The organism is Pseudarthrobacter sp. PH31-O2 (assembly GCF_030063265.1).
Classification (GTDB): domain Bacteria; phylum Actinomycetota; class Actinomycetes; order Actinomycetales; family Micrococcaceae; genus Arthrobacter.
Genome location: NZ_JASIST010000006.1, coordinates 57,672 through 267,268, shown reverse-complemented (window position 1 = coordinate 267,268; position 209,597 = coordinate 57,672). Strand labels below are relative to the sequence as shown.

The following is a 209,597-nucleotide window of genomic DNA, read 5'->3' as shown; positions in this document are numbered from 1 at the left end:
CCGCCGCTTAAGCAGCAGGGTTCAGTAAGGAAGTGGGCAGATCTCATGGCCACCAACGGGCACTTTTCATGGCCGTCAGTGGGCAGTTCCGTGGCCGCCTATGGGCAGTTTTTCATGGCCGCTAACACAGTGGCTCTCGATCGCCGTGTCGCAGATCCTCGCCGTAACTTACACCCAGTCCATCCTGTACACCGCCCACAGCCTGGAGGACTACAACCTGAGGCGCGTTCTAGACGGTTTCCAGGACACTGCAGAGGGCCACATTGTGGCCGTAACAAGCCAGCTACTGGTGAGGTGCGAGTTTGCGCCAGGAAGGGTCCGCGCAACAGCAATCCCGCTGCGCGCCGTCGAGTCCCTGGACATCACGAGGATCACCGAAGTACGCGGCCCTAGTGGCGTCTGGCCGGATCGTCTTGAGTTCGAGGTTAAGGCAGCAGGCGAGGTGTTCACCTTCCCGCCCAGCCGCGCGTCGAACTACCAAGGCTTGCCCGCTGTCCTCGACGCGGTCCGCGCCGCCATGGTTCGAGCTTAGAGAACAGTAAAGGGGGTCGGCGGCATGGAATCCGGCCGCCGACCCCCTTCTTGGCCCACAAGGACGGCTCAGAGCGTCACGAGGTAGGTCCGGTACGGCTGTGTAAGGCTGCCCCTGGGGAGCGAAGGCGAGGAGCAGCTGGACCTCCTGATGCGTGCCGGCCGCGTGCAGAACGAATTCGATCTGGGACCGAAGCGGTCAATGGCCGGCTGGAACACCTACGCGGCTCCTCCCTCGGCTTCCGCAACCCCAGCAACTACGTAGCCAAATCACTCCTCGAATTCGACGGATTCAGACCGAAACTACACTCTCAATTCTGAAGAGTAGGTAAACGTCTATATGCTCGCCATTCCGCCCTACCGAACGACGCGCTTTATGCGTTAGGAGCCATCAACCTCACGAAATCCTAGCGACAAGAATTCTGATCGCCTAATGTTCTTACATGGACCTAAACTTCGGAGATTTGCCAGGATGGATCACGACACTTCTCGCCATTGGTGGTGTCCTCTACGGTGGCTATAACCTGAAGAAGCTAACACGAGAACGACAGCGAGAGCAGGCCAATAGAATCTACTTCGGCTCCGAGTTCGACGATCATCGAACATTTACTCACGTAATTAATCTAAGCGACGCACCCATCACGTCTGTCAGTCTCTATTTTAGAGAGTATCCAAAGTGGACATGGCAAGAGCACGCGTCGAGACCCCTGCTGATGATGGGAGACGACTGGAAGCGGGAACTCCTCTACCCCGACAACATCCCACTGGTCGTCAGCTATGTAGCGTTCACCGATGCCGCAAATCGACACTGGTACAAACTCAGCAACGGGAAGCTCTGGTCCTACGACGATCACAAAAGCCTTCACGCGCGCGTAAGGTATTTCCCCAGCACTTGGATGATCAAATTACGGACGTACGGGATGACACCGACACAAAGAGACGCATGGTTGAGGAACCACGGCTTCATCGCCGGGCTGTTCCGCTGGGGATTTGGCAAAGAGTACGACGATTGGTGAGGACGCCCGAACCATCAGCATGGTGAGACCGCCGAGCGCTGTCTACACACTCAATTCTGAAGAGATTCCCTAACGCTTTGTCAACCCTTTTTTGGCTCTGGAAGGCCAGGCAGGGTTGCGTGCACCGTCACCTGTGTTCTGCCCGGCGACGGTGTGCTATCCATCCGGCAAGGACACTCGGCCAAGGGCTATTGACGCCCCCCGGGCTGGTGGTGGCCGGGAGAGCGTCTGTGGCCTCAGACCGGTTGCCGAACGGTATCGGTCGTGGTGGCTGGCTACCGTGTCAGGCGTGCCCGTTTCGCTTCGATCGTGTGGGACCGTGATTGGGTGCGCTGTTTGGGGGTGACGGTGTAGCGGGAGGCGATGAGTTCCTTCGCGGCCCGTCTGGTGACCGGCTGCCCCTCGAGGTCACGCAGTTCATACATTTGCCCGGTGGTGAGGGTTTTCCAGGTCCTTTCGGCCAGTTTCGTGGCGACGGCGATGGTGGCCTGGGTGTGGCAGTGTCCGTGTTCGGTCATGAGCCGGTGATAGAATGCGGCCAGCTGCGGGTCCGTGGTCCGGGCGACGCTGCCGGCCTGGTAGAAGGCCAGGCGCAGCGGTGCCGGTCCTTCCTTGCTGATGGCCCGGCGGGGCTGGTTCATCGTCCCGGAGGACCAGTTTGAGGGGGTGATGCCGACATAGTTGGCTGCTTTCTTGGCGCTGTCGAACCCTGATCCGTCGCCGAAGTAGGCGCGGATGCACGGACCGGTTGCCGGGCCCACGCCGGGCAGGGAGAGGATCAGCGGGTCGTCGCCGTAGAGATGTTCCCACCACTGCCGCGCATGTGCGGTGAAGCGTTCGACCCTGGCTCGGGATTCCTGCAGGTCGGTCAAATGTTCAGTGACGTCGACAGCCAGCGCGTCCAGGTCCAGGTGACCCTCCCAAAAGTCCGCCCATCCCCGCGCTGAGGCCTTGATCGCGGCGGCACGGGCAGGGGTGTCGGCGACGTCCCGGGTGTGCGCTGCCACCACCGCTGTCAGTGTGGCGGCGCGGGCCGATGCCAGGGAACGCAGGTCCGGCCAGCGGCCCAGCACGGCGAGGGCTGTTGATTCGGATCCGGCGAAAGCGGTCCACACGTCGGGAAAGGCCCAGCGCGCCAGCGACAGCAACCGCCGCCAGTACCGGTTGCCGTCAATGACGGCGCCGGCCCGGCGGACCACGGCCCGCCGCAGTGCCAGCTGTCCCGGAGATGCCAGGATAAGAGGTGGCGGGTCGAAGATCTCCCCGGCGCGGGTGAGTACTTCTGAGTCAATGACATCGGACTTGTTCTTGCCCATGATGGCCCCGCGCAGCCGTGCGGAGTGGCGGGCGCCGATCATTTCCATCTGCCCGCCGGCCCGCTCGACCGCGAGGGCCAGTGCCAGCCAGGTCATCGAGGTCGGCTCCACGACCGCCGTCAGCGGCGCCTGAACTGCGGCCAGCCGCTGCGAGAGCCTTTCCAGCCCGGCGAGCGTCGGGTCGACCGTGAATCGGCTCAGATGCTCTGTTCCGTCATCGAAAAACTCCCGCACCGCGATATGGTGCCGTGCTGTGATGGCAGCGTCGATACCTGCCACTGCCCGCACGAGTCCTGCGGGTTTATCCTGATTCTGCATGATGGTTCTCCTCCTCGCATCGAATACGTGCGATGGGACAACCCGTCGTTGCCGGTCCACCAGCCGAGTCACCAGGCCGGGTTTCCCACCTTTGGGAGAACCGTCATGCGTTGCTTTGAGCGCCGGCGGCGATCTCCCTCACATGCCCGCAACTGTTGAGGAAGCGTCGGATACAGCTCCCGCGCTTGTAAGTCATCCGGTGCCTGCCCGGAGACGAAACCGGTGCTGCGCACCGTTCTCCTCCGGCCACCAATTCCCTCAATCGGGTCTGCTTGGAAGACAGGCCGGGGGCGACGATCTCTTTCACGAGCCATGACGCCCAGCCGAAAACCGGAACCACCCCGGCCCCTCCCAAGGCCACCGTAAACGACGACCACCCACCTCAACAGGGGGTACTTAAGGGATACAAGCCGGAAAACTGGACGCAAGAAACCAACTAGCTATCGCATAGGCGCTTGGACTGCTAACGGGGGCCCAACCAACTGGGGCAGGTCAAGGAGTCAACGAAATCGGGGCAGTCCCAACTTCTCTCGCGGCGAGGACCACGATCTATCGAACTGTCGTCGAGACCGGGGTGAGGAAAAATAGGCAGCCGCGTTTGGCGTTGTACTCGCCGACTTCGGCGGTGAACCGGAACTTATCGCCCTCGCCCACGTAGGACGGTACGTTATTGCCGGCTAATTCGAGGTCGGACATGTTCACGTTCTCGTACTTGAACGCGGGGCCCGCGGTCGTCTTTGGCCCTGCGTCCCCGGGGCCTATAAGGATGCCGTATCGGGTCCTGTAATTCTCATGGTTCTGCATGTTCGTGATCGAGCCGTCGAACTGGACTTTCTGGCCCTTGTACTTGGTCGCGAATTCCTCCATCGAGGGGGCGCAGTAGTCGGTGGACACCAAGATTGCTGCAAAGTCATTGTTGTTCTCGACGGTGATCACTTGATCTGTTTTTTCAGGCAAGGTCGGAGTAGGCAACGGGACGGGCGTATCGTTCACGGTCGCCGGCTTAATCGCCGACTTGGTCGCCAACTCGGTCGACTGGGTGGCGTTGGTGTTGCCCTTGTCCTGTGCGGCAGCGATTCCGATGCCGACAGCAGCGATGGGCAGCATAACGGCCACTGCTACCGCGAGAGCTCGCTGCTTTGCGGGCGCAAGTCCCCTAAACGCCTGCCACGTCTTCGACCAGGATGTCTCGGGCCTAACGCGCCGGAAGTTCAGCGTGGTTCGCAGCATGCCTTGGGTCTGGTCGACGAGTTCCCAGCCGCCTTCTTCCTGCGTCTTGGTAATCGAGCGGTTCTCCATACCGCGCACGGCCTGAATAGATTTGTACTCGTACCTAATGTCGCCGGACATGCGGTTCCCCAACCCCTAAATTAAGTGCCCTGGGCCTGACGGAGACTCGCGCCATCTGGTTCCCACCGCGCAGTTCGCGGTTAGCTTGATCAGCATAAAGCGTGACCATTCTTTCCGAGCCGGGGCTCGCCAAATAGGGCCCAAAAACCTCGAAAGCGACGGCGGTTCTCAGCAGGGGCTTCGGGCCCGTAACGAGCCCGTGAGCGTTCTGGGGCGTCTGGCTTGATGCCTTCGGCCAGCACTGGGTCGAGAGAGCTGTTCGGCGGCCTGGCCCAGCAGTTCTCCAACTACACGTTCAATCGCTTCGAGGGGACCGTCCCGGCGGTGCTTACGGAGTGCGACACGGCCTGGGCGCCGCGAGCTCACTGAAACCAGTCGCCGCCGTCTCACGACCTCTAGGTCACGGCACAGCCACTTCCCGTCGGTGGGCCTGACAGCGCAGAACGGGCGGAAGTGTTTAGAGTAGTCGGTTTCATATTGTTGTCTCCCGTTCTCTCGAGGAAACCGGGACTGAACATTCAGGGAGCTGCGATGAATCTCGCAGACTACCGTTTTCCGACCGCCGACCTGGGTGCCAGCATGAACACAGTCGCGCTGATCAGCACAGCATCGCCGCCGGAGGGATCATCATCGACGAGCTCGCCGGAGGAAGAAGAGGTAGGAAACGGAGTGGGATTTCCTCGCCGGAACCGAAGACCTCAGAGCTTCCGGGACGGCTGCAATTCTCCCTCTTCCTGTACCGGCGGGGAGGGCGATGCGAAGGCGATCGGCCAAGGCGGCACAAGAAGAGGGCGAGTGCTTCTGTCAGGACGATGACGACGACAATTGCCGCGGGCGATTTTTCAAATCAAGAGTCGGCCTTTCACTATCCTGCTCATCGTGCTGTGTCTGATTCTGCCGGGCTTGACTGAAGGTTGGCACGCTTTCGAGCAACTGGCGGACCTCCGTGCGGCGGACATCGGCGGACGAGCCGGGGCGCTCCGATCGCCGGGAGTTTTGGTTGGTGGCCCACACGCCAAGGGATCGCTCCGAGGCCGCCGCGGTCTTGGTGGTACGTGGGCGCCGGCCGTGCTCGGCGATGAACGCGCGCAGCGCTTTCAGCATCTCCTCGGGGTTCGCGATCTGGCGAATGACTGCGGGCCACCCTTTCGGTGCGCTCCGGACTGATCTTTCCTGATTGGATCCGTGGGCGTAGCTGGTGAACGAGGTAATACGCAAGGGCGTGCTCCTCTGTGCCCTTGGGCGCGGTGGGCTTCGGAAGCCGGAGATGCGCGCGGTAAAAGGCGTCCAGACGGTCCAGGTTGTCCGGCCCCGCTGGGGGTGTATCCAGAACCCCGGAAACTGGCAGCGCTCGGAGCATCACGGCACGCTCTTCGGATAACCGGCCCTCGCCGAGAGCCTTGCGTTGGGTCCTGATCCAGGACCCAAGTGCCTGTTCGAACGTGTCGTGGCAGGTGACGCGCGGAAGATTTCCGGTCAGATCAAGGAAGGCGCGCAGGTCACCGTAGCGCTCCTGCCACTGTTCCTCGCGCGTTCTGACGGGGGCTCTTACGGGTGCCGCTGAAACGCGGCTCTCGGCTCCACCGGGAAGCCCGACTTCTTGATTTCTGCTTTTCGCTGCCATGACAGCCCTTCACTAGTCCGGTACGTTCTTAAGTCCCTATGCGTTTGAGACGCCGACGGCCTGTTCCATCGTCTCTGGAGCGGATCAGCGCGTGCTTTCGGCCGAACTTGGAACGAGGGATTTCACCATTCGAGTTCCAGATCTTCGGTTCCTCAGCACTCGAAGAACGATATTGCCAAATCGGGAGGACCGCACGGCTCGTCGCGCGTGACATCCTTTCTGTCCGATTAGGATCTGAACAAGCACAGGAGCGACGCCGAAACGGGGGCGATAAAGACGCCTGCGACAACTTCTGAAGACCTCGAAATGGCGTACAAGTTCTGGGGATTAGACCGGAAACGGAATCAACGCGGTTTCGAAGAGCGCTATCGAACTCGCGGGGTGGTGAAGAAACTTGACGCTTCGGTCCCGGTCAGCGACCTGCTCCGCAACGCCCCGGCTCAGCTGTTGTGGACTTCCCTTGGGACCCCTGAGCAGCTTCTGGGGGAGCGGCGGGCAGCGTTCGGCACCCACCCTTGACGACGGCGGATCCGACGAGGCCCGCACGAAGGCCGTCAGGGACCTCCTGGCAGCCTCCGGAATGGTCGCCAGCGCCGAGGGCGTTCAGGAGGTTGTCGCCGAACTGATCGTAAACGGGTTCGGCGAATCTCATGAGGGAGTGCAGCTGGATGTGATCTGGTACGACCCCGTCGAGGACGCCGTTAGCACCCCTCGCGGGGATGGCGACGAGGCCGGAAACAAGGTGCTGGAATTCGCTGAACGCACGTGCTGCTGATCGATAAATGGAACGGCTCCGGCCACGACGTGAAGGTCCCGTCAGCCCTGAAAGGGACCCGGACGAGATGCTTTCCGGCCAACGAAGGGGGCGACGAAGCACCTCAAACAGGGCGCGCGTACACCGATTACGGTGCCGGCGGCTACTTTTGGGACGCGACGGCGGGGTCCACAAGCCCGCATACCGGGACGGAGCGCCTTCCGCGACCTAGTCTGAATGATCAAAGCTCCTGCGGGCACCGTTGGGCTCTCTGTGGCCCGGGAAACGCTTTGGGCATGTCCCTAGCGGGATGTTGTAATTGAGTCGCTCAGAGGGTCAGCCAGGGCGGAACCGCGTGAATCACGTGCCCCACGTGCTTGTTCCCGGCCGATGAGTCGTTGCCGTCCCGACCGCGTGGGAGATAGGCACATCGCGCACCGTGCCCGCCGACCTGGCGAACGGCTTGTTCGGAAATTTGTAGTTTCCGGACCTTCCGCTCGCCCGCTCTTCCGCCGACATCATTCGCACGCCTGTTCGCGTCCGCTCAGCCTTCAGATCACGCCTGCAGCTCCTCGTAGACCAGCTCACTCAGCATCTTCAGTAGGGCCTGCATTTTTGTCTTGTCGCCCAGGGCTTGGAGGCTCAGGTTGTAGTGGCTGTCCATGGAGTTGGATACCGCCTCTGTGACAGCAGATTCGAGGTGCGGGCTGCTGCCGAAGTGGCTTCGGGAGTTGTTCTGCGCCTGCTTCTGCAGGACCTCGTTCTTGACCAGTTCCCGCCGAACACCCTCTACGAAGTGGCCAACTGCGTCGAGCTCTTCGCCTTCGAATGGGAGGTTAGCCCGTTGGATGACTTCCTCCCACGTCACGAGGACGGGGTCCTTGCCCTGCCCCGTTCCGACGTCGGTCGGCGGCTTCAGCAGCGCTTCCTCATCCGTGAGTTGCAATTGCGCCTCGCCCTTATCCTTGAGCGCGTACTTGGCCAGCACAACGCCGGAGAGGTCCAGCGCCACCCGGGCGTCGTTGACGCGGAGCACCGGCAGAAGATGCTTGTAATAGATCGATCGTTTCTCCAGGTCCGTGTCGGCGAAATCGACGATCTGGGACAGGAAGTCGTAGGCGCGGACGAAGGAGCCCAGATCCTTGCGGAACAGGTCCAGCTCGTCCTGGGCGGTCTTGTCGCCTTCGGCGACGGCTTCGTTGTAGCGGGTGTTGAAGCGCGACTTTGCTGGGGCCACCCAGCCAGAGAGTGCGTTGTTGCCTGCCTCCAGGACATAGGACTTTACGAGACCGTCTACCTCGGACTCGAGGTAGATCTGGGCGGCATCAAGTTTGGCCTGAAGATCATGCACCACGTTCGGGTCGGAGACACCCTCCAGAGCGGCTTCACGGAAGTAGGGCTGGAAGGACGCCAGGATCTCATCCGGATCGTTGACGAAGTCCAACACAAAGGTCTGGTCCTTACCCACGGCGGTGCGGTTCAGCCGCGACAGAGTCTGCACGGCGGAAACCCCGGAGAGCTTCTTGTCCACATACATCGCCACAAGCAGCGGCTGGTCGAAGCCGGTCTGGAACTTGTTGGCCACCAGCATGATCTTGTACTCGTCCGTGGAGAACGCCTCCGGCAGGGTACGGCCCTTTACGCCAGGGTTCATGTTGATCTCAGTGAACGCCTCGGGACCGGATTCGTCGTCATTCACTTCCCCGGAGAACGCGACCATCGCCCCTAGTCCGGTGTAGCCAGCGTCGTGGATGTATTTGTCGATGGCGAGTTTGTAGCGGACGGCTTCCTTGCGGGATCCGGTGACGACCATGGCCTTGGCCTTGCCGTCGAGGCGCCAGGCGACGTTGGCGCGGAAGTGCTCCACGATCACCTGGACCTTCTGGCTGACGTTGTACGGGTGCAGCTTCACCCAGTTCATTAAAGACTTCAGCGCCTCGGACTTCTCTACTTGAGTGTCGTCTGAGTCATAGTCCCGGCCCTCGTGGGTGAGCCGGTAGGCGACCTTGTAGCTGGTGTAGTTCTGCAGCACGTCCAGGATGAAGTGTTCCTCGATGGCCTGCTGCATGGAGTAGAGGTGGAACGGCTGCGGTAGCCCGTCCGGGCCCAGGCGGCCGAACAGCTCCAGGGTCTTGGCCTTGGGCGTGGCGGTGAAGGCGAAGTAGCTGATGTTTCTCGCGTCGGCACGCTCGGCCATCTCCGCCGCCAAAAAGGATTCGACGTCGAACTCGCCGCCGTCGTTCACGTCGGCGAGTTCCTCGGCGGAGAGGACCTTTTTGAGCTTGTTGGCGGTGGAGCCGGTCTGGGAGGAGTGAGCCTCGTCGGCGATGATGGCGAAGTTCCGGCCCTTCAGGGCCTGGGATTCGGCGATGGCCTTCAGTGCGAACGGGAAGGTCTGGATGGTGACGATGATGATTGGTGTCCCGGCCACCAGAGCGGCGGTGAGTTCGGCGGATTTGGATCCTGCGTTGCCGCGGATGGGGACGACGACGCCGGACTTGTGCTCGATCTGGTAGATCGCGTCCTGGAGCTGGGCGTCCAGTACGGTCCGGTCCGTCACGACAATAACGGAGTCGAAGATCTTTTCGTTGCCGGCGCCGTGGAGGGAGCTGAGCTGGTGCGCTGTCCACGCGATGGAGTTGGTCTTGCCGGACCCGGCGGAGTGCTGCACCAGATAGCGGTGGCCGGGGCCTTCGGCGCAGGCGGTCTCGATGAGCTGGTTGACCACGTCCCATTGGTGGTAGCGGGGGAAGAGCAGCGACTTGCGGACCTCCCGTTCGCCGGTGACGGGGTTGGTCTTGTCGCTGATCTGCAGGTGCAGGAACTTGCCGATGATGTTCAGCCAGGAATCGCGCTGGAGGACCTGTTCCCAGAGGTAGCTGGTGGCCGAGCCCTTGGGGTTGGGCGGGTTGCCGGCATGGCCGTTGTCGCCGAGGTTGAAGGGCAGGAAGTAGGTGTCCTTGCCCTTGAGTTCGGTGGTCATCTGAATTTCGTCGTTGCTGACGGCGAAGTGCACCAGGGCGCGGCGGCCGAAGGACAGCAGCGGCTCGTCCTTGTTTTTGGCGTTGCGGGGGACCCGGTCCTTGCGGTACTGCTCGACTGCGTCATTGATGTTCTGCGTGAAGTCCGTCTTGAGTTCGATGGTCGCGACCGGCAGGCCGTTGACGAACAGGACCAGATCGATGCTCCTCTTCGTGTCGACGGTGGAGTAGTGGACCTGCCGGATGACCCGGAGGCGGACCTTGCCGTAGCGCTCGAGGGTTTCCGGGTTCAGGCCCATGGCCGGCTTGAACTGGCACATGTCGAACCTGGCCGCGACGTCCTTGAACCCCGTGCGCAGGACCGAGAGCATGCCGGCTTCCTTGGCCGCCGGCTTGTCCAGAACCTTGCACAGCCGGTCCAGCAGCAACCGCTTCGCGACTTGGTGCTCCGCGGGGGAATCCGTGGGCTTCAGGACCTTGGCGAGCTGTTCCGGCTGGGTGTCGGCGAGCCAGGCGAAGACATCTTCCGGGACGAGGGCCCGGGTGGCGTCGTAGAGCTCACCGGCCTTCCGGCGTGGCTCGTAGATCCAGCCCTGCGCCGCGAGAGCCTGGCAGATCTCGTCCTCGAATGTCACTTCATTGTGCTGCGCCATAAAGTTCCCCCTAGATGCTGTCGAAGAAGTCTTGGTCGAACTTCTTAACGGCGATGGTGCTTTCGACTTGGACCCCGACGCCGTACCGGACCATCAGTTCTGCCAGGCGCTGCCCGTCAATGAGCTTGAGGGAGTAGTGAAGCGTCTCGCGCGCCACGGCCTGGGCATCGGTAGTGAATCTTGACGTCGTGATGAACAGACCCTTGGTTGCCCGATGCTGCATGAGGGCGCCGCTGAAGGCCTGCACGTCTGGACCGCCGATGGCGCGGTCTTGGGCGTATCGCTTTGCCTGCAGGTACACGCGGTCAAAGCCCAGGGAGTCCTGCCAGATGATTCCGTCGATGCCCTTGTCGCCGCTGTACTGGGTGGGCCGAAGATTCTCCTGCCGGTCAGTTCCGTAGCCCAGGGACTGGACCACCTGCAGGATGAGTCGCTCAAAAGCCTGGGAATCGAGCTGGAGCAGACTCTCGTAGATCTGCGCTTCCAGTGAGTCGTTGAGCCGTTTCTCGGCGTTGATCAGCGCCTCCGTCGGAGAGCTCTCCTCGTCGAGTTCGTCCGTGACTTCGAGAGCCGATGGTTCGGCGCCGGAGGTTTCGACCGCCTGCCTCTTACGTGCGCGCAGGTCAGCCTTGTGCGCACGGTACATATCCGTGCCTTTGATCGTTTGGCGGACAATCGGCTGGCCCGATTCAATGACGGCCTTCCCGGCAGATGAGATCTCGTAGGTCGCCGCGCCGACGCGGACGACGAACCCTGCAGTCACACATTCGGTAATGGCCCAACTCAACCTGTGGGTCCAACGAACCGTTCCGGACGGGAGGCGCTCGGCCCGCTCATCATCACTCAGCTGCAGGGCTACAGATACCCGAGCAAAGAGGTCCTGCCTGCTGTGGGCTTGTCCGTCATTTAGCACGTTCAGTAGCGGTGCTACGTACTCGTGCACTTTCCTGCTGGCTGTCACTCTGCGAACGCCTCGTCTCGTACATCGATCTTGCCGGTGACAGCGGCAGAGATCAGGGCGGAACGGCGCTCCAACAGAAGGCGCATTGTCGCCAATGCTTTCGTTACGATATGGGACATTTGAGCCAGCCGGTTGTCCAGCGAATCTACGATCTCGGACTGCTCATCTATTGGCGGGAGCGGCACGGTCACACTCCCCACTCGCTCCACATTTAGGTTGCCCTGAGAAGTAACGGGAGCTTCGCTCGTGAGTTCGTCACGTTTAGCAGTCAGGGCGTAGTAGAGGAAATCAGTATTTGCCTGACTCGTGGGCTGAAAGCCCACGACAGAATCAGGGGCACAACTATCGAACGAAAGTATCGCAACGTCGGCGATGTTGGCGGCGATTGCCATAACTAGTGTTCCTTTCGGCATCATGGCACTAGTTTCCATGCCAGCCGCGGACAGCGTTTGGGAAAAATCACTTATGTATTTTCCCTTCGCGCGAGCTATCGCTCCGGTCTGGATGAACGGGTATTCACCGCCGTAGAGGTGGGGGGCGTTTCTGGGGCGGTGCATGAATCGGCCGCGCTTGACCCGGCTGCAATTCTTCAGTCTGGGGAGAGACCAGTGAACAGGCACGTCGCCGAGCCAGGGAATGCCGGAGGGTTTGGTGGGGGCGGTGGGGTCGAGGCCTTTGGTGACGGTGTGGATGATGATGGCCTGGCGCTTCTCGGCGAGCAGCTCGATGAGCCGCTCCTGCTTGCCGATAAGGTCGTCGATCTGGGCGGTCTCGCGGTCAAGGAACTCGGCAATACCTACCTGTTCCTGCAGCGGAACTTCGACAAGCGGAACCATCGCAAATTGCGAGTAGTTCATCGACTGCCCATCCCGCAGTTGATTCGTCGTTGCACGAAGTTCTTGAATGTAACCAGCGGATTTTAGGAGGTAATAGAAAAAAGGGGGGTGCACTCCGCGCTTGGGGCGCAAGACGGTGTATGCCGGGCTGACCTTACCTTCATTTGCTGACCATTCGATGCCTCCTTGAAAGCTTCGCAGGTGAATCAGGAAGTCGTCGGGGCAAATCTTCTTCATGTTTTCGCCGCCCACGATGGTCTGGACAACCCGCTGGTCCTTCTCAGCCATGAACTGGGCTTGGGATATAACCCCGTACTTTTGCGAAGCCATCAGATGGATGGCATCCGAATCCGGACGATCCGCACGGAGACTAAACAGCCACTTGCTTGGGACGACGCTCCAGTGAGTCGGTACGCTTCCGAGCCATTCGTGACCCGAGTCCTTGTATTCTGCGTATGCATTGAGTGCTGTCACTGCTCGACCTCTGCCAGCAGCGTGGTGATCTCTCCGATGAGTTTGTTGAGGTCGGCGTCGATTTCGTCGAGGGACCTGGGTGCGACGTATTCGTAGAAGTGTCGGGTGAAGGGGATCTCGTAGCCGATCTTGGTTTTGGTGGGGTCTAGCCAGGCGTCGGGGACGTGGGGGAGGACTTCGCGTTCGAAGTAGGCCTGAATGTCTTCGCTCAGGGGGACGTTTTCGGTGTCGCGCAGGTCCGTGTCCGGCTCGGGGGTGCCTTTCGGGCCCGTGCAGACGTCGGCGGTCTCGTCGCGTTCGGAGAGCCCCGCCAGCACCGCCTTCAGGACGGGCGCACCGAGTTTGAGCCCGGACTGGGTGAGTGCCGGTTTCAGTGCCTTGAGGAATTGCTCTCGGTTGGTCCAGAGCGTGGTTTCGGCTTCGCCGATGTGGGTGAGGGTTTTTTCGAGCAGCTGCCGGTCGTCGTCGGATAGTTTTTCGACCGGCTTCTGCGCGAGGACGGCGTCGATCCGTTCGGGGGCGCAGGCGAAGTTGAGCTTGAGGGGGCGTTCGACGGTGATGGTGGAGTAGCCGAAGTCCCGGTTGTTGAAGATCTTGGAGGTCTCGGTGTCGTCCTCGAAGGCACCGTAGAGGCTGACGATCCGGGCGATGTCGCCGGGCCCGAGTTCCTTGCGTTTGGATCCGAGGCTTTTGCGCATCTTTGCAAAGAAGTCGACGCCGTTGATGAGTTGGATCTTGCCGACGCGTTCGGGGTGTTTTTGTTTCTTGCTGTTGGAGAGGATCCAGATGTAGGTGGCGATGCCGGTGTTGTAGAACATGTCCGTGGGCAGGGCGATGATGGCCTCGACGAAGTCGTTCTCGATCAGGTATTTGCGGATCTCGGACTCGCCTGAGCCGGCGCCGCCGGTGAACAGGGGTGAGCCGTTCAGGACGATGCCGATGCGGGAGCCGCCGTCGTGCGCGGGGCGCATTTTGCGGACCAGGTGCAGGAGGAAGAGCAGTGACCCGTCGCTGACGCGGGGCAGGCCCGGGCCGAAGCGGCCCTCGAAGCCGTGGAGTTCGTGTTCCTTCTGGATCTGCGGCTGGATCTTCTTCCATTCCACGCCGAAGGGCGGGTTGGAGAGCATGAAGTCGAACTGCTGGCCGATGTTCTGGTCATTAGCGAGGGTGTCGCCGACGGAGATCTTGGAGATGTCCTGGCCCTTGATCAGCAGGTCCGACTTGCAGATGGCGTAGGACTCGTCGTTGATCTCCTGCCCGTACGCGACGAGGGAGGCGCTGGGGTTCAGTTCGTGGAGGTGTTCCTGGGCCACGGTGAGCATGCCGCCGGTGCCGGCGGTGGGGTCGTAGATGGACCGGACAATTCCCTCTTTGGTGAGGACGTCGTCGTCGTAGTTCAGAAGCAGCTGGACCATGAGCTGGATGACCTCGCGCGGGGTGAAGTGTTCACCGGCGGTCTCGTTGGAGGCTTCGGCGAAGCGGCGGATGAGCTCCTCGAACATGAGGCCCATCTCGATGTTGCTGATGGTTCCCGGATGGAGGTCGATCGCGGCGAAGTCCTTGGTGACGTGGTAGAGCAGGTCGGCGCTGTCCAGCTTTTCGAGCGTCTTGTAGAACTCGAAGCGCTCGAAGATGTCCCGGGTGTTCTCTGAGAAGCCTTGGACGTAGTTGAGGATGTTGGCCTTGATGTTGGTGGGGTCATTCAGGAGCGTGGCGAAGTCGAAGCGGGAGGTGTTGAAAAAGCTGTGGCCGGAGGCCTTCTGCAGGAAGGTGTCCAGCGGGATGTTCAGATCCCTCTTGGCCTCTGCCTCGGCGAGGACCGCGTCTTTGGTTTTCTCGAGGACGCAGTCGAGGCGGCGCAAGATGGTGAACGGGAGGACCACCGAGCCGTACTGTGCCGGTTTGTAGGTGCCCCGCAGGATATTCGCGATGCTCCACACCAGGTTGGCGTTGTTGTTGCCGGCCACTGCTCCCACTTCCCTTGCGCAGGCAAAGGACGGGCGGTGTCATGCGGTAGCGGCTGTTACAGCCGTAAGCGTTGCCCCCATTGCCGTGCAGCGTTCATCGATCACGCACGTACTTTCTCTTGCATTCTATGGGGAGGGGTCCATTTTCCGTGTCCGGAGGGGGGAGATCAGCGCGGCGTGAACAGTTCAGGCGAGTCGCGCCCTGGTTTCGATACGAAGAATCGGGATGCCGGACGTGGAAGCCTACGCGAGGCGTGAGTGCAGCCAATGTCAGGCGGTCACGCCGTTGGTCCGAACGCCCTGTCCATGGCTGCAGCCATGTCCCGCGACCCTCCCGGCAGCAAATTCAAAACGTGCCGGAAAAACCCCCAGCTATGAAGTTCCTGTAGATCTTTCACGACGCCGGCTCATGGGGACACCGAGCATAAACCGCGTGGCCACCGTCTACCGTGACCAGAGCGTGACTACACGGAAACGACACGTTTACGACACGCTTTGAACGGGAACTGCCGGGATCCCGCGGGTAGAATTTCGACATCAATAGCCGCGAAATTGCTGGTCAGGAGCGCTTTTTGGGCACCGCCGGGAATGCCCGGGATACCCCGCCGTGATAAGCGGGGGTCGTCGGTTCGAATCCGACAGGGGGCCCGCGAAAAACCGCGCCGCTGCCGGGTCCCACCCCGTCGGCGGTGCGGTTTCTGTTTTAACCCCGGCCGCCAACCCCCAAACCCACCACAGCCAGGCAACCGGCGTCGGGCCCATCACGCGGTCCGCTGACGCGCGGCAGGGGGACATAAGGCCCTAGACCCCGGAAACCGGCCGGCGGAATCTTGGCGTATGACAGAAACGAATCCGGAATTGACGCCGGACATCAGGTCCACCCAGTTGGAGGCACTGCCGACCGCCGTGCTGCGCGAAACCGTTCCCATGAAGGAGTTGACGGCGTTCTTCGACCGCGCCTTCAGCGCCGTACTGAGTGCCGTCCAGCAGCAAAACGTCCAGCTGGCCGGACCGCCGTTCGCGATGTACCGGGGGACGCCGACCGACGTCGTCGACGTCGAGGCCGGATTTCCCGTCGCAGCACCTTTTCCCGGTGTTGCGGGCGGCGAAGTGACGGCGGGGACACTGCCCGCGGGCCATGCCCTGGAGGCGACCCACATGGGCCCCTACGACACTCTCCCGGACACGTATGGGCTGATCATGTCAAAGATGCAGGCCGAGGGCCTCACCCCCGGAGGAGCCATGTGGGAGTCCTATCTCACCGACCCGGCCGCGGAACCCGACTCGTCCAAGTGGAAGACGCTCGTCGTCTGGCCGGTCGCCTGAGGGACAGCCGACCGCGGGCGGCGGCCGGCGCCGCCGGCCTGTCAGCGCTTCTGGCGGGCCCGCGCCCTCCCCTCCGCGGAGCGACGCGACGCAAAATGTCGGATTCGCCACACTATTGTTCCACTGCGTGCATAATGTCCTAAACTGCTTCACTGAGGTGCCTGAGATGGCGCTGCGCAGCAACGAAAGTGAACCCCCAAATGGCTACCGATTACGACGCACCCCGCAAGACAGAAGAAGAAACTCCCGCTGAATCGCTGGAGGCCCTTCAGGCGTCCCGCAGCGGTGGCGCCCAGACGGCTGTCATCGATCTCGACGAGAACGACACGGCCGAAGGCATCGATCTTCCCGGCGCTGACCTGTCCGGCGAAGAGTTGACAGTTACAGTTGTCCCCGAGCAGTCGGACGAATTTACCTGCTCGTCCTGTTTCCTGGTGCGTCACCGGTCCCAGGTGGCCAAGGAAAAGAACGGTCTGAAGTTCTGCCGCGATTGCGAAGGATAGGGGACCTTCCGCCGCGAATCACCACTTCATACCAGTCACCGCCAAGCGCCGGATCCCGATGGGGGCCCGGCGCTTCGCTGTTCCCGGCGGGTATCGCCGGCGGCAGAGGGTCCACTGCGGTGCAACGCTCCTGTGACCGGGACCGGGGCAAGCTAACGGTTGGGCGCCGAAACAGCTGGGCCCTCGTTTTGGCTGCCAAAGGCTCCTATTCTGGAGTTATCTCATCTCCTGAGGGGGCGGCCGAGTGAAAACATTCCGGGTGTTGCTGTTGGCTATTGTGGTGGCGATTGGATCGGGGCTGGTAGCGCCCGGTCCGGCCTCGGCAGATCCATACTGCGGACTGGTGTGGGGATCGCTGATAAAAGCGGATCCTGCGATGAGCCAGGCGAAGGTGAACAACGTCCGCACCGGGCAGCACTACTGCTTCGACCGGCTGGTCATCGACCTCAACGGGCCAGTCGGCGGGTATACCGTGCACTACGTTCCGCAAGTGGTCCGCGACGGCTCCGGCCTCCCCGTCCCGCTGCGGGGCCAGGCGTTCCTTCAGGTCACGGTGAACGCTCCGGCGTACGACGACAGCGGCAACTCAACCTACACCCCGGCAGATCCGGCCGAGCTCAGCAACGTCAGCGGCTACCAGACGTTCAAACAGATCGCGTGGGCCGGCAGCTTCGAAGGGTATTCGAGCCTCGGCCTCGGGGTCCGGGCCCGGTTGCCGTTCCGCGTCTTCGCCCTCGCCGGACCCGACGCCGGCTCACGGCTGGTAATCGACGTCGCCCATTTCTGGTGAGGGCACTTCCGCCCGGGTCGAGTCAGAGCGAATTGAGATCCGCCCGGAGCGGGTAGTCGCGGCCGTCCAGGACCAGCTGGGTGCAGCGGCGGGTGGCCGGGTTCAACACGATCGGAGCCATAAGGTTCACTGTGGTTGCGGCGGGGGAGTGATTCAGGACGACCAGTATCTGGGGCGCGTCCTCCTCCACAAGCTCCAGTGCCTGGCGCGTGGCGGCCGTGACCGGCGGGTTGTAGGTGGGCACGAAGACTGCGGCGTCGGCGAGGAACAGCCGCGCAGATGTACCGGAGGTCGCTTCCAAGGCGTACAGTCCGGTTGCCCCTTCAACGCTCCGGAGGGTGAAGTCATGAGCGTCTTCAAGTCCTGGCATCGGGACCGTGAATGAGACTGGCGTGTTCAGCACCGCGGTACTCACCGGAGAAAGTCCATCAGCGTGGGCTGAAGGACCCGTGCCGTCGCGGCCAGGGCCACCTGGTAGTTGGTCTCCTGAAGTTTCAGGTCCATGATGACGCTGCCAAGGTCCAGTTTTTCTATGCCCATCTTCTGCGCGTCCAAGTTGGCCTCCAAATCCGTATTGACGTTGCCGGCACGTTCCAGCTGTGCCTGCCGTGTTCCTATCTCAGCACGTCCATCGACGATGTGAGTAAAACCAGCATCCAGGTTGCCGATCTGCAGCGACGTGGGGGCCGTTCCGCCCTTCAGCGCATCAGCGATGGACTTGACGGCCCCGAAGACGGAGGTGGAGCCGGTGCCAAAGACCGCCTCGCCGTCGGCGTCCACCCGGACAGTCTGGGTCGCGCTGAAGCGGCGTTCGACCGGGCTGAGGCCGGTGCCGTTGAAGGTGGGTGGCACGGGGCCGCTGAAGGCTTCAGGGTTATCCGAGTTCCCGGCAAAGATGTTCCGGCCCAGGTGCTTGGTGTTGGCGATCGAAACGAGTTCGCTGTTCAGGGCATCCAGCTCGTTGGCGATGGCGATCTTGCCGGACTGCGGCAGCGATCCGTTGCCGGCAAGGACGGTGAGGTCCTTGATCTTGTGCATCACGTTCGTGGCTTGTTCGAGCGCGGAATCCGCCGCGGTGAGCCAGGTGTTGCCGTCGTCGATGTTCCGGCCGTACTGGGCGTTGGCCGCGAGCAGGGACCGGGTCTCCAGCGCCTTGGCAGTAGCGGCGGGATCGTCCGAAGGACGCGAGATCTTGTTGAGTGTGGTCGCCTTTTCCTGCAGTTCGGCCAGCCTGGACTGCTGGGTCTGCAGCGTCCGCTGGGCGTTGGCGCTCATGGTCAGGTTCGTGACGCGGTTCAGCATGGGTCTACCTTCCTACCAGTCCGGTGCGGTTGATCAGGACGTCAAGGGCCTCGTCGACGGCGGTCATCACTCGGGCCGCGGCCTGATAGGCGTGCTGGTTGGTGAGCAGGCTGACGTTTTCCTCGTCCAGGCTGACGGAGGCTTGGGAGGCCCGCTCCGTGATGGCCGAGATTTGGGCGGCCGTGGTGAGCGCTTCGTGCTGCTGGGCTCCCCGGGACTGCACTCCGATGTTCGTGACGATGCCCGACCAGATCTTGTCCGGCGAGCCGTTACCAGTGCCGAGCTGCGAGATCGTGTCCGCAATGCTGGTGTCCAAGGCGCCGCCCGCAGAGGCTTTCAGCGCGATGTTGCCGATGTTGGCGGGGCCGGAGATGCTCAGTGCAGCGGGGTCAGAGCCGGTGGTCGTGAAGAAGTCGACGTTTGTGGTGCCGGCCCCAGTGACACCGGACTTGTGGACGGTGTTTACTGCCGTGGCGAGGGCGGTAGCGAAGCCGTTGTAGGACGCCGCGGCTTGGGCGATTGCCCCGCCCTTGTCTGCCGGTGCCAGTACGGAGAGGGCGCCGGCGAGTTCGCCGCCGTCGAGCGCTGCCGTGCCGCCGGGGCTGGTCCACTCAATGCGAGGCGCGTCGGTGGCGGCGCTAGCCATGGCCGTTGCGCCGGCCAGCTGCAGGGTCCGCACTGAGCTGCCCGTCACGAGGGCGTTGCCGCCGACGAGAACATCCACGGTGCCGTCGGCTTGCTCGCGGACGGTGCCGCCTGCGAGGCCGGCGATCTGGTCCGTGAGCTTGGCCCGGGCGTCGATCAGTTCGTTTGCCGATCCGCCGGCGGCAAGGGTGGAGCGGATGGTTGTGTTGTAGGAGGCAACCTGGGCGGCTGCCGCGTTGACGGCAGTCACCGCGTCCTGGGCCTGGCCGCGGACACTGCTCCATTGCGAGTCGAGGGCCTTGTATCCGGAGGAGATCTTGTCCGTCACGGAGTTGGCGGCGTTCAGCAGCAGCGCCTTGGGGCCGTCTTTGTCGGGCTGGTTGGCGGCGCCCTGCCAAGCGGACCAGAAGCCCTGCAGTGCCGTGGAGATGCCGTCTTCGCCGGGTTCCTGAAGGACGCCCTCGATGCCCTGCAGGGCGGCGGAACGGACACTGGCGTAGCCGGCCTGGGCGGCAGTGGAGCGGACTCCGCCGTCGAGGAAACTGTTGCCGAGCCGTGCGATCGCGTCCACCGACACGCCCTGGCCGGCCTGCAGGAGGCCACCGCTGAAGAGGCCGCGAGCGGGCGCCGCGAGCGACGACTGCTCGACGCGCTGCCGGGTGTACCCCTCGGTAGCGGCGTTGGCGATGTTCTGCCCGGCCACGTTCATGCCCTGCTGGGCTGCGGTCAGTCCACGGTAGGCGGTGTTCAGGGCGCCGAAAGTGCTCAAGGTCGCTTCCTTAGAATTGCTTGTCGAAGATGCGGGAGGCGGCGGTTTCGCCGGTCTTGCCGTGCGCGTCGTAGGTGCCGGCTGCCGGACGCAGGTCAGCCAGCGACTCTTGGGTGGAGCGGACGGCGGTGCGCAGGTACTGCTCGTTGGAGTCGCGCAGTTCCTTGATTAGGGCAGTCTGGCGGGTCAACGCGGCCAGGTGCGCGGTGAGGATCTCGGCCCAGGCGCCTTCCGGGGCGGCGGCGGCCAGTTCCGCGAGGGAAGCATCGGTGGGAAGTCCCCACGTTTCGGCGACGACGGCGGCCTCGATGGTCCGCGCCAAGCTCGCCTGCGAGAGGTGCCCCAGGACCTGTTCAACTTCCTTGGTGCCGTGGGGCAGCCAGCGGGACTTGCCCGAGGTGAGCAGCAGCTGCTCTTCCTCTAGCTTGAAAGTGAGAACGTCCAGGAGCTCACGCTCCCGCCACAGCAAGGCTGAAAGTTCGTGGATTGCCATGGTCCGGACGGCTCCCTTGTCGGTGACTAATGCGGTGGTGCCGGGCATGCAGTACATAAGGAGTCGGCTGCAGCCATCAGCAGGGTTCGTAGAAACTATCGGCCGGGGAGTGGGATCCGTTAGCGGGAAGAAGGCTGATTACTTTCGGAAGGGCGGGGGAAAGCCGTTCGAAAAAGAATTTCGCATTTTTGCTTACGTCGTCCTCCGAAAGGGCGATAACTACTCCTGAAGGCCCACGGATGGGCCATCGCTTACAGTCCCACTCACGGAGGAAACATCATGGGCTTTGTTATCAACAACAACCTCGCGGCAAACAACTCTTACCGCAACCTCAACTCCACCCAGAACGACCTTTCCAAGTCCTTGGAGAAGCTGTCCACCGGCCTGCGCATCAACCGCGCCGGCGATGACGCAGCAGGCCTTTCAATCTCCGAAGGCCTTAAGGCGCAGGTCACCGGCTCGGCCCAGGCCGCCCGCAACGCCCAGGACGGCATCTCCGTCATCCAGACAACTGAAGGCGCCCTGACCGAGGTTCACTCCATCCTGCAGCGTATGCGCGACCTTGCTGTCCAGGGTTCCAACGACACTAACAACACGGCAGCCCGTGACGCGATCAAGGCTGAGGGCAACTCACTCGGCCAGGAACTCGACCGCATCACGAAAGCCACCAACTTCAACGGCATCGACCTGCTCAAGGGAGCTACCGGCGCGGGCGTCACCGCGACGTCAACCCCGGGTTCCCTGGAAATCCAGGTCGGCACCGGTGGCACGACCGGTGTGGACACTATCAAGGTCAAGGTGGGCGACGTGGCAACAGCCACCGGCGCCCTGTCCGACGCTGCCGGTACCGGCGCCACCGACTTCGTGGTCGACACGGCGGCTAACGCGCAGACTACGATCGGGAAGATCGACACCGCCATCAAGGCGATCTCGGCACAGCGCGCAGACCTCGGTGCTGCTCAGAACCGTCTGGAGCACACCGTAAAGTCGCTGAACGTTGCCGGTGAGAACCTGCAGGCCGCTCAGTCCCGCATCGCCGACGTCGACATGGCTCAGGAAATGGTCAAGTTCACCAAGGCCAACATCCTGTCCCAGGCCGGCACCGCAATGCTGGCCCAGGCAAACCAGTCCAGCCAGGGTGTTCTTTCACTCCTGCGCTAGGCCGGATCCGGCAGTCCTGAAGTGAGGCTGCCACCCTGATCGGACGATGAGACACCCCCGATTACCACGCTGCGGAAGGGCCGGACGATGGCAACACCATCGTCCGGCCCTTACGTGCAACGTCCCAGCATCACAAACACCCGACGTATCAGCAGGAATTGACAGCTAAGGAGAGGCAGAGATGGGAATCTCACTCGACGGACTGGCCAGCGGGCTCGACACCACCGCCCTCATCGGCTCGATCATGCAGTCCGAAGCCCTTCCGCAGACCCTGCTCAAGAACAAGTCCTACGATCTTCAGTCGATGGTCTCCGCCCTGCAGGGGCTCAATGGCAAAGTCGCAGCCCTGGCTACCCAGGCCACCGCCGCGGCCAAGCCCGGTGCCCTGGACCTCACCAAGGCGACCACGTCCAGCGACAAAGTCGTCGCGACCACGACCGCGGCTGCCAAAGCGGGCTCCATCGATTTCCAGGTCACCAAGCTGGCCCAGACCCAGGTCACCGTAACCCCCAAAGTGAACGCCGTGACCGGCTGGCCGTACACCACGATGACGATCAACAGCGGGGGCAGCGACTATACGATCGCGCCGGCTTCCAATAACCTTGACGATGTCGTCACGGCGGTGAATGCCGCTGGCGCCGGCGTGACCGCCACGAAGGTGGCCGTTGGGGGCGAGGACTTCCGCCTCCAGTTCACCGCCACGAAGTCCGGTGAAGCCGGGGCCTTCACCATCAGCGATCCCGGTACTACCTTCACGAATGTCAAGGCCGCGCAGGACGCCGAAATCACACTCTGGCCGAACACCGCTGTGACCCAGAGCGTGAAGTCCTCGACGAACACTTTCGCCGATCTGCTGCCCGGCGTGTCCGTCACCGCCAAAGAAGTATCTGCCGCACCTGTAACGCTCACGGTGGGCCGTGACGACGCCGGCATCACCAAGCTCGCCTCCGACCTCGTGGACGGTGTGAACGGCATTTTCTCGCTGATCGCAAGCAAGACCGCCGTCAGCACCACCACGAACTCCAGCGGCACTAAGACGTCAGCCGGTGTTTTCGCCGGTGAGAGTCTGGTGCGCTCGGTGAACCAGAACATCCTTTCCGCCGCTTCGCTGCCGGTCGGCGCCCCGCCCCGGTCGCCGTCGGAAATCGGCATCAGCATCACCAAGACCGGAACGATGGAGTTCGACGCCACGAAGTTCGCTGCCGCCCTGGCGAAGGATCCCGAGGGAACAGCAGCCAAGGTACAGGAAATCGCCGGTCGCGTTGCCGCGGCGTCCACAGCAGCCTCTGATAAGTACAACGGCACCTTGACTACCAAGATCACCGGCCAGCAGTCCGAAGTCCGGGACCTGGCTGACCGGATTGGTGACTGGGATACACGGCTTGCCTCCCGCAAAGCCACGCTCCAGCGAACCTACTCGGGTCTCGAGACGGCGTTGAGCGGCATGAAGGCCCAACAATCCTGGCTCACCGCCCAGCTCTCCGGCCTGGCAGGAAGTAAGTCAGCATGACCACCACACCTTTCGGCTCCGGCTACGGCGGCGCCGCCCAGCGGAACCAGTACCTGGCTGACTCCGTCCTCTCGGCTCCGCCGGCACGCCTGCTCACCATGCTCTACGACCGGCTCCTGCTGGACCTGGGCCGTGCGGAGGCCGCGCAGCAGGGCGCGAACTGGCCTGTCGCCTCGGAAAACCTCCTGCACGCGCAGGCCATCCTAGCTGAACTTATGTCGTCCCTGAAGACCGATGCCTGGGACGGCGCCGACGGGCTGCTTGGCCTGTATAACTACTCCTTCACCGCCCTGGTGAACGCGAATATCCAGCGTGATCCGGCGCTGACGCGTGAGGCCATCGAACTTTTGGACCCCTTGCGCGAGGCCTGGCATGAGGCGGCCGCCGCTGTCCCAGGCCCTGCCCCGGTCCCCGCGGCAGCTCCCGCCGCACCTACCTCTGGACCTAACCGCGGATCCACCCCCGCGGGCGCCTGGAGCACCCAGGCCCTAACCGGCGGGGGGAGCCTTGGTTTTGGATAGTCACCCGGAAGTGGAGGGCAGCCGAGGGCGAACCGACATCCCCGACACGGAATCAACCCTGACGGACCCCGAGGAGAGTGCCCTGGCGGCCTGGAACGCGATCCTGGACGTACTGGAGCTGGCGGTGGGTGCAGCCGAGCGCACCCTGAAGGATCCCTTGGGCCCGCTGTCTGCCGCACCCGGGAGCGCGGTTGATCCCCAGCCCGAGAAGCGCTGGCATCCGCATCTTCTCCCCGGAGCGCTACCCGCTGCAGCCCGACGACGTGCCTTAGCGTTGTCGGCCGCGCAGGAACGCGTCGCCCGGCGACTCGAAGATGCCAGGCGGGATGTCGCCCAGCAACTGCAGGCGGTCTCCTCTGTTCCCGGCGTAGTGGCTGCCTCCGGTGCTGTGTACCTGGATGTAAACGGCTGAACTTCCTGTCGGGAGCATAAGACCCCGCAAAGAATATCCGCGAGTATCCACAGTGATTCATCCTGCGGAAACTCTTTTATATTTTCTCCTAACGCGCGGCTGACCAGTGCCGATAACCACTGATAGAGCACGGATCGCTCGTTTAACGGCCACGGATCGGCCTCCCACCACCCAGGCAGGATCCCCGTGCTCGAATCCGTGACCTCCGCAGCCCTGTCCAGCGCCTTGGACGGATTGGCGCTGCGCCAGCGCAGCATCGCGAACAACATCGCGAACGTCAATACGCCCAATTACCAGGCCAAGCGCGTGGCCTTCGAGGACGCCCTCGCGGCCTCGGTGCGTTCCGGCGACGGTCATGCCCAGGCCACCACGGCAGCATCCCTGGAACCCACCCAGCTGAACGGCAACAACGTCAACCTGGACACCGAAACCCTGTCCAACATCGACACGGTACTTCGCTTCCAGTTCGCCACCCGTGCCCTCGGCTATGAGTTCACCGCCGTCCGCTCCGCCATGAGGACGAACTGATGACTTTCGACGCGATCGGAATCGCCGGTTCCGCCCTCACCGTGCACCGGAAATGGCTCGACGCCGTCTCGGACAACCTGGCCAACATGAACAATGTCTCGCGCACCTCCGGCCCGGCGTTCCAGGCTAAATACGTGGAAGCCGGGGAAGGCGCCGACCTCACCGGGGTGTACGTGAAAAGCACGCAGCTGGGAAACGGCGAGGGCAGGATCGTGTACCAGCCGGACCACCCGCTCGCGGACGCCAACGGGAACGTGAAATATCCGGATATTGATATGGCCGAACAGATGGGCGCGCTGATTATTGCCCAGCGCGGCTACCAGGCGAATGCCCAGGTTGTGGACCGCGCCCGTGAAAGCTACATGGCCGCCCTTGAGATTGGAAGATCCTGATGACCATTTCCCCGATCGCGCCCGTTCAGGGCGTCCTTCCGACAAACTTCGTGGACGGCGCCGGGGCCGCTGCCGGTACCGACGGCTCCGGCTTCGCGGCGTCCCTCACCGGCGCCGTGGACAACCTCCAGCAGCTGCAGTCGACGTCGAACCAGCTGGCCGTCTCAGCCGTGACGGGCAACCTGGATGACATCCACAACGCGACCATCGCCGCCACCCGCGCGCAGGTCACCCTTGAACTCGTCGCCGCGGTGCGAAACAAGGGTGTTGACGCGTTCAACGAGATCATGAGAATGCAAGCCTGATGCCCCCGCAAATATCTGGAATGTTCGCCCGCTTCGGCGCCGGACTCAAGGGATTCACCGCCGGACAGCGCACCATCGCAGTCATCGGAGCGGCCCTCCTCGTCGTCGCCGTTGTGGCCGTTTCCGCGTGGCTGTCCAAACCCGCTCTGACACCGCTGTTCTCCGGGCTCAAGAACACCGATGCCAGCGGCATCGTCGATCAGCTCCGTAAGGACAACGTTCCCTACGAACTCAGCGACGGCGGCGCGACCATCCTGGTCCCGCAGGACAAGGTCTACGACGAACGCCTCAAAGCCGCCGCCGCTGGCCTGCCCACGGCCGCCGCCACCGGGTACTCGCTGCTGGACAAGATGGGCGTTACGTCCTCAGAGTTCCAACAGTCCGTCACCTACAAGCGGGCCCTCGAAGGGGAACTCGCCAGCACCATTTCTGCCATGGACGGCGTAAAGACCGCCGCCGTCCGTCTCGCCATTCCGGAGAAGACGGTTTTTGTCTCCAGCGCCCCGGACACCACCGCCTCGGTTTTCATCGAAACCAAGCCGGGGGTCAGCCTTTCCGGCGACAAGGTCCAGGCGATAGTGCACCTGACCTCTGCGGCCATCGAAAACCTCAAGCCGATCAACGTCGCAGTGGTGGACTCGCAAGGCAATGTCCTCTCCGCTGTCGGCGGCGGCGCCGTCGGCTCATCCTCGAAACAGGCCACCGACTACCAGCAGCGCACCGGCGACGCCGTGCGTGCCGTCCTGGACCGCGTCGTCGGGCCGGGCAATTCCACCGTCGCGGTCGCCGCCGACGTTACCGGGGAGTCGGCGCAGCAGAAGTCCGAGACCTTCTCCAACGCTGAAGGTGCCCTGCCGCTGAGCGAGACTTCCAAGACTGAAAAGTACACCGGCACCGGCGGCGGCGCGGCCGGGGTTCTGGGACCGGACAACATCGCGGTCCCCGGCGGCACCAGCGGCAACGGAAGCTTCGATTCCACCAGCGGTACCAAAAACAACGCAGTCAACAAGGTCACCGAGGACCGTGTTATCCCGCCCGGAGCCGTCAAACGCCAGACGATCTCCGTGGCCGTCAACCAGGCAGCGGCCGGCGGGCTCAATCTCGCCTCACTCACATCCCTGGTCAACTCTGCCGCCGGGATCAATCAGCAACGCGGCGACGTCGTCACCGTTGAGGTGGTGCCGTTCAGCACCGCGGCTGCGGACGACGCTGCCCGGTCCCTGGCCGAGTCCAAGGCCGACGCTGAGGCCACCAAGCAGGCCGAATTCTTCGGCACGCTCATCAGCGCCGGTTCGATCCTCCTCGGACTCCTGGTCCTGGGCCTGATCCTGATGATCGTCCTGCGCCGCCGGCAGAAGCGCGAACCCGTGGACTTGGGCGAGCGGCTTGAGCCGCTGCCGGTCCTGCCGGCGATGCCGGTCGTGTCAGCGTTGCCGGCGGCCCCGGCAACCTCGGCGATCGAGCTCACCGCCCTCCCGCCGCTGCCGCCCTTGCCGGAACAGGTGGAAGCCGAACGGCGTCGGATGGAAATCGACAGCATGGTCTCCGCCAACCCGGAGAAGGCAGCCGACTACCTGCGCGAGCTCCTGGATGACCGGCAACCGGTATGAAAACTACAGTGACCCTTTCGGGCGCCCAGCGCGCGGCCGTTGTGCTGATGCAGATGAACCCGGCCAACGCGGCCCTGGTCATGGCAAAGCTGACGGATTCGGAAGCCGAGGAGATTGCGGCGGAAATCGTCCGGCTGCGCAAGGTGGATCCCGATGTCACCGAGCAGATCATGAAGGACTTCCACTCTTCGGCGCTGAGCGGGCCGCGTTCGGCCCGGGGCGGCCGCGAGTTGGCAGAGGGACTGCTGGAAGCGTCCTTTGGGTCCGAGAAAGCCGCCGGGCTGATCAACCGGCTGAGCGTCAACATGGCGGGGAAGTCCTTTGAGTTCCTCGAAGACATTGAACCGGTCCAGATCCTGGCCCTGATCGACGGTGAACTGCCGCAAACGATCGCCCTGGTCCTGGCGCACCTGAGCCCCAAAAAGGCCTCGGCGGTGATGTCCGGGTTGCCTGGTTCGCTCCGCGCCGACGTCGCCCTCAGCATCGCAACGATGGGTTCCGGCGCACCGGAGGCAATCGGGATCGTCGCCGAGACGCTCAAACTGCGCGGCGGTGCCGCTGTCTCCCAGCAGGCCTCCAAGGTCACGGGCGGCATCCAGCCGCTGCTGGAGATCATCAACCGTACCGACGCCGGCACCGAACGTTCCGTACTCGATGGCCTGGACCTGTTGAACCCGGACCTAGCCACCGAAATCCGGGCACAAATGGTGACCTTCGAGGACATCGTCAAACTGGACCGCAAGGACGTCCAGCAGGTATTGCGCGGCATCGACTCGTCGTTGCTGGCCATCGCCATGAAGGGCGCCCCGGAAGTGGTGCTGGAAACCATTACTACCAACGTTTCCGGCCGCAACCTGGAGATCCTCGAGTCCGAAATCGCGGCCCTGGGGCCGCTGCGGGCCTCGCAGATCGAAGAAGCCCGTGCCGCCGTCGTCCGCTCCATCCGGGAACTAGAGGCCGACGGTTCCATCACGATTCAGCGTGGGGACGAGGAAGACTTTGTCTACTGACACCAGTCCCGCGCGGATTGTCTACCCGTCGCTGCGGACCACCGGTCCCGCCAACGAGCAGGCCGGATTCACCGAGGGCCACGCCGCGGGCTACGCTGCCGGGGTCCGCGCCGCAGCAAAGGAACAGCGGCGCTGGCGGGACCGAATGGCGGCGGAGCAGGCTGCTGCCCTGGCGGCGGGCCAGCAGGACCTGGACCGGGCAGTGCGCGCGTTGGCCGTGGCCAGGACGGACTTCGCACACCGCAATGTCCAGGCCCTCCAGGATGCCAATGAAGTGCTCGCCCGAACGGCCCTGGAACTGGCCGAGGCCATCCTGGGCTACGAACTCGCCGAAGGCACCCGGACGGCCCGGGCCGCCATCGAACGCGCCCTTTCCGCCAGCGACCCCGGCACCTTGGTTGCGGTGCGGCTCAACCCGGCCGACATTGACGCCCTGGACAAGGAAGGCCTGGACCTGCCCGCCGGGCTTCCGCTGCTCCGGGACGCAAGCCTGAACCGCGGCGACGCGAAAGTTGACTACGAGCATGGCTGGCTTGACGCGAGCCTCGGCACCGCCCTGGCCAGGGTCCGTACTGCCCTGCTCAGCGACGGCGACTGGGGCGACCGGACCATGGACGGACAGCCATGATGACCCAATGGCGCCCAAAAGGGGACTCTTTCACCGCCGCACTACGGGCCGCCGCTCCCCAACGGGTGGGCGTAGTGACGTCCGTGGTGGGCCTGAGCCTGGAAGTTTCCGGCCTCGACGGTGCACTGGGTGAGCTCGTGACCGTTGGGGAAAGTCCCGGTCTGGACGCCGAAGTAGTCGCCGCGATGGGCAGCACCCTCCGCTGCATGCCGCTGGGCCGGCTTGCCGGAGTCGCCGCCGGTGATCCGGTCCGGGCCAAAGCGGGCACCACCATGCTGGTCCCCACCGGGCGGGGGCTGTTTGGCCGCGTCATCGATGGCCTCGGACGGCCCATCGATGGCAAGGGTCCGCTCAAGAGCGGGCCGCGCGTGCCCATCGACAACGAGGCGCCGCTGGCCATGAAACGGGCCCGCATCGACACGCCGCTGCAGACCGGTGTCCGTGTCCTGGACACCATGACCACCCTCGGCAAGGGCCAGCGGATGGGGCTCTTCGCCGGTTCCGGCGTCGGGAAATCCTCCCTGCTCTCGATGATCGCCCGGGGGACCGACGCCGAAATCTCGGTCATCGCCCTGGTCGGCGAACGCGGCCGCGAAGTCCGCGAGTTTCTCGAGGACGACCTTGGCGCCGAGGGACTGGCACGCTCCATCGTTGTGGTTGCCACCTCGGACGAGCCGGCGCTGATGCGCATGCGCGCCGCTTTCACCGCTACCCGGATCGCGGAGTCCTTCCGGGACGAGGGCCAAAACGTGGTCCTGATGATGGATTCGTTGACCCGCGTCGCCATGGCCCAGCGCGAGATCGGCCTGTCAGCCGGCGAACCCCCAGCCACCCGCGGTTATCCGCCGTCGACTTTTTCCGTCCTTGCCCGGCTGCTGGAACGGGCCGGCACCGCCGAAACCGGCTCAATCACCGGCATCTACACCGTCCTGGTTGACGGCGACGACCACAACGAACCGATCGCCGACGCCGCCCGCTCCATCCTGGACGGGCACGTTGTCCTCGACCGGAAACTGGCCGTCACGGGCCACTTTCCCTCCGTGGACGTCCTCGGATCCATCTCGCGTGTCGCCTCGAAGGTCAACACCCGGGATCACCTCGCCGCTGCCGCGGGGCTTCGCCGTGTCCTCGCGGCCCGGAAAGCCGCCCAGGACCTGATCGATGTCGGGGCCTACCAGGCCGGCACCAACCCACTCGTTGATGCGGCACTGAACCACGAGCAGGACGTGAACGCCTTCCTGCAGCAATCAATGGAAGATTCCACCGGACACCCCGAGTCGTGGCAACGGCTCTCCTACCTCACCTCGACTCTGGGAGCAGCGGCATGAACCGTCAATTTTCGCTGGCTGGGCTCTTGCGGCTCCGCCAGATCCAGCAGGATCAAGCCGCCACCGGCCTGGCCCGGGCCAGGTCCCGTTCCAGTTCCGTGCGCGCCCGGGAAGCTGCGGCCCGCCGTGACTTGTCGATCGACGACGCGGACGTTGTCAGCTCCGCCTCGCTGCGGGCCGTCGCGGCCGCCCGGTCCTCCTCGCACAGTATGCTGGCGGAGCTGCGGGGCCTGACCACGATCGCCCAGGCAGACGAGTCCGCGGCCCGGGAGGCGTTTACCGCTGCCAGGGTCCGCTCCGTTGGCTTGGAGAAGCTTCAGGCCCGGCATCAAGCCGAAGTACTGAGCGCAGACCTGCAGGCCGAACAGTCAGCGCTGGATGAGATTGCGTCCACTGTCTTTCACCGGGACGACACCCAGGTGACCACATGAGCATGACCGAGGCGATCGGCCGGATGCAGAGCATCCAGTCCATGATCTCCGAACTCACCACCCGGCCGGTGGACTCGGCGAAGTCCACGGCGATCTCGGCCGCCGCCACGGGCTCGCCTGTCGACGGAGGAGGGGACGGTTCCTTTACCCAAGCCCTCGCCTCGGCGCTGGGCACCAGCGGAACCGGAACAGCGTCCCTGCAGGAGAGCCTCAATTCCCTGACAGGTATCAGCGGGACAACACTCAAGGGTGTCTCCGCGCCGGTTGCCACCGGAGGGGCAGCGACCGGAAACGACGTGGTTGCCGCAGCGAAAAAGTACATCGGCGTGCCGTACGTCTGGGGCGGAACCAACCCGGCCACCGGGATGGACTGCTCCGGCTTCACCCAGCGCGTCTTCAAAGACCTCGGCGTCGAGATTCCGCGGGTGGTCAGCGACCAGATGCGCCAAGGCACGCCCGTAGCGTCCCTTGCCGAGGCCAAGCCCGGCGACCTGCTGGTGAGCTTCGGCGGCAACCACATCTCCATCTACCTCGGCAATGGCAAGGCAATCGACGCCCCCGTGCCCGGGCAAACCATCCAGATCCGCGATGCCTGGGAGCAGCAGTCCAACCTCACGTCCATCCGCCGGATTGTCCCGGCAGGGGGCACATCATGACCGCATCGATGGGTCTGGGCTCTGCTGCGGGGATCAGCCGGGCCACCCAGCAAGGCGCCGGGGGCCGGGCCGGTACAACAACGTCCGGCGGCGGAGCTTTCGGTGTGCTGTTGGACAGCGCCGTTTCCTCAAACGCCCAGCCCTCAAACGCCCAGCCCTCAAACGCCCAGCCCTCAAACGTCCAGCCCGAACGTCCGACGTCCGAGACCACCGTGTCCGCGGATTCGAACTCCGCCGGCTCGCCGGGCGTCGGGGCACCGCAGGCTGTGCCCGCGCGCGCGACCGCGGCCGTGTCCACATCCGCGGCCGTGACCACATCCGCGTCCGTGACCGCACAGCTGTCCGGCGGGCAGCCGGACGACACCAAGGTCAACGACGCCACCTCCCAGGACGCGTCGCCATCGAAGGATGACGCCGCAGGAGATGTTCTGCCGGTCCCGGCCTGGTTCGGAACTGCGTTGGCTGCCCCTGCGGCGCAGTCGACAGCCGCCGCCGCGGGGCAGGCCATACCGGGGCGGATGACCCCGGAACAGGCGGCCACGGAACCGCAGCTCCGGGCCGGCGGTGCCGTGCCGGTGTCGGCTCCTGCCACCGCGGTACCTGCTGCTGCTGCGGGCGCGCCGGCCGTGGCGGCAGACGCCAATGCCGTGGCCACCGGAGCTCCGGCCGCCGTCGTCCTGCCGGCAGCCACCGTTGCACCATCCAGCCCGGCCCAAGACGCAGCTCCGGCAGCAGGACTTACTGGGGCCGCCTCGACGCCCGCAACCGCCAGCCTCCAGCCGCACCCTCCGGCGGCCAGCACAACACCCGGACTTTCTTCCGCTGCCGGAGGAACGACCTTCGCCGGTCTTGTTCCCAATGCCGGCGCGAGCGGCAGCGACGTGCGTCCGGATCGGAAGTCCGCGCTGGCGGCCACGGTGTCGGTGGAATCGGCGTCCACCGCCGGAGCCGCCGCCCTGACCGGGGGACCGGCTACTCCTACTCCTACTGCCGCCACGTCGACGTCCGCACCGCAGGCTCCCGCCACGGCTTCCCCGCAGCAGGGGCCCGCACTCCAACCCCAGTTGAGCAGGCCTCTCTTCACCCTTGCCGCGGCGGCCGCCGGTGAACATGTGATGACCCTCAAAGTGAACCCCGAAGACCTGGGCCCGCTGACCATCAGAGCCCACATCGACGCCGGCGGCGTCCGGATTGAGATGTTCTCTCCCGGTGAAGCCGGCCGGGAAGCTCTCCGCGGCGTCCTTCCCGAGCTCCGGAAGGAGCTCGCCGACGCCGGATTCGGGGCATCGCTGAACCTCTCGGATCGCAGCGGACCGGGGGACGGGGGCCGGAACGGCCGCCCGGGGCACCAGAACGACGCCGCAGCGCAGCGCTCAGCCCCGCGCCGCAACGAAGGATTTCACGAGCCCGCGCCGCGCATCCCCGGTCGGCTGGGTTCCCCCCAAACCAACATCGACATTCTTGTCTGACACGAAGGAACGCCACAGATGACGATTCAGCCGATCGCTACACCGTCCATCCCGATCAAGCCGACAACCGGTGCGGCGGGGGACCAGACTCCCGCTGTCCGCGCCCCGGTGCAGACCATGGACTCCAACGTTTTTATGACGCTCCTCGTGACCCAGCTGAAGAACCAGAACCCGAGTGCCCCGATGGACACCAACGCGATGATGGCCCAAACCATTCAGCTGTCCATGATGGAAAAAATGACCGAGCTGACAGCAAGCAGCAAGGATGGGCTTTCGCTGCAGATGCGCTCGGCGGCAGCCCAGCTGATCGGCCATTCCGTCGGCTATACGCTGCCGGACGGCACCGCGGGCAGCGGCATTGCTACTGCCGTTTCGTTCGCCGGCGACAAACCGGCGGTGACCATCGGCGAACTATCCATCCCCCTCGATTCCATCACCGGAATCGTCGCTCCGTCCGCTCCCTGACCCTAGATTTTGACCAGTTTTCCCACCTTGTAGAAAGGCAGTCGCCATGCTCCGCTCGCTCTACTCCGGAATTTCCGGCCTTCGCGCCCACCAGACCATGCTGGATGTTACCGGCGCCAACATCGCCAACGTCAACACAGCCGGGTACAAGTCCGGAACCACGCAGTTCCAGGACACCCTGTCCCAGCTGACCCAGGGCGCCACGGCTCCGCAGGGCGGCACCGGCGGAAGCAACCCTGCCCAGATCGGCCTGGGCGTCCGCGTTGCCGGGGTTACTAACAACTTCAGCCAGGGGTCCTCGCAGGCCACCGGCAAGGCCACGGACATGATGATCTCCGGAGACGGCTTTTTCGTCACCAGCAAGGGCGGCCAGCAGCTGTTCACCCGTGCCGGTGCTTTTAACCTCGATGCTGCCGGCCAGCTGGTCAGCCCCGACGGCGGCATCCTGCAGGGGTGGAAGGCCGACGCCAACGGCGCGGTCAACACGACCGGCGCCGTCGGCACCATCACGCTGAACCCGAACAACATGGTCGCCACGGCAACCAACGCGGTTTCACTTGACGGGAACCTGCCCGGCGACGCGACCGTTCCCACGTCGCTGAACCGCGTGGTCAAGGTTTACGACGGCGCCGGTGCTGCGCGTGACCTCAATCTGACCTTCGACAAGACCGCCACCGGCTGGAATGTTACAGGTAACGACGGCAGCGGACCCGTCACTGTGGGCCTCGCACAGGGAGCCAACGGCACACTGACGGCCAGCGGCGCGTTGACCGTCGGCGGCATTACTGTCGCGTTGAATAAACTCTCGGGCTACGCAAAAGTCGAAACCCTCACGGTCGCCGGCCAGAACGGCTCTGCTGCCGGCTCGCTTGAGTCTTACACGCTGGGCAGTGACGGATCCCTGATCGGCTCCTTCAGCAACGGCACCAAACAGGTGATGGCCAAGATCGCCCTGGCCAAGTTCACCAACCCGGCCGGTCTGGAAAAGGCAGGATCTTCGTCCTACACGGCCACCGGCAACTCCGGCGGGGTGCAGTTCGGCAGTGCCGGTGCACCAGGGCTCGGCACACTCTCCGGCGGTACCCTGGAAATGTCCAACGTGGACCTTTCCCAGGAGTTCACCAACCTCATCGTGGCCCAGCGCGGGTTCCAGGCCAACGCCCGCATCATCACCACCTCCGACGAGGTCCTGCAGGAACTGACCCAGCTCAAGCGCTAATCACCCGGAAAACGTGACTAGCTCCTAAATATCGGAGCGACAGCCCTGGCTACGGAGATCTTCGGAGCCAGGGCTGTCTTTTTTTGAGATCCGCGGCTTCGGCTGAGACATTAGCCTGCAACCAGATATGCCTCACGTTTCGACCGAGTATCACGTCTCTTCTGAGAGCCCGCCCTGAAGTGGAGGTACATTCCGATGCGACCGCCTGGCACCAACTGCCTGCGGTGGCGCACGCGGCGTAGGTCCGATCGGGGGACGTTATGGCATCCATAGGCAGAAGCCGGCTACGCCCTCATCCGCGGGATCGGGGCGGGAGCGCCACCGGTCCCTTTTCCTGCTTGGAGTGCCCCGTCGGCGGCGAAGTTGGTGTCAAGAGTGTTCCGTGAAGCACTGCCGGCACGCGGCCCCGGGTTTTCGGCGACGGTTACAGCGTCGCGCAGATCGCTCCAGAAGCGTTCCGCCGCGGCCGGCCGGCTGGCGGTGAGGATGCCCTGGCTCACGAGGGAGTCGGCCCATTGCTGGACCAGCTGATGGTGGAAAACGAACTCCGCCAGGGCCCGGGACTGCGGCAGGGGCAGTTTTGTCCGCTGCTCACCGTCAGGTTGCTCCGGGTCAGGGAGCTGCCCGATGGCGGCCAGCAGGCTTTCGAGGGTCCGCCGGGCCGTTTCCGGGCCCCGGGTTTGTTCCGGCAGCAGGCCCAGGTCCTTGGCTGAGGCGATCTGGAGGCGCAGCTGGACGGTGTATGCGGCCCAGCACCTGGCATCGCTGGGGCTAATCTCAAGGGCGCCGCGGGTATCCTGGCGCTGGGTCGCGTCGTAAATGACGAAGCGGCTCCGGCCGGAGTGTTTCGCTGCGTACATTGCCGTGTCGGCTTCCGCCAGCAGTTGTTCCGGGCCATCCATTCCTGATCCGGCAGTGATGCCGACGCTTGCGCTCATCCGCAGCTCAGTCCCGGCGACCTGAACCGGGGCGGCGACGGCATCCATCACGCGCAGCGCCGTCGCCGGGCCCTGGTCCAAGCCGGAGCCCGGCAGCAGCAGGGTGAATTCGTCTCCGCCGGTCCGTGCCGCGGTGTCCCCGGTCCGGAGGCAGAACTGGAGCCGCCGGGCGATTTCCACCAGCAGCGCGTCCCCGGCTCCATGTCCATACGAATCGTTGATTGGCTTGAAGCCGTCAATGTCCACCGCCAGGACCAGCATGGGCACCCCGGTGATCCGGCTCGCGGCCATCGCCTCTCTGAGGCGTGCAGCCAGGAGCGATCGGTTGGCCAGCCCGGTCAGCGGATCGTGCAGTGCCTGGCTCTCCAATGCCCCCAGCTTCTCGAGTTCCGCGGTTCGTGTCCCGGCGAGGACGAATGCCGGAATGAGGCACAGGACGCCTTCAAGCAGGAACGCTGCACCCAGGAGCGCGGAATTTGCCGGCGGCAACGATCCGGACGCACCCGCAAAAGCCAGTTGCAGGAAGGCCGGGCTCCCGGCGACCACGACTGTGGCCACGGCCATGGCCAGCCAGTCCTCGAACAAAGCAATCACGGGTACTGCGAGGAAAAACAGAAAGTAGGCCTCCACGGACCCGGACAACCGGACGGTTATGGCCGCCGCCAGCACCAGGGCCGCACCGGACAGGCAACCCAGGGCGCGGCGCCACGGTGCAGGGTGTCGCGACCGTGCCCCGCGGGGAAGACGATCGCCTGCTGAGACAAGCCACTGCGGTACCACTGCGTATGCTCCCCATTGTTCGGCAGATCCACGCCTACCCAGCCAGCGGATCGTTGACAACACTCACTGTAACGAACATCACTCACTGTAACTAACGCGGTGTCCGCCGCCAGGCCGCATATTACCAAGCCTACGCAGCTAACCAATCAGTCCGGTTGGCCGACAGTAGATCGTAGACCACCATCCCCTATACAGAGCAGAATCGGCCCATGATCGTCGTAACTCGACTCAACGGAACGCGCTTCGCGGTCAATCCCGACCTCATCGAACGGATCCACGAGAGCCCGGACACCCACCTTGTCACCCTCGACGGAGCTACGTACGTTGTGCTCGAAAGCCTCGCCGAAGTGGTTGAACTGATCGCCGAGTACCGCGCTTATGTACTGAGCAAGGCCCGGGACTTTCCGGCCGTGACCGGCTACCACCTCAGCCTGGTTCCGTCCGAGGACGCCGCAGACGTTGGTCGTACCGACCGGCCGGGGGAGTAGGCCATGGATCCGGCAACAATTATCGGGCTGCTGATGGCGTTTGGCGCCATCTACGCCATGGTGGCCCTTGAAGGCGCAAGTATTACCAGCCTTTTGCTGCCTGCACCGATGATCCTGGTTTTTGGTGCGACGCTCGCCGTCGGGCTTGCAGGATCAACCCTTAAGGACGTGGTGCACGCCTTCAAAGCGCTGCCGAACGCGTTTAAGGGCAAGACCGTCCCGCCGCAGGTCAGCATCGACGAGATCATTGTCTTCGCTGAGAGGGCCCGCGCAGAAGGCCTGCTGTCGTTGGAAAGCGACGCTGCAGCCACCAAGGATCCGTTCCTGAAGATTGCGCTGCAGAACATCGCCGACGGAACCGATGGTGAGGACCTCCGGGAAATGCTCGACGACGGCATCAGCTCCAAGATGAAGTCCGACAACACGGCCTCGAAGTTCTTCAAGATGCTGGGAGGCTACGCACCCACCATCGGCATTATCGGCACAGTCGTTTCGCTGACCCACGTCCTGGAAAACCTGTCGAAACCGGACGAGCTCGGACACATGATCGCCGCAGCCTTCGTCGCTACGCTCTGGGGGGTCCTTTCCGCCAACTTCATTTGGCTTCCTATCGGGGACCGGATGGCAAAGATCTCCGAACTTGAGGTCGACCGAATGACCCTGATCATGGAAGGCGTTCTGGCCCTGCAGGCAGGCATCCAGCCAATCCTGCTGCGGGAGAAGCTCAACGCAATGGTTCCCGACTACAAACTCAAGGCCGGCGCCGGGAAGGCACCAAAGTCCGGGCCCAAAAAAGCATCCAAGGGCGGAGAACCGCTGGAGGACGCGGCATGAGCCCCCGGCGACGGTCCAAAAGGGCCGCCCCCGAAGAGCACCACGTTGACGAACGCTGGCTCGTGTCCTACGCGGATATGGTCACCGTCCTGATGTGCCTGTTCATCGTCCTGTACGCGATGTCCACCGTCGACGCTAACAAATTCGAGAAACTCCGTAATTCCCTCGCCACCGGCTTTGGCGCCGTCGCGTCCGAAACCGTCGACACGGCCACCGGAACCGTGGTCCCGGCGGACCAGGCCAATAAGGACCTTGAAGCGTTCGCTGCCGTACAGGCGCAGGCGCAGGCGCAGGCGCAGGCGCAGCCGGCGGCAGGCCAGGCGGCGAATGCGCAGCCCAATGTCGACCCGGCAGCCTTGGAACAGGCCATGAAGGAAGTCAATCGGCTCCAGGCCCTGGAGGACAAAATGAAAGCGGGGCTGGCGGCGGAAAACCTTAGCGAAAACGTGGAGTTCCAAATCGATCCACGCGGATTGACCGTCAAACTCGTTGGATCCCAAACATTCTTCGAACCCGACAGGCCGGAACTGACCGGGCGGGCCACCCGGGTCCTTAATGTTGTTGCTCCGGTCCTTGCGCCGGCCGGAATGGAGGTCATGGTGGAGGGACACGCAGCTAACGGCGTGACGTCCTTCCCCTCCACCTGGGAACTGTCTTCCACCCGGGCGGTGAACGTCCTGCGCTTTATGGTGGAGCGCGGCGGCGTCCCCCAGTCCGCCATCGGTGCGGTTGCTTTCGGCTCCGCACGGCAGGTCAACGACGACTCCACACCTGAGTTGATGGAGCTGAACCGCAGGGTTGACATTGTGGTCCTGTCCGACCAGCCCGACGTCGTCCGGTCCCTGATACCGGAAGCGATGAATATGCTGCAGAAATAGCTGCGGATTGGCTTACCCGCGGGGGTGCCTTGCCGATAGTGCGAGACGTGAGTGTTATCGATGAACGGGAAGTAGTGCGCGAGCGCACCTTAAGCGTCTACGACTTCCGTCGTCCGGCGACGCTGGCCCGTGAGCACAGCCGGGTGCTGGAGCTGGCCTTCGAGACATTTGCCCGCCAGTGGGGAACGCAGCTTACCGCCAAGGTCAGGGTCAAGTCGGTGGTGCGGCTGGAAGACGTTTCCATGCTGAGCTACGACGAATACGCAGCGTCGATTCCGGCGGTCACGGCCATGGTCCTGTGCGCCGTCGAGGGCAACGATTCCAAACTTGTGGTGCAGTTCCCCAGCCCCTCGGCCCTTGGCTGGGTCAACCGGATGCTCGGCGCCTCCGCAGACTCGCCAATGCCGGACCGTAAGTTCACCCAGATCGAGCAGGCCTTGGTCCAGGGGCTGATGAACGAAGCGCTCGAGGATCTGAGTTACTCCCTGGGCCCGCTGCTCAACGAAGCGGTCCGCGTCGATACCATCCAATACAACTCCCAATTTGCCCAGGCCGCCGCGCCAAGTGAACTGATGATCGTGGCTTCGTTCACGATGATTGTTGGGGACATCAGCGCGCCGGCAACCCTGGCCATCCCGGCCGACGTTCTGCTGGGCCGGCTGAAAAAGGTCAACCCCACCGACAGCCGGGAGGACGCGCCGGTGAGGATTGGCGCCCAGCTGGAGCAGGTGCCGGTGGAATTGTCGGTGCGGCTCTCGACGTCGTTTATCACCCCCAGCCGGGTCCTGGGTCTTGCCGTCGGCGATGTCCTGCCGCTGCCGCACCTGGAGAACCGGCCGTTCGACGTCACACTCGACGGGACGAGGCTGGCCACCGCCGCGCCGGCCCGTAACGGCTCCCGCGCCGCCGCTGTTATTGTCACAATCGAGGAGAACCCCTGATGAGCATCACCCTGACCAAGCACGAGTCGTCGGCGGAGCGGCTTGTCGAAGAGCTCCCGAGCCCGGTGGCACTGAAGGTCGTCGCCCTGGTGCCGGCCCGGGCCGCGGCGCCCTATGCCCGGCAGGCCGTGACGGCGACATTCGTCGGCTCGGTGACCGCTGACCTTGCCCTGCTGCTGATCGACCGGACGTTCCTGGACGAGGCCGCCGGTGGTATGGCCGGCCCCCAGCCCGGCGTCGTAGCAGTCACCGATGTGCTGCGCCCTGCCATGGAGGCTGCGAGTTCGGTCTTTGGCGCCGGTGTGCTTTCCGATCTGCGTGAATCCGACGCCGCCGGCCTCCTGACCGATCCGGACACCGCCGTTTTCGAACTGTCCGACGGCAACCACGCCGCCGCCTGGTTCGCGGTCCGGCTGCGCGAGAACACCAACGGTTTCGGCCGCGGCGCAGAAGGCACCGGCGGCGGCGCCGTTGCGGGCCGGCTGGGCCGGATCAACAACATCGAAATGGCGCTCACGGTGGAGATTGGCCGGACCCGGATGTCCGTCCGGGACGTGCTCTCGCTGGAACCGGGAAAAGTCATTGAACTGGACCGCTCCGCCGGCGCGCCCGCGGATGTGCTGCTCAACGGCCGCCTGATTGCGCACGGAGAGGTTGTGGTCCTCGACCAGGACTATGCGGTCCGCATCACCCGCATCCTTGACGTCGCCGAGGGGCTCAGCTGAATGGACTCGCTGATCCTCGGGCTGCGGGTAGTCGTGGCCCTGGGCGCGGTGCTTGGCCTTATGTGGTTGCTGCAGCGCCGGCTCGGCAAAGGCAACGGACGACGCCGGGCTGACAGCGCCCTGACGGTTGTCAGCCGGCAGAGCCTGGGACAGAAGGCCTCAGTGGTAGTCGTCGACGCCGCCGGCCGGCGATTTATGCTCGGTGTTACCGAGCATGCCGTGAACGTCCTGCACAGCGGCGACATCCCGGCCGAAGCCGAAGAGGAGTCCGTGCCTGCAGCCAACGCCGGATTCGGCGAATTCGCCCGGCTGCTCGCCGCCGCCAGCCCCCGCGCCGCCGCCGCGCGGAAGGACGACGAGAGCGCCGGTGACGGGCTTTCCGCCGAGGGTGCCGGCGACGGAACCCCCGGCGCCCCGATGCACAGGCGCAGCTCCATCCACCGGAATTCCCACTCCCGCGGTCCGGCAGGCCACCCGCCGCTGCACGGCTCGATCCTGGCCGGCTCCACGTGGAAGCAGGCCGCCGCAGCTCTCAGGGGCGGACGCCGCCGTTGAACACCGATCCATTAGTCCGGGCCGGCCGGAGCTCTGCCGGCAGGGCACTGGTGCTGGGACTGGCAGCGGTGCTGCTTGCCGTCCTGCTGCTGTGGTTGAACGCCTCCGCCGGCCACGCCGCACCCATAGTCCCCGCGCCCCCGGTGCCGCCCACAGACCCCTCGGCACCCGGTGACGGCATCAATATCCAGATCAACGGCGTCGACGGTAAGCCCTCAACGGCCGTCCTGACCCTGATCGGGATCACGCTGCTCTCGGTGGCTCCGGCGTTGCTGCTGATGATGACGTCCTTCACCAAAATTTTTGTGGTCTTGGCCATGACGCGAAACGCGCTCTCCCTGCCGTCCATCCCGCCGAACCAGGTGCTCGCCGGGCTGGCACTGTTCCTGTCGATCTTTGTGATGTTTCCCGTCATCACCGAGATGAACGACCTCGGGGTCCAGCCTTACCTGAACGGGACCCTGGACTTTAACGCCGCCGTCGACGTCGGCAAGGGCCCGCTGCAGCAATTTATGCTCGCACACACCCGGCAGGAGGACATCGCCCTTATGACCAGGGCGGCCGGAATGGAAAATCCGGACAGCCCCGCCGCGGTGCCGCTGCAGACCCTGATACCGGCCTTTATGGTCTCTGAACTGCGTGCCGCCTTTATTATTGGTTTTGTAATTTTTATCCCTTTCCTGGTTATCGACCTCGTCGTCTCCGCGGCGCTGATGTCCATGGGCATGATGATGCTTCCGCCGGTTATGATCTCCCTGCCCTTCAAGATCCTGCTGTTTGTCCTGGTGGACGGCTGGGGCCTGATTATCACTGCCCTGATCCAGAGTTATGCGGGCACCGGATGAACGCCAACGCCGTCCTCGATATTTGCCTTCAGGCCATGCTTGTGGGTGCCAAGCTCTCCGCGCCGGTGCTGGTCACGGCCCTGGTGGTCGGGCTGGCCGTTTCCCTCGTGCAGTCGATCACCCAACTGCAGGAGGCGACCCTCTCGTTCGTGCCTAAGGCCGCCGCCGTCGCCATCGCCTTGGTGGTCTGCGGTCACTGGATGATCTCGGAAATGGTGTCCTTCACCAACGATCTTTTCGCCAGGATCCCCGGACTTTTGGGCGGAATGTGACGTGGGCATCCCGATCGACCCGCGGTGGCTGGAGGCGTTCCTGCTGGCCAGCGTCCGTATGACGGCCTTCCTGATTGTGGCTCCGCCGTTCGCCTACCGTGCCTTCCCGGCCCGGGTAAAGGCCACGCTGGGCCTGGGGCTCGGACTCGCGGTCTCCCAGCGAGTCTCCAGCGGCTACGCTGCGCGTGACACTGCCGGCTTTGTGACAGGTGTGGTGTTCGAACTCGCCACCGGTCTTGTCCTGGGATTCATCGTGATGGTGATTTTCGCCGCGATCCAGTCGGCCGGCAGCCTGATCGACCTCGCGGGCGGTTTCCAGCTGGCCCAGGGCTTTGATCCGCAAATGAACGTCAACGGCGCGCAGTTCACCAGGCTGCTCCAGATGGCTGCCCTTGCGCTCCTCTTCGCCTCCGACGGCTATCAGTTGATCATCACCGGGCTCACCGGAAGCTTCACGGCGCTGCCGCTGGCCGGCGGCATTAACATGGCCCAGCCCGTCCAAGCCATGACATCGGCGGTAACCGGCCTGTTCCTCGCAGCGGTCCAGATTGCCGGACCCCTGATGGTCGTTTTGTTCCTGGCCGACGTCGGCCTCGGTCTCCTGACCCGGGTGGCACCGGCGCTGAACGCCTTCGCGCTCGGCTTTCCGCTCAAGATTTTGCTCACGCTGCTTCTGGCCGGCTTTATGTTCGTGGCCTTGCCGCGGATCGTGTCGAGCCTCGCCGGGCAGGCCGCCAAGGCCGTCCTGGGGGTGGGCTAGTGTCGGATTCCGGTGAAAAGACAGAGCAAGCCACCGATAAACGGATGAAGGAGGTCCGCTCCAAAGGGCAGTTGTCCCGCTCGCAGGACCTCACGGCCTGGGTTGGTGTGGGTGCTGCGGCAATCATGATTCCCTCCACCGTGGAGCGCGCCGCCAACGCCGTTGCGGACCAGCTCTTCAGTGTCCGCGGTATCGTGGCCGCGCCTGATCCCGGCACGGCGCTGCTCACCCTCGAGCACGGTCTGGGCGCCATCGCGGGCATTATCACTCCCATGCTGGTGGTTGTTTTTGTGGTGGTCCTGGCCGGCGCCGCACTGCAGGGCGGTGTGCACTTCAAGAAGTTCAAACTCGATTTCGAGCATTTCAAACCCCTTCCCGGACTCAAACGGATGTTCGGAACGCAGGCGCTTTGGGGTGGCCTGAAGGCACTGCTCAAAGCGAGCGTGGTCGGTGTGGTGCTGTACGGCGTTGTGCAGGGCCTGGTCCCGGTCCTGCTGACCGCCGGAGGCCTTCCGGTATCCGGTGTGGTCACCGCGGCGACCGGCGGCGTCGCCTCGCTCATCCAGTTCGCAGTGGCTGCCGGCATTGCGCTGGCGGCAGCGGACTTCTTCGTTGTGATGCGTCGCAACCGGAAAAAGACCCGGATGACGAAGAAGGAAATCAAGGACGAAAACAAGAACAGCGAAGGCGACCCGCTGATCCGATCGCAGCGGCGGGCCCGCCAAATGCAGATGAGCCGTAACCGGATGATCTCCGCAATCGGCGACGCCGACGTTGTGCTTGTTAACCCCACGCACGTGGCGGTGGTGCTCAAGTATGAACCCGGTAAATCCGCCCCGCGGGTGGTGGCCAAAGGGTCTGGCCACGTCGCTGCCAGGATCAGGGCCGAGGCCGAGGCCAAAAACGTCCCGATGGTCCAGGACATTCCGCTGGCACGGGCACTGCACGGGGCCTGCGAACTCGGCCAGGAGATCCCAGCGGACTTCTATCGGGCCGTGGCCGGGGTGCTCGCCTTCGTGATGGCGCTCAAAGCGCGCGGTTCCGCTGCCGGAATGCACTACATGGCCGGAGCTTCGGTATGAGGACCCAACCCGGGTGCGGCAGTAACAGCAGAGGAAACAGCATGTGGGAAAGGACCCAATCATGAACAACAGGCTCGCGCGGCTCACGGTGCCAATCGGCATTGTCGGCATCGTGCTGTTGCTGGTGGTGCCCGTTCCGGCACCGCTGATGGACTTCCTTATCGTCACCAACATCCTGCTGGCGCTGCTGGTGCTGCTCACCAGCATGTTTGTGAAAAAGCCGCTTGATTTTTCCGTCTTTCCCTCGCTGCTGCTGGTCGCGACGCTGTTCCGGCTGGGGCTCAATGTCGCGTCGACCCGGCTGGTCCTCGGAGAGGCCTACGCCGGCCAGGTCATTGAGGCCTTCGGCAAAGTCACAGTGGGCGGCTCCATTGTCATCGGGGCCGTTGTCTTCCTGATCCTTGTTGTCATCCAGTTTGTTGTGGTCACCAAAGGCGCCGAGCGGGTGGCCGAAGTCGGTGCCCGGTTCACCCTCGATGCCATGCCCGGCAAGCAGATGGCGATCGACGCGGACCTCAACGCCGGCCTCATCACGGACACCCAGGCGCGTGAGCGCCGCGCCGAGGTATCCGCAGAGGCTGACTTCTACGGCGCCATGGATGGAGCCTCCAAGTTCGTCAAGGGTGATGCGATCGCTGGCATCATCATCATCGTCATCAACTTCGTCGGCGGCATCGCGATTGGCATGTTGCAGGACGGCCTCGGGATTGGTGAGGCCCTGAACACCTACGGTCTGCTGACCATGGGTGACGGGCTCGTCTCGCAGATTCCGGCCCTGCTGATGGCAGTGTCCACCGGCATGATCGTCACGCGCTCCAATGCCGAATCGGACATGGGACATACGGCGTCCACCCAGTTGCTGCAGTCGCCGAATGCGCTGATGATCGGCGGGCTGGCGGCTGTCGCCATGGCTCTGATCCCGGGGATGCCGCCGGTGCCGTTCCTGATCGTCGGGGCCGGCATGATCTTCGCGTCAAGGCGGGTAGCCGCGCGGCTAAAGGCCGAAGGGAAGGTCCAGGCGGACGAGGCGACGGCACTGAACTACCCCGAGATGGACCCAAACGAGAAACTGCTCGAGGACATGCGCATCCACCCGGTGGAGATCCTGCTCGCCCCCGACCTTGTGGACATGGTCTCGGGCGCCTCCGATGACCTGCTCGCGCGGGTCCGGTCGCTCCGGCACAAGATCGCCATGGAACTCGGACTTGTCATTCCGCCGGTGCGGACCAGGGACAGCGTGGACCTGCCGCCGGCCACCTACTCCATCCGGATCGCCGGGGTCGAAGCCGGCCGCGGCACCGCACCGAGCGGCCAGATGCTCGCCCTGGGTGACAACCTCGATTCGCTGCCCGGCCTGGCAATGATCGAGCCGGTCTTTGGGCTCGCCGGGAAGTGGATCCCCGCGGAGATGCGGCACAACGCGGAGATGGCCGGCGCCACGGTGATCGACCGCGTCTCGGTCCTGGTCACCCACCTGTCATCCATCGTCAGCGCGAACGCGGCCCGGCTGCTCTCCCGCGAGGACGTCCGTGTCCTGACTGAGGGTGTCCGCAAAATCAGCCCCGCCGCCGTCGACGAACTCACCCCCGCACTGCTCTCACTCGCGGAAGTCCAGCGTGTGCTGCAAGGCCTCCTCGACGAACAGGTACCCATCAATGACCTGGCCCGCATTTATGAGGCCCTCACCCTCCGGGCCAAGGTATCCACGGACCCTGAGTCGCTGGTCGAATCGGCCCGGCAGGCGCTGGGGCCGGCGCTGACGGCCAAGTTCATGGTCGGCCCGGTGCTCAACGTCATTATGATCGACCCTGTCCTGGAACAATCGATGCTGGAGGACATGCGCCCTGCCGAAGGCGGCAGCCAGATCGTAATGGGCCAGGACAGGCTCGACGCGGTGCTTCGCTCCGTGCGCTCGGCTGCAGATGCCGCCGTCGCCGCGAACCGGCAAGCCGTCCTGGTGTGCGCCCCGGCGCTCCGCCCCGCCATTCACCGCCTTGTTGGTGTGCAGCCGGGATCGTTGCCAGTCTTGTCCTACCGTGAGGTGACCAGCGCCAATGTCCAGATAGAAACCGTAGGAGTCGTTCGCCATGCCGAACCGCTATCGGCTTAAGGGAGCATCGCTGGACGAGATCCGGCTCAAAGCACAGCTGCAGCACGGTCCCAAGGCCCGCATTATCTCCGCGGACCGCGTCATCAGCCCGGGCATCGCCGGATTGTTTGCCGGCGACCACTACGAAGCAGTGATCGAGGTGCCCGCGGAATCCGAGGTCACCGGAACGAATGTCTTCACGGCCGAGCTTGTGCCGGACGCGATCCCGCCGGGACGGTCAGGCGGCAGGGGACCGCTCCGCGCTGTTTTTGGCCGGTCAACTGCCGCGCCGGCACCCGCCGCGCCAGCACCAACGCAGGCATCACCGGCGACACCCGCCGCGCCAGCACCAGCGCCGGTGCGGGCAGAAGGTCCCGAGGCCGGGTTTATGGACGTGCCCGCGGCCCGGTCCCATCAGTTTGAATCCACGGCGATAGCAGCACTGCTGGAAGAAGCCGATGCAGCGGAAATGACGCTTCATCGGCAGGGAACCCCCGGGGTATCCACCGAGTCGCCGGACTTTGCCGAAGTGCTTGCGCAGCTCGGCGCCGGGCTGCGCGTCCCGGACCGGCTGCCACCGCGCCAGGCACCGCCCGCAGTACCCGTAGTCCCGGCGCCCGGATCGGCTGCTGCGGACAACTTCGGCGCCGGTGTCACCGAGGACATCCTGGTGTTGCCCGGGACCGTTGCGCCTTCGCCGTCGCCAAGGTTTCACGGAGCCTACCGGGCTCCCGAACCGCTGTCCGGCATCGGGGACCTGGTGGTGCTTGTCGGCCTCGGCGAGGACGCCCTCGACACCGCGCTTGCCATGTCCACCGCAGCGGGCGGCGCCGATGTGCGCACCGGAGGGCAGCTGTCCGCATATGGCCACCTGCACGTGGACGGGCGCCAGAGCGCAACGGCAGCCCGCGCGCAGGCCGTGCTGATGGACCGGACTGTCCTCGTAGCATTCGGTGTGGGCCGTTCCGGCGATGCGGCGGCCCGGATCCACCCGATCGCTGCGCTCGCCGCCGACCAGGTCTGGGTCGTCGTTGATGCCGGGCGCAAGCCGGAAGACACCGAGCGCTGGGTCAACGTCCTCTCCGCCCAGCTGCACATCGACGCCGTCGCTGTCATCGGAGCAACCGAGACCGACACTCCGGAAACCGTTAATGCCCTCGAATTGCCCGTGGGCTGGATCGACGCACGGCAGGCCCGTGTTGCGCACCTCTGACACAGGCGGGCATCCCCGACTAGTCCTCCGCCACCCCCAACGAAGGGTAGATTGAGAGCATGCTGGTACTAACACGCAAGCCGGGCGAACAGATCATGATTGGCGACGGGATCGTCATCACGGTCTTGGAAGGGCGCGGTGATGGTGTCCGGATCGGGATTGACGCCCCGCGTGGAATTTCGATCCAGCGCAAAGAAGTCGTCGAGGCGATCGCCTTGGCCAACCTGGCCGCAGCGAATGCCGGGCCGGACGCTGAGGATGCCCTCCGCGGGTTGCTTCCGAAAGCCCGGCCGGCAATACCCGCAGGGGGCAGCGAGTAGTCACCGACGGTTCTGTGGCAGCAGGCATCAGCCGGGAACGTCACGGAGATAGTCGGAAAGGAATGGTTGCGCCGTCCCGTGCATCACAGCCAGGGCGCGCTCGATATTTCCCGACCGGGTCAGCTCGTCAAGCTCCCCGCTGCTATCAGGCCCGGCTCCGCCGGGTGCGGCGGTGCCGCGGAGTTCCGCAAGCAACTCCTGCCCGGTGCGCGTCTCGTCCTTCAGCAGCTGAAGCAGTTCGCGCAGGGCGGTCAAATGCCCGGCCAGGATTTCCGGCCACGGCCCCGGGGGAGCCGCAGCAATCAGCTCGCTCAGCAGCGCTTCAGCAGGCTGGCCCCAGTCCGCGGCGACAACAGCGGATTCAACACTTCGGGCCAAAGCTTCAAAACGCAAACGGTCCAGAGCGCTCTCCACGTCGGAGGCCGTAAACCTCAGCCACTCGATGTTGCCGGCCAGGACATGAAGCCGCTGCGTCTCAAGCCTGAACATCAGCAGTTCAAGCTGGCGGCGCTCCTGCCAGAGAGCTGCCGAAAGTTCGCCTGCATTCATGGGCTTCCTTCCCCTGCCGCCCCGACTGTGAAGCGTTACCGCAATTTCACCCAAGCATTGTCCTGAGATTACACGCGGAATCTGGATGAGGTGATAAGTTTCGTCTTGGGTGCTGCGCCCGGGCCGTGAATACCGACTTCCATGGGGGAGCGCGGGGCCCATTTTTTGGGTGCGGCTCTTGGTCTATTAAGCCTTTTGTAACCCGTCTCATGGGGGGACACTCTATTGAATCGCGTGGAACGCAACGAGATGGTCACGCAGCATCTTCCGCTGGTGGGCTACCTCGTCTCTGACTTGTGCTCAAAGGCTTCACACCTCTCCCGTGATGACCTGGCGTCTGCTGGTGCTATTGCCCTGATCACTTCTGCTGACGCCTTCAACCCGGACCTCGGCGTGCCGTTCGGCGCGTTCGCGCGCCGGCGCATCCTCGGCGCATTTGCTGATGAGATGCGTGCAAGCGACTGGGCCACCCGCTCAGCACGCCGCCGGATGAAAGAAACCATGTCGGTCCAGGAGACCCTCGCCGCCGCCCTGGGCCGAAAGCCCAGCGTTGACGAGATCGCCGCGGCGCTGGGTGTCCAGCAGAGTGTTGTGGAGGCGGCGCTGTCCGATGCTTCCCGCACGCTGACGCCGCTGGACGAAGCCGTCGTTGACACGCTGGCTGCCGAAACCATGACCCCGGAGCACTCTGTACTCGCGGATGAGCGCCTCCAGTACCTCCGTGCAGCGGTCAAGTCCCTCCCCGAGCGGATGCGCTACGTGGTGGAAGAGATCTACTTCGGGGACCGGACGGTCAAGGAATTGGCCGCGGAACTGGGATCCACCCATGCTGCGGTCTCCCAGCAGCGCTCCGAGGCCATCCGGTTGATGCGGGACGGACTGACCGCCCACTACACGGACCATCCCGGAGAGGCTTTCGAGCCCCAGTCCAGGATCACGCCGCGGCGCCGTAACGACTACCTCTCCCAGCTTGCTGAAGCCACGGCGGGGGGCATCACCAGGACCCTGTATCCGACCGGGCCGGTGCTCAACCAAGCTGTCTAAGCCATCACGCAACCATGCACCCGAGTGCTAGTAAGCCAGCTTAGTAAGCTAAGGGAGAAATTTCGGCGGGACCGTGGCTCCCGGACTGCGCCCTGGGGTAGCGTCGGAAATATCGGACGCAACGGTACCGGACCTACCCAGGAGGACGTATGAAAGCTTCACCGACCCTCACCGCCAATCTTCAGGCAGTGCTCGTAGACCTGATTGAACTGCATGTCCAGGGCAAGCAAGCGCACTGGAATATCGTCGGGACAAACTTCCGGGATCTGCACCTGCAGCTGGACGAAATCATTGACGCGGCCCGAGAATTCGCTGATGATCTGGCAGAGCGTATGCGGGCCCTCCACGCGCTGCCGGATGGCCGGAGCTCCACGGTGTCAAAGTCCACGGCTCTCGCGGAATTCCCAACCGGACTGATCAACACCAAGGACGCCATTGAGCGGATCGTGGCGGCCCTGGAGGCTGCCGTGGGCACCATGCGCAAGGTCCACGACGAAGTCGATGAAGAAGACCCCACAACGGCGGACCTGCTGCACGCATTCATCGCCAAGCTTGAGCAGTACGCCTGGATGGTTAACGCGGAGACCATGCGGGCCAGCGCCAGCGTTACGACCCCGGAAGGCAAGTAGCGCTCCCGGCCCGGCTATTTCGCCTTTGGCACCTTGCGCAGGGCGACGGCGGCCAGCACAGCCGTGCCTGCCATCAGCACCATCGTGATGGCCGCAGTGACGTGGACGCCGGAATCGAACGCCGTCCGGGCGGCCGCTGTCACCGCTGCGCCCAAGGGTCCAGGCAGCGTGTTGGCTAGTTCTATGGCGCCAGCGAGTGTTTCGGCGGCCTGGGCCGTTGCGCCCGCCGGCGCCGTTTCGGCGACGCCGGCGGGAAGCCGGAGGTTGTGCTGGTAGGAGGCTGTCAGGATGGAGCCCAGCACGGCTGTTCCGAGCAAGGATCCGATCTCGTAGCCGGTCTCCGAGATCGCGGCGGCTGCGCCCGATTTCTCGGCCGGGACGGCGCCGAGGATCAGGTCGTTGGAGATGGTTTCCGCCGAGCCGACGCCCAGGCACAGGACCAGCAGCGCGGCCAGCAGCAGGGCCGGCCCGTTGTTGTGGTTGCCAAACGCGACCAGGCAATACCCCGCGGCGCTCAGGAGCAGCCCCCCGGCCACCACAAAACCGGGGCGCACCTTCCGCACGAGCGGGACCACCAGCAGGCCTGAGACAACCGTGGCGATAAGTGCCGGCACAAGCGCGACGCCGGATTCGGAGGGGGACTGGCCCTCGAGCAGCTGCAGATGCTGGGCCAGGAACAGGATGAAGCCGTTGAAGGAGAACAGCGCAAGCACATTCGCCGTAATCGCGGTGCTGAAGACGCTGTTGCTGAACAGGCTGATGTCCAGGAGGGGGGCATTTCCGCCGCCCTGCATCAGGGCACGCTGGCGTCGGACAAAGACGTAGCCCATCAGCAGGCCGCCGGCGGTGATGGCCAGCGGCGCGGGAGCGAGCCCGTGTGTGGCGATTTCCTTGATGCCGTAGACCACCGGAACCATCACCAGCAGGGACAGCAGTACGCTCGGCACGTCCACGCGGCCCGGATGCGGATCGCGGGATTCCGGAACGAGGAGCGGACCGAGCGCCAACAGGGGCAGGATGATCGGCACCGCGACCAGCAGGATGGCGCCCCACCAGAAGTTCTCCACGAGCCAGCCGCCGAAGATCGGGCCGAGCGCTGCGCCGCCGGAGAAACCCGCAGCCCAGATCGCCACCGCGAGCCGTCGACGGTTGGGCTGAGGGAAGATGTTGCGGATCAGCGAAAGGGTGGAGGGCATCAGCATGGCGCCGAAGAACCCGAGCCCCGCCCGGCCGGCGATGAGCCACTCGGCGCTTGGAGCAAAGGCGGTGACCGCGGAGACAGCCGCGAATCCGGTGCTGCCGATGAACAGCAGCCGACGGCGGCCGATTCTGTCGCCCAGGCTGCCCATTGCCACGAGCAGGCCAGCCAGCACCAAGGGGTAGGTGTCCACAATCCACAGCAGCTGGATCCCGGAGGCGTCGAGGCTCCGGGCGATCGACGGCAATGCGAAGGTCAGGGCCGTGTTGTCCACCGCCACCAGCAGCACCGGGAACATCAGCAGCGCCAGCGCCAGCCAGTCGCGCCAGGGCGCGCGCGGCGGCGCTATGGCTGCTGTATCGCCGGGCTGTGTGCCGAGCGCTTTGGTGCTGTTGTGGCTGACTGCTGTGTTGCTCATGGAGATAACTATACCGTCCAGACGGTATAGTTAAGAAATGTCAACCAGAACCCGGTCCGGGCACCGGGCAAGATAGGAATCATGGCCAGAAAACCAGTTGCCCGCGAAGCCGTCCTTGACGCCTTCGAAACCCTGCTTATCGAAGAAGGCGAGCGTGCCGCCACCCTGGACGCCGTGGCCAAACTCGCCGGCGTCTCCAAGGGTGGGCTGCTCTATCACTTCCCGACCAAGGAAGCGATGGTCTCGATGCTCCTGGAGCGTTTGGACGGCTTGCTGGCACAAGACCTTGGGGCGATGGCGGATGCGCCGGAGGGGGCCGCGGCCTACTTCATCAAGTCCTCCCTGTGGGCGGGCACCCCCCTGGACCGGGTCTTTGTGGCGGCGACCCGGCTGGCCGAAGTGGCGCACGAAGAGGCCCTCCAGCGATTTGCCGCCGCGCAGGCGGGCTGGCTGGAGTTGCTCGCGGGCGACGTCGGGCCGGCGATGGCCAAGGCGGTCCTCTATATGGGGGACGGCCTGTACTTCAATGCCATGCTTGCCCGTGGCCCCGGCGGTCCGATGCCGGAGGTCGCTGCGGATCTCGAGAGTCTTCTCGCCGCCGTCGACCGGCTTCGCGGCTGAGGCGGCTCCGCGCCGAAATCGCCGGAAGTGCACGAGGTCGCCGGAAGTTTGCGGCGATCTCGCAGCTGACCCGCGACTTCGTGCCGGCGGCGTCGGGAGTTTGCGGACCGGGGCCGGGCATAGGACAATGGAAGCTGTGACTGCGGTCACGAGAAATTGAATATGCCTTTGATCTGCGGCGGGAGAGTTCTGCAAGTAGGTACAAGCAGGCGCCGTAGGAGCAAACCCTCCCCAGGAATCTCTCAGGCCCATGTACCGCCGCGGCAAGGCAACTCTGGAAAGTAGCAGGCTGTCCTTTGACATGCTGTGCTCACCGACGGTGCAAGCGGAGACCTGCGAGAGCAGGGCTGCGCGGAAACTCTCAGGTCCAATACAGAGCGGGGAGGAACCCGAATCAATGCTGCGTACCCTGCGCCGCCTTAGTGATGGAGTTCCTTGTGACAGTATCCTCAGCCTCCACGTCCTTCGTTGACCGGCACATCGGCGCCCGCCGCCAGTCCGACGTCGATGCCATGTTGAAGGCTGTCGGCTACGACACCGTCGATGGGCTCGTCGACACGGCCGTGCCCAAAGGCATCCGCCAGGACTCGCCGTTGCAGCTCACCGGCGCCCTGAGCGAAGTAGAGGTCCTCGCCGAGCTGCGCAAGCTCGCGGCCAAGAACCAGACCGCCGTGCAGATGATCGGGCAGGGCTACTATGACACCGTCACCCCGCCGGTCATCCGCCGCAACATCCTTGAGGCCCCGGCCTGGTACACCGCCTACACCCCGTACCAGCCGGAAATCTCCCAGGGCCGGCTCGAGGCGCTGCTGAACTTCCAGACCATGGTCCAGGATCTTGTTGGCCTGCCGATTGCCAACGCCTCGCTGCTGGATGAAGCCACCGCCGTCGCCGAAGCCGTGCTGATGATGCGCAGGGCCAACAAGAACAAGTCCGCCCAAGGTGGCAAGACCGTGTTGGACGCCGATTGCCTCCCGCAGACCATAGCGATCGTCAGGGGCCGGGCCGAGGCCCTCGGCTTTGACGTCGAAGTTGCCGACCTGTCCACGGGCCTGCCCGAGGGTGTTATCAACGGCGTTGTCCTGCAGCAGCCCGGGGCCTCCGGCCGCGTCTTCGACCACACAGCCGTGATCGCCGAGGCCAAGGACCGCGGCGCCCTCGTGACCGTGGCCGCGGACCTGCTGTCCCTGACCCTGATCACCCCTCCGGGGGAGCAGGGCGCGGACATCGCCGTCGGATCCGCGCAGCGCTTCGGCGTCCCGCTGTTCTTTGGCGGACCGCACGCAGCGTACATGGCCGTTCAGAAGGGCCTGGAACGCTCCATGCCCGGCCGGCTCGTGGGTGTCTCCAAGGACAATGCCGGCGTCCCGGCCTATCGCCTGGCGCTGCAGACCCGCGAACAGCACATCCGCCGGGAGAAGGCCACCTCCAACATCTGCACGGCGCAAGCCCTGCTGGCGATCGTGTCCTCCTTCTACGCCGTCTACCACGGCCCGGACGGGCTGAAGGCGATCGCTGAGACCACGCACGGGCACGCCCGGACCATCGCGGCCTCGCTGCGGGCCGCAGGGCTGGACGTGCTGCACACCAGCTTCTTTGACACGGTCACCGTTTCCGTCCCGGGCAAGGCCGCCGAGATCATCGCCGCCGCGGACGCCAAGGGCATCAACCTGCGGCCCGTCGATGCGGACACCGTCGGGATCTCCGCCGATGAGGCCACGACGCCGGCCATCGTCGCCGACGTCGTCGCCGCCTTCGGGGCGTCGGTCGCGGAGGATGCGGCTTTCGGCGTGGACGCCGGCATGGAGCGCACCTCCGACTACCTCCAGCACCCGGTCTTTAACACCCACCGTTCCGAAACCCAGCTGCTGCGCTACATCCGCCGCCTCTCGGACCGCGACCTGGCGCTGGACCGCACCATGATCCCGCTGGGCTCCTGCACCATGAAGCTGAACGCCACGGCCGAGATGGAGGCCATCTCCTGGCCGGAGTTCGCCTCCATCCACCCCTTCGCCCCCGAATCCCAGACCGCCGGCTGGCGTGAACTGATCGAGGACCTCGAAGCCCAGCTGACCGAGATTACCGGCTACGACCAGGTCTCCATCCAGCCCAACGCCGGCTCCCAGGGCGAGCTCGCCGGCCTGCTCGCGATCCGCGGCTATCACCTCTCCCGCGGCGACGTGCAGCGCAACGTCTGCCTCATTCCGGCCTCCGCGCACGGCACCAACGCCGCCTCCGCCGTGCTGGCCGGCATGAAGGTCGTTGTTGTGGCCACCGCCTCCGACGGCACCATCGACCACGCCGACCTGCAGGCCAAGATCGAACTGCATCGGGATGCGCTCTCCGCGATCATGATCACCTACCCCTCCACCCACGGGGTGTTCGACGCCGACGTTCGGGAAGTCTGCGACGCCGTCCACGCCGCCGGCGGCCAGGTCTACATCGACGGTGCCAACCTCAATGCCCTCGTCGGGCTGGCTCAACCCGGCCAGTTCGGCGGCGACGTCTCGCACCTGAACCTGCACAAGACCTTCTGCATCCCGCACGGCGGCGGCGGACCCGGCGTGGGCCCGGTCGCTGCCAAGGCCCACCTGGCACCCTTTATGCCGGGCGATGCCAACAACGCCGTCTCGGCCAACAGCGCCGGCGGCACCCCGATCTCGGCGTCCCGCTACGGTTCGGCCGGAGTGCTGCCGATCTCCTGGGCCTACGTTAAGCTCATGGGCGGCCACGGCCTCACCGAAGCCACCAAGTCGGCCCTGCTCGCTGCCAATTACATTGCGGCCCGCCTCAATGACTACTTCCCGGTGCTCTACACCGGCGAAGGCGGACTCGTGGCCCACGAATGCATCCTGGACCTGCGTGAACTCACGGCAAAGACCGGCGTGACCGCCGAGGACGTCGCCAAGCGCCTCATCGACTACGGCTTCCACGCCCCGACGCTGGCGTTCCCTGTGGTCGGCACCCTGATGGTCGAACCCACCGAATCCGAGGACCTCGGCGAAATCGACCGTTTTATCGCGGCCATGATTTCCATCCGGGCCGAGATTGACCAGGTGGCGCACGGCGAGTTCACTGTTGAACACAGCCCGCTGCGTAACTCCCCGCACACCGCTGCCGCCGTTATCAGTACCGGCTGGGCCCGGGAGTACCCGCGCGAGCAGGCAGTATTCCCCGGCCGCACGCCCAAGCAGGACAAGTATTTCCCGCCGGTCGGCCGGATCGACGGCGCGGCAGGTGACCGGAACCTGATCTGTTCCTGCCCGCCGCTCGAATCCTTCGACGAAGACACAGCAGTCCACCCCGACGACGCCGCCGCCAACTCCGACTCTAAGAACTAGGGACAGCCAACGATGACTGAGAACTACACGGCACTGTACGAAGAGCACAAAAAGCTCGGCGCTTCCTTCACGGACTTCGGCGGCTGGCAGATGCCCCTCAAGTACAGCTCCGAACTCGCCGAGCATCACGCCGTCCGCACGTCTGCGGGCCTGTACGACCTCTCCCACATGGGCGAAGTCTGGGTCACCGGTCCGGACGCGGCCGCTTTCCTGGATTACGCACTGGTCGGCAAGATCTCCGCGATGGCGGTCGGCAAGGCAAAGTACTCGCTGATCTGCACCGAGGATGGCGGCATCATCGACGACCTCATCACTTATCGCCGTCCGGCCGCGGGTGCCGGCGCCGACAAGTTCCTTGTGGTCCCCAACGCCGGCAACGCGAAGGTCGTCGCCGCGGCTCTGGCCGAACGGGCGTCCGGCTTTGACGTTGTGGTGCGCGACGCCTCAGCGGAGACCGCTCTGATCGCGGTGCAGGGTCCGAAGGCGCAGGAGATCCTGCTGCGGCTGGTTCCGGCCGCTCAGCACGAACTGGTGACCGGCCTGAAGTACTACGCCGCCGTCGACGTTCCCGTGATGTTTGGCGGCGCCGGCGAGGAACTTCTGCTGGCCCGCACCGGCTACACCGGTGAGGACGGCTTCGAGATCTTCGTCGGGAACGGCGACGCGGCAGCCCTTTGGCAGGCGCTCGTCGCCATCGCCGAGGAGGGCGAACTGACGCCTGCCGGGCTTGCGTCCCGCGACTCGCTCCGGCTCGAGGCCGGGATGCCGCTTTACGGCAATGAGCTCTCCCTTGAGGGCGACCCGTTCGCCGCCGGGCTGGGCCCGGTTGTGGCGCTCTCCAAAGAAGGGGACTTCGTTGGCAAGGCGGCCCTGGCGGCAAAAAAGGAAGCCGGCGCAGGTGCCACAACGGGCCGCAGGCTGGTTGGGCTCAAGGGCCTCGGCCGCCGGGCCGGCCGCGGACACTACCCGGTCCTGAAGGACGGTGCCACGGTGGGCGTAGTCACCTCCGGCCAGCCCAGCCCCACCTTGGGCTACCCGGTTGCGATGGCCTACGTCGACGTCGAGTGCACCGACCCCGGCACGGCGCTGGACATCGACCTGCGCGGCAAAACCGAAGCTTTCGAAGTTGTGGCACTGCCTTTCTACAAGCGCCAAAAATAGTCCCGCCGGTTCCTGGCGGGAACCGGCTCCGGCAGGTACTTTACCGGGCAACAAATCGATTTAGCACCAACGACCACTCCAAGACTTAGGAAAAGCACATGGCAAAAGTAGCTCCTGAACTGCAGTATTCCGACGAGCACGAGTGGGTTGCGCGGGACTCCGGCAACGCCGGATCAAACGTTGTCTCCATCGGCATCTCCGCCGTCGCCACGGATGCCCTCGGCGACATCGTTTACGTGGACCTGCCCGAAGTTGGTGCCGCGGTGACGGCAGGGGAGACCTGCGGCGAGGTTGAGTCCACCAAATCGGTCTCGGACCTCTACGCCCCCGTCACCGGCGAGGTCACCGAGATCAACCCCGCCGTTATCGACGACCCGGCGCTGATCAACAACGATCCTTACGGCGCAGGCTGGCTCTTCAAGGTGGCCGCGGAATCAGAGGGCCCGTTGCTCTCCGCACAGGACTACGCGTCCAAGAATGGCGGCGAACTGTGAGCGGCGCAGCGACCGGCATCGAGACCGTGTTTGAGCAGGTCGTTTCGCCGAGCCTGGACGTGGAGCTGTCGGTGCTGGATCCGGAGATCGCCAAGAAGATCGACGCGGAACTGGCCCGCCAGCGGGACGGCCTGGAGATGATCGCCTCGGAAAACCACACTGCCAAGGCCGTGATGCAGGCGCAGGGTTCCGTGCTGACCAACAAGTACGCAGAGGGCTACCCCGGCAAGCGGTACTACGGCGGCTGCGAGCACGTCGACGTGATCGAACAGCTTGCGATCGACCGGGTCAAAGCCCTGTTCGGCGCAGAGTACGCCAACGTCCAGCCGCACTCCGGCGCGCAGGCCAACGCATCGGTCATGCACGCCTTGATCCGTCCGGGCGACACGATCATGGGCCTGAACCTGGCGCACGGCGGCCACCTGACCCATGGCATGAAGATCAACTTCTCCGGTCGTTTGTACAACGTGATCCCCTACCAGGTCCGCGTGGACGACCACCGGATCGACATGGCCGAGGTCGAACGCCTGGCCCAGGAGCACAAGCCGCAGCTCATCGTCGCCGGCTGGTCCGCGTACGCCCGCCAGCTCGACTTTGCCGAGTTCCGCCGGATCGCCGACTCGGTGGGCGCCTACCTCATGGTGGACATGGCCCACTTCGCCGGGCTGGTTGCCGCCGGGCTGCACCCGTCACCGGTGCCTCACGCGCACGTGACCACCTCCACCACGCACAAGACCCTCGCCGGTCCGCGCGGCGGCATCATCCTGACCAACGACGCCGACATCGCCAAGAAGATCAACTCGGCCGTGTTCCCCGGACAGCAGGGCGGCCCGCTGGAGCACGTCATCGCCGGCAAGGCCGTGGCCTTCAAGATTGCAGCCTCGCCTGAATTCAAGGAGCGCCAGGAACGTGTCCTGGCCGGCGCGCGGATCCTCGCCGAGCGCCTGATCCAGCCGGACGTCACTGCCAAGGGAATCAACGTGATTTCCGGCGGCACCGACGTGCACCTGGTCCTCGTGGACCTGCGCGACTGCGAGCTTAACGGGCAGGAAGCCGAGGACCGGCTCGCGGACATCGACATCACTGTCAACCGCAACGCCGTCCCGTTTGACCCCCGGCCGCCGATGGTCACCTCCGGACTGCGGATCGGCACCCCGGCGCTGGCAACCCGCGGCTTCGGCGAGGCTGCCTTTGCCGAGGTTGCGGATATCATCGCTGAGGCGCTGATCGCCGACGCCGGCGCGGACCTGTCCGGACTGCGCTCCCGGGTGGAGGCCCTGGCCGCCGCCCACCCGCTCTACCCGGCGGTTGCTAACCTCGGTTAAGGGCTCCGGGGCCGGCCCCTCGGGGTCTTGCTCGCCGCCGCTTTGGTGAGTCGCGAACGGTGGTTGGGTGGGGTCCGGAAGCGTGCGTCTAAGGGAGTGCGACGTCCGCTCAGCGGGCGGCGTCGACCGAGCACGCGGAGGAGCCCCGCCCAACCACCAACCCCAGACCCCCGCCCGAACGCAGTGTCTAGTTAGGATTCAGTAATGGCTGTTGGCGTCTTTGACCTCTTCTCGATAGGAATAGGCCCGTCCAGTTCGCACACGGTGGGGCCGATGCGGGCTGCTGCGGTGTTTGCCGAGGAGCTCAAGACCTCGCGGGATCTGGGCCGGGTGGCGTCGCTGCGGGTGGACCTTTACGGCTCCCTCGCGGCCACAGGCCACGGCCACGGGACCATGACGGCGATCCTGCTCGGCCTCGAGGGCTACCACCCTGAACTGATCCTCCCCGAGGAAGTGGAGGGGCGGCTGGCCACGATCGCGGAGACCGGCACCCTGCAGCTGGCCGGCGAAGGAACCGGTGTGGCCCTGCCCTACGGGGTGAAGGACATGATCCTGCGCCCGCTCACCATCCTGCCCCGGCACACCAACGGCATGACCTTCACGGTTTCGGACGCCGACGGCGCCGTGCTGCACAGCGCCACGTTCTTCTCCGTGGGCGGCGGTTTCATCGTCCGCGAAGGCGAGGAGGACGCCGCCCTGATCGAGCTCGCCGAGTCCAAGAAGGAACTTCCCCTGCCGTTCCGAACGGCAGCGGAGCTGCTGGGCCGCTGCCAGTCCAAGGGCCTGTCGATCGGCGAGATTATGTTCGTCAACGAGCGTGCCTCCCGCACCGAAGCGGAGATCCGGGAAGGCCTTCTGCACATCTACTCGGTGATGACCAGCTGCGTTCAGGTCAGCCTCAAGCGCGAAGGACTGCTCCCCGGCGGCCTGAAGGTCCGCCGTCGTGCGCCCGACTGGCACGAACGGCTGATGAAAGAAACCCGGGATCAGGACCCCGACTTCCGGGACCCGAAGTACTGGCAGGAATGGGTCAACCTGATTGCCCTGGCGGTGAACGAGGAAAATGCCTCCGGCGGCCGCGTGGTCACCGCCCCCACCAACGGCGCCGCCGGCATCATCCCTGCTGTCCTGTACTACGCGTTGCACTTTGCCCCGGGCATGGACAAAGCCACCGAGGCCGACCGCGACGACGTTGTGGTCAAGTTCCTGCTGACGGCAGCGGCGATCGGTGTCCTGTACAAAGAACAGGCTTCGATCTCCGGCGCCGAGGTCGGCTGTCAGGGCGAGGTGGGATCGGCATCCTCGATGGCTGCGGCCGGTCTGGCCGAAGTGATGGGCGGTACGCCGCAACAGGTGGAGAACGCCGCGGAAATCGCGATGGAACACAACCTCGGCCTGACCTGCGACCCCATCGGCGGGCTTGTGCAGATACCGTGCATCGAACGCAACGCGATCGCCGCGGCGAAGGCCATCAACGCCGCCAAGATGGCGCTTTGGGGCGACGGCACGCACCGGGTGTCCCTCGACGAGGTCATCGTGACCATGCGCGAGACCGGCAAGGACATGAGCTCCAAATACAAAGAGACAGCCATGGGCGGCCTGGCCGTGAACGTTGTCGAGTGCTGAGCTAGTTGTTCAGCACCGCCCAGAGATTCAACGACGAAGCGAAGATTATCCAGGCGAAGTAGGGCAGCATCAGCAGTCCTGCCGTGCGGCTGATCGGCCCAAAGTGGAGTACGGTGACCACCACGGCGGCCGACAGCGCGACGATGATGCCGAAAGCGATCCACAGGGCCAGTGTGCCAAGTGCCGGGTACAGGCCAAAGAAGACCGGAGTCCACAACAGGTTCAACACTAGCTGCGTGGTGTAGGCGGCGAGGGCTGCGCTGGTGCCCTCCGCCCGGCGGCGCCAGACCAGCCAGGCGGCCACGGCCATCGCGACGTACAGGGTTGTCCAGACCGGTCCGAACACCCAGTTCGGCGGAGACCAGGGGGCTTTGACCGCGGCGGCGTACCAGCCGTTAACATTGTTCGCGGTGGCCAGTCCGCCGAGGCCGGCAACGACAGCCGAGGCAGCCAAAAAGACCAATAGTCCGGGAAATTGGACTGCCGGCCGGCGCGTACCGGCGGCAAGTTCCCGGTGCTCGGATTCCGATCTTAGGGGTTGCTCAACTGACGCCATACATCCAGCCTAGCGGCTTGGTTCCGGGCAGGAGCATTGACCCGGACGGATAGACTTGAACGTGCATGCCCGCATGCCGCCGATGCTCGAACCGCAATGATTGGATGTTGCACCCTTGCGTGAATTCACCGCCCGCTTTGCCTCTGCCGAAGAGATCGCCAACTGGGATACCCACGTCACTGCGAACCCCAAGGGCGGCAATCTCCTGCAATCGGAGGCCTTCGCTGAGGTTAAGCAAAATTTCGGCTGGAAACCCCGGCACCTGGTCTACGAGAGCGCTGACTACTCCAGCTACAACCTCATCCTGGAGAAGTCCGTCCCGTTGCTCGGCAAGCTCTGGTACCTGATCAAGGGCCCAGATGTCGCCTCCGTCGAAGACATCCCCGGCATCACCGCAGCCAACGCCGAGTTCGTACAACGTGCCCGGCTGGGGGTCTTTGCCATCAAAATCGAGCCGGACATCGTCCGCTCCGACGAAGCCCGTCGGATTATCGAAGGCGCCGGGCTCCGCAAGAGCCACAACCTGCAGCCCAACGACTCGACGGCGCTGCTGGATATCTCCCCAGAGGAGAACCAGCTGCTGCGGAACCTGCACTCCCGGGGCCGCAACGCCGTCCGGCGCGCCATCCGCGAGGACGTGGAAGTCCTCAGAGTGGACCCCACCGAGGAGAACTTCCGCGCCATGTACGCGCTGATGACAAACACCGTGGAAGCCAAGTCCCAGGTCCGGGTCCGCGAATACGGGTATTACCGCCAGTTCTGGACCAACTTCATCAACCGTGGCCAGGGGCGGCTGATGTTTGTCTATGAGAACGGTGTCCCGTCGGTGGGCGCCTTTGTGGTCAACTACGGGCGCAAGGGCACCTACAAAGACGGCGGCTCGCTGCAGAAGCGAAACCAGTACGGTGACTCCCACCTGGTGCAGTGGACTGCCATCCAGCAGCTCAGGGAGCTCGGCTGCACCGAATACGATTTCTGCGGCACACCCCCCAGCGATCAGCTGAAGGACACGTCCAACCCGTTCCACGGCCTGGGCCTGTTCAAAACCAGCTTCAGCAAAACGGTGACCGACTTCGTTGGCTGCTACGACCAGGTCCTCAGTCCGTTGAAATACAAGGCCTGGATGGCCGCGGGGGAACGCGTCGCCCGCCAGCTCTACACCCGCCGCACGGGCCAGCAGTTCTACTAAAACGGCTGTCACGGAAAATTTGAGGACGCCGGAATGACCCAGGAACCCGCCGGCCGCCGTCGGCCGCACACCGACGGATTGCCCAGGACCGAGCCGCTCTCGCCCACGCAAGTGCGCCAGAATGCCGCGGCCAAGCGGATGCTGCGCAGACTTGTCCAGGGGGAGAACCCGCCGACCGCTCCCATGAGCATCGTGGACCGCCTCGCCGGCAGCCCCTACGCCAACCCGATGATTCAGGTGGGCGGGGTGGACGCGTCGGCCCGCAAGACCATCGACTTCGCGCTGCACCTGGCCGAATCGATGTTCCGGTACGGTGCCGGCGCCCTCGAAGTTGAAACCAGCATTATCGCCGTCACAGCTGCGCTGGGCCTCAAAAACATCGAAGTGGACATCACCAACCAGTCCGTGGCCATCAACTATGCGCCCAAGGAACAGACTCCGATTACGTTGCTGCGTGTGGTGCGGTCCTGGACGAACAACTACGCCGGGCTCTCCCAGGTGCACCAGCTAGTCACCGAACTCGTGGCCGGCGGTGTGGGCCGTGACGAGGCCGTGCGGCGGCTGGAAGAAATCACCCGCAGCGCCAAACCTTTCCCCCGCTGGATGGTCACGGTGGCGTTCGGGGTCTTCGCGGCCGTTTTCGTCGGGGTCCTTGGCGGCGGAATCGGCGGCTCAGTGGTGGCCTTTGCCTCCAACCTGATGGTCAGTTTGCTGGCCCGGCAGCTGAGCCGCTGGCGGACGCCGGATTTCTTTATCACGGCGGCGTGTTCGTTCCTGGTCACCTTTATGGCCCTGCTCCTGGGGCGCTTCGGCGGCTTGGCGGGAATCCAGATCGCCCCCGAGATTGTGGTGGTGGGCGGCATCCTGCTGCTTTTGCCGACCGGACGGCTGGTCTCCTCGGTGCAGGACGCGATCAATGGCTTCCCGGTCACGGCCGCCGGCCGTTTCCTCTCCACAGTGCTGACCTTCGGGGCGCTGGTAGCGGGCCTCGCTGTGGGCTTTGTGGTGGGGGACAGGACGGGGATGGAATCCATCGACGTCACCAAAACATTCCCGCCGGCGTATGAGCTGTGGGTAGTGGTCATTCTGATCGCCATCGCGGTGCTGATGATCGGCATCACCGAACAGACCAGCCCGAGCCTGCTGCTGCCGACGGCGGCCGTCGGCGTTGTGGGGTACCTGATCCTTAACGGCGGAGAGGCATTAGGCATCGGACCGCGCTTTTCGCCCGCACTGGCGGCGGTTGTTATCGGACTGCTGGCCCGGGTGGTGGCACTGCGGATGGGCGCCCCGCAGTTGGTGGTGGCGGTGCCGGCCGCACTGATTCTCCTGCCCGGCCTCACCATATTCCGGTCCATGTATGTATTAACGATTGAGACGTCGGAGATCCTGCTGGGTGCCGGGGGCATGCTTAATGCCGGGGCCATCGTTTTTGGGGTGGCGGCCGGCATCGTACTCGGCGACACGCTGGCCCGTCCGCTGACCCGCAGCCTGGCGAGCAACGAACGACGCCGGGCGCGGCGCCGTTAGAGCCTGCGCCGCTAGATCTTACCGATGGGGAGCTTCTTCTCGGCCTGGAAGTCGTCCTCCACCCTGCCTTTCGCCCAGTAGCCGGACAGCGAAACCTGGGAACGCTCCAGCCCGCGCTCGGCGTAGAACACGTCCCGCAGGCTCTTCATGGCGCCGCGTTCTCCATGCGCAAAGACCTGGACCCTGCCGGCTGGCCAGCTCGCAGCACGGATCGCGGCAGGCAGTAGTTCGCTGGCCCCGGCCGGCACGCTGCTGCGCAGCAGCCAGCGCAGCTCCAGACCGGCGGGCGCCCTAATGTCCTGAATGTCGGCGTCGCTGTCCACCTCCAGGAAGGCCAGGCCGCGGGCATCGGCCGGCAACGATTCGATCGAGGACCCGATGGCCGGCAATGCGGATTCGTCGCCGGCGAACAGGAACCAGTCCGCGGCCGGGTCCGGGTTGTAGCCGCCGCCCGGTCCGGTGAATATCAGGGCGTCACCGGGCCGGGCGGATGCCGCCCACGGACCGGCGAGGCCTTCGTCACCGTGGATCACGAAGTCGATGGCGAGTTCCCCGGCCGCCGAGTCGACCCAGCGGACCGTGTAGGTCCTGGTGTGCGGCCACTGATCGCGCGGCATCGTCGCCCGGACCTCCCACAGGTCAAGCGGTTGCGGGTAATCGATGCCGGGCTGCGGAAACACGATCTTGACGTAGCGGTCCGCATAGGAGTTGTTCTCGTAGCCGGCAAATCCGGGCCCGCCGGCAATGATCCGCACCATGTGGGGGGAGAGCTCTTCACGGCGCAGGACGCTGAGGTTGGTCTGCGGACGGGATTTCCGGGTGGCCGAGGTGGCGGCGGGGACTGAGGTCATGGGGCTAAGCCTAGCCAAAGCCGCTGGCGGAACCCTGGCTAGGGAGCCGGCTCGGGCAGCGGAGGCAGTTCCCATTCCACAGTTGCGCCGCCTTGTTCGCGGAGCAGCGTGTTGGCGCGGCTAAAGGGCCGGGAGCCGAAGAATCCCCGTGACGCGGAGAGCGGACTCGGGTGGGCGCTGGCGATCACGGGCGTGGAAGACAGCAGCGGGCGGACAGCCTCGGCGTGCCTGCCCCAGAGGATTGCCACCAGCGGGGCGGGTGCGCCGCCGGCTGTTGTGCGCTTGGCTACGGCGGTGATTGCCGCCGCTGTAATGGCTTCCCAACCCTTGTTCCGGTGCGAGCCAGCCGCCCCGGCCCGGACGCTGAGGACCCTGTTGAGCAGCAGCACCCCCTGATCGGACCAAGGGCCGAGGTCACCGTGGATCCGCGCAGGCAGCCCCAGATCGGCGTGAAGCTCCTTGTAGATGTTGGCCAGACTGCGGGGGATGGGCCGAGTGGCGCCGTCGACGGCGAAGGACAGCCCAACGGCATGGCCCGGCGTCGGATACGGGTCCTGGCCCAGAATCAACACCCGGACGTCCGCCAGAGGCTGCCGGAAGGCCCGCAGCACCTTCGACGGCGCCGGCAAGACGTTGTGGCCGGCGGAAAACTCCCGGCCCAGGTAGGCCAGGACGTCCCGCAATTGTCCCTCGACCGGGGCCAGTGCCTCAGCCCAGTCGTCGGCGACGAGCTCATCCAGGGGCAGGCGGGCCAACTCACTGAAACCCGCGGCCTGGCCCGCTGGGGGCTCCAGCTCGAAAAGGGCATCGGAGGCAGGGAAGTCGGAGTCATGCACAGAGCCCATTCTTGCAGGCCGGCAAATGACAAGGGTGTTATTCGCCCGTAGCATGGGGGGAGACTTTTCATCGGATCCAGCCAGGGAGCGTGTCGTGGCCGAACAAGCACAAGAGCACCTTTCGACGGCGGAATCTCCTGTCGCCGGGATCAACCCGGAGTCGCCACTGAGCAGCCGGGACCAGCAAATGCTGGCGTTGGAACGGCAGTGGTGGAAATACGCCGGCGCCAAAGAACAAGCCATCCGCGAACTCTTCGATCTGTCCGCCACGCACTATTACCAGATCCTCAATGCCCTTATCGACACCGAGGATGCACTGGCCCATGATCCGATGTTGGTAAAGAGACTGCGTAGACTACGTACGTCACGCCAACGTGCGCGCACTGCCCGCCGCTTGGGCTCAGACGCGTAAAGCACAGCCGGATGCGCACATTGCTGCGCGCCAGCAAGCGCGGCCGGTTCGTCAGAAATCAGCAAGGACATTGTTTTACCATGACCAAATACGCTCGGGATGAATTCGATCGGGTCCCGGAGACCTCCGCACGCCAAGGTGTCCATCGGACGGTCGCCGAATCACGCCACCGCCGCCGCCTGGGCCCGATCCTGGGCGCCGGTGCCGCGGCCTTGGCCATTGGCCTCGTCGCGTTCATTTTTCTGCCGAAGATCGGCTTCTCCTCCGCTGCCGACAGCACGCAGGCAGCGGCCGGGCAGAGCGGCAGCAGCGCCGCTGCATCTGCCGCCCCTGCGACCTCCAGCGAAGCCCCTTCCAGCCCGTCCAGCCCGCCGGCCAGCGAGTCGCCGGCTGCGACTCCCGCAGCCACCACCTCGGCCGCAGCCATCGACAAGACCCAGCCCGTGGCCATCTTCAACGGCACCGCCACGGCAGGGCTGGCGAACCGGGTGGGCGGAACCGTTACCACCGCCGGCTGGACTGTCGGCGCGCTCGGAAACTGGGGCGGATTGCCGCAGCAGCGCTCGGTGGTCTTCTACAACGGGGTCGGGCAGAAGGACAATGCCGAGGCCCTTGGCCAACTCCTGGGCATCCCAAGCGTGGTGGATTCCGCCGAATTCCAGCTGCCACTCGTTGTTGTCCTGGCGCCCGGATTCGCGTAACCCGGTCCGCTTGCGCCTTAGCTAGCTGTTCCGGTTACGCCTAAATAACTATTGACCGGCAGTGGCGCCCCAGGGCTGCGCGGCAGCATAAAGCTGCGGGTACAGTACTTGCGGACTTAGTTTTTAGCACTCCGCGGCCCGGCGGATGCTGGGGCGCCCGCTGGGCAACTGAAAGTGTGGACACCATGGCATTGGGAACCGTCAAGTGGTTTAACGCCGACAAGGGCTACGGCTTTATCACCGTAGACAGCTCCGGCGCAGACGTCTTTGTGCACTGGTCTGCCCTTGCGGGGGACGGCCAGCGTTCCCTGGCGGAGGGCCAGCGTGTGGAGCTCGAAGTCGGCGAGGGCGAGAAGGGCCCGCAGGCCGAAAGCGTCAGGCCCGCCCCGTGACGGACACCGCACCGCAGGCGTCCAGCGGCCCAGGCCACGATGTGTCCGCTCGACGGACCGACGCCGGCACTGTCGCCCGCCGGATGGCCCCGCTGCGGCTGGGACGAGCGGCCGTGGTGGCTGCTGTGGCCGCGTTGACCACCACCGCCTGCCTGGGCCCGGCCGGGGGCGCCCGCGTTGAGCCGGCAGAAGCGAGCGGTGACGGCACCCTGCGCATCGGGTTGATCCTGGACAATACTGGGGCGCAGAATTTCCTTAACGCCCCCCAACTGGCGGCGGCGCAACTGGCCGTCAGGGAGATCAATGCCGCCGGCGGGCACAAGGGCAAACCGGTGGAACTGCTGCCGGCAACAATCAGTGTTGACACGGCAGCGCAGGCCAAGGCGCTGGTTGCCGCCAAAGCCGACGTGGTTATCGGTCCAACGGATTCCAGCAGGGCGCCGGCCGCCATCGATGTCCTGTCCGCTGCCAGGATTGCCGTGATTTCACCAGCAAATTCCGCCAGCGGCCTCAGCAGTTATCCAAGTAAGGGCTTCTATTTCCGGACTTCGGCGGCCGACATCGCACAGGCGCCCGTCCTCGTTAAGCTCGCCAAGGACGGTGGCGCCGCAACCATCGGCGTGGTGTACGAAGAAGGCAGCTACGGAAAGGATGTATCCAACGCTGTGGCAGCCGCGGCCAAGGCGTCCGGCCTCGGGACCGCCGCCGTCGTCGGGTTCGCCCCGGGACAGGCGCAGCAGGCGGCGGCTGCCGTCAAGGCCGCGGCTCCAGATGCCGTCGTGCTGATTTCCCGCGCAGCCGCCCAAGGCGCCATCGCCGAGCTGAACAACGCCGGAGTTGCCGGAAAGAAGCTCATCCTCGCCGACGGGGCGGTCAACCAGTACGGTTCAGGACTCGGCTCCAGCGCCCTCGACGGTGCCCGCGGGATCCTGCCGGGAACTTTCGCCTCCGCAAAATTCCAGGGCGAGCTGGTCTCCGTGGATCCCGGGTTGAAGGACATGGCGTTTGCCGCGGAGGCGTACGACGCCGTGAACCTCGCCGCCATCGCCGCCGCAGCGGCGCAGGATGACGCCGGCACCTCCATCGCCGCCGGTCTCGTGGCGGTCTCAGGCGGCAGCGCCGAGACGTCCGGCGGCACCGGGCCTTCGGGCGCGGCCGAGGTGTGCAAGAGCTACCAGGAATGCCTCGACACTCTGCGGGCCGGCAAGCGTCCCGACTACGACGGCCAATCCGGGCGGGTCACTTTCGATGCCCACGGTGACGTCAGCTCCGCAAACTACGTTCTCTACACCTACGGACCGGACAACACGGCAACCATGAGCGGCAGCGAAACGGCGGGCAGCAGCGGGAAGTGATCGCCCGTAGCGTATTGCGTCGTTCCGGAACGGTGCCAGTTGGCCGACAGCAGCTTTTCGGCGCGCCTACTGCTTGCACTCTCCCCGGGGGAGTGCTAATTATTGAGTTAGCACTCCTGCGCATTGACTGCTAAAACGACGCCCGGTTCGACCGGCTGCGGAGTTGAGGCGGCCGAGCCGGGAGCGAGAGAAATACCTGGTTGGGGTGAGATCCCTGGCCTGGCGGCATACAGAGGCCGCCGGGCAAGGATCGTCCGTCGCGGGCACCGCAGCATAGGTTCATTCTTAACGACTGTCCCGAAAGGACTACTGCCGTTATGGCCAAGATCATTGCATTTGATGAAGAGGCACGCCGCGGTCTTGAGCGGGGCCTGAACATCCTCGCCGACGCCGTCAAGGTCACCCTCGGCCCGCGTGGACGCAACGTCGTCCTCGAAAAGAAGTGGGGCGCCCCCACGATCACCAACGATGGTGTTTCCATCGCCAAGGAGATCGAGCTGGACGATCCTTACGAAAAGATCGGCGCCGAGCTGGTCAAGGAAGTTGCCAAGAAGACGGATGACGTCGCTGGCGACGGAACCACCACCGCTACCGTGTTGGCTCAGGCCCTGGTCAAGGAAGGCCTGCGCAACGTCGCGGCCGGAGCTGACCCCCTGTCCCTCAAGCGCGGCATCGAAAAGGCTGTTGAAGCCGTCACCCGCGAGCTCCTGGCCTCCGCCAAGGAAATCGAAACCAAGGAAGAGATTGCCGCCACCGCGTCCATCTCTGCCGGTGACAACGAGATTGGCGCCCTGATTGCCGAGGCCCTGGATAAGGTCGGCAAGGAAGGCGTCATCACCGTCGAGGAGTCGAACACCTTCGGCCTGGAGCTGGAGCTCACCGAAGGCATGCGCTTTGATAAGGGCTACATCTCCGCTTACTTCGTCACCGACGCTGAGCGCCAGGAAACGGTCCTCGAGGATCCCTACATCCTGATCGTCAACTCCAAGATCTCCAACGTCAAGGAACTGGTTGCTGTCCTCGAAAAGGTCATGCAGTCCTCCAAGCCGCTGCTGATCATTGCCGAAGACATCGAGGGCGAGGCCCTGGCCACCCTGATCGTCAACAAGATCCGTGGCACCTTCAAGTCCGTTGCCGTCAAGGCTCCGGGCTTCGGTGACCGCCGCAAGGCGCAGCTCGCCGACATCGCCATCCTCACCGGCGGCCAGGTCATCTCCGAGGAAGTCGGCCTCAAGCTTGAGACCGCCGGACTCGAACTCCTGGGCCGCGCCCGCAAGGTCACTGTGACCAAGGACGAGACCACCATCGTCGAGGGGGCAGGCGACGCCGACCAGATCGCCGGCCGCGTCTCCCAGATCCGTTCCGAGATCGAGAACTCCGATTCGGACTACGACCGCGAGAAGCTGCAGGAACGCCTGGCCAAGCTGGCCGGCGGCGTTGCAGTCATCAAGGCCGGTGCCGCAACCGAGGTCGAGCTCAAGGAACGCAAGCACCGCATCGAGGACGCTGTCCGCAACGCGAAGGCTGCTGTTGAAGAGGGCATCGTCGCCGGCGGTGGTGTTGCCCTGATCCAGGCTGGCCTCAAGGCTTTCGCCAACCTGAACCTCACGGGTGATGAAGCAACGGGCGCGAACATCGTCCGCGTTGCCATCGACGCTCCGCTGAAGCAGATCGCCTTCAACGCCGGCCTCGAGCCCGGCGTTGTGGTCGACAAGGTCCGCGGCCTGCCCGCAGGCCACGGCCTGAACGCTGCAACCGGCGAATACGTCGACCTGCTGGCTGCCGGCATCAACGACCCGGTCAAGGTCACCCGCTCTGCACTGCAGAACGCGGCATCCATTGCCGGCCTGTTCCTCACCACCGAGGCCGTTGTGGCCGACAAGCCGGAGAAGAACGCTCCGGCCATGGGTGGCGGCGACGACATGGGCGGCATGGGCGGCATGGGCGGTTTCTAACCAACCGGCTGCCGGGGCCGGAACCTCGGCCCTGAAATGTGCGTATAACGACGGCGGTCCCTCCTTCGGGCGGGGCCGCCGTCGGCGTGAGTGCCAACCACCCCGGCGGGGGCGCCGACGGCGGTGCGGGTCTGGCAGGATGGTGCAGTGACAATTACAGCGGCAGCCGACGGTTCGGCTTTAGGAAATCCCGGCCCGGCCGGGTGGGCCTGGTACGTGGACGATGACTGCTGGCGGGCCGGGGGATGGCCGCACGGCACCAACAACATGGGCGAGCTTATGGCAGTGCTGGACCTGGTGCGCTCGACCGCGCACCTGTCCGGCGAGGACCTGCACATCCTCTGCGACAGCCAGTACGTCATCAATTCCGTCACCAAGTGGATGCCAGGATGGAAGCGCAAGGGCTGGCGCAAAGCCGACGGCAAGCCGGTGATGAATGTGGAGTTGCTCAAGGAAATCGACCAGGCCCTGGTGGGCCGCAAGTACACCTTCGAATGGGTGCGCGGCCACGCCGGGCATGATCTTAACGAGGCGGCGGATGACCGGGCCCGGGCCGCTGCGACGGCCTACCAGCAGGGTGTTGCAGTCCGTCAGGGGCCCGGGTTCGGCTCCGAGAACACCGCAGCCGCTGCGCCGCCCACATCCGGGCGGGCGGTGCCGCAAGCGGCGACGGCCCGCCAGCAGCGCGTTCTCGCTGAAGCGTCCGTTTTTGACGAACCGGACCTCTTCAGCGAGCTCGACGGGGACGCAATGCCCGCACCCGGCATTGACGCGAGCCCGGAAGCGATCGTCGAGGCACTCGAACGCGAGTTGCTCCGCCCGGACACACGCGCCGACGTCGGACGCACGGGAGTGCTGCTGCACCCGGACTACACCGAGATTGGCAGCTCGGGCCGGATCTGGACGCGGGACGCCGTGATGATGTCCCTCCAAGAGCGCCCCGATGGCGCCGTCGAGATGGAGGTACTGGGAGCAGACCGGGTGGGAGAGCACTCAGTCCTCCTGACGTACCGCAGCCACACCCGGGCCGCAGCAGCCCTGCGCAGCTCCCTGTGGGTCCAGGACGGGGCGCAATGGCGTCTTCGCTTCCACCAGGGCACTCCCGAAGCCTGAACCCGCGCCGGGGGGCTGAATCCCGCTCTGACGGGCACTGCCGGTCAACTGAAACGTTGGGTGTTGTTCAGCTCGGCTTGGGCGTAGCTCGCTGCGGCGGAGTTCAGTGCCAGGTTGATGGAGGCCAGCGACGCCTCCACTTTTCCCTGGGTCAGGGTCCACTCGGACACCAAGGCCTGGAAGTTGGTGGCCGCCGCGCCGCGCCACGTGGCCTGCAGCTCATCGAGCCCGCTTTTCATTGCCTGCACGTCGGCGCTGATCCGGTCGACCGTGGCTTTGACGGTTGCCGACTTGAGCTCGAGGAGTTCAGTATCGACGGAGATAATGCTCATGGGATGACCTCTCTGCAGGGGATGCTCCGGGATATCCGGTCACCCCGAGCCTAGGAAATCCACCAGGTCCCCGGAAGCGGGTGGCCCGCTTATGTGGATAAGGCCGCAACGATCGCGAAAAGCCTACTTCCCGGAACCGCCACCGGAGGAGGCCGTTTCACCGGCGACCGTGCTGTCGGCCGAACCGTCGTCCGCCGCCACCCCGTCCAGGTACGGCAGGTTGACCACCAGGGTTGCCCCGCCGCCATCGGTCTTCGCGGCCCTGACCGTGCCGGCATGCGAGCCGACAATGGCCGCGACAATAGCCAGTCCCAGGCCGCTGCCGCCGGTCTCCCGCGTTCGGGAAGTGTCCGCCCGGTAAAACCGCTCAAAGATCCTCGCGGCTTCCTCGTCGGGAACCCCCGGGCCGTGGTCGCGGACCTCGATCACGGACTGCCGGCTGCCGTCCGCGGCGGTCCGTACGCCGACGGCAAGTTCGATCGGCGTTCCCTCCGGCGTGTAGCGCAGGGCGTTGCCCACCAGGTTCCCCACGACCTGCCGCAATTTCGCCTCGTCACCAATGACCGGCGCCGGTGCCGGCGGACGGCCCTCCAGCCCGGCCAGTGAGATGGTGCGTCCGCGGTCGCTCGCCTGGGTGTCAACAACGGCGTCATTGGCAATCAGCAGCAGATCGGCGGGCTTCTGCTGCAACGGGCGCTGCTCGTCGATCCTGGCGAGCAGCAGCAGGTCCTCCACCATGGTCCCCATCCGCTTGGCTTCGCTTTCGATTCGGCCCATGGCAGTCGCCACGTCCGCAGGGGTGGCGAGGGCGCCTTGCCGGTACAGCTCCGAGAATCCGCGGATCGTCACGAGGGGGGTGCGCAGTTCATGGGAGGCGTCGGCGGCGAAGCGGCGCATCTTCGCTTCCGAGGCCATCCGGGCGGCGAAGGCAGTTTCAATGTGGGCGAGCATGGCGTTAAGGGAGGTGCCCAGCCGGCCCACCTCAGTGTGGGGTGTGTCGACGTCGACACGCCGGGAGAGATCGCCGGCCGCAATGGCTGCAGCCGTTTTTTCGACCCGGGCCAGCGGCCGGAAGGACCGGGAGATGCTCCACGTGGCGATGAAAAAGGCCAGGACAAGGGTCAGCAGCCCGACGCCGACGACCACCAGCACCGCGTGTTCCATCACGGAATCGACCGGCCACAAGGGCAGTCCGATGACAACGACGGAGGTTCGCTCGTTGCTGTCGACGACGTTGAGGGCGACCACCCGCCAGTTGTGCCCGTCCGTTCCGCGGACCTGGAACGGGACCTGCTGGAGACCGACAACATCCGCGGGGCTGATACCGGTGATTTCCGGGTGTATTTCCTTGTCTCCGCCGAACGGCACAGGCTTTTGTCCCGGCGCGAACAGCATCAGCGAGTAGTCGGTAGGGATGTTCTGGTTCTGGTCCTGCAGCTGGCTAAAGGACTGTTGCTGCCGGACCGAGGCGACGGCGGCCCGGAGCTTGTCGTCGACCTGCCCCTGGAGGTAGCTGTGCAGCAGGGTCAGGGTTCCTGCGCCGGTGGCAGTGAGGGCCACCAGCATCAGGGCGGTCATGATGGCGACCAGCTGTGACCTCAGCGATGCCGACTTCCAACGGTGGAGCAACAAGGTCAGCGCTTCTCGGCCGTCCGCAGCACGTAGCCCACACCCCGTTTGGTCTGGATGAGGGCCGGCGCGTCGGGATCGATGTCCACCTTGCGGCGCAGGTAGGAGATGTAAGACTCAACGATCGAGGCGTCTCCGTTGAAGTCGTATTCCCAAACGTGGTCCAGGATCTGGGCCTTGGACAGCACCCGGTTGGGGTTCAGCATGAGGTACCGCAGGAGCTTGAATTCGGTGGGGGACAACTCGATCACCGTCCCGCCGCGGCGGACTTCGTGGGCGTCGTCGTCGAGCTCCAGGTCGTCGACGCAGATCACCGCATCGTCATCCTGCAGGGGCTGCGTGCGGCGAAGAACAGCACGGATCCGTGCCACGACCTCGTCGAGGCTGAACGGTTTGGTGACATAGTCGTCGCCGCCCACCGTCAGACCCATGACCTTGTCTTCGGTGTCGTCCTTGGCGGTCAAAAAAAGGACGGGAAAGTGCTTTCCCGCCGCGCGCAGCCGCCTGGTGACGGTGAAACCGTCCATATCGGGCAGCATCACGTCCAGGACCGCCAGGTCCGGGGCATGGAGTTCCGCGGCAGCCAGGGCCTCGCGGCCGTTGGACGCCGAGACGACTTCAAAGCCGGCAAAGCGCAGCGAGGTAGAGAGCAGCTCGCGGATGTTTGGTTCATCATCGACGACGAGCAGCTTGGCTTCGGGACCGTTCTTTTTCATAGTTCCCATGATCCTCCCAGAATCTGGGAGTTTTCTGAACGATGGATGTGTGTTGAGTGTGTGTGGGGGCCGGCGGCGGCAGGCGCGGACACCGTCGGAGGGGCAGGCTGCAGGGCAATACCATTCCCCTGCACGCGCACCGCCAGTAGAGTGACCCTATCGAAAACACTCTGCCGCGGCGGCTTGGGCGGTACTCAATGAAGAGGACACAAAGTGACGACTGAGAGCAACCCAGTGGACAGCGCCGGACCTGCGGACCGGAGTATCCGCGACTGGGCGGATCTTGCCGAGGAGATGTGGTCGTATCTGACCGGCAAAGGCGCTGCCATCAACTACAACTTCATTGATATGACCGTCGAAGTTCCCCGCGACATCGGCCCGGACGCGCCGCGCGCCACCTGGAAGCTGAACGGAAGCCTTCGAGTGACCACCAGCGATAAGGACGCCTTGGGTTCCGACGAGAACAGGGGCTGACCATGGCCCCGCGCTTCCGGGCCGACATCAATCTGGACTTTTCCCTGCAGGAGGCAACCGGGGAACAGGCTCGCGGATCGGTGACGGCGGCCGGCAGCGAAGTCGTCGTCGCCCTTGACCGTATGGATGCCCTCCTGTCGCAACGGATGCCTACGCTCGGCGACATCAGGCCTCTGGCCAAAACGTTGTCAGAGCAGGGCCTGACGGTGATTGTCGAGGGGCCCGAGGGCAGAATCATCAGCCTCGGAGCCGTCGACGTGCCGGCGTCGCAGCGTGTGATCACCAGGTCACCCCACATCAAGTTGGGAAAGCTGGGAGCGCTGGCGCCGCTCCTGAAACGGGGCCGGCGTGCGCCGGCCCGCAAGTTTTCCCTGCTTCCCCCCGGGACCCTGTTCCCGCTGCTGCCGACCGTCAAGCGCAGGATTGCCCGCCGCATTACCACCACCCACTACACCCGCGGCGGCGGACAGCCCCGGCTGATCTTTGTGCAGGACGCGCAGGCTTGGAACGGCCAGGTTCCCCGGGTATTTAGCCTTGCTGCGGACCGGGTGCGCATCGGCAGTGACGAATCCGCCGAACTGCAGCTTCCCGGACTCGACGGCGTGCATGCGGAAATAGTCCACAATGACCAGGACGAATACGTCCTGGTCCGGCACGGCAAAGTCACCGGAAGCTTCGGTCCGGGATCGTCCTCGGTGCTGCGCACCGGCGCCCGCCTCCAAATGGGTCAGTGGTGTCTGGCGTTCTTCCGGGAAGAATTTGCTGATCACGGGCGCCCCTTCGGCGGCCGCAGCGGCGGCGAGTTCGCCTACCAGCGTCCCCAGCGGGACCCGCGTACCGGCGCCCTGGAACGGGACGGGTCAACGTACACCCGCTAGCCCGAGGCCCCGCCGCCCCTGCACGGGGCGGTGCCCGGATCAGTCGGAGGCGGAGCTGCTCCCCACGTCCTTAGCGTCCATGATCCGGTAGGCATAACCCTGCTCGGCGAGGAAGCGCTGGCGCTTGGCCGCGAACTCCTGGTCCAGGGTGTCCCTGGCCACGAGGGAGTAGAAGCGTGCGGCGCGGCCGTCCTTCTTAGGACGCAGCAGCCGGCCAAGGCGCTGGGCCTCCTCCTGCCGGGAACCAAAGGAACCCGACACCTGGATCGCCACCGAAGCCTCCGGCAGGTCGATGGAGAAATTGGCGACCTTGGACACCACAAGGGTCTGCACCTCGCCGGCCCGAAAAGCGTCAAAGAGCTTCTGGCGTTCCTTCACGGACGTGTCACCCTTGATCACCGGTGCCTGCAGGCGCTCGCCGATCTCATCCAACTGGTCGATGTACTGGCCGATCACCAGCAGCTGCTCGCCGGCATGCTCCGCTACGAGCCGCTCCACCACCACAGTCTTGGACTCGGACGTCGCGCAGAGCCGGTACTTATCCGCCTCCTCGGCCATCGCGTAGGCTACGCGTTCGTCCCGCGGCAGGTCGATCCGAACCTCCACGCAGTCGGCCGGTGCGATGTACCCCTGGGCCTCGATATCCTTCCACGGCGCGTCATAGCGCTTAGGGCCGATCAGGCTGAAGACTTCGCCCTCCCGGCCGTCCTCGCGGATCAGGGTGGCGGTGAGGCCGAGCCTGCGCCGAGCCTGCAGGTCCGCTGTCATCCGGAAGATCGGGGCCGGCAGCAGGTGGACCTCGTCGTAGATGATCAGCCCCCAGTCGTTGCCGTCCAGGAGTTCCAAATGGGAGTAGAGCCCGCCGCGTTTGGCGGTCAGTACCTGGTAGGTGGCGATTGTGACCGGGCGGACTTCCTTGACGGAGCCCGAGTACTCGCCGATCTCCTCCTCGGTCAGGGAGGTCCGCTTGAGCAGCTCGTCCTTCCACTGCCGGGCGGAGACGGTGTTGGTCACCAGGATCAGCGTTGTGGTGGAGCTGGTGGCCATCGCAGCGGCACCAACGAGGGTTTTGCCGGCTCCGCACGGCAGTACGACCACGCCGCTGCCGCCGGCCCAGAAGTTCTCCATCGCCAGCTGCTGGTACGGGCGCAGCTTCCACCCGGTTTCGTTGAGCAAGATCGGGTGCGGGGTGCCATCGACGTAGCCTGCGAGATCCTCGGCCGGCCAGCCGATCTTGAGCAGCAGCTGTTTCAGCTGCCCGCGCTGGGAGGAGTGCACCACAACAGTCTCGCCGTCGATCCTGGGGCCCAGCAGCGGGGCGATTTTCTTGGCACGGCTGATCTCTTCCAGGACCGGATAGTCCGAGGTGCGCATCACGAGGCCGTGCTGCGGGTCCTTCTCCAGCCGCAGCCGGCCGTACCGCGACATGGTCTCTTCAACGTCGATCAACAAGGAATGTGGAACCGGGAAACGGGAGTACTTCAGCAGGGTGTCCAGCACTTTTTCGGCGTCCAGGCCTGCCGCGCGGGCGTTCCAGAGGCCCAGCGGCGTGAGCCGGTAGCTGTGGATGTGCTCGGGTGCACGTTCCAGCTCGGCGAACGCGGCGATGGCGTGGCGGGCCTCGGTGGCAAGCTCGTGGTCCACCTCGAGCAGGATCGTTTTGTCGCTCTGGACGATCAGCGGTCCGTCATTCACTGGAGTAGTTCCTCTGCGGCCTCGACGTCAATAATGCGGTGGATGGACAGTACACGTTCGGTTTCCCGTGCCGGATCGAAGACCCGAACCCGTCCGCCGCTCACGGCTACCGGAACAACCGTTTCGCGCACCGCATTCCCCATCCCGTCGACGACGTTCATGACCACCCGTTGTTTGAGCCGGATCGCCTTCTGCAGGGTCTCCAGGCCAAGCTGGGTCGCTTCTTCGCTGCCGGGGGCTGCGGCAGCAGGGCCGCCGGGGGTGGACGCAGCGGGACGTTCGCGGCGAAGCACCACCAGCTGGGCGTCGACGTCGGCCTCCGGAGGGGCGGTGCGCGGTGCGCTGTACACGGGCCGCGCAATCCCGGGCGCCGCCGTGGCGCGGCGCAGCCGGATTCCGCCGGGCCCCGCCTCCTCCACCGCAGGCGACAGCCCAAGGTTCCGCAGCAGCTGCGCTGTTTCCCGCGGAGCGGCGTGCGAGACCAGCACGGTGGGGGCAATCCTGACCAAACCCAGGCCGGCGGCACCGGGAGCGTTGAGCAGCTCCAGGAGGGCCGTTTCGTCCTCGCTCTGGATGAAGCTGGCAGCCGAGCCCACCCGCAGCCTGGCGTGCCGGGCGGCCGTGTCTTCGATCAGGTACTTCAGTGGTTGGGGGATCGCCGTGGCCGAGTGCACGCCCAGGAAATCCAGGAGCGCCTGCGCATCCTGGCCCGAATCAAGGGCACGCCGGACCGAGGAGACGGAGAAACGGTAGATCGTGGCTGGCCCCTGGCCCTCGGCATCGGCCATTGTGAGGAGCTTGCCAGTCAGCTCCGGCGCCAGGTAGCCGGGGGCCACCGCGGTGAGGTCGGCCTGGAGCAGGACGTGGTTCAAGGCGGCCGGCAGGTGTTCGCCCAGGATCCCCAGCGCCTCCTCGGGCTGTTCGGCCGCGATGGCCGTCCCGATCTGGCTCAGTGCGCCAGAGCCGATGAGGCCCAGCATTTCGGCCTCCGCCAGCACCCCCCGGATCAGCGAGCTAAAACGCCGTGCCATACGCGGCTGGGCCCAGTCGGCCCGCTCCAACACTGCCGCGGCATCCAGGACCGGGGCGTTCCCGTCCGCCACAGCGGCCTCATGGGTCAGTTCCGCCATGATTTCCAGGATCCTCTTCCGGACCACCGGGGCGTCCGGGCGCTGGGCCTCGGCCGAGAGCGCGTTGACGGTGCTGCCGGCCATACCGCGGTGTACGGCCGGCACCGCCGTCTGGCCATTCACGGGCTCTCCCACAAGGGACGGCGCACGTTCGCTGGCGAGCCAGGCGTTGACCAGCCAGAGCCACTGCTCTTGCCGCGGAAGGGTCAACCACTCCAGCTGCGCCGGCTGGACCCAGGCGGATCTATCCACGTCGAGCCGGATCAGGCCGGCCAGAGCGCAAAGCTCCGCCAGGACGCCGGCGTCGTGTATATCGGTGCGCAGCGCATCCGCCAGCCGCTTGAGCTCCCGGACGCCCACGCCCCCGCTGCGCAGCGTGACCAGTGGCTGTTCGCGGACGATGTGGAGCAGCTCACCCACCAGCCGCAGGGTCTCGGCGATCGCGCCCAAGGCGGCGTTCCGGCGCAGCGCGGCGGAGGTGGAACCCAACCGCGGCAGCGGGGGTGTGAGCGCAAATTTCTCGATGACGTAGCCGCCACGCAGGGCGACCCCGACGCTGTGCGGGAGCTCCACATGCGCGGCATCCAGCGGGACCAGCAGTCCGCGGGCCAGGAGCCAGTCAATCGGCCCGACGTCGGCGGCCTCGTGCAGCACTGACGCCCGCCGTTGCGCTTGCGGAACTGCGCCCATGGCCCAGTTTCCGAAGCGGGCAAGCAGCGCCGCAGTGCGTTCCGGGGCGGCGTGCAGGATCTGCCGGAGACACTCCGGCGTGGCCGTCCAGTGCTGGAGCGAAAGTGCAGCTTCCATCGGGGTTGCCGCGGGGGAGATGGAGGCGCCGTCGCGGTGGAGTTCGCCGACAAGCTGAACCACGCGCTGTGCGAAAGCGGGCTGAAGTCGCACGAGTTCGGTGTAGCTGCGGCCCAGTCCGGCCGGGTAGATTCCGATCACGTCCTTGAGGCTGCCCACCGGCAGGTAGTAGCGCAGCTTCGCGCCGGCAACCGGAGGGGTGCCGTGCGGCGGTTCCGCGCGGTGGACGAGGGCCAGTTCCTGGAGTGAATGCAGTATCTTTTCAAGGGCGGCCAGGGTGGAGCCATAGATGAGCTTCTTCAGCATCGGCGCCGTGGTGCTGTGACCTGTGTCCGTATTCGTGCACAGGTGCAGCGTCTCGAGGACCTGCATTTCCGGGCGGTTGAGCCGCTCCAGGGCTCGCTGTACGCTGACGCGTCCGCTGGCGCGGGCCGCGAGGGCCGCAAAGTCCGGCACGCCGGGGGAAATAAGGTCCGGCCGCGCGGCGAACAACGCACGCAGCGAATCGTCGCTGCGTGACTGCAGTTCCTTGCTAAGCGCGCGGATAAGGGACATCAGTGCAACGTTACCTTCCGTCCGGTTCCCGGGACCGTCGCCGGGCTGCCACGGACTCGATCACAAGCAGGAGCATCAGCAGGAAAGAAGCCGGAAGGCCGTAAAGGGCAGTGGCGGTGACCCACACCGGCGGCACTGCACTGCTGACGGCCATCGCCATCACGACGCCGACGGCCGTGAGTGAGAGCACGGCGGCGCCCGCAGCAATGATCAGCAGCGGCCGTTGAAAACGCAGTTCAGTCATGGGGCTAACGCTAACAGCCCGGCTTGTCCCGCGCCCCAACCAAGCAAAGTGGACTCGGCAGGATAACCTTGGGGGAACAGACCAGCACGGTCCGGGCAGCCACACCCTAAACCCGCATATCAATGCGGACGCGGTGGCCGCCGGCCGTGTCACCAGCGGAACGAAGAAGGTTGATTACGTGCCTACCGGCAAGGTCAAGTGGTATGACAAGGAAAAAGGCTTCGGATTCCTCGCGGGCGAGGACGGCCAGGAAGTCTTCCTGCCGAAGTCGGCGCTGCCCGAGGGCGTAACCGAGCTCAAGGCCGGCACCCGGGTTGAATTCGGGGTAGCTGACGGCCGTAAGGGCGCCCAGGCCCTGGGCCTGCGCGTGCTGGACAAGACGCCGTCCATCGCCAAGGCCAAGCGGCCCAGCGCAAAAGATCTTGCTCCGCTCGTGCAGGACCTTGTCAGCGTTCTGGACAACCTGTCCGGAACACTTTCCGCGGGCAAGTACCCGGAAGGCAACAAGGGCAAGGCTATCGCCGTCGCCCTGCGTAAGGTTGCCGACGAGCTGGACGCGTAGGCCGCGGCGATGACTCCGGATAGTACTAGGACCCCGCCGGCAGCCGCCGGGGATAAAAAAGCCGGAAGCAAAGAAGGCACCAAGCCGCGGGCCGGGGTTCCCGTGTGGCGCACCGGCAAGCCTGATGCTTTCCTGGCCGCCGCGGTCGACGCCGCCCGCGCTGCCATTGAGGGCATCGCCCCCGCCGAACAGGTCGGCCGGCACCTGGCGGCCAAAAGCGAAGGCGACCGCCTGGTCACACACCTCTTCGAATCGAAGCTTGCCGGCTACGGCGGCTGGCAGTGGTACGCCGTGCTCACCAGGAACTCCAGGTCCAAGGTTGTCACGGTGGACGAACTGGGCCTTTTGCCTTCCGCGGACTCGATCCTGCCGCCCGAGTGGATCCCGTGGGCCGAGCGCGTCCGCCCGGGCGATGAGCAAACCGCGGATGAAGCTGGCTCCCCGGCACGGGCGGCAACCCGCGAGGACACCGGCAGCTCTGACGCGGCCGTGGTCCCCGGCGGTTTTGAGGACGCCCCGGAGGCCGGCGCCGGCGACCCTGACGGCGATGACCCTGACGGCGATGACTCCGACGATGCCGCAGGTGACGGCCCGGACGAGCATCCTGAGGCAGAGGCGCACTAGCGGTTGGAACAATCGGGGATGCTGCGCAGTGAGGGCTGGACATGATGTCCACCTTCAAGTCCCTGCACATCCTGAACTACCGGATCTGGTTCGTCGGGGCGATCGTCTCCAATGTCGGGACCTGGATGCAGCGCACAGCCCAGGACTGGCTCGTTTTTGACCACCTGACCGAGCACGACGCCAGCGCCATGGGCATCACGATGGCCCTGCAGCTGGGACCCCAGCTTTTCCTCGCTCCCGTCGCCGGGCTGATGGCGGACCGTTACCACCGCAAACAGCTGCTCATCCTGACCCAGTCCGCGATGGCACTGCTAAGTGCAGGGCTGGGCATCCTGGTGATTTCCGGTGCGGCGCAGCTATGGCACGTCTATGGGTTCGCCCTTCTGCTGGGAGTCGTGTCCGCCCTCGACGCCCCGGTGCGGCAGACCTTCGTCTCGGAACTGGTCCACGATGAGTACCTGCCCAACGCGGTGGCCCTCAACAGCGCTTCCTTTAATGTGGCCCGGATGATCGGACCGGCGGTGGCGGGTGTCCTCACGGTTGCTGTCGGCCCGGGCTGGGTCTTTATGATCAACACCCTGACCTTTGTGGCGCTGCTGCTGAGCCTGTGGAAGATTCCCGCCACGACGCTGCGCCTGCTGCCCCGCGCGGCTGCCGGCAAGGGGCGGATCCGCGAAGGGCTGCGCTATGTGCGGTTTCGGCCGGACATAGTGGTGGTGCTCGTTGCGGTATTTATTGTGGGCACGCTGGGACTGAACTTCGTGTTGTTCATCGCGGCTATGGTCGGAACGGAATTCGGCCTGGATGCCAGCGCCTTCGGGCTGATGAACTCCATCATGGCCATTGGCTCGGTCGCTGGCGCGCTGCTGTCAGCCGGCCGGAAGAAGCCCCGGCTGCGGTTCATTTTCGGCGCGGCCGGTGCCTTTGGTGTGACCTCCGGCGTCGCCGCGCTGGCCCCCAGCTACTTCTGGTTCGGGGTGGCACTGGTACCGGTCGGGCTCTTCGCCATCACGATGATGACAAGCGCCAATGGCTATGTGCAGACCACGACTGACCCGGTGATGCGCGGCCGGGTGATGGCGCTCTATATGGCCATCTTTATGGGCGGCACGCCGATCGGCGCGCCGTTCGTGGGCTGGGTGGCGAACATTGCCGGTCCGCGCTGGGCCCTGAGTATCGCGGCGGCGTCCGGACTGGTCGCTGCCCTGATCGGGCTGTTGTGGATCGTCCGGGCCAAAAGGCTGCGGCTCCGGTTTGACCGCCGGGCCCGGGGGCTGAACCACTTCCGTGTCGTCTCCGCCGGCACGCGGAGGGAAGCTGGACCCGACGGCAGCGGGCCGCCGGCAGGCGGCGCCGCCCGGGGCCAAAACCCGGGCGGCGCCGTCGAACACTAACGCTGCGGCGCCGCTGCATTCGGGGTGCTACTTTTTCAGTTCGCCCACCACATAGTCGATGCATTCCAGCAGAGCCGAGACATCGTCCGGATCGATGGCCACGAAAGTGGCGATGCGCAGTTGGTTACGGCCCAGTTTCCGGTACGGTTCGGTGTCCACAATGCCGTTGGCGCGCAGCGCACCGGCGATCGCGGCTGCATCGACCGAGTCGTCGAAGTCGATCGTCGCAATGACGTTGGAGCGGTCCTCTGGCCTTGCCACAAACGGGGTGGCGAACGCCGAGGCCTCGGCCCAGCGGTAGATCCGTCCCGCTGAGTCCGCGGTCCGTGCCGAGGCGAAGTCCAGCCCGCCGTTCGTATTGAGCCACTGCACCTGGGCGTCGAGGGTAACGAGGGTTGCCAGCGCCGGCGTGTTGTAGGTCTGGTTCAGCCTGGAGTTCTCAATCGCGGTTTGGAGGTCCAGGAAGTCCGGGATCCAGCGGCCGCCGGCCTTGATCCGGGCCGCGCGCTCCAGCGCGGCCGGGGAGAACAAACCAAGCCAAAGCCCGCCGTCGGAAGCAAAGTTCTTCTGCGGAGCGAAGTAGTACACATCCGCTTCCGCGACGTCGACGTCCAGTCCGCCGGCAGCTGACGTTGCGTCCACCAGGACGAGCGAACCCTCATCGGCGCCTTCGACGCGCCGCACCGGAGCCGCGACGCCGGTGGACGTCTCATTCTGCGGCCACGCGTAAACGTCGACGCCGGCTTCGGCCCGGGCTTGCGGACGGGTGCCCGGCTCGGACTTGATGATGGCGGAATCGGCCAGGAACGGTGCCTTGTTGGTGGCGGCAGCGAACTTGGAGCCAAACTCGCCAAAGGACAAGTGCTGTGCCTTGTTCTCCACCAGGCCGAAGCTGGCAATATCCCAGAACGCGGTTGATCCGCCGACGCCCAGGATGACCTCATAGCCCTCAGGGGCGCGGAAGAACGCGCTGAGCCCGTTCCGGACCGACCCGACCAGGTTCTTGACCGGCGCCTGGCGGTGCGACGTGCCCAGCAGCTTTGTCGCCGCGGCGAGTGCTGCCATCTGTTCCGGGCGGACCTTGGACGGCCCGGCGCCGAAACGGCCGTCCTTTGGAAGGAGGTTTGCGGGAATCGTGATGCTGGTGTCGCTCACAGTGGCTCCAATTTTCGGCTGGTACTACGGGTGGCTCGGGTGACGGCCCGGCAGGGTGGCTGCGGCGGAGCCTGTTGTTTCATTCTGCCTGACTGTCCCGCGGGGGAGGCAAAAGGGACCGTCACAGTCCGGTCATTGAGATTATCCGGAGTAACTCAAATTAGGCTAAGCTGGCCTGCGAACGTACGGCGGAACCCGCCAGGTCGCCGGCAGCGCACGGTACGGTGGAAATCACGCAAGGACGGCGCTCGAGGAGCTGAGCTGAATGACGGATCTGATCGATACAACCGAGATGTATCTTCGGACCATTCTGGAACTTGAAGAAGAGAACATCGTCGCCCTTCGCGCCCGCATCGCCGAACGGCTGCGCCACTCCGGCCCCACTGTTTCCCAGACCGTAGGCCGGATGGAACGCGACGGGCTTGTGGTTGTATCCGGAGACCGCCACCTTGAACTGACCGGCGTTGGCCGCAAGCGAGCCATCGAAGTCATGCGCAAGCACCGGCTTGCCGAGCGGCTGCTGGCCGACGTCATCGGACTCGACTGGGCCTATGTCCATGAGGAGGCGTGCCGCTGGGAGCATGTGATGAGCGAACGGGTGGAGCGGCGGATCTTCGAACTTCTCAACCATCCCACCGTCTCGCCCTATGGCAATCCGATCCCGGGTCTGGCGGAACTGGGCGGCCTGCCCGCCGACCCCAACCCTGACAGTGTCGTGAATCTGCTCGAAGCCATGGCCGGCTATGGGCCTGATTCCAGTGTCAGGGTCAACCGGCTGGCCGAGCCCATCCAGGTAGAGCCGGAGCTGTTGGTCCAGCTCGATGAGGGCGGCATCCGCCCCGGCGCCCTGGTATCCCTGGAGCGCGTGGGGGAGTACATTTCAGTGCGCGTTCCTGACATCGAAGGTGCCCTTGAATTACCGCCTGAGGTCGCTGCCCACGTCTTTGTAACCATCGCTTCCTGATGTTGCCGCGACAACCCGGGGCCGTCCGCGAGTTGTCCACAAGCTGATAACGGATTTATCACTGGACGGCTTAATCGCCTATAGTTGGAGACTAGTACCGATATCAAAGCGTTATCTGATCCGAAGCCGAGCCCTGCCAGCGGAACAGTCGCAGAATCATCTCCTGGCAGGGGCGGGGGAACCACTTTTGGCTGTTTAGCGGCCTTGGGGTGAAGACCGTCAGCGGCAAGTACCCACAAACACGGAATCCATCGGATGCCCCTGCGCGTGATTGCTTGCCACGGCGGACCGGGTCGTTGATCTCTCTGACCCGAATCCGACAGCTAACTCCGCAGGCTCTCCAGAGAGGAACCGTTGTTGACCACCCAGACCGCCAAGGGCCGCCGCCGTGCGACCGGCCCTGCCTCGGAGCCGCGTCCCGCCGCTGCCATGACGGCAGAGCGTCCGCGTGACGCGCACCGTGACGCGCGCAGGGACCGCCGCAGCCCCTTCCGCCAGGTAACAGATTTTGCCGCCGCCAGCGGTGTAGGCCAAAAGGCGGGTCTTGCACTGGCCGCTGCGGGCTTGGCCCTCACCGTCACAGTTCCCGCAACTGGCCCTGTTCTGGCCACAGACGCCGGCTCCGGCGCGGCAGCCAGCCCGGCAGCCGTGCAGCCCGATGTGACAGCAGCAGCGGCCAAGATCGACTTCAGCCGCACGGCAGTAACCACCAAGGGCGATCCGGACGGAAAGCTCAAGCAGTTGCTCAGTGCACAGTCCGCTGGCTCGATCACCCGGGCGGCCTCCGCAGGCAGCCTTGGGGCGCCGCTGGACCAGATGGTCACGGCGTCGCCGTTTGGCTACCGCGTCAGCCCCATCACCGGAGGCTCGGGCGAGTTCCACCGCGGGCAGGACTACTCGGCGCAGTGCGGCACCGTCGTCCACGCTGCCGCGAGCGGCACCGTGACATTCACCGGCTGGCACCCCTACGGCGGTGGTAACCGCGTGGTGATCGACCACGGCAACGGCCTGGAGACCACCTACAACCATCTGTCCTCCGCCAGCGTGAAGGTGGGGCAGCAGGTCTCCCGCGGGGATGTTGTGGCTCTTAGCGGCACCACCGGCGCCTCCACCGGCTGCCACCTCCACTTCGAGGTTATGGTCAACGGCGAAGTCGTCGACCCGACCGGTTGGCTCTGAAAATAGAGGGGACACTCTCGCATTCTGAGGACACGCCGTGATCCGAATGTGACATTAGGGTCCAACTGCTGTAAAGTTTGAACCACGCCAACTTTTTCGAAGTTGGCGCTCTTGAGTGGATTGCCTAGCTCTGCCACCGCTCAAGGTCCGTTCGCATGACATCGTCTGGCAGGGGCGGGGGAACCAATTTTGGTCTTCGCAAGAAGGCCTTGGGGTTAAGTCGCAAAGCTTCCCAGGAAGCAGCGCGGCCGGGTGACTCCCATCCGAATCCGACAGCTCACCTCGCAGGCATTGGGAGAGGCTACTTTCGTGCATACACGCCAAAATTCCGCGCTTCACCGCGCTTGCGCTGCTCTTTCGAGCCCGCTGGAATCCAATGAACGCGCCGGCCTTGCCGGTGCCCGGACCGCAGGCCACACGGTTGCCGCTTTTGGCGCGTCTTCGCAGTACACCCTTCGCTAAGTAACCCATTTTCGGGGCGATCCGGCGTACCCCCAAGATGCCGGAGCGTCCTCAGCCCGCGCCTAAAAGCGCGGACCAGGAACACGAAAGAGAGAACTTAATGACTACTCGTGCAAACGCACGGCATCGCGCCGAGGTCACCAAGACCAACTCGCTGGCCGTCATTGCCAAGGCTGTCGGCGGCAACGCCGGCGGCATGGGTCGCCAGGCCGCAGTTATCGCTGCTGCTTCCGGCCTCGTCCTGACCAGCGGTATCGCAGCCAATGCTGCTGAGGCCAACGTTCAGCGCGAATCCGCCTCCGCTTCCACACTCGACGTCCAGTCGAGCACCCCGGCTGCCATCTCGGCTGCTTCCACTATCGCGATCTCCTTCGAGAAGCCGGCCGTCACCACCACCCCGGCTCCGGTTGTTGAGGCCCCGAAGCCCGTTGTGAAGGTCCAGGAAGCGCCTGCTGCCAAAGCGGCCGGTACCCAGGTAGCTGCCGCCGCAACTGCCGCCACCGGCACCGCGGTAGCAGCCGTTTCCAAGGCGCCGGCCGTCGCCAGCGGCATGGGCGCAACGATTGCCGCTGCCGCTTATGCCCAGCTCGGTGTTAGCCAGGACTGCACCGCACTGGCCACGAACGCGCTCGCTGCCGCAGGCATCAATTACCACGGCTGGCCGGCAGGTTACCTGTCCCTCGGCCGCACGGTGAGCGCCGCCGAGGCACAGCCGGGCGATCTTGCCTACTACCAGAACGGTGGCGCCGGCATGGCCCACATCGCCGTCTACGTCGGCAACGGCATGGCCGTTCACGGCGGCTGGAACGGTGGAACCACCTCCCTGCAGACGGTCAACGTCGGCTCCGGCCCGGTCTTCATCCGCGTCGGCGGCTAAGACAGCAGCTTTAGCAACACCTAAGGACCCCCGCCAAACGGCGGGGGTCCTTTGTGTTGCCGATCCGTGAACTTCGGCCGACACGGGCAGGGGAGAGCAAAAAAGATTCGGCGAATTGCCATGTCCGTGTTTACTCTTGTTTTGTCGATCCATAGCCCGACCATGCACAGGGCAGCCGGCCCTCGTGCCCCTGGCGGGTGCGGCCGTGAAGAGGTATGCGGATGCGCACTCTCGTTCTTAATGCTGGATATGAGCCGCTGGCGGTGGTGACCTTCCGCCGGGCGCTTGTCCTTGTGCTGACCGGGAAAGCCAGCGTAGTGGCGGAAGGCGGCGAACCTGTGGTTGGGCCGCAGGATGTGCTGGGCCGGCCGTCAGTGATACTGCTGCACCGCTATATCAGGCCCCGGTACAACACCACTACGGCGGTGAGCCGCCGCGGTGTGCTCCGCCGGGACGGACACCGGTGCGCCTATTGCGGCAAAGCCGCGCACACCATCGACCATGTCCAGCCCAAATCAAGGGGCGGCGCGGATTCCTGGGAGAACCTGGTTGCTGCCTGCCTGCGGTGCAACAACGCCAAAGGGGACCACACCCCGGCGGAGATGGGTTGGAAGCTCGGGTTCAGCCCGGCACCACCGAGGGGCACCATCTGGCAAATCAAAGAGCTGGAGAAACCAACACCGGCCTGGGACCCTTTCCTGCTGCCGGAATCCGCTGCCTGAATCCGGCCGGCGTTGGCTCGGACCCGGTCGTGGGCTTCGGTGGCGGGCCTGGAGGGCGCTAGGCTGGGCCGGTGGAATTCGATGCTGTTATTCTCGCCGGGGGCCGGTCCTCCCGGCTCGGAGGTGTCCCCAAGTCCGGACTGATCCACGACGGCGCCACCCTCCTGGAGGGTGCCCTGCGTTCTGCGCGGGGCGCGGTGGCTGTAGCCGTCGTGGGGCCCGACCCGGGACCGCTGCCCCGAGGTGTGGTGCGCTGCCGCGAGGACCCGCCCTTTGCCGGACCGGCCGCCGCCGTCGCCGAAGGCCTGGCTGCGCTGGAACGCAGCCGCGGCGCCCGGCCCCGGGCCCCGTACACCCTTGTCCTGGCCGTTGACATGCCCGGGGCAGGTGCCGCCGTCCAGGCGCTGCTGGACGCAGCGGCGGAAGCACCGCCTGGTGATGGCCTGATGGCCGTCTCGGCGGAGGGTCGGCGGCAGCCGCTTGTCGGTCTATATGGCACAACTGTGCTTTTACGTTGCGCCGCGGAGGCTTCGCAGCGCGGCGCGCTCGAAAACGCGTCCGTGTTCGCCCTTCTTGCTAGGCTGGAGGTGCGGGAAGTCAACGTCCCCCAGGGGTCTACCGATGATGTGGACACGTGGGGCGATGCCGCCGCGTTAGGGGTAAGCGAACCGGCCGGTGCCATACCCGCGACAGCCGACAACCCGGCATCCGGCCCGGGGCTCCCCGGCTGAACTCAAACTTGGAGGCAAACGGTGAAAAGCCAGGATGAAACTCTGGAAGAGTGGTGCCGCGCCCTGCTCCAGGCCCTGGAACTGGACGGCGTCGAAATTGACATCAACGAGGTCCTGTCCCTGGCAGGGGTCGCGGCGCACTCAGTGGTGCGCCCCGCGGCCCCCCTAACGACCTTCATCGCCGGCTTTGCCGCGGGCCTGGCCTCCGGTTCCGGCCAGGCCACGGATGCCGTCTCGATGCAGGCTGCGATGGCCGTGGCCCGCAAACTCGCCAAGGACTACGCAGCCAACGAAGCATCCGACGCATGACCACTGCACCCCTTAGGGGCAGTGCAGTTGGAGCGGGGGAAGTGCCCGAGCCCGGGCTCAGCGGCCCCCTGGCCGGGGTGGACGCCGGTGAGGCCGGTGAGGCCGCGGACCGTCCAGCAGTCAGGACCGATGCGGCGGAAGCCAGGCCGCATCGGCACTTGGCCCACACCTGGCAGGAAGCCCGGGAGCTCGCCTTCACCTGTGCAACCCCCGTCCCCGCCGCTCCCGTGGCCCTCCGTGCCGCTCTGGGGCGGACCCTGGCCGCTGATGTGGAAGCGCTCGTGGACATGCCGCATTACGCGTCCTCAGCCATGGATGGCTGGTCCGTCAATGGAAGCGGACCGTGGATCCTTGCCGAACCAGGCCAGCGGCTGGCTCCGCACCAAGCAAGCCCGATTGTTACCGGCGGGCTGATCCCGGCCGGGGCGAAGGCTGTGCTGCGCAGCGAAAGCGGCACCATTGTTGCCGACGAGGATGGGCTTCCGGTCCTAAAGCTCGGTGGAGCTGCGAAGCCCGGCGAGCCGCGAAACGGCGAGCACATCCGGAAAGCAGGGGAGGAAGCCGCCGCTGGCGCGCTGCTGATTAAGGGCGGTACCCTGCTCAACCCTGCGCACCTGGCCCTTGCCGCCCTGGCTGGCCACGACAGCCTCCCGGTGCAGGGCAAAGCCGTGGTCCGGCTGGTATTTACCGGATCCGAGGTGCTGGCAGCCGGGATTCCGGAGCCGGGGAAAGTGCGCGACACCTTCGGTCCCCAGCTGGCAGGCGTGGTGGAAATGCTCGGGGGGATCTGTACCGGCGAAACGAAGATTGGCGACAGCTACACCGAATGGCTCAGCGCACTCGAAGACACCGACCCACCGGAGGACAGCCCGGGGGCTGCTGCCGGGCTGCACCACGAGTCCTCAGGCGCTGAGCTGCTGCCCGCCGACGTCGTCATCACCACGGGCGGCACCGGCATGTCAGCGACCGACCACCTGCGCCGTTCGGTGGCCGAGCTGGGCGGCCGCCTGCTGATCGACGGGATCGCCATGCGACCCGGACATCCGGCCGTGCTGGCCGAGCTGCCGAATGGCAGGTTCATCATCGGGCTGCCGGGCAACCCGCTGGCGGCCATGATGGCACTATCAACCATCGGCGCTCCGCTCCTGGCAGCGCTGGGGCACCGGCCGGTTCCGCCCGTCACGGCAGTGCCCTGCGGCGCCACCCTCGAAGCGGACCCCGGCCGGACCCGGCTGATGCCGTTCCGGCTGCTCTACGGCATGGCATCACCGGCGCAGCACACCGGCCCGGGAATGATGCGCGGACTGGCCGCCGCCGACGGCGTGCTGGTGGTCCCGCCGCACGGCGCACAGCTGGGGGAAACCGTTCCTGCCTTCGCGCTGCCCTGGGGTGCACCCCTGCCGGACCCCGCCGCGGCGAAGGACAAGCCTGCGCCCAGGCGGCCTGCCAGGAAGCCGGTGGGCACCGGCGGGCCCGTGGACTGGAGTGAACTGCTGGGTTGACGCCCGGTGTTGAAGACGCGCTGGCCTCCCGGCCCGGCGCTTGCCATGATGGAACTATGTTGGTTAGGAAGACCTGATGGGCCGCGTTACGCAACGCCGCAAGGTGCACAAATATGTCCTGGACGGATCCCCCCAGGCCCTCGAATTTCCGGTCCGTCACCGTGAAGACGTGCTCGCCGTCGAAGAGCCGCTGGAGATCCGGATCGACAGCCTGTCCTTTTCCGTCACCATGCGGACGCCGGGCAACGACTTTGACCTCGTGGCGGGTTTCCTCGTCTCCGAAGGGGTCATCTGGAACCATGAGCAGCTGGTTTCGCTGCGGTTTTGTGCCGGGGAGGATGAAAACGGCGTCCAGACCTTCAACGTTGTGGAGGCCCAGCTGAGACCCGACGTCGTCCGCCCGGCCACCGGACGGAACGTCTACACCTCCAGTTCCTGCGGCATTTGCGGCACGGACTCCATTGAGGCCGTGCACAAGTCCTCACATTTCAGCCCCGCCGAGGACCCCCTGGTGGTTCCCGTCGCTACTCTTGCGGGACTTCCGGATCAGTTGCGGGAAGCCCAAGCCGTCTTCGACGTCACCGGCGGGGTGCACGCCGCCGGACTGTTCCGGACCGCCGAGGACGGCTCGGCAGAGCTCCTGTGCCTGCGTGAGGACGTGGGACGCCACAACGCCGTGGACAAGGTGGTCGGCTGGGCCCTCCGGGAGGGACTGCTGCCGCTGCGGGGGACCGTGCTGCAGGTTTCCGGGCGGGCATCGTTCGAACTGGTGCAAAAAGCCGCCCTCGCCGGTATCCCCGTCCTCGCAGCAGTCAGCGCGCCGTCGAGCCTGGCCGTCGAACTGGCCGAGAACAGCGGCATAACGCTTGTCGGATTCAGCCGCCGCACCTCGCTCAACGTCTACTCGGGCGCCCACCGGGTGGCTATGCCCGCCCGCGAGGACGGACACGCACACACGGGAGGCTAATCTGCGCCGGCGGCCGCTTGGTTTGAGGCTCACGGCGGCGTAGATTTTATCCATCGAATGGACGCATTTTGGCGTCCTCCATGCCAGCTCAAAGAGGAACACATTGCACGACGACCGCCGCCTCACGGAAGTCCGTCTGGACCGATTTGTCCGCGAACGGATAGCACCGGCGGTCCATCCGCGCAGCGTGCCGCTTAACCTCAGCAGCTGGGACGTCCCGGGCGAACCCGTCCCGGCCCTGGAGGCGCTCCGGCAGCGGTTCACGCCGCAGGAGCCCGGAGCGGCCTGGGGCAAGCCCTGGAGCACCAAGTGGCTGCGGCTGCAGGGGGACGTTCCCGATGCCTGGGGCACGGCAAGTGACACCTCGGTGGAAGTACTTGTGGATCTGGGCTTCAACGGCGATCTTCCCGGCTTCCAGTGTGAGGGAATCGCCTGGCGGCCGGACGGAACCATCGTCAAGGCCATCTCCCCGCGGAACCAGTACATTCCGCTGAAGCTTTTGGGCAGTGGCATGGCCATCGACTTCTATGTCGAAGCGGCCGCGAACCCTGATCTCTCGCAGGGGTGGACGTTCGCGGCGACCCCTTACGGGGACAAGGCGACCTCGGGCAGCGAACCGCAGTACCGGCTCGGCAGGATCGTCATCGCAGAACTCAACCAGACCGTCTGGGAGCTGCAGCAGGACATCTGGACCCTCAGGGGCCTGATGCACGAACTGCCGATGGAACTGCCCCGCCGGCACGAAATCCTGCGTGCGTTCGAACGGATGCTGGACGTGATGGATCCCGACGACGTGCCGGGCACAGCGGCGGCCGGGCGCGCGGCCGTGGCCGACGTCCTTGCCCGGCCTGCCTATGCCTCGGCCCACCGGCTTCTGGCGACCGGACACGCGCACATCGACTCCGCCTGGCTCTGGCCGGTCCGGGAAACCATCCGCAAATGCGCCCGCACCTTCGCCAACGTGGTGGCACTTATGGACGAGGATCCAGGGTTTGTGTTCTCCTGCTCGTCGGCCCAGCAACTCGCCTGGATCAAAGAGCTGTATCCGGAACTGTTTGGGCGGATCCGGGAAAAGGTGGCCGCGGGCCAGTTCGTTCCCGTCGGCGGCATGTGGGTGGAGTCGGACACCAACATGCCCGGCGGCGAGTCGATGGCCCGCCAGTTCCTGGAAGGCAAGAGCTTCTTCCTGGCCGAGTTCGGGGTCGACTGCCAGGAAGCCTGGCTGCCGGATACCTTCGGCTATTCAGCTGCCATGCCGCAGATCGTCAAAGCCGCGGGCAGCAAGTGGTTCCTGACCCAGAAAATCTCCTGGAACCAGGTCAACCGCATGCCGCACCACACCTTCAACTGGGAAGGGATCGACGGCACCCGGCTCTTTACGCATTTCCCGCCGGTGGACAGCTACAACTCCGAACTCAGCGGCAGGGAACTTGCCCACGCCGAGCGGAACTACCGGGACCACGGCCACGGAACCACTTCGCTGGTTCCCTTCGGCTACGGCGACGGCGGCGGCGGGCCGACCCGCGAGATGCTGGCAGCTGCCCGACGCACCGCGGACCTTGAAGGATCACCGAAGGTGGAACTCGGGTCGGCTGCCGGCTTCTTCGCCCGCGCCCAGGCCGAGTACGAGGCGCTCCCCGTCTGGGTCGGCGAGATGTACCTGGAACTGCACCGCGGCACGTACACCAGCCAGGCCAAAACGAAACTGGGCAACCGGCGCAGCGAACATCTCCTGCGGGAAGCTGAACTCTGGTGCGCCACGGCAGCAATCCGCGCGGGGAATACCTATCCGGCGGCAGAACTCAAGCGGCTCTGGCGGCTGGTGCTCCTGCAGCAGTTCCATGACATCCTCCCCGGCAGCTCCATCGCCTGGGTGCACCAGGACGCCGAACGGAACTACGCCGCCGTCGGCCGGCAACTCGAATCGATCATCGCCGACGCGGCCGCGGCCGTGCTGGGAGCGGGGGACACTGACTTCCTGCTCAACGCCGCCCCGCACGGGCGGCACGGTGTCCCCGCGCTGGCTGCGGCAGAACCAGTCTTCGCCGGAGAGCCTGTCCTGGCCGGCGAAACCGCCGGCGGCTACATCCTGGATAACGGAATCATCCGCGCCGTCATCAACGCCGACGGCCTGCTCGAATCGCTGGTCGACCATACCAGCGGGCGGGAGGCGATTGTTCCCGGGCAGTTCGGAAACCTCCTTGAGCTGCACCGGGACACCCCCAACGAATGGGATGCCTGGGACATTGACGCGTTCTACCGCCGGAACGTCCTGCCGCTGACGGAAGCGTTGTCGGTGACACTGGAGAGGGGGGCACGGGACGCCGTCGTTGTGGTTGAGCGGCTGGCCGGTTCCTCCTCCGTCACGCAACGGATCTCGCTGGCGGCGGGCGCCGGTTCGTTGGCAATTTCGACGGCGGTTGACTGGCAGGAAAGCGAAAAGCTGCTCAAGCTCGGGTTCGCGCTTGATGTCCGCGCGGACCGGTCGGCGTCGGAAACCCAGTTCGGGCACGTCTTCCGCGCGACCCACCTCAACACATCCTGGGAAGCCGCGAAATTCGAGGTCTGCGCCCACCGCTGGATTCACGTCGGGGAGCCGGGCTACGGGGTGGCCATATCCAACTCGTCGACGTACGGCCATGACGTGACCCGCAGCATCCGGGAGTCCGACGGCGGGACGACCACCACAGTGCGGCTCTCGCTGCTGCGCGCGCCCAGGTTTCCGGACCCGACGGCGGACAGGGGCCGGCACGAACTCAACGTCACCATCCGACCCGGCGCCGCCATTGCCGACGCCGTCGAAGAGGGCTACCGCACGAATCTGGCACCGCGGATTCTTCGGGGCGCGCACGGCGTGGAACCGCTTATAACTGTCTCTAACCGGGCCCTGGTTGTGGAAGCCCTGAAGCTTGCGGAGGATGGTTCCGGCGACGTGGTTGTGCGGGTCTATGAATCGCTGGGGGAGCGGTCCGCGGGACTCGTGACGGCCAGGTTCCCTGCCCGCGGCGTCCAGAGCGTTGACTTGCTGGAGCGTCAGGTGGTTGCCCCGGGTGTGAGCCTGGGGGCAAACACGGCGGACCTGGAGCTGCGGCCCTTCCAGCTCGTGACGTTGAGGTTTGCCCGCTGAGCTCGGCCTGAGATTGGCCGTCCACCCGGATATGGGGCGTTAAGCAGGCTGAGTGGGAGCGGTCCACTCGGACCGCTACCACTCATCCCCCCAATGGTGCGCTGGCGGCCACATCCACTCCGCACGGATTCTTGCCGTTCACGAAGTTGGGCCACTTTCACACATTCATGATTCTTTCACGATCTAATGATTTTGTGAATGCCTGGCGGGAGTTCTTAGGTAATGTTGCCTAAGCGTTACCAGATTTGGTCTGAAGCTCCTCGGATTACCAGGAACCGCATGGCGATCGTAAACAGCAGGTGGCGGCATCGGAGCCGGCGCCTGTTGCCCGGCCCGCCGGCCCTCATCCAGTCAAGCGGGGATGCACTGTCCTGGATTTCAGGGCCGCAATCTTCGAGAGCCAGATCAAGGCGAGCCCCAGTACGAGGCTCAAGATAGCGGTATAGCTGAAGATGAACCGCAGGTACGCCAGCGACTCTGGAATCACCGGCGAGAGCAGGCTCAGGGTAATAGCTACGGAACCAAGGGCCAGCAACGCAGCGCCGAGCCGCACGAGACCGGGCATGCTGCTGCGGACCGCCCGGACCATGGCAGGGAAGAGCGCCAGCGTGATGTACGCCGGGTAGAGCCGTCCGGCGGCTCCGTAGATTTCCACAAGTGCCGCGTTGTAGGCGTCCTTGTCGTAGACCGCGATCAATCCGGCCGACGAACCAACCGTATCCATCATCAGGAACACCACAACCACCGCCACCGACGCGGCTGCAGCAAACGCGATTCCGGGCAGGCCGGTCAGCAACCGGAGGGCGTCGTCCGCGCCGAATCCCCGGGAGATCCTGAGTCCAAGTGCGAAGACGGTGCCGAAGATGATAAAGCGCAGCAGCAGGTTGGCAACGTTTATGCCACCCAAAACCATATCCACTGCAAGATACGGTGCATCGATGCTCAGGAGGATGGCGGCCGTCATAAAGGCGTAGACGAAGAACAGCGATCTGTTCTCCCCCCGGATCGCACTCGGGATCCGGGCGATTGCGACGAGAGCGCAGACCGCCAGCGTGGTCCACTGCAGCATCGCGATCATCCGAGGTTCTCCCATATCTTTTTCGTTTGTTCGTGTTCCTGTTCCTGGCGGCGCAGGGTCCTGCCAAGGGACTGCAGGCGCTCGCCGGCCAACGCCGTGAGTTCGCCGTCGGAGATGGCATCCAGCGCGCCCTGCCGTGCTTGCGGGGCCCAGCCGGCTTCTGCCTCGGTGATCAAGCCGGTAGCGACGAGACCGCCGGTGAACCCTACCCCGGCCGCGCGGGCAGTCGCGACCGCCAGTTCCGGGGAGAGCCGGTTGGCGGTCAGCTGGGCCGAATAGTTCTGCGGCGCCACTCCGGTAGCGTCGGATACCCGGTGCCGCAATTCGCCGTCGTCGATCGCGTCAACCCAGTTCCGGACCGAGGTGGCGTGCGGTGGCGGGACCAGCGCGGGCGTCAATGAGCTGCCCTCGTCCCCGTACCCGCCGTACGCCGGAGCGGAGCGGGAAATGACGGAGCGCAGCAAGTCCATCGTGGATATCTGGCTGACCAGTTCGGCAGCGGTGGGCGGCCGCGGCCGCCCGGCCAGCTCGCCGTAGCTGTCGAAGGAGCTGAGGTCTTCCAAGGGGCTGCGCTGCAACGCCCGGCTGATGCTGACGAGAGTGGTTTCCGCGACCTTTCCGCGCACCAATTGCTGGGCGAGCGTGGTCCGCTTGATCCCGGCAATCCTGCAGATATCGGCAGTGCTGGCGGTGGGAGCAACGACGTGGAGCCAGAGTTGAAACGCCTTGGCGGGTAGGGGCATCTATGGCTTCCTGCAGAGTCGAATGAAAGGGCGGTTTTTTTGGAGTTCGCTGGTGCGGGACTGCATTGATTTTACCGGAGATGCTGATTCAACTATGCTAAATGCTCGAACCCGCTGGTCCGTACACCCCCCAAGTCCGGACCAGCGGGTTCTTTTTCTGCCCGCCGGCGGGCGAGCGCAAATAACCCGATAACCCCCGCCCGGTGGCTGGCTGGCGTGGGCCGCGGTGAGAGAATGGATCAATGACTGCAACCCTTGTTGCCAAGGACCTTTCCGGTGGACACGACCACCGGACCCTGTTCGCCAAACTTTCACTCACCGTCGCGCCGGGCGACGTCGTCGGCGTTGTGGGCGCCAACGGCGCGGGCAAGTCCACGCTGCTCCGGCTGCTTGCCGGCGTGGACGAGCCGCAGGAGGGAACCGTCAGCCTGGCCCCGGCAGACGCGTTCGTGGGCTGGCTGCCGCAGGAACACGAACGCCTCGCCGGTGAAACGGTGGCCGGCTACATCGCACGCCGCACCGGCTGCGCCCAGGCCACCCTCGAGATGGAGTCCACCGCCGAAGCGCTTGGCTCCGGCGCGCCCGGCTCCGACGACGCCTACTCCGTGGCTTTCGACCGTTGGATGGCCTCCGGTGCAGCGGACCTGGAAGACCGGATCCCGGCGGTTTTGGCGGACCTCGGCCTCGAGGTGGGGCCGGACGCCGAAATGACCGGACTCTCCGGCGGCCAGGCGGCGCGCGTGGCGCTCGCGGGCCTGTTGCTCAGCCGCTTCGACATCGTGCTCCTGGACGAACCCACCAATGACCTGGACCTCAATGGACTGGCCAAGCTCGAGGCCTTTGTGCAGGACCTGCGAGGCGGTGTGGTGCTGGTCTCCCACGACCGTGAGTTCCTCGCCCGCTGCGTCACCACAATCGTCGAACTGGACCTTGCGCAAAACTCCGTAGCGGTCTACGACGGCGGCTACGAGGCCTACCTTGAGGAACGCGCCGTCGCCCGCCGGCACGCCCGGGAACGGTACACCGAATTTGCCAACACCAAGGCCGATCTTGTCTCCCGGGCCCGGACGCAGCGCGAATGGAGCTCCCAGGGCGTCCGGAACGCCATGAAGAAAAACCCGGACAATGACAAGATCCGGCGCGCCGCCAGCACCGAATCCTCCGAAAAGCAGGGCCAGAAGGTCCGGCAGATGGAATCCCGCATCGCCAGGCTCGAAGAAGTCGAAGAGCCCCGCAAGGAATGGCAGCTGCAGTTCAGCATCGGGGTGGCCCCCCGCTCCAGCGGCGTTGTGGCGACCCTCCGCGACGCCGTTGTGCATCAGGGGGACTTCACCCTTGGCCCGCTGAATCTGCAGCTCAACGCCGGGGAACGGATCGGCATCACCGGCCCCAACGGTGCCGGAAAGTCCACCCTGCTCCGCCTGCTGCTGGGCATCCAGCGGCCGGATTCCGGTGACGCTTCCATGGGCGCGTCCGTGGCCGTCGGCGAGATTGACCAGGCCCGCGGGCTGCTGGCCGGCGGGCTGCTGCTCGGAAACGCAGTCGAAGAGGTACTGCCGGACCAGACCCCGGCCGAAGTCCGGACCCTGCTGGCCAAGTTCGGCCTCAAGGCCGACCACACCGCGCGCCCGGTGGACTCGTTGTCGCCGGGGGAGCGAACCCGGGCGGCGCTGGCCCTGCTGCAGGCGCGGGGCGTGAACCTGCTGGTGCTCGACGAGCCCACCAACCACCTTGACCTGCCCGCGATTGAACAGCTCGAAGAAGCCCTGGAAAGCTATCCGGGCACACTGCTGCTGGTCACGCACGACCGCAGGCTGCTGGAAAACGTGCGCCTTGACGCGCGCTGGAACGTGCAGAACGGCGTCGTCACGACGTTGCTGGGCCACACCGCCCCGAAAGGCAAAAACACATGAGCATGGACCGGGTAGCCTGGAGCTCCCTCTATAACATCACACGCGCCTCGAGCGGTTCCAAGCCGTTTTCGAAGGAGACGCTCAAGCGTGTGTTCAGCTTCGCCCGACCGCACAAACGCAGACTGATTGCCTTTGTGCTGCTCTCTGTCGTGATGGCCGTGTTGGCCGTCGCCACCCCGGTCCTCGCAGGCCAGGTGGTTGACGCGATAATCGCCGGCGCGGCTACCGGGGCTGTTGTGTGGCTGGCTGTGCTGATCGCCATCGTGGCGGTTGCCGAGGCCGGATTGGGCCTGGTCACGCGCTGGCTGTCCTCCACCATCGGCGAAGGCGTGATTGTGGACCTTCGCACCAAGGTCTTCGACCACGTCCAGAAGATGCCGATCGCCTTCTTCACACGCACCCGTACCGGGGCGTTGGTGAGCCGGCTGAACAACGACGTGATCGGTGCCCAGTCGGCCTTCGCCGGTACCCTGTCCGGCGTGGTCAGCAACGTCGTAGCCCTGGTCTTGACCCTGGTGGTGATGCTGGGGAAGTCCTGGCTGGTGACAGTGCTCGCCATGATCCTGCTGCCCATCTTCCTGATTCCGGCCCGCCGGATGGGCTCCAAGCTGGCCGACCTGCGCCGAGAAGCGGCGGAGCACAACGCCTCGATGGGCACCCAGATGACGGAGCGCTTCTCCGCCCCGGGCGCTACCCTGGTGAAGCTTTTTGGCCGCCCCGACGAGGAATCCCGCGAGTTCGCGTCCCGCGCGGGACGGGTCCGGGACATCGGCGTACGCACTGCCATGCTGCAGTTTACGTTCGTGACTGCCTTGACGCTCGTCTCTGCCCTGGCCCTGGCACTGGTCTACGGCCTCGGCGGCTTCCTGGCGCTGCAGGGGCAGCTTGCCGCGGGCGACGTCGTGGTGCTCGCCCTGCTGCTCACCCGCCTTTACGCTCCGCTCACCGCACTTTCCAACGCCCGGGTCGAGATCATGAGCGCCCTGGTCAGCTTCGAGCGCGTCTTTGAGATCCTGGACCTCAAACCGCTGATCCAGCAGAAACCCGATGCGGTGTCGTCCCCGGCCGGTCCGCTCGCCGTGGAGTTCGATGACGTCCGCTTCTCTTATCCCGCCGCGGACAAGGTCTCCCTGGCATCTCTGGAGGATGTGTCCACACTCGACACCCGCGGCGGCGAAGAAGTGCTGCACGGGATCAGCTTCCGGGTGGAGCCGGGGCACACCGTTGCCCTTGTTGGGTCCTCGGGCGCCGGCAAGTCCACGATTGCGCAGCTAATGTCGCGCCTGTACGACGTCGATTCCGGCGCCGTGCGCTTTGGCGGCTCAGCCCCGGGCACCGGTGTGGACGTCCGTGACCTCACGTTTGATTCCATGCGGCAGACTCTCGGAATGGTGACCCAGGACGGGCACCTGTTTCACGAGAGTATTGCGTCCAACCTGCGGCTGGCCCGCCCGGAAGCCAGCGACGAGCTGATGTGGGACGTGCTGCGGCAGGCCCGGCTCGAAGACATGATCCGTTCCCTCCCGGACGGCCTGGATACCGTGGTGGGCGAACGCGGCTACCGGCTCTCGGGCGGCGAACGCCAGCGGCTCACGATCGCCCGGCTGCTTATTGCCCAGCCGCGCGTCGTAATCCTGGACGAAGCCACCGCGGCCCTGGACTCCACAAACGAGGCCGCGGTCCAGGAGGCGCTGGGTGCCGCGCTCGAGGGCAGAACAGCCGTTGTGATCGCGCACCGGCTGTCGACCATCCGGGCGGCCGACGCCATCCTGGTGGTCGAGGACGGCAGGATTGTGGAACGGGGCACACACACCAAGCTGCTGGCTGCCGATGGCCGTTACGCCGAGCTGTACCGGACGCAGTTCGCCGAGGCCAGCGCCGTGGCGGAAGAGGCCGTTCCCGGCGTCTAGTCCGGCTGGACCAGGAGGGCGGGCAGCACGTGGTCGGTGAGCAGCGGGGCGAGATCGCCCGGTAGCTCTGCCCCGAGGTCCAGCCAGCGGATCTCGGCGATTTCCGCGGATGGCTGGGCGCTCCAGGTCCCCGGAGCCGTATAGACCGTGGCCCGGATCTGCGTCGCGGCCTCGTTCGCGGCGTCCGCGAACCAGATTCCCAGCAAGACCAGTTCCTCGGCGGCCAGGACGATCCCCACCTCTTCGGCCAGTTCCCGGGCCGCGGTCTGGGCTGGCGTCTCCCCGGGTTCGGGTTTGCCGCCGGGATGCATGAACTTGTCCGTGCCCCGTTTGCGGACGGTGAGCAGGCGTCCTGCCTCGTCGAAGACACAGACTGCGGAGACAACAATGAGCGGATTCATGAGGCGGAGCCCGGAATGCGGCGCAGAACCGAGACGAGCCGTTGGTCCTTGGCTGGCCCGGTGACATCCCATTGGTAAGAGAAATCGTCCGGGCCGCCTTTGCTGTAGCTCACGCGGTACCGGTCCGGGTCGCACCAGTGCTGGTCCCGGCTGGTCTGGGGGCCGAAGCCCATCCGGTGGAACGGACGGCCGTCCGGGAAAAACATGTCCATCGTGTCCGGGGTGCCCGTGCGCCGCAGCAGGTACTCCCGGCTGGCCTTACCGCTGAAGGGCCCGTGGCCGGCGGAGGCCCATACGGCGGTCCCCTCTTCGCGGAACCGGAGGCCGCCGCCGTCTCCGCTGCCCTTGAAGCTGACGACGCCGGTGAATGTACCGCGGGTGCCGTTGGACCTGTCCAGCAGGGATCGCTCTACGGTCCAGCTGCCCAGGAGATAGGCCCGGAGATCAAAGCAGGGCGCCTGGCGCAGGGATGGGGGGTTCAAGTGCCCTCGATTGGAATCGAACCAACGACACCGGCTTTAGGAGAGCCGTGCTCTATCCACTGAGCTACGAGGGCGGGCATCCGTGCCGGCCGGCCGGGGCCGGCCCGTTCGGACACGGATATAAGCATACAAGGTGCGGCGCCGTACTACGCTCTTGGCATGACCGCAGCCGCTAATTCGCCGTCCATGGACATTGTCACAATTCCGAACCTGCCGTCCACCCGGTTCTACGCGGGCGCACTGGCACTGCTTAGCGTGCTGCAGTACTTTGTGGCAGAGGCCGCCGTCATCGGTGCCTGGACGGGCCCGCAGCCGTACAGCCGCCGGACCGGATACATCAGCGATCTGGGGGCCCTGGACTGCGGGGTCTTCAACGGCAGGGACGTCTGCTCGACGGCCCACGGGCTGATGAACGCCTCCTTTGTGGTCCAGGGCGTTGGCATGATGGTCGGCGCGCTGCTGCTCACCGGGGCACTGCTGTGCACGGCTGCGCGGCCCGGGGCGCCGATGGGCCCGCGTGCCGGCCTCTGGAGCCCATGGGCGGCCGCAACGGCTGTTCGCGTTTTGATGCTGGCCGGGGGAGCCGGGACCGTAATTGTTGGCCTTGTGCCCGAGGACGCCGGCTCCGCGTGGCATGTGGCGGGCGCTGTGGCGTATTTCGCCGCCGGCGGCCTGGCGTTGCTGGTGCTGGGCTGGCTGTGGCGCGGGCAAACCCCGTTGGCTTGGATCATTCTTGCCTGCGGGCTGGCATCACTGGGAGCGCTCATCGCCGGTGGTGTGACCGGGATGGAGGTGCCGGAGCCCGGGACCCTGGAGCGGCTGATGGGCTATCCGATCACCGTGGGGATGGCCACCGCAGGCCTCGTGGTCGCCCAGCGGATGGGGGAGCAGCGTTCCGCAGCTAAACCGAAGAGGTCAGCGTTGGCTCGTTAAACTCTCCGGTCCCGGGTCCCGGGTCTCCGGTCTCCGGGACCCCGGGGCTCAGGCCCCGGCCCGTGCGGCCGGGGTCCGGCGAGAGCCTCGGCCCGATGACCGGTACCCGGCGCCCTTGTGGGCGCCCGGGGCCGGTCAGGGGGAAACGGACGCTGTCGGGGAGGGCGTCGCGGCAGCGATGAGCTTCAACAGCTCCTCATCGCTGAGTTTGGTCCACGGTGATTCCGGCCCACCCTGGAGGGCGGCCTCGGGGCTGTTCGTCTGGGTCCACCACTTTGCTTCGAAGACCCGGCCCTCGAAGAACACCCGGTCACCCTTCCGGTAGATCTTGGCGGGTTCCCACTGCGGGGCCGTCCCGGCCGGGGCGGTGAGCTGCGGGGTCGGCCGATCGCCAGGCAGGACCGGGCCGATGATGCGCCACGGTGTTGCGGCACCCCGGAGTACCGGATCGTCTGGGGTCTCCGCGCGGGTCCACCACTTGGCCTCGTAAACATTGGCGTGCCAGACGATCCGCTCGCCGGTGGAGTAGGCGGCGGTTTCGTTCCAGATCGGATACGGGCTGGTGGACGGATTATCGGTGGCGGCTGGGGCCCGGGTGGATTGCGCGGAGGTTGCCGGAACAGCGGAGGGACTGGCCGTACCTGTCACCCCGGAGCCAAGAATCGTGGCGTAACTGGCGGAGCCCTGGTCCACGCCGCTGCAGCCATCGGAGACCTGCTTGACGTCGGGGTAGTTGGGGCTGCAGGTCCGGTCGCGGTTCAGGGACCACATTGACAGCCGGCCGACGCCCTTGGTGCTCGCGTAGGCACTGAGTTCCTCGGCGTCCTTGAGCGTGAAGATTTCGCCGGCGACGTCGTTCTGGCCAATCATCGGGGTGAGCCCGATCTTGCGCCACACTGTTTCGCTGCCAAGCTCCATTCCGGCGTCGCGGTACAGGCCGGCGAGCTGACGGTGGGTGGCCTCGGCGGCCGAGACGGCATTGTCAAACATTGAACGGTCCGTGAGCCTGCTTCCGCCATAGTCCATGGTCATGATGTTGACGCCGGCCAGGTCGCCGCCGCCGGCAATCGTCCGGCGTACTGCGTCGCTGCCGGCCGCCGTCAAACCGTTCGGGTCTGCGGGCAAGGTCAGCCAGAAGTCCAGGTCCTTGCCGCTGCTGCGGCGGTCCTTCTGGAGCGCTGCTATGGCCGAGGCGCGCCTGTCCAGGGACGCGGTGTCGCTGAGCGCCCCGCCTTCAATGTCCAGATCGATCCTGCTGACGTTGTAGCGGTCCACAACACTCCGGTACGCGTCTTCGAGTTTGGCCACGTCGGTGCACCCGGTGGCCAGCTCGTTGTTGATCTGGCCGCCGAAGGAGACAGCGACGCTTCCGCCCAGTTGCTGCAGCCGCGCCACCCTGCGGTCCAGGTCCAGGGCAGAGCCTGCCTCATCGAGGGAGTACGCGGCGCCCCAGCTCGGGGTGCAGGCGTCACCGGGGTCCGCCACAATAAAGGACAGCAGGACTTTCTCGGCTTCCTTGGATACCGGAGCCTCAAAGGCGTAGCGGGGAGTCGCGGTGACGTCCACGTATCCGGAGAAAATGGACGGAATCGCCTGGGCCGCCGTCACGTCCTTGAAGTTGCCCCACGCGGTCACTCCTCCGGCGGTGAGTGCCACCACGGCTCCGGTGAGAACGCCGAGCCGAACGATCGATAATTTCCGGCCTGGAAATCTTGCGGACACAGGGTCCCCCAATTCTTTGTTTTGAGCTGCCGGGCACACGCCGGCCATCGGGATCAATTCGTGATATTCCGGGGTGTCTGATGTCTGGTGACAGTCTGTCCTTGCATTATCATAAGGGCACTCACTGGAACATTCCGGTGCACCGGGAGCTATTCGACGTAAGCGAACGCCGAATCGCCGATTTTCAGTCTATGGGGACCAATGTCTGATCAACTAGTGTTGCCGCGCCTTGACGTGGAAAACGTCGTCGGCGAGCAAAAAGGTGCCGTGCGTCGCCGCCAATGGGGTGCCGAAAAGCGTTCCGAGCCGCTTTCGATTGTTCACCCGCGGCCATCGCGCCGGAAGATAATCCTCGGGCGTTTGGGCATTCTCACCACAGTGCTTGCCTGGGTCACCTACGTCATTTCAACCATCCTGCGGGAACTGGCCGACAACCCGAATGCCGGGTTCAGGTTTCAAATTGAGACCGTCTCGTATCTGGTGGTCGTAACATTCCTGACATTTTCGGCGCTAATGTACCTGATGGCCCGTCAGGGTGCCCTCTATCGATTCCGGGACCACACAAGAGTGCCGCGCGGAGAACTGGACCGCCATTTTTCGGACTACTCCGACGGCATTACGGTTCTGGTACCCTCGTACGCCGAGGAACCCCAGGTGGTGCGCGCAACGCTGTGGTCCGCCGCGTTACAGGAATTCCCGGCCCTCAAGGTTGTCCTTCTGGTCGACGATCCGCCCAACCCCCAGGACCCGGCAGACCTGGCCAAGCTCGACAAGACCCGTGCCCTCAGCGCAGAAATTTCCGCAGCCATGAGCGTCCCGGCGGGACGGTTCAACGCCGCCCTGGCGGACGTCCGACGCCGGGCCGCGGCGGATCGTGCCGACGACGCCGCTGAGCTGGCTTTGCTCATAGCTGAGTACGAGGCTGCCGCTGACTGGCTGGAAACAATGGCAGCGAACGAGCAGGTCGAGGATCACGTTGATGAGTTCTTCGTCGACCTTGTCCTGATGGGGCTGGCCCGTGAGTTGCGGCTCGTGCTGTTGGGCCTGAACGCGGCCATGGCGCAGCAGACGGCGCCGACCTGGTCGCGTCGTGAAGAGCTGTACCTGCGCCTGACGTGGATCTTCAACGTTTCCACCGAAACGTTCGAACGCAAGAAGTACGCGAGCCTCTCACACGAGGCGAACAAGGCCATGAACCTGAACGCCTATATCTCGCTAATGGGGCAGGCCTGGCGGGAGGAAGACACCGCCGACGGTGTAGTCCTGCGCAAGATCCAGGACGGCGCCGAACCTGACGGAACTGACCGGATCCTGGATTTCCCGAACACAACGTATCTCCTGACGCTCGACGCCGACTCGCTGCTGCTGCGTGACTACTGCCTGCGCCTGGTGTACTTCCTCGAATCAGCCGGTAACGAGCGTGTCGCCGTGACCCAGACCCCGTACTCTTCCTTTCGCGGCGCACCGACCCGGATCGAACGCGTCGCAGGGGCCACCACAGACCTGCAACACATCCTCCACCAGGGAATGACTTACTACGGCGCCACCTTCTGGGTGGGCGCCAACGCGGTAATCCGCAAGCGTGCCCTGGAGGACATTGTTGAGGTGGAAACCAACGGTGCCTTCGAAGTCAGAACCTATATCCAGGACCGCACGGTCATCGAAGACACCGAGTCCAGCATCGACCTGGGCCAGCACGGCTGGACCCTGGTGAACTACCCGGAGCGCCTCAGCTACAGCGCCACGCCACCTGACTTTGGTTCCTTGGTGGTCCAGCGCCGCCGCTGGGCCAACGGCGGACTCCTGATCCTTCCCAAGCTCTGGGCCCAGCTCCTCCAGAGCCGCTCGGACCGCCGCAAAATCCTGTTCCGGGAAGTGCTCCTGCGCGTGAATTACATGGCGTCGATCGCCTGGGCGAGCTTCGGGTTGCTTTTCCTGCTGGCCTATCCTTACGACAGCCGGCTGCTGAGCCCCATCGTCTTCCTTGCGGCCCTGCCCTACTTCCTGGCTATGGGCAGCGATCTGCGGGACTGCGGGCACCGCTTCAGTGACATCCTTCGGATCTACGGCTTCAACCTGGTGCTGCTTCCGGTGAACCTCGCCGGTGTGCTCAAATCGCTGCAGCAGGCAGTTACCGGGGACAAGATTCCGTTCGCCCGTACGCCCAAGGTCAAGGACCGCACGGCAGCTCCGGCCATCTATGTACTGACGCCCTACGCGATCGTCGCCTTCTCCCTGCTGACCGTCTGGCGTGATGCCCAACTGGGAAACTGGGGCAACGTGGCTTTCGCCTCGCTGAACGCCGTCTTGGCCGCCGGCGCAATCCGGGCCTACATCGGAGTGTTCAACTCCGTGGTGGACGTATTCCTCGGTATGGTCAACTGGCTGTATGTCAGTCCGCGGCCGAAGAAGACGGGGGAGAGTCTTGTGGTTGAGAAGTCAGCCGAAGAAGTCGACTGGGAGTCCATTCTCTACCATGGCGACCGCCGGCTGAACAGGGACCTTCGCGGGTCCACGGACCGCCGGCGTCGAATTGCTGTCCGTTGAGCCTGGACGCCCTGGCCGGGCCTGAGGAGCGGGTTCCCCCTGAGCCCGCTGTCCTCGAGCTTCCGGAGCTGACCGCGCCCGCGGGTGCCCCGATCGGCGTCCGCGTCATCGACGGCGGCATCCTCGAAATCGTGCTTCCCGCGAACGCGGAAATCGGCGGAGCCGAGGCGCGCGTCGCCGGATCTGCGGCCCGGCGACTGGCCAACGGCCGGCGCATGCCGGTGATGCTGGTCATCACGGGTGTGGTGGGAGTCAGTGTTGAGGCCCGGCACATCTACGCGAGCTCCATTGCTCCGTCCGCGTTCGCCGTCGTGGGGGTAAGCCCCGTGGACCGGGTCATTGCGCACTATCTCCTCCGATCCCCGGGCGAGACGATTCGGGCGGAGTTCTTTACGTCCGAAGCCGAAGCCGTCCAGTGGTTAGGGCAGTTCACCAGTGAAGCCTGATCGGCCGGACCCCCGGCTGCATACCCTCGTGGAGGGCATTGTGCGGATCGCCGGAGGGGACCTGAGTACCAGGATTCCGCACTCCGGCGCCAGGGATGACGTCGCCGCGGTCATCGCCGGAATTAACCTGATGGCTGATGACCTGCAGACCATCTACCAGGAACTCGAGGAACGCGTCGAAAGCCGGACGGCGATGCTTCGGGACGCCCAGGGCGAGCTGGAGCGGATGGCCCTGACCGATCCGCTGACCCAACTCGCGAACCGGACGGCGCTTAACTCGGTCCTGAGCCATGCGCTCGCTGAGACGACCCGTGGAGAACAACCGCCGGCGCTTCTGATTCTTGACCTTGATTCCTTCAAGGGCATTAACGACACGCTCGGTCACAGTGCCGGAGACGACGTTCTGCGGCTGATTGCACGCCGGTTGCAGAAAGCCGTTCGGGAAACGGACACTGTGGCGCGACTCGGCGGCGACGAGTTCGCGATTATGCTGCCCAAATCAACACTCGTTCGGGCCCGGCGGGTAGCCAACCGGATTCTCAAGGCGCTCAGTGAGAGCCTTGAAGTCGGGGATTTGCGGGTCACCTGCGGCACCAGCATCGGACTGCGGGTCGCCGAACCTGGCCAGTCAGTGGACGAGCTGGTCATGGAGGCGGACACCGCGATGTACGCGGCCAAGGCCCAGCCGCACAGCAGTATCAAGGTGTTTGAACCGGCGTTGCTCTACGCCCGGCGGCTGCAAAGCGTCATGATCACAGAAATGCGCGAGGCCATCCTCAAGGATCAGCTCACTCTCCACTACCAGCCCGTGGTGGAGCTCGCTACCGGAAGGATCGAAGGCGTCGAAGCGCTGGTGCGGTGGAACCATCCGGAGCGAGGGCTCCTGATGCCGGATCAGTTCATTCCGCTGGCCGAAGAGACGGGCATGATTGTCGATCTGGGCCGTTGGGTACTTCGGCACGCCGTGCAGCAGTTGCGGGACTGGCAACAGAATCTGAACTTGGACAGCAGTTTCAACGTCAGGGTAAATATCTCCACCACGGAGCTCCAGAATCTGGAGCTTATTGAACATGTCCGCGACATTCTCCGCGAGACGGGTGTGGATGCCGCGAACCTCATCGTGGAACTGACCGAGTCCATGGCGGTCAACGGCGGGGACGTGGACAAATACTCACTGAGCGGGCTGCGCCGGCTCGGCGTGCAGCTTGAGATCGACGATTTCGGTACCGGCTACTCTTCCATTAGCTATCTGCGGAAGCTGCCCGTCAACGTCGTCAAGATCGATAAGAGCCTGATCGACGGGCTGGGGGAGGACGAGGAACAGGGGAGCTTTGTAGGTGCCGTGTTGCACCTCATCCATGCCTGCGGCCTCAAGGCTGTTGCCGAGGGAATCGAGACGGCGAAGCAAGCGGAGATCCTCACCGCGCTGGGTTGTGCCAGTGGTCAGGGCTACTTCTTTAGCCGCCCGGTGCCTGCGGCGCAACTCGAGCCGCTGATTGAGCTGCCCGAGTAGCTGCCGGTTGGCCGGTGCCGGGAGGCGTTAAGCCAGGAACGGTGGTACCGGAGACGATCCCGGTACCACCGCGCGATGTTGCATTGACCCGGACTGGGGTCCTAGACGCCTGACGTGCCGTTCGGCCACCAGCCGACCTGCGGGCTTGTGGTGTTCGGCCACCAGCCGACCTGCGGGCTTGTGGTGTTCGATTTCGCGGCGGCGGAGGGGGTGTTGCCGTTCGGCCACCAGCCGACCTGCGGGCTTGTGGTGTTCGGCCACCAACCCACCTGCGGGCTTGTGGTGTTCGATTTCGCGGCGACAGTGGAGTCTTGGGCGGAATTGCTGCCGGCTGCCGAAACCACGGTGCCGGCGGACAGCCCTGCTGCGATCACTGCGCCGGCGACAAGGAATGTTGCGAGCTGCTTCTTCATGGAAACTCCTGAGGTTCAAGGGGCTGATGGGACTCATGGTGCGTAATTTGATTGTAGGGGTTACGACACGCCAGCAGCGAACAATAAGAGAGCCGGCAATGAATCTTGTGCTAACGGCGCGCACTTGAGCGAAACCTGTGTCAATCCTTAGTTTCCTATACTTGCGCGTTTTGGTCACACGCACGCCCTCGCCGACGGATAATTGATTTATGCAACACAACCCTGTCTCCGCGGCATACGTCGCCGCCGAGCTTGAGGCGCGCGAGCGCTGGGACAATCACGTTTTCGGCGAAGCTGCATCCAGCGCCCACACCGCGGCTACGATTGCGCGCCGGGACGGGGACCCGGAATCGTGGTGGAACATGACGTTTCTCCAGGCGGAGAGCCTGCTTGCGGCGGGCCAGTTCGAAGATTGCACGACTGTGGCGCATTCGCTGATTCTCCAGCCGGAGCTGATCAGCCCGCAGGCCAAGGCGCAGGTTCATATTCTTAAAGCCAAGGCGGGTCAAGGCTCGGGCCTCTTGGAGAGCGCGGTGGTGGAGGCCAGATTGGCCGCCGACCTGATGCAGGATGAAGCCGACCTCGAAATGCGCGTCAAGGCCCTGCAAGCGCTCATTGGCGCGTTGGCTGACAGCGGGATGCTTGATGAAGCCTGGGCTGAATGCCTGAATTTGGCGGACGCAATTTCCGTCGAGGTAGACGATCAACTGGTTGGCAAGGCGTATTGGGTGATCGGCAACGTGGCCTTCCTCTGCAACAAAATCCAGGACGGACTTGATTTCCACGAACGAGCGGCTGCCACGTTCTCGCCGGCCAGGAATCTGGATGTCTGGGCGAAATTCAACAAGGCGTCGGCAGCGATGCGGCTTGCCGCCGACATCGCGGATGCGGACACCCTACGCTGCATTGAGCGTGCCGAGTTGGCCACCGACATTATTGGGGGCTCCGCCGAGGACCATATGCTACTCCGCCTCAACCGCGGCCATTGGAGTTACCTTGCCGGGGAGCCGGCGGCAGCCATCGGCGTCCTCGAGGGCGTTTGCGCGGAAGCGAACAGTACCCTCCCGCAGATCGTGGGCGAGGCCAGGCTGCTTCTGGGCCGGGCACATGCTGCGCTCGCGCAGCCCGGTAGGGCCAACGAGAACCTGCTGATGGCAGCCCATCAATTCGAAGCTGCGGGCGCCTCCCAGCGGGCCCAACTCGCTCGCGGATTCCTCTCAGCCGAGGAGTGAACCCGCCCTCGGGCCATCCCACTGCCCGGGTGGACATGCCCTCCCGGTTCCAGCGCGAATGGACATAGTGCGATTGTGCCCAGCGATCCGGTGCAAGGCTGGACATGTCCCGCGGCCGAGTCGGCTAAGGCTGGACATGTCCCGCGGCCGAGTCGGCTAAGGCTGGACATGTCCCGTGGCCGAGTCGGCTAAGGCTGGACATGTCCCGCGGCTGGCGCGGGTGCGGAAACGCGTTTACGGACCAGGAACACGGCAGCTACTCCAGCCGCCAGGCTCAGTACCAACAGCACCCAGCCGGCGACGGTGAGGCTCGAGGCCAGTGCCACCTGGCCGGCGTCGAGCGTGTCTGCGGACATCATGGAGTCTATGGCCGAGTTGCCCCACAGCCGGACGGCGGCGAAAAGCACTGGCAGTGCCCACATTGCCCAGCGCAGCCCTCTCCGGGTCACGTTTGTACCAATGAGCAGCAGCCAGGTGAAGCCGAAGATCAGCGGAAAGAGTGTGCCGGCCGTCTTATGGACGTAGTTCAGCTGTCCGCGGGCGTCCTCGTCCATTGCGGCGCGCAATTGCTCCGCGAACCCCTGGTCGAAGCCCCCAACCAGGGAGTCTGGCATGGCGAGGCCATTGCTGAGCTGGGTGAGCTGGTTCAGTGTCAGGAGATGGAGGTACCAGAAGAGGAAAAGGCTCGCTACAACACCGGCAATGAGGATCAGAGTGCTGTTGCTCTGCGCCTTCTGCGGAGTCCGGCTGGTGCTTGGGTTGATCACCGACGGCAGCTGGTGCTGGGGGACGACTGCGTTGGTGCCGTGTTTCTTTATTCGCTGTGCGGGTGTCTTGGCCATGGCTCCATTATCGCCCCGGAATGACTGCGCAAGCGGGCGCCGGGCAAAGTACGGTCCGCCGGCTCGGCTGGCACGCCGCCTGTTCAGTGCCAGTGGCCACCGATAGGCTGGGCGCGTGACCGAACTAGGAAAACACCGGCTCGGCCGGCACAGTACAGCTGAACTCAATCCCGAACTTGATGACTACCAGCTCGCCGAGGCTCTTGCGCGGGAGGCTGGAAACCTCGCGCTGCTGATGCGCCAGGCCGGGCTGGAAGGCCGGCAAAAGACCTCGGTTTCCGACGTCGTCACGGCCGCGGACCACGCGGCCGAAGCCTACGTGCTCGAACAGCTCCAGCGCTGCCGTCCCGACGACGGCATCCTCGGCGAAGAGGGCTCGGCCGTGGCGGGTACCAGCGGCAGGACATGGGTGATCGACCCGGTCGACGGAACCTACAACTTCCTGAACGGCTCCACCTACTGGTGTTCTGCAATCGCGCTTAAGGATTCCTCCGGGGTGCTGCTCGGCGGGATTTTCCAGCCGGAGGCGGACAAGCTGTGGCTCGGAGGACGAGAGCGGCCGGCAACGCTTAACGGTGAACCGCTGACTACCTTTTGGCCCGGTGGGGTCCCCGGCGCCAGCCGCTCCGACACCCCGCTCTCCGAGCTTGGCGCTGCTACCTACATTCACCCCACCTGGCTGGCCGACCCGCTGTGCGCCATGCCGTGGCACGCCGCCGCGACCTCAGCTGCCGCACTGCGGATGTTTGGCTCCGGTTCCTGCGACCTCAGCCGGGTAGCCGACGGCGAACTGGGCTGCTGGTTCCAGCACAGCTGTCCGGAGTGGGATTGGCTACCCGGCCAGGCAATTGTCCTTGCGGCCGGTGGCGCTGCCGACGTCGTCCGGGTCAACGGATTGGACTGGTTCATCGCCGGCGGTTCAACGGCCGTGCGCCAACTCCGATCCGCCCTCGAATCCGGCGCCGTGTCATAGCCTCGGTCTGGTAGCTGCCGGGCCGGGAGGACATGCTCATTGTTCGGCGCGTGGTGTGGACATGGGGGCACTATGTCCAATGCTGGCGGGCAGGGGAGGGCATGTCCGCCAGGGCGGTTTTCCTACGACTGTTGGACATGCTCATTGTTGGGCGCGTGGTGTGGACATGCTCATTGTTGGGCGCGTGGTGTGGACATGCTCATTGTTGGGCGCGTGGTGTGGACATGGTGGCGTTATGTCCAGTGCTGGCGGGCAGGGGAGGGCATGTCCGCCAGGGCGGACGCCGGTGTCAGCGGCACCGCCTAGACTTGTTAACACCATGGATATGTTGTTTGACCCTTACGCCGACGGACCCTTCGCTACTGCCTCGACGACGGCGGCGGGCACCAAAGTGCCTGCCGGGACGGGCCTGGCCGGGCGGGATCCCGCGGAAAGTGCCAAGCTCAACGGTGAACATCACGTCAACTTCGCCGGAGACGGAAACGGAGACCACCGGCAGCTTCCCGGCCCGGCAGAGCTCCTTGAAGGACTTAACCCGCAGCAGGAAGAGGCCGTAAAACACGCCGGCAGCGCCCTGTTGATCGTCGCCGGCGCCGGCTCGGGTAAAACCCGAGTGCTCAGCAACCGCATCGCCTACCTGATCGCCACCCGCCGCGCCCATCACGGCGAGATCCTGGCCATCACGTTCACCAACAAAGCTGCCGCCGAAATGCGGGAGCGGGTTGAAGCCCTGGTTGGCGGCCGGGCCAAAACGATGTGGGTTTCCACCTTCCACTCCTCCTGCGTCCGGATCCTGCGCCGCGAAGCCAAAAACGTCGGATTGAACTCCAACTTCTCCATTTACGATTCCGCCGACTCGCTGCGGCTGGTCACACTTGTGGCCAAGAACCTGGACCTGGATCCCAAGCGTTTTGCCCCCAAAGCCATCCAGCACAAGATCTCGGCGCTCAAAAACGAACTCATCGACGCGGACAGTTACTCCTCCGGCGCCAATCACAATGACCCCTTCGAGCAGGCCGTCGCCGAAGTCTTTAAGGGCTACACCCAGCGGCTGCGCCAGGCCAACGCCATGGATTTCGATGACCTGATCGCAGAGACGGTCTATATGTTCCGCGCCTTCCCTGCGCTCGCCGAGTCCTACCGGCGCCGCTTCCGGCACGTCCTCGTAGACGAATACCAGGACACCAACCACGCCCAGTACGCCCTGGTGCGCGAAATCGTCGGCGAAGGCCCCGGCGCTGCCGAACTGACCGTCGTCGGCGACTCGGACCAGTCCATCTACGCCTTCCGCGGCGCCGACATCCGCAACATCGTGGAGTTCGAGAAGGACTACCCCGACGCCCGCACCATCAAGCTGGAGCAGAACTACCGCTCCACCCAGACCATCCTCAGCGCCGCCAACTCGGTCATCTCACGGAACCCCAATCGGCCGGAGAAGCGGCTCTGGACGGCAGAGGGCGACGGCGAGAAGATCGTCGGCTATGTCGGCGAGAACGAACACGACGAAGCCCAGTTCATCGCCAAGGAAATCGACCGGCTGCAGGATGAAGGCGATCTGCGCCCCGGCGACGTCGCGATCTTCTACCGCACCAACGCCCAGTCCCGCTCGATCGAAGACGTCCTGGTCCGCGTCGGACTTCCCTACAAGGTGGTCGGCGGCACCCGGTTCTACGAGCGCAAGGAAATCAAGGACGCTCTGGCCTACCTGCGGGTGCTGGTCAACCCGGATGACGACGTCAACCTGCGCCGGATCCTCAACGAGCCAAAACGCGGCATCGGCGACCGGGCCGAGGGTGCCGTGGCATCCCTCGCCCAGCGCGACCGAATCTCCTTTATGGCGGCCGCCCGCCGCGCCGACGAGGCCCCCGGCATGGCCACCCGCTCCGTCAACGCCGTGCAGGGCTTCGTAAAGCTCCTCGATGACCTCGCCGAGGTAGCGTCCGGCTCCGGTGCTGCCGCGGCACTTGAAGCCGTCCTGGAACAGACCGGCTACCTCGCCGGCCTGCGCTCCAGCAGCGACCCTCAGGACGAGTCGCGGGTGGAAAACCTCGCCGAACTCGTCGCCGTCGTGCGTGAATACGAACGCGACAACCCTGAGGGTTCGCTTGGTGCCTTCCTGGAAGGGGTCTCCCTCGTCGCTGACGCCGACCAGATTCCGGACGCGCCGGAGGGCAGCGCCGATCAGATGGCCGCCGCCGTCGCGGAAGCCAAACGGCTCGGAGTTGTCACCCTGATGACCCTGCACACCGCCAAGGGCCTGGAGTTCCCGGTGGTGTTCCTGACCGGCATGGAACACGGGCTGTTCCCGCACCAGCGCTCTGCCACCGACCCCAAGGAACTGGCCGAAGAACGCCGGCTGGCCTACGTTGGCCTGACCCGGGCGCGCAAACGCCTGTACCTGACCCGGTCCGAGGTCCGCAGCATGTGGGGCCAGAGCCAGTACAACCCCGCCAGCCAGTTCATCGAAGAAATCCCGGCCGACTTGGTGGAGTGGAAGCGTGAAGGCTCTACCCGCCAATCCGGCGGCTGGGGCAGCGGCGCAACCGTCGGCTCAAGCCGCTACGGTGGCTCATTCTGGGGTGCCGGCACCGCACGCGGGGCCGACGCAAGTACCTCAGCGGGTTTCAACGCGGACGTTCCGGCGGCCATTGTCAAAAACCGGGTGCAGCCGCAGAAGGAAATCGTCGCTGTGGGTGTGGGCGACAAGGTCAACCACACGAGCTTCGGCAACGGCACCGTGCTGGCCGTCGAAGGCTCGGGGGACAAGACCGTCGCGAAGGTGAAGTTCAGCATCGGTGAAAAACGGCTCCTGCTCCGTTACGCCCCGCTGACCAAGAGCGACGCCTAGGCATTATGGAGTTCATACGACGGACACTGTTGGGGATCACGGCCGGCCTTACCCTCGTGGCAGCCACGGCGTGTACCGTCACGCAGAAGGACCCGGACTACGTCCCGCCCGCGCCGCTGGCAGTTCTGGAGCAGCTCAAACAGGCCCCGCTCGCCGATGCGTCGAAGTACGCCGTCGGCCAGGACCTCCTCAGCTTCGTCTCGGCAGACCGAAACGTGGTCTGCTCCCTGACCTCGGCCAGAGGCGAGCACGTGAACCTGCCGTATGAGCAGAACGGCTACGCGGACAGCGCCAACAACAAGCTGGCCACCGTCCCGGTGGCGCACTGTGAGCTGGCTTCCTACCCCGCTCCGGAGGCCACGGACATTTCGGATACCTGCGGCGGAACCGGGCTCGGCTTCCTCGGCGGCGTCGCGTTGCTCACCCCGGGGCGCGCGGTCTACGGCGAATGCCGATCCGGTGTCACCGAGCAGGAAGCGGAGTTCGGCCCCCGCGGAACCCACACCGGTCCCATCTCCGAGCTTCCCGTCCTCGACGAGGGCAAGAACCTGGAGCGCAACGGGCTGCGATGCTCGGCCTACAACGGCGGTGTCGCCTGCGGAAACGTCTCAGCCGGCGTCGCCTTTTTTGTGTCGCGCGACCATTACGAACTGATCCACAACGCCGGCAAACAAGGCTCGTAGGGGCCCTTTGAAGCCCCAAAAACCCCGTAATCTAGGGGTTTTTCTACGCTCCATAGAATAGTGTCCTTACTCACATAAGGGGTACTCTGGGGCGGGCTGCTTCCCAGGAAGGGCTACAGTTCGAGAGGAGCATTGCGCCGTGTGGCTCGTTTCCAAGCTAGTCGCAGGGTGCGTTTATTCCGCAGCCCGGTAACCGCGATAACGTGGGGTCCGGCTGTACAGAAACTACTTCGACGTAGAAGGACACTAAACCGTGGACCTGTTTGAATACCAGGCGCGCGATATGTTCGAGGCGCACGGTGTACCCGTGCTTGCTGGCATCGTGGCGCATACCCCTGAAGAAGCAAAGGCAGCTGCCGAGAAAATCGGCGGCGTAACTGTCGTAAAGGCGCAGGTCAAGGCCGGAGGCCGCGGCAAGGCCGGCGGCGTTAAGGTCGCTAAGACCGCTGACGAGGCGTTTGAACACTCCACCAACATCCTCGGCATGGACATCAAGGGCCACACCGTTCACCGCGTGATGATCGCCCAAGGCGCTGACATCGCCGAGGAATACTACTTCTCTGTCCTGCTGGACCGGGCCAACCGCAACTACCTGGCCATGTGCTCGGTAGAAGGCGGCATGGAAATCGAGCAGCTCGCCGTTGAGCGCCCCGACGCCCTGGCCAAGATCTCGATCGACCCGGCCGTCGGCATCGACCAGGCCAAGGCCGACGAAATCGTCGCCGCTGCAGGTTTTGCCGAGGAACTGCGCGGCAAAGTCGCCGGCGTCATCCTCAAGCTCTGGGATGTCTTCAAAAAGGAAGACGCCACCCTTGTGGAGGTCAACCCGCTGGTGCTGACCGGAGCCGGCGACATCGTTGCCCTGGACGGCAAGGTCTCCCTCGACGAGAACGCCGGCTTCCGTCACCCCAAGCACGCGGCCCTTGAAGACAAGGACGCGGCTGATCCGCTCGAAGCCAAAGCCAAGGCGCAGGACCTCAACTACGTCAAGCTCGACGGCTCCGTGGGCATCATCGGCAACGGCGCAGGACTGGTTATGTCCACGCTCGACGTCGTTGCCTACGCCGGCGAGAACCACGGCAACGTCAAGCCGGCCAACTTCCTGGACATCGGCGGTGGAGCGTCCGCCGAGGTGATGGCAGCAGGCCTCGACGTTATCCTGGGGGACCCGCAGGTCAAGTCCGTTTTCGTCAACGTCTTCGGCGGCATCACCGCCTGTGACGCCGTCGCCAAGGGCATCGTCGGTGCCCTGGCCGAGCTGGGCCACTCCGCGAACAAGCCGCTGGTTGTCCGCCTCGACGGCAACAACGTCGAGGAAGGCCGCCGCATCCTGGCCGAGGCCGACCACCCGCTGGTTACCCTGGCAGCCACCATGGACGAGGGCGCCGATAAGGCCGCCGAGCTCGCCAACGCAGCGAAGTAAAGGGACTCGACTATGTCTATTTATCTGAATAAGGACTCCAAGGTCATCGTCCAGGGCATCACCGGCGGCGAAGGCACCAAGCACACCGCCCTGATGCTCAAGGCCGGCACCAATGTGGTCGGCGGTGTTAATGCCCGCAAGGCCGGCACCACTGTCGTCCACGGCGACACCGAGATCACCGTTTTTGGCACGGTCAAGGAAGCCATGGCCGAGACCGGCGCCGACGTTTCCATCGTCTTCGTGCCCCCGGCGTTCACCAAGGACGCCGTTGTTGAAGCCATCGAGGCCGGGATCGGCCTGGTCGTTGTTATCACCGAAGGCGTGCCGGTCCAGGACTCCGCCGAGTTCTGGGCACTGGCCCAGTCCAAGGTGGACGCCAACGGCAAGCAGGTCACCCGCATCATCGGACCGAACTGCCCCGGCATCATCACCCCGGGCGAGGCCCTCGTCGGCATCACCCCGGCCAACATCACTGGCAAGGGCCCCATCGGCCTCGTCTCCAAGTCAGGCACCCTGACCTACCAGATGATGTACGAACTGCGTGACCTGGGCTTCTCCACCGCCATCGGCATCGGCGGAGACCCGGTCATCGGCACCACCCACATCGATGCACTCGAAGCCTTCGAAGCCGACCCGGAGACCAAGGCGATCGTGATGATCGGCGAAATCGGCGGCGACGCCGAAGAGCGTGCCGCAGATTACATCAAGGCACACGTCACGAAGCCGGTTGTTGGCTACGTGGCCGGCTTCACCGCCCCGGAAGGCAAGACCATGGGCCACGCCGGCGCCATCGTCTCGGGCTCCGCGGGCACTGCCCAGGCCAAGCAGGAAGCCCTCGAGGCTGCAGGGGTCAAGGTCGGCAAGACGCCGTCCGAGACCGCCAAGCTCCTGCGTGAAGTCCTCGCGACCCTCTAGGGGCCAAGCAACACCAAGCAACACCACAACGCGGGGTCACCGACGGCCCGTCCCACTTGCTGGGATGGGCGCGGCGGTGGCCCCGCGTTGGTTGTTTAAGTTGTGCCTTATCCGGGGTCTCCGGCCAGAACCTCTTCGAGGCGTTCATAGCCTTCGGACATACCACCCTCCATCCCGGACTTCGCCATGCCGTCGCGCGCCTCGAGGCTGGGATAGACCGCGTGGCCGCTGAGCCGGGTGCGGCCACCGCCAAGGTCTTCAAAGCTGAGGAATTCAATGCTCACCACGTCCGGGTAGCCGTCGAATTCGAAGGTCTGGATGGCGAATTCGTTCTCCCGGACGGTGTGGAAGACGCCGCTGAAGCCGTACGCACTGCCGTCCGGCGCCGTGTGGGTGTAGCGGTAACTGCCGCCGGTCCTGAAGTCATAGTGGTCAATGCTCATGCTTACCCGCCGCGGCCCGAGCCACCGGGCGACGAGTTCGGGGTCCTGGTGCGCCCGGAAGACCTCGGAGACGGGAAAGTCGAAGTCGCGCCCAAAGTCGATGAAGGGCAGCCCGTCGGGGACTGTCAGAGTCAAAGCGTTCCTCATGATGCGTCCTTTGCCTGTGTGCCGCTCAGTGCGGCGCGGGTTTTAAGCACGGCGTCAAGACCGCGAAACTGCCTCTCGCGGACCAGCCGGTACTGGTCGATCCATGCGGTGAGCACCTCCAGCCGTGCGGGGTTCAGATGCACGGGCCGGCGCTGGGCGTCACGGCTGCGCGTGACCAGCTGCGCCTGTTCGAGCACCTGGATGTGTTTGGAGACCGCTTGCTTGGTGATCGCAAAGGGTTCCGCCAATTCGTTCACGGTGGCCGGGCCGCGGCTGAGCCGGGCGATGATGCTGCGGCGGACGGGGTCGGCCAGCGCCAGGAAGGCTACGTCAAGCATGCCGTCGTCGTCGTTGTCCACGTGATGCACCACCTTCCGTCGATAATTTGTGTTTTGACCGGGCTCCGGCCCGGAGTCACTGGTAATCAACTATTTCGTTGATCAATCCATAGGTTGCTAACGCTACGCCTGGCGGACGGCTGCCGCAAGGGCCCGCCGCCGAGATTGAACAGCAGTGCCATCGCGTAAAATGGTTGGAATTTGGGCGTCTGCGGGAAGGTGCGCGAATGACGGCAACCACACGGCCACACCAGGTCAAACACCGGCGGGCACTCCGTACCGCCACCGTCATTTCCACCCTTGGCGGATTGCTCTTCGGCTATGACACGGGCGTCATCAACGGTGCCCTGCCTTATATGCAGGAGGACCTGGGCCTCACTCCGCTCACCGAGGGGCTGGTGACTTCCTCGCTGCTCGTTGGGGCCGCTTTCGGCGCCCTCTTTGGCGGGCGCCTGGCGGACCGCAACGGACGTCGCAAGATGATCATGGCGCTGGCCGTCATCTTCCTGATCGGCACCCTGGCCTGTACCTTCGCCCCGAACACCGAGGTGATGGTCCTGGCCCGGTTTGTTCTCGGGCTTGCCGTCGGCGGCGCCTCCGTCGCCGTGCCGGTGTACCTCGCCGAAGTCTCACCGAGCAACCAGCGCGGGCGGGTCGTCACCCGGAATGAATTGATGATTGTCACCGGGCAGCTGCTGGCTTTCATCTTCAACGCCTACCTCGGCGTCAGCTTCGGCGAATCCGGCGGGATCTGGCGCTGGATGCTCGTGATCGCTACGCTGCCGGCGATCGGTCTTTGGATCGGCATGAGCTTTATGCCCGAAAGCCCCCGCTGGCTGGCCTCGATGGGCAGCTTTGGCGAAACGCTCAGTGTGCTGCAGCGGGTCCGCTCCCAGTCCGAGGCCAGGGCAGAGTTCGAGGAAGTCAAAGCCATGGCCGTGGAGGACTACAAGTCCACGGTGGTTTCCTGGAAGGATCTCGGTGTCCCGTGGCTTCGGCGCATCTTTGTGGTGGGCCTCGGGCTCGCTGTCATCCAGCAGATTACTGGCGTGAATTCGATTATGTATTACGGCACCCAGATCCTCGCCCAATCCGGCTTTGGCCGGGAGGCCGCTTTGACGGCGAACATTGCCAACGGAGTGATCTCCGTTGTGGCAACCTTCGTGGGGATCTGGCTGCTGGGCAAGGTGGGGCGGCGCAGGATGCTCATCACGGGCCAGCTCGGCACAACGGCGGCGCTGCTGCTGATCGGTTTCTGTTCGCTGGTCCTGCCCGAAGGCACCACCCGCGGCTTCGTGGTCCTCGCCCTGACCGTGACGTTCCTGGCCTTCCAGCAGGGCTCGATCTCGCCGGTCACCTGGCTGATGCTTTCCGAGATCTTCCCCCTGAAGATCCGGGGCCTGGGCATGGGCGCCTCGGTCTTTGTCCTGTGGAGCGTGAACTTCCTGGTGAGTTTTGGCTTCCCGCAACTCCTTGCCGCGATCGGGCTCGGGAACACCTTCTTCGTTTTTGCCGTGCTGGGCGTCGGCGCTATCGCCTTCGCCGCGAAGTACATTCCAGAGACCAAGGACAAGAGCCTGGAAGACCTTGAGCATCACTTCAAGCGGCTGGCCGCCAGGTAGCCAGCCGACGATTCGTGGCCGGCACCTTCGCCTGACCCCGCCCGGCACTGCCGCGGGGTGTGAGCTTGGCCGCCTCCGGGGCCCGCGGGGCCCTAGGTGGCTGCATGCAGCGTTGGCAGCGCCTGAACCAGGGGGGCCAGCTCCGGCACTTGTTGGGCGTCGGCCAGGGCCCGCTCCAACGTCTCGTCATGGCTTGGCCGGGCTTCCTCGAGCAGCGTGATGCCACTTGGGGTGAGCTCGGTGTAGATTCCCCGGCGGTCATCCGCGCACAGGATCCGAGTCAGCAGGCCCCGATCCTCCAGCCGGTTGACCAGACGTGTGGTGGCGCTGGCGCTCAACGCGCTGGCGCGGGCCAGTTGCTGCATTCTCATGTGCCAGCCGTCCTGCCGGCTGAGAGCTTCCAGCACGGTGTACTCGATAACGGAGAGGCCCGCCACCGACTGGAGGGACCGTTCCAGCTCCGCCTCAATCAGTCCGTGCAGGGCCGCCAGGGTCCGCCAGCCTTGTGCCCGGACCTCGACGGCGCCGTCCTTGATGCCCATCATTCTTCCCCTTTACATCTGCTGGCCTGGCCCCGAAAAGTCTCGGAGCACGGGCGGCATACCATTTAGTTGCTTGCGCGCTATAAATGCTTGTGCAACAATAAATAGCGCGTCTGCAACTAATAGCTTACGCCCCGCATATTCTTTCCGTACAGTTTTGAAGGAGCACGCCATGCCAATTGGCCTGATTGCACTCGCCCTCGGCGGGTTCGGGATCGGACTCACCGAGTTCGTCATCATGGGACTGCTGCCGCAAGTGGCGGCGGACTTCCAGGTCAGCGAGGCCACCGCGGGCTGGCTGATCTCAGGCTACGCCCTCGCCGTCGTCGTTGGGGCGCTGGTCCTCACGGCCGCCGTGACGCGGTTCGAGCGCAAGCCGGTCCTGGCCGTTTTGATGGTGTTGTTCATCGCCGGCAATCTCGTCTCGGCGCTTGCACCCGACTACTGGACCATGATGATCGGCCGGATCATCGCCGCGCTGTCACACGGCGCGTTCTTCGGCATCGGCGCCGTGGTCGCCGCGAGCATGGTCGCGCCCAACAGGAAGGCCGGAGCCATCGCCATCATGTTCACCGGCCTGACCGCAGCCAACGTCCTCGGCGTGCCGTTCGGCACCATGCTGGGACAGGCCACCGGCTGGCGCTCCACCTTCTGGGCGATCACGGTCATCGGCATCATTTCCCTCGTAGGCATTCTGACGCTCGTCCCCGCGGCAGGGTCCGGGGACGCCGCCCCCGGCGGACTCCGCGGCGAACTCCGGGCCTTCCGCTCCGGCCAGGTCTGGCTCTCCATCTTCGTCACCATCCTCGGCTACGGCGGAATGTTCGGCGCCTTCACCTACATCGCCTTTACGCTCACCGAGGTCACCGGCTTCACCGCCACCACCGTCCCGTGGCTGCTTATCCTCTTCGGCGTCGGGCTCTTCATTGGCAACACCCTCGGCGGGAAGGCGGCCGACAAGAACGTGGACCGCACCCTGCTGGTGGCTCTCTCGGCACTGGTGCTGGTCCTTGTGGCCTTCGCCCTCACCTCCGCCAGCCAGCCGATGACCATCGTCTCCATGGTCCTGCTCGGCGGCTTCGGCTTCGCCACCGTTCCCGGGCTGCAGATGCGCGTGATGAAGTACGCGAGGACGGCTCCCACCCTGGCGTCCGGCGCCAACATCGGCGCCTTCAATGTTGGCAACGCACTCGGGGCCTGGCTCGGTGGCGTGACCATCACCGCCGGACTGGGCTACACGTCACCCATCTGGGCCGGCGCCGGAATCACACTGCTGGGCCTCGGTGTGATGGCATGTGCCGCGGCCGGGGCTAAGCGGAACAGCCGCGCGGGCCGGTCCGACGGCGGTCCGGCAGCCGGCGTCGGACGCCCGGGCGCCGCGGGCGTCGAGCTGCAGCGGGCCTAACGTGCCCGTCGGACGCGGAAGTTTAGGGGTCTCCGGCCGTCCCTGCGCCAACGCCTCGGGGCGCAGCGGGTCCGCCAGCGCCGCTGCGGTCCCGTCCGCAGCGATGCTGGTTGGGCCTGGTTCATTCTTCAAGCGGACCTGCCGGGACTAGGATTGCCGGATGACCAACAGATATCTCGTGTCCCGCAGCCGGTTCATCGCTGCCACTCCTGAAGCCATCTTCGAAGTGCTGGCCACACCCGCGCTGCACAGCGTGATCGACGGCTCAGGCACCGTCAAGGGGGCCCAGCCCCGCGGCCCCGAGCGGCTCGCGCTTGGTGCGAAGTTCGGGATGGAGATGAACATCAAACTGGACTACAAGATCCTGAACACGGTGTGCGAATTCGAGGAGGGCCGGCAGATCGCGTGGCGGCACTTTGGGGGCCACATCTGGCGTTACCTGCTGGAGCCCGCGACGGATGCCGCCGGGCGTCCGGGAACCCGCGTTACCGAACAATGGGACGCACGGGAGGTGCGCGCCAGGATTCTCCTGCGGCTGGCCGGCTACCTGCGCCGGCACCCGGCTAATATCGAGCAGACCCTCGCCAAGCTGGACGACTACCTGTCCTCCGGGCAGCGCCAAGCCGGCAATGCCGGGGTTTCCTGAGGCCAAGGCGGCGCAGCTAGCTGCCGCGCCGTCGGACGCCGGGACCCGCGGCGCCCGGCGGCGTCTGTAAGGTTGATGGCACGGGGAGCAAACGGCAAGACTAAAGGTGGGAACCGCGATGGGCCGCAGGACACTCGTTGACGACCTCGTCGACGGCCTGCTCGCCGACATCCTTGACGGCAAACTTCAGCCCCACGAAGCCATTCCGCCCGAAGCCGACATCGCCAAGTCCTACGACGTCAGCCGCCTCACGGTGCGCGAAGCGCTGAAGGCCCTGCGCGCGCAGAACATCCTCTACGTAAAAGCCGGCCGCGGAACCTTCGTCAATCCGTCCGACAACTGGACCGGGCTGGACGCAATCTTCAAGGCCGCCTCGCACGGCAACGGGGCGGAGCAGGTGGGTGCGGGCCTGATCGAGATGCGCCGCATGGTGGAAACCGGGGCCGCCGCGCTGGCGGCGGCACGCCACACTCCCGAGCATGCCAAACAGATGCGCGACTGCATCGCGGATATGAAACGCTTTCACGATTCCGGCGACCTGGACGCCTTTGTGGCGGCGGACATCGGCTTCCATGATGTTGTGCTGAAGGCCTCGGGCAATCCTTTTGTCTTGGCGCTGTTCGCCCAGCTGGGCCAGCTCCTCTACCTGAAGCGGCGCGAAACGTCAGCCGTCGAGGAGATTCAGCTGCATGCCATTGAGCACCACCAAAAGGTCATGGCGGGCATCCTTAGCGGCGACGCCGAACTGGCCCGCCGCAGCATGGACGAACACATGGACCAGACCTACCGGGACTACGAGCGCTACGTGAAAAGCGCGGTTTCCTGACCGAACGGCGGCTGCCAGGCGGGGGCTTGACGTAAGCTGTGTCACTCTTCTATGCTCTTCCTCATGCTCTCCAATCAGATGTCTGACATCTGATCTTGCTCTTTCCGGGTCATTGCACCAGGACTGGGCCCCACCATCCCCACGGAATCCCACCACCGCAGGTGCGGGACCCGCTAGACAGAAGGTCGATGATGACTTCACTCTCCCTCAAGTCCGCCGGATTCGGCGAGCTTGGCGAGCGCACGCTCCGCAAGGTCCGCCGCCGCGTTATGCCGCTGATCGTCCTGCTCTACTTCGTTGCCTACCTTGACCGCAACAACGTCGGCTTCGCGAAACTCACCATGAGCGAGGACATCGGCCTGAACGCAGCCGCGTACGGGCTGGGCGCCGGCATTTTCTTCCTCGGCTACGCGCTGCTTGAGATCCCGAGCAACGCAGGCATGTACCGGTTTGGCGCACGCAAGTGGCTGGCCCGCATCCTTATCACCTGGGGCATTTTCGCCACGGCCATGTGCCTGGTGAACGGTGAGACCACTTACTACGTCATTCGGTTCCTGCTGGGGGCGGCCGAGGCTGGCTTCTTCCCGGCAATCCTCTTCTACCTGACCCTTTGGTTCCCGGCCGCACAGCGGGTGACGGTGCTCGGCATCTTCATTCTGGCCCAGCCGGTTTCCAATGCCCTGGGCGCTCCCGTCTCCGGGCTGCTCCTGCAGATGGACGGCGTTATGGGCCTCCAGGGATGGCAGTGGCTTTACATCATCGAAGGCATCCCGGCAATTATGCTGGGGCTGCTCACCCCCATCCTTATGACGGACCGTCCGCGGGATGCCAAATGGCTCAACACCGACGAGCGTGAATGGCTTGCGAGCACGATGGAAGCCGAACTGGCCGTCAAATCCGGCTCCGGCAACCACAACTTCCTGGCCGGCCTCAAGGACAAGCGCACCCTGATCTACTCGGGGCTCTACTTCGGGCTGGTCTGCGGAATCTATGGACTGGGCCTGTGGATGCCCACCATCGTCGCTGCCCTCGGCAAGTTCTCCACGCCCCAGATCGGCTTCATCGTCTGCATCCCGTACACCGTGGCCGCCGTCTTCGTCTACTTCTGGAGCAAGCGTGCGGACCGGACCGGCAAGCGCGCCTGGCACACAGCCGTCAGTATGGTGCTGGCCGGCATGGGCCTGCTGGCCGCAGGATACCTCCTGCCCGTCAACCCGATCCTGGCCATGATCGGACTGACTGCCTCGGCTATGGGCATTTACGGCGCCATCGCGCCCTTCTTGTCCATGCCCTCTGCTGCCCTGACGGGGGCGGCTGCTGCCGCCGGTTTGGCCATGATCAACTCACTGGGCAACCTGGGCGGGTTCGTTGCCCCATACGCCGTCGGACTCCTAAACGACGCCACGGGCAGCAACCAAAGCGGATTGCTGTTCCTGTCCCTCTGCCTGTGCATCACCGCCGTGGCAACCTACCTCTATGCCCGCAAGCGCCCCGAAGGCGATGCAGCACTGGATCCCGCAGTTGGCGCTGCCGGCGAAGTGACCACTGAGTCCGCGGCCGCCGCCAAGATCTCCTGATCCCGAAATCCCGAAGGAAACACACCATGAGCGCAACCACTTTCCCCTCCGAACGCACAGTTGTCCTGACCGGCGCTGCGTCGGTCCGCGGTATAGGCCGCGCCGCCGCGGACCGGATGGCGAGCGAAGGATGGTCCATCGCCATCCTGGACATCAATGCCGAAGACGCCAAGGCCGCCGCTGCGGAAATTGGCTCCAACCGTGCAGTCAAGGCCATGGGCGTCGGGGCGGATGTGTCAGATGCGGCGTCCGTGGACCGGGCCATCACCGAGATCGAAGATTCCCTTCCGCCGATTGTGGCTCTGGCCAATCTCGCGGGCATCAGCTCCCCGACGCCCTTTATGGAAACGAGCGTCGAGGAGTGGGACAAGGTATTTGCGATCAACATGCGGGGTACCTTCATCGTCTCGCAGCGGGTGCTTAAGGGAATGATCGAGCGCAAGCTCGGGCGGATTGTAAGTATCTCCTCCATCTCTGCCCAGCGAGGCGGCGGCACCTATTCCAAGGTCGCCTACAGTGCGTCCAAGGCCGGCATCATCGGGTTCACCAGGGCCCTGGCCCGCGAAGTGGGCGAATTCGGCGTTACAGTGAACGCGATTGCACCCGGCCCGATCGATACGGACATCATGGGCGGCGCGCTGAGCGATGAGCGCAAGGCCCAGATGTCCGAGGGCATCATGGTGGGCCGGGTGGGCACCCGGGAGGACGTAGCGGCCCTGATTGCCTTCCTGCTGGGGCAGGACTCGGGCTTCATCACGGCCGCCACCTATGACATCAACGGCGGCCTCCAGGTTTCTTGACCGGACCAGTACCCAACACGAAGGTGCCTCCGCCGGTTTCGGCGGGGGCACCTTCGTGTTGGCGCTCCCGCAAGCTGCCGTGGCGGAGCAGACGTCGCAGTCTAGGCTGGCACCATGAACGCAGCCCGCAGCCTGCACCCCAGCCCGCGCACACTGGAGGTCGAAAGCCTGGACACTTTCGACGCCCTGGTCGCTGCCGGGGCACGGTCCATCCAAGGCTGGCATGCCCAGTCACTGGACCTGCGGGGCCGGCGGGCTCAGCTCCAGGCCATGCACGCACAAGGCGGAATTTTCCTCGGATGTACCTTCGACGAGGGCATGGAGGATTGGCTTCGCAGCCGCGGTGCCTTGATTTTCCCGAAACTCGACGCGGTTCCGTTTAACCCTTACCGGGGGCAGCTGTACACCCCGCAGGAGCTCTACGCCGGGATCTCCGACTCCCGCTATGAGGACACCCCGGATGCACTCGTCTACCAATGGAGCATCCGGCCGGGACAGCGTCACCGGCTGGACTCAACCCTGGCCGCGGCGCTGCACGACCACTCGATCGGCGATGCCCTCGATGAGCTGACCCGCTCCGATCTCTGTGCAGGCCGGACCGTGGTGGGCGTGATGGGCGGACACACGGCCAGCCGTGCGTCCCCCGACTTTGAAACGGCCGCGCGGCTGGGGAGGCTGCTGGCCACGGAGGGCCGGATGGTCGCCACCGGCGGCGGGCCCGGTGCCATGGAGGCCGTCAACTTCGGTGCATACCTGAGCGGGGCTCCGGAACGGGACTTCCGGCAGGCCCTGGGGGATCTTGCCGCCGTGCCGGGATTCCGGCCTTCCGTCTCGGCGTGGGCACGCTCCGCTGCCGCCGTCGTCGAACGCCATCCGGCGGGTACACCGTCGCTGGGAATCCCCACCTGGTTCTACGGACACGAGCCGCCCAACTTCTTCGCCACGCATATCGCCAAGTACTTCGCGAACTCCATCCGCGAGGCCATCCTGTTGGAGCTCTGCAACGCCGGCATCGTTTTCCTGCCAGGCTCCGGCGGCACCATACAGGAGATCTTCCAGGATGCCTGCGAGAACTACTACGGCACTTCCGGAACCATCACGCCGATGGTACTGGTAGGGCGCGAGCACTGGGTGCGGCGCTACCCGGCGTGGCCCCTGCTGCAAAGCCTCGCCGCCGGCCGCCGGATGGAGCGCCGGATCTTCCTGGTCGATACCGTAGAGGAGGCGCTCGCCGTCCTGGACGGCTAGCGGCTCAGAGGTCCTTGCGGCACGGCGCGTTGCCGAGTTCGAAGAGGCCGTTCAAGTCGCCGGCGGCCAGGCCGTCGGGGGTTCCGATCTCGGGGTACATAAGCTGCGCGGGGTCGTCCACGTGCTCCAACCCCATCACGTGTCCGAGTTCGTGCAGGATGACCGCCGTGGCATATGCGGCTCCGTCCTGCCGGCCGAGGTCCGCCCCGATCTGGGGGGCGTCGAGTTCCAGGCTGCCGGTGACGAAGCTTTTGGGTCCGTCGCCGAAGCTGAAGTGGGTGCTGCCTCCGGTGCCGATCACGGGGCCCTTCAGTTGCGGAGCCTGGTCGGGGGTGGTCCACACGATCAGCAGCGGCGCCCAGCGTTCCCCGTAAGCGGTTGGCTGATAAGGGATTCGGGACTGGGCGGGAGCCTCGGTGGTTGGTCCGTCGTCGACGAACTCGATGCCGGTCGCGCGGGACACTGTTCTGATCGCGTCCTCGACGAGCTGGTCGGCGCCGTCGGGAGCGAGTGCCGCGTTGACCACAAAATGCAGCGGCCGGCACGGCGAATACCCCACCGGGGTGCCGTCCTCGTTCGTGGCCAGGAACTTGAACGAACTACTGGCCACGGCCGGCTTCTGCGGGTGGCCCAGCGGCTGGTCGTGCTCTTCGAATCCGGCCGGGGGAGTGTCCGTCCGGACTGTCGCAGCGGACGCAGGCCGCCCCGGCTGGCCCTCCACCGCGGTGCCCGGCCCGGCTCCGCGACCGGCATCGAAAAGTCCGGTAAAACGCGGATCAGCGTAGATCAAGCCCACTGCCAGGAACGCGGCCCCCGCAATCAAGGCGACGGTGGCGAGGCGGCCGACAATCCGCCGGACGGTCCCGGCGCTGCTGTGCCGCGGTGTCCGGTCCCGGAAATCAGGACCGGCCACTAGGCAACCACGGCGCCGAAGGCCAGGCCCAGCAGATAGGTCACGCCTGCGGCACCCATTCCGATGGCAAGCTGACGGAGGCCGCGGGAGGAGGGGGAGGTGCCCGAGAGCAGGCCCACGACCCCGCCGGTGAACAGCAGCGCCAGGCCCACAAGGGCAGCGGAGACAGCCAGCGCCGCGACGCCGGTCATACCCAGGACGAAGGGCAGGATCGGCACGATCGCGCCGGATGCGAAGAAGCAGAAGCTCGACGCCGCGGCGCCCCAGGCGGTGCCCACCGCTTCGTGCTCGTCGAGGGCTTCCGGAATTTCCGGCTGCAGCGAGAGGCTGGGATCGCAATCGCAGTCCAGCAGGCCCATCCGCTCGGCCACGCGGTGTTCGGCGGCCTCCCGCGACATGCCTCGCGCCAGGTAGACCAGCACAAGCTCATTGTGTTCGATGTCCAGCGAGGGTGCAGCGGCCAGGGTGATCTGGGTGGGGCGGGTTGCAGCCAGCAGTTCGCGCTGGGAGCGGACGGAAATGTACTCGCCGGCGCCCATGGAGAGCGCCCCGGCCAGCAGGCCCGCGACGCCGCTGAGCAGGACTACTGAACTGGCCACACCGGAGGCCGCCATGCCCATTACCAGGGAAAGGTTGCTGACCAGCCCGTCGTTGGCGCCAAAAACGGCCGCCCGGAACGTTCCCGCCAGCCGGTTGCGGCCCCGGGTGGCCAGGCCGCGAACCACTTCCTCGTGGATCTGTTCGTCGGCGACCATCGCCGGTGTGGCGGAGGGATCGGTGGCATACGGGGAACGGCTTTCGGCCCGCTGGGCAAGTGCCAGGACAAACACCGAGCCAAAGTGGCGGGCTAAAAAGCCGAGGAACTGGCTCCGGAGCGACGCGGAGCGGGCGCGACCGGCGCTCCCGCCGAGCAGCTGGAGCCAGTGGGCCTCGTGGCGTCCTTCGGCTTCGGCCAGGGCGAGGAGGATCTCACGCTCTTCGCCGCTGCGGTTCTGGGCCAGATCGCGGTAGACGGCGGCTTCGGCCCGCTCGTCGGCTAGGTACTGCCGCCACCGCTTGATGTCCGCAGCACTCGGGGTCGCCGCTGACGCCTCCGGAACGGTCCCCTGGCCGGGTTTCAGGCGGTGGGGTTCCGGGTTGAACTGGTCAGATGTGGCGTGTTGAGACACGGAAGCTCCTGGGCTTGAAGGGCATGGTTCGGCCCCGTTGCGTAACCAGCGTACCCCGAATTTCCGCGGATTTTTGGCTGGCAATCCTCAGGAAGGAGTTTCGGTAAACCGTAAAACCGCAGTCGCTGCGGGGCCCTTCGCGGGGGCAGCGGGCCGCCTCGATGGGAGCCCTTGACCGCCTGCGTTCGTGGTGTTCGAATGAGACCCAGGGCGGCCCGGCGGTGCCGTTGCCGCCACCCATCGCACGGAGGGTGCATCATGGACAACATCGGCTCAGATTCAGTCCAGCCGGCTCGGGATTCCCTTGAGTCCGATCCTGCTTTCGACTATGCCCAGGACGCGCCGGTCAGCGATGCCGCGGAGACCGAAGAGGACGAGCTCCTGGAAGAGGCGGATCGGCTCGTTCCGCTCGACAAAGAGGACTTCCTGGCCGACGACAAGCCTGTGCTGCCCCTGGACCGGGAGGAATTCCTGGAGCCCGGGGACGATGACTGAAGACTCCCACCGGCCGCAACGATCGACGGCGGCGCCCCCGGATGGGAGCGCCGCCGTCGAACCTTAACTCGCTCTCAGGACCTCAGTGCGTGACGGCCGGTACTTTTTCTTCCACGGCGGCATCGCCGGCGACCCTGCGGTGCCAGTTGGCCATGACCGCGGGATCCGTCGGTTTCGTCAGGAGGGACACCGCGATGTAGACCACCGCGGAGGCCACCAGGCCGTAGTAGATCGGTTCGTTGGCGTAGATCCCGTCCAGCGGGACTTCGGCATTGATTTCCAGCACGATCATGGTGCCGAGTGTGATGACGGAGCCCACCGCCATGGAGGCAGCCGCGGCAATGCCGGTGCCGCGCTTCCAGATGAGTCCGCCGAGGATGGCAACAAGGAGTCCGCCGACGAGGATGTCATAGGCGATGGTGAGCGCCGCGACGACGTCCTTGGTGACGATGGCGATGACGATCGCGACGATGCCGAGGCCCAGGACCCACATGCGGTTGGCCCGGACGTCGTGCTCGGGGTTCTCGGTGTCATCGGTGTTGATGGTTTTGCCGAACCAGCCGGCGACAAACGGTACGACGTCGGCCCGGGCCACTGTGGCGGCGGCGATCAGGGCGCCGGAGGCGGTGGACATCATCGCGGCGACGGCCGCGGCAAGCACCAGGCCGCCAATGCCGACCGGAAGCAGGTTAGTGGCAACTTCGGCGTAGACAACATCCTTGCCGAGGGCCTTGACGTCGATATTCGGCAACGCAACGCGCGCACCCAGGCCGATCAGGGCGCCGGCGGCACCGTAGAGAATGCAGTAGATTCCGGCCGTCGCGCCGCCCCACCGTGCGACCGTGGGCGTTTTGGCGGTGAACACCCGCTGCCAGATGTCCTGGCCGATCAGCAGGCCCAGGGTATAGACGACGAAGTAGGTGATGATCGTCTGGATGCCGATGCCGTCGATCTGGAAGAAGCTGGCGTCCACGCGGCTGCGGATCCCTTCGAAGCCGCCGGCGGCATTGAGGGTCAGCGGCAGCATCAGCAAGAAGATACCGACTGTTTTGATGACAAACTGAACCTGGTCGGCCAGGGTGATGGACCACATCCCGCCGATCGTCGAGTAGACCAGGACGATTGCGCCGCCGATGGCGACGGCGAGTGCGCGGTCCCAGCCGAAGAGCACAACAAAAATTGTGGCGTAGGCGCCGGTGGACGTTGCGCACAGCATCAGCGTGTAGGCGAGCATTACGATGCCCGAGGTCTGGGTGGCGTGGCTGCCGTACCGCAGGCTCAGCATCTGGGAAACCGTGTAGATCTTGAGCTTCTGGATGGTGCTGGCGAAGAGCAGGCTCAGGAGCAGCACGCCGGCGCCGATTGCGACCACGAGCCACATCCCGGAGATGCCGAACTTGTAGCCGAGACCGACGCCGCCGACGGTTGAGGCACCACCGAGAACGACGGCGGCCATGGTCCCGGTGTAGAGGAACGGGCCGAGGCGGCGGCCGGCCACCAGGAAGTCGCTGTTGTTTTTGGTGCGGGACTTACCCCACCATCCGAACGCCAGCATGGCGACCAGGTACACCACCACGATGGCGATGTTGACGAGACTTGCGTCCATAAAGGGCTCCTTGAGCTGTTCTGAGCTGGGCTGAAACCCGTCGGCGCGATTACGGGGCGCACGGGATCCAGCTGCTTCCTGATGGGTACGGTCACGAGTTGCCGGTGAAGGTGTCCGGACCGGGCAACACCATCGCAGCCGGCGCGGTTTTTTGCCCAATAGGCAACACTTGTTGCCAAACCCTATGTTGTGATGCTGGTAACAGTCAAGACGCATTCCGCGTCAGGGCCCGATCTGGCCAGCCGGGGAGGCCGTCCCGCTAGTATTGCTCAAACGATGGGGCCGAGCGGCCGGCCGTGAAAGGTTCCAAAAAATGAAAGCTTTGCCAGTTGAACCGAGCAATGTTCCGGTTGCCATCGGTTCCCGGATCCGCGCCGCGCGGCAGTCGCAGCGGCTCACGATCGAGCAGGTCGCCGACGCCACCGGGCTGACCAAGGGATTCCTCAGCCGGGTCGAACGCGACCTCACTTCGCCCTCGGTAGCATCGCTTGTGACGCTGTGCCAAGTGCTTTCCATCTCGATCGGCGAGCTGTTTGCCGCCCCGGAAACCCATCACACCAAGAAGGACGAAGGACCGAGGATCTCGCTCGGCGGTGACGGGATTGTGGAGCGGCTGCTGACCGCGCGCTCGGAACGGCGGGTGCAGATTATCCAGGCCGTGATTGAGCCCCGCGGCCGCGGTGAATCGGAACTGTATGCCGTGGACTGCGACGTTGACGTGCTGCATGTGGTGCAGGGGCGCATCCGGCTGATCCTCACCAACGAGGAATTTGAACTCCACACGGGCGACACGGTGACTTTCCCGGGCCGTGAGCCGCACACGTGGATCAACCCGACCGACGAAGCCGTCGAAGTCCTCTGGGTCCTGGTCCCCGCCGCAAGCCGCTAGCGTTCCGGCCCGGGTCACTGCGCAGTGCGGCCCGGGGGCCGGTCGGGATGCCGTGGATGGCCCTTTTGTAAACATTTGATGCTCAAGAGACAACTTCGAGTGTATGATGGCTATCACACCCGTCGGTCAATCCTCGAAGGAGAGGCTTTCTTTTGGAAGAGCTGCGCATCGAGGCCAATGGCAACCTTGGCCCTATTGATTCATCCCGCATCCCCCGTTACGCGGGGGCCGCTACCTATGCGCGCCTGCCGCGGCTGGACCAGGTCGCCAAGGCCGACGTTACGGTGGTGGGCGTGCCCTTCGACTCGGGCGTCTCCTACCGCCCCGGTGCCCGCTTCGGGTCCAACCACATCCGCGAGGCCAGCCGGCTGCTGCGCCCGTACAACCCGGCCTGGGATGTCAGCCCCTTCGAGAACATCCAGGTGGCCGACGCCGGCGATATGGCCGTCAACCCCTTTAATATCAATGAAGCGATCGAGACAATCCAGCAGAATGCCCTGGACCTGACCGCCGCCGGCAGCAAGCTGCTGACCCTCGGCGGGGACCACACCATTGCGCTGCCGCTGCTGCGCGCCGCCGCCGAACGCGCCGGCCAGCCCGTCGCCATGCTGCACTTTGACGCGCACCTGGACACCTGGGACACGTACTTCGGTGCCGAATACACCCATGGCACCCCGTTCCGCCGGGCGGTTGAGGAAGGCATCCTGGACACCGAGGCGATTAGCCACATCGGCACCCGTGGCCCGCTGTACGGCAAAAAGGACCTCGACGACGACCACCGCTTCGGCTTCGGCATTGTGACCTCCGCCGACGTCTACTACCAGGGTGTGCTCGAAACAGTAGCGAAGGTGCGTGACCGGATCGGCAACCGCCCGCTCTACATCTCGGTCGACATCGACGTCCTCGACCCCGCACACGCCCCCGGCACCGGCACCCCGGAAGCCGGCGGCATCACCAGCCGCGAGCTGCTCGAAATCATCCGCGGCTTCCGCGGCATGAACCTGGTGGGGGCGGACATTGTGGAGGTGGCCCCCGCGTACGACCATGCGGACATTACCGGCGTCGCCGCAAGCCACGTGGCCTACGAACTGGTCACCCTGATGGCGGACAGCGCGGTTGGGGGCGACCGCTTCGGCGCGGCCAACGGGTACGCTGCGCAGGCGCTCGGCCAGGAATCCCGCCGTCCGGCCGGCTTCGCCACTCCGGCCGCAGCCCGCGTCGGGGGCGGGGTCGCCCAGTGACCGGAGTGCGCAATGGCGGGGACCTCGTTGTCGAGACGCTCGAAGCGCTCGGCGCCAAAACGGTCTTCGGGATTCCGGGGCAGCACGCCCTGGGGCTTTTTGATGCGATGGGCCGGGGCAACCTGCACTTCGTCTCCTCCCGGGTGGAGAACAACTCCGCCTTTGCCGCGGACGGCTACTCCCGGGCCACCGGCGAGGTCGGTGTCCTTTTCCTCTCCACCGGACCGGGAGCGCTGACGTCCCTGGCCGGGCTGCAGGAAGCGTATGCCACCGGCGTTCCCATGGTGGTCATCGCGAGCCAGATCCCGCTCGAAGGACTCGGTGCGCGCCGCAAGGGAATGCTGCACCAACTCGATGACCAGAAGGCTTCGGCCGCCAACGTCACCAAGAGCCAGCGCCTCATCCAGCACGCCTCCGGCATCCCTTCGGCTATCCAGGATGCCTGGACCGAGGCGATTTCCTCGCCGCAGGGCCCCGTGTGGTTGGAGATTCCGCAGAACGTGCTGCTGGATCCGATTATGGTTCCCCCGGTGGAGGATGCACTCGCCGAGGCCGCCGATAATCCGCCGCGGATCGAACTGGTCCGCGAAGCCGTCAAATGGCTGGCGTCGGCGGAACGTCCCGCCATCATCGCCGGCGGGGGAGCCCGCCGCGGCCGGGCCGAGAAGTCGCTGCTCGCCATCGCGGAGAAGCTCCGGGCGCCGGTGATTTGCACGCCCGGCGGCAACGGCGCGTTCCCGTGGAACCACGAACTCTCACTCCAGTCCTGGATCGAGGACCAGTACATGACGGAGCTCCTTGAGGACGCCGACGTGCTGATTGTGATCGGTTCCTCACTCGGCGAAGTCACATCAAACTACTTCACCTTTGCGCCGCGCGGCCGGATCATCCAGATCGACGCCGAACCTCGCGTCCTCGAATCCAACCGTCCCGGTCTGGGCATCCGGGCCGACGCCGGCCAGGCGCTCGCCGCCCTCGACGATGCCCTCGATGCCCTGTGGGAACCATATGGCGATCGCACCAACTGGCACGGCACTTCGCCGGAAGATCTGGTCAAAAAAACCCTCGCCAAGGTCACTGCCCGCCTCGAATCCCAGGATCTCGGCAAGGAACTGAAGTTTATGGCGGACATCCGCGAGGCCGTCCCCGCCGCCATGCAGACATTCTGGGACATGACCATCTCCGCGTACTGGGCTTGGAGCTGCTGGGATGCCCGCCAGGGCCAGTTCCACTCTGCCCAGGGCGCCGGCGGCCTCGGCTTCGGCTTTCCTGCGGCAATCGGCGGCGCTGTTGGCCTGGAAACCACCGGCAAGCCCGGCGGGTCTGCCAGGGTGTTGGCCGTCTCCGGCGACGGATCGGCGATGTACTCCATTTCCGAACTGGCCACTGCCAAGCAGCACAACGTTCCGGTCACGTGGCTGATTGTGGACGACGGCGGTTACGGCATCCTGCGTGAATACATGGTCGGCGCCTTCGGCAAGGCCACCGCGACCGAACTCGCCCGTCCTGACTTCGTCAAGCTGGCGGAGGCCTTCGGCGTCCCGGCCGTCCGGGTTGCCCCCGAGGACATCGGGGATGCGCTCAGGGCCGGGTTTGCGGCGGACGGCCCGAACGTGGTCGTCGTCGAGACCCTGCTGAAGATGTTCGCCCCCACCCACCTGGACGACTAGCGCGGCCGGCCGGAACGCCGGCCGGAACGCCGGAAATCGGTAAACACACTGCGCGGACCGGCCGCGTCCTCCCTCATTAAATGATGGGTGGACGCGGCCGGCCCGCGTTTGGCGTTTAACGGCCACTTCTTTCGGCGCGCCGGCGCGTTATGCCGCCCCTGGGGCCGCTCCGAACAGGGTTAGTTTCCCGAAGTAACCAATTTTGCTATATAGTTGCCTAGGGCAAACAAAAGAGGGGGGTCCGCCATGACCGTTGAATCCAATGCCGCAGCCAAACTCGTTTACCAGATCTTTGACCTTCAGCGCGCCGTCCGCTGTGTTGCCGCAGCCAACCTTCGCGGCCAGGACACCGGGGTGGCCCTGCAGGGAGTGCTCCGTTTTGTCGGTGAGGGCGAATCCCGGGCCACCCACCTTGCGGAGCGGCTCGGCGTCAGCGCCCCCGTGCTCAGCCGGCATATCGCCGAGCTCGAAGAGCAAGGTTACGTGGTCCGCCGGCCGGACCCCGAGGATGGCCGCGCCCAGCTGATCGCCCTCTCGGCGGCCGGTGCGGAGAAGCTGCGGGTCATCGAGGACCACCGCACTGCAACCATCCAGGGCCTGCTGCAGGACTGGAGCCAGGACGACGTCGAACTCACGGCGCGGACCCTGAAGAAACTTGCTGAGTCCCTCAGGACCTCAGCCCGGGCAACGACGGCCGGACCCACGAATACGACCGAAACTGTTAAGGAGTAGATACATGGCTAACCACGCTGCCGCGACAGGGCCGTCCCCGGCCCGGTCGGATGATCAGCCGGGGTACCCGCGCCCGTCCCATCCCGCCGGAGAACCTGCGGCAATGACCCACCGCCAGATCATGGAAGCACTGACGGGTCTGCTGGCTGCCTTCTTCACCGCCATCCTGAGCAGCACGATTGTTGCCAACGCGCTTCCCACCATTATGTCCGAGCTCAAGGGCACCCAGACGGACTTCGCCTGGGTGATTACGGCCGCCCTCCTGGCCAACGCGGCCACCACCCCGATCTGGGGCAAGCTGGCGGACCTCTTTAACAAAAAGGTCCTGGTCCAGCTCAGCATCGTGATCTTTGTGGCCGGCTCCGTGATGGCCGGGCTGTCGGAGACCATCCCGCTGCTGCTGACCGCCCGGGTCATCCAGGGCATCGCCATGGGTGGCCTCACCGCCCTGGCCCAGGCCATCATCGGCTCCATGATTCCGCCACGTGACCGCGGAAAGTACTCCGGCTACATGGGCGGCGTGATGGCCGTCGGCACAGCCGGCGGCCCGCTGCTCGGCGGTTTTATTGTGGACAGTCCGCTGGGCTGGCGCTGGACCTTCTTCGTCTGCGTCCCGCTCGCCGTCGTCGCCCTGATCCTGCTCCAGGTCACCTTGAAGATCCAGCACGTCAAGCGCCCGGCCAAGATCGACTGGCTCGGCTCGATCCTGTTGACCTCGGGCGTCAGCCTGCTGCTCATCTGGGTTTCCTTCGCCGGCAACCCCGACTACTACGACTGGTGGTCATGGCAGTCGGTCGCCATGGTGGGCGGCGGCGTTGTGCTCCTTGGCCTGTTGGTACTGGTGGAATCTCGGGTATCCCAGCCGATCATCCCGCTCAAGATCATCTCCGAGCGGACCACAGCCCTCGCGATCCTCGCCTCGGTAGCGGTCGGCGTGGGCATGTTCGGCTCCTCGACGTTCCTTGGCCAGTACTTCCAGGTGGCACGCGGTGCCAGCCCCACCGAAGCCGGCCTGCTGACCCTGCCCATGATCGCGGGCAACCTGATCGGTTCGGTTGCCTCGGGTATGCTCATCAGCCGCACCGGCAAGTGGAAACGGTACCTGACCGCCGGCTCCATCCTCCTGGTGGGCGGCCTCGGCCTTGCCGGCAGCATGGACCACACCACCGACCTGTGGATGACCGGTATTTTTACGGCCATCCTGGGCTTGGGCCTGGGCCTGCTGATGCAGAACCTCGTCCTCGCCGTGCAGAACACTGTCCAGGCCAAGGACATCGGTACGGCCAGCGCCTCCGTGGCCTTCTTCCGGTCCGTAGGCGGCGCCATCGGCGTCTCGGTCCTTGGCGCCGTCCTGGGCAACCGGGTCAAGCAGCTCGTCACCGAGGGGCTCGCTTCCGCCGGAATCCAGGTGCCGGCGGGGTCGGCGGGGGCCACCATGGACCTCAAGGACATGCCGGCACCGCTGCGTGAGATTATGCGGGCGGCATACGGTGACGCGATCGCGGAGGTTTTCCTGATTTCGGCCATCGTCGGCCTCGTGGCTCTTGTAGCCGTCCTGTTTATCAAGGAACGCCCCCTGCGTCGCACCGTTGATATCCGGCCTGAGCCCGCCGCGCAGGCAGGAGACGCAGCTGCGGACGCTGCCGTGGCCGCCGCCGGAGGTGCTTCAGCGACTGCCCTGGGGCATGCTCCGCGGAATGGTCCGAAGGACGCTGGCACGGTTGGCCCCGCCGTCGGATCCGGCATCGTCGACTTGGACCGGGAGTTTATCGAGGTCCTCAGCCGGGAGCGCGCCGAATCCCGGTTTCCCGACGCCGCCCGCCGGGAGGCCGGTGTGGCTGCCAATTCCTCGCCCCGCCCGGGGGAGTCCGCCGAGCCCGGCGATAGGGAAGGCGGCCGCCAGCGGTCCCGGACCCTGCTCGCCGAGGACCGGCCTGAGGCAGCCGACGTAGTACCCGTGTTGCTGCAGACCCAACGGCTGCTTGCCGAGCAGCAACTCCAACTGGCCGAGGCGCTGCACGCCGTGAACGAACAGGCTGCCGAGCAGCGTGTGATTGCGGCGGAGCAAGCCCGTGTCGCCGGGGAACTCACGGCGTTGGGCCGGCAGCTGGCCAAACAGCGCAAGCTGCAGCGCGCTGCGGCCGATTACATCGCCACCCACGGACGGCACCGGACCGACTAGCAGCAGGAACGCGCAGCGGCCGGGCAGGTCCTGCCGGTAACGTCGGCTGAAGGCTCCGCGCCTGCCCCCACCAGGGGCGGCGGCGGAGCCTTCAGTCGTGCAGCCGGCCGAAGAGTACGCCGATTGGATGATTTTTCCTCGCCGCTGTTCCGCGCTGGCGGGTCATTTCGTAGAGTGGGATGACGACGGCTGTCAGCCCCCTCTGCTAATACTGGGTACATCGAGACAATGTCCCCTTCCCGGACTCATTTCCAGCCGCAACTATTCATCATTCCTAAGGACTCGTGGGCATGCTTGTCACCCTCATCCGGCGCTACTCGAGGCCGTATCTGCCATCCATCGGTGCAGTCATTTTCTTCCAGCTCGCATCCACCATCGCGGCGCTGTATCTTCCCAGCCTGAATGCCCAGATCATTGACGAGGGCGTTTCGCGCGGCGATACGGACTACATCTGGCGGACCGGCGGGGTGATGCTCGTCGTCGCACTGGTCCAGGTGGTCACCGCGATCGCCGGAGTTTACTTCGGATCCAAGGTGGCGATGGCGTTCGGCCGAGACCTGCGCCGCGGCGTGTTCCGGAAGGTCACGGGCTTCTCCGCAAAGGACGTCAACGTCTTTGGCGCCCCAACCCTGATCACGCGCGGCACCAACGATGTCCAACAGGTGCAGATGCTTATGCTGCTGGGGCTGAACTTTATGGTGGCCACACCCATCATGTGCATCGGCGGGATCATAATGGCCCTCCGCGAAGACCTCAGCCTGTCCTGGCTGGTGTGGGTTGCCGTTCCGGTGCTTGTGGCTGTCGTGGGCTACCTTGTGGTCCGGCTGATGCCGCTGTTCCGCACCATGCAGAAGAAGATTGACCGGCTCAACGGCATCCTGCGCGAGCAGATCATCGGCATCCGCGTTGTCCGCGCGTTCGTCCGCGAACCGCATGAGGCGGAACGGTTCGGCGCCGGGAACAAGGAACTCACCGACGTGTCGCTGAAGATCGGTGCCTTGTTTGTGCTTATGTTCCCCGCCATCGGCATGATCCTGCACATCTCCACCGCGGCCGTGCTGTGGTTCGGCGGCCAGCGGGTCGACGCGGGCGAGATGCAGGTCGGCTCGCTGACGGCATTCCTGCAGTACCTCCTGCAGATCCTGATGGCCGTAATGATGGGCACCTTTATGGCGATGATGATTCCCCGTGCGTCGGTGTGCGCGGACCGCATTGGTGAGGTGCTCGACGTCGAACCCTCCATCCGCGAGGCCCTCACCCCGGTGACGCCGGCCAGGAAAGCCGGCCGGGTCGAGTTCCGGAACGTTTCCTTCGCCTACCCCGGCGCCGAAGCGCCGGTGCTGAGCGGGATCAGCTTCACCGCCGAGCCCGGGCAGACGGTCGCGATCATCGGCTCCACCGGCGCCGGCAAGACCAGCCTGTTGTCCCTGCTGCCCCGCCTCTACGACGCAGAATCGGGGGAGGTGCTGCTCGACGGCGTCCCCGTTACCAATCTGGACCGCGCGGAGATTACGCAGCGCGTGGCCATGGTGCCGCAGCGGCCGTACCTGTTCTCCGGGACCGTCGAGCACAACCTGCGCTTCGGCAAGCCCGAGGCCACGGATGAGCAGCTCTGGGACGCCCTGACCGTGGCCCAGGCAGCCGACTTTGTGCGTGAGAAGAAGAATGGACTCGGCTCACGGATTTCCCAGGGCGGCACCAACGTCTCAGGCGGCCAGCGCCAGCGCCTCTGCATTGCCCGGGCCCTCGTCACGGAGCCCAAAGTGTTCCTGTTTGACGACTCCTTCTCCGCCCTCGACGTCGCCACTGACGCGAGGCTCCGGCGCGCACTCAAGGCGAAGACGGCGGACGCGACCGTAATCATTGTCGGTCAGCGCGTCTCCACCATCGCCGACGCGGACCAGATTCTGGTCCTCGACAAAGGACGGATCGTGGACCGCGGCACACATAAGGAGCTGTTGCAGAGTTCCAGCACCTACCAGGAAATTGTCGAATCCCAGCTGACCGCGGAGGCCGTGGCATGAGCACCAACGAGAAGGTTTCGCTGCACTCCAGGAAGCCAGCCCCGGACACGGATCCGGAAGACGACTTTGTAGAAGAGGAATACACCCCGGGCGAGGCCGACGGCGGTATGTTCGGCGACCTGCCGGCGAAGAAAGCCCAGCACTTCTGGCCTTCCGCGAAGCGGTTGATGTCCCTGCTGAAACCCGAACGGGCCGGTATCACCGCCGTACTCGCCATGGTGACGGTCGCCGTCGTCCTCAACGTGGTGGCGCCCCGGATCCTCGGCCAGGCCATGGACGTGATCTTCGCTGGAGTCATTGGCAAACAGCTGCCCGCCGGCGGCACCAAGGAGCAGTTCGTCGCAGGCCTCCGCGCCCAGGGCCAGGACAACTTCGCGGACATGCTCGCCAGGATGAACGTTGTCCCGGGTGTGGGCGTGGATTTCCAGCGGCTGGCTTCCCTGATCAGCGTGGTCCTGGTGATGTACTTCGTGGCCAACATCTTCCTCTGGCTGCAGGGCTACGTCCTGAACATCCTGGTCATGCGGGTGGTCCGCGCATTGCGCGACGACACCGAGAAGAAGCTGAACAGGCTTCCGCTGAACTACTTCGACACCCGCCAGCGCGGCGACATCCTCTCGCGGGTGACCAACGACGTCGACAACATCCAGCAGGCGCTGCAGCAGGCCTTCGCCCAGCTCGTGAACTCGGCGCTGACGGTGATCGGCATTGTTATTATGATGTTCATCGTGTCCTGGCAGCTGGCCCTTATCGCGCTCGTTGCGCTGCCCCTCTCTGCCGTGGCTGCCGGCATCATCGGTTCCCGCAGCCAAAAGCTTTTTGCCGCCCAGTGGAAGAACACCGGGGATCTTAACGGCCAGATCGAGGAGTCTTTCTCCGGCCACGACCTGGTCCGGGTGTTCGGCCGCGACGCGGACATGCTGGACCGCTTCGACGAGCGTAACGAGGCGCTCTACCGGGCCAGCTTCGGTGCACAGTTCGTCTCCGGGATGATCATGCCCGTGATGCAGTTTGTGTCCTACCTCAGCTACGTCGGCATCGCCGTCGTCGGCGGACTGCGGGTTGCCTCCGGCGGGATGAGCCTGGGCGATGCCACCGCGTTCATCCAGTACTCCCGCGAGTTCACCCAGCCGCTGGGCCAGATGGCAGGTATGGCGAACATGCTGCAGTCCGGCGTCGCCTCAGCGGAGCGGGTCTTTGAATTCCTCGACGCCGAGGAACAAGAGGCCGAGACCGCCACCGAAAAGTTGCCCGCCAAGACAGATGGCCACGTAGATTTCCGGCACGTCACCTTCAGCTACACCGCGGACAAACCGCTGATCGAGGACCTGTCTTTCACCGCTGAGCCCGGGCACACCGTGGCGATTGTTGGCCCCACCGGTGCGGGCAAGACCACCCTGGTGAACCTTGTGATGCGCTTCTACGAGCTCCAGGGCGGCAGCATTACCCTGGACGGGGCGGATATCACGCAGCTCAGCCGAGCGGAATTGCGGTCCAAGGTTGGCATGGTGTTGCAGGACGCGTGGTTGTTCGGCGGCACCATTTACGACAACATCCGCTACGGCAAGCTGGACGCGACGGAAGAACAGGTGCTGGAGGCGGCGAAAGCCACCTTCGTGGACCGCTTCGTCCGGGCCCTTCCGGACGGTTACAACACCGTCATCGACGAGGAGGGCAACAATGTCAGCGCCGGCGAAAAGCAGCTGATCACCATTGCCCGTGCCTTCGTGGCGAACCCCTCGCTGCTAATCCTGGACGAGGCCACCAGCTCGGTGGACACCCGCACCGAAGTCCTAGTTCAGAAGGCCATGGCCGCCTTGCGCACCGATCGCACCAGCTTCGTGATTGCCCACCGCCTCTCCACTATCCGTGACGCCGACACCATCCTGGTGATGGAGGCCGGCCGGATCGTTGAACAGGGTGCACACGCCCGGTTGCTGGAACTCAAAGGTGCCTACTACCGCCTGTACATGTCCCAGTTCGCCGGTGAAGACGCCGAGACGGCTTTTTCGGAGAATACTGCCGACAACACGACGGCGGCGCGCAGCTGAGCGCCGCCGGCCACCTTGCCGCGTCCCGGCGCATCGAGGTTCAGATTCCCATGCGCTGGGGCGACATGGACGCCTACGGCCATATCAACAACGTCCAGATCGTCCGGATCCTGGAGGAAGCCCGAATCGCGGCCTTCGGGCCGCCCAGAGGGTCGGGGCGGCCAGGTGTAGAGCCGCCGGTCTCGCTATTCAACGAGGTCCCGGAGGGAACCCTGGCGCTGATCGTTGACCACAAAATCCGCTACGTCCGGACCCTCGAGTACCGCAACGTGCCGGCGGTAGTCCAGCTGTGGATCGGTGCGATCAAGGGCGCCAGCTTTGACATCCACTATCTGGTGCAGGACCCCGTGACCCGGGAGGACTGCGTCCGGGCCTCAAGCCATCTGGCGTTTGTCGACGAGGCCACCGGGCGGGTGCTGCGGCTGACTCCGGAGCAAAAGGCGATGCTCGCCCGGTTCACTCCGGATCCTGCGGATTCCGAAAAACCGGTCCCATAGCCTCTACTTGGGCCGAGCTATCGTCCCTAGGATGGACAAGCCTCGGCACCCGGCCCGGGAGCCAAGGAGTGCATCTTATGGTCAACAAACGAGGACGGCTAATGGCGAACAAAGGCAAGAAAAAAGCCCAGAAGAAGACCTGGAAAGAGCTCACGCCGATGGCGAAGGTCGGAACGGTGACCGCGGCTGTTGTTCAGCTCTCCTTACTGGTCGCCGCCCAGCGGGATATCTCACGCCGGCCGGCCGAACAAATCCGAGGCAGCAAAACGATGTGGCGGGTGGCGACCCTGGTCAACTTCGTCGGCCCGGGCAGCTATTTCACTTTTGGCGTCAAGCGCACGGCCGCCAAGTAGCAACCAGCGCCGGAAACACGCTCAGCCTCCGGTCGGTACTTTCGGGCTCCCCGATGATGCCGGCGTTCAGCTTAAGCCTGTAAATTGAAGGCATGACCCCAGCCAAAAAGCCTGCCATGCACCGCGCCCTCGGCATCTCCAAGGAGATCGAAGATGCGGCCTGGTTTGTGCTGGGGCCGGGGTTGCTGGGCAAAGCGTCTGCCCTGGACGGCCGCACCAAAACATGGTCGGTGCCGGCGGCCACGGAGTTGCTGGGTCGCCTTGAGCGCGGGGTCCCGGATCCCAAGGCGCCCATGATGACCAACCTGCGGCAGAACCTGCAGGACGCCTCCCGGGGTGCCAAGCAATTGGCCGTCGAACTGCTCTTCCTACAGTCCCTGCCGTTGGCACATGAGGTGAAATCCCTCAAGGTCAAAAGGGCGCGGGTGGCCGAAGCGGCTACCTGGCTGGAGCCGCCCCTGGAACTGCCAATCGAGTTGTACGCGGGCATGACGGACCATGGCGTCATCCGGGACCGCACCGCGGAATTCAACTGGACCATCTGGGACCACCTGAGCTGGCTGTGCCGGCTGGTTCAGCATGTTGCCCGGCGTCCTGCCGGTGAAGTTGCGGCCGCGGTGAAGGACCCGTTGGCCTTCCACCAGCTGGTTGCCGGCACACCCGATGACCAGCCGGCCATCCGCCGCAGCATCGAATTCCTGGTCTGGCCCAGCTACTTCGAACCAGTTGTGGCCGACGTCGAACGCCAGGAGATCCGTGATGCCTTCGCGTCCCTCGTAGGTGGGGCGAAGGGCGAGAGCGACGAGGAGATCTCCGCGGACATCCACCGGATCCGCCTGCACCTCGACGAACAGGCCGGCCAACGGATCGACTGGTACTCCCGGCAGCTGGTGAGCCAGTGGCGCAAGGTTGGTGACCCCGGGCGCCGGGCCTGGCTGCTGCGCACCCACCACGATAACGCCGAGCTGCTCAGCAGCTGGCAGGCCGAGGAATCGATCACGCTCGATGTTGAGCACCTGCGGCTGCTGGACCCCGGTGTTACCGCCGGGCTGGTCCAGCACGCCGTCGACGAGGACTACAAGCACCTCGGCTACGTTGAACGGGAAGACACCAAGACCGCCGTCTTCGCCTTTTTGGGGGTGATGAAGCCCGGCGACCTGGCCCTGTATCAGAGCTCGGGCACTGTGCGGTTGGGGGTCGTCCTCGGTGAACCTGAGCACCGTGACGACAACCGCCGGCTGGGCCGGAAGGTCCGCTGGTTCGACGAGGCACACACCATGACCGAACTGCCCCGTCATGTTCAGCGGCAACTCGCCACCTCCGGGATCGTCGTCGACATCACCCGAGTCATCCAGGCGCTGGAGGTACTGCTGCCCGCTGAAGCGGAAGCCGGGCCAAGCGAGGGTGTAGAACCGGCCGCCGTCGTCGAACCTGCCTGTGAAGGGTTCCGCCCGCTGACGCCGGAGTTCGCTCAGTCGCTGCACATGGACCTGGAGCCGCTGCAGGAGATCGCCGAACTGCTGGAGGAGAACCGCCAGTTGGTGCTGTACGGGCCGCCCGGAACCGGCAAGACGTATCTGGCCAAGCACCTTGCCGCCCAGCTCGCCGGCGACACCACCGATGAACGCGTCAAGCTGGTGCAGTTCCACCCTTCGTACGCCTATGAGGACTTTTTTGAGGGCTTCAGGCCGGATAAAACCGACGAGGGCCAGGTGTCCTTTAAGCTCGTGGCCGGGCCGCTGCGCCGCATCGCCGAGGAAGCCGCGAAGCCGGGAAACGAGAGCAAGCCGTACTTCCTGATCATCGATGAGATGAACCGGGCGAACCTGGCGAAGGTTTTCGGTGAGCTGTATTTCCTGCTCGAATACCGCGATGACCGGATTTACCTGCAGTACAGCCCCAACGAGCCCTTTACACTGCCGGACAACCTCTACATCATCGGCACCATGAACACCGCTGACCGGTCCATTGCGATGATGGACGCCGCCATTCGCCGCCGCTTCTCCTTCATCGAACTCCACCCCGAGACCGCGCCGGTGCAGGGAACGCTGCTGCGTTTCCTGCAAGCCCGGGACCTGGATACGACGCCGGCCCTGCTGATGGACGCCCTCAATGACGCCATCGATGAGTGGGACCGGGATCTGATGATCGGTCCGTCCTATTTTATGAAGCCGTCCGCGCAGACGTCCAAGGGCCTGCGGCGGATCTGGAAGTATGAGCTGATGCCGTTGCTGGAGGAGCATTACCATGGGCAGCTGAACCGTGCGCAGCTTCAGGAGCGGTTCGGACTTGACCAGCTCCTTGACCGCCTTGCGCGCGTCTAGCCAGCCCGGCCGGGCAGGCCACGGTGTGGCGGGTTCCGCGCCGATCCGCAGGGTTGTCCTGGACGAGCTTTCCAGCGGTGTGGTGGAACGGCTTGACCCGGCCAGCGCGGCCTATATTAATGGCAGCGGCCTGGCCAAGTCCTCGCCGATGGGCATGGGCATCTACCGGATCGAGCCCGTAGGGAAGATCGGTGCGGTGCGCACCCCGACGGTGCAGCTTGAGGTCCGGCCCAAGGAGCGGCTGGGCCTGGCCCGGTTGCTGTTCCTGCTCGGCTACGCCGGGGATCAGGGGTTCCGGGAGGATACCGTCACCGCGGTGGAAGAGGCGGATCTGTGGAGCGCGCTGGCACAGTCGCTCGCCCAGCTCTCGGACCGGGCGCTCAGCCGAGGTGTGCTGCAGGGCTACCTGAATGTTGATGAATCGCTCCGGACGGTCAAAGGGCGGATTCGGATGTCGGACCAGATCTCGCGCCGGCCCGGCATGCTGGTGCCCCTTGAAGTTTCCTACGACGAGTTCACCGAGGATATCGCCGAAAACCGTATCCTGCGGGCGGCGTTGGAGAGGATGTCCCAGGTTTCGGGTGTGCGGCCGGACGTGCTGAGCCGGCTCCGCCAGCTCAAGGGCAAGCTCGCGGCCGTGACCCGCCTGCAGTCCGGTGCGCCCCTGCCGGTGTGGCGGGCCAGCCGGATGAACACGCGATACCAGTCCGCGTTGCGGCTGGCCGAAGTCATCCTGCGCCATTCTTCGGCGGAGGCCGGGGACGGTACCCAACAGTCGGCGTCGTTTGTTGTTGATATGTCCGTGGTGTTCGAGGACTTTGTGGGTACGGCGCTCCGCGAGGCTATGGCCGCATTCCCGGGGGAGATGCGGCTGCGGTACAACGCGCTGCTCAATGAGGCCGTCCGCGACTCTGACCGGATCGTGGTGCAACCCGGTGCTGTCCACCTGCTTGGCGGACGCCCGGTGATGGTCTACGACGCCAGGTACCAGGCCGCTGCCGACGCCGGGGCGTCGCTGTCCGGGGACCACTACCGGATGCTGGCGTACTGCACGTCGCTGCGGGTTCCGACGGCGTGGCTCATCTGCCCGGGGGCGGGGGAGATCAAGCTGCGCCGGATCCTCAACACTGACATCGATGTGGTGGAGTTTCCGCTCGACCTGTCGCAGCCGCCAGCGGAAATCCTGGCCTCCATCGCGGACCTCGCTCAGCAGTCCTGGGGCGAAGTGGTGCGTCAGGCGAGTATCGGACGCTGACCGGCGCTTTGCTAACCGGCTTCCGCTTGCACGGAGACAGACAGCAGATGGCTCAAGAGGGCTTTCTCCGGCTGGCCGGGGTGGTTCGCTACATGCCAGCGGAGCTTTTCGCGGACCGCCGCCTCTTCGGGCTTCGTGTCAGCGAGAATCGAATCAATAATCCCGGAAACCTGGAGGCGCAGGGGGCCAAGGTCGGAGTCGACCTCGGGGGACCGGCGGTACTCCTGCCGCAGGGAGCCGGGGAATGACCTCGGCGGCCGGCTTGATGTCCGCAGCGATGTTGTGGACATCAGTAACTTAGGCATTTGGTGCTCCCGGGGGATATTGGTACGTGTAATCGCGGACCGGTAGTGTCCTCGTCCCCCAGAGAGTGATGTTACCTGAGGCACATCGGTCTGTCTCGTGAAGCTGGAAGAAGTTTTTTTGGAGTCGTCGCCCTGGCTTCCAGTCTTCGCGGAGCGGACTGACTATCAGCGGTTCTCGCCGTCGAGGCCACCGCGCGCGCGGCGGTGGCTTGCCTGCAGGAAATCGTGGAGTTGCTCTTCCAGCACTGAAAGGTCCTTGAGTTCACACTCCCAGACGGTGAGGACGTCCCAGCCGGAGCTTTCAAGCTGACGGCGTTGTTCGACGTCGCGGTTCCGCGTTCTCTCGCGTTTGGTGCCCCAGAACTCCGCATTGGTTTTGGGCGCGTGCTGCCCGACCCGGCAGTTGTGAAAGTGCCAGAAGCAGCCGTTGACGAAAATGACTTTGCGCCGGCTCGCGAAGACAAGATCCGGCTTGCCCGGCAGCCGGCCGCCACCGGCGGTGCCGTGCAGTCGGTAGCGGTAACCCCTGGCATGGAGTAATTTCCGGACCAGTAGTTCAGGCTTAGTGTTTGTGCTCCGGATGCGCGACATGTTCGCGCTGCGCTGCTCGGGAGTCAGCTTGTCCGCCATGGGTTGCGTCCAGGTGGTCTTGGCCGGCGTCGAGCGGTTGCTAGATCTCCCGCTCCGGGTGTTCGCCGAACTGGAAATGGCGCCCGCTGACCGAAGTCGGTTCGATCTCGACGTAAAAGTCCTTCAGGGTAGGAACCCACGGCTTGAGGCCCAGCGCCTCTGCGGCTGCGATATCGGCGGACTGGTCCAGCACCCGTGCCGTTCCGCGAAGAACAATCGACCATGCCTCGTCGGAGAGGATGCCATCCGTTTCGAACAAGACCTTGGAATTGATGGTCAGTTCCGCGAGTTTGTTGCCGGGCGCCGTCCGGAGGTAGAGCTTCCGGTGGCTCACGGCATAGTTGACCGGAAAGATATCGGGTTCGTTGGCCACGAAGACAACAAGCCTGCCGTGTTGAGTGCCCTCAATCATTTTCCAGCTCTGATCCTCATCGAGGACGAGGATAGGGTTTCCGTCTGCATGTTCGAACATCATGGGTTCATTGTTCTGACTCCGGTAGAAAAGCGCTAGGGGCTAAAGGGGGAAAGCGGGCGCGAGTTTGCAGCCGTCCGCGGGCGCCGGGCAAACTGTCGGACGCTCTCCGTAGTCTGTTGCCGTTCGCCTTGTCTGGGCCACCCCTGTCCTCAATCGAACGCTTGTGGATAACTTGGACGTCCAAAATGTGACGTCGGTTACCCTTAAGGCATTGTTTGGCTTCAGGCGTCTTGATTTCTATCGGGGGAACAGCTGACCATGACATCTCGCACCTCATTCTTCGTCCGCAAGCGCGTCTGCGCTGTTGTGCTCGCGTTGTCCCTTGTGCCGGTCACGGCCTGCACCGCCGGGGGAACAACGCCCGGCGCAACTGCATCGTCGGAGTCTTCGAGCCCGACGGCGCCGCCGCCGCCGACCCCGACGCCCACCCCGACTCCCACTGCGAGCTACCGACCGGCCGATGCCTCTGGACGAGCGCAGAACGTACCCGTTCCGGTGCTGCCCGATGCTGCGAAAGCGGAGACGAAGGAAGGCTTAGAGGCGTTCGCGCGGTACTGGTATTCCACCGTCACGTACGCCTATGAGGCCGGTGACGTCAGTGCCCTTGAAGCAGCTTCGGGACCGTCGTGCGACTCCTGTGCTCGGGTTAGGGAAGTTGTTCAGGGATGGCATTCAGAAGGACGATGGTTGGCCGGCGGGAAGCTGGTCGTGGAAGGAGTTCAGTCCAGGTTTGTTGAAACCGGACGAGCGGAGTATCAAGTCCTGATCCAAGTTCGTCAAGAGTCGCTGTCTTACTATCGGGCGGACAAAACTCTAGACGAAAAGACGGAGCCCGGTCCTGCGGTCGGCGACATCATGGTCGCGACCTACGAGAGTGGGAAGTGGAAGGCTGCAACTGTAGAACACTTGGAAAAGAGCAAGTGAGATCCATGATTGCGAAGGCTTTTGTGGTGGTTGCTTTGGTTCTTTCTTTCGGCGGGCACGTTGCTGAACAGGCGAGGGCCGATGCTTCAGATTCTGCGGTGAAAGGAGACTGGCAAGAAAATGGAGCCACAGTTTCCTCGTGGCATCAGGATCCTCACTCGGGAGTGTGGACGAGATTCGCAATTGGCATCATCGACGATCCCTATGTTTACTTACACAAGCGAGTCTGCAGGGATGATCCGACCTTGGATGGATCAAACTGCGCCGGGCCTGACATTGAATGTTCTGTAGGCGAAAACGGTCGGAGCGTGAATTGGTATCGATCCCTCAGAGATTTTAATCCTCCGGTATGGGGTTTCTTTGCCGGACCGACCTGCATCTATGACGACGAGCCGGCGGACGTGCTGGATCGAATCGCGGCCATGATGCAGGCGGAGTTCCAAAAATTGCCAATTGCTCCAGCATCAGTCACGGCCCAACCGAGTCCGCACACACTCCGGGGAGCCGAGACCAATTTCTTCGCTAATGCGACGGAGCAGCAGTTCGACATCACGATTCTGGGCCAGAAGGTGCACGTCTTCGCCAAGCCCGTCCAATACACCTGGGGCTACGGCGACGGGACCTCGCTGGGCCCACAGCTCTCGGCCGGTGGACCGCTCCCGCAGGACCGCTGGGGCGAAAAGACTGCCACAAGCCACGTCTACCCGGAAACCGGCGACTTTTCCGTGGTGCTGACGACACATTTCCAGGGCACGTATTCCGTCAATGGCGGCCCGCCGTTGCCTATCCCGGGCCAAGGACAATTCAGTTCGCCGCCGCAGACCATCAGCGTCTGGCGCTCCATCACCCGAAACTACGCTGACGACTGCCTGCGTAACCCGCTGGGTCAAGGTTGCCCTGGAGTCGCGCCGCCTGCTCCTTAGCAGTGAGCCAGGCTTTCGGCCTGCGCCAGCTTCGCGCCGGCGCAGCCTAAGCCCGCAGTTCCCGGTCGATCCGCTCCATCCGGGCGTTCACCAGCTGGCCGCGAGGATCATCCGGGCCCATAAGCTTCGCTGCGGCGGCCGCGGCGGCCGTATCGACGGAGCCCATATCGCTCAAGCACCACTGCAGCATAAGGCGCGCATCACCACTGGCACGGACGGAGGCGCCAACCGCTTCGTTGAGTTCGTCGCGCAGGAATCCGATGGCGAGGTTAGCTGACCGGTTGAGGAATCTGGCCGGATAGGCCGCAAACGCAGCAGCAACGCGGCCGGCCCGCAAATGGCGGGCAACCCGTGCAGCATCGGAATCTACCGTGACGCCGGCTGCAAAACGGTAAGGATTTGCTTCCACCACATTGCCCAGGAGGCTGCGGATCCGGTGCATCTCGGTCCGGATGGCTGCCGCGGTACCGGCATCGCCGTGAATTTCGTAGGCCAACTCGTCGGCGCTCCAGCCCTGGGTGCGGGATGCCAGCAGCGCCAGGATCTCGGCACGGCGCAGTGTCAGCGGGCGGAGAGTGTCGCCGTCGAGCGCGGCCGAAGGAGCGTCCCCCAGAAGTCGCAGCTTCAGCGCTAACGTACTTCCGGCGTCGCGATCCGGTCCGGCGGGAGGGGTCGCGGACTTCAACAGCTCCTCGGCCAGCCGCACTCCGCACCGCACCAGACGAAGACTGTCCGGCGTGACCGATTCGAATGGACCGGATACATCCAAGACTCCGAGGACGTCCCCAGTCAAAGGGTCACGAATCGGTGATGCCGTGCAGGCCCAGTCGTGATGCGTGCGCACGAGGTGCTCGGCGGAGAAGAGTTGCGCCGGAACCCCCGTTACCAGCGCCTCGCTGATGGCATTGGTGCCCACTCCCGATTCGGACCAGTCGGCGCCCTCGACAAACTCCAAGGAGTCCGCGAGCCGCAAGGCTTGCCTGCTGCCAATCCGCCACAAGACTTCGCCCACATGGTCCGTGACGATCAGCAGATGGCGCCCGGTCGCGGTCTCATCCGCCAGCAGTTGGGACAGCGCCGGCATAACCGCCGCCAACCGGCGGCCGGCACTCAAGGAGCGTGCTTCGGAAACTTCATGCCGGTGAACGGGCCGGTGCTGATCCGGGTTGATGCCCAGCGCGAGCGAACGCTGCCAGGATTTAATCAGCGACGGCGGCAGGCGCGGATCGGGAGCGCCGGAAATGGTTGCCTCGTGTGCCGCCCGGAGCGTCCGGGCGTACTCCTCGGGCGCGGAAAACCTGAGGTCCGCGGAGTTCAGGATCGAGCTGTTGCTTAGCCCCATACTGACCCTCCCAACTCGCCATCGAATCGTTGCACCCGTCCAGGCAAGGCAGGCCACCGGCCGCCGGAGACGGAGGGCAGTAGCTTGGCAGACCTGTGTAACCCGATTGTAACCCCCCGCGAACTGTACTTGTGATGCGGGTCACCGCATGGTCTGGACGTTATGCAAGGGGAACGGCCCGCCGTCAGCAAGGGAAAGAGGAAAGATGCCTGAGACTCCAAACAGCGTGGTTGAGACGTGGCTGGTGCACTTCGATGAGGCGCTGCGGAACCACAACATTGACGCCGTGCTGGAACTATTCGACGACGATTCGTACTGGCGCGATTTCGTCTCGTTCACCTGGAACCTCAAAACCCTCGAGGGCAAAGAGGACATTCGGCGGATGCTCGATGCGACACTGAACGACGTGCAGCCAAGGAACTGGACCCTCGCCGAGGATGCCACCGGCGACGCTGCGAACGCCGAGGCGTGGGTGAACTTCGAGACCGCCCAGGCCCGGGGGTACGCCCACCTGCGGATCCGGAACGGCAAGTGCTGGACCCTGCTGACCACCATGCAGGAGCTCAAGGGCTTTGAGGAGAAAAAGGGAGCCAAACGGGAGAAGGGCGTCGCCCACGAGATCACCAGGGGCCGCAAGTCCTGGCTTGAACTAAAAGAAGAACAGGAAGCCCGGCTCGGCTACCAGGACCAGCCCTACACGGTCATTATCGGCGGCGGCCAGGGCGGAATCGGGCTGGGGGCCCGGCTGCGCAGGCTCGGCGTGCCCACCATCATCATTGAGAAGAACGAGCGCGCGGGTGACTCCTGGCGGAACCGCTACAAGTCCCTCCACCTCCACGACCCGGTCTGGTACGACCACCTGCCCTACATCAAGTTCCCGGACGACTGGCCGGTCTTCGCGGCCAAGGACAAGATCGGCGACTGGCTGGAAAACTACACCCGGATCATGGAGCTGAACTACTGGTCCAAGACCGAATGCACCAACGCACGCTTCGATGAATCCACGAAGGAATGGGTGGTGGAGGTGGTGCGCGACGGCGAACCGGTCACCCTGCGCCCCAAGCAGCTCGTCTTCGCCCTGGGCGTCTCGGGATACCCCAGCGTCCCCGCGTTCGACGGCGCCGAGTCCTTCCTGGGGGAGCAGTACCACTCCTCCAAGCACCCGGGCGGCGGAGACTGGACCGGAAAGAAGGCCGTGGTCATCGGCTCCAACAATTCGGCCCACGACATCTGCGCCGACCTCTGGGAACACGGCGCGGACGTCACCATGGTGCAGCGTTCCTCCACGCACATCGCCCGCAGCGAATCGCTCATGGACCTCGCCCTTGGCGGTTTGTACTCCGAAAAGGCACTGGCCAACGGCGTCACCACGGAGAAGGCCGATCTGCTCTTTGCCTCGTTGCCTTACCGGATCCTCCCCGAAGCGCAGATCCCGGTCTACGCGGAGATGGCCGAGCGCGACGCGGAGTTCTACGCTCAGCTGGAGGCCGCAGGCTTCGACCTCGACTTCGGCGTCGACGGCTCCGGACTTTTCCTGAAATACCTGCGCCGCGGCTCCGGTTACTACATCGACGTCGGCGCCTCACAACTGATCATCGACGGCCGGGTCAAGCTGGCCAACGGTGAGGTCGGGAAGATCACCGGGAACGCCGTCGTAATGGCCAACGGCACCGAGCTGGAAGCCGACGCCATCATTTACGCCACCGGATACGGCTCCATGAACGGATGGCTCGCCGACCTGGTCTCACCCGAGGTGGCCGACGCCGTCGGCAAGTGCTGGGGATTCGGCTCGGATACGCCCAAGGACCCCGGCCCGTGGGAGGGCGAGCTGCGCAATATGTGGAAGCCCACCAACGTCGAGAACCTCTGGATCCACGGTGGCAACCTGCACCAAAGCCGCCATTATTCCAACTACCTGGCCCTTCAGCTCAAGGCCAGGATGGAGGGGCTGCCGACGCCGGTCTTCGAGCGTCAGCCCACGCATCACACACGCTGACCCGGACACGCCGTGACATTCACAGCCCCGGGAACCACACTGGGGTGACGGCCTCCTGCTGTGACAATCCAACGACATGCCGTGGATGCGCCCCGGAGCGGTGAAGATCGCCGTCGCCTGGTGCGGGATCTGCGGGACTGACCTGCATGAATTCCTGGAAGGGCCGATCTTCACCCCGCCGCCCGGCCACCCCCACCCGATTTCCCACGAGGAAGCCCCGGTCACCCTGGGGCACGAATTTTCCGGCACCATCGAGGAACTGGGGGAGGGTGTGACCGGGCTCGCCGTCGGAGACAGCGTGGTGGTGGAACCATATATCGTCTGCAACGAATGCGGCCCGTGCCTCAGCGGCCACTACAACCTGTGCACCAAACTCGGCTTCATCGGCTTGGCGGGCGGCGGCGGGGGCCTGAGTGAGAAGGTCGTCGTCGACACCCGGTGGGTCCACCCGGTCGGCGACATCCCGCTGGACGAAGCCGCCCTCATCGAACCCCTCGCGGTGGCCTATCACGCCGTCGGCAGGGGCGACGTCAAGGCCGGGGACGTCGCCGTCGTCGGCGGTGCGGGCCCGATTGGCCTGCTGACCGCAGCGGTCCTCAAGGGCCTGGGCGTCACAACGATCGTCACCGAGCTGTCGGCGGCCCGGAAGGAAAAAAGCGATGTCCTCGGGAGTCGCGGACCATGTGCTGGACCCGAGCTCGGATGACGTCAAGGCGCGGGTGCTGGAACTGACGGCCGGTGCGGGGCCGGACGCAGCCTTTGAATGTGCCGGCGTGAATGCCGTGCTGGACACCATGCTCGACGTCGTGAAGCCGGCCGGCGTCGTTGTCAACGTCTCGATTTGGGGGCATCCGGCCACCGTCGATATGCAGAAGCTCGTCCTGAAGGAAATCGACTTGCGCGGCACCATCGCCTACTGCGGGGATCATGAGGCTGCGATCAAGCTTGTCCAGGACGGAAAAGTCGATCTGAAACCCTTCATCACGGGTCGAATCGCCCTGGATGATCTGGTGGACCAAGGCTTTGACACGCTGATCAATCACAACGACACTGCGGTGAAGATCATCGTCCACCCTTAGTGATCCGAGTCTCAGCCGGAATAGTTGCAGGCGCTGTGCAGTTGCCGCCTACAGACCCCAACGTCTTGTGAAAGGAACTGCGCATGCTGTTTTCCCCAATGACCCTCGGTGAGCTCGAACTGCCCAACCGGCTCGTGATGGCTCCGCTGACACGTGTCCGATCCGGCAAGGAAGGCATCCCCGGGCCGCTGGTTGTCGAGCACTACCGGCAGCGGGCTTCGCTCGGCCTGATCGTCAGCGAGGGAACCTACCCGAGCCGCGCCGGCCAGGGATTCCCGGGCCAACCCGGCCTGGTGACAGACGAGCAGCTTGAGGGCTGGGCCAACGTTACCTCGGCAGTGCACGCCGAGGGCGGCAGGATCTTCGCCCAGGTGATGCATGCCGGCCGGGTCACCCACGAGGCAACCAACGGCGGTCACCAGGTGGTTGCGCCCAGCAGCATCGCGATCGACGGCGAGACCCGCACCTATGACGGCAAGAAGGCATATCCGGTGCCGCACGCGCTGACTGCCGCCGAGCTGCCGGGCATCGTCGAGGAGTTTGTGACCGCGTCCCGCAAGGCCATTGCCGCAGGGTTCGACGGCGTGGAACTGCACTCCGCCAATGGCTACCTGCTGCACGAATTCCTGGCACCGTCCGCCAACCAGCGCGACGACGTCTACGGCGGTTCCCCGGCGAACCGGGCGCGCTTTGTGATTGAAGTGACCCGGGCCGTGGTGGACGCCGTGGGTGCCGACCGGGTTGGCATTCGCATCTCACCCGAGCACAATGTGCAGGGCGCGGTGGAGCTTGACGCCGCCGATATCAAGGCAACGTACGGCCACCTCGTGGATGCATTGGCCCCGCTGAAGCTCGCCTACCTCAGTGTGCTGCACCAGGACCCCACCGGCGAGTTGGTGCAGGACCTGCGCACCCGGTTCGGCGGCACGTTCCTGCTGAACACGGGCTTCGGTGTTATCACCACCCGGGAGGAAGCCACCGCGCTGGTCGCTGACGGCCACGCTGACGCCGTCGTCGTCGGACGCCCCGCCATTGCCAACCCGGACCTGGTCCGCCGCTGGCAGGAAGGGCTCCCGGTCAACGAACCGGACCAGTCCACCTTCTACGGCGAGGGCGCCAAGGGCTACACGGACTACCCGGCGTACCAGAACTAGGCCCCGGGCCGCAGCACCCCCCGGAATACCTCCCGCGGGTGGACATGTCCCTCCTCGATCACTGTGACCGATGGACATGTCCCTCCGCGATCACCAACAGTGGGCAGAATGCCATTCTGCCCACTGTTGGTGTTTAAGAATGGGCATGTGCCACCGGATTGGGCTCCAAGAATGGGCATGTCCCGTCGGCCCTTGGAAGCAGGGATGGGCATGTCCGGTGTGGGTCCGGGCGCAGCGCCCATGCCTATCCGAACGGCGCAGTCCTATAGGATTTGACCATGCAACCAGCTTCATCCGGGAACCTGTCTCAGGGCCGACCCGCAGGCCGACCCGTTAGCCGACAGGTCCTTGCAGACCACGTCTACGAGGAACTCCTGGCGTCCCTGATGGACGGCCGGATGGAACCGGGGGCCGTGGTGAGCATCGACGGTACCGCACGGGAACTGGACGTGTCCCCCACTCCGGTCCGCGAAGCGCTGGCCCGGCTCGAACACACCGGCATGGTGCGCCGGGTGGCGCTGAAGGGCTATCGTGTGGCGCCGGTGTTTACCCAAGAGGACTTCGCGGAACTGATGGAGGCAAGGCTGGCCATTGAGCCGGTCAATGCCCGGCTCGCCTGCGCCAGGCTGACGCCGGAGCATCTCGCCGAGCTGGGCCGAGCCGTCGCTGATCTCAGGTCCGCGCCGCGGGGACCGTCGTTTGCCGAATACCGCGACTATCTGGAGGCGGACGAGAGGTTTCATCGGCTGATAGCGGAGTTCACCGGTAACCAGTTTATGGTCGCCGCCTATGCGGCGCTTGGCGGGCAGGTCCAGCGTTTCCGCCTCTTCGGGGGAGTGGGCATCACCGACGCGGAGTACGCCATCGCCGAACACGAGTCCGTCCTGGACGCCCTAGCAACCGGGGACCCGGACCGGGCCGCGGCAGCCATGTCCGACCACGTGTACAGGGTACGTGGCCGGGCCATCGCGGACGCGCCCGCCGGCTGAGCCGGCCCCCAAGGGAACCTCACAACTGACCCCTTCACAGGCAGGGATTGTCCCTATAGGATCTTTGATTGTTGCCAGCAATCATGGATGTGACCTTGACAACATTCATTTGATAGTAAATCCTATAGGAAACAGGATTACACGAAGGAGTGAACCCATGGCCTATACAGCCGAAAACTGGCCCATCACGGCAGCGTTGCTGCAGTTCCCTGGCGTTGACGCCGCGGGAACCCCGATCAACGACGCTGAGGCAACGGCGTGGGCCGCGGTACTGCAGGAAGTCAAGGACGCTGGTTTCACCAACGCGGACCTCACCGACAGCTGGGTCCGCCCCGGCGACCTGAGCCCCACCCGCCTCGCCGAGTTCAAGCAGACCGCCGACAACGTCGGCATCGGCATTCCCGTCATCTCCGCCATCCGCCGCAGTGTCATCGAGGAGCGGAACTGGGAAGCGAACCTGGCCTACAGCCACCGAACCATCGACGCTGCCGCCGAGCTTGGCTGCGAGGTGGTCTCGTTTGGACTCCACCAGGCGCTCACCGCCGAACAGCAGAAACAACTGTGGTTCTGGACAGTCGAAGGGCACAAGGACCCGGTGGGCGACAAAGAGACCTGGGCCAAAGCCGTCACCCGCCTGCGTGAACTGGGCCGGCACGCCGCCGACGCGGGCCTCCTGCTCTCGCTTGAAATGTATGAAGACACCTACCTGGGCACCGCAGACTCATCGGTGCAGCTGGTGCAGGACATCGGACTGGATAACGTCGGCCTCAACCCGGACCTCGGCAACCTGATCCGCGTGCACCGCCCGATCGAGGACTGGCGGGAGATGGTTGCCAAAACACTCCCGTACTCCAACTACTGGCACATGAAGAACTACATCCGCGACGAAAACCTCGCCCGCGACATGTACGTCGCGATGCCGGCGCCGATGGAAAGTGGCCTGATCAACTACCGGGAGGCCTTCCGGATCGCCCTCTCGGTCGGCTTCCAAGGCATCCTGTGCACCGAGCACTACGGCGGCGACGGCCTCAGTGTGACGGCCAGCAACCAGGACTACCTCCGCGGCCGCATCTTGCCCAAGACCGCCGGCTATCCGCTCGGCCGCAGCCAGGTGGCCCAGGGCCGCCAGCAGCCGGCCGCTGCGGAACTCGCCGGCGTTTAGGCCAGTTCCCGACGGCGGCCCGCTGACTTCCGCTGCTCCTGCTCCACTTCGGAATTACCTCCACCACGGATTCAAAGAGGAACCATGACCCAGATCTTCGACAACCCCGCGGACTTCGCGGATGAGGCGTTGGACGGCTTTGTGGCAGCCAACCGAGGCTACGTAGCCCGTGTGGACGGCGGCGTCGTCCGGTCCACCGAGGTACCCGCCGGACAGGTCGCACTGGTGGTTGGCGGCGGCTCCGGCCACTATCCCGCCTTCGCCGGACTCGTCGGCCCCGGACTTGCCACCGCGTCGGCCTGCGGCAACATGTTCGCTTCCCCGGCAGCCGGCCAGGTCTACCGGGTCGCGAAGGCCGCCAACGCCGGCGGTGGCGTGCTGCTGAGCTACGGCAACTACGCCGGGGACGTGCTGCACTTCGGCCAGGCGCAACTCCGCCTCAACGCCGAAGGTATCGAAACGCGCACCGTCTTGGTCACGGACGACATTGCGAGCGCTCCGCTCGAGCAGATCGAGAAGCGCCGCGGAATCGCAGGTGACCTGACCGTCTTCAAGGTCGCCGGCGCCGCCGCCGAGGCCGGACTGACGCTGGACGACGTCGAAGGGCTGGCCATCCGGACGAATTACCGGACCCGTTCCCTCGGTGTCGCGTTCGAGGGCTGCACGCTTCCCGGCGCCAGCGAACCGCTCTTCCACGTACCCGCCGGGCAGATGTCCCTGGGCCTGGGCATCCATGGTGAACCGGGAATCTCCGAACACCCTATGCCCACGGCCTCGGAACTCGCCGAACTGCTCGTCTCCAGGTTGCTCGCCGACAAGCCGCACGACGCCGGTGACCGCGTGGTGGCGATCATCAACGGCCTCGGCACCGTCAAGTATGACGAACTGTTCTTGCTCTTCGGGAAAATCGAAAAGCTCCTCGTCGCGGCCGGTCTCACAGTTGTGGAACCGGAATGCGGTGAACTTGTTACCAGCCTGGACATGTCAGGGCTTTCCCTGACCCTGCTCTGGCTTGATGACGAACTCGAACGGTACTGGGGAGCACCGGCGGACACGCCGGCGTTCCGCAAGGGAAACCTGGGTCCGCGCCGCCCGCGCCAGCAGGCGCTGGTCGAAACGGAAGCGGCAGCCGACGTCGAACACCCCACCGCGGCAGCGGCGGGCCTCGGGCTGCGGGCTGCGGCAATCCTGGGCCAGGTGCGCGACGTCGTCGTCGAGCATGAAGACGAATTGGGCCGCCTGGACGCCATCGCCGGCGACGGGGACCACGGCATCGGGATGCGGCGCGGCGTCGACGCAGCTGTCACGGCGGCCGAGCAGGCGGTGGCCCTCGACGGCGGCGCCTCGGCTGCCCGGGTCCTCACCGCGGCGGGGGAGGCCTGGAGCGAGCGCGCCGGCGGCACCTCCGGCGCGCTCTGGGGTTCCGCCGTCATTGCCGCCGGACTTGCGCTGGGAAACCGGGAGGACTATTCGGGAGCAGATGCCGCCGCCGCCGTCACCGCTTTTGCGGACGCCATCACCGAACTCGGCAAAGCAGAACCGGGAGACAAGACCATGGTGGACGCGTTGCTGCCGTTCAAAGACACATTTGTCACCGCGTTCGACGGCGGTGCGTCCGTCGCTGGGGCGCTCGCCGGCGCCGCCGCCGCAGCGCAGACCGCTGCCGAGGATACCGCCAAGCTCCGTCCGCTGAAGGGCCGCGCCCGGCCGCTTGCGGAGAAAAGCCTCGGGCACGCGGACCCCGGAGCCATTTCCTTCGCCCTTATTACGGCGCGGATTTCAGCGCACCTGAACACCGAATACCCTGACACCGCAGAGATCGATTTCGCGTCCGTCAAACCCGGACCGGCACAGCAAGGAGCACAGGCATGAGCACAGCAACAGGCTGGCGCGTTGTCATCGGCAACGATGAAGCCGGCGTCGAATACAAGATGGCGTTGAAGGCGCTGCTCGAGGCGGATCCCCGCGTCGCCACCGTCCACGACGTCGGCGTCGGCGCCGACGACACCACCGCCTACCCGCATGTCGCCGTCGCTGCCGCCCGAAAAGTCGCCGACGGCGAAGCCGACCGGGCGCTGCTGATCTGCGGCACGGGACTCGGCGTCGCCATCTCGGCCAACAAGGTTCCCGGCATCCGTGCCGTCACTGCACACGACAGCTACTCCGTGGAACGGTCCGTGCTCAGCAACAACGCCCAGGTGCTCACCCTCGGGCAGCGCGTCATCGGCCTGGAGCTGGCTAAGAAGCTCGTGGGCGAATGGCTCAGCCACCGTTTTGATGAAAATTCTTCCTCCGCCGCCAAGGTGGACGCCATCTGCTCCTACGAGCCCGACTACACGAAAGCAGTCTGACCATGACCGACAACCTCAGCAGCGAGGCTGCACAGTCCATCGATGCGGCGGGTGCACTTAACGCCGCCCGCAAGATCGCCGTCGTCGGCTCCGGCTACATGGGTGGTGGGATCGCGCAGGTATTGGCCCTTGGCGGTGCCCGCGTAGCGCTGGCCGATGTGTCCGCCGAGGTGGCGCAAAAGAACTACGACCGGCTGCTGGCCGAATCCGATGAGTTTGTCGCCGCGGGGCTTTTCCCGGCCGGTTCCACCGAGATCCTGAAGCAGAACCTCTGGGCCGCCAAGGACATCGAGGAGGCCGTCGCCGACGCCGACTTCATCGAAGAAGCCGTCCCGGAAGTCATCGCGATCAAGCACCAGACCCTGGCTCGCATCAGCGCCGCGGCCCGTCCGGACGCGGTCATCGGCTCCAACACCTCCACCATCTCCATCGCGGAACTCTCCGAACCGGTCACCAACCCGGGCCGGTTCCTGGGGGTACATTTCTCCAACCCGTCACCGTTCATCCCGGGCGTGGAAATCATTCCGCACGCCGGGACGACCGCGGCCACCATCGGCGCCGTCCGCGACCTTGTCCACGCGGCCGGCAAGCAGACCGCCGTCGTCAAGGACGTCACCGGATTTGTGCTCAACCGCCTGCAGTATGCGTTGTTCCACGAGGCCGCCCAGCTGGTGGAGCAGGAGATCGCGACGGCCGAGGACATCGATACCCTGGTCCGCACCACCTTCGGCTTCCGGTTGCCGTTCTTTGGGCCGTTCGCCATTGCCGACATGGCAGGGCTGGACGTCTACAACTTCTGCTACAAGTCGCTGCAAAGCGAATTCCCGGAACGCTTTGCGACGCCGAAGATCCTCAGCGAGCTGGTCGACGCCGGAAAGCTGGGCACCAAGACCGGTGCCGGTTTCCTCAACGTCCCCGCCGAGCGTACTCCCGAGCTCATCGCCTACCGGAACAAGGCCTATGTGGCGATGCAGAAGCTCATCGACGATCTCGGCCCCGCGCCCATCAACTAGCACTGCCACTTCCACTTTTTATCCGTTCAGGAGCAGCTTTATGAGCACTTTCCCCGCAGCACGCACAGTCATCATCACTGGCGCCGTTTCGGAGCGTGGTATCGGCCGTGCCACCGCCAACTACCTGGCCGCGCAGGGCTGGAACGTCGGCATCATCGACCTCGACGACGCCCGGTGCAAGGCCGCGGCCAAGGAACTCGCGGCCGAGTACGGCGTCAGGGCTTTCGGTGCCGGCGCCAACGTCGGCGACGAGGCCTCCGTCCGTGCAGCCATCGACGCGATCGAAGCCGAACTGCCGCAGATCGTGGCCCTCGCCAACGTGGCCGGCGTCAGCTCCCCGGTCCCGTACCTGGAACTCGACGCGGCCGAGTGGGACCGGGTCCTCGGCATCAACCTCAACGGCGTCCACTACGCCACCCGCCGGGTCGCCGAGTCCATGGTCAAGAACCGGATCGGCCGCATCGTCAACATCTCCTCAGTCTCCGCCCAGCGCGGCGGCGGCACCTACTCCAAAACCCCGTACTCCGTGGCCAAGGCCGGCGTGATTGGGCTGACCCGTGCCACCGCCCGCGAACTCGGTGAATACGACATCACCGTCAACGCGATCTCGCCGGGCCCCATCGATACCGACATTATGGGCGGGACCCTGAGCCAGGAACGCAAGGACGAGATGACCAAAGACCTCGTCGTGAACCGGGTGGGCTCCACCCGGGACATCGCGGCCGCCATCGCCTTCCTCATCAGCGAGGACGCCGGCTACATCTCCGGCCAGACGCTGAATGTGGATGGCGGACTCTACATGCACTAAGGAAGAAGCACCGTGGCACAACCGAGTAAGACCGCAACCTCCGGATTCGCGTCGTGGAGCAGGGGACGGAAGATCTATCTCGCCGTCGGGATCCTGGCCTGCCTGGCCGGGGTCATGATCATCGCCTTGTCCCGCTAGAGAACATCGTTTTGACCGCTCCACCCACCTGATTCACTCAACTAATCTGCTCGACGAGGAGTTTTGATGTCCGTTGTATCAACGTCCACCAGGGACCTTCTGGAGACCCCGGTCCTAAAATCGGCGATCTCCAAGGCGTCCCGCCGACTTATGCCCATGCTGGTCATCCTGTACGTGGTGGCCTTCCTAGACCGCACCAACGTGGGCTTCGCCGAAGCCGCCCTGGGCGTGGACAAGGGCATCACTGCCGGCGCCTATGCCCTCGGTGCCGGGATCTTCTTCATCGGCTACGCCCTGTTCGAAATCCCGAGCAACCTGCTCCTGACGAAGTTCGGCGCCAAGATCTGGCTGGCCCGCATCGCCATCACCTGGGGCATCGTCTCGGCGTGCTTCGCGTTCGTCCAGGGCGAGACGTCGTTCATCATCCTGCGCTTCCTGTTGGGTGTCACCGAAGCCGGCCTGTTCCCGGGCGTCATCATGTTCCTCGCCGCGTGGTTCCCCAACAAGGTCCGCGTCAAGATGTTCGCCATCTTCTACCTGGCCCAGCCGTTCTCCCAGATGCTGGGCGCGCCGCTCTCCGGCTGGCTGATCAACATCGGCGACCAGGTTCCCGGTGTCCAGGGCTGGCAGGTGATGTTCTTCAGCGAGGGCATGCTGGCAGTTCTCGCCGGCGTTGCAGCGTTCTTCTTCCTGATCAACAGCCCCCAGGACGCCAAGTTCCTGACCAAGGAAGAGAAGAGCGCACTCCTGGAGGTCATGGCACTGGAGGACACCGTCAAGGAAGAGTCCGGCCCGCGCGGCGTGCTCGCCGCCATGAAGAACGGCAAGGTCTGGTACTTCACCGTCATCTACTTCTGCCTCCAGATCGCCGTCTACGGTGTAACGTTCTATCTCCCGCAGCAGGTAGCCCAGCTCACCGGCCAGAAGGTTGGCCTTGCTGTCGGTCTGCTGGCCGCGATCCCGTGGTTCTTCGGTATCTTCGCCTGCTACTTCATCGGCAAGGCCGCCAACACGGTGGTCCGCCGCCGGGTCTGGGGCACCGGGCTGTTCATCTCCACCGGGCTGTGCATCTTCGGTTCCGCGTGGGCCGGCGCGAACCACATGCCTGCCCTCGGCATCATCTTCATCACGCTGGCCGTGTGCAGCTTCCTTTCGATCGGCCCGATCGCCTGGTCCTACCCGACGGCGTTCCTGACCGGTACCGCCGCGGCTGCCGGTATTGGCCTGATCAACTCGCTGGGCAACCTCGGCGGATTTGTGGCACCGATCCTGCGGACCACTGTCAACCAGGCCACCGCCTCGGACACCGGGACCATGGGCGTCTACGCCCTCGGTGTGTTGCCCTTCCTGGCCGCGGCAATGATGTTCGCCACCAAGCGGTTCAAGAACAAAGCGGACGAACTGCTGGAGAAGTAAACCAAGCCGTTCCGCCCGATCCAGCAGAAAGCACCAACAATGCAGCAGCGCAGCGCCCTCCAATTCACCGCCGGCAGCATCCTGGTGGGTGTCAGCTCCAAGATGTACCTGGGATACCGGGACAGCCTGGACTGGCTGGAACGGCTGCGGCATGTTGTGGACACCCGCCCGGCTCTCGCAGCCGGGCGGGTTGTCCCGTTTGTTATCCCCTCGTTCCCGGTGCTGCCGGCCGCGGCCACGCTGCTTGCCGGTTCGCCGCTGCTGCTCGGCGCGCAGAACTGCGGGTGGGCCGACGGGCCATGGACCGGGGAGGTTGCCCCGTCCATGCTGGCCGAGCTGGGCGTCGGGTTGGTGGAGATCGGCCACGCCGAGCGCCGGCGCCACTTCGGAGAAGACGACGCGATGGTGGCGCGCAAGATCCGGGCCGCGGATGACGCCGGGCTCACGGCGCTGCTGTGCGTCGGAGAGGCCGACGCCGGCAATGCTGAGAGCGCCGCGGACGTTGTGTACCGCCAGATCCGGTCCGCCGTCGACGGCGACTGGGATCTTGCCTCGCGGCTCGTCATCGCGTACGAGCCCGTCTGGGCCATCGGTGCGCCGGAACCAGCCGCTGCCGGGTACGTGTCCGACGTCGTAGCGCGGCTCCGGAACAACCTTGCCGCCTCGGGACGGGCCGACTTGCCCATCATTTATGGCGGCTCAGCCAAGCCCGGACTCCTGCCGGCACTGGACGGCGTTTCCGGCCTCTTCCTGGGCCGGTTCGCGCACAATCCGGTGAACTTCGGCACGGTGCTCGATGAGGCGCTCCTGCTGGCCGGGTCGGTTCACTCCTAGCCGGACTAGCTACCGGCCGCGACAGAGCGTTGGCACAGCCCGATGAACCCGCCCAGCTGCTCGAGGCCTTCGGGGTGCAGGGGCAGGTAGTTGGTGAGCTCAGGCGAACGGACCAGCACCGCGCGCCACTGGCCCCGGGACACCGCCACGTTAATCCGGTTGCGGGAGAGCAGGAATTCCATGCCGCGCGGGGCCTCGGCCACCGCCGAACACGCCATGGACACAATCACTACGGCGGCTTCCTGGCCCTGGAATTTATCTACGGTTCCCACCCGGACGCCAGCCAGGGACGCGTCCTCCAAGGCCTCCCGAACCACGTTGACCTGGGCGTTGTACGCAGCCACCACCAGAATGTCCGCACCTGCCAGCGGCCGGGTGCCGTCCTCCGCATGCCAGCTCAGCCCCACATGGCGGCGTACCTGCCTGACAACTTCGGCGGCTTCCTCGACCGAGGACGTGGTGTTGCCGCTGTGCTCCACCAGCACCGTCTCGATCCCGGACGGAACTCCCTCGAGCCGGCGGAGGTCCGCGGCCGGGGCCGAGCGCAGCTTGCCGTCATACGAGAGTTCGGAGACGGCCCGGCACAGCTGCGAGGTCATCCGCCACGAGTCGGCCAGGAAGTAACCAAGCCCCGGCGGCAGCGTGGCATGGCCGGCCGAAACCCAGCCCAGCGCTGAGTCGTTCACGGGTTCGGGGTGGCTGCCCTGGCTGACCTGCGGCAACTGCTGGGGATCGCCAAGCAAGAGCAGGCGGCTGCTCGCCTGCGCCACGGCAAGGGTGTTGGCCAACGAGAATTGGCCGGCCTCGTCAATGACCAGCAGGTCCAGGGATCCGGCCGGAACGTTAGCGCCAGTTATCGTCCAGGCAGTCCCGCCGATCAGGGCGCCGCCCGGGGAAGCGAGCAGCCGCGCAACATCCTGCGCCGACCGTTGATCCCACGGGAGCGGTTCCTGGTGTTTGACGTCTTTGGCCACGCAGGCAGGATCGACGCCGGCCTTAGCCACAGCTGTTGTGAGCAGGTTCTCCACCACCGCATGGGACTGACCGACGACACCGACTTTCCAGCCGCTGGCTACCAGCCGGGCGATGACATGGGACCCCACGTGGGTCTTGCCCGTCCCCGGCGGTCCCTGGACCGCGACATAGGAATGGTCCAGGGACCTAACAGCCTCGGTGATCGCGTTAATAAAACGGTCCGGCCCCTCACCCGGCGCAGGCAGCGGCGCCCCGGAAACCAGCCGCGGCGGAACCCGGCGGACAAGATCCAGCGCCGGGTGACGCGGGAAACCAGGCGGCGCGGCTGTTAATCCGGCGGCGACGTCGCCGGAAAGGGTGGCCAAGGCCTCCTCAAGGCTTTTGGTCTGGATGGGCTGGTCTTCGGTCAGCGCCACGGGCACCTGACCGTAAGGTTCGATGCCACGGCGGAGCTTGTCGCGGATGATGACAGTATCCCGGCCGTCCTCGTGGCCGAGCTCCAGGACCTCCGTTCCGAACCACCCGTTGCGACCGCTCCCGTTTATCCCCGTCCCCTCGAGCCCGGCCGGGAGCGGCGGTTCGTACATCCGGAACCAGGTGCTGCCTGCACGAAGATCGGAGCCAGGGCTAAGAGTGCCGATCAGCTTTACCCTCCGCTCCGGGAGCTTGGCACCTTCCTTGCGCCACTCCGTCAACACTTCAGCGTCCTCGACGAGGAAGACGTTGCGGTCCTGCTGGTGGTGGCTGTCGGGGCCGTTCTCGCAGCGGTCGAAGTGCGCCCACCAGAAGGCCTTCCGCTCGCGGCGGTGGTAGCTGACCGCCGCCGCCAGCATCGCAACGGCCCTCCGGTCGTTCCCGGACAGCCCGACGCCGGCCTCCGCCAGCCCGGCAAGCCTCACTTCCAGTTCATCGAGGTCAGCGGTTCCCGGTGCGGCGTCGGTGCCGGAGCCGGCGGTGGGGGGAGCAGCAGGGGAAGCCCCGCCGGCACCGTCCGGCCCGATGCCGCGCTCCCGTGCCAGGTCCAGGAGCCAATCACGGAGCGCCAGGGTGGAGAGGCAGTCGTACTCGTTATAGTCGGAGATCCCGGCGAGGATTGAGGCAGCCTCCCCGGCCCGGCCGTCGTCGCGTGCATCGCAGTAGTGGGCGTAGGCAACCACGGAGGCGCCGGCGTCCTTGACGTCCCCGGACCGCAGGTTCGTCCCCATATAGAGCGGCTCAAGTTTCTTGATGCTGTATGAATTCTCGGAGATTCGGATGCTGGTCCTGACCGTCTGGTACAGGTCCACCAGGAGTCCTTCGCGCAGCCACCGGTCGACGGTGTCCTCGCCGGCGACGTGCAGTACGGAGAGCTTCCGGAGGGCAGTCTTCTCGTAAGCGGCGTAGTGGTAGACGTGCATATCCGGATACTCCTGCCGGCGCTGCTGGACATAGTCGAGGAAGTCGAGGAACGCCTGCTTCTCTGCCTCCCGGCTGTGCGCCCAGAACGGCCGGAACACCCCTGCCAAGCCGGGCCCTGCCGGGGCCTCGACGACGCCGAACAGGTACTCCAGTCCCCAGACCCCGGTGGCGCTCTCCTGCCACAGCGGATCGCCTTCGAAGTCGAAGAAAATATCACCGGCGCTGGGAGGTGGCAGCTCCGCCAGGGAGTTCTCCGGGACCACCCGGTAGCTGAGGGCGTGTTCCGTTCCGTCCTTGACGTACCGGACTCCGCCGTCGGCAGCGCCAACCCCGCTCTGCATCCGGGCCTGGTCCTGCAGCCGCAGCAGGGCTGCGTTCGCTCCGGGAAGGTCAGCCTGGGCGAGTGCCCTGACCGTGAAGATCTTCCGGGCGTGCAGGGCTTTGCGCTGCGCCGAAGTCATCCGCGCCACCAGCAGCAAATCGTCTGTGGCTGCGGCCTGCTCCTGGCAGTAGTCGCAGCGGCCACAGGCGCTAAGCCCGGCCGCACCCCAGCGCACTTTCTGCGGCTGCGCCAGATGGGCGGCGGTCAACGCCACGAAACGGTCCCGGCGCTCGCGGAAGACCGGCAGGATCTCGGCCAGCTTGTGGTTGGTGCGGACGTAGTCGAAGCCACCACCCGGGAGCGGTACGGTGGCACCGAGAATCAGGGTCACGGCGGGGTCCGGTGTGATCCCGGCCTTCAGCAGCTGATCACCGTAGGCGGCCAGCTGGAGCAGCGCGGTCACCTTGGCATGGCGGGCCAGTTTGGTGTCGAACACCGCGTAGCTGCCGTCGGCCTGGCGGACCAGGAAGTCGGAGCGGCCATGGAACTGGCCGTCAAAGAAGGCGGCCTGGAACACCACGTCTGACCCCGAGCGCAGGGCTTCAAGGGATTCGTGGTGTTTGGACAGCAGCGTCGTGCGGTCCATGGCTTGGGCAGGCGCGACGTCGTACACCCCCCGCCCGGTGGCGGGATTCCAAGGACCGAACTCCTCGACAAAGCCTGCGAGGACCTTGAGTTCGTGGCGGTCACCGAGCACTGCCGCATGCTGGAGCATCTCGTCAGCTTCGAACCCGGCTTTGGGGGCACGGCCCAGCTTCTCGTCAAGCTTGCGCAGCACCTGATACTCACAACCGGCTGCCGTGACGAGGTCGCTCGCGGAAAAAACCAGGTCCGGTGCGGAACCCGGCACGTCCGGTTCAAGAAAAAACACTGTGCCCCCGATAACTGACGCGCTGCTGGTTCTAAGGCTGGGCCTGCGGGCGTCAGCGCCGACCGCCCTTCTGGTCCTCAAGCTATCAAAGCCCGCCGACATTCCGGCGGGCACCAGGGCTGGAACGCACTGGTTCCTGTCGTCGGTCGGGCGTATGGTCTGAAGACCATGACGGAACAGCAGCCTTTCGAACTTGTCCAGCGTTACCCGCATTTCGAGTTGCGGCACTATCCGACGCACGTGGTGGCCGAAGTCCGGGTCAACGCAAGCTTCGACCGGGCAGGCAACGCGGCCTTCCGATACCTCTTCAACTACATCAGCGGCAACAACGCTGCCCGGCAGTCGGTAGCCATGACCGCCCCGGTTGTGCAGGGCTTCGGCCCGTCCCAGAAACTGGCGATGACCGCCCCGGTGCTCCAAAGCGGGTCCCTGACCAGCGCAGACGGTGCGGCAGAGTTTGTGGTGGCCTTTGTCCTGCCGGCGGGAATGACAGCTGAAACTGCCCCGGTACCGTCAGATCCGAAGGTCAGGATCCGGACCGTGCCCGGGTCCTTCGTGGCCGCGAAGGTGTTCTCCGGCGGCGGCTCGAAGGGCGCTTTCGAGCAACGGAACCTGGAACTGCAGGCAGCCCTGACGAATGCAGGCCTACGCGCCGTGGGCTTGCCCCGGTTTGCCCGTTTTGATCCGCCGTTTAAGCCCTGGTTCCTCCGCCACAACGAGGTCCTCCAGGACGCCGAGCATCCGCGTGCCGGTGCCGGTGGGGAGACGCCCGGGGAAACGCCGGGGTAAGGCAAAATGGCAGGGTGACCAACCTCCCGCAGCGCCCGTCCCCGTCCGCCACCAGCAAGGCTCCGCACACGCAGGAGTCCGGCATTGCCGCGCAGATCGCCGCAGAGCTCGGTGTGCAGGCTTGGCAGGTCAAAGCCGCAGTGGACCTGCTCGACGCAGGGTCCACAGTGCCCTTCATTGCCCGCTACCGCAAGGAAGCCACCGGGACGCTCGATGACACCGCGCTGCGTGGACTGGAGGAGCGGCTGCGATACCTGCGCGAGTTGGAGGAGCGTCGCGGCACCATTCTCGAGGCTATCGCGGCGCAGGGGGCATTGACGCCGCAACTGCAGGCCGCCGTCGCCGGGGCCGATACGAAGTCGCGGCTGGAAGACATCTACCTCCCGTTTAAGACCAAGCGGCGCACCAAGGCACAGATCGCCCGCGAGGCCGGGCTTCAGCCGCTCGCCGAGGCGCTGCTGAAGCGGCCGGAGCTGGATCCTGAACGGGAAGCGGGCCGCTACCTCAACGCCGAGCACTCCATCGGGGACGCCGCGGCGGCGCTCGCGGGGGCCCGATCCATCCTGGTGGAACGTGTCGCGCAGGACGCGGACCTGGCAGCTGCGTTGCGCGAACGGCTCTGGACCCAGGGCCGGATGGTGTCCCGCGTGAAAAAGGGCAAGGACGCCGAGGGCCAGAAGTTCAAGGACTACTTCGAATTCTCCCAGCAGCCCGCCGGGATGCCCTCGCACCGCGTCCTGGCGCTGTTGCGCGGCGAAAAGGACGGCGTGCTGGAGCTGGATCTCGCCGAGGCTGAACCGAACGACGACGCCGCCCTCACCGCCGCCCGCAGCAGGTACGAAGCCGCCGTCGCCCGCTTCCTCGGGGTCGCCGACCGCGGCCGGCCGGCAGACGCCTGGCTGCTGCAGACCGCCCAGTTGGCATGGCGCTCGCGGGTACTGGCCCGACTCACCGCTGACCTGCGAAGCCGGATGTTCGCTGCCGCCGAGGATGAGGCAGTACGGGTCTTCGCCGCCAACCTGCGCGATGTGCTGCTCGCTGCGCCGGCCGGGAACCGCGCCACCCTGGGCCTGGACCCGGGACTGCGGACCGGGGTGAAAGTCGCGGTGGTGGACGGCACCGGTAAGGTGGTTGCCACGGACACCGTCTACCCGCACGCGCCGGCCCGGAAATGGGACGAGGCGCTCCGGACGCTGGTAAACCTCGCGCAAAAGCACGGCGTCGAACTCGTCGCCATTGGCAACGGCACGGCGTCGCGGGAAACGGACAAACTCGCCGCGGAGCTGCTCAAACAGCTCACAACGGGCACGGAAAGTGCCAACCGAAGCGGCAAACCGCAAAAAATCGTGGTCTCCGAGGCCGGTGCGTCCGTCTATTCGGCCTCGGCGCTGGCTGCCGCTGAGCTGCCGGGGATGGACGTATCCCTGCGCGGTGCCGTGTCCATCGCACGGCGGCTGCAGGATCCGCTCGCGGAACTCGTAAAGATTGAGCCTAAGTCGATCGGCGTCGGGCAGTACCAGCACGATGTCACCGCAGCCAAGCTGGATCGTAGCCTCGACGCCGTTGTCGAAGACTGCGTCAATGCAGTCGGCGTCGATGTCAACACCGCGTCCCCGGCGCTGCTGAGCCGAGTGGCCGGCGTCGGTCCGCTGCTGAGTGAGAATATTGTGGCCTACCGGAATGAACATGGACCGTTCGGCAAGCGCAGCGAGCTGAAGAAGGTGCCACGGCTCGGCGCCAAGGCCTTCGAACAGTGCGCGGGTTTCCTGCGGATCAGCGGGGGAGCGGAGCCGCTGGATGCCTCCAGCGTGCACCCGGAGGCCTACCCGGTGGCGCGGAAGATCAAGGCTGCGGCGGGCAAAGAGCTGGCCGCCGGAAGCTACACAGCGCTGAATCCGGCGGACTTCGTTGACGGTTCCTTTGGTCTGCCCACGGTTCAGGACATCATCGCCGAACTCGAGAAGCCTGGCCGTGACCCGCGTCCGGCCTTTGCCGCGGCGACGTTCTCGGAGGGTATCGAGAAGATCTCGGACCTCAGGCCGGGGATGGTGCTGGAAGGGACCGTGACCAATGTGGCGGCCTTTGGTGCGTTCGTCGACGTCGGGGTCCACCAAGACGGCCTGGTGCACGTCTCGGCGCTGGCCAACCGGTTCGTCTCCGATCCCCGCGAGGTGGTCAAATCCGGCCAGGTGGTGCGGGTCAAAGTGCTGGAGGCCGATCCGGAACGGAAACGGATTTCGCTGACCCTGCGGCTCGACGACGAACCGGCAGCTCGTCCGGACCGACCAGCGGCTCAAGGAGCCCAAGCGGGCCGAGCGTCCCAACCGTTCGCTGCCCGGCGGCCCTCCGGCGCTCCGGTGCCCGGCCGCCAGTCTTCAGCCGGGCAGCCGCCGCGCCCGGTGCCGGCAAAAACATCCCCGGCAAAAACATCTCAAGCCAAAGCGGTTCCCGCACCGGCCAACACCGCTATGGCCGAGGCGCTGCGGAAGGCGGGACTCGGGAAGTAGTTTTACCGTTCGTCGAGGATTTCCTACCGTTCGGCGCACGAACCGTACGTTTACTGATGATCTGCACCATGATTGCCGGAGGCAACGGCTCATCTTGGGGTCTTTCGCCTCTAAAATCGCTGGACACCGAGGTCTTCGACGAGCAAAGGGAACACATTATGGGCTGGCTGGACCGTGAACAAACGATTGCCCCGCCGGGATTCAATCGATGGCTGGTGCCACCGGCCGCGCTGGCCGTGCACCTGTGCATCGGGCAGGCGTACGCCACGAGCGTTTACAAGACAGCGCTGGTCAAGCACTTCGGCGCCAGCCTGACCGAGATCGGCGTGATCTTCTCCATCGCGATTGTGATGCTGGGACTTTCGGCCGCCATCATGGGGACCTGGGTGGACAAAAACGGTCCGCGCAAGGCGATGTTCACCTCGGCCGTGTTCTGGGCCAGCGGTTTTGTCGTCGGTTCGCTGGGTATCTTCAGCGGCCAACTGTGGCTGGTCTACCTCGGTTACGGTTTCATCGGCGGCATTGGCCTGGGGATCGGCTACATCTCCCCGGTTTCCACGCTGATCAAGTGGTTCCCGGACCGCCCGGGCCTCGCGACCGGTATGGCCATTATGGGCTTTGGCGGCGGTGCCCTGATCGCCAGCCCGGTCTCCACCGCGCTGCTGAAGATGTATGACCCCAACTCCGGCGCCAAGGGCTGGGTGGCCAGCGGCGACTCCGTCGGCAAGCTTTTCCTGACCCTCGCTGTTGTGTATTTGGCCTACATGATGTTCGGCGCATTCACCATCAAGGTCCCGGCCGAGGGGTGGCGACCGGCCGGCTTTGACCCGAGCAAGGTCAAGGCGGCCAAGCTGATCACTACTGACAATGTCTCCGCAGTGAACGCTGTGAAGACCCGCCAGTTCTGGCTCGTGTGGGTGGCCCTCTTCTGCAACGTCACGGCCGGAATCGGCATCCTGGAGCAGGCAGCGCCGATGATCCAGGACTTCTTCCGCCAGTCCGACGGTGTGTCCCTGGTCAGTGCCGCAGTCGCCTCCGGCTTCGTCGGGCTGCTCTCGATCGGCAACATGTCCGGCCGCTTCGCCTGGTCAGCCACCTCGGATACGACCGGGCGCAAGCGCATCTACATGGTGTTCCTCGGCATCGGCGCCGTGCTTTATACGGTACTGGCGCTAGCCGGTTCCACCACGACCTTCCTCTACGTGGCGCTCGCCTTCGTAATCATCTCCTTCTACGGCGGCGGCTTCGCGACCGCCCCGGCGTATTTGCGGGATCTCTTCGGCACCTTCCAGGTTGGCGCTATCCACGGCAGGCTCCTTACGGCCTGGTCCGCGGCCGGCATCGCCGGGCCGTTGATCGTGAACGCCTTCCTTGACGCCCAGGGCAAACCCGGCCAGCTGACCGCCGGGTCCTACCAGCCCGCGCTGCTGACCATGGTGGGGCTGCTGATCATCGGCTTTGTGGCCAACCTGCTGGTCAAACCGGTCGATGCCCGGTTCCACGAACCCCGCCCGGACCAGGTCCGTAACGACGAACCCGCCATGGAGGCTTGAAATGAGTACCGCACAGACATCAGTGAACAAGTCCACCGGGAAGATGGTCATCGCCTGGGCGCTGGTCGGTGCCCCGCTGGCCTACGGCATCTATGAGACCCTCACCCGCGTGGCGGCGCTGTTTGGCTGACGCTGCCGGCGGACCCGTGACCCGGCAAGGCGGCTCCGCTGCCGGGTTCACGGGACCGGATGCGTTCACCACCCGGCCCACACTGCAGGGCACCTTCGGGATGAGCGCCTCCACGCATTGGCTTGCGACGGCGGCCGCCCAGGCCGTGCTGGAACGCGGCGGGAACGCGTTCGACGCCGCGACGGCCGGAGCGTTTGTGCTGCACGTAGTCGAGCCGCACCTGAACGGTCCCGGCGGCGACATGACCGCCATCTTCGCCACCGCGGCGGAACCGGGCATACCGGTAGTCCTGATGGGTCAGGGTCCGGCGCCCGCGCGGGCCACCGTGGATCACTACCGCGCGGAAGGCCTTGATTTGGTGCCGGGCTCGGGTGCCCTCGCCGCCGCGGTGCCCGCCGCCGTTGACGCGTGGCTGCTGCTGTTGCGTGATCACGGGACCTGGGAACTCGGCGAGGTGCTGGAGTTCGCCATCGGCTATGCCCGCGACGGGCATCCGATGCTGGGCCGGGTAGGGACAACGATCGCTGCCGTGGCGGAGCTTTTCCGTACGCATTGGCCCACCTCGGCCGAGCTGTGGATGCCCGGCGGACGGATCCCGGCCGAGGGTGAGCTGGTTCGGAACCCCGCCTATGCCCGAACCCTGCAGCGGCTCGTCGACGCCGGGGCAACCCCTCCGGCCGGGATACCGGACGAGTCCCCGGCAAGTCGCTCCCGTGTGGCCAGGATCGACGCCGCCCGACGTGAATGGCGCGGAGGCTTCGCAGCAGACGCCATGGTGAAGTCCGCCCGGACGCCGCACCGGCACTCCTCCGGCAAAGACCATCGCGGAATCCTAGCGTTGGAAGATCTCGCCGGGTTCGAGGCCGGCTACGAACCGGCCGCCACCGTGGAGTTCCGGGGGCACACAATCGCCAAGACAGGGCCGTGGGGGCAGGGCCCGGCGCTACTTCAGGCACTTGCCATTCTCGAGGGGTTCGCTGACCGGTACCTGGATCCATCCACCGAGCTCGGAGCGCATACCATCCTGGAGGCCCAGAAGCTGGCGCTCGCAGACCGGGAAGCCTACTACGGTGACACTGACGTGCCGCTGGAGTATCTGTTGTCGGCCGAGTACTGCGCAGGCCGCCGGGCGCTCATCGGCGAGCGGGCCTCGCACCAGCTCAGGCCGGGGTCGGTGCCCGGGCGGGTGCCGTATGTGCCCGTACTGCGCACCGGCTATCCAACGCCGGCGATCGCGGGGGCACGTGCTGCGGGATTCGGGGTGGGAGAGCCGACCGTGGCGCCGAGCGGCGAGACCCGCGGCGATACCTGCCATATCGACGTCGTGGACCGCTGGGGCAACATGGTCTCTGCCACACCCTCGGGAGGATGGCTGCAGTCCTCGCCCGCTATCCCGGAGCTGGGCTTCTGCCTCGGCACCCGGCTCCAGATGACCTGGCTCGAACCGGGCACACCCTCCACGCTGACGCCGGGCAAGCGGCCCCGGACCACGCTGACGCCGACCCTCGTGCTTCGGGACGGGAGGGCAGTGACTGCCTTGGGGTCGCCGGGCGGTGACCAACAGGATCAATGGCAGCTACCGTATCTGCTCCGGACGATTGTTGGCGGTTACACACCGCAGCAGGCCATCGATGCGCCCACCTTCCATACGACGTCGATGCCCGGTTCGTTCTGGCCGCGCACCTGGGAGCCAGGCGGCGCCGTCGTTGAGGACCGGCTGGGAGAGGACGTTATAGCCGGACTTGAACGCCGGGGTCACGTCGTCACCCGAGCTGGCGGCTGGACGCTGGGACGGCTCTCCGCGGTCATTCGTGACCCCTCGACCGGCGTCCTGCAGGCCGCAGCCAATCCCCGCGGTGCGCAAGGGTACGCCGCCGGGCGCTAGCGGACATGATTGGCCCTGGCCGGAGTCCGTCAGCCCCGCAGCCGGTTCATAAAGCCGACGGACTCGGCGGTGATCTGCTGCTGGGCCTGTTCCCTTGTGATGGCCGGCTGGCCATCACCCGGCTGCTCACCATAGTCTCCGAAGAAAGCATGAACTCCGCCCTCGACAGTCGCGTAAGTAGACGTCGGCGGGAGCAGGGACTTGGACTCCGCGACCTTCTCCGGAGTGGTCAGGCGGTCATTCGATCCGGAAATGGACAGCACGGCAAGGCCGGTGGACTCCGCCAGGCTGGCTGCGGGGAACGAAGCGAAGAGTAGAAGTCCGGCGACATCCCCGTTCGATTTCGCGAAGCCGGCTGCGCTCACTCCGCCGAGGGAATGTCCGCCGACGGCCCAGGCTGTGATGTCCGGGTGCCGGTCCATCACTCCGCGGGCCTGGCTGGTGTCCAGCAGGGCGATGCCCAGGGGTACCTTCAAGATGACGACCAGGTGGCCGGCGTTTACGAGCGGGCCCAGGATGTCCCGGTACGCGTGCGCGTCAACGCGTGCGCCGGGATAAAAGATCAGCCCCGCGCTGGGTTTTCCTTCCGGCGTGAGGGTGATGGAGGTGGCGTCCTCGGCGGTGGTTCCCTTGGTTTGGCCATCGTCTCGGCTGGGCTGGTAGGGGAACGGGCTGAGCCAGACCAACCCCGCAACAAGACCCAGCGCCGCGATCCGGACCGCAACTCCGCGGGCCAGCTGCCAGCTTGAGGCAGTGGGCAGTTGTTGGCGGTTATTTGCGGCGGTCCTCTGGTTGTTCGGGTCCGGCCGGCTGATCGGCGTCGAGCGCTGGAACAGGGGACCGGGATGGAAAAGTGGCGAACGTCTGAGGAGGACAAGCATCCACAGGATGCCCAGGCCGACGGCAACCAGCAGCAGGATCGGCAACGCCGGGTGGCCGGCGAGGACGGCGCTGTTGCCCAACAAGATCGAGATCGGGACCGCAAGCAGCGCGACCGCAGCAAAAGCGCCGCTCCAGTACAGGACTGCCGATCGGAGGCTGTTCGGCTTCCGGTTTTGGGGCCGGGGCTGTGCGGGCTGGGGCGGTGTAGCCGGCACGCCCGGGGCAAGCCCGGTGCGGGCTAAGGACTCGGCCCCGCCGGCTGTCGCGGGGTCATCGGGCGGAGCTGCCGCCGCTGGGCTGCCGGGGTCATCCGGCGTTATGTCCTTCACCGTTCCAGGATATCTCCATCATCGAGATAACTCGCAACTGGCCGCTCCATACTGCGCCATCGAATCAGGCCCGGCGGCGTCCGGGGGGCTGCCAGCAGCTTCAGGCGGAAGTCCGGGGGGATGGGGCGCGGTGTAGTGGGTGGTGGGGTGGAAGAAGCGGTTGCGGCGGGGTTTTTGCCGTGGGTCGAGGTGCGGCGGCGGGATGAACCAGGGGACGCCGGTGCGGATCTGGATGGTCCATTGCTCTTTGTGGATTAGGTGGTGGTGGTGTGAGCACAGCAGGGTTCCGTTGTCTATGCCCGTTGTTCCGCCGCGGGACCAGTAAGTGATGTGGTGGGCTTCGCACCAAGGTGCCGGGGTGGTGCAGCCGGGGAACGCGCAGCCCTGGTCCCGGGCGGTGAGGGCCTTGCGAAGGTGGGGCGGGAAAACCCGGGTGGCCCGGCCGATGTCCAGGATTCGGCCTTCGCTGCCGAGCAGGACGGGGATGATGTCCGCGTCGCAGGCGATTTTCCGGACGGTGGCGGCGGTGACGGGTCCGGTGAACAGCAGCGTCCCGGTCTGCGCCAACGGGTCATTGGCGGTCCCGCCACCGGCCGCTTTGCCGTTTATGGTGTTGGTCCCGTCCGTTCCGAGCCGGCTGAGCAGGTCGCGGTAGTCGATGGTGGCGATGACCTGGGGGCGCAATCCTCCGGCGACGGGGAGGTTCCCGGTAGTGAGGGCGGCTTTGCAACCTCCGACCAGTCCGTCGAGGAGTTTCTGCGGGCGGGAGCGGCGGTCCAGGTCGATCTCCGGGACGCTCCCGTCGCTGCCGGACCAAGAGTTGCTGCCGGGCCAGGGGTCGTTGCCGGACCAGGGGGCCGTGGCGTTCAGGGCGGCAGCACCCGCGGCTTCCATGGCCGCTGATCCTGTGCCGGTGGCAGGTGCGGGTGTTTTCGGAGGGCTGGTGCGGGGATTAGTGCCGGTGTTCATGACGGTGAGGAGGTATTCGAACTGCTCGGTGGTCGCGAAGATTTCCAGGTGCCGAAGCCCGTGGCGGGGTTTGCGGATAAAGGCGCCCTGGAGTTGGCGGAGCAGTTCTTCGGAGGGTTCGGCACCGTCCTGATCAATCGCATCGGTCCAGCTTCGGGCCACGCGGGCCAGGAAGTCCGGGTCGTTCTCCGCGGCGGTGCGGGCCAGGGCGTGCTCCATCTGCTGGGCGGTCGCGGTATCGCAGAGGTGCCGGACCCGGTCCAGGGCCAGGGCGATGATGGTCGCGGGCCGGGACCCGACTTCGCCGGCGGCCACGACGGCGCCGAGTTCCGCGTACCGGGGAGGAAGCTGCTGGCCGCTGAATCCCTGTCGCGGCAAGAGCGTGCCGGCTAGGGACAGCCGGCGCCGGGCCTCGGCTGCACTGATCCGCAACCGTGCCCGCAGGAACTCCGCGGTGTTCCGGTACCCGTCATCTGCTGCTGCAACCGGCGCTGCCGCAACCGCTGCTGCAACCGGCGCTGCCGCAACCGCTGCTGCAACCGGCGCTGCCGCAACCGCTGCCGCAACCGTTGCAGCAACCGCCGGCGCGGCGCCGGACCCGTTGCCCGGGCCGTCGCCGGAGTCCACCCGCCAGCCGGTGGTCCAGGAAGTGCCGGCGGTTGTGCCACCGGCCGAGGGCTGCTTCCGGGTCCGGTCCACGGCGTCGGCCGCTACGAGCTGCAGATACTCCACACACCGGGCGAGTTCCTCCACCGCGCCGGCGAAATCCGACGCGGCCCGGAAGCCCCGCAACGCCGCGTCCGCCGCCGCCGTCGAACCTGCTCCCCGGAGCGCGGCCAAGGCAGCACCCACACCGGATTGCCCGGCCGGAGCAGCGCCCCGGTCCATGTCCTGGCAAGGAATGAAATCCTTCTCGGCTTCCATAAACCCACTCTCTCAAGGGGGTCCGACATTTATCGCAACGCCGCCAGCGCAGTGCCGGAATCCCGCCGCTGGGCACCAAAACGACGAAAATCGCGACGTGTCAGTGCGGGCCAGCACGTCAGGAAGCGCCATCCAGCACACGGGGCCGGCCAAACTGGGTGCGGACCCCGGGAGAGTAGAGCACCGATTCGGGCGCACCCGCGACGTGAATGCCGGCGGCGGCAACGAGCTGATCCTCAAGCTGAGTCAGCTGCGCGCGGAACAGCGGCCAGGCAACGTGGGTGTTAGGAACGTACAAGGTCCTGCCACGAAACCGGGTGTGCAACCCGAATCGGGCGGTGAGGTGGATGGATAGCGGGTCAGTCGCTTCGACGTCAGATTCCGGGCAAACCTCAAAGTCGCTCCGGGCGCCGCCCCGAAACCGCCGCACCCAGTACCCGGCACGGAGGCCGACCGGCCCTGCCGTTCCGGCGACCGGCCCTGCCGTTCCGGCGACCGGCCCTGCCGTTCCGGCGACCGGCCCTGCCGTTCCGGTGACCGGCCCTGCCGTTCCGGTGACCGGGCCTGCCGTTCCGGTGATCGGGCCTGCACGGTCCGGAGCAGGCTCGCCGCGGAAGCCCGCCCGGGACCACACATACGGAATACCGGCGGCGCGCGCTGCCAGTACCACCGCCAGTCGTGTCGCATCGAGGCTCAGGAAGACCACACCCCGCGTCCCGTCGGGCTCCCGGGAGTAGAGGCGCACGTTGATCTCGTTGAAGCTCCCGAAATACGGGATTCCGGGTCCGCTGCCCAGGCCTGCGCCTTGCATCCGGAATCCGATCAGTCCCACCCAGGCAGACCCGTCAAAGACGTCCGGCACCACACCCGCCGGCATAAATGGTGCCGCAGCGGCAGCCGGGATGCGCCAGTGCAGGAACACCGCGTCCAGCCACCGCTGGTCCATGATGATAGGCGCCGGAAGCTCTGGGGCGCTGGGCCAAGGATCACGGTTCACCGGTCGGTCCCCGCTAGTTCAGAAGTCGGGATTCGTCCAGGAGAGGAACTGCCGACCAGCCTCGACCCGGACCCGGCGTCACCTTCGGACCCGGGCGCCGCGGCGGGCGACTCGGTCCTTTGCTTCTGCCAGGGCCACTGGCCGGTGATCTCGAGCTCAAGTGAGAAGCTCAGGAAGGTCCGGATCAACACAATGATGGCAAGCACGCCGACGCTTTCGAAGGTCGGGGTAACGGCGACAGTCCGGATGATGTCGGCCGCGACCAGGAGTTCGAGTCCGAGCAGGATGGAACGGCCCAGCAATTGCCGGTACGATCGGTACGGCGAAAACGGCGCGGCCCCTGCCGGCAGGTTGCTCGGCTGGAAGCCACGCAACGCCATCGGAATCGACACCACGGCGCCGATCACCATCACGGCCACCCCGGCGATGTCCATGAAGCCGCCGACAATTTGGATAATTTCTTTGAAATCCATCGTTTCCTTCACAGTTGAGGCTGCTGAAATCCAGCGCGAATCCAGCGCAGCAGCTCAGGGGTGCCGGACTCCGGCGCCGGCAAGCATCGCCCGGTAACCCTCCCGAAAACTCGGGTAGTGGAACGCGAAGCCGGTACTTCGCAGCAGGTTGTTGCTGCAGCGCTTGTTGCCGCCGCGCGAGGGCTCGCCGCTGCCCTTGTTCGGCTCACCGCTCTGCCCGCCGGTGTCCGACGGCGGCCGGGGAAGTCCCAGCTCGGCGGCCAGGAAACTCAACACCTCGCCTTGCTCGGCCGGTTCATTGTCCACGCCGAGGTACACGGGCCCGGGAAGCGCGTCCATGGTGCACAAATGGACGATCGCGGCAGCGGCGTCGTCGCGGTGGATGCGGTTGGTGAAGCGCGATTCCGCGGGGATGACCGCGGCTCCACTGCGCACCTGATCAATGAGTCGGGTCCGCCCAGGACCGTAGATCCCGCCGAGCCGCAGCACCACCGGGGTGATGCCGGTGCCGCGCAGGCGGCGGTAGAGCACTTCCTCCGCCTCGCGGATGATGCGCCCCGAGAAACCGCCGGGTTCCGGCGTTGTGCTTTCGTCGATCCATTCGCCGCCAGCGTCGCCGTAGACGGCTGTCGAGGAGACAAAGAGGACTCGCCGGACCGGGGCGCCGGAGCGCAGGACGGCGTCCACTACGTTCGAAAGCCCGTCGAGGTAAGCGGCACGGTAGGCCGCCTCGGTGGGGGAGTCTGCCGCAATCGCGACGACGACGGCGGTGGTGTCCGCGGGGACGGGCGGCAGGTCGCCGGCGGCCAGGTCAGCCGCAGCACCTTCGATGGCGGCCGGAAGTTTCTCCGGCGATCGCCGCCAGCCCACCACACGGTAACCCGCCGCCGCGAACCGCAGGCCGGCTTCGGTTCCCAGATCGCCGCAACCGGCCATAAGTACGCTCATGGGGCCAGTCTGCCAGCATTTCGGCAGCCCGGCCGCCGAATCCTGGCTAGCGCGCCGGGATCGGGAAGAAGACCCGGGGATCCTGCAGCAGCGCCGGGTAGTCGAAGGCCGAGCGGTCCAGGATCTCGTCGACCTGGAAGTTCCGTGCGAATCGGCCTTCCACGGTGATCGGACGGCCCAGGACCTTGCCTACGGCGAAGGATGCACCGCCGTCGAACGGGATGGCAACGATCGAGTTGCCCGGAAGTGTGTTAAACGCCTCTTCCTGCTGCTGGCGTTTGCGGGTGGGCTTTTTGACGAGCTGCTTCGGCGGAAGCTTGCGTTGTTTCGCGGGTCGGCGGGAGCCGGAGTCGGCGTAAACGAACTGGTACTCATCCTCGTTTGCGGGCGCAGCCTTGGCCCGGCCCGCGGGCGGAAGGCTGACAGTCTCCAGCTTCTGCGGCTCGGTATTACCCAGCGGCAGGCGAAGGACCCACATGCGGTCGCCGGACGGGTCCTCCGGGACCAGCTCAAGCCTGGGTTCGGGCCAGACATACTCCAGGTCATGCTCGGTGTCCGGGAACAGCGGCGCGTAGAACCGAGGGTCCTTGGCGACCAGACGGGAGCGGTGGCTGAGGTGCAGTTCGGGGGCGCCGAGCCATGGCGGCATCGGGATCTTCGAGGCGTAATCGGGGTGTGCAGCCTGCGGTGCGAACTCCATGATCTTCTCGCGTGTGGTGTCCTCGCCGCCGCCCTTCGTCCACTCGTCCACCACTGTCAGGCCGAAGAGGGTAAGCGCCGGAACATATCCCATCCACATCCGGATTGCCGGGTGCGACTGCCAGCCGTACTCCGGAATCACCAGCGCGCGCAGGATCTGCAGCGCTTCAACTCGCTGCTTGCCGAGCCGCTCGCGGTCCAGGGCCGCTGCGCTCTGCTGGAAATCGGGGAAGGGGAGAAAGGTCTGCATCTCTCCAGTTTGAGGCCACGGAGCCAATGCGCCAATTACTGACGGCCGCGGGTGAGCGTGTTCACATTTTGGAACGGGACAGACAGCCGCGGGCGACGGCGCCTACAATAGCACAACACATCCCTGCCGCCCGGAAGACGCGCCCATGCCAAAGAAGCTTGCTACTGACTCTGCGGCGCGGCCTGAGGCCGGCCACTTGCCCAAGTATGGACAGATGCTCAGCCCCGAGGCGAACGGGATCCTGGTGTTGGAGGAGTTCACCATCGATCCGGCGGCCGCGCGGACAGAGGAGAACGGATTCCGCGTGGCACTGGCCTCCGTGGCACTGACCATGCGCCGCATCCTCGCGTTCCGCCTATTTATCGCCGTGGTGGCGATCGCCAACTTTCCCTTGTTCCTGCTCTCCAGTGGCTGGGAGATCTACATCGTCTCGCTCGTTCTGGTGGTGGCAGTCCACGCGGCGGTGACCTGGCTGAACCGTCACGAGCCTAAGATCCGCCAGCGTGGACTGCTGGAGCTGCACCTCAAGCGCGAAAAGAGCGACAACTACCGCAAAGTCCGGGACGCCGTGAAGTACGTCATCGATGCCCCGGTCCGGATGAATGAGGGCCTCTACCTTGAGCTGCTCGCCGCCAAGCGGGTGGCGCTGCATCTCGCCATGGGCACCGTGGCGCTGCTGGATACCAGCGACGACACGGCCTGGAAAGTCCGGATTGTTCGCGAAATTCCGCGGGCCGGCTAGGCCGGCAGCTGCAGCGCCTGGCCCGGTAACACCAGGTCAGGGTCGCCGATGCTGGCTGAGTTGGCATCGGCCAGGACCTGCCAACCGCCGGCCAGGTGGAACTGTTCCGCGGTTTTGCTCAAGGTGTCGCCGCTTTGGATGGTGTAGCTTTCGCCGCTGAGCGGGACCACCGCAACGTGGCGTGCCGCCGGGGTAGGGGCCGCTATCTGCCTCAGCCCAGCACGGTCGCCAGATACGGCGCCGTCCGGCTCGCCGGGGACTGTGCGACCACGGCGGGCGTCCCGACGGCGACGATCGTGCCCCCGGCATCGCCGCCGGCCGGGCCCAGGTCGATCACCCAGTCCGCCGCGGCCACCACGTCCATCTCGTGCTCGACCACAATGACCGTGTTGCCGGCGTCGACCAACCGGTGCAGCTGGGCCATCAGGAGCTCGACGTCGGCCGGGTGCAGTCCCGTGGTGGGCTCGTCCAGCAGGTAGAGCGAATGGCCGCGCTGGGCTCGCTGCAGTTCGGTGGCGAGCTTGATGCGCTGGGCTTCGCCGCCGGAGAGTTCGGTGGCCGGCTGGCCCAGCCTGAGGTAGCCCAGGCCCACTTCGCGCAGGGTCTGCAGGCTGCGGGCGGCGGCAGGGACCGTCGCCAGGAATTCGGCCGCAGCGTTAACTGTCATACCAAGCACCTCGGCGACGTTTTTGCCGCGGTAGGTGACCTCCAGGGTTTCCGGGTTGTAGCGCGAGCCGTCGCATACCGGGCACGGTCCGTAGCTGCCGGGCAGGAATACCAGTTCGACCGCGACAAAGCCCTCGCCCTGGCAGGTTTCGCAGCGTCCGCCCGCGACGTTGAAGGAGAAACGGCCGGCCCCGAAGCCGCGGGCGCGGGCCTCGTCGGTGGCCGCAAACTCCTTCCGGACGGCGTCGAACAGTCCGGTGTACGTGGCGAGGTTGGACCGCGGTGTGCGGCCGATAGGCTTCTGGTCGACTTTTACCAGCCGGTCCAACTGGTCCAGTCCGGAAACGGGGCCAACGCTGAGTTCGCCGGCTGGCTCGCCGGCTTCGGATTCCAGGTCGTCGGGTGCCGGTGCAGCGTCTGCATCGCCAGGATGCAGGTGGGCGTGGACCACCTCGGCGAGGACATGGCTGACCAGCGTCGATTTGCCGGAGCCGGAGACGCCGGTCACCGCGGTGAGTACGCCCAGCGGGAAATCGGCGTCGAGTCCGCGCAGGTTGTGGCGGCTGATGTCGCGCAGTTCGAGCCAACCGGCAGCTTCCCGGCGGGAACGGCCGTCGTCCGTGGTGTTCTGTGCCTCGTCCGGGAACAGATAGGGCCGGGTCACGGAGGCATCCACCCCGGCAAGCCCGGCGACCGGGCCGCTGTAGAGCACCTCGCCGCCGCCTTCACCGGCGCGCGGGCCGACGTCCACCAGCCAGTCGGCGCGCCGGACGACGTCCATGTTGTGTTCCACCACAAAAACGGAGTTGCCGGAGGACTTGAGCAGGTCCAGGACAGCCAGCAGCGGCTCGGCGTCGGCAGGGTGCAGGCCGGCGGAGGGCTCATCCAGCACGTAGATCACGCCGAAGAGCCCGGAGCGGAGCTGGGTGGCGATCCGGAGGCGCTGCATTTCCCCGGGCGAGAGGGTGGGTGTGGCCCGGCCCAAGGCCAAGTAGCCCAAGCCGAGGTCCAACAGCACACTCACCCGCTGCAGCAGGTCCCGGGTGATGGCGACCGCCACCTCATTGTCCTCCCCGGAACTCAGCCTGCGCGAGGCGGTTCCGGCGGACTTCAGCTCAGCGGTGGGGCGAATGATCTCGGCCAGCTCCGTCATGGGCACGCCGTTGAGTTCAGCGATGGTGCGGCCGGCGAACGTCACGGCCAGGGCGGCCGGGGTCAGGCCGCTGCCGCCGCAGACCGGGCACGGTCCGGTGTCCATAAAGCGCAGCACCCGATCCCGCATGGTGCTGCTTTTGGTATCGGCCAGGGTGTGCAGCACGTAGCTCTTTGCGCTCCAGAAGCGTCCCTTGTAGGGCTTAGCCACCCGGTCGCGCTGCGGCGTGACTTCCACAACGGGCTGTTCCTCGGTGAAAAGGATCCAGTCGCGGTCCTTTTTGGACAGCTTGCGCCAGGGCGTATCGACGTCGTAGCCCAGGTGCGTGAGGATGTCGCGCAGGTTCTTGCCCTGCCATGCCCCGGGCCAGGCGGCGATCGCACCGTCGCGGATGCTCAGCGAGGTGTCCGGCACCAGGGAGGATTCGGTAACGGTGTAGGCGACACCCAGGCCGTGGCATTTCGGGCAGGCCCCGGCGGCGGTGTTGGGGGAGAACGCGTCCGAGTCGAGGGGGCTGGCGCCGTCTGGGTAGCTGCCGGCGCGGGAAAAGAGCATCCGCAGCGAATTGGACAGGGTGGTGACAGTGCCCACCGTTGAGCGGGAGCTGGGCGTACCGCGTCGCTGCTGCAGCGCCACGGCGGGCGGCAGGCCCGTGATCATTTCCACTTTCGGGTTGTGGCCCTGCTGGATGAGCCGCCGGGCGTAGGGGGCCACGGACTCGAAGTACCGTCGCTGGGCCTCGGCGTAAATGGTGCCGAAGGCCAGGGAGGACTTGCCGGAGCCGGAGACGCCGGTGAACGCGACGATTGCATCGCGCGGCACATCCACGTCCACGTTCCGAAGGTTGTTCTCGCGGGCGCCGCGCACACGAACAAAGCCATCGGAGGAATCGTCGGGACCCAGCCCTGACATCACCGCGCCGGACACATTGGAAGCATGCTGATCAGTGTGCATCTTATCGACTCTATCGGTCCATGCAGTCTGCGGGCATATCCTTACCCAATGGAAACTTACGACGGCGTGCCCGCCACCGAGGGCGCTACCCCGGACAGCCCGCTGGTACCTGCCCCCGAGGTCCACGATTTCGCCGAGGTTCCGCAGGAAGTGTACGGCCCACTGCCGGTGGCGGAACTCCACCTGCACATCGAAGGCACCCTCGAGCCCGAACTGATCTTCGCCCTCGCGGAACGCAACGGAATCCAGCTGCCGTATGCGGATCTGGACGAGCTGCGGTCCCGCTACGAGTTCACGGACCTGCAGTCATTCCTGGATCTCTACTACGCCAACATGGCCGTACTGCAGACCGAGCAGGACTTTGCCGACATGACCCGGGCCTACCTGACCCGGGCGGCGCTCGCCGGCGTCCGGCACGCCGAGATTATGCTGGATCCGCAGGCGCACCTGGCCCGCGGGGTGGCCCTGGCGACCTGCGTTAGCGGCGTGGTGTCGGTGCTGGCGACCTCCCGCGAGGAGTTCGGGATCTCCACCCTGCTGATCGCCGCGTTCCTGCGCGACCTCGCCGAAGACTCCGCGCTGGAGGTGCTGGAGGAGTTGCTCGCCATGGAAGCGCCGATTGTGGGCATCGGACTCGACTCGGCCGAGGTGGGTAATCCGCCGGCCAAGTTCCAGCGGCTGTTCGCCCGGGCCAAGGACGCCGGGCTGCGCCGGATCGCGCATGCCGGCGAGGAGGGCCCGCCGTCGTACATCACGGACGCGCTGGACCTCCTGGACGCGGAACGGATCGACCACGGCATCCGCTGCATGGAGGACCCCGAACTGGTGGAACGGCTGGTGCAGGAGCTCACACCGCTGACGGTATGTCCGCTCTCCAACGTCCGGCTGCGCGCCGTGGACACCCTGAAGCAGCACCCGCTGCCGGCTATGCTCGCGGCGGGTCTGAACGTGAGTGTGAACTCGGATGATCCGGCGTACTTCGGCGGCCATGTGGATGACAACTTCGCGCAGCTCAAGTCGGTGATCGGCCTTTCCGAGTTCGACTGCGTGCGGATGGCAGCGAACTCGATCCGTTCCTCGTTCGCGAGCGAGGAACGCAAGATGGAGCTGCTGGCCGAACTGGCAGCGTCGGGGCACTGACACCCCCGCCGCCCCGGCACTTTTTGGGCGCCCGAAGCGGCGGCGTGACGGCGCTTCGGCCTATGCGGGCGTGACGGCCTATTCCGGCACGGCGGCCTACCCGGGCGTGCCGGCCCGGGAGAGGATACGCCGCAGGAGGGTTGCGGTGAGCCAGGTGACGGCGCTGCAGACCGCGGCGCCCCAGGCAATGTCGGTCAAGGCCACAAGGACCGGGAAGTCCTTGAGGACGGCGAGCGCGGTCAGCGCCCACGTTGCGTAGCTGAAGAATCCGAACAGCGCGGCTCCCAGCACCCGCTGCCGCAGCGTCGCGGCCCGGTGGTTGGGCCGGACGCCGTAGTGCACAATCCCGGCGACGTAGACCAGGTAGAACACAACGGCGCCGGCCAGATTGACGCTGGGGGCCAGCAGGTCGCCGATCTGGCTCTCGTACTGTCGATTCGCCACGATGGTGATCCACGCAACGTCGATGACTGCGAAGATGACAGCGGTGACTGCGTAGGACAGCAGCCAATTCCTGGTTCGAACGTTCATGCCTGGCTCCTGGGTTCGGCGTAGAGGTTGTCCACGATGTGGTGGGCGCGGGCGGTGAACGCGGCGCGCTTGAGTTTCATCGTGGGGGTCACGATGCCGTTGGCTTCGCTGAGGTCCGCGAGCAGCAACACAAACCGGCGGACCTGCTCGGAGCGCGCGATTTTGGCGTTGGCGGAGCTGACCGCCTTGCCAATCGCGGTGAGGAGCCGAACGTCGTCGATCTGGACGGCGCCGCCGTCGTCCGGAATCCGCAGGCCGGCCAGATCGGCGATGCCCTCGCGCTCCGCCCACGCAGCGACGGACTCCGGATCCAGCAGCACAAGGCCGCCGAGGAAGGGTTTGCCTTCTCCCACCATGACGGCGTGTGCCACCAGGGGGTCGCCCTCGACGTAGCCTTCCCAAATTGCGGGGGAGATGGTCTTGCCGCCGGCAGTGACAATAACGTCCTTGATCCGGCCCTTGAGGGTGAGCCGTCCCAGCTCGTCGAGTTCGCCGAGGTCGCCGGTGCGGAAAAACCCGTCCTCGAACGCGTCAGCGTTGTCGGCCGGCCTGCGGTAGCCGGCGAAGACCCCGACTCCGTGGGCGAGTACCTCGCCCTGGTCCGAGAGGCGCACGGTGGTGCCGGGCATCGGGACTCCCACCGACCCGGCCCGGATCGAGCCGGGCATATTCCCGGTCAGCGGGGCGGTTGTTTCGGTAAGGCCGTAGCCCTCGATGACCGGCAGGCCAAGGCCCCGGAAGAACAGGGACAACTCGGCGTCGAGCGCGGCGGCGCCGGAGAGCAGGTAGTCCAGGCGTCCGCCCATCAGCGTCCGGAGCCGGGCGTAGAACAGGCGATCGAAGAGCGCATGCCGGATGCGCAGGCCGCGGGCAGGCCTGACGGTCGGGTCGGCGTCGCGGGCTTCAGCCAGCCGGCCCCAAGCCACTGCCGTGCTCTGCGCAGACGCCCACACCCGGCCCAGATGCTTCTGCGCGGCGGCGGCCGCGGCAGACGCCTGGATCTTCTGCAAGACGCGGGGGACCACCACCAGGAAGGTAGGCTGCAGTGCGCCGAGGGCGGGCACAACGTCCCGGGGGTCCGCGAGGTGCGCAATACGCATGCCGTTGGCAAGGCAGGTCAGCTGCAGTCCGCGTGCTAACACGTGGGCCATGGGCAGGAAGATAATGGTGTTGCCGCCCTCCCGGACCACCCCGGTGTAGGCGGCGGCCACGTTGAGCACCTGCCCCACGAAGTTGCCGTGGGTGATCAGGGCGCCCTTGGGCGCGGCGGTGGTGCCGGAGGTATAGACGATGGTCGCGACCGAGTCGAGGTCTGCCAGCAGGCGCCGTTCCTCCACCGCGTCGTCGGTGATGCCGGCGCCGCGGGCCACGAGTTCGGCCAGGTCCGGCCCCGGGCCGGCATCCATCGTCCAGACCCCCAGGCACGGTATCCCGGACTGTGCAAACCCTTGCTCCAGCAAGAGGGCATGCTCAGCGGTGCCGGCTATCGCCAGCCGGACGTCGGCGTCGGCGAGGATGGCAGTCACCTGGGGAGCGGCCGAGGTCTCGTAGACGGGGACCACGACGGCGCCCGCGAACCACGCTGCCATGTCGGCCAGTGCCCACTCATATCGGGTGGGGGACATAATGGCGAGTGATTCGCCCGGCTGCAGACCGGCGGCGATGAGGCCCTTGGCGAGGGCCCGGACCTCGTCAACGAATTGCCGGGTGGTCACCTGCCGCCACGGTGCGGTGACGTCGGCGTGCGCGGCGCGTACTTCGAAGGCGATGTGCTCCGGGGCGGTCCGGAACCGTTGCAGGAGCAGTTCCGTGGCGTTTCGATGGCCGGAGGCCTGGACCAGCAGCGGGGTGGTGAACTCGCTCATCGGGCGTCCTTTTCGGAAAGTGCGTGTAAATGGTGGCGCATCATGCCCTGCGCGACGTGCAGGAAGTCCGCGATGACGGTCTGGTTTGCGGCGGGCAACAGCCGGAGGTGCTCGTTGGAGGCAATCATCAGGGGCTGCATCAGGCCCGTAATTGCTGTGAACGACGCTGGAGTGGGGCGGACGTGGACCCGGCGGCGGTCCTCAGTACTGCGGTGCCGGGCCACGTAGCCGCGGGACTCCAACCGGCTAACGATCGCCGTGGTGGTTGCAGGGGTTGTTCCCAGTTGCTCGGCGAGCTGGCCCACCGTAACCTGCCCCGAGATTTCCAGTGCCGAGAGCGCACGGAAGTCGGTGAGGTTCAGCCCCATGCCGCGGGCGATTTCACGTTCGGTCTCGTTGGCGAGCGTGAACAGGCTCTGCAGGGCCAAGGTGGCCGGGTGCTGCTTTGACGCGGTCATGTCCACTCCTGACGTTCCGGATCCCGTGACGAGTCAATCTTATTTGATCATCAAATAAGATTGACTAAACCTGCTGATGCCCGGCGGAACACCTCCGGGGCGGCGCGGCAGTGTCCCGCCCCGCGTGTGAAAGGAATTCCTCGTGAAGGATTCAGTCCGAAAGTCGCTTATTGTCCTCCCCGTGATCGTGCTGCTGGCGGCACTCATCGCCGTGGCCGGCAGCCAGGGTGGAGCCACCGTGGGCGCGATCCCCGCCTTCGCCATGGCGGTGGGGGCGGCGTTCCTCATCCAGTGGCTGGTGTTTATTCCCTCTTTCAAAGCCCAGACCGAGAAGTTCTACGACCTGACCGGCTCCCTGACCTACATTGCCATCACACTGTTGCTGGTCCTGCTCACGCCGGGGATCGACGCGCGGGCCCTGCTGCTGGCAGCCATGGTCCTCGTCTGGGCCCTGCGGCTGGGCAGTTTCCTGTTCCGCCGCATCAGCAAGGCCGGCAAGGATGACCGCTTCGACGAGATTAAGCCGTCCTTTGTGCGGTTCCTGAATGTGTGGACGATTCAGGGACTCTGGGTGGTCTTCACCGCCGCAGCGGCGTGGGTGGCCATCACGTCAGCTACCCGCGTGGCGCTCGATTGGTTCGCGCTGATTGGCTTCGTGCTGTGGGCCGTCGGGTTTGCCATCGAGGCCGTGGCGGACCTGCAGAAGAGCCGCTTTAACGCTGATGCCGCCAACAAGGGCCACTTCATCTCCACCGGGCTGTGGTCGAAGTCCCGCCACCCGAACTACTTCGGCGAGATCCTGCTGTGGATCGGCGTCGCGGTCATCGCCGCGCCGGCGCTGGAAGGCTGGCAGTGGGTGGCCCTGATCTCGCCGGTGTTTGTTATCCTGCTGCTCACCCGGGTCAGCGGCGTGCCGCTCCTGGAACAGAAGTCCGACAAGAAGTGGGGCGGCCAGGCCGACTACGAGGCGTACAAGAAGAACACCCCCGTCCTGATCCCCAAGCTTTAGCAGCGCGGCGGGGTCGCTGAGGGCCGGACGCGGACTCCGGCGCCGGCCCCGAGAGGCCTGCGCTGGGTTTGCTACTGACGGGTACCGGTGGTTCGGCCCTCGCGGACCCCCGTTGAGGCTGTCATAGTGGGTCACGACACACAGAGTTAACCGTTGCTACTCGCGGAAACGCATCCATCCTTGGCAAAATGCAGATGGATCAATTGCTTCTAGAGGAGACCCATGGGCGCGAACACTGCCGAAAACACCACCCGCCGGCTGAAGGCCGTACTGGACGTCCTGGCCGAGGGCGTGTGGACAGATGAGAAACTGAACGCCGGGTCAGTCCTGGGCGAGGCAATCGCCCGCGTCCCGCTCACCGAGTTCGAGCGTGAACTGCTCAGCGGCGGCATCCCCCGCGGTCACAAGACGCTGACCACAGCTACTGCCAAGCTGGTCAAGGCCGGCTGGCTGGTCAAGGGCCGTTCGGGCTGGACGATCACCGAGGACGGCCAGCGCGCCACCGTGGCTTTCGCCGACCCGGCAGCCTTCGCCGCAGCGCTCGACGCCGGAACCCCTGTTCCCGCCGACACCCCGCTGCCTACGGCGCCCGCCGTCATGCCCGCGAAGGCCGCTCCGAAGGCCGCTCCGAAGGTTGCCAGGGTGGCGGAAAAGGCAGCCAAGCTTGTCGAGGATGCCGTCGCCCCCGTCGCCAAGGCGGTCCGCAAGCGTAAAACCGCCGTCAAGGCACCTGCTGAAGCGGCGGACGCCGCCCCGGCCACTGCCCCGGCTGCCGCTTCGCCGGCTGCTGAGTCCGTGGCCCCCGCCGCCCCCGCCGCCCCCGCCGCCAGCGTCGGCGCCGTCGAGCAGCCGGACGCAGTGGCAGTTGCCGGCGACTTCAACATCCTGCTGGGCGCCCCGGCCAACTGGGCCCCGCAATACGACGAATCCCAAATGGAGCTGGATCTCGTTGATCAGCTCTGGAAGCTCGCGGCGCAACTCCCGGCCGGCTCCTACAGCTTCAAGATCGCCCTCAACCGCTCCTGGACCGAGAATTTCGGCGCCTTCGGTGCGTTCGATGGCGCCAACCACGAGGTGCACCACTCCGGCGGCCAGCTGGTGATCCACTACGACCACAGGACCCACGATATCGTCCTGCCGTAGCGGCCGACCAGCCTTCCCCGCGGCATTCCCCGCGACACGCAAAAGACCCCTCGACGCCGGAATCCGGTGGGCGAGGGGTCTTTTGCGTGTCCTGGGTGCCGGCCCGAAGCTAAAGCGGGCCGGGATCCGGAATCGGCAGCGGGCCGGGTGCGGGGTAGGGGCCGGGTTCCGGGGAAGGGGACGGCCCGGGCTCGGGCGGGAACGGGTCGCCGGGGTGCGGCTCGGGCGTGGTGGGACCCGGCTCCGGCGGAAACGGCTCAGGTTCTTGCGGCGGCGGAATGCTCATCTCTGGCTCCCTCACTCATCGAACGGATGGTGCCTGGGCTGACTGGTTCAGCAGATACTGGGTTGCGCCTGCTGTTTCGCCAACGTCTGATTATCGGCCAATGGGTGGGAGCTGGGAAGACCCGGCCGGCCTACTTTTGCGCGGCGATGGCGTTGTCCCGGTCCTCGAAGACCTCCTCGCCGGGCCCGGAGAAGGCCCGGGAGCGTTCGATGGCTTCGACGGAACCGGTAAACAGCTGGGAATCGCGCGGGTCCCCGTGGGTGCGGGCCTGCTCGTCGGCCGCGGCAACCTTAGCCTCGCCCTTGGTACCCGGCTTCGCCGCCGGGCGGGCAGCCGGCATGGTTTCCAGCCGGACGTGGGGGAGGGCCGAGGGATGTCCCTTTTGCAGGAAGAGCACCATTTCTTCCCGGATGAGGCAGCGCAGGTCAAACAACGCGGCACTGTCCGCGGCGCTGACCAGGATGCGGACCCGGACAAAGCCCTTGGTGGCGTCGGTGATCTGCAGGACCCCCACACGCTTGTCCCAAAGATCCGTCTCGGCCAGCACGGCTTTTAGTTCCGCGCGCATGGCCTCCAAGGGGGCATGCCAGTCGAGGTCCAACTCCACGGTGCCCATCACCTCGGACTGGCGGCGGGTCCAGTTCTCAAAAGGTGTGGTGGTGAAGTGCACTGACGGGAGGATCATACGACGGTCGTCCCAGATGTGAACCACCACGTAGGTCAGGGTGATTTCCTCGATTCGGCCCCATTCCTTCTCAACCACCACCACATCGCCCACCCGGATCGCATCCGTGAAGGCCAGCTGGACACCGGCGAAGACGTTGATCAGCGAGGTTTGCGCCGCGAGGCCAGCCACAATCGAGATCACACCGGCCGAGGCCAGGATGCCGGCGCCCAGGGCCTGGACCGCCGGAAAGGTCAGCATGGCGCTGCCTACCGCCAGCACCACAATCAGGGCCACGGCAATCCGCCGGGCCAGGATCATTTGGGTCTGCAGCCGCCGGGCCCGCCGGTTATCAGATTTGTCCACACTGTAGCGGTGCAGTACCAGGGTCTCCACGATCAGCAGCAAGGCGATAGCGAGCCAGGCGATGGAGCCGATCAGTGCGATCAGCAGCAGATGGTCCACCGGCGTGCGCCAGCCACCGCCCTGCGTGGTGAAGGCCAGCGCGACCTTAACGCCGATCAGCACCAGCACTATCCGCAGCGGTGCCCGGGCCACCCGGGACGTCTCCTGCAGCTCGTGCCGTCCGCGGTTTATCCGGAGCACTACCTTTCGAATCAGCCAGGACAGGAAATACCCGGCGGCAATGCCGCAGGCGACGGCAAAATAGGGCACGGCTTCGCTTAAGACTTCTTCCATATGTTTAAGCTCTAGCAAGCTTTGACGGGCAATTGAAATCGGCGCCGTGTCAACGTGGGTAGCGTCACGGCCGGCTGTGGCGGCCGGTACGGGCCCAAAGCCCCTACCGCCTGCGCCGCAACGTTCGAGAATGGTTCCAACACGTCGTCTCCCAGGGGGTGTGATGAGTCGAACTGTGTACACCGCGCGCGCCGCAACCGCGGACTTCAGCTTGGGCTTGAGCTTGCTGCTGCTGACGTCCTGCGGTGCTCCGGCCGCCTCTCCGGCCGCCTCGGGGAGCCCGGGCAGCACAACGGCGCCCGTCCCGCCGCCGGCCGCCTTAGCCGTCCCGCCGCCCGTAACAACGCCTGGAACAACGCAGCCCGGGACGCCGGCGTCGGGCTGGAGGACATTCACAACAGCGGGCCGGGAGCTGTCCTTCGACTATCCCGCCGGCTGGACGGTCAAAGACCCGGGCGGAGCACTGTCCGGCGATTTTGTCGACGTGATGAACGCCGGTGGCAAACAGATGGCGGGTCTGCGGACCAACATTGCCACCGGGGCGGAATGCACCGATAAGTCCGCTTACCGGATCTTCGACTCCCAGCCGATGGTGGCGCTCGCCGAACCCGGAGCCGCCGACGCCGGAGCGCCGCGCTATGTGTTCGAGTCCCGGGGTGAGGACACGCAGGCGCTGGCAACCCGGTCCACAATCGCCGCCTACGGCATCACCATGGTTCCCGAAGAGTCCGGTGCTACGGCGTGCCCGATGTTCCACCTGTTCCTGTGGCCGCCGAGCGGCGCCTTCTTCGGCGGGACGTACAGTCCGGAGCTGAATCAGACGCCCGGGGACCCCGCGCTGCCGTATCTGGAGAAGGCGAAGCTGTACGCGTCCACACTGGAATACCAGGACATCCGGACCATGATCACCTCCCTCCGGCCGGCGGACGGGATTGCCGGAAGCGCGGGTAAGTAGCGCGCTGGTGAAGCCACAGCCCTCAGCGGGCCGCCGTCGGGGGACGGACCGGGGGCCGGTGCCGCGACCCGGCACGCAATGCGGTGCGGACGTTGACCTTCGAGGTGTAGGAGATGGAACCGTACTGGAAGAGCCGCACGGCCACACGGAGCATCACTGCCGCGCCCAGATACAGGATTACGATCACGATGCCGGCCTCAAGCAGGCTCAGGGAGCCGAAGCCGTTGCGCAGCAGGGCGGTGACCGGTGCTGAAAACGGGAAAAAGGTGAAGATCTGCACAATCGGGGATTGTGGATCGGAGACCACTAGGGCCACGGCGTAGAACGGCACAAAGATCAGCGCCATCATCGCGCCCATAAAATTTCCGGCTTCCTTGGCCGTTGGCATCACGGCGCCGATGGCCACCAGGGTGGTGGTGAACAGGGCGAAGCCGCCGGCCAGGATCAGCAGGCCAACTGTCATCCGGACCGGGTCCAGGATCAGCGGGGGCAGGTTCAGCGCGGCCAGGCTGAGCTCCTCGGGGAAGAACGACCGGGCGATCACGATCGGTGACAGGAACACCAGCATCTGCACCAGGCCAATCGCGAAGAGCGCGATCACCTTGCCCGCGATGAGCGTCGTCGGTTTGAGGGTGGTCAGGATCATTTCGGTGACGCGGTTCTCCTTCTCCTCCAGCGTGGAGTTGAGCATCTGCCCGGCCAGCAGCACGATCAGCCCGTAGAAAACCACCAGGAAGATCAGTGGTGGAATCACCGAGCCCAACCCGCCGGATTCCTTGGCGCCGCTGTAAGTGACGGTTTCGATCTGGAGTTTTCCGGTGGCGAGCACTGACAGTTGCGGCGCGCCGATCTTCTGTTCGACGGCGCGGGCCAGGATGGCCTGCGCGACGGCGGCGTACTTGCCGTTCTCGAATATCCCCTTGTCCACACCGTAGGCGCGCACGGCGGTCGATTCGGGGCGGGCCGGGTAGTCGAAGTACGCGTCGACAGCGCCGGACTGCACGGCCCGGATTCCGGCGTCGGGGGAGTCCGCCGCCGTGGCTCCGAAGATCGCGGCGTCCGCGGCGGTGATAAGGCCCGAGGCGTCCGTGTACGCGATGCTGAACTGGGCGCTCTTCTGGGCCTCGGCGGCGGTATCCGTGGTGGTGTTGCTGAGGAAAACGAGACCGAAGACCACGGCAAGGACCAGGGGGACGGACAAGGTGCCGATCCAAAACCGCCGTTTGGTGACTGTGCGGACGAACTCGAAGCTCAGTACGGTACCGAGATTGTGCTGTGCCACCGGTTACGTTCCTTCCCGCTTCCGCGCCGGCGCGGTTCCGGCTGCCCCGGAAGCGGCCGCCGTGTTCTGGTCGCCGTAGACCCGGATGAAGATGTCCTCGAGGGAAATCTTGGTGGTGGTGAAGCTCCGCACGCTGACGCCGGCGTAAACCAGGTCCTTAAGGATGCTGGCCTCGTCGCTGGCATCGGTGATGGAGAGCTCCGCATAGTTGGTCTGGTGCAGCATCACCTCGTAGTGCGGCGAAGGCGGGATGGTCCCGCCGTGCCGGATCCGGATGATGCGGCCGCCGTACTTGTTCTGCACCTCATCGATGGTGCCGTAGGCTTCGGCGGTACCGTCCTTGAGCAGGATGACCCGGTCGCAGAGCCGCTCCACTTCTTCCATTTGGTGGGTCACCATCACCACCGTGGCACCGGCGAGTTTCTGTTCCTCGATGATGTCCATCAGCAGTCGCCGGTTGACCGGATCGAAGCCCTTGGTGGGTTCGTCCAGGATCAGCAGCTCCGGCTTGTTCATGATGGTGACGCCGAGCTGGACCTTTTGCTGCTGCCCGCTGGAGAGCTTGTCCAGCACTGTGGAGGCCCGGTCCGCCAACGCCACCCGGTCCAGGTACTCGAGCGACCACTGCTTCGCGGCGCGCCGCTCCATACCTTTGAGCCGGCCAAAATAGGTCATGATGTCGATGACCTTTTCCTTTTTATACAGCCCGCGCTCTTCGGGAAGGTAACCCAACCGGTCGCCGTGCTCCGGTTTGAAGTCCCGGCCGTTGATGTGGAGGGTGCCGGCGGTGGGCTCGTAGATGCCGAGCAGGGCCCGGATGGTGGTGGTTTTGCCGGAGCCGTTGCTGCCGAGGAAACCGAATGTCTCGCCGGCTTCCACGTCAAAGGACAAGTCGCGAACCACTGTGGTGTCGCCGAAGTCCATCCGGAAGCCGCTGATGTGGACCCTAGCTTCGGCCATTGTGGCTCCCGATGGTGCCGGGCTTGCGGCCCGGCGATGTGTCGTTGCGCCGCTTAGACGGCGGGGGCGTGCCGGTGCCGGCGATGGGCGGGCGTCGGCAGTCCTGGCCTGGTGCTGCCTGTGCCGCCCCAGGCGTTGGGACGGGCTTCCTTGATCAAGCCCGTTCCCGCGCATTCGCGCACCGCCATAATGCCTTCCGCGGCGGACTGCTTGTCCTCAAAGGGCCTGGAAATCGCCAACACCGTGCCGTCGGCGCCGATCAGCCGGAAACGGACGTTCGCTTCAGCGTCCGTGAAAATTTCGAATTGTCCTGCCATCGTTATTGTCCTTTCGGGCCATGCAGGGCTGCGGGAGGGTAAGGCACATCAAGGCGCCATGCCGTTGTCTCGACAGGTCCACGCAGCGCACTTGACTATCCTTGCGACCGGGCGCCGGGAAAGTAAGGGGCTTAGGTCCCGATGTGGACAAACATTCGTCCCTGGCGGCGGTCCCGCCCCGGGCGCTCTATATCGGGCACTTTATGCCGGGCGCTACATTTAGGAACATGGCTGAGCTTCCGAAGGGCGATTCCGGTGAATGGGTCCGGCTGACGGCGCGGGTGGACGGCGTCGTCCAGGCTGTTGGCTTCCGCTATGGGACGGTGCGCAAGGCTGCGGAGCTGGGGCTGACCGGAACGGTCACCAATAACGACGACGGCTCGGTCGGTATCGCCGCGGAGGGACCCCAGCCGGCGGTACTGGAGTTCCGGCGCTGGCTGCGCTCGCCGGCAGCCCCGGGACGGGTGGCGAGCGTGGACGAAGTGGTCTCCCGGGCCACGGGTGGGTTCAGCGATTTCCGGGTGGTGTACTGACCCGGGAGCTCCCCATCCCCGCGGCTGCTCCTGGCCGGGATGGGGCAAAGGACCCTCGGCAGCGCGCACGATTCTCGGTAGGGTGGCCCCATGCAGAAGATATCCCTTGATGCGCTGGCCCGGCAGCAAATTGCGGCCGCGGTGGCGGCTCCCAGCGGGCGGGCTGCCGACACCGCGTTTGGCGGACACGAAAAGACCCTGCGCCAGACGGTGATGGCGTTTCGGGCCGGGACGCAGCTCAGCGAGCACCGGAATCCGGGCGAAGCGACGGTCTTTGTGCTCCGTGGCTGCGTGCGGCTGCGGGCCGGCGAGGAGTCCTGGCAGGGCAAGAGCGGGGATTTGCTGATAGTGCCGGACGGGCTGCACAGCCTGGAAGCGGAAGAAGACTCGGCGATCCTGATGACGGTCGCGAAAATCAAAACCTGACGGCAGTGCCGCCGCCGGACGCTAGTTGCGCCTTCCCCAGAGTTGAAGCCAGAGCAGGAGGCGCGTCTCGGGGTCGTCCAGGTCGAGGCCGAAGAGTTCTTCCACCCGGGATAAGCGGTAGCGGACCGTGTTGACGTGGACCGCCAGGGTCTTCGCGGCTTCCACGGCGTTGCCACTGCAACGCAGGTAGGCGTGAATGGTTTCTTCGAAGGACTTCTTGTGCTGTTCGTCGTAATCCGCGATCCGGAGTGCGTGCGCGCCGGGCAGCTGGCCGGCCGCCGTCAGCGAGGTAACGATCTGGCGCAGCTGCAGGGACGCGCCGAGCGATTCATCGTCAGAGACGACGTCGTCGGAATCGGCGGCGATGCGTCCTTCGGCGACGTTGCGCGCCAGCTCGGCCAGGACCAGCTCGGCGTTGACCCGGGACTCGCCGAGCCGATTGATTGTGGCAGCCCCGCCCAGTGCGGCCAGGACCGGCCGGGCGAGGAGCCGCCGGGCATTCTGCACAATCTTTAATAGTGCTGTGCGTTGAAACTGCCGGGACGATTCGGTGCTCTGCGGCAGGACGATGTAAACGATGTTGTCCGAGAACCCGCAGACGGCCGAGGGCAGTCGGATGGCGCAGGCGGTTCGGATGGCGTCGAAGAGCCGGAGCCGGGATTGCAGGGTTTCGGACGCTGTGCCACCGGCCGGCCAGGCGCCCAGCGCCGCCACCCGGACGGACGGCGCGGAGATCCCGAGCCTGATGGCCGCCAGCTCGGCGCGTTGCGGTTCAAACAGCAGCGGCTGGACCAAATCTATCTGGCGGGTCAGGTTCGAGACGTAGGTGGTGCGCTTGTGCAGGATGTGGAGCGCGGCAACGTTGGCTGCTTCACGCAGGATCCGGTTCGCATCCTCGGTGTGGTGTTCCGCCCGTTCCAGCAGCCACAGCGAGCCCAGGACGGAGCCGCCGGCCCGGATGGAAATGGCAGTACGCCGGAGCAGGGGATCCGCCGTCGCCACCTCCAGCGCATCGGTGGCGGCATGGACGCGGCGGTAGTCCTTGTCGGTTTCAACCGAATGCGGCACATGAAGCCGGAGAATCGAACTCCTGCGCGTCTCATCAATGGGCTGGTCCGGCAGCGTCGAATACGCCAGGATCGTCTGGTCCGGATCAGCGACCGCGATTGCACCGCCGGTTTGGGCTGCTACCGTGTTGGCCAAGTCGAACAGGTCTCCGGGCCGGATGTCCACCAGCGTGTGTCCGGACTGGCGGTGCGGGACGACGGCGGCGTCCATGATCTCTGCGAGCTGGTTCCACGGCACCGCGTCTGCGGCCCGGAACAGTGCCAGCCCCGCCCCACGCGCGGCGGCGCGCAGCGCAGCGTCGGAGCTGCCGTTGGACTTGTAGACAATGGCCACGTACCCGGCGTCGCTGAGTTCCCGGACCTTCACGCCGAGCCGTTTCCCTGACAGGGAGAGCCCGATGGCCAACGCAACAGCGCCCGGGTACCTGGCAGGAACAGCCGTCGAGTCGTAAAGCACGGAGCCCGCCACGATCTGCCGGTCGTCAGCCGGCATTTCGACGAGGCTGACAATTTCCGAACCCGCCGAGCGGGCGACGTCCGCCAGGGTAGGCAGCGAGTACCCCTGTCCTGCCGGTGCCGGGGTCACGCCGGCACCAACCAGGTCGTTTGGTAGTTGCTACTAATGAAGATTCCCTAAATTTGTTGGAATCTCCATAGTGGCACAGGAATGGGCTTTCTACGCTGAACCATAACGCAGGACAGCGACAGGAAAGGCCCTTCTTGAAGATCAGCGACGCCAGGCAGCTTATCCAGGTGAAGGCCCCCGTCTTCTCACGCCGACGCCGGGTGCTGGCCAACGCCTACAACGTCGAGGAATACCGGAAGGCCGCACGGAAAGTTTTGCCTGCCGGGATCTTCGACTACCTCGACGGCGGCTCTGAGGACGAGGTGACGCTGCGGCGCAACCGCGCCGTCTTCGATTCCTGGGCACTGATGCCAAGCTGGGGCCCGGTCTCCGGGCCCGATACCAGCACGAACCTGCTCGGGAAAGCCAGCACGCTGCCCCTGACGCTGACTCCCACCGGCGCAACCCGGCTGTTCCATCCCGAAGGCGAACTCGCCGTCGCCGCGGCCGCGGAACGGGCACAGATCCCCTATGGGCTGGCCGGACTCAGCACCGTGCCGATGGAATCGATCGCGGAACGCCACCCGGACCTTGACCGCTGGTTCAACTTCGGGCTGACCTCCGACGCCCAGGCCTTAAAGAACAAACTCGCGCGCTGCGAGGCCGCGGGATTCACCACACTGATTGTCGGCGTCGACACACGGGCGCTGGGATCCCGCGAACGGGACCTGCACAACGGCTTCACCGCCCCGCCCGCACTGACCCTTTCCGCCATCGCTGACATCGCCCGGCGGCCGTCCTGGTGGATCAACTTCCTGAAGTCGGACGGCATCAGTTTCCCCAACCTGGATCCGCGCAGTCCTGCGGCCACGTCCGTCGTCACCCCGTCCATGTGGCAACACATTTTGGGCCACTCGGACGCCACCAGCGGGTGGAAGGAACTGGTGGCCCTGCGCCAGGGATGGCACGGCAAAATCGTGCTGAAGGGGTGCGTCAACCCGGCCGACGTGGACAAGGCTGCCCGGATTGGCCTGGACGCCGTCCAGTTAAGCAACCACGGCGGCCGCCAGTTGGACCACATGCTGAGTCCCATGGATGTGCTGCAGGAATCCCGGCAACGGGTGGGCGACTCGATCGAAATCTACGTGGACTCCGGTGTCCGGCGCGGCAGCGATGTCCTCAAGGCGCTGGCCCTCGGCGCCGATGCCTGTTCGATCGGCAGGGCATACCTGTATGGCCTGGTCGCGGCGGGCTCGCCGGGTGTTGGGCGCATTATCGAGATCTTCGGTGACGAACTGCGGCGTACGATGACGTTAGTAGGCGTTTCCAGTATTCCCGAGTTGAAGGCTCGGGGCGGGGAAATTCTTCGGGATATCCGTCAGTCCGGAGGAATCCTGGAAACCACGGCGTCAACCACCTCGCACATATGAATTCTGAATAAGCAGGCAGACAGCACGCTCCCGCAGGATTGCGGGAGTTTAGAGAATCTCTGAACAGCTAAGGAAACCATGCGCACCCGTTACCTACTCCCCGTCCTCACCGTAGCCACGGCGCTCTCGCTTTCCGGCTGCGTTAACAACAGTGAACCCGCCGCCACCGGCGGGGCCTCCGGAACCGCGGACGCAATCGACGTGAAAAAGAGTGACACGATTGCAGCGATGCTCCCGGAGAAAATCAAGAGCGCAGGCGTGCTTAATGTCGGCATGGCAAACAATTACCCGCCCAACGAATTCAAGGACGACAACGGGGCGCCGGCCGGCTGGTCAGTGGACCTCACCAACGCCCTGGGGAAGGTGATGGGCTTAAAGGTCAACTTTGATATCGGCACCTTCGACAACATCCTTCCCGCCGTCCGCGCGGGAAAAGATGACATGGGCATGTCCTCCTTTACTGACACGCTGGAACGCGAAAAGCAGGTGGATTTTGTCAACTACTACTCCGCCGGAATCCAGTGGGCGGCCCCGAAGGGCAAAACGGTCGACCCTAACGACGCCTGCGGGCTCAAGGTTGCTGTCCAGGCCACCACCTACGAGGACACCCACGAAGTGCCCGCCAAGTCCAAGGCCTGCACCGACGCCGGAAAGCCGGCCATCACCATCTTCAAATACGACGCGCAGGACCAGGCGACCAACGCCCTGGTGGTCGGTCAGGTCGACGCCATGAGCGCCGATTCACCAGTGACTCTCTACGCGATCTCCAAGACCAAGGACAAGCTGCAGACCGCGGGCACCGCCTTCGAGGTGGCACCCTACGGCATACCCGTGGCGCAGGGCAGCGAATTTACGCCGGTCCTGCAAAAGGCCCTCCAGTCGTTGATCGATGACGGCTCGTACAACAAGATCCTGTCCAAGTGGGGAGTGGAAGCCGGCGGAATCAAGACGGCGGCACTCAACGTGGCAGCCAAAGGGTGATAGCACATGAGCGAACCGGAACCCGGCCGGATGGTTGAGGCGGAGCCCGGCGGGCAAACGGAACCGGGCAGGACGCCGCGGGCCGGCAGAACCCGAACCGACGACGGCGGAGCGCCGCCGGAGGAGATCGTCGCAATCCCGCTGCGCCATCCCTGGCGGATCCTGGTGGCGGTGCTCCTGGTCCTGGGCCTGGCGGTCTTTGTCCTGGACGCCGCCCAACGCTCGGACTATGGCTGGCCCGACGTCGGCAAATTCATCTTTGACCGCCGGATCAGCCAGGCCGCCTGGGTGACCTTGTGGCTGACCGTTTATGCCATGATCGGCGCGATCGTCATCGGTTTGTTGCTGGCCATCATGCGGCTCTCACCAAACCCCGTGCTGAAGAGTATTGCCTGGCTGTACATCTGGATTTTCCGGGGGACCCCGGTATACGTGCAGCTGGTCTTCTGGGGCATCGTGTCCTTGATCTATCCGGTGTTCACACTGGGTATTCCGTTTACGGAACCGTGGGTCACCATCCCCAACGAGATCTTCACCAACCTCTTTATCACCGCCGTGATCGGACTGGCACTCAACGAGGCGGCCTACATGTCCGAGATTGTGCGCGCCGGGCTGCTCTCAGTGGACGAGGGGCAGGCGGAAGCCTCGACGGCGCTGGCGATGTCCTGGGGGCAGACAATGCGGTTTGTGGTGGTTCCGCAGGCGATGAAGATCATCATTCCGCCCACCGGCAACGAGGTGATTTCGATGCTCAAAACCACTTCACTGGTGGCGGCGATCCCGTTGAGCATTGACCTCTACGGGGTGTCGCGCGGTATTTCCGCGGTGACCTTCACACCAGTGCCGCTGCTGATTGTGGCCTCCCTCTGGTACTTGCTCTTCACTTCCGTTTTGATGGTGGGCCAGCACTTCATTGAAAAGCGGTTCTCCCGCGGCACCGGTCGGCTGAAAACGGGCAAGGGACCGTCGACGCCGGAACCGGCACCGACGGCGGTCCCCGGTATACCGGGCGCACCGCTCGGCACGGACTTTGGCGGAAAAGGATGACGGACATGCCCATGGTCCTGGCGGAGCGGGTCTCCAAGAATTTCGGCACCAACAAGGTGCTGCGCGGGATCAGCCTGGCTGTCGATCCCGGCGAGGTGCTGTGCATTGTGGGCCCCAGCGGGTCCGGCAAGTCGACGTTCCTGCGCTGCATCAACCACCTGGAGCGGGTGGACGGCGGCCGGCTGTCAGTGGACGGACAACTGGTTGGCTACCGGCAAAAGGGGGACAAGCTCTACGAACTCAAGCTCAAGGAGGCAGCCTTCCAACGCCAGGAAATCGGAATGGTGTTCCAGCGCTTTAACCTTTTCCCCCACCTGACCGCCGTGGAGAACATCACCCTGGCCCCCATTCGGGTGAAGGGCTTGTCCAAGTCCAAGGCCACCGAGCGGGCCAGGGAGCTGCTGGACCGGGTGGGGCTTGGCGACAGGGCGGACGCCTATCCGGCGCACCTGTCCGGTGGCCAGCAGCAGCGTGTGGCCATCGCCCGTGCGCTGGCCATGGACCCCAAGCTGATGCTCTTCGACGAACCGACAAGTGCCCTGGATCCGGAACTGGTGGGCGAGGTGCTCGACGTGATGAAGGAACTGGCCAGGACCGGCATGACCATGATCGTGGTGACCCATGAGATGGGGTTCGCCCGCGAGGTGGCAGACACGCTGGTCTTTATGGACGAAGGTGTGGTGGTCGAAGCCGGGCCACCGCGTCAGATCCTAAGCGATCCGCAGCATGACCGGACCAAGGCGTTCCTGTCCAAGGTCCTCTGACGCGTCACGGAGTTCCGGCACCGCACGCGGTAGGAGAGACTGTTGCCGTGAGCAACTCTCCCCGGACCGGCCTGGCCGTCGCAGGCTTGAGCCTGGGTACTGCCCTGAACCCGCTGAACTCCTCGATGATCGCCGTCGCCCTGGTGGTGCTGCGTGCGGATTTCGCGCTCGACGTCGCCACCGTCACCTGGGTGATTACCGCGTTCTACCTCACCTCCGCGGCCGGCCAGCCGCTGATGGGCCGTCTTGCCGACCGTTTCGGTCCGCGCCGGCTTTTCCTGCTGGGCATGGCCCTGGTGGCGGTGACCTGCGCACTGGCTCCCTTTGCCCCGAATTTCGCCCTGCTTTGTGTTGCCAGGGCCGTTATGGCCCTTGGCACGGCGACGGCCTACCCGAGCGCCGTGGTGATGGTGGGGGCATTGGCCCGTCAGGCGCACGTGAAGTCGACCCGGCCGCTGGGCCGCATCCAGATGGCGAATACCTCGGCGGCTGCTGTCGGGCCGGTGGTGGGCGGTCTTTTGGTGGGTTTTGTGGGCTGGCAGGCACTTTTCCTGATCAACCTTCCGTTGGCCGTCGCGGCGATCCTCCTGGTCCGGCGGTTTGCTCCGCCGGACGGGGAACGCGAGAGCGGCCGGGCCGTCGAGCTGCTGCGGGACTCGGACGTCCCCGGCGTCCTGGCCTTCGTCGGCTCCATGGTCCTGGCGATGATGGCGCTGCTGAACGTGCTGCCGGACCACCGCTGGTGGCTGCTTGCCGCCGGCACCGGCCTAGCAGTGCTGTTCGTCTGGCGGGAACTGCGCTTTGCCACCCCGTTCCTGGATTTGCGCTTGTTGGGACGCAACCGACCGCTGCTGCTCGTTTACCTGGGGTTTGCCCTGTTCAGCGGCGTCTACTACTTCGCCTTCTTTGGCTTGCCGCAGCTGTTGCAGGAAGCCGGGGGGTACAGCCCCGGAATGGTAGGCCTGCTGATGCTGCCGCTGGCGGCGATGTCGGTGGTGGTCACACCCGTCGCCGTCCGCGCGATTGACCGCTTTGGGGTCAAGCGTGTGCTGATTGCCGGCGTTGTGCTCCTGGTGACAGCGTCGGGGATGATGTGGCTGCTGACCGGCTCGTTCGCCATCCCGCTGGTCCTGGCCCTGACAGCACTGCTGGGTGTGCCCTACGGGGTGGTCGGCATCGCTTCGAGCCAGGGCATGTATGTGTCCACCCGGGCAGAGGAGCGGGGGGTGGCTGCGGGGATATTCCAGACCTGCCGGTACCTCGGGGCGATCATGGCTACCGTGCTGATCGGCGTCTTTTACGGCACCGGGGTGAACCAGGCTAACTGGGGACTGATGGTCTTTGTGATGCTGGGCCTGGGTGCGGTGGTGTTTGCCGTCTCGCTGTTGTGGCGGGAACGAACCTTACCGGGGTGAACGTGACGGAAATACGCGGAAATACTGCGGCAGATGACAACCTTCGCCGGTAGGATGACAACAATCGACAAGCTGACCGGCGGTGGTGGTTGGATGTCACGGTGGCGTAACAACACGGCGTACGGACCATCCGCCGGAGCCGATGGCACCGAACGGTTTAGGCAGCAGCTGGGTCTGCCGGGAGGCTGATCCTGTTGGAGATTGACTGTTTAGGTGGCTGGAGCCAAACATGACAAAAAACCGTGAATCCCGTGACCGCGACCGGAGGCCCCGCAAGCGCCGGTCCCCGGAAGCCGGCGGGAGCAGTTCCCGCTCCGCCGGCCTGCTGATCGCGGGGTCCGTTGTTGCGGCGGCTGCCGCGCTCCTGACGTTGGTGTCAGCGGGCGGCGCCATGTCCTCCGAGGCGCCGGTTGAAGGGCTCGTCTTCGGGCTCTGGAAAGTGCTCTACGCCACCGAAGCCCCGGCGCCGCGGGTGATTACCGCCGCGATCGCCGTCGCCCTGGCCCTCGCGGCCGGGGTGGCACTGCTGGAGCAACGGATCGGTAACCGCAGCCGCCGCTCGCTGAACATCAACACCAAACCCTTGGCGCCCAAAGTCATTATGGCGGCGACGCGCGGAGTCTACGCCGGACCGGTCACGGTCACCGTACTTATCCCCGCCCACAACGAGGAAGCCTCGCTGCCGCTGACCCTGGCGTCACTGATGGACCAGTCGCACCCGCCCGAAAAGATCATCGTTGTTGCGGACAACTGCACCGACGGATCCGTGGCTGCCTGCCGGGCTGCCGGCGTCGAAGTCTTCGAAACAGTGGGGAACACCCACAAAAAGGGCGGCGCGCTGAACCAGGTGCTGAGCCAGGTCCTGCCCGGGCTGGGGGACAACGACGTTGTGATGATTATGGACGCCGACACCCAGCTCGACGACGGATTCCTGGAATCCGCGGTCCGCCGGCTCAGCCAGGACCGGGCCCTGATGGCCGTGGGCGGCCTCTTCTACGGTGAGGAAGGCCACGGCATGCTGGGCCAGTTCCAGCGCAATGAATACGTCCGTTACGCCCGGGACATGCGACGGCGGCGGGGCCGGGTGTTTGTTTTGACCGGCACCGCCTCGGTATTCCGCCCGGCGGCGCTGCGGGCGGTGGCGCAAGGCCGCGGGTTGTCCCTGCCCGGTAAGCACGGGGACGTCTATGACACGGCGGCACTGACAGAGGACAACGAGCTGACGATTGCGCTGAAGTCGCTCGGCGGACTGATGATTTCACCGCAGGAATGCACTGTGGTCACCGAGCTGATGCCCACGTGGCGCACCCTCTGGGCGCAGCGGCTGCGCTGGCAGCGCGGCGCCTTGGAGAACCTCGGGGCCTACGGGATCACGCCGCAGACCATGCGGTATTGGGCGCAGCAGCTCGGTATTGGCTATGGTGTGATCGCCCTGGGGTCCTACCTGCTGTTGATAATGCTGATGCTGCTTGCCCTGGACGAGTGGGTCTGGTTTCCCTTCTGGCTGGGCCTGGGGGCGATTTTCACCGTAGAACGTGTGGTGACGGTGTGGCGGGCCGGCTGGCGTGGAAGGCTGCTGGCGGTGCTGATCTTCCCGGAACTGATCTTTGATATGTACCTGAACTTCGTCTACGTCAAGGGTGTTATCGATCTGTCCGTGGGGCGGCAGGCTGCGTGGAAGCACGTGCAGCACCCGGCGTCGTCCGCCGCAGCAAAAACCGCAGCCATGACCACCACCCCGGGGAGCCACCCATGATCACGAACCACCTGACGGTCCCGGCGGGCCTCCTGCTGCCGCACGCACTGCTTGAAAGCGATGCCTTCGCGGCCTTGGCGGCGTTTGTGGCCATCAACACCGTGATGTACGTGGCCTTGGCGGTGGCTAAGATCCTGCCGAAGGTCTACGTTTCGGACTGGATCCGGCGCAGCAATGAGCGCTCCGAACCGCGGGGCATCATTCCGGAGAATGCAACGAACGCTCCTTCCGAGGGCTAGCATTTTCGAGGGCCGTACTTCGCATCGAAGCATCCGGCTAACGTGGTCCGGCGACTGGGGTGATCCGGACCTCCCTTTCCATCAGACAGGCGGCATCACCGGGCCATGACGGTTTCAGCACGCAGCAACGTCCAGATCACCGGACCCGAGCAGGGTCCGGTACTGATGTTCGCCCACGGATTTGGCACCGATCAAAAGATGTGGGGAAAGGTCCTGCCCTATTTCACGGACACCTACCGGGTGGTGCTTTTTGACCACGTGGGGTCCGGCGGGTCTGACAAAGGCGCCTATGATGCCGGGAAGTACTCCAGCATCGGCCCCTACGTGACGGACCTGCTGAACATCTGCACGGAACTGGATCTTCGCGAGGTGACCCTGGTGGGCCACAGCGTGGGCTCCATGATGGCCATCGAGGCCGCCGCCCGCGAGGCCACCGCCACGAACGAGAACGGGTGCCCGCGGCTGAGCAGGCTGGTGCTGTTGACGGCGTCGCCGAGCTACCTGGATCACCCCGACGACGGGTACACCGGCGGCTTCACCAGCGACGAGCTCGATGAACTGTTTGAATCCCTCGACGCCAATTACCTGGTCTGGGCCAACTCGATGGCTCCGGTGTTTTTGAACAATCCGGAAGCCGCCGAACTCGGTGCCGAAATCCGGGGCAGCTTCGGCCGGATCACCCCCGCGGTGGGCCGTGACTTCGCCCGGGTGGCGTTCCTGTCCGATGTCCGGCACCGGCTGGCCGACGTCGGGATTCCGGTCCTGATCCTGCAGACCACCGATGACGTGGTGACCCCGGCGCACATCGGCGACTACCTGCTCGAACGGCTGCCGCAAGGCACACTCAAAACCCTGGCCGCCAAGGGCCACTTCCCGCAGGCCAGTGCGCCCGAGGAGACAGCGGCCGCCATCCTCGGCTACCTGCAGAGCGGCACGTGAACGCCGCGCCGGAGCCCCAGCCGGCAGGCCGCACGGATTTCGCGGCGCTGTTCCATGCCGCGCCGGCCGGGTATCTGCTGACCCTGTCGGACGGGACCATCGTGGAGGCGAACCGGACGCTCTGCGACTGGACCGGCAAATCCCGCGCCGAGCTGGTGGGTTCAAGCCTGCTGCGGCTGATGCCGGCCGGTGACCGGATTATGTACCTGACCCACGCGATGCCGGAGCTGGACGCCACCGGGGTGCTGACCGAACTCTCCGTCCAGATCATTGGCGCCAACGGGACCCGGCTGCCGGTACTTCTCGCTGCTGCGCGGTCCCGCACCGCGGCGAATGCGCCCGAGCTGGACCGCATCGTCCTCTTCAGCGCCCCGGAACGCCGGCTCTACGAGCGTGAACTCGCGGCCGCGATGCGTAAGCTCGAGGCCGCCGAGGCGGACCGGGCACGGCTGCTGGCGGAAGCACGGTACGCGGCGATGCATGATTCGCTGACCGGGCTGCCGAACCGGGCGTTGTTCGATGACCGGCTGGGGATGGCCCTGGCGGCCGCAGTGCACGACGGCGGGGAGGTAGGCCTGCTGTTCTGCGACGTCAACGGCTTCAAGACAGTCAATGACTCAATGGGCCACGCCGCCGGCGACCAGGTACTCTGCCAGGTTGCCGCGCGGCTGGCCGGAGCGATCCGCGGCGTCGACACGGCCGCGCGCTACAGCGGCGACGAATTCGTGGTGTTGGTCGCCGGTCCGGCCACCGTCGACGATGTGGAACGAGTGGCGTTGCGGGTACTGGATTCGCTGGCACCACCCGTTATGGTCGACGGGGCCGAACTGCAGGTGGGACTTGCCATCGGCGTGGCGATCAGCAACGGAGACACCGAAACGGCCGAGGAGTTGCTGCGCCGGGCCGATGCCGATATGTACGCCTCAAAGACCCGCAGCAGGCACGGACAGCCGACGCTATTGTCCCGCCGGGTGTCCTAGCGGCCTTTTGCCCGCACCGCGCCGGCTGCCGGGTTTAGCCGCGGGTGTTCCGCTCCAGGGCCTTGTCGTGCTCGGCATGGGCGCGGTGGAGGAGATCCAGGAACTCGGTTTCATGGTGGATGAGCCGCTTGTACTTCTCCGGCAGCGTCCGCAGCTGCTCTTCTTCGCTGACCATCTTGGTGAAGATCGCGTCCCGTTCCGCGATGTCGGTTTCGTAGCTGAGGTCCAGGTAGTCAGTGGCGTGCCTCTTGGCGCCGGAGACCGCGTTCTTGGCCTTGCCCTTGGGGCTGAAGACGGAGGCCAGGATGGTGACGGTGAGGACTCCGAGGATGACCAGCAGCGAGGCGCCGGTGCTGACCTCGAGGACGCTGACGTGTTCGCCGTCGTTGATAAACGGCAGGTTGTTCTCGTGGAGGGCGTGCAGGACGAGTTTGACGCCGATGAAGCCCAGGACGGCGGCGAGGCCGTAGGAGAGGTAGATCAGCCGGTCCAGCAGCCCGTCGATCAGGAAGAACAGCTGGCGCAGCCCCATCAGCGAGAAGGCGGTGGCGGTAAAGACAATATAGACGTTCTGGGTCAGGCCAAAGATGGCCGGGATCGAGTCAAGCGCAAACAGGATATCCGTCCCGCCGATGGCCACCATCACCAGGAGCATCGGGGTGAGGACGCGTTTGCCGTTTACGAGGGTGAACATTTTGTCGCCGTCGTAGTGCGAGGACGCGGGCAGGAACTTCTTGGCCAGACGGACGATCAGCCCGTCGGAGTCGTCATCGTGCGAATCCGGCCGCAGCAGGTTGCCGGCCGTGAGCAGCAGAATTAGGCCGAAGATGTAGAACACCCAGGAGAAGCTGTTGATCAGGGCGGCGCCGAGCAAGATGAACGCGGTGCGCGCAATCAGCGAGAAGACGATCCCGAACAGCAGCACCTTCTGCTGATCGGCGCGGGGCACCCGGAAACTGGCCATAATGATGAGGAAGACGAAGAGATTATCGACCGAGAGGGCCTTCTCCGTGACGTAACCGGCGAAGTACTCCGTGCCCATGGTGGCACCGCCGAAAACCAGAACACCAACGCCGAACAGCAGGGCGATGCTGACGTAGATCGATGACCAGATGGCCGACTCCCTGAGGGTGGGGGTGTGGGCCTTGCGTACGTGGAAGAAGAAGTCGAAGGCCAGCAGGCCCACTATTCCGATGATCGTGAATATCCAAACAATGGCGGGGACTTGCATGGTGCCTCATTTTTGTGTCGGCCGGTGTGGTCGGCGGGGGCTGGTCACCTAACGAACGAACGTCACGCCCGCGAAGTGCCAGGATCCCTCAAACTTAGCGCCAATGACGTTCAGACGCCGCTTTGCTGACGCGGGCGGCACCGGGACGCGACCAGCGGGTAGGCCTTCGGGAGCTTCATTCCGCGCTCTTCCATCACGGTGCGCAGCCGGGTGGGGTAGTCACTGATGATGCCGTCCACGCCGAGGTCCATCAGCCGGTTGATATCAGCCGTGGTGTTGACCGTCCAGGGGATGACCGGCAGTCCGAGACCGTGGGCCTCCGTGATCATTCCGGGCGTGACGGAACGGAACGCGGGGGAGATGGCGTTGTAGCCCTGGGCCGCGGCCGCTTGGGCGAGGGATCCGCCGTAGGTGTCGATGTCGATGCCGCCGAGATTGGGGCTGGCGCCGGGCCGGCCGACCTCAAGCCAGGCGTCGCCGCTGGAAAGGGCAACCAGCGGCAGCTCCGGGGCGATCTTCTTGGTCAGGTTCAGCGAGGACCAGTCGAACGGTGCGGCGCTCAGCTCAGCGCCGCGGCCGTCACCGGTGCGCCGTTGAGGCATTCGAGCTGCCAGCCGTCGGCCGGGTGGTGGTGGGCGAGGTTCAGCGCGGCGTTGTTGATGCGCTCCAGCTGGCGTCCGACCGCACGGTTCAGGCTCAGCCGGATCAGCGTGCCGTGGGCCACTACCAGGATGCGGCCGCCGCGGAATTCCTCGGCCAGGGTTTCCAGCGCCAGGAGTCCGCGCCTTGCCGCCTGGTCCTCAGTCTCGGCGCCACGGAATCCGCCGGGGATGCGCAGGGCCTCCAGTTCGGGCCCGTCCTTTAGGCCCTCGGCGTCGCCGAAGCTGCGCTCGGCGAGTTCGGGAACATGGCGGTCGACGGCGAGCCCCAGCCCGCCGGCGATCAGCTCCGCGGTTTCCGCGGCCCGGCTCAGCGGCGAGGACACCACCGCGTCCCACTTATAGCCGGACACCACGGCGACGGCGTCCCGGGCCTGGCCGCGGCCGACGTCGTTGAGCGGAATGTCGGTGGCTCCCTGCAGCCGGCGCTGCGCATTCCAGTCGGTCTGGCCATGACGGATGAGCGCGAACGTTGTGAGGGTCATGGTTCCATTCTGCCGTTAGCGGGTGCTGGGGTGGGAATCGCTGCCTCGATCACGTCCAGGTCATGGACGGCGTAGCGGAGGTGCTCCCATTCTTCGTCGAAGATCGTATGCAGGCAGGCGAGTACCGTCTCGGCTTGCCCGGGGGCCCAGGGGTTCGTGCAGGCCCCGGACAGCTGCTCCTGGGTGAGCGCGGCGAGGTAGTTGCGCACCATGGCCTGGCGGCCGGCGCGCACCTCCACCACCTGCTGGTAGGAGGGTGCGTCCGGGGTGAAGACCGAGATGTCGTAGCCGTCGGATGCGTATTCCACGTTCGGCTGACCGAGCCGGTGATAGGGCTGATCGATTTCCAAGATTGCCTTGCGAAGCCACGTGTCGGTGGCCATCACCAGATGCCGGAGTGTCTGGGCGAAGGACCACTCACCATCCACCGAGATATCCA

General features: G+C 65.3%; 191 protein-coding genes, 2 tRNA genes, 3 pseudogenes and 4 riboswitches (1 of these 200 only partly in view). Of the genes and pseudogenes, 132 read left to right on the top strand and 64 right to left on the bottom strand.

From position 1 onward, the window contains the following. Positions 1-100 precede the first annotated feature (100 nt). Together QMG72_RS11760 and QMG72_RS11755 are read left to right on the top strand one after the other, a co-directional pair. Positions 101-532: a hypothetical protein gene (locus tag QMG72_RS11760; RefSeq protein WP_283480582.1), complete on the top strand. Its 432-nt coding sequence runs from the start codon at positions 101-103 to the stop codon at positions 530-532. A gap of 442 nt (positions 533-974) precedes the next feature. Next, complete coding sequence (locus QMG72_RS11755; RefSeq protein ID WP_283480581.1) at positions 975-1,547, top strand: hypothetical protein; 573 nt, start codon at positions 975-977, stop codon at positions 1,545-1,547. Positions 1,548-1,822: 275 nt separating this feature from the next. On the opposite strand, the gene QMG72_RS11750 is transcribed toward QMG72_RS11755, so the two are convergent. The 4 genes and pseudogenes from QMG72_RS11750 to QMG72_RS17850 all read right to left on the bottom strand — a co-directional run. Next, complete coding sequence (locus tag QMG72_RS11750) at positions 1,823-3,181, bottom strand: IS110 family RNA-guided transposase (RefSeq protein WP_283480580.1); 1,359 nt, start codon at positions 3,179-3,181, stop codon at positions 1,823-1,825. Positions 3,182-3,730: 549 nt separating this feature from the next. After that, positions 3,731-4,531 carry a DUF4839 domain-containing protein gene (locus QMG72_RS11745; RefSeq protein ID WP_283480578.1) on the bottom strand — a complete coding sequence of 267 codons (801 nt, stop codon included), beginning with the start codon at positions 4,529-4,531 and terminating at the stop codon, positions 3,731-3,733. Between the two features lie 804 nt (positions 4,532-5,335). Then, positions 5,336-5,749 carry a helicase associated domain-containing protein gene (locus QMG72_RS11740; protein WP_283480577.1) on the bottom strand — a complete coding sequence of 138 codons (414 nt, stop codon included), beginning with the start codon at positions 5,747-5,749 and terminating at the stop codon, positions 5,336-5,338. A gap of 139 nt (positions 5,750-5,888) precedes the next feature. After that, positions 5,889-6,155, bottom strand: a pseudogene (locus tag QMG72_RS17850) (helicase associated domain-containing protein); the annotation flags it as partial. 460 nt (positions 6,156-6,615) lie between these two features. On the opposite strand from QMG72_RS17850, the gene QMG72_RS11735 reads away from it, so the two are divergent. Continuing rightward, positions 6,616-6,930, top strand: a complete 315-nt coding sequence (locus tag QMG72_RS11735; protein ID WP_283480575.1) for a hypothetical protein — start codon at positions 6,616-6,618, stop codon at positions 6,928-6,930. A gap of 535 nt (positions 6,931-7,465) precedes the next feature. Here the strand turns inward: QMG72_RS11735 and QMG72_RS11730 are convergent. From QMG72_RS11730 to QMG72_RS11715, 4 genes are read right to left on the bottom strand one after another with little or no spacing between them, the layout of a single operon-like run. Further along, a complete protein-coding gene (locus QMG72_RS11730) occupies positions 7,466-10,543 on the bottom strand; it encodes a type I restriction endonuclease subunit R (protein WP_283480573.1) in 3,078 nt (1,025 codons plus the stop codon). Positions 10,544-10,553: 10 nt separating this feature from the next. Next, complete coding sequence (locus tag QMG72_RS11725) at positions 10,554-11,486, bottom strand: restriction endonuclease (RefSeq protein ID WP_283480592.1); 933 nt, start codon at positions 11,484-11,486, stop codon at positions 10,554-10,556. A 14-nt stretch (positions 11,487-11,500) separates the two neighbouring features. After that, positions 11,501-12,814: a restriction endonuclease subunit S gene (locus QMG72_RS11720; RefSeq protein ID WP_283480572.1), complete on the bottom strand. Its 1,314-nt coding sequence runs from the start codon at positions 12,812-12,814 to the stop codon at positions 11,501-11,503. Beyond that, the gene (locus QMG72_RS11715; RefSeq protein WP_283480571.1) at positions 12,811-14,781 is read right to left on the bottom strand and encodes a type I restriction-modification system subunit M; all 1,971 of its coding nucleotides are present in this window, start codon (positions 14,779-14,781) and stop codon (positions 12,811-12,813) included. Before QMG72_RS11715 ends, QMG72_RS11720 begins: the two co-directional genes overlap by 4 nt. Positions 14,782-15,346: 565 nt before the next feature. Between QMG72_RS11715 and QMG72_RS11710 the strand changes: the two genes are divergently transcribed. The 4 genes from QMG72_RS11710 to QMG72_RS11695 all read left to right on the top strand — a co-directional run bounded on the left by QMG72_RS11710 (position 15,347) and on the right by QMG72_RS11695 (position 17,400). Next, a tRNA-OTHER gene (locus QMG72_RS11710) sits at positions 15,347-15,429 on the top strand. 189 nt (positions 15,430-15,618) lie between these two features. Beyond that, positions 15,619-16,107: a GyrI-like domain-containing protein gene (locus tag QMG72_RS11705; RefSeq protein WP_226776322.1), complete on the top strand. Its 489-nt coding sequence runs from the start codon at positions 15,619-15,621 to the stop codon at positions 16,105-16,107. A gap of 200 nt (positions 16,108-16,307) precedes the next feature. Beyond that, the gene (locus QMG72_RS11700; RefSeq protein ID WP_226776323.1) at positions 16,308-16,610 is read left to right on the top strand and encodes a DUF4193 domain-containing protein; all 303 of its coding nucleotides are present in this window, start codon (positions 16,308-16,310) and stop codon (positions 16,608-16,610) included. 244 nt (positions 16,611-16,854) lie between these two features. Continuing rightward, a complete protein-coding gene (locus tag QMG72_RS11695; RefSeq protein ID WP_226776324.1) occupies positions 16,855-17,400 on the top strand; it encodes an AMIN-like domain-containing (lipo)protein in 546 nt (181 codons plus the stop codon). Between the two features lie 22 nt (positions 17,401-17,422). Here the strand turns inward: QMG72_RS11695 and QMG72_RS11690 are convergent, their stop codons facing one another. Genes QMG72_RS11690 through QMG72_RS11675 form a run of 4 tightly spaced genes read right to left on the bottom strand, consistent with a single transcriptional unit; the run spans position 17,423 to position 20,609 of the window. After that, positions 17,423-17,803, bottom strand: a complete 381-nt coding sequence (locus QMG72_RS11690) for a flagellar assembly protein FliW (RefSeq protein WP_283480591.1) — start codon at positions 17,801-17,803, stop codon at positions 17,423-17,425. An 8-nt stretch (positions 17,804-17,811) separates the two neighbouring features. Beyond that, complete coding sequence (flgL, locus tag QMG72_RS11685) at positions 17,812-18,702, bottom strand: flagellar hook-associated protein FlgL (RefSeq protein WP_226776326.1); 891 nt, start codon at positions 18,700-18,702, stop codon at positions 17,812-17,814. Positions 18,703-18,706: 4 nt separating this feature from the next. Continuing rightward, positions 18,707-20,116, bottom strand: coding sequence for a flagellar hook-associated protein FlgK (gene flgK, locus QMG72_RS11680; RefSeq protein WP_226776327.1), 1,410 nt, complete (start codon positions 20,114-20,116; stop codon positions 18,707-18,709). Positions 20,117-20,126: 10 nt separating this feature from the next. Then, positions 20,127-20,609 carry a flagellar protein FlgN gene (locus QMG72_RS11675; RefSeq protein WP_226776454.1) on the bottom strand — a complete coding sequence of 161 codons (483 nt, stop codon included), beginning with the start codon at positions 20,607-20,609 and terminating at the stop codon, positions 20,127-20,129. Positions 20,610-20,888: 279 nt separating this feature from the next. Between QMG72_RS11675 and QMG72_RS11670 the strand changes: the two genes are divergently transcribed. The 16 genes from QMG72_RS11670 to QMG72_RS11595 all read left to right on the top strand — a co-directional run bounded on the left by QMG72_RS11670 (position 20,889) and on the right by QMG72_RS11595 (position 34,254). After that, complete coding sequence (locus QMG72_RS11670; protein WP_226776328.1) at positions 20,889-21,770, top strand: flagellin N-terminal helical domain-containing protein; 882 nt, start codon at positions 20,889-20,891, stop codon at positions 21,768-21,770. Between the two features lie 181 nt (positions 21,771-21,951). After that, positions 21,952-23,280: a flagellar filament capping protein FliD gene (gene fliD / locus QMG72_RS11665; protein ID WP_283480569.1), complete on the top strand. Its 1,329-nt coding sequence runs from the start codon at positions 21,952-21,954 to the stop codon at positions 23,278-23,280. Further along, positions 23,277-23,801 carry a flagellar export chaperone FliS gene (gene fliS, locus QMG72_RS11660; protein WP_309485718.1) on the top strand — a complete coding sequence of 175 codons (525 nt, stop codon included), beginning with the start codon at positions 23,277-23,279 and terminating at the stop codon, positions 23,799-23,801. Before fliD ends, fliS begins: the two co-directional genes overlap by 4 nt. A gap of 10 nt (positions 23,802-23,811) precedes the next feature. Beyond that, positions 23,812-24,213 carry a hypothetical protein gene (locus tag QMG72_RS11655; protein WP_226776330.1) on the top strand — a complete coding sequence of 134 codons (402 nt, stop codon included), beginning with the start codon at positions 23,812-23,814 and terminating at the stop codon, positions 24,211-24,213. Between the two features lie 186 nt (positions 24,214-24,399). Continuing rightward, complete coding sequence (locus tag QMG72_RS11650) at positions 24,400-24,741, top strand: flagellar basal body rod protein FlgB (RefSeq protein WP_226776331.1); 342 nt, start codon at positions 24,400-24,402, stop codon at positions 24,739-24,741. Continuing rightward, a complete protein-coding gene (locus QMG72_RS11645; RefSeq protein WP_226776332.1) occupies positions 24,741-25,133 on the top strand; it encodes a flagellar basal body rod protein FlgC in 393 nt (130 codons plus the stop codon). Before QMG72_RS11650 ends, QMG72_RS11645 begins: the two co-directional genes overlap by 1 nt. Further along, positions 25,133-25,438, top strand: coding sequence for a flagellar hook-basal body complex protein FliE (gene fliE, locus QMG72_RS11640; protein WP_226776333.1), 306 nt, complete (start codon positions 25,133-25,135; stop codon positions 25,436-25,438). The genes QMG72_RS11645 and fliE overlap by 1 nt, the downstream gene beginning before the upstream one ends. Before the next feature lie 20 nt (positions 25,439-25,458). Next, a complete protein-coding gene (fliF, locus tag QMG72_RS11635) occupies positions 25,459-27,048 on the top strand; it encodes a flagellar basal-body MS-ring/collar protein FliF (RefSeq protein ID WP_502934660.1) in 1,590 nt (529 codons plus the stop codon). An 8-nt stretch (positions 27,049-27,056) separates the two neighbouring features. After that, positions 27,057-28,058 (top strand): flagellar motor switch protein FliG, encoded by a 1,002-nt coding sequence (fliG, locus tag QMG72_RS11630; protein ID WP_349359375.1) that lies wholly within the window; start codon positions 27,057-27,059, stop codon positions 28,056-28,058. Then, positions 28,048-28,686 carry a FliH/SctL family protein gene (locus tag QMG72_RS11625; RefSeq protein ID WP_226776336.1) on the top strand — a complete coding sequence of 213 codons (639 nt, stop codon included), beginning with the start codon at positions 28,048-28,050 and terminating at the stop codon, positions 28,684-28,686. Before fliG ends, QMG72_RS11625 begins: the two co-directional genes overlap by 11 nt. Continuing rightward, positions 28,683-30,014, top strand: coding sequence for a FliI/YscN family ATPase (locus QMG72_RS11620; RefSeq protein ID WP_282360661.1), 1,332 nt, complete (start codon positions 28,683-28,685; stop codon positions 30,012-30,014). The genes QMG72_RS11625 and QMG72_RS11620 overlap by 4 nt, the downstream gene beginning before the upstream one ends. Further along, positions 30,011-30,445: a flagellar FliJ family protein gene (locus tag QMG72_RS11615; RefSeq protein ID WP_282360662.1), complete on the top strand. Its 435-nt coding sequence runs from the start codon at positions 30,011-30,013 to the stop codon at positions 30,443-30,445. Before QMG72_RS11620 ends, QMG72_RS11615 begins: the two co-directional genes overlap by 4 nt. Further along, on the top strand, positions 30,442-31,101 hold the full coding sequence (locus tag QMG72_RS11610) for a C40 family peptidase (protein ID WP_282360663.1): 660 nt from the start codon (positions 30,442-30,444) through the stop codon (positions 31,099-31,101). Before QMG72_RS11615 ends, QMG72_RS11610 begins: the two co-directional genes overlap by 4 nt. After that, on the top strand, positions 31,098-32,570 hold the full coding sequence (locus QMG72_RS11605; protein ID WP_282360664.1) for a flagellar hook-length control protein FliK: 1,473 nt from the start codon (positions 31,098-31,100) through the stop codon (positions 32,568-32,570). The genes QMG72_RS11610 and QMG72_RS11605 overlap by 4 nt, the downstream gene beginning before the upstream one ends. Before the next feature lie 18 nt (positions 32,571-32,588). Further along, on the top strand, positions 32,589-33,035 hold the full coding sequence (locus tag QMG72_RS11600; protein ID WP_226776341.1) for a flagellar hook assembly protein FlgD: 447 nt from the start codon (positions 32,589-32,591) through the stop codon (positions 33,033-33,035). A 46-nt stretch (positions 33,036-33,081) separates the two neighbouring features. After that, on the top strand, positions 33,082-34,254 hold the full coding sequence (locus QMG72_RS11595) for a flagellar hook protein FlgE (RefSeq protein ID WP_226776342.1): 1,173 nt from the start codon (positions 33,082-33,084) through the stop codon (positions 34,252-34,254). Positions 34,255-34,538: 284 nt separating this feature from the next. Here QMG72_RS11595 and QMG72_RS11590 read toward each other — a convergent pair whose 3' ends face one another. After that, a complete protein-coding gene (locus tag QMG72_RS11590; RefSeq protein ID WP_282360665.1) occupies positions 34,539-35,972 on the bottom strand; it encodes a GGDEF domain-containing protein in 1,434 nt (477 codons plus the stop codon). 209 nt (positions 35,973-36,181) lie between these two features. On the opposite strand from QMG72_RS11590, the gene QMG72_RS11585 reads away from it, so the two are divergent. From QMG72_RS11585 to QMG72_RS11525, 13 genes are all read left to right on the top strand, one after another. Then, positions 36,182-36,460: a flagellar FlbD family protein gene (locus QMG72_RS11585; protein ID WP_226776344.1), complete on the top strand. Its 279-nt coding sequence runs from the start codon at positions 36,182-36,184 to the stop codon at positions 36,458-36,460. A 3-nt stretch (positions 36,461-36,463) separates the two neighbouring features. Next, positions 36,464-37,294: a motility protein A gene (locus QMG72_RS11580; protein ID WP_226776345.1), complete on the top strand. Its 831-nt coding sequence runs from the start codon at positions 36,464-36,466 to the stop codon at positions 37,292-37,294. Beyond that, entirely contained in the window at positions 37,291-38,172 is an 882-nt protein-coding gene (locus QMG72_RS11575; RefSeq protein ID WP_283480563.1) for an OmpA/MotB family protein, read from the top strand. Before QMG72_RS11580 ends, QMG72_RS11575 begins: the two co-directional genes overlap by 4 nt. Before the next feature lie 47 nt (positions 38,173-38,219). After that, positions 38,220-39,113 (top strand): flagellar motor switch protein FliM, encoded by an 894-nt coding sequence (locus QMG72_RS11570; RefSeq protein WP_226776347.1) that lies wholly within the window; start codon positions 38,220-38,222, stop codon positions 39,111-39,113. After that, positions 39,113-39,838 (top strand): flagellar motor switch protein FliN, encoded by a 726-nt coding sequence (gene fliN / locus QMG72_RS11565; RefSeq protein WP_226776348.1) that lies wholly within the window; start codon positions 39,113-39,115, stop codon positions 39,836-39,838. Before QMG72_RS11570 ends, fliN begins: the two co-directional genes overlap by 1 nt. Then, a complete protein-coding gene (gene fliO, locus QMG72_RS11560; protein WP_282360667.1) occupies positions 39,839-40,393 on the top strand; it encodes a flagellar biosynthetic protein FliO in 555 nt (184 codons plus the stop codon). Continuing rightward, positions 40,390-41,238: a flagellar type III secretion system pore protein FliP gene (gene fliP, locus QMG72_RS11555; RefSeq protein WP_282360668.1), complete on the top strand. Its 849-nt coding sequence runs from the start codon at positions 40,390-40,392 to the stop codon at positions 41,236-41,238. Before fliO ends, fliP begins: the two co-directional genes overlap by 4 nt. Further along, positions 41,235-41,510, top strand: a complete 276-nt coding sequence (gene fliQ, locus QMG72_RS11550) for a flagellar biosynthesis protein FliQ (protein WP_226776351.1) — start codon at positions 41,235-41,237, stop codon at positions 41,508-41,510. Before fliP ends, fliQ begins: the two co-directional genes overlap by 4 nt. Before the next feature lies 1 nt (position 41,511). After that, positions 41,512-42,270 carry a flagellar biosynthetic protein FliR gene (locus QMG72_RS11545; RefSeq protein WP_226776352.1) on the top strand — a complete coding sequence of 253 codons (759 nt, stop codon included), beginning with the start codon at positions 41,512-41,514 and terminating at the stop codon, positions 42,268-42,270. After that, positions 42,270-43,352: an EscU/YscU/HrcU family type III secretion system export apparatus switch protein gene (locus QMG72_RS11540; protein WP_226776353.1), complete on the top strand. Its 1,083-nt coding sequence runs from the start codon at positions 42,270-42,272 to the stop codon at positions 43,350-43,352. Before QMG72_RS11545 ends, QMG72_RS11540 begins: the two co-directional genes overlap by 1 nt. 61 nt (positions 43,353-43,413) lie before the next feature. Continuing rightward, on the top strand, positions 43,414-45,462 hold the full coding sequence (locus QMG72_RS11535; RefSeq protein WP_282360669.1) for a flagellar biosynthesis protein FlhA: 2,049 nt from the start codon (positions 43,414-43,416) through the stop codon (positions 45,460-45,462). Continuing rightward, positions 45,440-46,654: a hypothetical protein gene (locus tag QMG72_RS11530; protein ID WP_282360670.1), complete on the top strand. Its 1,215-nt coding sequence runs from the start codon at positions 45,440-45,442 to the stop codon at positions 46,652-46,654. Before QMG72_RS11535 ends, QMG72_RS11530 begins: the two co-directional genes overlap by 23 nt. A 59-nt stretch (positions 46,655-46,713) precedes the next feature. Further along, the gene (locus QMG72_RS11525) at positions 46,714-46,974 is read left to right on the top strand and encodes a carbon storage regulator (RefSeq protein ID WP_226776357.1); all 261 of its coding nucleotides are present in this window, start codon (positions 46,714-46,716) and stop codon (positions 46,972-46,974) included. 27 nt (positions 46,975-47,001) lie between these two features. On the opposite strand, the gene flgN is transcribed toward QMG72_RS11525, so the two are convergent. Then, complete coding sequence (flgN, locus tag QMG72_RS11520; RefSeq protein WP_283480558.1) at positions 47,002-47,523, bottom strand: flagellar export chaperone FlgN; 522 nt, start codon at positions 47,521-47,523, stop codon at positions 47,002-47,004. A gap of 225 nt (positions 47,524-47,748) precedes the next feature. Here flgN and QMG72_RS11515 point away from each other — a divergent pair, with 225 nt between their 5' ends. Together QMG72_RS11515 and QMG72_RS11510 are read left to right on the top strand one after the other, a co-directional pair. Continuing rightward, positions 47,749-48,567 (top strand): sigma-70 family RNA polymerase sigma factor, encoded by an 819-nt coding sequence (locus QMG72_RS11515; RefSeq protein ID WP_226776359.1) that lies wholly within the window; start codon positions 47,749-47,751, stop codon positions 48,565-48,567. Positions 48,568-48,716: 149 nt separating this feature from the next. After that, positions 48,717-49,196 carry a Dps family protein gene (locus tag QMG72_RS11510; RefSeq protein WP_226776360.1) on the top strand — a complete coding sequence of 160 codons (480 nt, stop codon included), beginning with the start codon at positions 48,717-48,719 and terminating at the stop codon, positions 49,194-49,196. A 14-nt stretch (positions 49,197-49,210) separates the two neighbouring features. On the opposite strand, the gene QMG72_RS11505 is transcribed toward QMG72_RS11510, so the two are convergent. Further along, complete coding sequence (locus tag QMG72_RS11505; RefSeq protein ID WP_226776361.1) at positions 49,211-50,812, bottom strand: MFS transporter; 1,602 nt, start codon at positions 50,810-50,812, stop codon at positions 49,211-49,213. A gap of 81 nt (positions 50,813-50,893) precedes the next feature. Here QMG72_RS11505 and QMG72_RS11500 point away from each other — a divergent pair, with 81 nt between their 5' ends. The 6 genes from QMG72_RS11500 to QMG72_RS11475 all read left to right on the top strand — a co-directional run bounded on the left by QMG72_RS11500 (position 50,894) and on the right by QMG72_RS11475 (position 59,380). Further along, complete coding sequence (locus tag QMG72_RS11500) at positions 50,894-51,433, top strand: TetR/AcrR family transcriptional regulator (protein WP_226776362.1); 540 nt, start codon at positions 50,894-50,896, stop codon at positions 51,431-51,433. Positions 51,434-51,602: 169 nt separating this feature from the next. Then, a riboswitch (glycine riboswitch) is annotated at positions 51,603-51,701 on the top strand. A 1-nt stretch (position 51,702) separates the two neighbouring features. Beyond that, positions 51,703-51,819: riboswitch (glycine riboswitch) on the top strand. A 39-nt stretch (positions 51,820-51,858) separates the two neighbouring features. Then, positions 51,859-54,774 (top strand): aminomethyl-transferring glycine dehydrogenase, encoded by a 2,916-nt coding sequence (gene gcvP / locus QMG72_RS11495; protein WP_256447074.1) that lies wholly within the window; start codon positions 51,859-51,861, stop codon positions 54,772-54,774. 12 nt (positions 54,775-54,786) lie between these two features. Beyond that, positions 54,787-55,935, top strand: a complete 1,149-nt coding sequence (gene gcvT / locus QMG72_RS11490; protein WP_226776364.1) for a glycine cleavage system aminomethyltransferase GcvT — start codon at positions 54,787-54,789, stop codon at positions 55,933-55,935. Between the two features lie 98 nt (positions 55,936-56,033). Continuing rightward, a complete protein-coding gene (gcvH, locus tag QMG72_RS11485; protein WP_283480555.1) occupies positions 56,034-56,429 on the top strand; it encodes a glycine cleavage system protein GcvH in 396 nt (131 codons plus the stop codon). Next, the gene (gene glyA, locus QMG72_RS11480) at positions 56,426-57,754 is read left to right on the top strand and encodes a serine hydroxymethyltransferase (protein WP_502934659.1); all 1,329 of its coding nucleotides are present in this window, start codon (positions 56,426-56,428) and stop codon (positions 57,752-57,754) included. Before gcvH ends, glyA begins: the two co-directional genes overlap by 4 nt. Positions 57,755-57,958: 204 nt before the next feature. After that, the gene (locus QMG72_RS11475) at positions 57,959-59,380 is read left to right on the top strand and encodes an L-serine ammonia-lyase (RefSeq protein WP_253031202.1); all 1,422 of its coding nucleotides are present in this window, start codon (positions 57,959-57,961) and stop codon (positions 59,378-59,380) included. A 1-nt stretch (position 59,381) separates the two neighbouring features. Here QMG72_RS11475 and QMG72_RS11470 read toward each other — a convergent pair whose 3' ends face one another. Beyond that, on the bottom strand, positions 59,382-59,936 hold the full coding sequence (locus tag QMG72_RS11470) for a TspO/MBR family protein (RefSeq protein WP_283480554.1): 555 nt from the start codon (positions 59,934-59,936) through the stop codon (positions 59,382-59,384). A 115-nt stretch (positions 59,937-60,051) separates the two neighbouring features. Between QMG72_RS11470 and QMG72_RS11465 the strand changes: the two genes are divergently transcribed. After that, complete coding sequence (locus QMG72_RS11465; RefSeq protein ID WP_283480553.1) at positions 60,052-61,125, top strand: lipid II:glycine glycyltransferase FemX; 1,074 nt, start codon at positions 60,052-60,054, stop codon at positions 61,123-61,125. A gap of 33 nt (positions 61,126-61,158) precedes the next feature. Then, positions 61,159-62,655 carry a threonine/serine exporter family protein gene (locus QMG72_RS11460; RefSeq protein WP_253031200.1) on the top strand — a complete coding sequence of 499 codons (1,497 nt, stop codon included), beginning with the start codon at positions 61,159-61,161 and terminating at the stop codon, positions 62,653-62,655. An 11-nt stretch (positions 62,656-62,666) separates the two neighbouring features. Here QMG72_RS11460 and QMG72_RS11455 read toward each other — a convergent pair whose 3' ends face one another. Together QMG72_RS11455 and QMG72_RS11450 are read right to left on the bottom strand one after the other, a co-directional pair. Continuing rightward, complete coding sequence (locus QMG72_RS11455; RefSeq protein ID WP_283480552.1) at positions 62,667-63,506, bottom strand: siderophore-interacting protein; 840 nt, start codon at positions 63,504-63,506, stop codon at positions 62,667-62,669. A gap of 38 nt (positions 63,507-63,544) precedes the next feature. Further along, complete coding sequence (locus QMG72_RS11450; RefSeq protein WP_502934658.1) at positions 63,545-64,342, bottom strand: uracil-DNA glycosylase; 798 nt, start codon at positions 64,340-64,342, stop codon at positions 63,545-63,547. A 94-nt stretch (positions 64,343-64,436) separates the two neighbouring features. Between QMG72_RS11450 and QMG72_RS11445 the strand changes: the two genes are divergently transcribed. From QMG72_RS11445 to QMG72_RS11420, 6 genes are all read left to right on the top strand, one after another. Beyond that, positions 64,437-64,754, top strand: coding sequence for a DUF3263 domain-containing protein (locus QMG72_RS11445; RefSeq protein ID WP_502934657.1), 318 nt, complete (start codon positions 64,437-64,439; stop codon positions 64,752-64,754). 80 nt (positions 64,755-64,834) lie between these two features. Continuing rightward, a complete protein-coding gene (locus QMG72_RS11440) occupies positions 64,835-65,455 on the top strand; it encodes a LytR C-terminal domain-containing protein (RefSeq protein WP_253031199.1) in 621 nt (206 codons plus the stop codon). Between the two features lie 185 nt (positions 65,456-65,640). Further along, entirely contained in the window at positions 65,641-65,847 is a 207-nt protein-coding gene (locus QMG72_RS11435) for a cold-shock protein (protein ID WP_283480549.1), read from the top strand. Between the two features lie 83 nt (positions 65,848-65,930). Next, positions 65,931-67,202: an ABC transporter substrate-binding protein gene (locus QMG72_RS11430; protein WP_283480588.1), complete on the top strand. Its 1,272-nt coding sequence runs from the start codon at positions 65,931-65,933 to the stop codon at positions 67,200-67,202. Positions 67,203-67,519: 317 nt separating this feature from the next. Then, the gene (gene groL, locus QMG72_RS11425) at positions 67,520-69,157 is read left to right on the top strand and encodes a chaperonin GroEL (protein WP_226776374.1); all 1,638 of its coding nucleotides are present in this window, start codon (positions 67,520-67,522) and stop codon (positions 69,155-69,157) included. 147 nt (positions 69,158-69,304) lie between these two features. Further along, positions 69,305-70,270 carry a ribonuclease HI family protein gene (locus tag QMG72_RS11420; RefSeq protein ID WP_253031198.1) on the top strand — a complete coding sequence of 322 codons (966 nt, stop codon included), beginning with the start codon at positions 69,305-69,307 and terminating at the stop codon, positions 70,268-70,270. Between the two features lie 44 nt (positions 70,271-70,314). Here QMG72_RS11420 and QMG72_RS11415 read toward each other — a convergent pair whose 3' ends face one another. The 3 genes from QMG72_RS11415 to QMG72_RS11405 all read right to left on the bottom strand — a co-directional run bounded on the left by QMG72_RS11415 (position 70,315) and on the right by QMG72_RS11405 (position 72,947). After that, on the bottom strand, positions 70,315-70,602 hold the full coding sequence (locus tag QMG72_RS11415; protein WP_253031197.1) for a WXG100 family type VII secretion target: 288 nt from the start codon (positions 70,600-70,602) through the stop codon (positions 70,315-70,317). Positions 70,603-70,725: 123 nt separating this feature from the next. Continuing rightward, positions 70,726-72,231, bottom strand: coding sequence for a sensor histidine kinase (locus QMG72_RS11410; RefSeq protein WP_283480587.1), 1,506 nt, complete (start codon positions 72,229-72,231; stop codon positions 70,726-70,728). A gap of 5 nt (positions 72,232-72,236) precedes the next feature. Continuing rightward, the gene (locus QMG72_RS11405) at positions 72,237-72,947 is read right to left on the bottom strand and encodes a response regulator transcription factor (RefSeq protein ID WP_283480547.1); all 711 of its coding nucleotides are present in this window, start codon (positions 72,945-72,947) and stop codon (positions 72,237-72,239) included. Positions 72,948-73,160: 213 nt separating this feature from the next. Between QMG72_RS11405 and QMG72_RS11400 the strand changes: the two genes are divergently transcribed. Both QMG72_RS11400 and QMG72_RS11395 read left to right on the top strand, forming a co-directional pair. Beyond that, on the top strand, positions 73,161-73,421 hold the full coding sequence (locus QMG72_RS11400) for a hypothetical protein (protein ID WP_283480545.1): 261 nt from the start codon (positions 73,161-73,163) through the stop codon (positions 73,419-73,421). A gap of 2 nt (positions 73,422-73,423) precedes the next feature. Continuing rightward, a complete protein-coding gene (locus QMG72_RS11395) occupies positions 73,424-74,299 on the top strand; it encodes an FHA domain-containing protein (RefSeq protein ID WP_283480544.1) in 876 nt (291 codons plus the stop codon). A 39-nt stretch (positions 74,300-74,338) separates the two neighbouring features. Here the strand turns inward: QMG72_RS11395 and QMG72_RS11390 are convergent, their stop codons facing one another. The 3 genes from QMG72_RS11390 to QMG72_RS11380 are packed head-to-tail and all read right to left on the bottom strand — an operon-like array spanning position 74,339 to position 78,730. Continuing rightward, entirely contained in the window at positions 74,339-75,994 is a 1,656-nt protein-coding gene (locus tag QMG72_RS11390) for a DNA repair helicase XPB (protein ID WP_283480543.1), read from the bottom strand. Next, entirely contained in the window at positions 75,991-78,486 is a 2,496-nt protein-coding gene (locus QMG72_RS11385) for a helicase-associated domain-containing protein (protein ID WP_283480542.1), read from the bottom strand. Before QMG72_RS11385 ends, QMG72_RS11390 begins: the two co-directional genes overlap by 4 nt. A 10-nt stretch (positions 78,487-78,496) precedes the next feature. Then, a complete protein-coding gene (locus tag QMG72_RS11380) occupies positions 78,497-78,730 on the bottom strand; it encodes a hypothetical protein (protein WP_283480541.1) in 234 nt (77 codons plus the stop codon). Between the two features lie 178 nt (positions 78,731-78,908). Here QMG72_RS11380 and QMG72_RS11375 point away from each other — a divergent pair, with 178 nt between their 5' ends. From QMG72_RS11375 to QMG72_RS11365, 3 genes are read left to right on the top strand one after another with little or no spacing between them, the layout of a single operon-like run. Further along, positions 78,909-79,292, top strand: a complete 384-nt coding sequence (locus QMG72_RS11375; protein ID WP_024366560.1) for a cold-shock protein — start codon at positions 78,909-78,911, stop codon at positions 79,290-79,292. Between the two features lie 9 nt (positions 79,293-79,301). Beyond that, positions 79,302-79,916, top strand: coding sequence for a DUF3027 domain-containing protein (locus QMG72_RS11370; RefSeq protein ID WP_283480539.1), 615 nt, complete (start codon positions 79,302-79,304; stop codon positions 79,914-79,916). A gap of 44 nt (positions 79,917-79,960) precedes the next feature. Next, positions 79,961-81,310 (top strand): MFS transporter, encoded by a 1,350-nt coding sequence (locus QMG72_RS11365; protein WP_283480586.1) that lies wholly within the window; start codon positions 79,961-79,963, stop codon positions 81,308-81,310. A 27-nt stretch (positions 81,311-81,337) separates the two neighbouring features. Here the strand turns inward: QMG72_RS11365 and serC are convergent, their stop codons facing one another. After that, positions 81,338-82,465, bottom strand: coding sequence for a phosphoserine transaminase (gene serC / locus QMG72_RS11360; RefSeq protein ID WP_283480538.1), 1,128 nt, complete (start codon positions 82,463-82,465; stop codon positions 81,338-81,340). A gap of 265 nt (positions 82,466-82,730) precedes the next feature. Between serC and QMG72_RS11355 the strand changes: the two genes are divergently transcribed. The 9 genes from QMG72_RS11355 (at position 82,731) to QMG72_RS11315 (ending at position 93,305) form a co-directional block, all read left to right on the top strand. Next, positions 82,731-83,429 (top strand): iron-dependent transcriptional repressor DtxR, encoded by a 699-nt coding sequence (locus tag QMG72_RS11355; RefSeq protein ID WP_283480537.1) that lies wholly within the window; start codon positions 82,731-82,733, stop codon positions 83,427-83,429. A 139-nt stretch (positions 83,430-83,568) separates the two neighbouring features. Continuing rightward, a riboswitch (cyclic di-AMP (ydaO/yuaA leader) is annotated at positions 83,569-83,782 on the top strand. A gap of 4 nt (positions 83,783-83,786) precedes the next feature. Then, complete coding sequence (locus tag QMG72_RS11350; RefSeq protein ID WP_282360689.1) at positions 83,787-84,608, top strand: M23 family metallopeptidase; 822 nt, start codon at positions 83,787-83,789, stop codon at positions 84,606-84,608. Positions 84,609-84,754: 146 nt separating this feature from the next. After that, positions 84,755-84,913: riboswitch (cyclic di-AMP (ydaO/yuaA leader) on the top strand. A gap of 257 nt (positions 84,914-85,170) precedes the next feature. Continuing rightward, complete coding sequence (locus tag QMG72_RS11345) at positions 85,171-85,947, top strand: NlpC/P60 family protein (RefSeq protein WP_283480536.1); 777 nt, start codon at positions 85,171-85,173, stop codon at positions 85,945-85,947. Between the two features lie 221 nt (positions 85,948-86,168). Continuing rightward, positions 86,169-86,669, top strand: coding sequence for an HNH endonuclease (locus QMG72_RS11340; RefSeq protein ID WP_283480535.1), 501 nt, complete (start codon positions 86,169-86,171; stop codon positions 86,667-86,669). 71 nt (positions 86,670-86,740) lie between these two features. Further along, positions 86,741-87,400, top strand: coding sequence for a molybdenum cofactor guanylyltransferase (gene mobA, locus QMG72_RS11335; protein WP_226776389.1), 660 nt, complete (start codon positions 86,741-86,743; stop codon positions 87,398-87,400). Positions 87,401-87,421: 21 nt separating this feature from the next. Beyond that, a complete protein-coding gene (locus QMG72_RS11330) occupies positions 87,422-87,709 on the top strand; it encodes a DUF6457 domain-containing protein (RefSeq protein ID WP_226776390.1) in 288 nt (95 codons plus the stop codon). Beyond that, on the top strand, positions 87,706-89,211 hold the full coding sequence (locus tag QMG72_RS11325; protein ID WP_283480533.1) for a molybdopterin molybdotransferase MoeA: 1,506 nt from the start codon (positions 87,706-87,708) through the stop codon (positions 89,209-89,211). Before QMG72_RS11330 ends, QMG72_RS11325 begins: the two co-directional genes overlap by 4 nt. A 76-nt stretch (positions 89,212-89,287) precedes the next feature. Beyond that, complete coding sequence (gene fdhD / locus QMG72_RS11320) at positions 89,288-90,178, top strand: formate dehydrogenase accessory sulfurtransferase FdhD (RefSeq protein WP_283480532.1); 891 nt, start codon at positions 89,288-89,290, stop codon at positions 90,176-90,178. A 103-nt stretch (positions 90,179-90,281) separates the two neighbouring features. Further along, positions 90,282-93,305 carry an alpha-mannosidase gene (locus QMG72_RS11315; protein ID WP_283480531.1) on the top strand — a complete coding sequence of 1,008 codons (3,024 nt, stop codon included), beginning with the start codon at positions 90,282-90,284 and terminating at the stop codon, positions 93,303-93,305. A gap of 343 nt (positions 93,306-93,648) precedes the next feature. On the opposite strand, the gene QMG72_RS11310 is transcribed toward QMG72_RS11315, so the two are convergent. Both QMG72_RS11310 and QMG72_RS11305 read right to left on the bottom strand, forming a co-directional pair. Then, a complete protein-coding gene (locus QMG72_RS11310; protein ID WP_348774717.1) occupies positions 93,649-94,398 on the bottom strand; it encodes a hypothetical protein in 750 nt (249 codons plus the stop codon). Beyond that, complete coding sequence (locus tag QMG72_RS11305) at positions 94,380-95,126, bottom strand: hypothetical protein (protein ID WP_226776394.1); 747 nt, start codon at positions 95,124-95,126, stop codon at positions 94,380-94,382. Before QMG72_RS11305 ends, QMG72_RS11310 begins: the two co-directional genes overlap by 19 nt. 242 nt (positions 95,127-95,368) lie before the next feature. On the opposite strand from QMG72_RS11305, the gene QMG72_RS11300 reads away from it, so the two are divergent. Both QMG72_RS11300 and QMG72_RS11295 read left to right on the top strand, forming a co-directional pair. Continuing rightward, on the top strand, positions 95,369-97,039 hold the full coding sequence (locus QMG72_RS11300) for an ABC-F family ATP-binding cassette domain-containing protein (RefSeq protein ID WP_282360698.1): 1,671 nt from the start codon (positions 95,369-95,371) through the stop codon (positions 97,037-97,039). Then, positions 97,036-98,949 carry an ABC transporter ATP-binding protein gene (locus QMG72_RS11295; protein WP_226776396.1) on the top strand — a complete coding sequence of 638 codons (1,914 nt, stop codon included), beginning with the start codon at positions 97,036-97,038 and terminating at the stop codon, positions 98,947-98,949. The genes QMG72_RS11300 and QMG72_RS11295 overlap by 4 nt, the downstream gene beginning before the upstream one ends. Here the strand turns inward: QMG72_RS11295 and QMG72_RS11290 are convergent. The 3 genes from QMG72_RS11290 to QMG72_RS11280 form a co-directional block, all read right to left on the bottom strand. After that, complete coding sequence (locus tag QMG72_RS11290; protein ID WP_226776397.1) at positions 98,946-99,350, bottom strand: NUDIX hydrolase; 405 nt, start codon at positions 99,348-99,350, stop codon at positions 98,946-98,948. The two genes, QMG72_RS11295 and QMG72_RS11290, sit on opposite strands and share 4 nt — an antisense overlap. Continuing rightward, positions 99,347-99,832: a DUF6314 family protein gene (locus QMG72_RS11285; RefSeq protein ID WP_283480528.1), complete on the bottom strand. Its 486-nt coding sequence runs from the start codon at positions 99,830-99,832 to the stop codon at positions 99,347-99,349. Before QMG72_RS11285 ends, QMG72_RS11290 begins: the two co-directional genes overlap by 4 nt. A 1-nt stretch (position 99,833) precedes the next feature. After that, positions 99,834-99,906 (bottom strand) — tRNA-Arg (locus tag QMG72_RS11280). Between the two features lie 85 nt (positions 99,907-99,991). Here QMG72_RS11280 and QMG72_RS11275 point away from each other — a divergent pair. Further along, a complete protein-coding gene (locus QMG72_RS11275; RefSeq protein ID WP_282360085.1) occupies positions 99,992-100,765 on the top strand; it encodes a DUF998 domain-containing protein in 774 nt (257 codons plus the stop codon). A gap of 135 nt (positions 100,766-100,900) precedes the next feature. On the opposite strand, the gene QMG72_RS11270 is transcribed toward QMG72_RS11275, so the two are convergent. Continuing rightward, the gene (locus tag QMG72_RS11270) at positions 100,901-102,421 is read right to left on the bottom strand and encodes a chitinase (RefSeq protein WP_283480526.1); all 1,521 of its coding nucleotides are present in this window, start codon (positions 102,419-102,421) and stop codon (positions 100,901-100,903) included. Positions 102,422-102,688: 267 nt separating this feature from the next. On the opposite strand from QMG72_RS11270, the gene QMG72_RS11265 reads away from it, so the two are divergent. From QMG72_RS11265 to QMG72_RS11255, 3 genes are read left to right on the top strand one after another with little or no spacing between them, the layout of a single operon-like run. Further along, positions 102,689-105,034, top strand: coding sequence for a glycosyltransferase family 2 protein (locus tag QMG72_RS11265; protein ID WP_282360087.1), 2,346 nt, complete (start codon positions 102,689-102,691; stop codon positions 105,032-105,034). After that, on the top strand, positions 105,031-105,480 hold the full coding sequence (locus QMG72_RS11260) for a DUF7793 family protein (protein WP_283480525.1): 450 nt from the start codon (positions 105,031-105,033) through the stop codon (positions 105,478-105,480). Before QMG72_RS11265 ends, QMG72_RS11260 begins: the two co-directional genes overlap by 4 nt. Next, complete coding sequence (locus QMG72_RS11255) at positions 105,470-106,993, top strand: putative bifunctional diguanylate cyclase/phosphodiesterase (RefSeq protein ID WP_226776403.1); 1,524 nt, start codon at positions 105,470-105,472, stop codon at positions 106,991-106,993. The genes QMG72_RS11260 and QMG72_RS11255 overlap by 11 nt, the downstream gene beginning before the upstream one ends. Before the next feature lie 101 nt (positions 106,994-107,094). On the opposite strand, the gene QMG72_RS11250 is transcribed toward QMG72_RS11255, so the two are convergent. Continuing rightward, positions 107,095-107,406, bottom strand: a complete 312-nt coding sequence (locus QMG72_RS11250) for a hypothetical protein (protein ID WP_226776404.1) — start codon at positions 107,404-107,406, stop codon at positions 107,095-107,097. Between the two features lie 209 nt (positions 107,407-107,615). Between QMG72_RS11250 and QMG72_RS11245 the strand changes: the two genes are divergently transcribed. After that, positions 107,616-108,638, top strand: a complete 1,023-nt coding sequence (locus QMG72_RS11245) for a hypothetical protein (protein ID WP_282360089.1) — start codon at positions 107,616-107,618, stop codon at positions 108,636-108,638. 188 nt (positions 108,639-108,826) lie between these two features. On the opposite strand, the gene QMG72_RS11240 is transcribed toward QMG72_RS11245, so the two are convergent. After that, positions 108,827-109,480: a hypothetical protein gene (locus tag QMG72_RS11240; RefSeq protein WP_283480521.1), complete on the bottom strand. Its 654-nt coding sequence runs from the start codon at positions 109,478-109,480 to the stop codon at positions 108,827-108,829. A gap of 115 nt (positions 109,481-109,595) precedes the next feature. Between QMG72_RS11240 and QMG72_RS11235 the strand changes: the two genes are divergently transcribed. The 5 genes from QMG72_RS11235 to sucD all read left to right on the top strand — a co-directional run bounded on the left by QMG72_RS11235 (position 109,596) and on the right by sucD (position 116,322). Continuing rightward, the gene (locus QMG72_RS11235; protein ID WP_282360091.1) at positions 109,596-110,453 is read left to right on the top strand and encodes an inositol monophosphatase family protein; all 858 of its coding nucleotides are present in this window, start codon (positions 109,596-109,598) and stop codon (positions 110,451-110,453) included. A 325-nt stretch (positions 110,454-110,778) separates the two neighbouring features. Next, a complete protein-coding gene (gene pcrA, locus QMG72_RS11230; protein ID WP_396021324.1) occupies positions 110,779-113,301 on the top strand; it encodes a DNA helicase PcrA in 2,523 nt (840 codons plus the stop codon). Between the two features lie 5 nt (positions 113,302-113,306). Beyond that, positions 113,307-113,984, top strand: coding sequence for a hypothetical protein (locus tag QMG72_RS11225; protein ID WP_283480519.1), 678 nt, complete (start codon positions 113,307-113,309; stop codon positions 113,982-113,984). Between the two features lie 253 nt (positions 113,985-114,237). Then, positions 114,238-115,407, top strand: a complete 1,170-nt coding sequence (gene sucC, locus QMG72_RS11220; RefSeq protein ID WP_282360094.1) for an ADP-forming succinate--CoA ligase subunit beta — start codon at positions 114,238-114,240, stop codon at positions 115,405-115,407. A gap of 12 nt (positions 115,408-115,419) precedes the next feature. Continuing rightward, the gene (gene sucD, locus QMG72_RS11215; protein ID WP_226776411.1) at positions 115,420-116,322 is read left to right on the top strand and encodes a succinate--CoA ligase subunit alpha; all 903 of its coding nucleotides are present in this window, start codon (positions 115,420-115,422) and stop codon (positions 116,320-116,322) included. Positions 116,323-116,429: 107 nt separating this feature from the next. Here the strand turns inward: sucD and QMG72_RS11210 are convergent, their stop codons facing one another. Beyond that, positions 116,430-116,912 carry an SRPBCC family protein gene (locus QMG72_RS11210; protein ID WP_253031172.1) on the bottom strand — a complete coding sequence of 161 codons (483 nt, stop codon included), beginning with the start codon at positions 116,910-116,912 and terminating at the stop codon, positions 116,430-116,432. After that, positions 116,909-117,250, bottom strand: coding sequence for an ArsR/SmtB family transcription factor (locus QMG72_RS11205; RefSeq protein WP_253033473.1), 342 nt, complete (start codon positions 117,248-117,250; stop codon positions 116,909-116,911). Before QMG72_RS11205 ends, QMG72_RS11210 begins: the two co-directional genes overlap by 4 nt. 227 nt (positions 117,251-117,477) lie before the next feature. Here QMG72_RS11205 and QMG72_RS11200 point away from each other — a divergent pair, with 227 nt between their 5' ends. Next, positions 117,478-118,872 carry a sugar porter family MFS transporter gene (locus QMG72_RS11200; RefSeq protein WP_282360095.1) on the top strand — a complete coding sequence of 465 codons (1,395 nt, stop codon included), beginning with the start codon at positions 117,478-117,480 and terminating at the stop codon, positions 118,870-118,872. Between the two features lie 92 nt (positions 118,873-118,964). On the opposite strand, the gene QMG72_RS11195 is transcribed toward QMG72_RS11200, so the two are convergent. Continuing rightward, entirely contained in the window at positions 118,965-119,414 is a 450-nt protein-coding gene (locus QMG72_RS11195) for a MarR family winged helix-turn-helix transcriptional regulator (protein WP_226776462.1), read from the bottom strand. Positions 119,415-119,586: 172 nt separating this feature from the next. Here QMG72_RS11195 and QMG72_RS11190 point away from each other — a divergent pair, with 172 nt between their 5' ends. The 6 genes from QMG72_RS11190 to QMG72_RS11165 all read left to right on the top strand — a co-directional run bounded on the left by QMG72_RS11190 (position 119,587) and on the right by QMG72_RS11165 (position 125,916). Further along, a complete protein-coding gene (locus QMG72_RS11190; protein WP_282360096.1) occupies positions 119,587-120,819 on the top strand; it encodes an MFS transporter in 1,233 nt (410 codons plus the stop codon). Positions 120,820-120,979: 160 nt separating this feature from the next. Continuing rightward, positions 120,980-121,465, top strand: coding sequence for an SRPBCC family protein (locus QMG72_RS11185; protein WP_226776415.1), 486 nt, complete (start codon positions 120,980-120,982; stop codon positions 121,463-121,465). A 118-nt stretch (positions 121,466-121,583) separates the two neighbouring features. Beyond that, positions 121,584-122,291 (top strand): FadR/GntR family transcriptional regulator, encoded by a 708-nt coding sequence (locus QMG72_RS11180; protein WP_282360097.1) that lies wholly within the window; start codon positions 121,584-121,586, stop codon positions 122,289-122,291. A 188-nt stretch (positions 122,292-122,479) separates the two neighbouring features. Beyond that, positions 122,480-123,868: an MFS transporter gene (locus QMG72_RS11175; RefSeq protein ID WP_396021323.1), complete on the top strand. Its 1,389-nt coding sequence runs from the start codon at positions 122,480-122,482 to the stop codon at positions 123,866-123,868. A gap of 26 nt (positions 123,869-123,894) precedes the next feature. Further along, entirely contained in the window at positions 123,895-124,668 is a 774-nt protein-coding gene (locus QMG72_RS11170) for an SDR family NAD(P)-dependent oxidoreductase (protein ID WP_226776417.1), read from the top strand. Between the two features lie 114 nt (positions 124,669-124,782). Then, positions 124,783-125,916: an LOG family protein gene (locus QMG72_RS11165; RefSeq protein ID WP_226776418.1), complete on the top strand. Its 1,134-nt coding sequence runs from the start codon at positions 124,783-124,785 to the stop codon at positions 125,914-125,916. A gap of 4 nt (positions 125,917-125,920) precedes the next feature. Here the strand turns inward: QMG72_RS11165 and QMG72_RS11160 are convergent, their stop codons facing one another. Then, on the bottom strand, positions 125,921-126,829 hold the full coding sequence (locus tag QMG72_RS11160) for a matrixin family metalloprotease (protein ID WP_226776419.1): 909 nt from the start codon (positions 126,827-126,829) through the stop codon (positions 125,921-125,923). Continuing rightward, on the bottom strand, positions 126,829-127,950 hold the full coding sequence (locus tag QMG72_RS11155; protein WP_253033470.1) for a VIT1/CCC1 transporter family protein: 1,122 nt from the start codon (positions 127,948-127,950) through the stop codon (positions 126,829-126,831). The genes QMG72_RS11160 and QMG72_RS11155 overlap by 1 nt, the downstream gene beginning before the upstream one ends. A 306-nt stretch (positions 127,951-128,256) precedes the next feature. On the opposite strand from QMG72_RS11155, the gene QMG72_RS11150 reads away from it, so the two are divergent. Further along, positions 128,257-128,493, top strand: coding sequence for a hypothetical protein (locus QMG72_RS11150; RefSeq protein WP_226776420.1), 237 nt, complete (start codon positions 128,257-128,259; stop codon positions 128,491-128,493). A gap of 82 nt (positions 128,494-128,575) precedes the next feature. Here the strand turns inward: QMG72_RS11150 and QMG72_RS11145 are convergent, their stop codons facing one another. Next, entirely contained in the window at positions 128,576-130,099 is a 1,524-nt protein-coding gene (locus QMG72_RS11145) for a sodium:solute symporter family protein (protein WP_226776421.1), read from the bottom strand. 313 nt (positions 130,100-130,412) lie between these two features. Between QMG72_RS11145 and QMG72_RS11140 the strand changes: the two genes are divergently transcribed. The 11 genes from QMG72_RS11140 (at position 130,413) to QMG72_RS11090 (ending at position 145,317) form a co-directional block, all read left to right on the top strand. Next, positions 130,413-130,988, top strand: a complete 576-nt coding sequence (locus tag QMG72_RS11140) for a helix-turn-helix domain-containing protein (RefSeq protein ID WP_226776422.1) — start codon at positions 130,413-130,415, stop codon at positions 130,986-130,988. Positions 130,989-131,140: 152 nt separating this feature from the next. After that, on the top strand, positions 131,141-132,229 hold the full coding sequence (gene speB / locus QMG72_RS11135) for an agmatinase (protein WP_226776423.1): 1,089 nt from the start codon (positions 131,141-131,143) through the stop codon (positions 132,227-132,229). After that, entirely contained in the window at positions 132,226-133,899 is a 1,674-nt protein-coding gene (locus tag QMG72_RS11130) for a thiamine pyrophosphate-binding protein (RefSeq protein WP_282360098.1), read from the top strand. The genes speB and QMG72_RS11130 overlap by 4 nt, the downstream gene beginning before the upstream one ends. A 246-nt stretch (positions 133,900-134,145) precedes the next feature. Beyond that, on the top strand, positions 134,146-134,631 hold the full coding sequence (locus QMG72_RS11125; RefSeq protein ID WP_226776425.1) for a MarR family winged helix-turn-helix transcriptional regulator: 486 nt from the start codon (positions 134,146-134,148) through the stop codon (positions 134,629-134,631). Between the two features lie 103 nt (positions 134,632-134,734). Then, complete coding sequence (locus QMG72_RS11120) at positions 134,735-136,813, top strand: MFS transporter (protein WP_282360195.1); 2,079 nt, start codon at positions 134,735-134,737, stop codon at positions 136,811-136,813. Positions 136,814-137,103: 290 nt separating this feature from the next. Next, on the top strand, positions 137,104-138,837 hold the full coding sequence (locus QMG72_RS11115; RefSeq protein ID WP_226776427.1) for an ABC transporter ATP-binding protein: 1,734 nt from the start codon (positions 137,104-137,106) through the stop codon (positions 138,835-138,837). Continuing rightward, positions 138,834-140,888, top strand: coding sequence for an ABC transporter ATP-binding protein (locus QMG72_RS11110; protein ID WP_282360099.1), 2,055 nt, complete (start codon positions 138,834-138,836; stop codon positions 140,886-140,888). The genes QMG72_RS11115 and QMG72_RS11110 overlap by 4 nt, the downstream gene beginning before the upstream one ends. A 50-nt stretch (positions 140,889-140,938) precedes the next feature. Continuing rightward, positions 140,939-141,385: an acyl-CoA thioesterase gene (locus tag QMG72_RS11105; RefSeq protein ID WP_226776428.1), complete on the top strand. Its 447-nt coding sequence runs from the start codon at positions 140,939-140,941 to the stop codon at positions 141,383-141,385. Positions 141,386-141,462: 77 nt separating this feature from the next. Then, positions 141,463-141,738, top strand: coding sequence for a hypothetical protein (locus QMG72_RS11100; RefSeq protein ID WP_282360100.1), 276 nt, complete (start codon positions 141,463-141,465; stop codon positions 141,736-141,738). 92 nt (positions 141,739-141,830) lie between these two features. Continuing rightward, a complete protein-coding gene (locus QMG72_RS11095; protein ID WP_282360101.1) occupies positions 141,831-144,062 on the top strand; it encodes an McrB family protein in 2,232 nt (743 codons plus the stop codon). A gap of 25 nt (positions 144,063-144,087) precedes the next feature. Then, on the top strand, positions 144,088-145,317 hold the full coding sequence (locus QMG72_RS11090; protein WP_282360196.1) for a 5-methylcytosine restriction system specificity protein McrC: 1,230 nt from the start codon (positions 144,088-144,090) through the stop codon (positions 145,315-145,317). An 11-nt stretch (positions 145,318-145,328) separates the two neighbouring features. Here the strand turns inward: QMG72_RS11090 and QMG72_RS11085 are convergent, their stop codons facing one another. The 3 genes from QMG72_RS11085 to QMG72_RS11075 all read right to left on the bottom strand — a co-directional run bounded on the left by QMG72_RS11085 (position 145,329) and on the right by QMG72_RS11075 (position 146,727). Then, the gene (locus tag QMG72_RS11085) at positions 145,329-145,622 is read right to left on the bottom strand and encodes a hypothetical protein (protein WP_226776432.1); all 294 of its coding nucleotides are present in this window, start codon (positions 145,620-145,622) and stop codon (positions 145,329-145,331) included. 165 nt (positions 145,623-145,787) lie between these two features. Further along, positions 145,788-146,252, bottom strand: coding sequence for a very short patch repair endonuclease (locus tag QMG72_RS11080; protein WP_226776433.1), 465 nt, complete (start codon positions 146,250-146,252; stop codon positions 145,788-145,790). Between the two features lie 40 nt (positions 146,253-146,292). Next, entirely contained in the window at positions 146,293-146,727 is a 435-nt protein-coding gene (locus QMG72_RS11075) for a pyridoxamine 5'-phosphate oxidase family protein (RefSeq protein WP_226776434.1), read from the bottom strand. 258 nt (positions 146,728-146,985) lie between these two features. Between QMG72_RS11075 and QMG72_RS11070 the strand changes: the two genes are divergently transcribed. After that, on the top strand, positions 146,986-147,651 hold the full coding sequence (locus QMG72_RS11070; protein WP_282360102.1) for a DUF6318 family protein: 666 nt from the start codon (positions 146,986-146,988) through the stop codon (positions 147,649-147,651). Between the two features lie 5 nt (positions 147,652-147,656). Further along, entirely contained in the window at positions 147,657-148,574 is a 918-nt protein-coding gene (locus QMG72_RS11065) for a hypothetical protein (protein ID WP_282360103.1), read from the top strand. 46 nt (positions 148,575-148,620) lie between these two features. On the opposite strand, the gene QMG72_RS11060 is transcribed toward QMG72_RS11065, so the two are convergent. Then, positions 148,621-149,916, bottom strand: a complete 1,296-nt coding sequence (locus QMG72_RS11060) for a GAF domain-containing protein (RefSeq protein WP_283480517.1) — start codon at positions 149,914-149,916, stop codon at positions 148,621-148,623. A 205-nt stretch (positions 149,917-150,121) separates the two neighbouring features. On the opposite strand from QMG72_RS11060, the gene QMG72_RS11055 reads away from it, so the two are divergent. The 12 genes and pseudogenes from QMG72_RS11055 to QMG72_RS11000 all read left to right on the top strand — a co-directional run bounded on the left by QMG72_RS11055 (position 150,122) and on the right by QMG72_RS11000 (position 162,856). Further along, positions 150,122-151,912 carry an NAD(P)/FAD-dependent oxidoreductase gene (locus tag QMG72_RS11055; RefSeq protein ID WP_282360105.1) on the top strand — a complete coding sequence of 597 codons (1,791 nt, stop codon included), beginning with the start codon at positions 150,122-150,124 and terminating at the stop codon, positions 151,910-151,912. Between the two features lie 76 nt (positions 151,913-151,988). After that, positions 151,989-152,991 (top strand): annotated as a pseudogene (locus tag QMG72_RS11050) (2,3-butanediol dehydrogenase). 83 nt (positions 152,992-153,074) lie between these two features. Further along, positions 153,075-154,145, top strand: coding sequence for an alkene reductase (locus QMG72_RS11045; protein WP_282360106.1), 1,071 nt, complete (start codon positions 153,075-153,077; stop codon positions 154,143-154,145). Positions 154,146-154,423: 278 nt separating this feature from the next. After that, complete coding sequence (locus QMG72_RS11040; protein ID WP_226776441.1) at positions 154,424-155,134, top strand: GntR family transcriptional regulator; 711 nt, start codon at positions 154,424-154,426, stop codon at positions 155,132-155,134. Between the two features lie 157 nt (positions 155,135-155,291). Next, positions 155,292-156,296, top strand: a complete 1,005-nt coding sequence (locus QMG72_RS11035) for a sugar phosphate isomerase/epimerase family protein (RefSeq protein ID WP_282360108.1) — start codon at positions 155,292-155,294, stop codon at positions 156,294-156,296. Between the two features lie 84 nt (positions 156,297-156,380). After that, positions 156,381-158,168: a dihydroxyacetone kinase family protein gene (locus tag QMG72_RS11030; RefSeq protein WP_282360109.1), complete on the top strand. Its 1,788-nt coding sequence runs from the start codon at positions 156,381-156,383 to the stop codon at positions 158,166-158,168. Further along, entirely contained in the window at positions 158,165-158,647 is a 483-nt protein-coding gene (locus QMG72_RS11025) for a ribose-5-phosphate isomerase (protein WP_282360110.1), read from the top strand. Before QMG72_RS11030 ends, QMG72_RS11025 begins: the two co-directional genes overlap by 4 nt. A gap of 2 nt (positions 158,648-158,649) precedes the next feature. Further along, entirely contained in the window at positions 158,650-159,660 is a 1,011-nt protein-coding gene (locus QMG72_RS11020; RefSeq protein ID WP_283480516.1) for a 3-hydroxyacyl-CoA dehydrogenase family protein, read from the top strand. Between the two features lie 40 nt (positions 159,661-159,700). Then, positions 159,701-160,468 carry an SDR family NAD(P)-dependent oxidoreductase gene (locus QMG72_RS11015; RefSeq protein ID WP_282360112.1) on the top strand — a complete coding sequence of 256 codons (768 nt, stop codon included), beginning with the start codon at positions 159,701-159,703 and terminating at the stop codon, positions 160,466-160,468. 12 nt (positions 160,469-160,480) lie between these two features. Continuing rightward, on the top strand, positions 160,481-160,606 hold the full coding sequence (locus QMG72_RS11010; protein ID WP_256447068.1) for a hypothetical protein: 126 nt from the start codon (positions 160,481-160,483) through the stop codon (positions 160,604-160,606). Positions 160,607-160,672: 66 nt separating this feature from the next. Continuing rightward, positions 160,673-162,022, top strand: coding sequence for an MFS transporter (locus QMG72_RS11005; RefSeq protein ID WP_282360113.1), 1,350 nt, complete (start codon positions 160,673-160,675; stop codon positions 162,020-162,022). Between the two features lie 39 nt (positions 162,023-162,061). Then, a complete protein-coding gene (locus QMG72_RS11000; protein WP_282360114.1) occupies positions 162,062-162,856 on the top strand; it encodes a triose-phosphate isomerase family protein in 795 nt (264 codons plus the stop codon). Positions 162,857-162,861: 5 nt separating this feature from the next. On the opposite strand, the gene QMG72_RS10995 is transcribed toward QMG72_RS11000, so the two are convergent. After that, positions 162,862-166,482: a TM0106 family RecB-like putative nuclease gene (locus tag QMG72_RS10995; RefSeq protein ID WP_282360115.1), complete on the bottom strand. Its 3,621-nt coding sequence runs from the start codon at positions 166,480-166,482 to the stop codon at positions 162,862-162,864. A 168-nt stretch (positions 166,483-166,650) separates the two neighbouring features. On the opposite strand from QMG72_RS10995, the gene QMG72_RS10990 reads away from it, so the two are divergent. The 5 genes from QMG72_RS10990 to QMG72_RS10970 all read left to right on the top strand — a co-directional run bounded on the left by QMG72_RS10990 (position 166,651) and on the right by QMG72_RS10970 (position 173,346). Beyond that, a complete protein-coding gene (locus QMG72_RS10990; protein ID WP_226776450.1) occupies positions 166,651-167,271 on the top strand; it encodes an SOUL family heme-binding protein in 621 nt (206 codons plus the stop codon). A gap of 14 nt (positions 167,272-167,285) precedes the next feature. Further along, positions 167,286-169,778 (top strand): Tex family protein, encoded by a 2,493-nt coding sequence (locus QMG72_RS10985; protein ID WP_283480515.1) that lies wholly within the window; start codon positions 167,286-167,288, stop codon positions 169,776-169,778. Positions 169,779-169,936: 158 nt separating this feature from the next. Beyond that, positions 169,937-171,331, top strand: coding sequence for an OFA family MFS transporter (locus tag QMG72_RS10980; protein ID WP_226776467.1), 1,395 nt, complete (start codon positions 169,937-169,939; stop codon positions 171,329-171,331). Position 171,332: 1 nt separating this feature from the next. Next, positions 171,333-171,461, top strand: a complete 129-nt coding sequence (locus tag QMG72_RS10975; protein ID WP_256447069.1) for an MFS transporter small subunit — start codon at positions 171,333-171,335, stop codon at positions 171,459-171,461. A 100-nt stretch (positions 171,462-171,561) separates the two neighbouring features. Beyond that, positions 171,562-173,346: a gamma-glutamyltransferase family protein gene (locus QMG72_RS10970; protein ID WP_283480585.1), complete on the top strand. Its 1,785-nt coding sequence runs from the start codon at positions 171,562-171,564 to the stop codon at positions 173,344-173,346. A 29-nt stretch (positions 173,347-173,375) separates the two neighbouring features. On the opposite strand, the gene QMG72_RS10965 is transcribed toward QMG72_RS10970, so the two are convergent. From QMG72_RS10965 to QMG72_RS10940, 6 genes and pseudogenes are all read right to left on the bottom strand, one after another. After that, positions 173,376-174,557: an alpha/beta hydrolase gene (locus QMG72_RS10965; protein ID WP_283480513.1), complete on the bottom strand. Its 1,182-nt coding sequence runs from the start codon at positions 174,555-174,557 to the stop codon at positions 173,376-173,378. 18 nt (positions 174,558-174,575) lie between these two features. Continuing rightward, a complete protein-coding gene (locus QMG72_RS10960; RefSeq protein WP_283480512.1) occupies positions 174,576-176,450 on the bottom strand; it encodes an HNH endonuclease signature motif containing protein in 1,875 nt (624 codons plus the stop codon). A gap of 118 nt (positions 176,451-176,568) precedes the next feature. Further along, the gene (locus QMG72_RS10955; RefSeq protein WP_283480511.1) at positions 176,569-177,396 is read right to left on the bottom strand and encodes a YqjF family protein; all 828 of its coding nucleotides are present in this window, start codon (positions 177,394-177,396) and stop codon (positions 176,569-176,571) included. A 146-nt stretch (positions 177,397-177,542) separates the two neighbouring features. Continuing rightward, positions 177,543-177,920, bottom strand: a pseudogene (locus QMG72_RS10950) (DUF1622 domain-containing protein); the annotation flags it as partial. 54 nt (positions 177,921-177,974) lie between these two features. After that, positions 177,975-178,868, bottom strand: a complete 894-nt coding sequence (locus tag QMG72_RS10945; protein ID WP_226776028.1) for an SDR family oxidoreductase — start codon at positions 178,866-178,868, stop codon at positions 177,975-177,977. A 46-nt stretch (positions 178,869-178,914) separates the two neighbouring features. After that, entirely contained in the window at positions 178,915-179,817 is a 903-nt protein-coding gene (locus QMG72_RS10940; protein WP_226776027.1) for an MSMEG_6728 family protein, read from the bottom strand. A 214-nt stretch (positions 179,818-180,031) separates the two neighbouring features. On the opposite strand from QMG72_RS10940, the gene QMG72_RS10935 reads away from it, so the two are divergent. Next, entirely contained in the window at positions 180,032-180,559 is a 528-nt protein-coding gene (locus tag QMG72_RS10935) for a hypothetical protein (RefSeq protein WP_226776032.1), read from the top strand. Here QMG72_RS10935 and QMG72_RS10930 read toward each other — a convergent pair. Then, complete coding sequence (locus tag QMG72_RS10930) at positions 180,556-180,729, bottom strand: LysM peptidoglycan-binding domain-containing protein (RefSeq protein ID WP_283480509.1); 174 nt, start codon at positions 180,727-180,729, stop codon at positions 180,556-180,558. The genes QMG72_RS10935 and QMG72_RS10930 overlap by 4 nt on opposite strands. A 41-nt stretch (positions 180,730-180,770) precedes the next feature. Next, positions 180,771-183,290: an excinuclease ABC subunit UvrA gene (gene uvrA, locus QMG72_RS10925; RefSeq protein ID WP_226776031.1), complete on the bottom strand. Its 2,520-nt coding sequence runs from the start codon at positions 183,288-183,290 to the stop codon at positions 180,771-180,773. Positions 183,291-183,380: 90 nt separating this feature from the next. On the opposite strand from uvrA, the gene QMG72_RS10920 reads away from it, so the two are divergent. Next, complete coding sequence (locus QMG72_RS10920; RefSeq protein WP_226776025.1) at positions 183,381-184,472, top strand: adenosine deaminase; 1,092 nt, start codon at positions 183,381-183,383, stop codon at positions 184,470-184,472. Between the two features lie 96 nt (positions 184,473-184,568). Here the strand turns inward: QMG72_RS10920 and QMG72_RS10915 are convergent, their stop codons facing one another. From QMG72_RS10915 to QMG72_RS10905, 3 genes are read right to left on the bottom strand one after another with little or no spacing between them, the layout of a single operon-like run. Continuing rightward, positions 184,569-185,003 carry a DUF2177 family protein gene (locus QMG72_RS10915; RefSeq protein WP_226776024.1) on the bottom strand — a complete coding sequence of 145 codons (435 nt, stop codon included), beginning with the start codon at positions 185,001-185,003 and terminating at the stop codon, positions 184,569-184,571. After that, positions 185,000-186,868: an AMP-dependent synthetase/ligase gene (locus QMG72_RS10910; RefSeq protein WP_283480508.1), complete on the bottom strand. Its 1,869-nt coding sequence runs from the start codon at positions 186,866-186,868 to the stop codon at positions 185,000-185,002. The genes QMG72_RS10915 and QMG72_RS10910 overlap by 4 nt, the downstream gene beginning before the upstream one ends. After that, positions 186,865-187,326, bottom strand: coding sequence for a MarR family winged helix-turn-helix transcriptional regulator (locus QMG72_RS10905; RefSeq protein WP_226776022.1), 462 nt, complete (start codon positions 187,324-187,326; stop codon positions 186,865-186,867). Before QMG72_RS10905 ends, QMG72_RS10910 begins: the two co-directional genes overlap by 4 nt. Before the next feature lie 142 nt (positions 187,327-187,468). On the opposite strand from QMG72_RS10905, the gene QMG72_RS10900 reads away from it, so the two are divergent. Continuing rightward, positions 187,469-188,335, top strand: a complete 867-nt coding sequence (locus tag QMG72_RS10900) for a DUF1295 domain-containing protein (RefSeq protein ID WP_226776021.1) — start codon at positions 187,469-187,471, stop codon at positions 188,333-188,335. A gap of 222 nt (positions 188,336-188,557) precedes the next feature. Next, positions 188,558-189,478: a pullulanase X25 domain-containing protein gene (locus QMG72_RS10895; RefSeq protein WP_283480507.1), complete on the top strand. Its 921-nt coding sequence runs from the start codon at positions 188,558-188,560 to the stop codon at positions 189,476-189,478. A 416-nt stretch (positions 189,479-189,894) separates the two neighbouring features. On the opposite strand, the gene QMG72_RS10890 is transcribed toward QMG72_RS10895, so the two are convergent. Then, positions 189,895-191,127 carry a mechanosensitive ion channel family protein gene (locus QMG72_RS10890; protein WP_226774104.1) on the bottom strand — a complete coding sequence of 411 codons (1,233 nt, stop codon included), beginning with the start codon at positions 191,125-191,127 and terminating at the stop codon, positions 189,895-189,897. A gap of 163 nt (positions 191,128-191,290) precedes the next feature. Between QMG72_RS10890 and QMG72_RS10885 the strand changes: the two genes are divergently transcribed. Beyond that, positions 191,291-192,082 (top strand): hypothetical protein, encoded by a 792-nt coding sequence (locus QMG72_RS10885; RefSeq protein ID WP_283480506.1) that lies wholly within the window; start codon positions 191,291-191,293, stop codon positions 192,080-192,082. A 22-nt stretch (positions 192,083-192,104) separates the two neighbouring features. Here QMG72_RS10885 and QMG72_RS10880 read toward each other — a convergent pair whose 3' ends face one another. The 3 genes from QMG72_RS10880 to QMG72_RS10870 are packed head-to-tail and all read right to left on the bottom strand — an operon-like array spanning position 192,105 to position 194,641. Continuing rightward, on the bottom strand, positions 192,105-193,364 hold the full coding sequence (locus QMG72_RS10880; protein WP_283480505.1) for an ABC transporter permease: 1,260 nt from the start codon (positions 193,362-193,364) through the stop codon (positions 192,105-192,107). Positions 193,365-193,367: 3 nt separating this feature from the next. Then, positions 193,368-194,324, bottom strand: coding sequence for an ABC transporter ATP-binding protein (locus QMG72_RS10875; protein WP_283480504.1), 957 nt, complete (start codon positions 194,322-194,324; stop codon positions 193,368-193,370). A gap of 53 nt (positions 194,325-194,377) precedes the next feature. Next, positions 194,378-194,641 (bottom strand): YegP family protein, encoded by a 264-nt coding sequence (locus QMG72_RS10870; RefSeq protein ID WP_282360130.1) that lies wholly within the window; start codon positions 194,639-194,641, stop codon positions 194,378-194,380. A gap of 227 nt (positions 194,642-194,868) precedes the next feature. Here QMG72_RS10870 and QMG72_RS10865 point away from each other — a divergent pair, with 227 nt between their 5' ends. Together QMG72_RS10865 and QMG72_RS10860 are read left to right on the top strand one after the other, a co-directional pair. After that, positions 194,869-195,174, top strand: a complete 306-nt coding sequence (locus tag QMG72_RS10865; protein ID WP_226774099.1) for an acylphosphatase — start codon at positions 194,869-194,871, stop codon at positions 195,172-195,174. Positions 195,175-195,264: 90 nt separating this feature from the next. Then, positions 195,265-195,600, top strand: a complete 336-nt coding sequence (locus QMG72_RS10860; protein ID WP_226774098.1) for a cupin domain-containing protein — start codon at positions 195,265-195,267, stop codon at positions 195,598-195,600. 21 nt (positions 195,601-195,621) lie between these two features. On the opposite strand, the gene QMG72_RS10855 is transcribed toward QMG72_RS10860, so the two are convergent. Continuing rightward, entirely contained in the window at positions 195,622-197,253 is a 1,632-nt protein-coding gene (locus QMG72_RS10855) for a PucR family transcriptional regulator (RefSeq protein ID WP_283480503.1), read from the bottom strand. A 134-nt stretch (positions 197,254-197,387) separates the two neighbouring features. On the opposite strand from QMG72_RS10855, the gene QMG72_RS10850 reads away from it, so the two are divergent. The 9 genes from QMG72_RS10850 (at position 197,388) to QMG72_RS10810 (ending at position 206,783) form a co-directional block, all read left to right on the top strand. Then, the gene (locus QMG72_RS10850) at positions 197,388-198,662 is read left to right on the top strand and encodes an alpha-hydroxy acid oxidase (protein ID WP_282360134.1); all 1,275 of its coding nucleotides are present in this window, start codon (positions 197,388-197,390) and stop codon (positions 198,660-198,662) included. Positions 198,663-198,740: 78 nt separating this feature from the next. After that, the gene (locus QMG72_RS10845; RefSeq protein WP_226774095.1) at positions 198,741-199,643 is read left to right on the top strand and encodes an ABC transporter substrate-binding protein; all 903 of its coding nucleotides are present in this window, start codon (positions 198,741-198,743) and stop codon (positions 199,641-199,643) included. A 6-nt stretch (positions 199,644-199,649) separates the two neighbouring features. Beyond that, on the top strand, positions 199,650-200,690 hold the full coding sequence (locus QMG72_RS10840; RefSeq protein ID WP_226774094.1) for an amino acid ABC transporter permease: 1,041 nt from the start codon (positions 199,650-199,652) through the stop codon (positions 200,688-200,690). Continuing rightward, positions 200,687-201,454, top strand: coding sequence for an amino acid ABC transporter ATP-binding protein (locus tag QMG72_RS10835; RefSeq protein WP_282360136.1), 768 nt, complete (start codon positions 200,687-200,689; stop codon positions 201,452-201,454). Before QMG72_RS10840 ends, QMG72_RS10835 begins: the two co-directional genes overlap by 4 nt. A 47-nt stretch (positions 201,455-201,501) precedes the next feature. Beyond that, on the top strand, positions 201,502-202,869 hold the full coding sequence (locus QMG72_RS10830) for an MFS transporter (protein WP_283480499.1): 1,368 nt from the start codon (positions 201,502-201,504) through the stop codon (positions 202,867-202,869). A gap of 229 nt (positions 202,870-203,098) precedes the next feature. Further along, positions 203,099-204,625: a glycosyltransferase family 2 protein gene (locus QMG72_RS10825; RefSeq protein ID WP_283480498.1), complete on the top strand. Its 1,527-nt coding sequence runs from the start codon at positions 203,099-203,101 to the stop codon at positions 204,623-204,625. Next, complete coding sequence (locus QMG72_RS10820) at positions 204,622-204,864, top strand: hypothetical protein (protein ID WP_226774091.1); 243 nt, start codon at positions 204,622-204,624, stop codon at positions 204,862-204,864. Before QMG72_RS10825 ends, QMG72_RS10820 begins: the two co-directional genes overlap by 4 nt. Positions 204,865-204,969: 105 nt before the next feature. Then, on the top strand, positions 204,970-205,803 hold the full coding sequence (locus tag QMG72_RS10815; RefSeq protein WP_283480497.1) for an alpha/beta fold hydrolase: 834 nt from the start codon (positions 204,970-204,972) through the stop codon (positions 205,801-205,803). Continuing rightward, a complete protein-coding gene (locus QMG72_RS10810) occupies positions 205,800-206,783 on the top strand; it encodes a sensor domain-containing diguanylate cyclase (RefSeq protein ID WP_226774089.1) in 984 nt (327 codons plus the stop codon). The genes QMG72_RS10815 and QMG72_RS10810 overlap by 4 nt, the downstream gene beginning before the upstream one ends. Before the next feature lie 34 nt (positions 206,784-206,817). On the opposite strand, the gene QMG72_RS10805 is transcribed toward QMG72_RS10810, so the two are convergent. The 4 genes from QMG72_RS10805 to QMG72_RS10790 form a co-directional block, all read right to left on the bottom strand. Next, positions 206,818-208,014: a TerC family protein gene (locus QMG72_RS10805; protein ID WP_226774088.1), complete on the bottom strand. Its 1,197-nt coding sequence runs from the start codon at positions 208,012-208,014 to the stop codon at positions 206,818-206,820. Between the two features lie 110 nt (positions 208,015-208,124). Then, positions 208,125-208,616 (bottom strand): glycerophosphodiester phosphodiesterase family protein, encoded by a 492-nt coding sequence (locus QMG72_RS10800; RefSeq protein WP_283480494.1) that lies wholly within the window; start codon positions 208,614-208,616, stop codon positions 208,125-208,127. Beyond that, on the bottom strand, positions 208,574-209,158 hold the full coding sequence (locus tag QMG72_RS10795) for a histidine phosphatase family protein (protein WP_283480493.1): 585 nt from the start codon (positions 209,156-209,158) through the stop codon (positions 208,574-208,576). The genes QMG72_RS10800 and QMG72_RS10795 overlap by 43 nt, the downstream gene beginning before the upstream one ends. Continuing rightward, positions 209,155-209,597: the 3' portion of a DinB family protein gene (locus QMG72_RS10790; protein WP_283480492.1), read on the bottom strand. 346 nt of this gene lie beyond the right edge of the window; 443 of the gene's 789 nt are visible here — the last part of the coding sequence; its start codon lies off the right edge, out of view — the gene reads right to left on this strand; it ends in the stop codon at positions 209,155-209,157. Before QMG72_RS10790 ends, QMG72_RS10795 begins: the two co-directional genes overlap by 4 nt.

What these genes read in the sequence shown, in the direction of transcription:
- QMG72_RS11760 (WP_283480582.1), top strand. Translation starts at nt 101, where the DNA reads ATGGGCAGTTTTTCATGGCCGCTAACACAGTGGCTCTCGATCGCCGTG.
- QMG72_RS11755 (WP_283480581.1), top strand. Translation starts at nt 975, where the DNA reads ATGGACCTAAACTTCGGAGATTTGCCAGGATGGATCACGACACTTCTC.
- QMG72_RS11750 (WP_283480580.1), bottom strand. Translation starts at nt 3,181, where the DNA reads ATGCAGAATCAGGATAAACCCGCAGGACTCGTGCGGGCAGTGGCAGGT.
- QMG72_RS11745 (WP_283480578.1), bottom strand. Translation starts at nt 4,531, where the DNA reads ATGTCCGGCGACATTAGGTACGAGTACAAATCTATTCAGGCCGTGCGC.
- QMG72_RS11730 (WP_283480573.1), bottom strand. Translation starts at nt 10,543, where the DNA reads ATGGCGCAGCACAATGAAGTGACATTCGAGGACGAGATCTGCCAGGCT.
- QMG72_RS11705 (WP_226776322.1), top strand. Translation starts at nt 15,619, where the DNA reads ATGACAGAAACGAATCCGGAATTGACGCCGGACATCAGGTCCACCCAG.
- QMG72_RS11700 (WP_226776323.1), top strand. Translation starts at nt 16,308, where the DNA reads ATGGCTACCGATTACGACGCACCCCGCAAGACAGAAGAAGAAACTCCC.
- flgL (WP_226776326.1), bottom strand. Translation starts at nt 18,702, where the DNA reads ATGCTGAACCGCGTCACGAACCTGACCATGAGCGCCAACGCCCAGCGG.
- QMG72_RS11675 (WP_226776454.1), bottom strand. Translation starts at nt 20,609, where the DNA reads ATGGCAATCCACGAACTTTCAGCCTTGCTGTGGCGGGAGCGTGAGCTC.
- QMG72_RS11670 (WP_226776328.1), top strand. Translation starts at nt 20,889, where the DNA reads ATGGGCTTTGTTATCAACAACAACCTCGCGGCAAACAACTCTTACCGC.
- fliD (WP_283480569.1), top strand. Translation starts at nt 21,952, where the DNA reads ATGGGAATCTCACTCGACGGACTGGCCAGCGGGCTCGACACCACCGCC.
- fliS (WP_309485718.1), top strand. Translation starts at nt 23,277, where the DNA reads ATGACCACCACACCTTTCGGCTCCGGCTACGGCGGCGCCGCCCAGCGG.
- QMG72_RS11645 (WP_226776332.1), top strand. Translation starts at nt 24,741, where the DNA reads ATGACTTTCGACGCGATCGGAATCGCCGGTTCCGCCCTCACCGTGCAC.
- fliE (WP_226776333.1), top strand. Translation starts at nt 25,133, where the DNA reads ATGACCATTTCCCCGATCGCGCCCGTTCAGGGCGTCCTTCCGACAAAC.
- fliF (WP_502934660.1), top strand. Translation starts at nt 25,459, where the DNA reads ATGTTCGCCCGCTTCGGCGCCGGACTCAAGGGATTCACCGCCGGACAG.
- QMG72_RS11620 (WP_282360661.1), top strand. Translation starts at nt 28,683, where the DNA reads ATGATGACCCAATGGCGCCCAAAAGGGGACTCTTTCACCGCCGCACTA.
- QMG72_RS11615 (WP_282360662.1), top strand. Translation starts at nt 30,011, where the DNA reads ATGAACCGTCAATTTTCGCTGGCTGGGCTCTTGCGGCTCCGCCAGATC.
- QMG72_RS11610 (WP_282360663.1), top strand. Translation starts at nt 30,442, where the DNA reads ATGAGCATGACCGAGGCGATCGGCCGGATGCAGAGCATCCAGTCCATG.
- QMG72_RS11605 (WP_282360664.1), top strand. Translation starts at nt 31,098, where the DNA reads ATGACCGCATCGATGGGTCTGGGCTCTGCTGCGGGGATCAGCCGGGCC.
- QMG72_RS11600 (WP_226776341.1), top strand. Translation starts at nt 32,589, where the DNA reads ATGACGATTCAGCCGATCGCTACACCGTCCATCCCGATCAAGCCGACA.
- QMG72_RS11595 (WP_226776342.1), top strand. Translation starts at nt 33,082, where the DNA reads ATGCTCCGCTCGCTCTACTCCGGAATTTCCGGCCTTCGCGCCCACCAG.
- QMG72_RS11585 (WP_226776344.1), top strand. Translation starts at nt 36,182, where the DNA reads ATGATCGTCGTAACTCGACTCAACGGAACGCGCTTCGCGGTCAATCCC.
- QMG72_RS11580 (WP_226776345.1), top strand. Translation starts at nt 36,464, where the DNA reads ATGGATCCGGCAACAATTATCGGGCTGCTGATGGCGTTTGGCGCCATC.
- QMG72_RS11575 (WP_283480563.1), top strand. Translation starts at nt 37,291, where the DNA reads ATGAGCCCCCGGCGACGGTCCAAAAGGGCCGCCCCCGAAGAGCACCAC.
- fliN (WP_226776348.1), top strand. Translation starts at nt 39,113, where the DNA reads ATGAGCATCACCCTGACCAAGCACGAGTCGTCGGCGGAGCGGCTTGTC.
- fliO (WP_282360667.1), top strand. Translation starts at nt 39,839, where the DNA reads ATGGACTCGCTGATCCTCGGGCTGCGGGTAGTCGTGGCCCTGGGCGCG.
- fliQ (WP_226776351.1), top strand. Translation starts at nt 41,235, where the DNA reads ATGAACGCCAACGCCGTCCTCGATATTTGCCTTCAGGCCATGCTTGTG.
- QMG72_RS11535 (WP_282360669.1), top strand. Translation starts at nt 43,414, where the DNA reads ATGAACAACAGGCTCGCGCGGCTCACGGTGCCAATCGGCATTGTCGGC.
- QMG72_RS11530 (WP_282360670.1), top strand. Translation starts at nt 45,440, where the DNA reads ATGCCGAACCGCTATCGGCTTAAGGGAGCATCGCTGGACGAGATCCGG.
- QMG72_RS11525 (WP_226776357.1), top strand. Translation starts at nt 46,714, where the DNA reads ATGCTGGTACTAACACGCAAGCCGGGCGAACAGATCATGATTGGCGAC.
- flgN (WP_283480558.1), bottom strand. Translation starts at nt 47,523, where the DNA reads ATGAATGCAGGCGAACTTTCGGCAGCTCTCTGGCAGGAGCGCCGCCAG.
- QMG72_RS11510 (WP_226776360.1), top strand. Translation starts at nt 48,717, where the DNA reads ATGAAAGCTTCACCGACCCTCACCGCCAATCTTCAGGCAGTGCTCGTA.
- QMG72_RS11505 (WP_226776361.1), bottom strand. Translation starts at nt 50,812, where the DNA reads ATGAGCAACACAGCAGTCAGCCACAACAGCACCAAAGCGCTCGGCACA.
- QMG72_RS11500 (WP_226776362.1), top strand. Translation starts at nt 50,894, where the DNA reads ATGGCCAGAAAACCAGTTGCCCGCGAAGCCGTCCTTGACGCCTTCGAA.
- gcvP (WP_256447074.1), top strand. Translation starts at nt 51,859, where the DNA reads ATGGAGTTCCTTGTGACAGTATCCTCAGCCTCCACGTCCTTCGTTGAC.
- gcvT (WP_226776364.1), top strand. Translation starts at nt 54,787, where the DNA reads ATGACTGAGAACTACACGGCACTGTACGAAGAGCACAAAAAGCTCGGC.
- gcvH (WP_283480555.1), top strand. Translation starts at nt 56,034, where the DNA reads ATGGCAAAAGTAGCTCCTGAACTGCAGTATTCCGACGAGCACGAGTGG.
- QMG72_RS11475 (WP_253031202.1), top strand. Translation starts at nt 57,959, where the DNA reads ATGGCTGTTGGCGTCTTTGACCTCTTCTCGATAGGAATAGGCCCGTCC.
- QMG72_RS11470 (WP_283480554.1), bottom strand. Translation starts at nt 59,936, where the DNA reads ATGGCGTCAGTTGAGCAACCCCTAAGATCGGAATCCGAGCACCGGGAA.
- QMG72_RS11460 (WP_253031200.1), top strand. Translation starts at nt 61,159, where the DNA reads ATGACCCAGGAACCCGCCGGCCGCCGTCGGCCGCACACCGACGGATTG.
- QMG72_RS11455 (WP_283480552.1), bottom strand. Translation starts at nt 63,506, where the DNA reads ATGACCTCAGTCCCCGCCGCCACCTCGGCCACCCGGAAATCCCGTCCG.
- QMG72_RS11440 (WP_253031199.1), top strand. Translation starts at nt 64,835, where the DNA reads ATGACCAAATACGCTCGGGATGAATTCGATCGGGTCCCGGAGACCTCC.
- QMG72_RS11435 (WP_283480549.1), top strand. Translation starts at nt 65,641, where the DNA reads ATGGCATTGGGAACCGTCAAGTGGTTTAACGCCGACAAGGGCTACGGC.
- QMG72_RS11430 (WP_283480588.1), top strand. Translation starts at nt 65,931, where the DNA reads ATGGCCCCGCTGCGGCTGGGACGAGCGGCCGTGGTGGCTGCTGTGGCC.
- groL (WP_226776374.1), top strand. Translation starts at nt 67,520, where the DNA reads ATGGCCAAGATCATTGCATTTGATGAAGAGGCACGCCGCGGTCTTGAG.
- QMG72_RS11415 (WP_253031197.1), bottom strand. Translation starts at nt 70,602, where the DNA reads ATGAGCATTATCTCCGTCGATACTGAACTCCTCGAGCTCAAGTCGGCA.
- QMG72_RS11405 (WP_283480547.1), bottom strand. Translation starts at nt 72,947, where the DNA reads ATGAAAAAGAACGGTCCCGAAGCCAAGCTGCTCGTCGTCGATGATGAA.
- QMG72_RS11395 (WP_283480544.1), top strand. Translation starts at nt 73,424, where the DNA reads ATGGCCCCGCGCTTCCGGGCCGACATCAATCTGGACTTTTCCCTGCAG.
- QMG72_RS11385 (WP_283480542.1), bottom strand. Translation starts at nt 78,486, where the DNA reads ATGTCCCTTATCCGCGCGCTTAGCAAGGAACTGCAGTCACGCAGCGAC.
- QMG72_RS11380 (WP_283480541.1), bottom strand. Translation starts at nt 78,730, where the DNA reads ATGACTGAACTGCGTTTTCAACGGCCGCTGCTGATCATTGCTGCGGGC.
- QMG72_RS11370 (WP_283480539.1), top strand. Translation starts at nt 79,302, where the DNA reads ATGACTCCGGATAGTACTAGGACCCCGCCGGCAGCCGCCGGGGATAAA.
- QMG72_RS11365 (WP_283480586.1), top strand. Translation starts at nt 79,961, where the DNA reads ATGTCCACCTTCAAGTCCCTGCACATCCTGAACTACCGGATCTGGTTC.
- QMG72_RS11355 (WP_283480537.1), top strand. Translation starts at nt 82,731, where the DNA reads ATGACGGATCTGATCGATACAACCGAGATGTATCTTCGGACCATTCTG.
- QMG72_RS11345 (WP_283480536.1), top strand. Translation starts at nt 85,171, where the DNA reads ATGACTACTCGTGCAAACGCACGGCATCGCGCCGAGGTCACCAAGACC.
- QMG72_RS11340 (WP_283480535.1), top strand. Translation starts at nt 86,169, where the DNA reads ATGCGCACTCTCGTTCTTAATGCTGGATATGAGCCGCTGGCGGTGGTG.
- QMG72_RS11325 (WP_283480533.1), top strand. Translation starts at nt 87,706, where the DNA reads ATGACCACTGCACCCCTTAGGGGCAGTGCAGTTGGAGCGGGGGAAGTG.
- fdhD (WP_283480532.1), top strand. Translation starts at nt 89,288, where the DNA reads ATGGGCCGCGTTACGCAACGCCGCAAGGTGCACAAATATGTCCTGGAC.
- QMG72_RS11310 (WP_348774717.1), bottom strand. Translation starts at nt 94,398, where the DNA reads ATGGGAGAACCTCGGATGATCGCGATGCTGCAGTGGACCACGCTGGCG.
- QMG72_RS11305 (WP_226776394.1), bottom strand. Translation starts at nt 95,126, where the DNA reads ATGCCCCTACCCGCCAAGGCGTTTCAACTCTGGCTCCACGTCGTTGCT.
- QMG72_RS11300 (WP_282360698.1), top strand. Translation starts at nt 95,369, where the DNA reads ATGACTGCAACCCTTGTTGCCAAGGACCTTTCCGGTGGACACGACCAC.
- QMG72_RS11295 (WP_226776396.1), top strand. Translation starts at nt 97,036, where the DNA reads ATGAGCATGGACCGGGTAGCCTGGAGCTCCCTCTATAACATCACACGC.
- QMG72_RS11290 (WP_226776397.1), bottom strand. Translation starts at nt 99,350, where the DNA reads ATGAATCCGCTCATTGTTGTCTCCGCAGTCTGTGTCTTCGACGAGGCA.
- QMG72_RS11275 (WP_282360085.1), top strand. Translation starts at nt 99,992, where the DNA reads ATGACCGCAGCCGCTAATTCGCCGTCCATGGACATTGTCACAATTCCG.
- QMG72_RS11265 (WP_282360087.1), top strand. Translation starts at nt 102,689, where the DNA reads ATGTCTGATCAACTAGTGTTGCCGCGCCTTGACGTGGAAAACGTCGTC.
- QMG72_RS11250 (WP_226776404.1), bottom strand. Translation starts at nt 107,406, where the DNA reads ATGAAGAAGCAGCTCGCAACATTCCTTGTCGCCGGCGCAGTGATCGCA.
- QMG72_RS11245 (WP_282360089.1), top strand. Translation starts at nt 107,616, where the DNA reads ATGCAACACAACCCTGTCTCCGCGGCATACGTCGCCGCCGAGCTTGAG.
- QMG72_RS11240 (WP_283480521.1), bottom strand. Translation starts at nt 109,480, where the DNA reads ATGGCCAAGACACCCGCACAGCGAATAAAGAAACACGGCACCAACGCA.
- pcrA (WP_396021324.1), top strand. Translation starts at nt 110,779, where the DNA reads ATGTTGTTTGACCCTTACGCCGACGGACCCTTCGCTACTGCCTCGACG.
- QMG72_RS11225 (WP_283480519.1), top strand. Translation starts at nt 113,307, where the DNA reads ATGGAGTTCATACGACGGACACTGTTGGGGATCACGGCCGGCCTTACC.
- sucD (WP_226776411.1), top strand. Translation starts at nt 115,420, where the DNA reads ATGTCTATTTATCTGAATAAGGACTCCAAGGTCATCGTCCAGGGCATC.
- QMG72_RS11210 (WP_253031172.1), bottom strand. Translation starts at nt 116,912, where the DNA reads ATGAGGAACGCTTTGACTCTGACAGTCCCCGACGGGCTGCCCTTCATC.
- QMG72_RS11205 (WP_253033473.1), bottom strand. Translation starts at nt 117,250, where the DNA reads ATGCTTGACGTAGCCTTCCTGGCGCTGGCCGACCCCGTCCGCCGCAGC.
- QMG72_RS11200 (WP_282360095.1), top strand. Translation starts at nt 117,478, where the DNA reads ATGACGGCAACCACACGGCCACACCAGGTCAAACACCGGCGGGCACTC.
- QMG72_RS11195 (WP_226776462.1), bottom strand. Translation starts at nt 119,414, where the DNA reads ATGGGCATCAAGGACGGCGCCGTCGAGGTCCGGGCACAAGGCTGGCGG.
- QMG72_RS11190 (WP_282360096.1), top strand. Translation starts at nt 119,587, where the DNA reads ATGCCAATTGGCCTGATTGCACTCGCCCTCGGCGGGTTCGGGATCGGA.
- QMG72_RS11185 (WP_226776415.1), top strand. Translation starts at nt 120,980, where the DNA reads ATGACCAACAGATATCTCGTGTCCCGCAGCCGGTTCATCGCTGCCACT.
- QMG72_RS11180 (WP_282360097.1), top strand. Translation starts at nt 121,584, where the DNA reads ATGGGCCGCAGGACACTCGTTGACGACCTCGTCGACGGCCTGCTCGCC.
- QMG72_RS11175 (WP_396021323.1), top strand. Translation starts at nt 122,480, where the DNA reads ATGATGACTTCACTCTCCCTCAAGTCCGCCGGATTCGGCGAGCTTGGC.
- QMG72_RS11170 (WP_226776417.1), top strand. Translation starts at nt 123,895, where the DNA reads ATGAGCGCAACCACTTTCCCCTCCGAACGCACAGTTGTCCTGACCGGC.
- QMG72_RS11165 (WP_226776418.1), top strand. Translation starts at nt 124,783, where the DNA reads ATGAACGCAGCCCGCAGCCTGCACCCCAGCCCGCGCACACTGGAGGTC.
- QMG72_RS11150 (WP_226776420.1), top strand. Translation starts at nt 128,257, where the DNA reads ATGGACAACATCGGCTCAGATTCAGTCCAGCCGGCTCGGGATTCCCTT.
- QMG72_RS11145 (WP_226776421.1), bottom strand. Translation starts at nt 130,099, where the DNA reads ATGGACGCAAGTCTCGTCAACATCGCCATCGTGGTGGTGTACCTGGTC.
- QMG72_RS11140 (WP_226776422.1), top strand. Translation starts at nt 130,413, where the DNA reads ATGAAAGCTTTGCCAGTTGAACCGAGCAATGTTCCGGTTGCCATCGGT.
- QMG72_RS11125 (WP_226776425.1), top strand. Translation starts at nt 134,146, where the DNA reads ATGACCGTTGAATCCAATGCCGCAGCCAAACTCGTTTACCAGATCTTT.
- QMG72_RS11120 (WP_282360195.1), top strand. Translation starts at nt 134,735, where the DNA reads ATGACCCACCGCCAGATCATGGAAGCACTGACGGGTCTGCTGGCTGCC.
- QMG72_RS11115 (WP_226776427.1), top strand. Translation starts at nt 137,104, where the DNA reads ATGCTTGTCACCCTCATCCGGCGCTACTCGAGGCCGTATCTGCCATCC.
- QMG72_RS11110 (WP_282360099.1), top strand. Translation starts at nt 138,834, where the DNA reads ATGAGCACCAACGAGAAGGTTTCGCTGCACTCCAGGAAGCCAGCCCCG.
- QMG72_RS11105 (WP_226776428.1), top strand. Translation starts at nt 140,939, where the DNA reads ATGCGCTGGGGCGACATGGACGCCTACGGCCATATCAACAACGTCCAG.
- QMG72_RS11100 (WP_282360100.1), top strand. Translation starts at nt 141,463, where the DNA reads ATGGTCAACAAACGAGGACGGCTAATGGCGAACAAAGGCAAGAAAAAA.
- QMG72_RS11095 (WP_282360101.1), top strand. Translation starts at nt 141,831, where the DNA reads ATGACCCCAGCCAAAAAGCCTGCCATGCACCGCGCCCTCGGCATCTCC.
- QMG72_RS11085 (WP_226776432.1), bottom strand. Translation starts at nt 145,622, where the DNA reads ATGCCTAAGTTACTGATGTCCACAACATCGCTGCGGACATCAAGCCGG.
- QMG72_RS11080 (WP_226776433.1), bottom strand. Translation starts at nt 146,252, where the DNA reads ATGGCGGACAAGCTGACTCCCGAGCAGCGCAGCGCGAACATGTCGCGC.
- QMG72_RS11075 (WP_226776434.1), bottom strand. Translation starts at nt 146,727, where the DNA reads ATGATGTTCGAACATGCAGACGGAAACCCTATCCTCGTCCTCGATGAG.
- QMG72_RS11070 (WP_282360102.1), top strand. Translation starts at nt 146,986, where the DNA reads ATGACATCTCGCACCTCATTCTTCGTCCGCAAGCGCGTCTGCGCTGTT.
- QMG72_RS11065 (WP_282360103.1), top strand. Translation starts at nt 147,657, where the DNA reads ATGATTGCGAAGGCTTTTGTGGTGGTTGCTTTGGTTCTTTCTTTCGGC.
- QMG72_RS11060 (WP_283480517.1), bottom strand. Translation starts at nt 149,916, where the DNA reads ATGGGGCTAAGCAACAGCTCGATCCTGAACTCCGCGGACCTCAGGTTT.
- QMG72_RS11055 (WP_282360105.1), top strand. Translation starts at nt 150,122, where the DNA reads ATGCCTGAGACTCCAAACAGCGTGGTTGAGACGTGGCTGGTGCACTTC.
- QMG72_RS11045 (WP_282360106.1), top strand. Translation starts at nt 153,075, where the DNA reads ATGCTGTTTTCCCCAATGACCCTCGGTGAGCTCGAACTGCCCAACCGG.
- QMG72_RS11040 (WP_226776441.1), top strand. Translation starts at nt 154,424, where the DNA reads ATGCAACCAGCTTCATCCGGGAACCTGTCTCAGGGCCGACCCGCAGGC.
- QMG72_RS11035 (WP_282360108.1), top strand. Translation starts at nt 155,292, where the DNA reads ATGGCCTATACAGCCGAAAACTGGCCCATCACGGCAGCGTTGCTGCAG.
- QMG72_RS11030 (WP_282360109.1), top strand. Translation starts at nt 156,381, where the DNA reads ATGACCCAGATCTTCGACAACCCCGCGGACTTCGCGGATGAGGCGTTG.
- QMG72_RS11025 (WP_282360110.1), top strand. Translation starts at nt 158,165, where the DNA reads ATGAGCACAGCAACAGGCTGGCGCGTTGTCATCGGCAACGATGAAGCC.
- QMG72_RS11020 (WP_283480516.1), top strand. Translation starts at nt 158,650, where the DNA reads ATGACCGACAACCTCAGCAGCGAGGCTGCACAGTCCATCGATGCGGCG.
- QMG72_RS11015 (WP_282360112.1), top strand. Translation starts at nt 159,701, where the DNA reads ATGAGCACTTTCCCCGCAGCACGCACAGTCATCATCACTGGCGCCGTT.
- QMG72_RS11005 (WP_282360113.1), top strand. Translation starts at nt 160,673, where the DNA reads ATGTCCGTTGTATCAACGTCCACCAGGGACCTTCTGGAGACCCCGGTC.
- QMG72_RS11000 (WP_282360114.1), top strand. Translation starts at nt 162,062, where the DNA reads ATGCAGCAGCGCAGCGCCCTCCAATTCACCGCCGGCAGCATCCTGGTG.
- QMG72_RS10990 (WP_226776450.1), top strand. Translation starts at nt 166,651, where the DNA reads ATGACGGAACAGCAGCCTTTCGAACTTGTCCAGCGTTACCCGCATTTC.
- QMG72_RS10980 (WP_226776467.1), top strand. Translation starts at nt 169,937, where the DNA reads ATGGGCTGGCTGGACCGTGAACAAACGATTGCCCCGCCGGGATTCAAT.
- QMG72_RS10975 (WP_256447069.1), top strand. Translation starts at nt 171,333, where the DNA reads ATGAGTACCGCACAGACATCAGTGAACAAGTCCACCGGGAAGATGGTC.
- QMG72_RS10970 (WP_283480585.1), top strand. Translation starts at nt 171,562, where the DNA reads ATGAGCGCCTCCACGCATTGGCTTGCGACGGCGGCCGCCCAGGCCGTG.
- QMG72_RS10960 (WP_283480512.1), bottom strand. Translation starts at nt 176,450, where the DNA reads ATGGAAGCCGAGAAGGATTTCATTCCTTGCCAGGACATGGACCGGGGC.
- QMG72_RS10955 (WP_283480511.1), bottom strand. Translation starts at nt 177,396, where the DNA reads ATGGACCAGCGGTGGCTGGACGCGGTGTTCCTGCACTGGCGCATCCCG.
- QMG72_RS10945 (WP_226776028.1), bottom strand. Translation starts at nt 178,868, where the DNA reads ATGAGCGTACTTATGGCCGGTTGCGGCGATCTGGGAACCGAAGCCGGC.
- QMG72_RS10940 (WP_226776027.1), bottom strand. Translation starts at nt 179,817, where the DNA reads ATGCAGACCTTTCTCCCCTTCCCCGATTTCCAGCAGAGCGCAGCGGCC.
- QMG72_RS10935 (WP_226776032.1), top strand. Translation starts at nt 180,032, where the DNA reads ATGCTCAGCCCCGAGGCGAACGGGATCCTGGTGTTGGAGGAGTTCACC.
- uvrA (WP_226776031.1), bottom strand. Translation starts at nt 183,290, where the DNA reads ATGTCAGGGCTGGGTCCCGACGATTCCTCCGATGGCTTTGTTCGTGTG.
- QMG72_RS10920 (WP_226776025.1), top strand. Translation starts at nt 183,381, where the DNA reads ATGGAAACTTACGACGGCGTGCCCGCCACCGAGGGCGCTACCCCGGAC.
- QMG72_RS10915 (WP_226776024.1), bottom strand. Translation starts at nt 185,003, where the DNA reads ATGAACGTTCGAACCAGGAATTGGCTGCTGTCCTACGCAGTCACCGCT.
- QMG72_RS10910 (WP_283480508.1), bottom strand. Translation starts at nt 186,868, where the DNA reads ATGAGCGAGTTCACCACCCCGCTGCTGGTCCAGGCCTCCGGCCATCGA.
- QMG72_RS10905 (WP_226776022.1), bottom strand. Translation starts at nt 187,326, where the DNA reads ATGACCGCGTCAAAGCAGCACCCGGCCACCTTGGCCCTGCAGAGCCTG.
- QMG72_RS10895 (WP_283480507.1), top strand. Translation starts at nt 188,558, where the DNA reads ATGGGCGCGAACACTGCCGAAAACACCACCCGCCGGCTGAAGGCCGTA.
- QMG72_RS10890 (WP_226774104.1), bottom strand. Translation starts at nt 191,127, where the DNA reads ATGGAAGAAGTCTTAAGCGAAGCCGTGCCCTATTTTGCCGTCGCCTGC.
- QMG72_RS10885 (WP_283480506.1), top strand. Translation starts at nt 191,291, where the DNA reads ATGAGTCGAACTGTGTACACCGCGCGCGCCGCAACCGCGGACTTCAGC.
- QMG72_RS10875 (WP_283480504.1), bottom strand. Translation starts at nt 194,324, where the DNA reads ATGGCCGAAGCTAGGGTCCACATCAGCGGCTTCCGGATGGACTTCGGC.
- QMG72_RS10870 (WP_282360130.1), bottom strand. Translation starts at nt 194,641, where the DNA reads ATGGCAGGACAATTCGAAATTTTCACGGACGCTGAAGCGAACGTCCGT.
- QMG72_RS10865 (WP_226774099.1), top strand. Translation starts at nt 194,869, where the DNA reads ATGGCTGAGCTTCCGAAGGGCGATTCCGGTGAATGGGTCCGGCTGACG.
- QMG72_RS10860 (WP_226774098.1), top strand. Translation starts at nt 195,265, where the DNA reads ATGCAGAAGATATCCCTTGATGCGCTGGCCCGGCAGCAAATTGCGGCC.
- QMG72_RS10845 (WP_226774095.1), top strand. Translation starts at nt 198,741, where the DNA reads ATGCGCACCCGTTACCTACTCCCCGTCCTCACCGTAGCCACGGCGCTC.
- QMG72_RS10840 (WP_226774094.1), top strand. Translation starts at nt 199,650, where the DNA reads ATGAGCGAACCGGAACCCGGCCGGATGGTTGAGGCGGAGCCCGGCGGG.
- QMG72_RS10835 (WP_282360136.1), top strand. Translation starts at nt 200,687, where the DNA reads ATGACGGACATGCCCATGGTCCTGGCGGAGCGGGTCTCCAAGAATTTC.
- QMG72_RS10825 (WP_283480498.1), top strand. Translation starts at nt 203,099, where the DNA reads ATGACAAAAAACCGTGAATCCCGTGACCGCGACCGGAGGCCCCGCAAG.
- QMG72_RS10820 (WP_226774091.1), top strand. Translation starts at nt 204,622, where the DNA reads ATGATCACGAACCACCTGACGGTCCCGGCGGGCCTCCTGCTGCCGCAC.
- QMG72_RS10815 (WP_283480497.1), top strand. Translation starts at nt 204,970, where the DNA reads ATGACGGTTTCAGCACGCAGCAACGTCCAGATCACCGGACCCGAGCAG.
- QMG72_RS10805 (WP_226774088.1), bottom strand. Translation starts at nt 208,014, where the DNA reads ATGCAAGTCCCCGCCATTGTTTGGATATTCACGATCATCGGAATAGTG.
- QMG72_RS10800 (WP_283480494.1), bottom strand. Translation starts at nt 208,616, where the DNA reads ATGCCTCAACGGCGCACCGGTGACGGCCGCGGCGCTGAGCTGAGCGCC.
- QMG72_RS10795 (WP_283480493.1), bottom strand. Translation starts at nt 209,158, where the DNA reads ATGACCCTCACAACGTTCGCGCTCATCCGTCATGGCCAGACCGACTGG.